This window comes from Archangium minus, assembly GCF_044360475.1.
In the GTDB taxonomy this organism is placed as follows: domain Bacteria; phylum Myxococcota; class Myxococcia; order Myxococcales; family Myxococcaceae; genus Archangium; species Archangium minus.
This window is the reverse complement of record NZ_CP043494.1, coordinates 7,978,992-8,208,606: the sequence shown is the minus strand read 5'-3', so window position 1 is coordinate 8,208,606 and position 229,615 is coordinate 7,978,992. Positions and strand designations below refer to the sequence as shown.

The 229,615-nt window shown below is 66.6% G+C and carries 184 protein-coding genes, 3 tRNA genes and 3 pseudogenes (2 of these 190 only partly in view); 94 read left to right on the top strand and 96 right to left on the bottom strand.

Features of this window, described 5'->3' with window-relative positions; translation table 11 throughout:
* Window positions 1-3,437, top strand: partial view of a hypothetical protein gene (locus tag F0U60_RS33270; protein WP_395805997.1) — the 3' portion only. Its footprint begins 298 nt before the window's first position; the window shows 3,437 of its 3,735 coding nt (coding positions 299-3,735); the start codon falls outside the window, past its left edge; its stop codon occupies window positions 3,435-3,437.
* Window positions 3,419-6,340 (top strand): CHAT domain-containing protein, encoded by a 2,922-nt coding sequence (locus tag F0U60_RS33265; RefSeq protein WP_395805995.1) that lies wholly within the window; start codon window positions 3,419-3,421, stop codon window positions 6,338-6,340. Before F0U60_RS33270 ends, F0U60_RS33265 begins: the two co-directional genes overlap by 19 nt.
* Before the next feature lie 13 nt (window positions 6,341-6,353).
* Here F0U60_RS33265 and F0U60_RS33260 read toward each other — a convergent pair.
* Window positions 6,354-6,758 (bottom strand): annotated as a pseudogene (locus tag F0U60_RS33260) (beta-galactosidase); the annotation flags it as partial.
* Window positions 6,759-6,895: 137 nt separating this feature from the next.
* Between F0U60_RS33260 and F0U60_RS33255 the strand changes: the two are divergent.
* Window positions 6,896-7,123, top strand: coding sequence for a hypothetical protein (locus F0U60_RS33255; protein WP_395805993.1), 228 nt, complete (start codon window positions 6,896-6,898; stop codon window positions 7,121-7,123).
* Between the two features lie 54 nt (window positions 7,124-7,177).
* On the opposite strand, the gene F0U60_RS33250 is transcribed toward F0U60_RS33255, so the two are convergent.
* Complete coding sequence (locus F0U60_RS33250; protein ID WP_395805991.1) at window positions 7,178-8,632, bottom strand: amidase; 1,455 nt, start codon at window positions 8,630-8,632, stop codon at window positions 7,178-7,180.
* Window positions 8,633-8,796: 164 nt separating this feature from the next.
* Here F0U60_RS33250 and F0U60_RS33245 point away from each other — a divergent pair, with 164 nt between their 5' ends.
* Window positions 8,797-9,687: a LysR substrate-binding domain-containing protein gene (locus tag F0U60_RS33245; protein ID WP_395805989.1), complete on the top strand. Its 891-nt coding sequence runs from the start codon at window positions 8,797-8,799 to the stop codon at window positions 9,685-9,687.
* An 89-nt stretch (window positions 9,688-9,776) separates the two neighbouring features.
* Here F0U60_RS33245 and F0U60_RS33240 read toward each other — a convergent pair whose 3' ends face one another.
* Window positions 9,777-10,520, bottom strand: coding sequence for a hypothetical protein (locus tag F0U60_RS33240; protein WP_395805987.1), 744 nt, complete (start codon window positions 10,518-10,520; stop codon window positions 9,777-9,779).
* Window positions 10,521-10,742: 222 nt separating this feature from the next.
* Between F0U60_RS33240 and F0U60_RS33235 the strand changes: the two genes are divergently transcribed.
* Window positions 10,743-12,308, top strand: coding sequence for an RICIN domain-containing protein (locus F0U60_RS33235; RefSeq protein WP_395805985.1), 1,566 nt, complete (start codon window positions 10,743-10,745; stop codon window positions 12,306-12,308).
* 205 nt (window positions 12,309-12,513) lie between these two features.
* Here the strand turns inward: F0U60_RS33235 and F0U60_RS33230 are convergent, their stop codons facing one another.
* From F0U60_RS33230 to F0U60_RS33215, 4 genes are all read right to left on the bottom strand, one after another.
* Window positions 12,514-13,146, bottom strand: coding sequence for a DUF6151 family protein (locus F0U60_RS33230; RefSeq protein WP_395805983.1), 633 nt, complete (start codon window positions 13,144-13,146; stop codon window positions 12,514-12,516).
* 162 nt (window positions 13,147-13,308) lie between these two features.
* Window positions 13,309-13,566, bottom strand: coding sequence for a hypothetical protein (locus F0U60_RS33225; RefSeq protein ID WP_395805981.1), 258 nt, complete (start codon window positions 13,564-13,566; stop codon window positions 13,309-13,311).
* Window positions 13,567-13,665: 99 nt separating this feature from the next.
* Window positions 13,666-14,235 carry a PadR family transcriptional regulator gene (locus tag F0U60_RS33220; protein WP_395805979.1) on the bottom strand — a complete coding sequence of 190 codons (570 nt, stop codon included), beginning with the start codon at window positions 14,233-14,235 and terminating at the stop codon, window positions 13,666-13,668.
* Between the two features lie 96 nt (window positions 14,236-14,331).
* Complete coding sequence (locus F0U60_RS33215) at window positions 14,332-15,402, bottom strand: alpha/beta hydrolase family protein (protein WP_395805977.1); 1,071 nt, start codon at window positions 15,400-15,402, stop codon at window positions 14,332-14,334.
* A 29-nt stretch (window positions 15,403-15,431) separates the two neighbouring features.
* On the opposite strand from F0U60_RS33215, the gene F0U60_RS33210 reads away from it, so the two are divergent.
* Together F0U60_RS33210 and F0U60_RS33205 are read left to right on the top strand one after the other, a co-directional pair.
* Window positions 15,432-16,085 (top strand): GNAT family N-acetyltransferase, encoded by a 654-nt coding sequence (locus F0U60_RS33210; RefSeq protein WP_395805975.1) that lies wholly within the window; start codon window positions 15,432-15,434, stop codon window positions 16,083-16,085.
* Window positions 16,082-16,903, top strand: a complete 822-nt coding sequence (locus F0U60_RS33205) for a hypothetical protein (RefSeq protein WP_395805973.1) — start codon at window positions 16,082-16,084, stop codon at window positions 16,901-16,903. Before F0U60_RS33210 ends, F0U60_RS33205 begins: the two co-directional genes overlap by 4 nt.
* Before the next feature lie 91 nt (window positions 16,904-16,994).
* Here F0U60_RS33205 and F0U60_RS33200 read toward each other — a convergent pair whose 3' ends face one another.
* Window positions 16,995-17,720, bottom strand: coding sequence for a class I SAM-dependent methyltransferase (locus F0U60_RS33200; protein WP_395805971.1), 726 nt, complete (start codon window positions 17,718-17,720; stop codon window positions 16,995-16,997).
* Between the two features lie 135 nt (window positions 17,721-17,855).
* Between F0U60_RS33200 and F0U60_RS33195 the strand changes: the two genes are divergently transcribed.
* Window positions 17,856-23,129, top strand: a complete 5,274-nt coding sequence (locus F0U60_RS33195; RefSeq protein ID WP_395805969.1) for an AAA family ATPase — start codon at window positions 17,856-17,858, stop codon at window positions 23,127-23,129.
* 49 nt (window positions 23,130-23,178) lie between these two features.
* Here the strand turns inward: F0U60_RS33195 and F0U60_RS33190 are convergent, their stop codons facing one another.
* Window positions 23,179-26,646 (bottom strand): VIT domain-containing protein, encoded by a 3,468-nt coding sequence (locus tag F0U60_RS33190; RefSeq protein WP_395805967.1) that lies wholly within the window; start codon window positions 26,644-26,646, stop codon window positions 23,179-23,181.
* Window positions 26,647-27,044: 398 nt separating this feature from the next.
* Between F0U60_RS33190 and F0U60_RS33185 the strand changes: the two genes are divergently transcribed.
* Window positions 27,045-28,127 (top strand): MBL fold metallo-hydrolase, encoded by a 1,083-nt coding sequence (locus F0U60_RS33185; RefSeq protein WP_395805965.1) that lies wholly within the window; start codon window positions 27,045-27,047, stop codon window positions 28,125-28,127.
* A gap of 407 nt (window positions 28,128-28,534) precedes the next feature.
* Here F0U60_RS33185 and F0U60_RS33180 read toward each other — a convergent pair whose 3' ends face one another.
* The 3 genes from F0U60_RS33180 to F0U60_RS33170 form a co-directional block, all read right to left on the bottom strand.
* Complete coding sequence (locus F0U60_RS33180; RefSeq protein ID WP_395805963.1) at window positions 28,535-29,341, bottom strand: hypothetical protein; 807 nt, start codon at window positions 29,339-29,341, stop codon at window positions 28,535-28,537.
* A gap of 87 nt (window positions 29,342-29,428) precedes the next feature.
* A complete protein-coding gene (locus tag F0U60_RS33175; protein WP_395805961.1) occupies window positions 29,429-30,172 on the bottom strand; it encodes a hypothetical protein in 744 nt (247 codons plus the stop codon).
* Between the two features lie 293 nt (window positions 30,173-30,465).
* The gene (locus tag F0U60_RS33170; RefSeq protein WP_395805959.1) at window positions 30,466-31,188 is read right to left on the bottom strand and encodes a TetR/AcrR family transcriptional regulator; all 723 of its coding nucleotides are present in this window, start codon (window positions 31,186-31,188) and stop codon (window positions 30,466-30,468) included.
* A 124-nt stretch (window positions 31,189-31,312) separates the two neighbouring features.
* Here F0U60_RS33170 and F0U60_RS33165 point away from each other — a divergent pair, with 124 nt between their 5' ends.
* The 5 genes from F0U60_RS33165 to F0U60_RS33145 all read left to right on the top strand — a co-directional run bounded on the left by F0U60_RS33165 (window position 31,313) and on the right by F0U60_RS33145 (window position 35,552).
* Window positions 31,313-32,185, top strand: coding sequence for an SDR family oxidoreductase (locus F0U60_RS33165; RefSeq protein ID WP_395805957.1), 873 nt, complete (start codon window positions 31,313-31,315; stop codon window positions 32,183-32,185).
* 154 nt (window positions 32,186-32,339) lie between these two features.
* Complete coding sequence (locus tag F0U60_RS33160) at window positions 32,340-32,618, top strand: hypothetical protein (protein ID WP_395805955.1); 279 nt, start codon at window positions 32,340-32,342, stop codon at window positions 32,616-32,618.
* A gap of 256 nt (window positions 32,619-32,874) precedes the next feature.
* Window positions 32,875-33,894 carry an ornithine cyclodeaminase family protein gene (locus F0U60_RS33155; protein WP_395805953.1) on the top strand — a complete coding sequence of 340 codons (1,020 nt, stop codon included), beginning with the start codon at window positions 32,875-32,877 and terminating at the stop codon, window positions 33,892-33,894.
* Window positions 33,885-35,252: a hypothetical protein gene (locus F0U60_RS33150; protein WP_395805951.1), complete on the top strand. Its 1,368-nt coding sequence runs from the start codon at window positions 33,885-33,887 to the stop codon at window positions 35,250-35,252. Before F0U60_RS33155 ends, F0U60_RS33150 begins: the two co-directional genes overlap by 10 nt.
* Window positions 35,253-35,285: 33 nt before the next feature.
* On the top strand, window positions 35,286-35,552 hold the full coding sequence (locus F0U60_RS33145) for a hypothetical protein (RefSeq protein WP_395805949.1): 267 nt from the start codon (window positions 35,286-35,288) through the stop codon (window positions 35,550-35,552).
* A gap of 42 nt (window positions 35,553-35,594) precedes the next feature.
* On the opposite strand, the gene F0U60_RS33140 is transcribed toward F0U60_RS33145, so the two are convergent.
* Window positions 35,595-36,449 carry an NmrA/HSCARG family protein gene (locus F0U60_RS33140; RefSeq protein WP_395805947.1) on the bottom strand — a complete coding sequence of 285 codons (855 nt, stop codon included), beginning with the start codon at window positions 36,447-36,449 and terminating at the stop codon, window positions 35,595-35,597.
* A gap of 121 nt (window positions 36,450-36,570) precedes the next feature.
* On the opposite strand from F0U60_RS33140, the gene F0U60_RS33135 reads away from it, so the two are divergent.
* Entirely contained in the window at window positions 36,571-37,128 is a 558-nt protein-coding gene (locus F0U60_RS33135; RefSeq protein WP_395805945.1) for a helix-turn-helix domain-containing protein, read from the top strand.
* 117 nt (window positions 37,129-37,245) lie between these two features.
* Here F0U60_RS33135 and F0U60_RS33130 read toward each other — a convergent pair whose 3' ends face one another.
* The 7 genes from F0U60_RS33130 to F0U60_RS33100 form a co-directional block, all read right to left on the bottom strand.
* Window positions 37,246-38,403, bottom strand: coding sequence for a PQQ-dependent sugar dehydrogenase (locus tag F0U60_RS33130; RefSeq protein WP_395805943.1), 1,158 nt, complete (start codon window positions 38,401-38,403; stop codon window positions 37,246-37,248).
* A gap of 290 nt (window positions 38,404-38,693) precedes the next feature.
* On the bottom strand, window positions 38,694-40,136 hold the full coding sequence (locus F0U60_RS33125) for a glycoside hydrolase family 43 protein (protein ID WP_395805941.1): 1,443 nt from the start codon (window positions 40,134-40,136) through the stop codon (window positions 38,694-38,696).
* A 220-nt stretch (window positions 40,137-40,356) separates the two neighbouring features.
* A complete protein-coding gene (locus tag F0U60_RS33120) occupies window positions 40,357-41,073 on the bottom strand; it encodes an ABC transporter ATP-binding protein (RefSeq protein WP_395805939.1) in 717 nt (238 codons plus the stop codon).
* 25 nt (window positions 41,074-41,098) lie between these two features.
* Window positions 41,099-42,640: a hypothetical protein gene (locus tag F0U60_RS33115; protein WP_395805937.1), complete on the bottom strand. Its 1,542-nt coding sequence runs from the start codon at window positions 42,638-42,640 to the stop codon at window positions 41,099-41,101.
* Between the two features lie 32 nt (window positions 42,641-42,672).
* On the bottom strand, window positions 42,673-43,401 hold the full coding sequence (locus tag F0U60_RS33110) for an outer membrane lipoprotein-sorting protein (protein WP_395805935.1): 729 nt from the start codon (window positions 43,399-43,401) through the stop codon (window positions 42,673-42,675).
* Between the two features lie 35 nt (window positions 43,402-43,436).
* Window positions 43,437-44,654 carry an ABC transporter permease gene (locus tag F0U60_RS33105; RefSeq protein WP_395805933.1) on the bottom strand — a complete coding sequence of 406 codons (1,218 nt, stop codon included), beginning with the start codon at window positions 44,652-44,654 and terminating at the stop codon, window positions 43,437-43,439.
* 25 nt (window positions 44,655-44,679) lie between these two features.
* Window positions 44,680-45,891, bottom strand: a complete 1,212-nt coding sequence (locus tag F0U60_RS33100; RefSeq protein ID WP_395805931.1) for an ABC transporter permease — start codon at window positions 45,889-45,891, stop codon at window positions 44,680-44,682.
* A gap of 275 nt (window positions 45,892-46,166) precedes the next feature.
* Here F0U60_RS33100 and F0U60_RS33095 point away from each other — a divergent pair, with 275 nt between their 5' ends.
* A complete protein-coding gene (locus F0U60_RS33095) occupies window positions 46,167-46,313 on the top strand; it encodes a hypothetical protein (protein ID WP_395805929.1) in 147 nt (48 codons plus the stop codon).
* Window positions 46,314-46,451: 138 nt separating this feature from the next.
* Here the strand turns inward: F0U60_RS33095 and F0U60_RS33090 are convergent, their stop codons facing one another.
* Together F0U60_RS33090 and F0U60_RS33085 are read right to left on the bottom strand one after the other, a co-directional pair.
* Complete coding sequence (locus F0U60_RS33090; protein WP_395805927.1) at window positions 46,452-47,678, bottom strand: serine hydrolase domain-containing protein; 1,227 nt, start codon at window positions 47,676-47,678, stop codon at window positions 46,452-46,454.
* 97 nt (window positions 47,679-47,775) lie between these two features.
* Window positions 47,776-48,018, bottom strand: a complete 243-nt coding sequence (locus F0U60_RS33085) for a hypothetical protein (RefSeq protein WP_395805925.1) — start codon at window positions 48,016-48,018, stop codon at window positions 47,776-47,778.
* A 276-nt stretch (window positions 48,019-48,294) separates the two neighbouring features.
* Between F0U60_RS33085 and F0U60_RS33080 the strand changes: the two genes are divergently transcribed.
* Together F0U60_RS33080 and F0U60_RS33075 are read left to right on the top strand one after the other, a co-directional pair.
* Complete coding sequence (locus tag F0U60_RS33080; protein WP_395805923.1) at window positions 48,295-49,647, top strand: sensor histidine kinase; 1,353 nt, start codon at window positions 48,295-48,297, stop codon at window positions 49,645-49,647.
* Window positions 49,644-51,002: a sigma-54-dependent transcriptional regulator gene (locus F0U60_RS33075; protein WP_395805921.1), complete on the top strand. Its 1,359-nt coding sequence runs from the start codon at window positions 49,644-49,646 to the stop codon at window positions 51,000-51,002. The genes F0U60_RS33080 and F0U60_RS33075 overlap by 4 nt, the downstream gene beginning before the upstream one ends.
* A gap of 72 nt (window positions 51,003-51,074) precedes the next feature.
* Here F0U60_RS33075 and F0U60_RS33070 read toward each other — a convergent pair whose 3' ends face one another.
* Entirely contained in the window at window positions 51,075-51,566 is a 492-nt protein-coding gene (locus F0U60_RS33070) for a hypothetical protein (protein ID WP_395805919.1), read from the bottom strand.
* Between the two features lie 299 nt (window positions 51,567-51,865).
* Here F0U60_RS33070 and F0U60_RS33065 point away from each other — a divergent pair, with 299 nt between their 5' ends.
* Window positions 51,866-52,063, top strand: coding sequence for a hypothetical protein (locus F0U60_RS33065; RefSeq protein WP_395805917.1), 198 nt, complete (start codon window positions 51,866-51,868; stop codon window positions 52,061-52,063).
* A 239-nt stretch (window positions 52,064-52,302) separates the two neighbouring features.
* Here F0U60_RS33065 and F0U60_RS33060 read toward each other — a convergent pair whose 3' ends face one another.
* From F0U60_RS33060 to F0U60_RS33050, 3 genes are all read right to left on the bottom strand, one after another.
* A complete protein-coding gene (locus tag F0U60_RS33060) occupies window positions 52,303-53,406 on the bottom strand; it encodes a hypothetical protein (protein ID WP_395805915.1) in 1,104 nt (367 codons plus the stop codon).
* A 215-nt stretch (window positions 53,407-53,621) separates the two neighbouring features.
* The gene (locus tag F0U60_RS33055) at window positions 53,622-55,343 is read right to left on the bottom strand and encodes a hypothetical protein (protein WP_395805913.1); all 1,722 of its coding nucleotides are present in this window, start codon (window positions 55,341-55,343) and stop codon (window positions 53,622-53,624) included.
* Between the two features lie 202 nt (window positions 55,344-55,545).
* Window positions 55,546-57,399 carry a S9 family peptidase gene (locus tag F0U60_RS33050; protein ID WP_395805911.1) on the bottom strand — a complete coding sequence of 618 codons (1,854 nt, stop codon included), beginning with the start codon at window positions 57,397-57,399 and terminating at the stop codon, window positions 55,546-55,548.
* 545 nt (window positions 57,400-57,944) lie between these two features.
* Between F0U60_RS33050 and F0U60_RS33045 the strand changes: the two genes are divergently transcribed.
* A complete protein-coding gene (locus tag F0U60_RS33045; protein ID WP_395805909.1) occupies window positions 57,945-58,745 on the top strand; it encodes an alpha/beta fold hydrolase in 801 nt (266 codons plus the stop codon).
* A 364-nt stretch (window positions 58,746-59,109) separates the two neighbouring features.
* Here F0U60_RS33045 and pqqE read toward each other — a convergent pair whose 3' ends face one another.
* The 7 genes from pqqE to F0U60_RS33010 form a co-directional block, all read right to left on the bottom strand.
* Window positions 59,110-60,273: a pyrroloquinoline quinone biosynthesis protein PqqE gene (gene pqqE / locus F0U60_RS33040; RefSeq protein WP_395805907.1), complete on the bottom strand. Its 1,164-nt coding sequence runs from the start codon at window positions 60,271-60,273 to the stop codon at window positions 59,110-59,112.
* A complete protein-coding gene (gene pqqD, locus F0U60_RS33035) occupies window positions 60,245-60,520 on the bottom strand; it encodes a pyrroloquinoline quinone biosynthesis peptide chaperone PqqD (protein WP_395805905.1) in 276 nt (91 codons plus the stop codon). The genes pqqE and pqqD overlap by 29 nt, the downstream gene beginning before the upstream one ends.
* Window positions 60,517-61,272 (bottom strand): pyrroloquinoline-quinone synthase PqqC, encoded by a 756-nt coding sequence (gene pqqC, locus F0U60_RS33030; RefSeq protein ID WP_395805903.1) that lies wholly within the window; start codon window positions 61,270-61,272, stop codon window positions 60,517-60,519. The genes pqqD and pqqC overlap by 4 nt, the downstream gene beginning before the upstream one ends.
* 8 nt (window positions 61,273-61,280) lie before the next feature.
* Window positions 61,281-62,192, bottom strand: a complete 912-nt coding sequence (gene pqqB / locus F0U60_RS33025; protein ID WP_395805901.1) for a pyrroloquinoline quinone biosynthesis protein PqqB — start codon at window positions 62,190-62,192, stop codon at window positions 61,281-61,283.
* A 70-nt stretch (window positions 62,193-62,262) separates the two neighbouring features.
* The gene (gene pqqA, locus F0U60_RS33020) at window positions 62,263-62,334 is read right to left on the bottom strand and encodes a pyrroloquinoline quinone precursor peptide PqqA (protein ID WP_071901850.1); all 72 of its coding nucleotides are present in this window, start codon (window positions 62,332-62,334) and stop codon (window positions 62,263-62,265) included.
* Between the two features lie 155 nt (window positions 62,335-62,489).
* Window positions 62,490-64,934: a pyrroloquinoline quinone biosynthesis protein PqqF gene (pqqF, locus tag F0U60_RS33015; RefSeq protein WP_395805899.1), complete on the bottom strand. Its 2,445-nt coding sequence runs from the start codon at window positions 64,932-64,934 to the stop codon at window positions 62,490-62,492.
* Between the two features lie 200 nt (window positions 64,935-65,134).
* A complete protein-coding gene (locus F0U60_RS33010) occupies window positions 65,135-66,676 on the bottom strand; it encodes a gliding motility protein (protein WP_395805897.1) in 1,542 nt (513 codons plus the stop codon).
* Window positions 66,677-67,128: 452 nt separating this feature from the next.
* Between F0U60_RS33010 and F0U60_RS33005 the strand changes: the two genes are divergently transcribed.
* Window positions 67,129-67,962 (top strand): hypothetical protein, encoded by an 834-nt coding sequence (locus F0U60_RS33005; RefSeq protein WP_395805895.1) that lies wholly within the window; start codon window positions 67,129-67,131, stop codon window positions 67,960-67,962.
* 83 nt (window positions 67,963-68,045) lie between these two features.
* Here the strand turns inward: F0U60_RS33005 and F0U60_RS33000 are convergent, their stop codons facing one another.
* From F0U60_RS33000 to F0U60_RS32990, 3 genes are all read right to left on the bottom strand, one after another.
* On the bottom strand, window positions 68,046-68,930 hold the full coding sequence (locus F0U60_RS33000; protein ID WP_395805893.1) for a class I SAM-dependent methyltransferase: 885 nt from the start codon (window positions 68,928-68,930) through the stop codon (window positions 68,046-68,048).
* A gap of 10 nt (window positions 68,931-68,940) precedes the next feature.
* On the bottom strand, window positions 68,941-69,459 hold the full coding sequence (locus F0U60_RS32995) for a putative immunity protein (protein ID WP_395805891.1): 519 nt from the start codon (window positions 69,457-69,459) through the stop codon (window positions 68,941-68,943).
* Between the two features lie 195 nt (window positions 69,460-69,654).
* Complete coding sequence (locus F0U60_RS32990; RefSeq protein WP_395805889.1) at window positions 69,655-70,791, bottom strand: M12 family metallopeptidase; 1,137 nt, start codon at window positions 70,789-70,791, stop codon at window positions 69,655-69,657.
* A 413-nt stretch (window positions 70,792-71,204) separates the two neighbouring features.
* Between F0U60_RS32990 and F0U60_RS32985 the strand changes: the two genes are divergently transcribed.
* From F0U60_RS32985 to F0U60_RS32975, 3 genes are all read left to right on the top strand, one after another.
* The gene (locus F0U60_RS32985) at window positions 71,205-72,632 is read left to right on the top strand and encodes a DUF4832 domain-containing protein (protein ID WP_395805887.1); all 1,428 of its coding nucleotides are present in this window, start codon (window positions 71,205-71,207) and stop codon (window positions 72,630-72,632) included.
* A gap of 119 nt (window positions 72,633-72,751) precedes the next feature.
* Window positions 72,752-74,191, top strand: a complete 1,440-nt coding sequence (hflX, locus tag F0U60_RS32980) for a GTPase HflX (RefSeq protein WP_395805885.1) — start codon at window positions 72,752-72,754, stop codon at window positions 74,189-74,191.
* A gap of 380 nt (window positions 74,192-74,571) precedes the next feature.
* Complete coding sequence (locus F0U60_RS32975; protein WP_395805883.1) at window positions 74,572-75,099, top strand: glycoside hydrolase family 19 protein; 528 nt, start codon at window positions 74,572-74,574, stop codon at window positions 75,097-75,099.
* 15 nt (window positions 75,100-75,114) lie between these two features.
* On the opposite strand, the gene F0U60_RS32970 is transcribed toward F0U60_RS32975, so the two are convergent.
* Window positions 75,115-75,768, bottom strand: coding sequence for a glutathione S-transferase family protein (locus F0U60_RS32970; RefSeq protein ID WP_395805881.1), 654 nt, complete (start codon window positions 75,766-75,768; stop codon window positions 75,115-75,117).
* A gap of 101 nt (window positions 75,769-75,869) precedes the next feature.
* Here F0U60_RS32970 and F0U60_RS32965 point away from each other — a divergent pair, with 101 nt between their 5' ends.
* Complete coding sequence (locus F0U60_RS32965) at window positions 75,870-76,673, top strand: helix-turn-helix transcriptional regulator (protein WP_395805879.1); 804 nt, start codon at window positions 75,870-75,872, stop codon at window positions 76,671-76,673.
* A gap of 91 nt (window positions 76,674-76,764) precedes the next feature.
* Here the strand turns inward: F0U60_RS32965 and soxR are convergent, their stop codons facing one another.
* Window positions 76,765-77,253, bottom strand: coding sequence for a redox-sensitive transcriptional activator SoxR (soxR, locus tag F0U60_RS32960; protein ID WP_395805877.1), 489 nt, complete (start codon window positions 77,251-77,253; stop codon window positions 76,765-76,767).
* A gap of 174 nt (window positions 77,254-77,427) precedes the next feature.
* On the opposite strand from soxR, the gene F0U60_RS32955 reads away from it, so the two are divergent.
* On the top strand, window positions 77,428-78,069 hold the full coding sequence (locus tag F0U60_RS32955; protein WP_395805875.1) for an antibiotic biosynthesis monooxygenase: 642 nt from the start codon (window positions 77,428-77,430) through the stop codon (window positions 78,067-78,069).
* Between the two features lie 28 nt (window positions 78,070-78,097).
* Here F0U60_RS32955 and F0U60_RS32950 read toward each other — a convergent pair whose 3' ends face one another.
* Complete coding sequence (locus tag F0U60_RS32950) at window positions 78,098-79,147, bottom strand: SDR family oxidoreductase (protein ID WP_395805873.1); 1,050 nt, start codon at window positions 79,145-79,147, stop codon at window positions 78,098-78,100.
* A gap of 123 nt (window positions 79,148-79,270) precedes the next feature.
* Here F0U60_RS32950 and F0U60_RS32945 point away from each other — a divergent pair, with 123 nt between their 5' ends.
* Complete coding sequence (locus F0U60_RS32945; RefSeq protein ID WP_395805871.1) at window positions 79,271-80,158, top strand: LysR family transcriptional regulator; 888 nt, start codon at window positions 79,271-79,273, stop codon at window positions 80,156-80,158.
* A 36-nt stretch (window positions 80,159-80,194) separates the two neighbouring features.
* Here F0U60_RS32945 and F0U60_RS32940 read toward each other — a convergent pair whose 3' ends face one another.
* Both F0U60_RS32940 and F0U60_RS32935 read right to left on the bottom strand, forming a co-directional pair.
* On the bottom strand, window positions 80,195-80,677 hold the full coding sequence (locus tag F0U60_RS32940; RefSeq protein ID WP_395805869.1) for a hypothetical protein: 483 nt from the start codon (window positions 80,675-80,677) through the stop codon (window positions 80,195-80,197).
* A gap of 123 nt (window positions 80,678-80,800) precedes the next feature.
* Window positions 80,801-83,659: a TIM-barrel domain-containing protein gene (locus tag F0U60_RS32935; RefSeq protein WP_395805867.1), complete on the bottom strand. Its 2,859-nt coding sequence runs from the start codon at window positions 83,657-83,659 to the stop codon at window positions 80,801-80,803.
* A 551-nt stretch (window positions 83,660-84,210) separates the two neighbouring features.
* Here F0U60_RS32935 and F0U60_RS32930 point away from each other — a divergent pair.
* On the top strand, window positions 84,211-84,474 hold the full coding sequence (locus tag F0U60_RS32930) for a hypothetical protein (protein ID WP_395805865.1): 264 nt from the start codon (window positions 84,211-84,213) through the stop codon (window positions 84,472-84,474).
* Window positions 84,475-84,702: 228 nt separating this feature from the next.
* Here the strand turns inward: F0U60_RS32930 and F0U60_RS32925 are convergent, their stop codons facing one another.
* Window positions 84,703-84,876: a hypothetical protein gene (locus tag F0U60_RS32925; RefSeq protein ID WP_395805863.1), complete on the bottom strand. Its 174-nt coding sequence runs from the start codon at window positions 84,874-84,876 to the stop codon at window positions 84,703-84,705.
* A gap of 698 nt (window positions 84,877-85,574) precedes the next feature.
* Here F0U60_RS32925 and F0U60_RS32920 point away from each other — a divergent pair.
* The 5 genes from F0U60_RS32920 (at window position 85,575) to F0U60_RS32900 (ending at window position 90,387) form a co-directional block, all read left to right on the top strand.
* On the top strand, window positions 85,575-87,623 hold the full coding sequence (locus F0U60_RS32920) for a hypothetical protein (protein ID WP_395805861.1): 2,049 nt from the start codon (window positions 85,575-85,577) through the stop codon (window positions 87,621-87,623).
* Between the two features lie 147 nt (window positions 87,624-87,770).
* The gene (locus F0U60_RS32915) at window positions 87,771-88,229 is read left to right on the top strand and encodes an SRPBCC family protein (RefSeq protein ID WP_395805859.1); all 459 of its coding nucleotides are present in this window, start codon (window positions 87,771-87,773) and stop codon (window positions 88,227-88,229) included.
* A 76-nt stretch (window positions 88,230-88,305) separates the two neighbouring features.
* Window positions 88,306-89,442 (top strand): hypothetical protein, encoded by a 1,137-nt coding sequence (locus tag F0U60_RS32910; protein ID WP_395805857.1) that lies wholly within the window; start codon window positions 88,306-88,308, stop codon window positions 89,440-89,442.
* Window positions 89,443-89,668: 226 nt separating this feature from the next.
* Complete coding sequence (locus F0U60_RS32905) at window positions 89,669-90,199, top strand: Kelch repeat-containing protein (protein ID WP_395805855.1); 531 nt, start codon at window positions 89,669-89,671, stop codon at window positions 90,197-90,199.
* Window positions 90,200-90,291: 92 nt separating this feature from the next.
* Window positions 90,292-90,387 (top strand) — tRNA-OTHER (locus F0U60_RS32900).
* Here F0U60_RS32900 and F0U60_RS32895 read toward each other — a convergent pair.
* On the bottom strand, window positions 90,386-92,584 hold the full coding sequence (locus tag F0U60_RS32895; RefSeq protein WP_395805853.1) for a M3 family metallopeptidase: 2,199 nt from the start codon (window positions 92,582-92,584) through the stop codon (window positions 90,386-90,388). The two genes, F0U60_RS32900 and F0U60_RS32895, sit on opposite strands and share 2 nt — an antisense overlap.
* Window positions 92,585-92,827: 243 nt before the next feature.
* Between F0U60_RS32895 and F0U60_RS32890 the strand changes: the two genes are divergently transcribed.
* Complete coding sequence (locus tag F0U60_RS32890) at window positions 92,828-93,526, top strand: hypothetical protein (RefSeq protein ID WP_395805851.1); 699 nt, start codon at window positions 92,828-92,830, stop codon at window positions 93,524-93,526.
* Between the two features lie 22 nt (window positions 93,527-93,548).
* On the opposite strand, the gene F0U60_RS32885 is transcribed toward F0U60_RS32890, so the two are convergent.
* Complete coding sequence (locus F0U60_RS32885) at window positions 93,549-94,415, bottom strand: YihY/virulence factor BrkB family protein (RefSeq protein WP_395805849.1); 867 nt, start codon at window positions 94,413-94,415, stop codon at window positions 93,549-93,551.
* Between the two features lie 133 nt (window positions 94,416-94,548).
* Window positions 94,549-95,355 (bottom strand): MOSC domain-containing protein, encoded by an 807-nt coding sequence (locus tag F0U60_RS32880; RefSeq protein WP_395805847.1) that lies wholly within the window; start codon window positions 95,353-95,355, stop codon window positions 94,549-94,551.
* A 331-nt stretch (window positions 95,356-95,686) separates the two neighbouring features.
* Between F0U60_RS32880 and F0U60_RS32875 the strand changes: the two genes are divergently transcribed.
* From F0U60_RS32875 to F0U60_RS32825, 11 genes are all read left to right on the top strand, one after another.
* A complete protein-coding gene (locus F0U60_RS32875; RefSeq protein WP_395805845.1) occupies window positions 95,687-96,424 on the top strand; it encodes a phosphoadenylyl-sulfate reductase in 738 nt (245 codons plus the stop codon).
* Window positions 96,425-96,442: 18 nt separating this feature from the next.
* Window positions 96,443-97,306, top strand: a complete 864-nt coding sequence (locus F0U60_RS32870) for a sulfite exporter TauE/SafE family protein (RefSeq protein WP_395805843.1) — start codon at window positions 96,443-96,445, stop codon at window positions 97,304-97,306.
* A complete protein-coding gene (locus F0U60_RS32865; protein ID WP_395805841.1) occupies window positions 97,303-97,944 on the top strand; it encodes a bifunctional precorrin-2 dehydrogenase/sirohydrochlorin ferrochelatase in 642 nt (213 codons plus the stop codon). The genes F0U60_RS32870 and F0U60_RS32865 overlap by 4 nt, the downstream gene beginning before the upstream one ends.
* Window positions 97,941-98,744 carry a uroporphyrinogen-III C-methyltransferase gene (gene cobA, locus F0U60_RS32860; RefSeq protein WP_395805839.1) on the top strand — a complete coding sequence of 268 codons (804 nt, stop codon included), beginning with the start codon at window positions 97,941-97,943 and terminating at the stop codon, window positions 98,742-98,744. The genes F0U60_RS32865 and cobA overlap by 4 nt, the downstream gene beginning before the upstream one ends.
* Window positions 98,737-99,654: a sulfate adenylyltransferase subunit CysD gene (gene cysD, locus F0U60_RS32855; RefSeq protein WP_395805837.1), complete on the top strand. Its 918-nt coding sequence runs from the start codon at window positions 98,737-98,739 to the stop codon at window positions 99,652-99,654. The genes cobA and cysD overlap by 8 nt, the downstream gene beginning before the upstream one ends.
* Window positions 99,655-101,313 (top strand): GTP-binding protein, encoded by a 1,659-nt coding sequence (locus F0U60_RS32850; RefSeq protein ID WP_395805835.1) that lies wholly within the window; start codon window positions 99,655-99,657, stop codon window positions 101,311-101,313.
* A complete protein-coding gene (locus F0U60_RS32845; RefSeq protein WP_395805833.1) occupies window positions 101,310-103,139 on the top strand; it encodes an assimilatory sulfite reductase (NADPH) flavoprotein subunit in 1,830 nt (609 codons plus the stop codon). The genes F0U60_RS32850 and F0U60_RS32845 overlap by 4 nt, the downstream gene beginning before the upstream one ends.
* A gap of 12 nt (window positions 103,140-103,151) precedes the next feature.
* Entirely contained in the window at window positions 103,152-104,864 is a 1,713-nt protein-coding gene (cysI, locus tag F0U60_RS32840) for an assimilatory sulfite reductase (NADPH) hemoprotein subunit (protein ID WP_395805831.1), read from the top strand.
* A gap of 24 nt (window positions 104,865-104,888) precedes the next feature.
* Window positions 104,889-105,581 carry an aspartate/glutamate racemase family protein gene (locus tag F0U60_RS32835; RefSeq protein ID WP_395805829.1) on the top strand — a complete coding sequence of 231 codons (693 nt, stop codon included), beginning with the start codon at window positions 104,889-104,891 and terminating at the stop codon, window positions 105,579-105,581.
* 775 nt (window positions 105,582-106,356) lie between these two features.
* Window positions 106,357-107,139 carry an MbnP family copper-binding protein gene (locus F0U60_RS32830; RefSeq protein WP_395805827.1) on the top strand — a complete coding sequence of 261 codons (783 nt, stop codon included), beginning with the start codon at window positions 106,357-106,359 and terminating at the stop codon, window positions 107,137-107,139.
* A 10-nt stretch (window positions 107,140-107,149) separates the two neighbouring features.
* Complete coding sequence (locus tag F0U60_RS32825; protein ID WP_395805825.1) at window positions 107,150-108,304, top strand: MbnH family di-heme enzyme; 1,155 nt, start codon at window positions 107,150-107,152, stop codon at window positions 108,302-108,304.
* On the opposite strand, the gene F0U60_RS32820 is transcribed toward F0U60_RS32825, so the two are convergent.
* The 5 genes from F0U60_RS32820 to F0U60_RS32800 form a co-directional block, all read right to left on the bottom strand.
* Complete coding sequence (locus F0U60_RS32820) at window positions 108,298-109,377, bottom strand: cytochrome-c peroxidase (protein ID WP_395805823.1); 1,080 nt, start codon at window positions 109,375-109,377, stop codon at window positions 108,298-108,300. The genes F0U60_RS32825 and F0U60_RS32820 overlap by 7 nt on opposite strands.
* Window positions 109,377-110,507, bottom strand: coding sequence for an MbnP family protein (locus F0U60_RS32815; protein ID WP_395805821.1), 1,131 nt, complete (start codon window positions 110,505-110,507; stop codon window positions 109,377-109,379). Before F0U60_RS32815 ends, F0U60_RS32820 begins: the two co-directional genes overlap by 1 nt.
* Before the next feature lie 232 nt (window positions 110,508-110,739).
* Window positions 110,740-111,900 carry a DUF1986 domain-containing protein gene (locus F0U60_RS32810; RefSeq protein WP_395805819.1) on the bottom strand — a complete coding sequence of 387 codons (1,161 nt, stop codon included), beginning with the start codon at window positions 111,898-111,900 and terminating at the stop codon, window positions 110,740-110,742.
* Window positions 111,901-112,251: 351 nt separating this feature from the next.
* Window positions 112,252-112,557 carry a hypothetical protein gene (locus F0U60_RS32805; RefSeq protein WP_395805817.1) on the bottom strand — a complete coding sequence of 102 codons (306 nt, stop codon included), beginning with the start codon at window positions 112,555-112,557 and terminating at the stop codon, window positions 112,252-112,254.
* Window positions 112,558-112,634: 77 nt separating this feature from the next.
* A complete protein-coding gene (locus tag F0U60_RS32800) occupies window positions 112,635-113,585 on the bottom strand; it encodes a zinc-binding dehydrogenase (protein WP_395805815.1) in 951 nt (316 codons plus the stop codon).
* 142 nt (window positions 113,586-113,727) lie between these two features.
* Between F0U60_RS32800 and F0U60_RS32795 the strand changes: the two genes are divergently transcribed.
* Both F0U60_RS32795 and F0U60_RS32790 read left to right on the top strand, forming a co-directional pair.
* Window positions 113,728-114,135, top strand: a complete 408-nt coding sequence (locus F0U60_RS32795; RefSeq protein WP_395805813.1) for a winged helix-turn-helix transcriptional regulator — start codon at window positions 113,728-113,730, stop codon at window positions 114,133-114,135.
* Window positions 114,136-114,139: 4 nt separating this feature from the next.
* On the top strand, window positions 114,140-115,012 hold the full coding sequence (locus F0U60_RS32790) for an alpha/beta fold hydrolase (RefSeq protein WP_395805811.1): 873 nt from the start codon (window positions 114,140-114,142) through the stop codon (window positions 115,010-115,012).
* Window positions 115,013-115,217: 205 nt separating this feature from the next.
* Here F0U60_RS32790 and F0U60_RS32785 read toward each other — a convergent pair whose 3' ends face one another.
* From F0U60_RS32785 to F0U60_RS32750, 8 genes are all read right to left on the bottom strand, one after another.
* Window positions 115,218-116,456: a carbohydrate porin gene (locus F0U60_RS32785; RefSeq protein WP_395805809.1), complete on the bottom strand. Its 1,239-nt coding sequence runs from the start codon at window positions 116,454-116,456 to the stop codon at window positions 115,218-115,220.
* 111 nt (window positions 116,457-116,567) lie between these two features.
* Window positions 116,568-117,863 (bottom strand): lytic polysaccharide monooxygenase, encoded by a 1,296-nt coding sequence (locus F0U60_RS32780; protein WP_395805807.1) that lies wholly within the window; start codon window positions 117,861-117,863, stop codon window positions 116,568-116,570.
* Window positions 117,864-117,901: 38 nt separating this feature from the next.
* Window positions 117,902-120,904 carry a glycoside hydrolase family 9 protein gene (locus tag F0U60_RS32775; protein ID WP_395805805.1) on the bottom strand — a complete coding sequence of 1,001 codons (3,003 nt, stop codon included), beginning with the start codon at window positions 120,902-120,904 and terminating at the stop codon, window positions 117,902-117,904.
* Between the two features lie 156 nt (window positions 120,905-121,060).
* Window positions 121,061-123,763, bottom strand: a complete 2,703-nt coding sequence (locus F0U60_RS32770; RefSeq protein ID WP_395805803.1) for a glycoside hydrolase family 48 protein — start codon at window positions 123,761-123,763, stop codon at window positions 121,061-121,063.
* A 434-nt stretch (window positions 123,764-124,197) separates the two neighbouring features.
* Complete coding sequence (locus F0U60_RS32765) at window positions 124,198-125,283, bottom strand: ABC transporter ATP-binding protein (RefSeq protein ID WP_395805801.1); 1,086 nt, start codon at window positions 125,281-125,283, stop codon at window positions 124,198-124,200.
* 10 nt (window positions 125,284-125,293) lie between these two features.
* The gene (locus F0U60_RS32760) at window positions 125,294-126,139 is read right to left on the bottom strand and encodes a carbohydrate ABC transporter permease (protein ID WP_395805799.1); all 846 of its coding nucleotides are present in this window, start codon (window positions 126,137-126,139) and stop codon (window positions 125,294-125,296) included.
* The gene (locus tag F0U60_RS32755; RefSeq protein ID WP_395805797.1) at window positions 126,139-127,086 is read right to left on the bottom strand and encodes a carbohydrate ABC transporter permease; all 948 of its coding nucleotides are present in this window, start codon (window positions 127,084-127,086) and stop codon (window positions 126,139-126,141) included. The genes F0U60_RS32760 and F0U60_RS32755 overlap by 1 nt, the downstream gene beginning before the upstream one ends.
* 84 nt (window positions 127,087-127,170) lie before the next feature.
* The gene (locus tag F0U60_RS32750) at window positions 127,171-128,412 is read right to left on the bottom strand and encodes an ABC transporter substrate-binding protein (RefSeq protein WP_395805795.1); all 1,242 of its coding nucleotides are present in this window, start codon (window positions 128,410-128,412) and stop codon (window positions 127,171-127,173) included.
* Between the two features lie 287 nt (window positions 128,413-128,699).
* On the opposite strand from F0U60_RS32750, the gene F0U60_RS32745 reads away from it, so the two are divergent.
* Together F0U60_RS32745 and F0U60_RS32740 are read left to right on the top strand one after the other, a co-directional pair.
* Window positions 128,700-130,031, top strand: coding sequence for a GH1 family beta-glucosidase (locus F0U60_RS32745; protein WP_395805793.1), 1,332 nt, complete (start codon window positions 128,700-128,702; stop codon window positions 130,029-130,031).
* 16 nt (window positions 130,032-130,047) lie between these two features.
* Complete coding sequence (locus tag F0U60_RS32740; protein ID WP_395805791.1) at window positions 130,048-131,163, top strand: LacI family DNA-binding transcriptional regulator; 1,116 nt, start codon at window positions 130,048-130,050, stop codon at window positions 131,161-131,163.
* 18 nt (window positions 131,164-131,181) lie between these two features.
* Here the strand turns inward: F0U60_RS32740 and F0U60_RS32735 are convergent, their stop codons facing one another.
* A complete protein-coding gene (locus tag F0U60_RS32735) occupies window positions 131,182-132,060 on the bottom strand; it encodes a pectate lyase (RefSeq protein ID WP_395805789.1) in 879 nt (292 codons plus the stop codon).
* Between the two features lie 790 nt (window positions 132,061-132,850).
* On the opposite strand from F0U60_RS32735, the gene F0U60_RS32730 reads away from it, so the two are divergent.
* Window positions 132,851-135,850, top strand: a complete 3,000-nt coding sequence (locus F0U60_RS32730) for a X2-like carbohydrate binding domain-containing protein (RefSeq protein WP_395805787.1) — start codon at window positions 132,851-132,853, stop codon at window positions 135,848-135,850.
* Between the two features lie 43 nt (window positions 135,851-135,893).
* Here the strand turns inward: F0U60_RS32730 and F0U60_RS32725 are convergent, their stop codons facing one another.
* Entirely contained in the window at window positions 135,894-136,514 is a 621-nt protein-coding gene (locus tag F0U60_RS32725) for an SPFH domain-containing protein (protein ID WP_395805785.1), read from the bottom strand.
* A gap of 201 nt (window positions 136,515-136,715) precedes the next feature.
* Here F0U60_RS32725 and F0U60_RS32720 point away from each other — a divergent pair, with 201 nt between their 5' ends.
* The 7 genes from F0U60_RS32720 (at window position 136,716) to F0U60_RS32690 (ending at window position 146,222) form a co-directional block, all read left to right on the top strand.
* Window positions 136,716-138,389 (top strand): ATP-binding protein, encoded by a 1,674-nt coding sequence (locus F0U60_RS32720; RefSeq protein WP_395805783.1) that lies wholly within the window; start codon window positions 136,716-136,718, stop codon window positions 138,387-138,389.
* The gene (locus F0U60_RS32715; protein ID WP_395805781.1) at window positions 138,386-139,729 is read left to right on the top strand and encodes a sigma-54-dependent transcriptional regulator; all 1,344 of its coding nucleotides are present in this window, start codon (window positions 138,386-138,388) and stop codon (window positions 139,727-139,729) included. The genes F0U60_RS32720 and F0U60_RS32715 overlap by 4 nt, the downstream gene beginning before the upstream one ends.
* 203 nt (window positions 139,730-139,932) lie before the next feature.
* Window positions 139,933-141,480, top strand: a complete 1,548-nt coding sequence (locus F0U60_RS32710; RefSeq protein WP_395825564.1) for a SulP family inorganic anion transporter — start codon at window positions 139,933-139,935, stop codon at window positions 141,478-141,480.
* Window positions 141,480-142,184 carry a carbonic anhydrase gene (locus F0U60_RS32705; RefSeq protein WP_395805779.1) on the top strand — a complete coding sequence of 235 codons (705 nt, stop codon included), beginning with the start codon at window positions 141,480-141,482 and terminating at the stop codon, window positions 142,182-142,184. Before F0U60_RS32710 ends, F0U60_RS32705 begins: the two co-directional genes overlap by 1 nt.
* 256 nt (window positions 142,185-142,440) lie before the next feature.
* Window positions 142,441-144,636: a DNA/RNA non-specific endonuclease gene (locus F0U60_RS32700; protein ID WP_395805777.1), complete on the top strand. Its 2,196-nt coding sequence runs from the start codon at window positions 142,441-142,443 to the stop codon at window positions 144,634-144,636.
* A gap of 10 nt (window positions 144,637-144,646) precedes the next feature.
* Window positions 144,647-145,564, top strand: a complete 918-nt coding sequence (locus tag F0U60_RS32695) for an aldo/keto reductase family oxidoreductase (RefSeq protein ID WP_395805775.1) — start codon at window positions 144,647-144,649, stop codon at window positions 145,562-145,564.
* A gap of 154 nt (window positions 145,565-145,718) precedes the next feature.
* Entirely contained in the window at window positions 145,719-146,222 is a 504-nt protein-coding gene (locus tag F0U60_RS32690) for a hypothetical protein (protein WP_395805773.1), read from the top strand.
* Window positions 146,223-146,229: 7 nt separating this feature from the next.
* Here F0U60_RS32690 and F0U60_RS32685 read toward each other — a convergent pair whose 3' ends face one another.
* The 5 genes from F0U60_RS32685 to F0U60_RS32665 all read right to left on the bottom strand — a co-directional run bounded on the left by F0U60_RS32685 (window position 146,230) and on the right by F0U60_RS32665 (window position 151,136).
* A complete protein-coding gene (locus F0U60_RS32685) occupies window positions 146,230-147,117 on the bottom strand; it encodes a hypothetical protein (RefSeq protein ID WP_395805771.1) in 888 nt (295 codons plus the stop codon).
* A gap of 340 nt (window positions 147,118-147,457) precedes the next feature.
* Window positions 147,458-148,645, bottom strand: coding sequence for a hypothetical protein (locus tag F0U60_RS32680; protein ID WP_395805769.1), 1,188 nt, complete (start codon window positions 148,643-148,645; stop codon window positions 147,458-147,460).
* Between the two features lie 76 nt (window positions 148,646-148,721).
* Window positions 148,722-148,892 carry a hypothetical protein gene (locus F0U60_RS32675; protein ID WP_395805767.1) on the bottom strand — a complete coding sequence of 57 codons (171 nt, stop codon included), beginning with the start codon at window positions 148,890-148,892 and terminating at the stop codon, window positions 148,722-148,724.
* A gap of 220 nt (window positions 148,893-149,112) precedes the next feature.
* Window positions 149,113-150,657 (bottom strand): tannase/feruloyl esterase family alpha/beta hydrolase, encoded by a 1,545-nt coding sequence (locus F0U60_RS32670; RefSeq protein WP_395805765.1) that lies wholly within the window; start codon window positions 150,655-150,657, stop codon window positions 149,113-149,115.
* On the bottom strand, window positions 150,654-151,136 hold the full coding sequence (locus tag F0U60_RS32665; RefSeq protein ID WP_395805763.1) for a heme-degrading domain-containing protein: 483 nt from the start codon (window positions 151,134-151,136) through the stop codon (window positions 150,654-150,656). Before F0U60_RS32665 ends, F0U60_RS32670 begins: the two co-directional genes overlap by 4 nt.
* Before the next feature lie 172 nt (window positions 151,137-151,308).
* On the opposite strand from F0U60_RS32665, the gene F0U60_RS32660 reads away from it, so the two are divergent.
* Both F0U60_RS32660 and F0U60_RS32655 read left to right on the top strand, forming a co-directional pair.
* Window positions 151,309-151,947 carry a LysE family translocator gene (locus F0U60_RS32660; protein WP_395805761.1) on the top strand — a complete coding sequence of 213 codons (639 nt, stop codon included), beginning with the start codon at window positions 151,309-151,311 and terminating at the stop codon, window positions 151,945-151,947.
* Between the two features lie 111 nt (window positions 151,948-152,058).
* The gene (locus F0U60_RS32655; RefSeq protein WP_395805759.1) at window positions 152,059-153,516 is read left to right on the top strand and encodes a lectin-like protein; all 1,458 of its coding nucleotides are present in this window, start codon (window positions 152,059-152,061) and stop codon (window positions 153,514-153,516) included.
* A 54-nt stretch (window positions 153,517-153,570) separates the two neighbouring features.
* On the opposite strand, the gene F0U60_RS32650 is transcribed toward F0U60_RS32655, so the two are convergent.
* A complete protein-coding gene (locus F0U60_RS32650; protein ID WP_395805757.1) occupies window positions 153,571-155,571 on the bottom strand; it encodes a lysyl oxidase family protein in 2,001 nt (666 codons plus the stop codon).
* 237 nt (window positions 155,572-155,808) lie between these two features.
* Here F0U60_RS32650 and F0U60_RS32645 point away from each other — a divergent pair, with 237 nt between their 5' ends.
* From F0U60_RS32645 to F0U60_RS32630, 4 genes are all read left to right on the top strand, one after another.
* A complete protein-coding gene (locus F0U60_RS32645; protein ID WP_395805755.1) occupies window positions 155,809-157,119 on the top strand; it encodes an Ig-like domain-containing protein in 1,311 nt (436 codons plus the stop codon).
* 213 nt (window positions 157,120-157,332) lie between these two features.
* Window positions 157,333-157,869: a YceI family protein gene (locus tag F0U60_RS32640; protein WP_395805753.1), complete on the top strand. Its 537-nt coding sequence runs from the start codon at window positions 157,333-157,335 to the stop codon at window positions 157,867-157,869.
* Window positions 157,870-157,887: 18 nt separating this feature from the next.
* Window positions 157,888-159,057: a porin gene (locus tag F0U60_RS32635; RefSeq protein WP_395805751.1), complete on the top strand. Its 1,170-nt coding sequence runs from the start codon at window positions 157,888-157,890 to the stop codon at window positions 159,055-159,057.
* Window positions 159,058-159,074: 17 nt separating this feature from the next.
* Entirely contained in the window at window positions 159,075-159,548 is a 474-nt protein-coding gene (locus F0U60_RS32630; RefSeq protein ID WP_395805749.1) for a hypothetical protein, read from the top strand.
* A gap of 47 nt (window positions 159,549-159,595) precedes the next feature.
* On the opposite strand, the gene F0U60_RS32625 is transcribed toward F0U60_RS32630, so the two are convergent.
* The gene (locus F0U60_RS32625; RefSeq protein ID WP_395805747.1) at window positions 159,596-161,026 is read right to left on the bottom strand and encodes a hypothetical protein; all 1,431 of its coding nucleotides are present in this window, start codon (window positions 161,024-161,026) and stop codon (window positions 159,596-159,598) included.
* A 101-nt stretch (window positions 161,027-161,127) separates the two neighbouring features.
* The gene (locus F0U60_RS32620; RefSeq protein WP_395805745.1) at window positions 161,128-162,120 is read right to left on the bottom strand and encodes a hypothetical protein; all 993 of its coding nucleotides are present in this window, start codon (window positions 162,118-162,120) and stop codon (window positions 161,128-161,130) included.
* Between the two features lie 472 nt (window positions 162,121-162,592).
* On the opposite strand from F0U60_RS32620, the gene F0U60_RS32615 reads away from it, so the two are divergent.
* On the top strand, window positions 162,593-166,471 hold the full coding sequence (locus tag F0U60_RS32615) for a serine/threonine-protein kinase PknK (RefSeq protein WP_395805743.1): 3,879 nt from the start codon (window positions 162,593-162,595) through the stop codon (window positions 166,469-166,471).
* Here F0U60_RS32615 and F0U60_RS32610 read toward each other — a convergent pair.
* From F0U60_RS32610 to F0U60_RS32590, 5 genes are all read right to left on the bottom strand, one after another.
* Window positions 166,452-168,245, bottom strand: coding sequence for an OPT/YSL family transporter (locus tag F0U60_RS32610; RefSeq protein WP_395805741.1), 1,794 nt, complete (start codon window positions 168,243-168,245; stop codon window positions 166,452-166,454). The two genes, F0U60_RS32615 and F0U60_RS32610, sit on opposite strands and share 20 nt — an antisense overlap.
* 174 nt (window positions 168,246-168,419) lie before the next feature.
* Complete coding sequence (mdoH, locus tag F0U60_RS32605; protein ID WP_395805739.1) at window positions 168,420-170,393, bottom strand: glucans biosynthesis glucosyltransferase MdoH; 1,974 nt, start codon at window positions 170,391-170,393, stop codon at window positions 168,420-168,422.
* A 15-nt stretch (window positions 170,394-170,408) separates the two neighbouring features.
* On the bottom strand, window positions 170,409-170,915 hold the full coding sequence (locus F0U60_RS32600) for a hypothetical protein (protein ID WP_395805737.1): 507 nt from the start codon (window positions 170,913-170,915) through the stop codon (window positions 170,409-170,411).
* On the bottom strand, window positions 170,903-172,441 hold the full coding sequence (locus F0U60_RS32595) for a glucan biosynthesis protein (RefSeq protein ID WP_395805735.1): 1,539 nt from the start codon (window positions 172,439-172,441) through the stop codon (window positions 170,903-170,905). The genes F0U60_RS32600 and F0U60_RS32595 overlap by 13 nt, the downstream gene beginning before the upstream one ends.
* Before the next feature lie 365 nt (window positions 172,442-172,806).
* A complete protein-coding gene (locus tag F0U60_RS32590; protein WP_395805733.1) occupies window positions 172,807-173,793 on the bottom strand; it encodes an aldo/keto reductase in 987 nt (328 codons plus the stop codon).
* A 381-nt stretch (window positions 173,794-174,174) separates the two neighbouring features.
* Here F0U60_RS32590 and F0U60_RS32585 point away from each other — a divergent pair, with 381 nt between their 5' ends.
* From F0U60_RS32585 to F0U60_RS32575, 3 genes are all read left to right on the top strand, one after another.
* Window positions 174,175-176,385, top strand: a complete 2,211-nt coding sequence (locus tag F0U60_RS32585; protein WP_395805731.1) for a PAS domain-containing protein — start codon at window positions 174,175-174,177, stop codon at window positions 176,383-176,385.
* 98 nt (window positions 176,386-176,483) lie between these two features.
* Window positions 176,484-176,780, top strand: coding sequence for a DMT family transporter (locus F0U60_RS32580; protein WP_395805729.1), 297 nt, complete (start codon window positions 176,484-176,486; stop codon window positions 176,778-176,780).
* Window positions 176,781-176,977: 197 nt separating this feature from the next.
* On the top strand, window positions 176,978-178,156 hold the full coding sequence (locus F0U60_RS32575) for an aminotransferase class I/II-fold pyridoxal phosphate-dependent enzyme (protein ID WP_395805727.1): 1,179 nt from the start codon (window positions 176,978-176,980) through the stop codon (window positions 178,154-178,156).
* Window positions 178,157-178,158: 2 nt separating this feature from the next.
* Here the strand turns inward: F0U60_RS32575 and F0U60_RS32570 are convergent, their stop codons facing one another.
* Window positions 178,159-179,499 (bottom strand): hypothetical protein, encoded by a 1,341-nt coding sequence (locus F0U60_RS32570; protein WP_395805725.1) that lies wholly within the window; start codon window positions 179,497-179,499, stop codon window positions 178,159-178,161.
* A 267-nt stretch (window positions 179,500-179,766) separates the two neighbouring features.
* Here F0U60_RS32570 and F0U60_RS32565 point away from each other — a divergent pair, with 267 nt between their 5' ends.
* The 4 genes from F0U60_RS32565 (at window position 179,767) to F0U60_RS32550 (ending at window position 185,628) form a co-directional block, all read left to right on the top strand.
* Window positions 179,767-181,509, top strand: a complete 1,743-nt coding sequence (locus tag F0U60_RS32565; protein ID WP_395805723.1) for an NADase-type glycan-binding domain-containing protein — start codon at window positions 179,767-179,769, stop codon at window positions 181,507-181,509.
* A 33-nt stretch (window positions 181,510-181,542) separates the two neighbouring features.
* Window positions 181,543-182,661, top strand: coding sequence for a polysaccharide deacetylase family protein (locus F0U60_RS32560; protein WP_395805721.1), 1,119 nt, complete (start codon window positions 181,543-181,545; stop codon window positions 182,659-182,661).
* 320 nt (window positions 182,662-182,981) lie between these two features.
* Entirely contained in the window at window positions 182,982-184,700 is a 1,719-nt protein-coding gene (locus F0U60_RS32555) for a serine/threonine protein kinase (RefSeq protein WP_395805719.1), read from the top strand.
* Between the two features lie 58 nt (window positions 184,701-184,758).
* On the top strand, window positions 184,759-185,628 hold the full coding sequence (locus F0U60_RS32550) for a DUF2381 family protein (RefSeq protein ID WP_395825561.1): 870 nt from the start codon (window positions 184,759-184,761) through the stop codon (window positions 185,626-185,628).
* Between the two features lie 8 nt (window positions 185,629-185,636).
* Here F0U60_RS32550 and F0U60_RS32545 read toward each other — a convergent pair whose 3' ends face one another.
* The 4 genes from F0U60_RS32545 to F0U60_RS32530 form a co-directional block, all read right to left on the bottom strand.
* Window positions 185,637-186,446 carry a hypothetical protein gene (locus F0U60_RS32545; RefSeq protein ID WP_395805717.1) on the bottom strand — a complete coding sequence of 270 codons (810 nt, stop codon included), beginning with the start codon at window positions 186,444-186,446 and terminating at the stop codon, window positions 185,637-185,639.
* 49 nt (window positions 186,447-186,495) lie between these two features.
* Window positions 186,496-186,858 carry an NUDIX hydrolase gene (locus F0U60_RS32540; protein ID WP_395805715.1) on the bottom strand — a complete coding sequence of 121 codons (363 nt, stop codon included), beginning with the start codon at window positions 186,856-186,858 and terminating at the stop codon, window positions 186,496-186,498.
* 465 nt (window positions 186,859-187,323) lie between these two features.
* Entirely contained in the window at window positions 187,324-187,794 is a 471-nt protein-coding gene (locus F0U60_RS32535; RefSeq protein WP_395805713.1) for an NUDIX hydrolase, read from the bottom strand.
* Window positions 187,791-188,165, bottom strand: coding sequence for a DUF2380 domain-containing protein (locus F0U60_RS32530; protein WP_395805711.1), 375 nt, complete (start codon window positions 188,163-188,165; stop codon window positions 187,791-187,793). Before F0U60_RS32530 ends, F0U60_RS32535 begins: the two co-directional genes overlap by 4 nt.
* A gap of 1,466 nt (window positions 188,166-189,631) precedes the next feature.
* Here F0U60_RS32530 and F0U60_RS32525 point away from each other — a divergent pair.
* Complete coding sequence (locus F0U60_RS32525; protein ID WP_395805709.1) at window positions 189,632-189,922, top strand: hypothetical protein; 291 nt, start codon at window positions 189,632-189,634, stop codon at window positions 189,920-189,922.
* A complete protein-coding gene (locus tag F0U60_RS32520; protein ID WP_395805707.1) occupies window positions 189,919-191,259 on the top strand; it encodes a hypothetical protein in 1,341 nt (446 codons plus the stop codon). Before F0U60_RS32525 ends, F0U60_RS32520 begins: the two co-directional genes overlap by 4 nt.
* Window positions 191,260-191,293: 34 nt before the next feature.
* Here the strand turns inward: F0U60_RS32520 and F0U60_RS32515 are convergent, their stop codons facing one another.
* Window positions 191,294-192,442, bottom strand: coding sequence for a 2-deoxy-5-keto-D-gluconate 6-phosphate aldolase domain-containing protein (locus tag F0U60_RS32515; protein ID WP_395805705.1), 1,149 nt, complete (start codon window positions 192,440-192,442; stop codon window positions 191,294-191,296).
* A 115-nt stretch (window positions 192,443-192,557) separates the two neighbouring features.
* On the opposite strand from F0U60_RS32515, the gene F0U60_RS32510 reads away from it, so the two are divergent.
* Entirely contained in the window at window positions 192,558-193,505 is a 948-nt protein-coding gene (locus F0U60_RS32510) for a type 1 glutamine amidotransferase (RefSeq protein WP_395805703.1), read from the top strand.
* 82 nt (window positions 193,506-193,587) lie between these two features.
* Here F0U60_RS32510 and F0U60_RS32505 read toward each other — a convergent pair whose 3' ends face one another.
* Complete coding sequence (locus F0U60_RS32505; protein ID WP_395805701.1) at window positions 193,588-194,055, bottom strand: MaoC family dehydratase; 468 nt, start codon at window positions 194,053-194,055, stop codon at window positions 193,588-193,590.
* A gap of 139 nt (window positions 194,056-194,194) precedes the next feature.
* On the opposite strand from F0U60_RS32505, the gene F0U60_RS32500 reads away from it, so the two are divergent.
* Window positions 194,195-194,785 carry a hypothetical protein gene (locus F0U60_RS32500; protein ID WP_395805699.1) on the top strand — a complete coding sequence of 197 codons (591 nt, stop codon included), beginning with the start codon at window positions 194,195-194,197 and terminating at the stop codon, window positions 194,783-194,785.
* Between the two features lie 9 nt (window positions 194,786-194,794).
* Here F0U60_RS32500 and F0U60_RS32495 read toward each other — a convergent pair whose 3' ends face one another.
* Window positions 194,795-195,172 (bottom strand): YccF domain-containing protein, encoded by a 378-nt coding sequence (locus F0U60_RS32495; protein WP_395805697.1) that lies wholly within the window; start codon window positions 195,170-195,172, stop codon window positions 194,795-194,797.
* A 21-nt stretch (window positions 195,173-195,193) separates the two neighbouring features.
* Window positions 195,194-196,789 carry a PQQ-binding-like beta-propeller repeat protein gene (locus tag F0U60_RS32490; RefSeq protein WP_395805695.1) on the bottom strand — a complete coding sequence of 532 codons (1,596 nt, stop codon included), beginning with the start codon at window positions 196,787-196,789 and terminating at the stop codon, window positions 195,194-195,196.
* A 113-nt stretch (window positions 196,790-196,902) separates the two neighbouring features.
* Here F0U60_RS32490 and F0U60_RS32485 point away from each other — a divergent pair, with 113 nt between their 5' ends.
* Window positions 196,903-197,718, top strand: a complete 816-nt coding sequence (locus F0U60_RS32485; RefSeq protein WP_395805693.1) for an SDR family NAD(P)-dependent oxidoreductase — start codon at window positions 196,903-196,905, stop codon at window positions 197,716-197,718.
* 57 nt (window positions 197,719-197,775) lie between these two features.
* Here the strand turns inward: F0U60_RS32485 and leuS are convergent, their stop codons facing one another.
* Entirely contained in the window at window positions 197,776-200,271 is a 2,496-nt protein-coding gene (leuS, locus tag F0U60_RS32480) for a leucine--tRNA ligase (RefSeq protein WP_395805691.1), read from the bottom strand.
* A gap of 110 nt (window positions 200,272-200,381) precedes the next feature.
* On the opposite strand from leuS, the gene F0U60_RS32475 reads away from it, so the two are divergent.
* From F0U60_RS32475 to F0U60_RS32465, 3 genes are all read left to right on the top strand, one after another.
* Complete coding sequence (locus tag F0U60_RS32475; RefSeq protein ID WP_395805689.1) at window positions 200,382-200,777, top strand: hypothetical protein; 396 nt, start codon at window positions 200,382-200,384, stop codon at window positions 200,775-200,777.
* 78 nt (window positions 200,778-200,855) lie between these two features.
* Entirely contained in the window at window positions 200,856-201,377 is a 522-nt protein-coding gene (locus F0U60_RS32470) for a hypothetical protein (protein ID WP_395805687.1), read from the top strand.
* Between the two features lie 267 nt (window positions 201,378-201,644).
* Entirely contained in the window at window positions 201,645-202,595 is a 951-nt protein-coding gene (locus F0U60_RS32465; protein WP_395805685.1) for a glycoside hydrolase family 19 protein, read from the top strand.
* A 59-nt stretch (window positions 202,596-202,654) separates the two neighbouring features.
* Here F0U60_RS32465 and F0U60_RS32460 read toward each other — a convergent pair whose 3' ends face one another.
* The gene (locus F0U60_RS32460) at window positions 202,655-203,278 is read right to left on the bottom strand and encodes a TetR/AcrR family transcriptional regulator (RefSeq protein WP_395805683.1); all 624 of its coding nucleotides are present in this window, start codon (window positions 203,276-203,278) and stop codon (window positions 202,655-202,657) included.
* A gap of 75 nt (window positions 203,279-203,353) precedes the next feature.
* Between F0U60_RS32460 and F0U60_RS32455 the strand changes: the two genes are divergently transcribed.
* Window positions 203,354-204,547 (top strand): serine hydrolase domain-containing protein, encoded by a 1,194-nt coding sequence (locus F0U60_RS32455; protein ID WP_395805681.1) that lies wholly within the window; start codon window positions 203,354-203,356, stop codon window positions 204,545-204,547.
* Window positions 204,548-204,634: 87 nt separating this feature from the next.
* Here the strand turns inward: F0U60_RS32455 and F0U60_RS32450 are convergent, their stop codons facing one another.
* The 8 genes and pseudogenes from F0U60_RS32450 to F0U60_RS32415 all read right to left on the bottom strand — a co-directional run bounded on the left by F0U60_RS32450 (window position 204,635) and on the right by F0U60_RS32415 (window position 212,373).
* Window positions 204,635-205,174, bottom strand: a complete 540-nt coding sequence (locus F0U60_RS32450; RefSeq protein WP_395805679.1) for a hypothetical protein — start codon at window positions 205,172-205,174, stop codon at window positions 204,635-204,637.
* A 220-nt stretch (window positions 205,175-205,394) separates the two neighbouring features.
* Window positions 205,395-206,588 carry a hypothetical protein gene (locus F0U60_RS32445; RefSeq protein ID WP_395805677.1) on the bottom strand — a complete coding sequence of 398 codons (1,194 nt, stop codon included), beginning with the start codon at window positions 206,586-206,588 and terminating at the stop codon, window positions 205,395-205,397.
* 176 nt (window positions 206,589-206,764) lie between these two features.
* Window positions 206,765-208,432, bottom strand: a complete 1,668-nt coding sequence (locus tag F0U60_RS32440) for a cell wall anchor protein (protein ID WP_395805675.1) — start codon at window positions 208,430-208,432, stop codon at window positions 206,765-206,767.
* Between the two features lie 129 nt (window positions 208,433-208,561).
* Window positions 208,562-208,906, bottom strand: a pseudogene (locus tag F0U60_RS32435) (transposase); the annotation flags it as partial.
* A 5-nt stretch (window positions 208,907-208,911) separates the two neighbouring features.
* Window positions 208,912-209,739 carry a hypothetical protein gene (locus F0U60_RS32430; RefSeq protein ID WP_395805673.1) on the bottom strand — a complete coding sequence of 276 codons (828 nt, stop codon included), beginning with the start codon at window positions 209,737-209,739 and terminating at the stop codon, window positions 208,912-208,914.
* Between the two features lie 20 nt (window positions 209,740-209,759).
* Window positions 209,760-210,347 (bottom strand): imm11 family protein, encoded by a 588-nt coding sequence (locus F0U60_RS32425; RefSeq protein WP_395805671.1) that lies wholly within the window; start codon window positions 210,345-210,347, stop codon window positions 209,760-209,762.
* Window positions 210,348-210,373: 26 nt separating this feature from the next.
* The gene (locus F0U60_RS32420) at window positions 210,374-211,153 is read right to left on the bottom strand and encodes an AHH domain-containing protein (RefSeq protein WP_395805669.1); all 780 of its coding nucleotides are present in this window, start codon (window positions 211,151-211,153) and stop codon (window positions 210,374-210,376) included.
* Window positions 211,150-212,373, bottom strand: coding sequence for a hypothetical protein (locus F0U60_RS32415; RefSeq protein ID WP_395805667.1), 1,224 nt, complete (start codon window positions 212,371-212,373; stop codon window positions 211,150-211,152). The genes F0U60_RS32420 and F0U60_RS32415 overlap by 4 nt, the downstream gene beginning before the upstream one ends.
* A gap of 540 nt (window positions 212,374-212,913) precedes the next feature.
* Here F0U60_RS32415 and F0U60_RS32410 point away from each other — a divergent pair.
* From F0U60_RS32410 to F0U60_RS32400, 3 genes and pseudogenes are all read left to right on the top strand, one after another.
* The gene (locus F0U60_RS32410; RefSeq protein WP_395805665.1) at window positions 212,914-213,372 is read left to right on the top strand and encodes an N-terminal phage integrase SAM-like domain-containing protein; all 459 of its coding nucleotides are present in this window, start codon (window positions 212,914-212,916) and stop codon (window positions 213,370-213,372) included.
* A pseudogene (locus F0U60_RS32405) lies at window positions 213,293-213,595 on the top strand (tyrosine-type recombinase/integrase); the annotation flags it as partial. The gene F0U60_RS32410 and the pseudogene F0U60_RS32405, both read left to right, overlap by 80 nt.
* Window positions 213,596-213,618: 23 nt before the next feature.
* Complete coding sequence (locus F0U60_RS32400) at window positions 213,619-213,975, top strand: tyrosine-type recombinase/integrase (protein WP_395825558.1); 357 nt, start codon at window positions 213,619-213,621, stop codon at window positions 213,973-213,975.
* On the opposite strand, the gene F0U60_RS32395 is transcribed toward F0U60_RS32400, so the two are convergent.
* Window positions 213,938-214,010: transfer RNA gene (locus F0U60_RS32395), tRNA-Glu, on the bottom strand. The two genes, F0U60_RS32400 and F0U60_RS32395, sit on opposite strands and share 38 nt — an antisense overlap.
* An 11-nt stretch (window positions 214,011-214,021) precedes the next feature.
* Window positions 214,022-214,094 (bottom strand) — tRNA-Lys (locus F0U60_RS32390).
* Window positions 214,095-214,282: 188 nt separating this feature from the next.
* Between F0U60_RS32390 and greB the strand changes: the two genes are divergently transcribed.
* The 4 genes from greB to F0U60_RS32370 all read left to right on the top strand — a co-directional run bounded on the left by greB (window position 214,283) and on the right by F0U60_RS32370 (window position 217,664).
* Window positions 214,283-214,852 (top strand): transcription elongation factor GreB, encoded by a 570-nt coding sequence (greB, locus tag F0U60_RS32385; RefSeq protein ID WP_395805663.1) that lies wholly within the window; start codon window positions 214,283-214,285, stop codon window positions 214,850-214,852.
* 320 nt (window positions 214,853-215,172) lie between these two features.
* On the top strand, window positions 215,173-216,495 hold the full coding sequence (locus tag F0U60_RS32380) for a PhoH family protein (protein WP_395805661.1): 1,323 nt from the start codon (window positions 215,173-215,175) through the stop codon (window positions 216,493-216,495).
* 27 nt (window positions 216,496-216,522) lie between these two features.
* Complete coding sequence (locus tag F0U60_RS32375) at window positions 216,523-216,825, top strand: YbeD family protein (RefSeq protein ID WP_395805659.1); 303 nt, start codon at window positions 216,523-216,525, stop codon at window positions 216,823-216,825.
* An 80-nt stretch (window positions 216,826-216,905) separates the two neighbouring features.
* Window positions 216,906-217,664 carry an SAM-dependent methyltransferase gene (locus F0U60_RS32370; protein ID WP_395805657.1) on the top strand — a complete coding sequence of 253 codons (759 nt, stop codon included), beginning with the start codon at window positions 216,906-216,908 and terminating at the stop codon, window positions 217,662-217,664.
* 52 nt (window positions 217,665-217,716) lie between these two features.
* Here the strand turns inward: F0U60_RS32370 and F0U60_RS32365 are convergent, their stop codons facing one another.
* Window positions 217,717-218,808 (bottom strand): diacylglycerol/lipid kinase family protein, encoded by a 1,092-nt coding sequence (locus tag F0U60_RS32365; protein ID WP_395805655.1) that lies wholly within the window; start codon window positions 218,806-218,808, stop codon window positions 217,717-217,719.
* Between the two features lie 344 nt (window positions 218,809-219,152).
* Between F0U60_RS32365 and dnaK the strand changes: the two genes are divergently transcribed.
* The 6 genes from dnaK (at window position 219,153) to F0U60_RS32335 (ending at window position 228,445) form a co-directional block, all read left to right on the top strand.
* A complete protein-coding gene (dnaK, locus tag F0U60_RS32360) occupies window positions 219,153-221,063 on the top strand; it encodes a molecular chaperone DnaK (RefSeq protein WP_395805653.1) in 1,911 nt (636 codons plus the stop codon).
* A gap of 169 nt (window positions 221,064-221,232) precedes the next feature.
* Complete coding sequence (locus tag F0U60_RS32355; RefSeq protein ID WP_395825555.1) at window positions 221,233-223,758, top strand: AAA family ATPase; 2,526 nt, start codon at window positions 221,233-221,235, stop codon at window positions 223,756-223,758.
* Window positions 223,759-223,772: 14 nt separating this feature from the next.
* On the top strand, window positions 223,773-226,085 hold the full coding sequence (locus tag F0U60_RS32350) for a VWA domain-containing protein (protein WP_395805651.1): 2,313 nt from the start codon (window positions 223,773-223,775) through the stop codon (window positions 226,083-226,085).
* 13 nt (window positions 226,086-226,098) lie between these two features.
* A complete protein-coding gene (locus tag F0U60_RS32345) occupies window positions 226,099-226,656 on the top strand; it encodes a PspA/IM30 family protein (RefSeq protein WP_395805649.1) in 558 nt (185 codons plus the stop codon).
* A gap of 24 nt (window positions 226,657-226,680) precedes the next feature.
* The gene (locus F0U60_RS32340; protein ID WP_395805647.1) at window positions 226,681-227,991 is read left to right on the top strand and encodes a hydroxyacid-oxoacid transhydrogenase; all 1,311 of its coding nucleotides are present in this window, start codon (window positions 226,681-226,683) and stop codon (window positions 227,989-227,991) included.
* A 22-nt stretch (window positions 227,992-228,013) separates the two neighbouring features.
* Window positions 228,014-228,445 carry an acyl-CoA thioesterase gene (locus F0U60_RS32335; protein ID WP_395805645.1) on the top strand — a complete coding sequence of 144 codons (432 nt, stop codon included), beginning with the start codon at window positions 228,014-228,016 and terminating at the stop codon, window positions 228,443-228,445.
* A gap of 12 nt (window positions 228,446-228,457) precedes the next feature.
* On the opposite strand, the gene F0U60_RS32330 is transcribed toward F0U60_RS32335, so the two are convergent.
* Complete coding sequence (locus F0U60_RS32330) at window positions 228,458-229,339, bottom strand: DNA integrity scanning protein DisA nucleotide-binding domain protein (protein WP_395805643.1); 882 nt, start codon at window positions 229,337-229,339, stop codon at window positions 228,458-228,460.
* A 137-nt stretch (window positions 229,340-229,476) separates the two neighbouring features.
* Here F0U60_RS32330 and F0U60_RS32325 point away from each other — a divergent pair, with 137 nt between their 5' ends.
* Window positions 229,477-229,615 carry the start of a TraR/DksA family transcriptional regulator gene (locus F0U60_RS32325; protein ID WP_395805641.1) on the top strand. It continues 224 nt past the right edge of the window, so 139 of the gene's 363 nt are visible here — the first part of the coding sequence; the start codon lies at window positions 229,477-229,479; its stop codon lies beyond the right edge, outside the window.

Sequence of the window (229,615 nt, the reverse complement as noted above, 5' to 3'; positions counted from 1 at the left end):
CGCTCCGGCTGCCCTATCTCGAGGAGATGTTCACCTTCGCCCATGGGCCGGGGCGCCGCGCCATCCTCGATGAGAAGACCGTGGTGCTTGTCTACGAGAAGAGCGAGCGCGATCCGACCGCCGTGCTGGGCCGGTTGGCGGACCAGGTCCGCATGGAGCTGGGGGAGAAGCCCGCGCTCTTCCAGGTCTTCGCCTTCGAGGCCGACGTGCCCCGGGGGGTGCTGCACGTCGAGCGGATGCCGGACCTGAAGGCCCAGGACGCCTACGGCCCCGCCTACGGCTATCACGAGGCGGTCATCGGCGGGCCGGAGGACTTCATGGCCTGGCTGAGCTCCATCGATGACGTTACCTTCGCCCGGTATGAGGACCCGGGGGGCCTGACGCTCGGTGGGCGGCGCTTCCCAAACAGCCGCACCCGAAACGTAACCGTGGAGGACGTGGCCGCTCTCTACCAGGCCCACGACGCGCTCGAGGAGGAGCGCGCGGCCCTGGAGCAGCAGCTGCGCGACCTGGACCCGTCCGGACCGGTGCACCTCCCACCCAGGGAGCCCGGCTTCTCGCTGGACCCCCAGTACAGACAGGCGCGGCTCGTTTCGTCACTGGTGCAACTGGCGCGCGACCCGTGTGCGCTGATCCGCGAAGCCGCTGCACTCGGCCAACGGGCTGCATCCCAGCCCGAGGATGCACGGACCGAGACGATGTGGGATGCGCTGAGGCTGTGGAAGCTCACGCGCGGCGCTCCTCCCGGGGCGCTCCCTCGGGTGTGCTCCGTCCTCGCGCAACGCCATGGCAAGCAGTTCGCCGCGATCGCCCGGGACGTCCGCCGGGCAAGGGAGCAGCAGGCGATCGAGGAGGCCGTGGTCCCGCTCTGGAAGCTCGTGGATGAGACGAAACGATCCGATGCGCTCCAGGATGTCGTGATGCGCAGAGTCCTGGAGTACGTGCTCTCCAAGGAGCGGATCCAGTGTGCCCGCTATGATGGACCGCTGCAGGGCACGCGGGTGGGGATGAATCTCTTCTACACCGACCTGCTCGCCAAGCTCTGGGGCTTCGACATCCACCACGCCGCACCGACCACGAGCGTCCCCGGCTTCCAGTCCTTCCCCCGGCTGGGGCTGTCCTCGCTGGATAGGGAGCAGATCGAGGCCAATCCCTGGACCCGGATCTGGTTCGGCCCCAAGCAGGGCGGCTATTCGTCAGCCGAGGAGGGCAAGGCGCTGCTCTTCCGTCACGTGGCCACGCGTGTCTACGCCGCGGGGTCGAGCCCGCTCGCGCCAGGTGAAGAGGTCACACCCACGGATGTCGATCGGCGTGAGATCGGCTGGTGGGATCGCCACTACGTGGACATCGCGGACTTCGAGCAGGAGTACCACCTCCAGAACGAGATCATGAAGTGGTCCATCCTGACCGGATGGGTGCATTCGCGATTCGCCTCCATGTGGTTCCTGGCCGCCGTCCCCGTGAAGCACGAGCTGACCTTCGATCGCTGGCTCGCCGAGCACCGGGAGGGGTTGAGGTACCAGCACCCCGTCCAACTCCTGCCCAGGAAACAGTGGCGCGAAGGACGGGAGTGCATGGAAAGCCTCAGCTCGTATGTCTCCCCGGTCTCGGGGTACCAGGTCAGCGGGGGCGTCAGCCTCGGCGGGCGCAGGGCAGTGGAGTCCGCTCCCCGTGTCCCCGCTCACGGAGATGCGAGCTTGCGGTACGGGCGAGGTCTGGAAGCCGCGGAGCGTGCGGCGCCGGGGGGCGGTGTTCCCCGGGCCCTCCCACGCTTCGAGCAGGGCGGGCGTGTCCTCGTGGACGCCACTCGGGGGACTCGGACCCGCGCGGGAGTGGCGGAGGTCCAACTGCAGCATCTCGAGCTGCGCCCCGTCGCGAGCAGGCCGCTGGAAACCCGGCTCCACCTCGCGGCTCCTGGGAACGACCTGGGCGTGTTCGCCCTTCGAAACGAGGGTTCGGGTGTGCGCCTGCACTTCGATCCTGGCGCCGTGGAACACGTCCGGCACGTGGCTACGAGCGGAAGTCTGGAGAAGGCCAGCGTGGGCAGGGGCATCGTGTTGCTCAAGGACGAGGAGGTGGTGCTCCTGCCTCAAGGGAACCCGGGAGCGCTCACCCGGATGACGATCGGCTCCTCCGTGGAGGATGCCCTCATGACGGTCCGGTTGGGCAGGGCCGGGGAGGCCTTGCGAGTCAAGGCCATCAAGGACGTCAGTGCCCGGGAGGCCATGGCGCGTTACGACTGGCAGTACCTCAGACCGAGCCCTTCGGCGGATGGGACGAACGTCTTCGATGCGGTGGACCGCATCTTCAAGAACGAAGTACCGCCGCCGGACTCGGTGCGCGTCATCCTCGACGGCATCCCGGGCCTGGACGAGGGTCTCCCGGTGCTCGTGACGCCGAAGGGCCAGCTGGCCATTGCCCGACCTTCGCACTTCAAGGGGCAGGAGGCCTGGACGGACCTCGTCCAGCGCACCGGGTTGACTCCCCGAGAGCTCGAAGGCATCGCCGCGAAGGCCCAACTGCGGCCCACGGAAGTGCTCCACTGGGACATCTCCAAATCCCTGCCCACCCAGAAGGCCTTCACGGCCCTACGGGACGGCAAGCCCGGACAGCTCGTCGAGCTGGAGTCGCTCGCCCGGGAACACCCAGAGGGTTGGACGGGAGCCATCCAGGAGCTCGAGAAGACCGCGATCGACAATGGGGAGTACGCGCTGCGCAACGGGCGGCCGGCGGAGGCGCTGCGCATCTTCGAGGCGGTCGACTCTCACCTGGGAGCCTCGTCACCCGAGGTGCTCATGGACCGGGCCCTGGCCGAGATGGATGCCGGACTCAGCCGACGGGGATTGGACCACTTCACGCAGGCCCTGGATGACCTGCATGGGTGGGCGGACGGCAAGAAACGCGCCCGGCACCTGGCGGACATCGCCGACGATGCGGGCCTGGATGACGTGGGGGACGTGCTGCGGGCGGAGTTCGGGCTCGATGATGCCCTGCCCCAGGGCATACGGCTCGAGGTGCATGGCACGAAGGTCGTCAGCACGGCCAGGGTGGCGGCTCCACCGCGGGGTCGGGTGCTGACTGCCTCCGAGCGCAACGCCCTGCTGAAGGACCGCACCGCGGACATCTACATCGACGACAGGTTTTCGCTGAACCGGGTCGACATCGAGTCGTCACCCGCGGACAACCTGGCCGTGCTGGCGGACGACCCGTACGTCTCGTGGCAGCGCGTCGAGTCGATGCCGGCCAACTCCTACTCGCCTACCCGCTTGATCGCGGAGCTCGATTCGCGCACCGAGACCTATACGAAGGTAGCGACGGCGAGCGAACCCCTCAGTGTCAGCATGATTCCGCCGCTGGTGATCGTCCGGAACTGCGACACCAATGGAGACGGAGCGATGTCTTCCGAGGAGCGCGCGCAATGCTCTTCTCCGAACTGACCGGGGACGGGTTCGCTTGGCTCTGGGAGACGGCGCAGGCCCGAGAGCGGGAACATGACGACTCCGGTGCGGCCCAGGCCTACGCCGAGCTGCTCCGGCTGCACCTCCAGTCGAGGCGGAGCCCCAAGCCCTACCTCCTCGTGCGGATCGCCCGGAGCCTCTTCCGCGTGGAGTTGTTCTCGCCCGCGGGCCGGCTCCTGGACGCGGTGCGCACACTGCTTGTGGAGAAGAAGGACGATCCCGGGGTCTTCTGGGTGGATCTCCGGCGCTGCGAGCTCGCGCTCCTGTCCTCCAACCGCTTCCGGGCCGCCCGCGTACTGGCGCGCGCGAGTGATGCGCGTGGGCCGCTGGGCAGGGTGGGGCCGCGGCACCTGCACGAGCTCGAGCAACGGCTGAGCGCGCTCTCCTGGCCCTCGGTCTCCTCGCAGGAGCTGGCCCAGGCCCGGTTGGATGCTCGGGTGATGTTGTCGCGCCTCTGGGCCTCCAGCGGCCGGTTCCTGCCGGCCATTGAGATGCTTCGACGCGCGTTGTCCGATGCCCATTGGCGGGAACTCGTGTACCGGAGGGAGGGGCTCTTCCTGCTGATGGCGGAGCACTACCTCGATCGGGGAGACCTCGCCTCCGCCGAGTGGCTCATCACCCGGCACCTGGAGCCCCGGGAGGGAGCGCCGCTCCCGTCCACTTCGGACGCCTTCCGCTGGAAGGTGCTCCAGGTCCGTCTCTCCTGCCTGCGCGGCCGTTTCGGCAAGGCACGGCACCTGATGGTGCGATTGCTGCGGGACTCGGAGCAGGAGGGGGCACCCGAGGACGTGCTGCAGGCGAGCTGGTGGTTGGCGCAGTGTCTGCTGTTCCTCAATCGCACGCGGGAGGTGGAGTCGCTGATTCAACGGAGCCAGGAGCGACTCGCCCAGACGGAGGCGGGTCGGGTGTGGGCCGCGCGCTTCGAATCTCTCCGCGAGTCGATGGAGCGTCGGCGGCGCGCCGCGAACGAGGAGCTGATTCGCCCCTTCGCTCCCGAGGAGACGGCCTCGCTGCGGTTCATGGACGCGGATCCGCTGGGCAACGGCGCCGCCGGTGTCGGCTCGCGGGGGGTGCACGGGGCGCCCGCCGTCCAGCGCACGCGGGAGCGATTCGCGGAGGACTGGGCGCGTCTGGCGAATCAGGTGATGGAGAACCTGGAGGACGGAACCTCTTCTGGTGCGATCCATGCCCTCGCTGCGCTGGAGCGGCTCGCGGCACGGACGGACTCCTCCCGGCTCGTGGGGCGCACGTACTTCCACGAGGGGCTGGTGGCCTACTACCGGGGAGAGCTCGAGGAGGCGAAGACGTTCTTCTCCCATGCCGTGGAGACCGCGCACACCCAGGGATGTGTCTTCGACGAGTGGCAAGCATTGGGATTCCTGGCATGGACCTGCGCAAGGCTCGGTGAGGACGCGAGCTACGCGGACTGCGCGCAACGGGCCCGGGTGCTGCTCGATGGGCTCGTGGCGGACATGGATGCCGAGGACCGGATCTTCTTCCGCCTCAACAAGTGGAGCGCCCAGGACGAATATCTGGCGGCGCTCGCGCGAGCTGTCCCTCGGGAGGTGCCCTCCCACGCGAGTCGGTTCAGCCGCTGGCGAGGCCGGCGCGAAATCGAGCGCGCCACGCTGGAGGTATACCGGGCGCTGAGCTGTCTCACGGGTTGGGACGTCGAGCGGCGGCTGGAGGAGCCAGGCGAAGAGGGCGAAGAGGCGCCCTCTCGAGCCAGCACGCCCTCGCAGGTCGAGGCGTGGGTCCGAACCCAGCTCCAGCTGCCGGTCCACGGCAGGGCCGGGCGTGCGAGCCTGCGGGGTCTGGATGATTCGCGGTGGCTGCTGTGGCACATCCCGCGTTCCGTCGCGGTCCTGCATTTCTATGTGATGGCGGATCGTACCCTGACCTTCGTCCTCGGCCAGCGACGCATCGAGCTCCACACACTGCCGCTCTCGCGCGAGCGGCTATGGCGGTGCGCCCTGGAGGTGCTGGATGAGATTCCCCGGCAGGTTCGTCCGTTTCTCCGGGGCGCCGAGGCCGTGGAGCGGAGCCTGAAGGCGCTCTCCTCGGCGCTGGAATTGGAGCAGCTGCTCGGAGGATTACCCTCGTACGTGGAGCGTCTGGTCATCATTCCGCACGACGTGCTCGCCAATCTTCCATTCCCCGCGCTCTTCCTGGGAGGGTCGCATCTGTGCGAGCGGTTCGCGTGCAGTCTCATGCCCCATTTGGGCTGGCTCTCGTCGTGGAGGCATCGCCGGGCGCGCCCGCTCAAGGTCCGCAAGTTCCTCGGCGTTGGCGTTTCCACCTACGCGGGAGTGGATCTGGGGCCGCTTCCCGGAGCGGTGGACGAGCCCGGAGAGCTCGCGCCGATCACCTCGGCTCCGCATGCCGTAGTGCTAAAGGATGATGGGGCGGGTCTGGAGAACGTGACGCAGCTGCTGGAATCCACGGAGTGGGCACACCTGGCATGTCACGGCCGTTTCGAGCCAGAAGCACCCCACCGCTCGTGTCTCTACCTGGGCCGCGAGGAGGGACGGTCCTCCGTCCTCTCCCTGGCCAGGGTGCAGCAACTGCGCCTCGACAGGTTGCGGCTCGCGGTGCTTGCTTCGTGCTGGTCTTCCAGCGCCTCCACCCTCCCGGGCAATGAGCTGGTCTGCATCCCGGCCGCGTTCCTCCGCGCGGGCTCCAGCGCGGTGGTGGCGTCCCTGTGGGAGGTGGACAACGTCCTGGCCCTCCCCTTCATGAAGCAGGTCTATGCGGAGATTGCCCAGCATGGCGTTGCCGCCGGACTGGCGCGAGCACAGCGCCGCTGGGCGAGGGAGGCACCTTCCGAGGAAGCGCGGGCCACGTTCTTCTGGGGGGGATACCTCGCCTACGGCAATGGCTGAACTCCAGGGGGAAACGATGTTCCAACTCGTAGCTGGATTCAGCCAGGTCGGGCACGAGCTTGAAGGTCGCCGTCTGCCAGATGCCCGAGGCGGACGTGTACCAGATGCTGCTCGGGCTCTTGCGCTGCTTGCCCACGGGTTGCCCGCCCGACTCGGTGGGGTCATACACACCGACGATGATCTCGTTGGTGCCCCCATTGCTGGACGCGCCGGCCACTCCAGGCCGCGGGGACGGTGAAGGTGCGGCGGTTCCACATGCGCTCCTGGTAGCGCTTGATGCCGGAGAGGCCAGACTCGATGGGGAAGGGGAGGAGAACGCTTTCAGCGAGGTTCTGGCCGAAGGGAGGTGTCTGGCCCGCAGTGGCGTTACCGAACTGCCACTCGCCATTGGGTTGAGCCAGTCGGAGCGGACCATTTGCGTCTGGGACACCGTGCCCTTTGTAAGGCACCGGCTGCAGCCCGTGGGGTAGCCCTGCGGCGCGCTCCTCGTTGCGCAGCAGCGTCGTGATGCGCTCGAGCAGCGCGTTCGTGCGGTCGGCTCCCATGTGAATAAAGGTGTCGATCCGAAACATCCTTGACAAGACGGAGCGCTGCGCGCATTTGGTATCGGGTCAAAATAAAATGGAGGAGCAGGCCGCCGCCTTCCCCGCGCAGTTCAACTACGACGGTGTCACCGCGGCCCTCAAGGTGAACGCCAACCTGCACGATCCGCTGCTGTGCGTCACGGGCACCTTCGACGTCGCCTCCGGTGACCTGAGCCTTCCCGGCCGCGTGCTGCGCTGACGCAGCAGGCCCCCTCTCTTCCCCCTTCAGTCCCGGGCACCCGTCCGTGCGCCGCTACCTGCCGTCTCCTGCCCACACCCTGGGCCTGCGGCCGCTCCATGGCATGGATTGCTCCAGTTGCCCGGCCAGTCGCAACAGCGTGTCCTCGCGGGCGAAGCCGGCGCCGAACTGTATGCCTATCGGCAGGCCGCTGGACGCGTCCGAGACCAGCGGCATGGACATCGCGGGCAGGCCCGCCACATTGAACGCTGGCGAAAAAGGCGCATGGCGAAAGACCCGTTCGGTCCATGCCAGTCCATCCATGGTTTCGGCGCCCTGGCTGTATACCCCCAGGGGCAAGGGAAACTCCGGCAGGGTAGGAGTGAGCAGGATGTCGTATTGCTGAAACCATGCGCCCAGAGCTCGGGTGACGCGATTGCGCACGTCCAGCGCGCGGACGTAGTCCACGCCGCTGACGCGCCGCCCATAGGTACAGCAGGCCAGGGTCGACGGCTCCAGGGTCGAGGCATCAAGATGCCTGCCCGTGATCCGTGCAATCGCATCCATCGAGTGGACCAACGTGGCGGTCCATATCTGCGCGTTGGCGTGTACGAAGGACTCCCAGGACACACCCAGCGGAGCCTGGGCCGGTTCCACGGTGTGCCCTAGACCTTGAAGATGGCGACCCACCTTCTCCACCGCTTCGACCATGGGAGCCTGGCTCCGCGCGCCGTTCCAGGGATGCGCCATGAGGGCGATCTTCAAACGTCCGGGATCGCGCCCCACTTCGCGCAGGAAGCCCTGTTCGGGAGCGGCGGTGTGGTAGGGCTCGCCCGTCGGCGTGCCTTGTATGGCGTCGAGCAGTGCCGCGCTGTCGCGCACCGTGCGGCTTACACCCAACTGCACGCCGAAGCCGGCGAATACCTCGTCCAGCCTGGGACCATTGGAGTTGCGTCCGCGCGTGGGCTTGAGGCCGAACAAGCCGGTATGCGCCGCCGGAATGCGGATGGAGCCGGCTGCGTCGGTTGCGTGCGCCACCGGCACGATGCCGGCCGCCACGGCCGCCGCCGCGCCCCCGCTGGAGCCGCCAGCGGTCAGCGTTGGTTGCCAGGGATTGCCCGTGGCGCCATGCTGTATCGACTCGGTGGTCGTGCTGAATGCCATTTCGGGCGTGGTGCTGCGCCCGATGGTCACCAGCCCGGCCTGGCGAAAGCGCGTCATGAGTATTGAGTCCGCATTCGCTACCATACCGGCGGCCAGCCGGCTGCCCAGTTCGCTGCGCCTGCCCGCCATGGCGATGCCCAGATCCTTGATGAGAAAAGGCACGCCAGCCAGGGGGCCGCCTGCGCGGGCTCGCGCCAGGTCTCCTTCCTCGGGTTCCCAATGCTCCACCACGGCATTGATATGCGGGTTCACCGCCAGCACGGCGCGCCGCGCCGCATCGGCCAGTTCCGCCGCCGAGACTTCGCCGCGAGCCACCAGCCCCGCCAGCCCGACCGCATCATAAGAGGTGTATTCGTTCAGGTTCATGGGTGCCTCCCTTGTCCACGGCCAGCAAGATAATCAGAGGCTTTCTTCGCGATGAGCCGGCTTGTCTGGCAAGCACTGGGCCACCTATTGCACAATCGTGTGACTCGGCCGATACCCCACCCCTGAACCCATCCTCCCGCGGCGGGATACACATGACGGTAGATTTGAACGACACGCTGGTCTTCCTGCGCGTGGTGCAGGAAGGCAGCTTCACGGCTGCGGCGCATGCGCTGCAAATCCCCAAGACCACTGTCAGCCGCCGTGTGCGCGATCTGGAAGCACGCCTGGGCGCGCAGTTGCTACACCGAACGACGCGGCGCCTGCGGCTCACTGAAGCCGGCGCCCTGTACCATGAGCGCTGTCGTGACATCGTGCGCAGCCTGGAGGACGCGGAGAACGCGGTAGGTCAGCTCCAAAGCGGGCCGCGCGGCTGGCTGCGCATGACCCTGCCTTACTCCTTTGGCATTACGTGGATCTCGCCCGTGCTGGCGGGTTTTCGGGCAAGGTACCCCGAGGTCCGGTTGGAAATATTGGCATCGCATACGCCCCTGGACCTGGTGAAGGAGGAGCTCGATATGGCACTGCGTCTGGGCGCTCTGCCTGATTCCAGCCTGGTGGCGCGCCGTCTGGGAGCCTTTGCCACCGGCATGTACGCCAGCCCCGTCTACCTGAAGAAGCATGGCGCTCCCCGGCATCCCGACGAGTTGCGGCAGCATCGCGTCCTCACGCTGCACCAGGCCCGGCGCGAGGGCGGCTATCTCTGGCCGCTGAGGCAAAACAATGGAGCAGCGCGTGATTACCCGGTGGACCCGGTGGTCGTGGCGAGCGACCCCGAGTTGCTGCGCGACGCGCTGCGCGCGGGCGAAGGCATCAGCCTGGCCATGAACGCAAGCATGCAAGCGGATGTGGACGCGGGCTTGCTGCGCAGAGTGCTTCCGGACTGGACCGGACCCGAACAGACACTGCACGCGCTGTTTCCGCAGGGGCGGATTCCCTCGCCCAAGGTACGTGCCTTCGTGGATTATTTGAAGGAGTCGCTGCCCTTCCTCGGCTGAGAACGAAGGACTGTTGTGCAGGCCTTGGACAGTTTCGGGTGCTGACGACGACGTTCTGAAGTAGGGGAGGGCGGAGGGCCGCCTGCCGCTCAGAAGGCGAGCTGGAGCTGCAGGCCGACGTGGTGGGGCGCCATCGCCATGCCGACGTGCCAGTCGAACGCTGCCTGGCGCTCTCCGGAGAGCGCCTTTCCCTCACGGTAGGCGCGGAGCGCGTCCTGGGCTCCGGTGGGCTGCGTGAGAATCATTGCCTCACCCAGCAGCCACCCGGTGGCGGCGGTGATCGCGGCGGAGGGCCAGCGGTCGAAGAACAGGCCCAGCACCAGCCCGGTGAGGACGTTGTAGATGACGTTGGCCCCCCTCATCACCCAGCTCCGTCCCTCTTCTTCGCTCCGGGCACTCCGGACCAGCAACCGCTCGGCCTCGGCGAGCACCGCGCAGTCCACCGACCCGGGTTGCCGCGCGGCCAGTGCGTCGAGCGTGAGCGAGTCCTCCATCACGGCCAGCGGCACCGCGAGCAGCGCCGCCACGCCCCCTGCCGAGGAGATCGCGCCTACGTAGTAGTCCGCCTGCTCCGCTGGAGGGAAGAGGGGAGCTAGCACGAGCTGGCCCACCGTCAGCACGGAGTAACTGGCGCCCCAGGCGCCCGTCCAGATTCGCGCCCGCCGCGCGTCCTCGTGCAGGTGCGACTGGATGAAGGCGAGCCGCTGTGAGGGCTCCAGCGCGCCCACCGCCGCGCTCGCGCCCTCCGGCACGGGGCAACGGAGCTGTGCGTGGGCAAGACACGGCAACAGCAGGCACAGCAGGGGCAGGAGTCGGAGCGCGGGAACGTTCACGGGGCGGTCCTTCTGGAGGGAGGAGCGTGTCCCCATTATGGGGCATCCGCCGTGGAACAAACACCCGCGGGGCGGCGATGACGAATCCTCGCTAATCTTGATTTGAATGTTTTACTAGTTGTGCTAGGGGGAGCGCGCCACTTCAGCTTCTGTGTCGAAAGGGGTGTCTGGATGCGGAGCGCAGCCTCTCGTTTGTTTTTGTTATCCCTCGTAGGTGCCATCATGCCGAGCTGCGGGGAGGCCACCTCTGAGCTTGGGGTGGACGAGGTCATCGGAGGCTTCGCCGAGGAGCTCTCCGTCGATACCAGCAAGACGTACAGCATCGTCGGAGTGGGAAGCGACAAGTGTGTACAGCCCAGGGGTGGGAGTACGGGCGCTGGTACCGATGCGGTGATCTCGACCTGCAGCGGAGGAGCTGCCCAGCAGTTCCAGTTCATTGCGCAGTCGGGCGGCTACTACAGCATCAAGAATGTCTCCAGTGGCCTCTGCCTCGACGTCACGGATGCATCGACGAGCAGCGGCGCCTTGATTAAACAGTGGTCCTGCTCGGGCGGGGCCTACCAGCAGTTTCTGGTCGAGGACACCGGCGGGGGTACGGTGAAGCTGACAGCTCGTCACAGCGGCCTGGTGATTGACGTCATCGGCGGAGGGACGAGCAACGGAACGGGGCTACAGCAGTGGGGTTGGGGTGGGTCGACGAACCAGAAGTTCAAGCTGGTGGCCAGCGGTACGGGCGGTGGTGGCGATCCCTGCGCCATCTCCCTCTCCGACAAACCCAACGGCTTCGCCGCCCAGTCTGGAGGCACCACGGGTGGAGGAAGTGCCACCCCGATCCAGGTCACGACGGCGAGCCAGCTCAAGCAGTACCTGGAGGATAGCCAGGCACGCGTGCTCCACATCATGAATGATCTGGACTTCAGGACCGCGGCGCGCACCGTGTCGGGATGCGAGAAGAAGGCGTCCTGTGTCTCCCAGGGCAAATCCATCAAGGAGTTCCGGGTTGCGAGCACCTGCAACTCGGACGAGGTGCCGTCCACCCGTACGCGCAACGAGACCACCATCAACGTCAAGTCGAACAAGACGGTGATTGGCATGGGCGACGGCGTCACCCTTTACGGAGCGTCGTTCAACCTCGGAGGCCAGGAGAACTTGATCTTCCGCAATCTCGACATCCGCGACGTGAACCCAGGCCTCATCGAGGCGGGTGACGGGTTCACGCTCACCTCGTCGAAACGCGTGTGGATCGACCACTGCTCGTTCGCGCTCATCAGCGATGGCTACATCGACGTTGGCACCACGGCCGCTGATACCGTCACTCACCCCGACTACATCACGCTCTCATGGAGCTACATCGATGGGCGGACTCCCTACCAGTGTGGCGGTCAGCACAGCTTCGTGAACTTCGCCAATAACGCCAAGATGACCTGGCACCACAACTGGTATGACAACAGCTCGGGGAGAAACCCGAAGCTCGGCGGCGCGCTGATGCAGGCCCACCTCTACAACAATTACTGGCTCAACACGGCCTACTTCTGCATCACCGCCGCGGAGAATGCGCAGGCGCGTGTCGAGAGCAACTACTTCGAGAACGCGAACAGGCCGCATTGGCTCCAAGCTCCGGGCGCGATCGCTATCGACAGCGGGAACGTCTACTCCGGCACCTCGGCGTCCAGCAACCGGGACGTCGGCGGCAGCGTGTTTACGGTCCCCTACTCGTACACCAAGGACAATGCCACGACCGCGAAGGAGCGCGTCAAGGCATGCTCTGGACCGCAGCGGATTCAGTAGCCTCCTCCATGAGCTTCCAACGGAAGCCCCCGAGATCGCGAAGCCAACGCACGACTCCCTCCTCCCCCAAGCAGGTGCGGAGGAGCGGAGAGTGAGGCGCCCGCAAGTAGGAGCAGAGGAGGAGAGCGTGGCGCCAGAGGAAGGGGAGAGGCAGGAGCCGAGGAGGGAAGTTCAGCCTCCGGCTCAACCTGCTTCACTCCCGCGGTTACGCGCGAGCGGGACGAGGGCCACACTGCGAGCGTAGCGCGTCACGCTCGGCCGTGGAGAGCACCGTGACGGGGTACTTCGGATTGCCGCTCGCGCGGTCGAAGAACGGATGTGGCCACGCCTTGCCACGGAGCTTCCAGTCGAGCACTTTGCGGATCGTACGCGCGAGCAGGCGCACGTTCAGCTTCACCGACCCGGGCGGCGGATCGCCGATCGCGAACTTGCCAAGAATCCTACCGCGCGGCGCGCCGAAGACTTCGTCACAGGGGAGGGCATTCGGCGCCTGCTGGAACAGCTCGGTGACGATCCCGACGAACGGTAGCCGCGGCGACACCATGTTGCCGAGCGGCGTCTTGCAGCAGCTCGCGTACCAGCGGTAGAGGCCCTCGGGCGTGAGGCGCACGGCGGTGATGAGCTCGAGGCCTCGATCGAACGAGAGCGTCGATGGCGCGACCTGCACGATATCCGAACCACCGTGCTCGTCGAGCAGCTCGGCGCGGCCGAGGTGGTGCAGGAACGCCTGACAGTCGTCGCAATAGCAGACGACGCGGTTCACCGTGGCTGGCGCCGCATCGCGCAGCCAACCGTGTATTTTTCCACAACGACACTGGAGTTCGACGTCTCGGGACATGGGTCCCCCGCATATCATCTTCTGGCACTATGCGCTGGGACGGAGGACCGGGGAGCCCGTATCCGATCAGGCCCTGCGGTTCCGTGTCATCCTCGCTGGCGGTGTGGATGTCGGAACAGGCTCCCCGTAGTCCTTGGACTCACATCCTGACCTGCTTCACGTCTACTCAGTCGCCGGCGCGCAGCCCCAGCGGTTGATGGGCTCCTGGCAGAAACACTCTCCCGGGGTGCCGTTGCTATAGACGCAGAACTTCTCGGTGATGCCGGTGTAGGACGAGCATTTGTGTCCGTCCACGGAGTCACACGTCGGGAGCGCTTCCTGATGGTGGGTGGGAGCTGGCTCGGGATCGGCCTCGACTCCGCCGCAGCCCGTGACAACAGCGGAGAGCGTGACAACACATGCAAGGAAACGTTTGATCATCGTGCAACTCCTGTCTGGCTGGTACTCCGGGTAAAGTAGGTGAAGTCAGACAATGTTGTCAATGTTTTAGATGTCGCGCGGTGTCTGGGAATGAGAGGCTCATTTCGAACCCTTCGTGTGCGCGAGCCGTTGGAGCGCCTCTTGGGCCTCGTCACACCAGCGCAGGTGCGCCTCCAGTCCAAGCAACCCCGCGCGAATGGACAGGTGCCAATAGGGCAGCTCCGGGTGGCCTTCGCGCGAGCGGCGGACGTCTTCGTCGATGAGCCGCAGCGCGGCCAGCAGCCCCTCGGCCTCGGCCCGGCTGCGCTCCACGTGCTCCAGCGAGGCCTCCGGTCCCACCCGGGCACCAAAAAAGAGCTTGAGCAGCAACTCGTTGCGCTCCACGTGGGGCACCACCGGCCGCCGCAGCCACTCCGCGAGCACCCGCCGCCCTTCCGCCGTCACCCGGTACACCTTGCGCACCCGCCCGCCTGGTGAGTGTTCCTCCCGGTCGAGCGCGGCCAGCCCCTCCGCCTCCATCCGCTCCAGCGTCGGGTACAGGTTGCCGTAGCTCTCCTGCCAGAAGTGCCCCACCGTCTGCTCGATGGCCTGGCGCAGGCCGTAACCGCTCATGGGCTCCCGGCACAGCATCCCCAGGATGGCGAATTGGCAGGTGTTTTCTCTCGCCACTGTAACCTCCTGCTTCTCTATATATCAGTCTGATACAAATGCGCCACAGGGAATAACGCCCCGGCCGTGCTGGCCCCAGCAACCGAGGCACGCGAGTCAGGGCAGAGCCGCCAGGAAGGCCCGCTGCGCGTCGAGGAACCCAGGCACGAACACCTGCCGCGGCGCCAGCACCGCCGTCACGATGCCGCGCAGGGCGTCGTCCTCTACCCAGCTGCGGGCCAGCGAATGCGCGGCGCCGGCGAAGCAGGCGACGGTCACCCGATCTCCAAGCAGCGCGCGATAGGTCGCCTCCGTCTCGTCGACATCGACGTGCCGGTCCTCATCGCCGAGCACCAGCAGCACCGGGATGTCCCGCACGCCCAGGGCGACCAGGTCTGCGGTCGCGTCGGCCGTGTAGTTCCGCGACACGAACCCCCACCGGGCCGCGCTCATCGGCTCGGGCCCCCGGTGGGCGGCGAGGTACTCGGCGTGGGTCGCGCCCGCCCGGAGCAGCCGGCGCGTGGTGTCACTCGCGGCGACCGCGCGGGCGCGCTCGTCGGCGGAGGCTCCGTCGTGGTCGAGCTCCGCCAGCAGGTTGAACCGGCCCTGCCGCAGCCAGTTGATGGCGGGGGCGACCGCGATGACGAACCGGACGTCGTCCCGGGTCGCCGCGACCTCCGGCAGCACCCACCCCGCCTGGCTGGCCCCCCACAGCCCGATCCTTTTCGGATCGATGACGTCCTGCCTCCGTGCCCAATCGAGGGCCGCGCCGACCTCGAGCGCGCGGTCGTGCATCGACTGGTCCAGCCAGTTGCCATCGGACGCTCCGACGCCGGGCTTGCTCCACGACAGCGATGCGTAGCCGGCGCGGGCGAACGCCTCCCAGAGGGGCCGATAGAACCCGTCGCTCGTCGCGTCCACCGGGCCGTCGCCGTGCACGAACACGACGAGCCCGACCGGTCGCGTGGTGCCCGGCGGCAGCGCGAGCACTCCGTCGAGGTCACCGGCCGGACCAGGGATCGCGACCCTCCGCTCGTCCAGGTCGTACGTGTGGCCCACGACCACGGTCACCGCGACGGCCGCGAGCAACGCGCCGACGACAGCCAGCGCCGTGAGCACCCGCCGGGCGGCGCGGCGGCGTGGGGAGTGAGCCGGCTTCACGGTGTCGCTATCTATCGTTTCAATCACGACCGTACTGTATATGATAGATTCGAATCATGACGACACTGAACCGACCCGACTTCCGCGGCAGTGCCGTTCCTCCGCCGGACGTCCGCGTGCTCGACGGCGTGCCCCCCGGGGCGGAGGAAGCGGTCGCCCGGCTGTACTGGACCGCGTTCGCCCGCAAGTTCCGCCCCGGCCTCGGTGATGCCGAGCACGGCGTCCCCGTCCTTCGCGAGGCCCTCGCCGCGGACCGACTCAGCTGCGCCATCGGGCCCGACGGCACCGTCCTCGGGGTCCTCGGGCACTACCGGGCCGGTCGCGGGGCCATCGACCTGCGCTACCAGACATTGCTGCGGCACTTCTCGCCGTGGAGTGCGCCCTGGCGGGCTCTGCTCCTGCTGCCGCTGCACCGCGAGGCCCGGCCGGGCGAGCTGCTGCTGGATGGGATCGCGGTCGACCCGGCGGCACGAGGCCGGGGCCTCGGCACCCGGCTGCTGGCGCACGCCGTCGAGCTGGCGCGCCAGGACGGGCTGCGATGGGTGCGGCTCGGCGTCGTGGACACCAACCCCCGCGCCCGGGCCTTGTACGAGCGCTGCGGGTTCGTCGCGGAGCGGACGCAGGAGGTGTCGCCGCTTGGAGCGCTCTATGGTTTCCGGAGCGTCACCGAGATGACGCTCGAGCTTTCCGAGCAGGGAGAGGGCACGTGAGCGCGGAGGTCACCCCGCGTTTCGTTGTCGAGGCGCTCGTCGACGCCAACGGCGTGGCCGACCTCGGCAGGGTCTACGACGTGGCCGTCGCCCTCGGGATTGGCGAGCAGCCGGTGCGGCTGGCGATCCGTCGCATGATCACGACCGGGGACGCCGAGCAACAGGGACGTGGGAGACGCGGCACGCTGCACCTGAATCCGGCGGCCCGGGTGCGCGACCGGCACGACGTCGCCTTCGTGCACCACGCCTACCGGCAGGACGCCGGCGAGGCGCCGTGGGACGGGGCCTGGCGGCTGTGCGCGTTCTCCGTTCCCGAGGCCCGCCGGGCCACCCGAGATACGCTGCGCGCGACCCTCGTCCGGCTCGGCGGTGCGGCGCTCGGGCCGGGGCTGTACGTGAGCGCACACGACTGGGACGCACTGATCGACGCGGAGACCGCGGACACCGACGGCGCCGGTCTGCTCACCCGCGCGACGACGTCCGACCTGCGCGTCGGCGACCTGCGCGACCCACACGCGATCGCCGCGCGCCTGTGGCCAGCCAGGCCTGTTCTGGCTGCCTACCGTCCCCTCGCCGCGCTTCTCGATAACGTGGCGGCCGGGGGCGCGGATGCCTGGGGCTCAGACGAACCCGGGCGGATCGCGTTGGCCCTGCGCCTGGCCGTGGCGTTCGACCACGCCCTGGTCACGGACCCGCTGTTGCCCCCCGAGCTGCGGCCCGCCCCGTGGCCGCCGACCGAGCTCCGTGCCAGGTTCCGCGCCGTCTGGGCAACCGTGGCGGACGAAGAGGGATCTGCGCGCTTGTACACCCGGTATTGAACCCCAGCCGCCTGTACCCTCTCTCCACCAACCCTGCTCAACCCGGCTCAACCGAAGTCAACCGGGGCCGATGGGGCGAGTCGATACCTGGTCATGGGGGTTTGATGAGGGGTGGTGAGGGGAGGGCTTGGTGCAGGGTGCTCCGGTACACGGCCAAATCCGCGGATGTGGACGGGACCGGAGCGAGCCAAGGGCGGTCCAGGGGAGGGAGGCCGACGCAACAGACCCGGATCGGCCGAGTACGCGCGATGTGTTCCAGATCGTCGAGGACGCGATGGAGCCGGTCTTGGCCGAAAGGACAATACAGGAAGAAGACAGTGCCGATGGTGATGAAGCGGATGAGGTCCACGGCGTCGCCTTCGACAAAGCGCACGCGACTCAGGTTCAGCCACGCCGCGCGTCCGCGTGCGGCCTGCACCAGTCCAGGCTGGATCTCGAGGCCGATGCACCCGGCTCCCGTGAGCAGGTGCGTCAGCACGACGGCCCTTCCCAGTCCAGCTCCGACGTCCACGAAAACGTCGTCGCTCGTCACCGCGGCTTGCTGCACGGCTTCGAGCACCGTTGCCACGGGACAAGGCAAGTACGGCACGCACCCGTGCGGGAGGAGGGGATCGTCCTCGGGCAGCTCGTCGATGTCCCACAGGATGTCCAGCCAGGCATCGCGGTCCTCCGCGCGAATCCCGGTCAGCGCCGCCCTGAAGGTCGCAGGCGCGGGCCCGTTGCGCATGAGTGAGCTGCGCAGCACCTTCGCAGCATCCTGGGCGGTCTGTCGCATCGAGCGGACCATAGCAAACCTCGAGGCCTTCGCCGCGGCCATCCGGGACAGCTTGGAGGCGCTCGACTTCACCGGGCGTCAACGTCTGTCCGCCTGCTCGTCTGGCTCCTGCTGAGCGTCCTCACCTCGCCTCAGGTGACGAAATGGTGGCAGACCGCCTAGCCTTCTCGTTCACAAATGTTGCCGACAATCCCGAACTACTCGGTCCTGGAGGTGCTCCACCAAGGGGCGAAGCACACGCTGTTTCGGGCGTTGCGACAGGCGGACGGACGTTCGGTCGTCATCAAGATGCCAGACATGGCACACGTGGACTCGCGAGGGATCGCGCGGCTGGAGCGCGAGCTCGGGCTGCTCCGAAAGTGCCAGGGTTCGCCTCATGTCGTGGAGGCCCTGGAGCTGCTTCAGTTGCCGGGTACCGCGGCCCTGGTCCTGGAGGACTTCCAGGGTCACTCGCTCAATCGGCTGCTCTCTGGCCCGATCGAGATCCGCTCCTTCCTGCGGCTCGCGATCTCGATGGCCTCCGCCCTCGCCGAAGTCCACCGCCGCGAGATCGTTCACCTCGATATCAAGCCAGCCAACATCATCGTGAACGATGCGACAGGCGTGGTGAAGATCGCGGACTTCGGAATCGCGTCGGCCCTCCCCCTCGAGCATCCGTCCTTCCGCCCCGCGAGCACGATAGAGGGGACTTTCGCGTACCTGTCGCCCGAGCAGACAGGCCGGATGAATCGCGTGGTGGATCACCGCTCGGACCTGTACTCGCTGGGCATCACGTTCTACGAGATGCTGGCGGGAGTGCCTCCGTTCTCGGCGGAGGACGTGCTCGGGTGGTTCCACTGTCACCTGGCGGTGGTTCCCCGGCCGGTGAGCGAGTTGAACCCGAGCGTGCCGGTGGCCCTCTCGCGGCTCGTGGCCCGGCTGATAGCGAAGGCCCCCGAGGATCGGTATCAGAGCGCGGAGGGACTGAAGGCGGATCTGGAGCAGTGCGCCGCGCGCTGGGACTCGGGTGCGGCTCTCGCGCCATTCCCGCTCGGCTCCGCGGATGCGTTGGATGGGTTTCGCATCCCCGAGAAGCTCTACGGCCGTGAGGACGACGTGGCGGCGCTCCTCGGCGCGTTCGAGCAGGGCGTCAAAGCGGGACGCTGCGCGCTGGTGCTCATCTCGGGGTACTCGGGCGTCGGCAAGTCGTCGCTGGTGAGAGAGGTCTTCGGGCCGCTGGTGCGCGAGCGCGGCTTGTTCGCGTCCGGCAAGTTCGATCAGCTCAACACCGGGGGTCCCTATTCCACCCTGGTGTCCGCCCTCCGGCAGTGCCTTCAGCAGATCCTGGCCGAAGGGGAAGCGGAGATCGCCGCATGGAAGGAGCGCATCCAGCGAGCGCTCGGCGTGAACGGCCAGCTCGTGGTCGACATGCTCCCCCAGCTCGAGCTCATCATCGGAAAGCAGGCTCCGGTGGAGGAGCTGGGCCCGGCCGAGTCGCTGAACCGGCTCCACGAGGTCTTCACCCGCTTCTTCGGCGCGCTCAGCCTGGACAAGCGCCCGCTCGTCCTGTTCCTCGATGATCTCCAGTGGGTGGATCCGGCAACCCTCGCCCTCCTCCAGCACGTCATCCCCGACCCGGAGGCAGGCTGCCTGTTCGTGATTGGCGCCTACCGCGACAATGAGGTGCCCCCCTCCCATCCGCTGATGGTGACGCTCGACTCGCTGCGCCGGGTGATGGTCCCTATCGCCTCGATCGTGCTCTCGCCGCTGGGGCGCGAACACACCCAGCGCCTGCTTGCGGACACGCTGCACACGGACGAGGCGCGGGTGCTGCCGCTCGCTGACCTGCTCCTTGAGAAGACCGGAGGCAACCCGTTCTTCCTCACCCAGTTCCTCAGCACCCTCCACCGGGAGAAGCTCCTTCAGTTCGACACGGCGGCGCGCGGGTGGTGCTGGGATCTCGCGCAGATCCAGGCCCAGGGCTTCACCGACAACGTGGTCGATCTGATGGTCGCGAAGCTGAGGGAACTCCCATCCTCCACCCAGGACGCACTCGAGGTTGCCGCATGTATCGGCAACACCTTCGATGCCGAGGACGTCTCCGAGCTGGTGCAGAGCTCCCTCGAGGAGCTCGAAGCGAGGCTCCTCGGAGCCATCAAGGAGCGACTGATCCTCCGCTCTGAGCACGGGTACAGGTTCCTGCATGATCGCATCCAGCAGGCCGCCTATCTCCTCACCCCAGAGGCTCAGCGCATCGCGCTGCACCTGCGGATCGGACGGATGCTGCGCGCACGCCGGCTGTCGGCGGTGTTCGAGCTCGTCAACCACCTCAACCTCGCGGCGGCGCTGATCGACGACAGAGACGAGACGATCGAGCTGGCGCGGCTCAACCTGGCGGCAGGCAAGAGCGCGATTCGGTCGGCGGCCCATGCGGCTGCGTTGCGCTACCTTGCTACCGGTTGTGACCTCGTGGGCCAAGACGGGTGGGAGTCCCACTATGAGCTGACCTACGAGCTCACCTTCCAGCGGGCCCAGTGCGAGCTGATCAGCGGGCAGCTTGGGGCGGCGGAGGCGAGGATCACCGCCCTCATCACGCGCGCCCGCACCCGGGCCGAGCAGGCGGATGTGCACCGCTTGAAGGTGGACCTCCACGGGACCCGAGGCGAGTTCCCCCAGGCCGTCGAGGCGGCGCTCTCCTGTGCGCGGCGGTTCGGGCTCGAGCTGCCCCTGCGGCCCAACCCCGAAGAGCTCAGAGCCACGGTGCAGGCCCTCTGGGAGGAGCTGGAGCAACGCAAGCTCGAGTCGCTCCTGGAGCTGGCGCCGATGACGGACCCGGACCAGAGGTCGCTCCTGGCGCTCTTCGCGGCCGTCCTGCCACCTGCGTACTTCATCAACCCGGATCTGCACGATCTGCTCGCCTGCCAGATGGTCAGTGCCAGCCTCCGTTACGGAAACGCGGACGTCTCCGTCATGGGCTACGTCGTCTTCGGGCAGGCCATGGGCCATGTCCTCAAGAAGTGGCGCGAGGCGGTCCGCCTCGGTGCGCTCGCGGTCGACCTGATGGACAGGCGAGGCATCGTCGGGAGCAGGGCGAAGGTGTGCCTCGTCATCGGAGGCTTCATCAACCACCGGATCCAGCACCTCCGGGCGGTGCTTCCGCTGTTCCGGGAGAGCTGGTCCGCCGCACGCCAGACCGGTGAGCTCACCTTCGCCTCCTATTCCATCATGAACCTCGTGGTGTTCCGGTTCATGATGGGAGACCACCTCGAAGACGTCTCCTCCGAGGCCGAGACCTTCCTGGACTTCCTCCACCGCACGAGAAACGACGCGGTGTGGTTGGCCATCGCGGATCTCCGCGAGGTGGTGGAGTGTCTGCAGCAGAGGACAGAGGCCCCACCGGTTGCACCGGACAGCGTGACCGGGCTGCGCGCCATCCCCTTCATTGCGTTCATGTTCTACAGGTACCGGCTGCTCTGCGCGCTCATCTACGGAGACGCTCGGGGGGCCGTGGAGATGGCCCTGAAGGGCAGAGCGTTCCTCTTCTCCTACGCCGGCCAGGCGGGCGTTGCGGAGTACCACTATCACGCGGCGCTCGCGCAGGCCCGGCACTACGACGCGGTCACGCCCGCGGAGCAGCAGGAGTACCTCCGTCAGATCGAGGCCGACCATGCGGTGCTCCAGGAGTGGGCGGAGACAGGCCCCGCGAACTTTGGCCATGCGTATGCGCTCATCTCCGCGGAGCTCGCCCGGCTCCGGGGGAACACCGAAGAGGCGATGCGGCGGTATGAAGAGGCCATCTCCCGGGCTCGCCAGAATGGCTTCACCCAGTGCGAGGCGCTCGCGTACGAGGTTGCGTCGGCGTTCTATCGAGCCCGCGGAGTCGAGACCGTCGCCGACACGTACCTGCGCGAGGCCCGGCGCGCCTACCTGCAATGGGGTGCGCACGGCAAGGTGAAGCTGCTCGACATGAGGTACCCGCGCCTGATCAGGTCCGGAACCACCACCAGCACCAGCGTGACCACGGACGAGGCGTTCGACGTGATGACGGTGGTGAAGGCGCAGCAGGCGATCTCCAAGGAGATCGTCCTCGCGGGCCTGTTGAAGACGTTGATGCGCATCCTCATCGAGAGTGCGGGGGCGGAGCGGGGGTATCTCCTCCTGACCCGTGACGACACCCTGTTTATCGAAGCGGGGGCGGAGGTCAACCGCGAGGGGATCAAGGTCGACGCCGAGCCGGTGCCGCTCGAGGCGTCGGCGCGCCTACCGCATTCCATCGTGCACTACGTCAAACGCTCGCTCGAGAGTCTCATCCTCGAGGACGCGGGGACCGACGGCAGGTTCGCCTCGGACGAGTACGTGGTCCGGGCGAAGCCTCGGTCGATCCTGTGCATGCCGGTGATGGGCCAGGCGAAGCTGGTGGGCGTCCTCTACGTCGAGAACAGGCTGGCCGCAGGCGTGTTCACCCCGAGCCGGCTCGCGGTCCTCGAGGTTCTGGCGTCGCAGGCCTCGATCTCGCTGGCAAACGCGCGGCTCTATGCAAGCGTGCAGCAGGCCCAGGAGGCGCTGCGGCGATCGCACGACGAGCTCGAGCAGCGTGTCGAAGAGCGGGCGCGCGAGCTCCGGCGTGCCCAGGCGGAGCTCCTGGATACCGCGCGGCGCGCTGGAAAGGCCGAGATCGCCGCGGAGGTGCTGCACAACGCGGGGAACATCCTCAACAACATCAACACCTCGGCGGGAATCGTGGCCTCCAAGCTGCGGCAGTTCCGCGTGCCGAAGCTGGCGCAGACCGCGGCGCTCCTGCAGGCGCACCAGCAGGATCTCGGGGAGTTCCTGGTGAAGGACGCGGCTGGCAGCGGGCTGCCCGTCTACCTCTCCAGGCTGGCGGCGGCGATGCATCAGGATCTGGAGTTCACGCTAGGCGAGGTGGGCTCGATGATGGCGAGCGTGGAGTACCTCAACGAGGTGGTGCGGACACAGCAGGCCTACGTCGGGGTCTCGGAGGCGCCGGAATGGATCCACCTGGAGGATCTGCTGGAAGACTCCCTGCGGATGAACACCCCCGTCCTGGAGCCGCTGCGGGTGCGGATCATCAAGGAGTACCAAGCCCTGCCGGCCCTGTTCCTCCAGCGGAGCAAGGTGGTGCAGATCCTGACCCACCTCATCAGCAACGCCGCGAGTGCGCTGAGTGAGAGCGGGCAGGAGGAGAAGTGGCTCCGGCTCAAGCTCGAGAAAAGTGGCGAGCAACTGCTGCGGATCGTCGTGGAAGACAACGGGGTGGGGATTGCGCCGGAGAACCTGGAGATGATCTTCCGCCCCGGCTTCACCACCAAGGAGGAAGGGCACGGCTTCGGCCTGCACTGCAGCATCCTCACGGCGAAGGCCCTGGGCGGTTCCATCCTGGCGAAGAGTGAGGGACCGGGCCGGGGCGCTGTGTTCACCCTGGATCTACCACTGGTGAGCTCCAATGCCTGACGCGGGCCGCCCTACCTCGGACCGGCGGCGTGCTTCTGCTCCTCTTCCCTCATTTTCCGGCCTTCGCCGCCCGCGTCCCCGTCATCACCTCCTCGCCGCGCAGGAACAGTGCGGCTTCGGCCCTCGGCAGGATGCGCAGCTGGAACTGCCGCTGGTACCCGTCATCGCGCGAGAAGACTCCCCGGTCCGTCACCAGCAGGAGCGCCGTGGGGACCACGTAGCGTGCCGAGTTGTTGCCGAAGTAATGCACCGCCACCTGGTACGAGCCGCGTGCGGCCTTGCGCGCGTGGTACAGCTCGGGTCCCAGTCCATCCGTGGTGTCCCAGTGGAGCTCGCCCCCCAGCCGCGTTCGCATCCGCCGGTAGGAGCACCGCTCGCCGTTCGGCTCCACCACCCACAGGTCGATGTCCGTCGAGTCCGAGTTCCAATGCAGGGTGAGCTGGTAGTCGATGGGCCCCTGTCCCGCGAGCTTCGCCAGCTCGCGCCGCCGGGCCTCCAGCGTCTCTACCTCCGCCCCCGAGAGCCGGGCCTGCTTCGCCAGCGCCATCAGCATCCGGGCATAGTGGTACGCCGCCACCGTCCGGGTCTGGCTCTCATGCCGGGCCCAGTCCCGAGCCAGGATGAGCTCCCAGTCACGCGCCGCCTCCGCGGGCCGTCCCGCCGCGTCCAGGGCCAGGGCCTCTTCCAGGTACGCCTGCGGCTCGAAGGGGCGGTTGAGCCGCACGAGCTCGAAGAGCTCCGTGGCGGCTGTGTACTGGCCGAGCGCCAGCAGCCCATAACCCACCATCCGCAGGGCCTCGGGGTCCTTCGGCCGCAGCTCCACGGGTGACGAGAGGGCCCGCACCGCGCCCCACGTGTCTCCCGCGAAGGCCCGCTTGCGAGCCACCGCCTCGTACACCATCACATCGTCCTTGTTGGCTCGCCGCGCCCTCCGGTACTCCAGCTCCGCCTGGAGCCGCTCCTCTCCACCCGCGTAGGGCTCGTCCCGCAGGGGTTGGGCCTTCAGCCGCGAACCGAGCTCCGCCTGCTTCGCGCCCAGCACCCGCAGCACCGCGCGACCCGAGTCCGGCACGCCGTCCAGCGCCAGCCCCATCAACCGTTCACGCGACTGGTCCTGCTCGCGCCGCCGCAGCGCCTCCAGCTCGGAGAGGTCCACCTGCTCGTCGCGTACCGCGTAGCGCACGTAGTCCCCCTCCGACTCCAGCACCAGCATGGAGGCGCGCGCGTTGGCCAACCGGTAGTGCTGACTGAGCGCCACCACCATCCGGTCCACCCGCGGGTCCTCCAGGGCCACCAGCCGGGCCACCCATCCCTCCGCCCAGGCCCGCGGTGCGAAGGCACTGTCCCGGTCGCGTGGCAGCGGCACCCGCAGGGTCCGCTCCTGGCCCTCCGAGCGCACCATGACCGCCAACTCCGCGTTGCCCTCGTCCACCAGCCGCCCGGCCACCAGCAATTCCTGTCCCGGGAAGACGAGGTGGGGCCGGCCCGCCACCACCTGGTCCTTCACCTTCGCGCCCCGCACCTCCACCCGGGCCAACATCGCCGAGGGCGCCCGGTGCGCACGTGCCGCCGCCGGCACCTGCGAGCCGGAGAGCACGCTCACCACCCGGCCGCCGCTCGCCCGGGCCAGCGCGTCGAAGAACTCCGTGTTCACCGCCGATTCGCCGAAGCGGTAGCTCACCCACCGAAGTGTGTCCGCAACGGGGTGGTGCGAGATGAGCGCTTCCACCTGCCCGCGTCCCCAGGTGACGTTGCCGTCCGAGAGCAGGAAGGCCGTCACCCGGCCGCCGCCCGCCGCCGGCTTCAGCCAGTCGCGGCTCGCGCGGTCCAGCTCGCCCAGCATCCCATCCACATGCGAAGCGCCTTCGAGGAAGACCCGCTCCAGCTCGCCCAGGGTCTCCCGGCGCGCCTCGGGCGTATTGCGCCGGAATCCAGGGCCATGCAGCCAGCGCGGCCGTACATCGAAGAGGAGCACCGCGTACTCGGTGAGACTGTCGTCCCTCTCCAACAGTGCCCGCAGCAGTGCGCCCTGCAGGGCCCACGCGTTGCCGTCCTCCGCCGAGAGCGAGGTGTCCACCACCAGAACCGCCCGCCCGGTGGGCGCGGCGCCTTCCCCCGCGATGAAGCTCGAGGGCATCCGCACCCGCGCGAAGAAGGCCTGCCCGGGCAACCCCGCGGGGTCCGAGCCCACCAGCACGTCCGCGTCCGAGCGCAACGGCGCGAGGGCCACCTGCAGTGCCCCATCCCCCGTCAACCGCGGCCAGTCCCACACCCGCCAAGGGCCCAGGTCTCGCGGTCTCCCCGCCGCGGGCAGGACCGTCATCTCGCGTGCGTGCCTCGGGTCCACGTGGATGCGCGCCGACACCTGGAGCGAGCGGCCCGCGCCGGGCGGCAGGGGCCACGTGTAGCGCAGGTTCTGACCATCGAAGAGGAGCGTCTGCTCGTAGGCGAGCACCACGCGCTTGAGGGACTTCGGCGGCAGGGGGAAGACGCGAGCGCTGAAGGTGGAGGCGCCCGCCCACTCCAGCAGCGCCGGGTCCACGTTCTGACGCACCACGTCCTCGTACACCTCACGGGCGCGCTTGTGCTCGACGACCCGGGCTTCCTGCGGCTGGCCCCACGAGTGCTTCGCGTTCCCAGGGCTCGGAGGGGCCGCCGCCACCAACGCCTCCGCCGTGCCCGAGTCCCCTAACGGGGGCAGCAGCTCCGCGGACTGGAAGAGCGAGGGCGAGTCCACCGCCACCGCGCCCGAGTACAGCGCGAAGCCCGCCACCGTCGCCCCGCCCGGCAGTGGGTAATAGAAAGTGCCCTCCAGGGCGCGGGAGGTGTCGTTCTCGAAAAGGTAGTCCACGACCGTGCGTGCACGAGCGCCCTGGATGTACGTCACCACGCGTACCGCGCGGGCCGTCAGCGGCTGGTATCGGCCCTGCTCGTCCTGCACCAGCACCTTGGCCATGCGGGGTGCGGACTCCACCTTGGGCAGCAACGGCCGGGGCGCCTGGGGCTCGCCAGGCTTCGTCTGTTCGGAGGGTGCCCTCGCCTCCGGCTCTTCTTCGGCCGCCTCCCACTCGGAAGCAGGAGCGGGCATCAACGGTGCTCCCGCTGACTCAGAGGCTCCTCCCACCACGCCTCCCAGCACACCCCCTACCACTCCTCCGATGACGCCCCCCGCCACGCCGCCTTCGACGTCATCTTCGCGCACCCGGTCTCGCGCCTCCCACCGCCGGACCAACGCCTCGGGAATGGGCTTCGGGTCGGCGACGGCATCACGCAGCGCCGCGATGTCCACCGTCCCCGTGTCGGGCAGACCCGGCGCGGTGGTGGGCGCGATGAGGCCCGCATCGGCGAAGGAGGCGGGGACATTCGCGGGCACCGGGAGCGGAGGCATGTCGGCCGGGACGGGCTCGGGTTCTGGAACGGGCTCAGGCGACTGCGCCAGGGGAGCGGGCGGGGCCGTGTCCTCGGGAATGGGCGGAGTCGTGGCGCCACGCATGCAGCCCACGAACGCGAGTGCCACCAACAGGAGTCCGGAAAGGAAAGCGCGCGGAAGGGACATGTGAGCGGAAGCAAATCATTTCCATCCCCGCCCGGGTGTCATGGTTGAGTCATGCGGGTTCCCTGCTCGCGTCACGGTGCCAACCGCACCGGGTTCTTCCGCGAACGTGGGCAAAACGTCCTGACCGCGAGGCAAGGACGGGGGCGCACTGCTCGAGCGGGCCCGTCAGCGGCCCTCCTCGGCCCCTGCGCTCCAGCCCGCCCCTTCAACCGGTCTCCTTTTTCCTAGGCTCGCGCGGGGCAACCGGGACAAAGTTGTTCATGTCTTCGGACCCGCGCTCCACGTGGACGACCTCTCCGACCGCTCGCGAGAGCAGCGCATCGCCTCCACCTATGCGCCGAGGCTCCAGGCAATCCCCGATGAAATGGCTCCTTACGTGCGTCGCGCCGGTCCTGCTCGCAGTATGGATTTTGTTCTTGAGCGCTCACGGGCCGACCTCATGGCTGGTCGTTCCTGGCGCTCTGATTGGCAGTGCCTGCGTCGCTGGCTTTTCTTTTCTGCGCTCGTTCTCTCGTCCCCTGCGAGCGCTCTCTCTCTCGCTCTATCTGCTGCCGCTGGGGCTCTTGTCTACCTATCGTGCGTCGCCGTTCTCCGTATCGAAGACCTTCGAGATCGGCGCGCTCCCGCCGGCTTCCGCGCCTTCCGAGATGTCGATTGCCCAGCTTCCGACCGGCGCCACCTACCGCAGCGCGTCCTTTGGGTATCGCGGTGGCTCTCTCTTCGAGCCGCGAGAGTTCTCCATGACCGCGACCCTGATCAAGCACCCCAAGGGTGATCTCTTGATCGACACCGGGTTCGGTCGGGATATCGCTCAGCACCTCGCGACGATGCCTCTCTTCTTTCGGCTCCTGACACGATACTCGATGAACAAGACCGCGCGCGAGCAACTCCAATCGAGCGGGTATGACCTGACCCGGCTGCGCGCGATCCTTTTGACCCACTCCCACTGGGACCACATCAGCGGCGCCGTGGATTTTCCCGAAGTGCCTGTCTGGATACCTCCCGCGGAACGAAGCTTCGCACAAGGTGAAGACTTCACCACGGCCCCGGCAAGAAGCATCAAGTCGCTGCATTTCGAAGAGTATCGATTCGATGCGCACCCCTATCTCGGCTTCGCGGAGAGCCATGATGTCTACGGAGATGGCACGGTGGTGATCGTCCCGGCGCCCGGCCATACGCCGGGCTCAGTGATTGTCTTCGTGACGCTTCCGGACAACAAGCGCTACGCCTTTATCGGAGACCTCGCCTGGCAATTGGAGGGCGTCACCGAGCAGGAGGAGCGCCCGCTCACGCAGCGCCTCGCAGATGTCGAGCCTCGGCTCGTTCGTGAGAACCTCGCGCAGATGGCCGCGATATCAGCGCGATACCCGGAGATGACCATCGTCGTCGCGCATGATCCGCGGAGCTTCGCATCGATTCCGACGTTGGTGTCAAAGCCATGAGATGGGCCGGTGTGTGCCCAAAGCAAGGGCGGGGGAAGGAGAGGGTCTCGGGAGGGGGCGGAGGTGCGACCGGAAGAGGCAAACCCACCGCCATTGGCAGCAATGGTGGCGGAGTCGAAGAAGGACAGGGCACCGCTCCTCGCGGCCTCGGCCGAAAAAGAGAACCCCAGCTCGCCAGCTGGCGACCGGGGCTTTGCTACATCCCTTGCTACAGTCTTCCGGAACGCTGAATCCTGTCCGGGAGATACAGAGTGGAGGCGGCGGGAATCGAACCCGTCGCTCCCGAGCCGTGACCAGGCGCGGTTGAGGATGGACTCGCGATGGGGTGGGGCTGGTGGGGAGTCCTTGCCCACGTAGTCCAGCGTGGTGCCCAGCAGGCCGATGACGACCGTGGGCCTTGTCCGATGCTAATGCCGCCCCAATTCCCTGTCCCAGGCAGCCAACTGTACGGCCACTGTGTATTTGTAGGCGCTGGAAAAATCCTCGAAATCCTTCAGGGGAAGCGCACAGAGGCGCTCGCGCAGGAAGCTCGGGTCGCAGAGCACCTCGTGGTGCTTCAAGTCGTTGTCCCCCTCCACCAGGAAGGGAATCACCCGGAGCACGGCCTCCTCGCAATCCTCTCGGGTAGCACGAGACATGCGCTCCACCGTCAGGGCCATGTGCTCGCGGACTGAGGCCGGGCCTCCGGGGCACCAGGCCTCCAGGCTCTTGCGGTAGATGTACTCCATGAGGCCGTCGAGGGTGTGGTGGGTGCCGGGCAACCTGTACACATAGCGAGGGCCCTGGAGCACATCCCAGAAGCGGAGCAGCGAGGCGAGGCGCTTCGCCATGCGCTCCGCACTCCGTAAGGGGGGAGGGGACACGGCATGGTAGAGGGCCCCCCACGGGGTGCTCAGGCAGAAGGACTCGAAGGCCTCCCTCACGCGCTGGTGCTCCCCCTCCGGGACGCCTTCATCCAAGTTCATGAAGACCTCGGCGAGCAGGTGCACCCGCCAGCGCGGGCGGTTCCAATCGAATCCTTCGGCTCCCGAGTGCATCACCAGCACCTCGCCGGGCTGTACCTGGCGCATCTGCCGGGGCTGGGGAAAGGCACCGGTCTTGAGGTACCTCCGGGCCCACCAGCGGCCCTCGGCTCTCACCTTGCGGAGGATGGCGGCGGTGGTGTCGTAGAGCCACGCTGGAAACTCGAGCACCGGGGAGGGTTCCGGGGTCATGGCCTTTCGCCCTACTACAGCGGGCAGACGCGCCTCAAGCGCCAGGCACTTCGCTCTCTCCGAGGGCGGCGGGTGCCTCCCGCCCGCTCAGCGGCAGTCCCCAGGCAGATAGACCTGGCCCTGGAAGCCCTTGGGCCGTTCGCTCCCTTCATACGCAGCCCGGATCGCCTGCTCGGCCAACTCACCGCGCTGTTCTATTTCTTCCCTGGGCAACTCGTCTGCCTTCTGGGCCGCCCGTTCCTTCCAGGTGGCATTGGGTTGCTTGCGCCGGTAGCTCCAGCGGTACAGCGTCACTCCGGGCTCTGGCGTGCGCCAGGACAACTGCCAGAGTGCTCCCCCGTTCTCGAATTCGAGGAAGAGCGACCCCTCGAAGCCGGTGCCTCCCGTGAGCTTCTTGTCCGGCTCGACAACCTCATTGAGCGCCGCCAGGTAACGCCCCGCCTGTTCTCTCCCCTCCCCGCGTGACTCCTCGTTGTCCGGCTTGAGCTCGAACAGCACGAGGAGGCGGGTATCGGTGATGTCCGGGCGCAAGCGCCTCACGAGCTCCGAGAGACGCTTTGGATCTCCCAACTTCCCCTCCTCGACAATTCTGAAGAGGCTGGCGGTGTTGAGGAAGACAACGCTGGATGGATGCTGCACACTGTACTCCCTGCCAATGGCGTAATGTGCGGCCTTGCCAAGAAAAGCGCCCCAGGGCTCCCTGGAGTCCCGCTGACGGCCAGGGAGCGTGGAGGAGGGCGGCTCTGCCTGAGCACCGAGGGCCGCCACGAGCACCAGGAGAAAACCCGCGAGCCCCAAGGTGCTCCTCGTCCTGCTTCCACTTCTTTTCATGTCCAACATGCTCCCTCCGGTGCGGTGCACGGTTGAGGAGCGGACCATGAGGAGCTGACATGCCGATGACGACTGTGGGCCTCGTCCGGCAGGGACTTCCGTCCGAGCACGTTTTCGGATCCTCGTTGCTCTGCATGGAGGCGGCGGGAATCGAACCCGCAGCAAGGCGAGAGCAAAACAACAAGCAGGTCGCGCCGTTACTGGCTAACGCCTTGAGCTCACACCGGATCATTCCCCGTCTCGTCCCGTTCAGTTCCCCGCCCTGACCCCTGCTGCTGTTGGCCGGGAACCCGTCACCTGGCGTTTGCGATGCGCTCGAGCAGCTCGCTCAGCAGCAAGCGCTCGCCCTGGGTGAGCACCGTGATCCGGTCCAGGGAGGCGCGCAGCGCCGCGGCCACCGCGTGGACATCCGCGTTCGCGGGTGTCGCCGCCTCGCTCGTGATCGCGGCCACGACCGCCTCGCGCGCGGCATCGGCGAGTCCGAGGTCGCGTTGCCCTTCGGGCTGGCGCAGGAGTGTGAGCACGGCGCCGGTGCCCATCGCCGTGACGAGGCCGAGCGCCCGCTCCTCACTGACCCGCAGTCGGCCCGCGAGCGCGATGTTCAGGATGCGCCGCCGCAGCACATCTTCCCCGTCGCCGACGGCAGCAGGCTGCCGAGCCGGATGCGGATCGCTGCTCATGATCGCGAACAGCCCGGGATGGCTCAGGCCGAACGCGACGTGCATGTCCCAGCCATCGCGAAAGTCCTGAAGCGGGTCGGGGTGCGGCGTGAGCGCGGCCTTCTTCGACACGTAGCTCTTCAGCACGTGCTCGATGACGGCCGAGAGGAGGCCGCGCTTGTCGCCGAAGAGCCGGTAGATGGTCGGCGCCTGCACACCGGCGGCGGCGGCCACGGCCCGCGTGGTCGCGGCATCGGGACCTCCGGAGGAGATGAGCTCCGCGGCGGCCTCGATGATGCGCGCTCGCACATCAGGGCTCTCGGCATCTTCGGCGGCGAACTTCTCGCGGTCCTCCATGGGGATGGAGATAGCACGCCCTGGCTGTAACGGCGATAACGAAGGCTTGATAACGGTGTTAATGCTGGTTACGTTATCGATGGTAACGAGGTGGCGTTACCAGTGTTAACACAAGGGGCGTTCAATGATCGTCGTGACCGGAGCGACAGGGCAGCTCGGCCGTCTCATCGTGGAGAAACTTGTCACCCGCGTCCCGGTGGACCGGGTCGCCGTCAGTGTCCGGGAAGTGCAGAAGGCCGAGGAGCTGGCGGCACGCGGCGTCCGAGTGCGCAGAGGCGACTTCACGGAGCCGAAGAGCCTCGCGCACGCCTTCGAAGGCGCGTCCCAGGTCCTGCTCGTCTCGTCGAATGCGGCTGCGCATGGTGGCGAGCCCCTCGCCCAACATCGCTCCGCCATTGACGCCGCACGTTCTGCCGGCGCGCGGCGCATCGTCTACACGAGCCACATGGCCGCGAGCCGTTCGTCGGCGTTTCCGCCGATGCTCGACCATGCGGCGACGGAGCAGATGCTGGGCGAGTCCGGCCTGGCGTGGACCGCGCTTCGCAACGGTTTCTACGCCGCGAGTGGAATGTTCCTGCTGGAGCGGGGCTTGAAGGCGGGAGTCCTCGAGGCGCCCGCGGACGGAAAGGTCTCCTGGACCACGCACTCAGACCTGGCGGAGGCGGCCGCGGTCATTCTGGCGAACGAGGGGCAGTACGACGGGCCGACGCCGCCGCTCACGGCCGGGCAGGCGCTCGACTTCGGAGAGCTGTGCGACATCGCGTCGAGCGTCCTCGGACATCCGATTCGTCGAAGCCTTGTGTCGGAAGAGGAGATGCGCGCGAAGCTCACGGCGTCCGGAATGCCCGCGCCCGTGGTCGCCATCTCGCTTGGCCTCTACCTCGCGAGCCGCAACGGCGAGTTCGCGGCCGTCGATTCCACGCTGCAGAAGTTGCTCGGGCGTGCACCGACGAGCATGCGCGAGGTGATTGCCGAGAAGCTGAGCCGAGCGGCTTAGCAGGTGATGCGCGCCGGACACCGCGCCTCGACTCTGGCCCCTCATGGATGTGGCGCCACGCCCACGGTCTGTCACAGTGAGGGCATGCACGCCCGGACGCAGCATGGCCGAGCGTGTCGAAGTCCCACCCGTGGAACCCAGGAGCGTGTCCCCCATGCGAATTCCTCTCCCCCTCGTTGCTGCTTTCGTGGGTCTCGTCGTCTCGGTGTCGGGTTGCGGCGGTACGTACGAGCCCGAGCAGGCGCCGGTGACCGAGTCCGCCCCCGCCGATGAGCAGCTCCCCGAGGGCAGCGTCACGCAGCAGGCCATCTGCTCGTTGCTGTGGACGTGCAACTTCAGCCAGTGGTACGGCAGCGAGGCGACTTGCACGGCGGCCTGCGGCAGGTCCTGCACTCGCGACTACCGCTGTAATGGCACCTGCGTCTGTCCGTGAGCCAGCGCTGAAGGCGAGGCCGGGGGGGGACCGGTAGTCTCCCTCGGCCCCCGCGATGGGAAATGGCTCCCGCCCACGAGGTGCGGCGCATGCGCTCGCGGAAGGAGGCCCGCAAGCGCGCGGGAGCCCGCGGAGGGCAGGCGATGGGCGAGAGGGTCAGCGAGGGCATGGCACCGTCGGGCAGCCGGAAGGAGGGTATTGCCGGCCGCCCCACGCGATGGGGAGCTCGAGTCATATGGAAGGATGCGGCAGGGAGATGCTGTGTTTGTCGTTGGAGGATGTCGTCGCCTGCGGCGGCGCCGACGTGGTGCGAGCGAGCGAGGACGTGCGGCGCGGCTTCGAGCTGCTGCTGCGCGGACGGGTGGTTCAACCCACCAAGACATCCATGAGAAGCCCGCGGCCCGTGCCGGAGCCGGAGGTGGGGTGCATCAACTTCATGCCCTCGCTGCTGCTGGCGGACGGGGAGGAGATTCTCGGCTGCAAGTCGATGGGCGCCATGCCGGCGAACGTGGCACTGGGGCTGCCCCGCGCCACGGGCCTCATCACCCTGTTCGATGCGCACACCAAGCTGCCTCGCTGCATCATGGACGCGCAGGTGATCAGCGCGACGCGCACGGGGGCCGTGTCGCTGCTGGCGGCCCAGAAGCTCGTGCCCCCGGACACCCAGGAGGTGGGCCTCATCGGGGCGGGCGTGAACATGCGCACCCAGCTGCTGGGCCTGCAGCAGGCCGTGCCGGGCCTGCGTCGCGCACGCGTCTACTCCGAGGGGGCGTCCAAGGACTGCTTCGCCGAGGAGATGTCGCGGCGCACCCATCTCGACATCCGGCCGGTGGCGAGCGCCGAGGAGGCGGTCCGCGACTGCTCCTTCGTGGTCACCTGCGTGTCGCGCGATGACCAGCCCGTTGTGCGCGAGCGGTGGATTGGCCAGAGCGGGGTGACGGTGTTCTCTATCGGGGGCTTCGAGGTGGAGGCGTCGCTGCTCACGCGGATGGACCGGGTCATCGCCGATCGCTGGGTGGACGTGAAGAGCCGCAACGTGCAGACCCACGCCTTCGCGGTGGCCGGGGGACTGATCCCGGAGAGCCGGGTGGAGGACCTGGGACCCATCCTCGCGGGTGAGCGCTCCGGCCGGACGTCGCGGCACGAGAGCATCTTCTTCTCCCCCGTGGGGCTTGCCTTCGAGGACATCCTCGTCGCCGACCGGGTCTTCCGCGAAGCCCTCCAGCGCGGGGTGGGGCAGCGGGTGCAGCTGTGGAGCTCCTCGAAATGGATTTGAGGGAACGGCTCGAGCGGCTCTCTCCCGCACGGCGGGCCCAGGTCGTGCGCGAGTGTCTGGAGCTGGCCCGCGCCGCGGAGTACCCCCTCGAGGGCCGGCCCTTCCTCGTGCCCCTGGAGCTCGACGCCGCGCGGGTGAAGCGCGCCTTCGCCCAGGTGGAGTGCCTGGTTCGAGCGCTCGTCCGGCTGGAGACGCACGCCCTCGGTCCGGCGGGTGCGCCCCTCCTGCGCCGCCTGCTGCGCTCCCTGGAGCCGGGCAGCGAGCGGCTCGTGCGTCAATGCACCTTCGAGTCTCCCGCCTCCCTCGAGCGCCGGCTGCGCCGCGTGGACGCCTTCCTGGAGCCGGCCACGGGCCGTTGCACGGCCATCGAGGTGAACCAGGCGGCGCCCCTGGGGCTGCACTATCACGACGTGGATCAGCGGATGGCCGCGCACCTGCTGGGCGCGCTGGGACGCACGTATGAGCCCCAGCTGCTGGCGGCCTGCGTCGTGGACTGGTTGTTCGGGGAGTTTCGTGCCCGCTACCCGGGCCGCGTGCCCCGGCGGATCGCCCTGGTCTCCGAGCACGGCTACTCTGGCAAGCGGGAGCTGCCGCACGTGGCGAGGGAGTACCAGCGGGTCGCGCGAGCGCGGTATGGAGAGGACGTCCACCTCGTGCACTGCTTTCCTCCGGAGGTCCGGCTCGTCCGGGGGCGGCCCACCGTGGGGGGCGAGCAGGTGGACATGATCTGGCGCTACTCCGTCTACCTGGACGCCTACCGCGAGGGCGACGTGGACGTGAGCGACTACGAGGCAGTGTGCTCACACCCGGAGGAGCACCTGATCGTCAACTCCACCGGCGCCTTCCTCACGGCGACGAAGGAGGCGTTCGCGCTGCTCAGCGACGCGGCGGTGGTCGCCACGCTCGGCCTGTCGCGCGAGGACGCGGAGCTGCTGCGTCAGACGATCCCGGACACGGTGAGCCTGGCGCATGCGCCCGAGCGGCGCCAGGAGGTGCTGGAGGAGCGGGAAGGGTGGGTGTCCAAGCCCACGGACTCCTCCTTTGGAGAGGGCGTGGTGTTCGGCGCCCGGCTGTCGCGACGGGAGTGGGAGCGCCTGGTGGAGGCGCGGAGCAAGGACGGGTTCCTCTTCCAGCGGCGCGTGAGCTACCCCGTCGTCGCACTCCTGGAGATCTCGGAGGCCGGAGCACTGCTGGAGCGGCAGGTGGAGGTGGACTTCTGTCCCTACCACGTGGACGGGCGGGTCCCCGGCCCGACCATCGTGCGCGCCCACGCCGTGGACCCTCATCAGCGTGGGACGCGGGTGATGAACACGAGCGCCGGGGCCTTCCTCCTGCCCTTCCTCGCCCCGGGGTGCTAGCGCGGGGGTCGCTACATGGAAAGGAAGCTTCGAATGAAGAATCAACCTGGATTCACGCGCCTCTCCTCGCTTCTCAAGACAACACTGGCCTACGACAGCGACATCGTGGGTCTCTTCGAGTTGCTCAAGGACAACACCGTGGTGTCCTCCCGACTGGAAGGACTGGCTCCCTATGACTGGTACCTCGACACGGCGGCCCTCGCCAACGGCGTCTACACCCTGAGGGCAACGGCGACGAGCACGGCCGCCGCTGGCGGTGATGTGAACACCGTGTCGCTCCCCATCACGCTCCAGAACTGAGCGCACCACGGCGGGCCCGAGGGGGCGTGACGGCAGTTGACGTCACGCCGTCTGCCGCAGCCAGGCCTCGAAGGTGAGCAGGTCGGGCACGAGCTGGCGGAGCGCCGCCACGTCGGCCCCGCCGGTCATGCCTCCGCGGTCGGCGAAGTCGGTCAGGCGGCGCATCATGTCGTTGGCGGCCAGCACCTCGGCCGGGAAGCGCGCGTAGCTGGCCTCGATGCCGCGGGCGCGGCCGAAGAGGGAGGCGATGGCGGGGCCCGTCAGTTCATCACCGGCCAGCTCGAGGGTCTGGCCGAGGTGGCGCGCGGGGTCGGCGAACACGCGTGCGACCAGTCGGCCAATGTCGGCGACGGCGATGAGCTGGAGCGGCTGCTCGGGACGCATGATGAAATGGAAATGCCCCTGCGTCAGCCCGAGGTGGGGCTCGAGCAGCATCTCCATGAACGCCGCGGGCCGCACGATGGTCGCCGGCAGGCGGCTGCGCCGGATGTGCTCCTCGATGCGCCACTTGCTCTCGAAGTGCCCGACCCCCGTGTCCGGCCCCAGCCACGCCACCGAGGTGTAGACGAGGTGCGCGACTCCCGCTCGGCCGGCGGCGTCGGCGACGGCGATGCCCAGGCGCTCCTCTTCCTGATCGGTAACGCCGTACTTCTGCTGGCCCGAGCTGGGCTGGACGCTGAAGACGCCGTAAGCCCCCGCCATCGCCGCGGCGAGCGCGCCGGCATCGCCCATGTCACCCGCCACCAGCTCCACCCCCTCGAGCGCCCGCGCCCGTGGGCTCGCCGGATCGCGCACCAGCGCTCGCACCCGCCAGCCGTCGCGCACCAGCGCCCGCGCCGTCGCGCCCCCCTGCTGCCCCGTCGCTCCCAGAACCAGAATCGTCCTCGTCTCTGCCATGGTCGCTCCCTCGTGTATTGCTAGGAACGGAAGGTGACTCCGGTTAAATACGGAGGAACCCTCCGGAAATGCTCCGATTGAATACGGAGGGACCCTCCGGCTCGCAAGGGAGATGAACGAGATGGAGAAACGACCCGAAGAGCGCCCCCTGCGCGCCGACGCCGCGCGCAACCGGGCGCGGCTGCTGACCGCCGCCCACGAGGTCTTCTCCGAGCGTGGCGCCGACGCCTCGTTCGAGGACATCGCCCGGCACGCGAAGGTCGGCATCGGCACGCTCTACCGGCACTTCCCCTCGCGGGAGGCGCTGCTGGCGGCCTCGTGCGACGAGCGTCTGCTGGAGATCGCGCGGGCGAGCCAGTCACGAGAAGGGGAGGAGGGCGACGCGGCCGAAGCGCTGGCGAGCTACATCGAGCAGCTCGTCACCACGGCGGGCCTCTACCGCGGGCTGGCCACCTCGATTGGAGTGGTGCTGCAGAGCGGCACGCCGGGCTGCCACGCGACAACGCAGGAGGGTGAGCGGCTGCTGGCCCGGGCGAAGCGAGAGCGCGTCATCAAGCGCGACGTCCTGCTCGACGATGTCGTCTGCATCGTCACCGCGGTCGCCCTGGCCGCCACGGGCGACCCGGCCCGCATCCGGCGCCTGATCGCGATGTTCTTCGACGGCATGAGGTGCGCCTGACCTCCGCTCTCGACAGCTCCACGAGACAGGAGGGTGCAGTCCCGAGCTCCGCACCCAGGTGAGACCCTCACCCAGGTGCGAGTCGAGCCACACCCTCCATCTCGGAGCGCGGGTGGGTCAGGAGGCGGGACGCAGCCGCAGGAGCTTGCCCTGGGAGCCGCTCTGGCCGTCCTGGAGCAGCCAGATGCTGCCGTCCGGACCCTCCTCGACCTCGCGGATGCGGCTGTTCATGTTCCACTGGTCGCCCTTGGACGCCGAGGTGCCGTTCACGTCGACGCGCACCAGCGACTGGCTGGACAGGCCGCCGATGAACAGGTCGCCCTTCCACTCCGGCCAGAGCTTGCCCGAGTAGACCATCAAGCCTCCGGGCGAGATGGAGGGGTTCCACCACACCTTGGGAGGCTCGAAGCCGTCGCCCGCGCGGTGGTCGGGGATGTCACGGCCGTCGTAGTGGCTACCGTTGGAGGCCTTGGGCCAGCCGTAGTTGAGGCTGGGCTGGATGAGGTTCACCTCGTCGCCGCCCTGGGGACCCATCTCATGCTCCCACAGGTTGCCGCTCGCGTCGAAGGCGAGGCCGAGCAGGTTGCGGTGGCCATAGGACCAGACGGCGGGGTGGAAGCCCCGGGCGGCCAGCGGGTTGCCCGCGGCGGGGGTGCCATCGTCATTGAGGCGCAGCACCTTGCCGAGCGTGCCGGTGGGGTCCTGGGCGGGATCGAACTTCTGCCGATCTCCGTTGGTGAAGAACAGTTTGCCGTCGGGAGAGAAGGCGATGCGGCCGGAGAAGTGGCCATCTCCGCTCACATACGGCGTGGCCCGGAAGATGACCCGCACGTTGGTCAGCGAGGGCGAGGTGCCGTCGGTGAAGGTGCCCCGCGCGAGCGCCACGCCCTTGCCGCTCGAGCGCGACTCGGAGTAGCTGAAGTAGACGAGCCGGTTCTGCGCGAACTGGGGATGGAGCACCACGTCCAGCAGTCCGCCCTGACCCGCGCTGGACACGGGGAGCGTGCCGGTGACGGTCTTGCGCTGCGTTCCGTCCGCCGAGACGAGGTGGAGCGTTCCCGCCTTCTCGGTCACCAGCATCCGGCCGTCCGGCAGGAAGGTCATCGCCCAGGGCGAATTGAAATCCGCGACCTCGGTGATGGAGAAGCCCGCGGCGAGCGCCTCGGAGAGGCTCTCCGGGCTGTCGGACTCCAGGTCGAGATTGTCGGGGCCCGTCCCGTCGCTGCAGGCGGCGAGGAAGGCGAGGGAGAGCAATGATGAACGAAGCGATGGCATGTTGGAACTCCCGTAAAAGGTGGAGAGCCACGTTATAACGGACCCGCACTCTCCGTACGTGACAACGACGCCAATCGCCCATCGGGGCAACACACGGTTGAACAGACGACACACGGGGCCCTCTGCTACGACAGTCACTCCCTCTACCTGCTCCACCCACCCAAGCGTCGCCTCTGCGTCTTCGAGGTCAGGCCTGAGGTGATGCGCCCGTTCGGCATGATCACCTTCGATGAGCAGGGCGCCTCGACGCCCCGTGCGCTCCCGAAGGTCGAAGAATAGAGGGGCGCTCCCTACGGCATGGGCCGCGAGCCGTTCGACGGCCCTTCGGGAACGGCGGGCCAGCCGTTGGGCCAGGTGATGGCGTCCACGAGCATCACGCGCGCGGTGTGGGCGCTGTTCCACGCGTGGTAGACCATGTACGTGTCGCCGCCCGGCCCGGTGACGACGGAGTTGTGGCCGGGGCCCGTCCAGCCGCCCCCCGTCCTGAGGATGGGCGCGCTCAGCTTCGTGTACGGCCCCAGCGGGCTGGTGGCGCGGGCGACGCCCACGGCGTACGTGCTGTTGTAGTACGCGTTACCGCTGTAGAAGAGGTAGTAGTAGCCGCCGCGCGCGACGACCCACGGCGCCTCGACGACGCCGCCCTCCCAGCCCAGGTTGTTGGTGATGAGCGTCCGGCGCGTGCCGACGAGCGACAACCCGTCCGCCGAGAGCTGCTGCCCGTAGATGGGGGTCGGCTGCCCCACCGCGTTGCCGTCCGCCTTCCACACAAGGTACGGCGTGCCCGCCGTGTCCCGGAAGAAGGTGGCGTCAATCATCCCCATCCCCGTGTCGTGCACCAGCGGCCGGCCGAGGTCCGTGAAGGGCCCGAGCGCGCTCGTCGACGTGGCCGCGCCGATGGACAGCTTCCCGTTCGTGTGCCGCGCCGTGTAGTACGCGATGTAGCGCGTCCCCACCTTGTGAATCTCCGGCGCCCAGTAGTCGCCCGTCGCCCACGTGGGCTTGCGCGCGGACGGGAAGATGACGCCCGCGTACGTCCAGTTCACTAGGTCGCGCGAGGTGCGCAGGGGGAACGCATCCGCCGCGCCGCCCGACGTGCACGCCGCCACGTACTGCGTCCCGTCATGGATGACGCCCGGGTCCGCGCAGTCCACGGGCACCACCGGATTCACGTACAGCCCGCCGCAGCCCGTGTACCGGAACGACAGGGCGCACGCGTTGGAGCCGTTGAAGTACGGCGCCCACTCGTTCGACAGCACCGTGTACGAGTTGGGGGACTGGTTCGTGCAGCCCCGGTCCCAGAACACGCGCCCGCCGGCGTCGTCGTGCTGCGCCGGGTGGTTCGCCGGATGTATCCACGACGCGCCGTAGGTGATGCGCGTGCCGCACGACTGGGCCGCGCAGTCCGTGTCGAGCGCGATGACACAGGCGTTGTTGCCGGTGAAGTACGGCCGCCAGCCGTTGGACAGCACCGCGTACGAGTTGGGGCCCTCGTTGATGCAGGTGCCGTCCCACGTCACCAGGTCCGCCGCGATGTCGTACTGGGCCGGGTGGTTCGAGGGGCGAATCCACCGGTCGCCGTAGGTGATGCGCGTGCTGCACGCCAGCGCGCCGGTGGTGGTGTCGGCCGCGGACTCGTCGGCGGCCAGCTGCGTGTCGGGGCTCTCGCCACCGCAGCCGGACGCGAGCAGCGCGCTCGCGAAGGCCAGAGACAGGAAACGGGGGGATTTCCTCATGTGTCGTTCTCCGATGCAGTCACAGGGACTGAATCGGGAATTAACATGAAAATCAGGACAGACTCTCAAAATCTGACTATCTGATTATTCGAAGACGGATACCTCGGCGAGCTTCTCCATCCAGAGTGAAGTCTTTCCGTCCTGCCGTCCGGCGCAGCAGTCTTGCGAGAGTCCAATCAAGGAAATGAGGTGAGCACCTACCTGCCTGCGCTCCGCACGGTCAGGCCATCTCCAGCGCCCGTGTCTCGTGCCGGGCCTCGGCGGAGCCGTCCACCAGCACCCCATCGGCAATCCGCACCACCCGGCGGGCGCGGCGCATCACCCGTGGGTCATGCGTGGAGAAGAGGAAGGTGACGCGCCGGGTGCGGTTGAGCTCCTCCATCAGGTCCAGGATCTGCTCGCTGGTGGCGGAGTCCAGGTTCGCGGTGGGCTCGTCGGCGAGCACCAGCTGCGGCTGGGTGACGAGCGCTCGTGCGATGGCCACGCGCTGCCGCTGGCCGCCGGACAGCTCGTCCGGGCGGTGGTGCAGGAACTGCGACAACCCTACGTCCGCGGCCATGCGCTCGGCGCGCTCGCGCAGCGTCCGCCTCGACTCGCCACCGATGAGGCAGGGGAACTCGATGTTCTCCAGCACGTTCAGCACGGGGATGAGGTTGAAGGCCTGGAAGATGAAGCCGATCTTCCGGTTGCGCAGCTCGGCCAGGTCGTTGAAGTCGCGGTCCCCCACCTCCTCGCCCTCCAGCCGGTAGGAGCCGGAGGAGGCTCGGTCGAGCAGGCCGATGATGTTGAGCAGCGTCGTCTTGCCGGAGCCGGAGGGGCCCATCACCACGGTGAACTCGCCGCTCTGCACCTCGAGGTCCACGCCGCGCAGCGCGGTGACGGTGGTCTTGCCCAGGTTGTATGCCTTGTGGATGTTCTTCAGTTGAATGAGGGCCATGGTTGGGTCCTTGGGGGAATGCGGGTCAGAAGAAGAGGCGCGCGCTCAGCAGGGCGCGCCAGTCGGAGGCGGAGAGGCTTCCTTCGGTGATGCGCTCGCCGGCCACCTCGGCGGCCAGGGACTTCACGCCGGGCAGGGGGATGAAGACGGAGCCGGAGAGGGTGAGCCACTCGCGCGCGCTCCAGGACACCTGCGGGATGAGCTGGCCGGAGAGGTCTCCGAGGTTCACCACCGCCGAGGCGCCGAGGACGAAGTCGTCCGCCACCTGGGGCTTGCTGTACTGCAGGAAGAGGTAGTGGCGGCGCAGCGGCTCGAAGGAGAATTTCTGCGGCGAGCCGGGGTCCGTGGCGGTGCCGGTGGGGCTGAGGCGGGCGGTGAGCGCCTCGGCCTGCTCGGGCGTGAGCTGCGCCAGCAGCCGCCGTCCCTGGCCCAGCAGCCCCACGTAGTCGGCGAACTCGCGGGCGCTGTAGCCCTCGCCGTTGAAGTAGTACTCGGCCGACAGCGTGGCGTTGTCCTCGAAGAGATAGCGGGCTCCCACCAGCACCTTGGCGCGCACGCCGCGGTCGTCCACGTGCGTGCGGGACAGGGGTGGGGTGCCGGACTGCGTGCACCCGAGGAGGGCCTCGGTGCTCGCCGTACACGCGGGGGCCGCATACAGCTGGGAGGAGCCCGTCTGCGCCAGCGCCTCCAGGTGCACCTCGGTGGCGTCGAAGACGCGCGAGAGGGACAGGCCCACCCGGCTCTTCTCCCGGAAGGGGTCGTTGTAGAGGTGGGTGAAGTGGTAGGTGAGCGTGACGTCCGTGTCCGCCACCAGGGCGTAGAGTCGCGCGGCCGCGGCCCAGTGCGCCTCGTTGTCGCGGTCATCCAGCGCCGGGTTTCGCACCGCCTCGGCGGTGGGGTAGTCCGGGTAGACGAGCAGCGAGGTGGGCAGGCCCGCGTACTGGCGCAGCACCTTCGCCGCTCCCACCAGGGACACGGTGAAGCGCTCGAAGGGTAGCTCCACCCGCGCCAGCCACGCGCCCGCACGCTGCCCGGCCGGGTCGGTGGGATCCTTGGGTGGGTTGAGCAGATCCGTGGGGTTGAAGGCCATGCCGCTGCCCCACACCACGCGCTTCTTGCCCAGGGTGAGGTTCAGGTGGGGCGCGGCCTCCCACGCGGCGAACAGCTCGCCCACCACGGCGGAGGGCCGGTAGAGCGGCACGTCCTGCTCGGCCAGCGCCACCTCCTTGCCCTGTGCGTCCACGCCTCGGAAGAGGCCCGCCCACTGCCAGAAGAGGGACAGGTCCGCGCCAGCCGACAGCCGCGGGCCGTAGCGCAGCTTCACCTGCATGTTGCCCTCGCTGAGGTTGGCCAGCGCGGGCACGCCGGTGGTGGGCACCAGGCCCGTGGGGGACACGTGTGAGCCGGTGAAGCGCGTGTCCAGGTAGCCCGTGGTGGTGGCTTCGAGCTTCGTCTCCGGCTCCTCCACCGGGTCGGCCTCCTCCTGCGCATCGGGCGCCTCGGCCTCGGGGGCCTCCGTCTCCTGGGGGACGGCGGCCAGCAGCAGCATGGTGAGCAGGGTGTTCATGGTGGGACTCCGGGAGAGAGGGCGGGGAGGGGTCAGCGGCCCAGGTCGTCGAGGACGAAGCGGCCGGCAGCGGGCTGTACGCGCACGTCGAGGGCGTCGAGGGTCAGCTCGCTGAAGCGCTTGATGGCGATCATGTTCTTCATCACCACGCGCGAGGGGCGCCTGAAGCCGTCGAAGCTCTTCACCTCGAGGAACTCGGCGGCGCGCAGCAGCTTGCCGCTCGCGGTGTAGAACTCGCCCTTGAGGGGCAGGGTGTCCTTCTTCGCCACCCACAGCTTGATGCGGTCATAGGCGGCGTCCTCCGTCTTCGCCTTGAGCTCGAGCAGGTACGCCTCCGGCATGGACGGGTCCTCCACCACCTGGGCGGAGTAATCGCGGGCGTAGTTGGTGCGCAGGACGTCGGCGTTGTTGAAATCGCCACCCTGGAAGGAGTCGCGGTTGGCCATGCGCACCGAGCGCTTGAGGTTGGGCATGTACAGCCAGGCGTTGTCACCCTGGCGCAGGATCTCCTGCCCTCGCGCGGAGGCTGGCTCCTGGAACCAGATGCGGGCCTTGTCGTCGCCGGACTTCAGCATCCGCATCTTGTAGGCGCGGGTGGAGCCATCATCGCGGTGGGCCACCATCGTCATGGTGGCCTCGAAGTCGGTGGGCCCCATGATGGCGTCGTACTTCTGGAGGAGCTCCTCGGCGCTCGGGGTGGCCGCGCCGGCGGTCAGGGGCAGCAGGATGAGCAGGGACAGCAGCTTCAGGTGGGTCTTCATGGTCTTGTTCCTCGGGAAACCAGGGTGGGGGAGTGTCACGCTCCGCGCAGGGCCTCCACGGGGCGCAGGCGCGCGGCGCGCAGGGCGGGCGAGACGGCGGCGAGGCTGGCGCCCACGGTGGCGGCCACCACCGCGATGGCCACCTGGTAGCCGGCTACCTCGGGGATCAGCGTGAAGGACTGCGTCTTGTCGGTGGGTATGGTGAATCCGCCCCTCGCCACCGCGAGGGCCACCAGTCCGTAGGCCCCTCCCACGCCGAGCGCGGCGCCGAGCAGCGCCTGCACCACGGCCTCCAGGACGAAGAGGAGGGCAATCCTCCCGCGCCGCACGCCCACCGCCATCATGGTTCCAATCTCGCGGGTGCGCTCCAGCACGCTCATCAGCAGCGTGTTGGCCACGCCGAAGATGGCGATAATGAGGAAGAGCGCGCCGATGAACAGCAGGATGGTGCGCTGGATGCGGATGGCCTCGCCCACGGCGGGCTGCAGCTCGCGCCAGGTGCGCACCTCGTAGTCCGCACCGAGCGCCGCGCGCAGGCCAACGGCCACTTGGTCCACGTCCGCGCCCTCCTCCACGGCCACCACGTACTCGGTGGCGCGGCCCCGCATGCGCAGCAGCTCCTGCGCGAAGGGGAGGGGCACGTAGAGGACGCGCTTGCTCAGGGCGAGCACGCTGCCCGACAGCGTGCCGGCCACGTCCACGTCCAGGACGTTCTCCTTTCCCCCCTTCGTGGTGGCCTGCAGGGTGAGGGTGGCGCCCGGCTCGGCGCCGAGGGCCGTGGCCAGCTCGCTGCCCATCAGGGCGCTGCGGGGGGTGTCGGCGGATAGGCGGGTGCCGCGCACCTGCTGGGTGGCCCACGGCAGCACCTGCTTCTCTCGCTCCGGGTCGATGCCCTGGGCCATGAAGAGGGTGGCGGAGCTGCCGTTGCTCACCAGGCCGGAGAAGACGAGCCGCGGGGTGACGGCGGCCACGCCGGAGACGCGGCGCATGGCGTCCTCCAGGGCGCCTCCCTCCTCGAGGTCCAGCTTGAGCGGCTGGCGATCGCGCTGCTCGAAGTAGCCCTTGTGGTGCACCTGCAGGGCGCCCACGGAGGACTTCACTGTTTCATCGATGAGGTAGCGCTGCGTGCCGTGGATGAAGGCGCCGATCAGCAGCGTCATCAGGATGCCGAAGGTCACGGCGCCGGTGGTGAGGGCGCTTCGAGCCTTGCTGCGGGCCACGTTGCGCACGGCGAGCATCAGGAGCGGAGTCATGGGATTCTCCAAGGGGAGGGATGGGTCAGCGGCCGGCGAGCGCCTCGACGGGGCGCAGGCGGCTGGCGCGCCAGGCGGGGTAGAGCGAGAAGACGGCCGCGCCGGCGGTGGCGAGCAGGACGATGCGCACCAGGTAGCCCACGTCCACGTAGGGGCGGATGTCGAAGGGGACGCTGATCGTGGGGGCGGTGAAGATGATGCCGCGGTGGTTCAGCCACGCGCTGAGGCCGGCGCCGAGCAGCGCGCCCAGCGTGGCCCCCGTCGCGCCCAGGACCACCGCCTCCGCGAGGAAGAGGCCCATCACCTTCCCGCGCCGGAGGCCCACCGCCATCATGGTGCCGATCTCGCGCGTGCGCTCGATCGCGCTCATCAACAGGGTGTTGGCCACACCGAGCAGCATCAGGACCAGGAAGACGGCGACGATGAGGCCCATGGAGGCGTCATCGCGCGCTTTGTTCTCCTTCACCTGGACGAGGATGTCGTCCCAGGTGTGGACCTCGTAGTCGGGGCCGAGCGCCTCGCGCAGGCGAGCGGCCACCTGGGGCGCCTCCTCCAGCCGGTGCACCGCCACGGCAAGCTCGGTGGCGCGCCCCTCCATGCGCAGCAGACGCTGGGCGAGCGCCAGCGGAACCACTGCCGTCTTCGGCTCGTCGGGCATGACCGAGCGGGTGGCGCCGGTGATGTGCACCAGCTCGCCGTTGAGGGTGCCGTCGCGATCCGGGGCGAGGAACACCGCCTCGCCGCCCTGTTGTGTGCCGAGCGCGTTGGCGACTGTCTCGGCGAGCAGGATGCCATCGGGGGAGTCGAAGCGAGAGCCCGGCACGAAGGTGCTCGCGCGGTTGGGGCACACCGCGCTCTCGGCGGTGGGGTCCATGGCGGTGGCGGCGAGGAAGAGGCTCTCGTCGTTGGCGCCGAGGGAGCCGGCGAATTGGATGCGCGGGGACACCGCCTTGACGCCCTCGACGGCGCGCACCCGTGCGAGGAAGGCCTCGTCGATGGCGAAGTCCAGGGTCAGCGGGGTGGAGAGGACATTGTCGAGGTAGCCCGCCCGGTGCACCTGCAAGGCTCCGGTGGCGCTGGCGGTGATGTTCGTCACCATGGCCCGCTGCAGCCCGTTCATCATGGCGCGGGTGAGCACGGCGGCCCCGACGCCCACCAGGAGGGCCGCGAGGGTGATGAGGGTACGGCGGCGGTTACGGGCGACGTTGCGAAAGGCAATGCGGAAGAGGGGCCACATCGAGTGCTCCAGGGCTGGCCAGCGAACCGTCGCTGGCGACCTGAGCCACCCCATGAGCACCTCCCATGCCAATGCCCCTCTCCCTCTGTGAATGGGGCAGGGGAGGGGGCAGGCTGTCCGGACCTCCGTCACTCCCAGGGGGGCGGGGTGCCGGGTTTCCGGACAGCGCCTCCGTGCGAGCGGGCGGGCCCACCGGGTGGGGGAGCACGAAGGGCGTGCATCCGGCTTGCTCGGAGGTAGGCTGAAGGGAGCAACTCCCCAAGGAGACGCTCCTCGTGCAAGAGCCAGCGGTCTGGCGCAAGTGGCTGCTCGGGGGGCTGCTGGGACTCTGGTTGGTGGCCGACGGCATCGAGGTTCTTCGCCACTACCTGCGCCGCACGCCGCGCCAGAAATTCCCGTTCACCTACGTCATTCCCCCCTGATGGACCTGCTCATCCACTTCACTTTCCAAACACGCTTGCCCATCCCGCTCGCCTGAAGGCCTCTGCTGCTGAGGACTTGAGCCGCCTGGCTGGGCGGCTACACGCGAAGCCGATGGGCGCCTGGACAGCCTGAAGACCCTAGTCGAGGCACTTTCTTACCGCGGCCGTCAGCTCGATGGCGCGCGGATCGATCAGGGTGGCCACCGAGAGATTTGAAACGTAGCCGAAGCCGACCCGGGATTCGGGGTCGGCGGCCCCCAGCGACCCTCCGCTGCCCGGGTGACCGAATGAAGCGGGGCCCAGTATGGGCATGACGGGCGGGGTTGCCCGCCAAAAGCCGAGCGACATGTTGAACAAGTTCTTCGTGGCAGGCGCCAGCTCCAGCGGGACGCCGTGCATACGCGTGCGGTCGGTCTGAAGCTCCGTCATCGCCGCCACCGTGCCGGGCTGGAGGAGACGGAAGCCGTCAACGTCGCTCACGGTTGCGGCGTACATGCGGGCGATGGAGTGGGCGTCGGCGAACATGTTGCCGCCTGGAAACTCCGCCGCCCGAAAGGCCCGCCGCTTGATGGTCTCCTCGTTGAGGACGCCGTTCATTGTCCCAGCCCTTATGAGGATCGAATTCGGTCCCCAAAGGGTCTGCACCAATGGCCCCGCCACGGTGGGGTCCAATCCCATGAGCGCGGCGAAGTCAGTCACCAGTTCCTCGGGAGAGTCGTAAGGGAAGGGAGCCTGCTCAACCCGGGCGACCCGCGGCTCGATCTCTTCGGGTAGACCGATCCATGCGGACAGCCCGAGAGGGCGGGCGAGCTCCTCGGCGAAGACTGTGCCCAAGGACTTGCCCGTGATGCGCTTGACGACCTCTCCAACGAGATTGCCATACGTCATCGCGTGGTAGAGGTGCTCAGTCCCGGGCGTCCACAGCGGCTTCTGTGCTTCCAACGCACGAATGACCGGATCCCAGGCGCACACCTCCTCGAACGTCAGCTGCGCGTCGACAACCGGCAGACCGGCCTGGTGGGAGAGCAACCACCTGACTGGGATCTCCTCCTTGCCCGCCGCGCCGAACTCCGGCCAGTACCGGACGACGGGCGCATCGAGATCAAGCTCGCCACGCTGGACGAGGAGGTGGGCACACATTGCGGTCGCACCCTTCGTGGTCGACGCGACGGCCACGACTGTGTCCCGTTCCCACGGGCGATTCCCCTCGCGGTCGGCCAGACCCCCCCACAGATCGACGACAGGACGTCCGTCCACGTAGACGCAACATCCAGCGCCCAGGTCCCTTCCTTCTTTGAAGTTGGCGCGGAAGGTGTCAGCCACCCGCTCCCAGCCTTGCTCGACCAAACCTTTGATGTCACTCATTGCCTTGCGCCTCGCTTGTTGTATGACTTCTCCAAGCCCTGCACGTGGATCGCAGGGCCCCTGGACCGGATGGGCTGTCGTCACTCGACGGTGGTGGTCAGCCCGGCAACTTTGCCGCCGCGTGAATGGCGAGAAGATGCTGGGCGACGGTGACGTGCTGCAGCGCCTCTCCAAAGGATTCGCGATCGCTTCTGGCCACAAGCTCCGGGCGGCGCACGCTTAGTTCGGAGGCGAGCTCTTCCGTCGCCACCCGAAGCGCCGAAGCCCTGGGCGAAAGGCCGAACTTCCCCGCATCGTTGGCGCCGGCTTGAATTTGTTCTTCGGGCTTCTGCGTGCTCATGAGAGTGCTCCAGAGCTGGCCAGCGCACCGTCGCCGGCGACCTGGGCCACCCCATGAGCACCTCCCATGCCAATGCCACTCTCCCTCCGAGAACGAGACGGGGTGAGGGGGCAGGCTGTCCGGACCTCCGTCACTCCAGGGGGGCGGGGTGCCGGGTTTCCGGACAGCGCCCCCGTGCGAGCGGGCGGGCCCATCCGGGCGAGGGAGCACGAAGGGCGTGCATCCGGCTTGCAACTCGGACGTAGGATGAAGGAGTCCGCCCACCGAGGAGACGCCGTGAAACCCGCCCCCGCCTCCCCGTCACCGAGCGGCCTTGAGCAGGTGCTGCGCGAGGCCTTCGCCCGCCAATTCATGCGCATGGCGCGCATCCGCATCTACATGGCGCCGCCGACCCTCCTCCTCCTCCTCTATTTCCTCGTGCAGGAGCCGGCGGTGTGGCGCAAGTGGCTGCTTGGGGGGCTGCTGGGGCTCTACGTGGTGGTCGAGGGCATCGAGATTCTCCTCTACCTGCGCCGCACGCCGCGCCAGAAACTCCTGTTCACCTACGTCATCGTCGTCGGCCTCCCGATTCATTGGGGCATGCTCCTGGTGACGGGCGGGCTCGAGGGGCCGCTCACGCCGGTGCTGCTCCTCGTGAGCTTCTTCGTCTCCCTCTTCACCACCACTCGAGGTGCGTGGGTTCTCGCGCTCTTGCATGTGGCGACGCTGTGGGGGCTGGCCGCGGTCTCCTTCACCGGGGTGGTGCCGGACCTGCTGCCGCAGCTCTACGGGGGCGGTGCACGGGCCGGGCACAATAACGCCCTGCTGCTGTCCCACGTGACGGTGCTGAGCGTGCTGGTGGCGTATTCCGCCGGCGGTGGCTCCATCCTGCGGGGCATCTTCCAGGGCATGGTGAAGGACGCGCTGGACGCGCGCGACGAGACGCTGCGCATCCACACCGAGGCCATTGACACGCTCACCCGGCTCAGCGGGGAGATTGCCCACGAGCTGAAGAATCCGCTGGCCAGCGTGAAGGGCCTGGCCACCCTGGTGGCGCGGGACGTGGAGGGCAAGCCGGCCGAGCGCCTGGCGGTGCTGCGGCGCGAGGTGGACCGGATGCAGGAGATTCTGGAGGGCTTCCTCAACTTCTCCCGGCCCCTGCTCCCGCTCGACGAGCAGCGCACCTCGCTGGAGGGGTTGTGCCGGCAGGTGGTGGAGCTGCACGAGGGCATGGCGGGCGAGCGGGGCGTGGGTCTGCGCCTCTTCGCCGAGCGGCCGGTGGCCGTCTGGTGCGATCCGCGCAAGGTGAAGCAGGTGCTCATCAACCTGGTGCAGAACGCACTGGAGGCCGCCCCTCGCGGGAGCACGGTGGAGCTGGTGGTGCTGTCTGTGCCCGAGGGCGGCGGACGGGTGGAGGTGCGCGACCAGGGGCCGGGGATCGCGCCCGAGGTGCGCGGGCGTGTCTTCGAGCCGGGCGTCACCACGAAACCCCAGGGCAACGGGCTGGGGCTGGCCCTGGCGCGAGCGCTGGCGCGGCAGCACGGCGGCGAACTGGAGCTCCACCCGCGCGAGGGCGGCGGCTGCGTGGCCGAACTGGTGCTGCCCGCGGAGCTGCCGCCTCAGCAGACGAGAACGGAGGTCGTGGCATGAAGGCGCGAGTGTTGGTGGCGGACGACGACGCGGGCGTGCGCTACACGCTGCGTGGGCTGCTCGAGGATGACGGGTTCGAGGTGGAGGAGGTAGGGGACGGCGAGGCCGCGCTGCAACGGCTGACCGCCGAGCCCCCGGTGGACCTGGTCATCAGCGACCTGCGGATGCCGAAGGTGGACGGGATGGAGCTGCTGCGCCGGGGGCGCGCGCTCTCGCCCGTCCCGCGCATCATCCTCATCACCGCGCACGGCAGCGAGCGGCACGCGGTGGAGGCCATGAAGCTCGGCGCGCTGGACTATTTCCGCAAGCCCTTCGAGGTGGACGACGTGCTGGCGGTGGTGCGCCGGGCGCTGGGCACCCTTCGGCTGGAGGCGGAGAACGAGCGGCTGGCGGGTGAGGTGAACCTGCTGCGCTCGCTCGTCTTCGTCTCGCCGGCGATGAGTCGGCTGGCGCTGCTGGTGAAGCGGGTGGGGCCGCGCGACGTGACGGTGCTCATCACCGGCGAGAGCGGCACGGGCAAGGAGCGCATCGCCGAGGCGCTGGTGCGCGCCTCCGCCCGGGCGGACCGGCCCTTCGTGCGCTTCAACTGCGCGGCCCTCACCCCCGAGCTCGCCGAGGCGGAGCTGTTCGGCCACACCCGAGGGGCCTTCACCGGCGCGGTGCGTGCGCGGCAGGGCCTGTTCCGCGAGGCGGACGGCGGCACGCTGCTGCTCGACGAGGTGGGCGAGTTGGACCCGGCCACCCAGGCCAAGCTGCTGCGCGTGCTGCAGGAGGGCGAGGTGCGGCCGGTGGGGGAGGACCGGGCCTGGCCGGTGGACGTGCGCATCCTGGCGGCCACCCACCGAGATCTCGCGCAGCGGGTGAAGGAGGGGCGCTTCCGGGAGGACCTCTTCTACCGGCTGAAGGTGGTGAACCTGCATGTGCCGCCGCTGCGGGAGCGGCCGGAGGACCTCGCCGTGCTGACGAAGCACTTCCTCACGCGCTTCGCCGAGCGCTTCCACGTGCCGCCGGTGCAGGTGACGCCGGAGCTGATGGCGCGGCTGACGGCGTGGAAGTGGCCGGGCAACGTGCGCGAGCTGGAGAATGCGCTGGAGAGCGCGGTGGCGATGAGCCCGGACGGGACGCTGGAGCTATCGCTGCTGCCGGGCGGGCCGGAGCAGGAGCGCAGCGAGGGAGCGCCGCGAGCGGGCCTCAAGGAGAAGGTGGAGGCGTACGAGCGGGCCCTCATCGTCGCCGCGCTGGAGGAGGCCCACGGCAACCGCAGCGAGGCGGCGCGGCTGCTGGACATCGGCCGCGCCACCCTGCACGACAAGCTGAAGAAGTACGGCCTGGCGCGCGAGGAGGAGGCGGAGTAGGGCGGCGCCCGAGAAGGGTGTCAGACGAGCCCAGGCGCATCCCCGATCGTGCGGCGATGCACGTCGGCCTGTTCAGCCGATCTGCGAGGTAATGCCGAAGCTGAAGATGTAGAGGGCCGGAGAGGTGTGGTTCCCGATGGGCGCGCCGAAGCCATACAGCACATTGTTCGCACACGTGGGGTTATCAATGTGGGTCGTCACCCCCCACGTGTTCGAGATGAGCCATACGTCGCCATCTGGGGCGACCACGAGGTCCATCGAGTCCGCGTTCCCCATCCAGAAGGGCTGGTCGTTGCTCCCTCGCCGATCCGAGAAGAGCTGCAAAGTCGGGCCAGAATCGAAGGGGACTCGCGAGTCCAGCTGCCCTGCCGGGTTCTTCCGCATCATTCCGAGCCAATTCGTCCAGCCCTCCGAGGACGAGTATCCCACGAGCTGGTTCGATTGCATCGAGACGTACGAATAGGTCACATAGCGGTTGGCGTCCGGACCAGTGACGAACTGGAAGAAGGGGGACAGGAACGCCTGGCAATTGGCCTCGGCGGTGCCGGCGAGCAGAGACGTCATCACGCAGCATGCGGCCACAAGACTCGGACGAAGAGCAAACAAGGTGCAAACCTCCAGGAAGGACCACGTTGGGATGACCCCAGTGGCGGTTGTCGCCACCGAGGCGTGACTTCCTGGCCTTCATACGCCGCACAGGGTGATGGGAGCGTGACAACGCCAGCCCAGGTCTTGCGCTCCTACTCCCCTCCTCGAGAACCGGCTTCTCGCAGGAACTCGAGCGCGTTGAAGCGCGGGTGGAAGCCAGCTCGGCCTCCGCGCGGGAGATGACGTAGACCCGGTCCAGGCGCGAGGGTAGGGCAATGCCCCGCCGGGCGAGCAGCTCGGCCACCTCCGGGGCCCGGCGGCGGGACACCTTCCAGGGCAGCGACCTGGAGCCGGATGGAAGCCCTCGGCCCAACGGCTCCTTCGAGCTGCGCCGCGTGTCGCGCGTCACGCAACACGCTCACGACTTCCACCGAAAGGTGGAGACCCAGATTAGCGGGAAGCTCAGTTCCTGAAGCTCCAGGAATGGGAAGGAGGGGTTACGCGGATCGCGAAGCGAGTAGACCTTGCCCTCGATCACCCATCTGCCGGCGTCGCAGCGCCACTCCGCATCCACAGCAATGGATGCAACGGAGAGGAGCTGCTCGCGCACTGATGTCTCTGGGGAGCAAGGGCGCGCGTTACAGAGGGGAGACGCCTGGAACCTCCGAGGCCTCTCCCGCCTGCTCGCTGGGCCTGGGGCCGCACCCCGCATTTAATTCATGGCATGGATCTCAGTGAACCGTTCTGAGTCCTGCAATACCTTGTTCTCCTGGGTCACCAGATCATAAACACCGGTGATGGGATGACCCGTGCTGTCTTCCGCGAGATAGTAAACACGATTTTCACTCGTCGAAATAGAAGTGACGTTATAGCCTGACAAGATGAAGACAGGATTGGGCTCACCTCGTTTGACGACAGTCACCTTGCTGAGCTCGCGCACGATGAAATAGTCACCGGTCTTATGCAGCACGGAATTCGAGCTGCAACTCATGCACGGGGAGCCGGGTTGGAATCCGTATTCATTGACAAGTGTGAGGCCACCGTGAACGTCAATTTCACCGAGATAAAAAAGGTTGAAGTCGCTTCCCAGCCCCTGAGCAAGCACCACGGCTCCGTTCTCACTGCGTACGCCCTCATGGTTCAACGCGCGGACGTCACCTTCCGTGCGCTCGCCGGTGGCCATGTCGATCACTGTCTTGGGTTGGCAATCATCAATCACCGCGTGGGTGGCATCCAAAGCCATGACATGCGGACCGTTACAGCTCATGACGTTGTAGCGCACACCGTTAACAGTGTTGAGGATCTGGTGAATGGACCTGTCACTGATAATGGCAAAGTTGCCAGACATGGTGTCCACGAGCGGACGGGTGAGCGTGGTTTGTATTGGCTCCAACGTCAAGGTCGACTTTCTAAGCACTGTGCTGGTGACAAATACAACATCGCCGTTATCGTTTTCCCCAATGAATCTCCCGATGTTCGCTGGGAGTTCGCCGGAGGTGTTGTCAGACTTTACATAGAAAGTCCGGAGGTCATCCGTTCCTGTGGCACGAGTCGTGACTATCATGCCCCAGGAGATTGCATTGACACTCACCACTTCCGTTCCTTCAAGTACGGGAGTGACATCGCCATTCGCTTCAATCTTGAAAAGGTTTGATTCCGCAGCCTTTGAACGCTCGGAACTGATGCCCTGCTGGCTATAGAGAAGAGCCTTTGCACCCTTGAGGTTGAAGGTCAGGTCCTTGGATCCAGCGCCTTCATCACTGCAGGAGATGACAACGGCAGAAAGAACAAGAAGTGAGGCAAGAGTCTTTTTCATGAGTGTAAGCAAAGGTAGGTCACAAAGGTGAGGGAGTGACTCTAGCCAGAGCGCCGGATGCGAGACTTGAACGAAACGCAGATTCCAGATTCGGCCTGGGCTCCAGGCCTGATCCAACCCTTCGGGACTTCTTCAATTCGGTACGTGCTCTTGGAGCAGGCTCAGGTGGCGCCTCGCGCAGGACGCCGCTGAGCCGCCTCGGGACACACGTCCGGCTATCGGGCGGAAAGGGAGACTGTGTCGACGTCCAGGTAGGCCGGAACACTGTGGGACGTGTGGATGTCGGCGGCCACGGCGAAGATGACGTGGTCGGTTCCGGGTTGCAGGTTGAGGCTCCAGCTTTCAGCGCGGTGCAGATAGTTGTTCCAGCTCCACCCGGTCGGTGTGTAGGCAGGTCCCCGGGTGATGAGCAGGAGCTGACCCGCGCTGTTGTACTCGTGGATCTCGGGCCGGACCGAGGAGAGGGTCGAGCGGAAGAAGAAGTTCACGTACAGGCGTGTCTTGCCCGCGACGCTGCCGCCCCGGGTCGCCATCCACACGGTGCCCTCCGTTGGAGCGAGGACCGTGATGCGCCCATACGCATCCCCCGTCGCCGTGTCCCAGTACGTATGGCCGCAAGAAAAGGTGTGGGTCACGTCAGGAGTGCTCCACCAGTTGGCCGGAGTGGTGCAGGACGCATTCCCCATGTCGAAATTGACGTTCCCCAACGCCATCTCCTGCGCGATGGCGCCCAACACCGCCTTGGGGGAGTGCATGTCGGGCGTGACCGGGGTGCCCGCCGCGGGAGGGGTGGGATTGGCGTAGATCAGGCCATAGGTCTGATGGTTGGCGATCCGGTGGGGGGTGAAGTCGGTGAACATCCAGTGCACGTAGGCGAAGAACTGGGGCTGATTCTTGGCCGCCTGGATCGTCCAGATGACGCACTCTTTCTGCGCATCCTCATGGCCCTGCGTGGACTTGTGCACCTGATTGTTCGTGGTGGCATCATAGGGTGTTGGGAGCCCAAACGACCCCAGCAGGATCTGCGGCCGCGTGAGAGACGAAGCGCTCTTGCCCAACGCCGCCAGCAGTTCGTCGAACCTCGCCTGGAGCGAGGTTCCGATGTCCTCCGGACAAGGGTTGCTCAGCCCGTTGTTCACGTTTGCGCCACCGATTGTGTTGAACGTCACGAAGTCGAAGTGGCGCTGGGGAACCCTCGTGTCAATCACCTGGGCCTTAAGCGCCGCCGCATCCACGGGGATGTGCAGGAGCGAGACCCCCCGCTTGCCCGCGGGTACCGTCGAGTGGTCATACAGATAGGCGATGTACTGCCAGACAATCCCTCCACGGAGAGAGCCGCTGGCTTCGTCGATGAAGTCATAGAACCGCACCTTGTGGGCGAAGGGGCTCAGTTCCGCCGCATCTGCCAGCGCCGACACCCAGTTTCTGGAATCCTCGGCGAATGCTTCAAAGTTACCCGAGTAGGCCGAGTCCCAGTAATACGGGCCCGTGCACCCCTCCACGCCCGGCGTCCTGGGACACTCCTTGAGGTAGGTGTTATCCAGGCCGATGTAGATATCGAACCCCCTGCTGCCCATCAGCGCGATCAGGTCTCGCAGGTTGTTCTTGTAGGCCTCGCTGACGGAGACGGTCCCTCCCGTCCCCGCGGTTGGATTGAGCGAGTAGCCACACTCCGCCCCGGGCCAGAACATCAACCGGATCGCACCCACGCCCAGGGAGGCGAGATGGTCCAGATCCTTCTCCACGATCGGCTTGAGACGAGGCCAGTGGGTCTCCGTCAACGCATTACACGAGTACTCTTGCGGCCAGTAGTGCATCCCGAAGGTGCCCGCCATGGACGAGGACCCGGAGAGCAACAGCAGGAGCATGAGGAATGGCCGGAAATACCGGGCGAAAGCACCGCAGCGGAGGGACGTAGGGATTGATGCTTTTGTCATGGAGTCGGTTCACCACTGAAGAACAGATGCGGGTACGGCCCGGGAATGGCCCCGGGTTCGCGGCCAAGACATACCGGATGTAGAGGTGTTTTGGATCCTGTTGGCGCCCGTCTCGCGCCTGGCTCAGGGTTTCGGGCTCGCCAGCAGTCCCTGTCAGAGGACTCAATACGCGGGATTGGAGCCGGAAGGAGACTCGTCTACGTCATCGCGAAGCGTTGAGGATGTGTCGGTAGAAGCGCCATTCGGCATCCAGGGCGTGGGCCAGGTTCGCCGCCTGGCGGAAGCCATGGCGCTCCTGTGGGTAGAAATGTCCCTCGGCCTGCACGCCCCGGCTTTTCAGTGCCTGCAACATGTCGCGGGTCTGCTGCGGTACCACCACGGCATCCAGCTCGCCCTGGAAGAAGATCACCGGCACCTCGATGCGCTCGGCATGCAATAGCGGCGTACGTGCGCGGTAGCGCTCGGCGTCACGCTCGGGGTTGCCGATCAGCCAGTCGAGGTAATCGCCTTCGAACTTGTGCGTCACCCGGCCCAGGGCCAGGGGATCGCTGACGCCGTACAGACTGGCGCCACCGCGAAATACCTTGTGGAACGCCAGCGCGCAGAGCGTGGTGTAGCCGCCAGAGCTGCCGCCGCGGATGAAGGCCTTGCCGCCGTCGACCAGGCCTTGCTCGGCCAGGTAGCCGACCACGGCGCAGGCATCTTCGACGTCCACCACGCCCCATTGCTCATGGAGCTTTTCACGGTAGGCGCGGCCATGGTTGCTGCTGCCGCGGTAGTTCAGGTCGGCGACGGCGAAGCCGCGCTGGGTCCAGTACTGGATGCGCGCATCGAATACCGGATAGCAGGCCGAGGTCGGCCCGCCATGGATGAACACCACCAGCGGCGGACGGCTGTCCTCGCCGCAGGCGGGATAGAAGAAGCCATGGGCGGTTTCGCCGCCGCTGGGGTAGTGAATCGGCTGCGGACGGCTGATGCACTCGGCGGGCAGGGGCAATTCGCCGCCTGCGATGACCTGAGCGCTGCAGGTCTGGCGGTCGATCGCCAGCACCGCCGGGGTGCTGATCGACGAGGCGACGATGGCGTAGAAATAGCGGGTGTCCAGGTCCAGGCTTCGGAAACGGGTGTAGCCGCAGCTGAAATCCCGCGGGCGATCTTCTTCTCCACACAGGCTCAGGCGGCCGAAGCCGTCCTCGAACCAGGTGGCCAGGTAGCGCTCGCCGTCCAGCGGTGCCCAGGTGCTACCACTGCCCTGCCAGGGCGCCGGGGCGTGATCGGCCGGCATCGCTGGCAGCGCGGCCCAGCCTTCAGCGGTTTCCATCCAGGGTTGCCAGTAGCCGTTGCGGTCGGACAGGCAGCCGAGCCGGCCATCGGTGGTGAAACGCGGTTGCTGCAGGGATTCGGCCTGCGCGCCGTCGCCGGCCACGCACCGCAGGTCGCTGTAGCCGCCATCGGCCTGGCGTCGAAGCGTGCACAGCCGCGTGCGCGTCCAGGGCTGCTGGGGGCGCTGCCATTCGATCCAGGCCAGGCGCTCGCCGTCCGCACTCTGCACGGGCGCGGCATAGAAGTCGGCGCCTTCAGCCAGGACAAGGCGTTCGCCGCCTTCCAGGCCGATGGCCACCAAGCGGTGTTCCACCGCGCCTTCGGCATGGGTCTCCTCGACGGCCAGCACCACGCCGCGCCCCTGGCGCAGGTCGCCATAGCGCCGCTCGCCCCGGGTCAGCGCAACCGGCTCGCCGCCGTCGAGCGGCTGGCGATAGAGCTGCTGGTCCGCCTCGTTGACGAACACCAGCCAGTCCGGCCCCAGGCAGAAGGCGCCGCCGCCGTACTCGTAGACCCGGCTGCGCACGCTGAAGCCCTCCGGCGTCAGGCAGCGTGGCTTGTCACCGTCGCGCCAGCGCCAGATTCGGCAGCGGGCGTCCTGGGGACGGAACTCGTTGTAGTACAGCCCTCCGGGGCCGACCCGCAGTTCGGCGAAGTCGGTGGCGGCGGCAACGGCCTGGGCGGCGCTGAAGGATTCAGCCCTTCTTGGTGAGGAGGCGCGAGTTTCGTTCATTACGAAATGTCAGTTGTCCTATGCCCACGGTAGCCGAGATGGTGTCAAAGAACTCGAAAGAGTTCGAAACGGAGGGCTCGGGGAAACGCGGTCTGGACGGGTAAAGCTACCGAGCCCAAGTCTTTCTGAGGACTTGTAGCTGGCCCGGCAGGGTGCATTGGGCCTCGCGGGCCGCACGCAAGGGGAGGGGATGGGCTGGCCGCTGAGGATGTTCCAGGAGGAGGGCTTCTATTTCGGCTCCTCCACCTTCGCGGCAAAGGACGGGCTCTCCTCCTCCGGCTCCGGTTTCGCCCCTGCTTGGGGGAGCCCCCATTCCGCCTATGCTCAGTGCTCTACATCGCAGAAGTGAGTCGTCGCCGCTCCGTGTCTGCTGGGGCATAAGCGGTGCTCTCTCTTTCGAGGAGGCCAGCCGGATGTTTCGACGAATGGTGGTGATCGGACTTGTTGCCATGGGGGTGACGGCGTGGGCTGCGGAGTCGTCGCCTCCACCGTCCAAGCCGCAAGGACCGAGCCCTTCACGCAGTGGCCATCTGCCCATCAACGGCTTGAAGCTCTACTACGAAGTGTACGGAGAGCTGGGCAAGTCCAAGACAGCTCCGTTGCTGTTGATTCCTGGGGCTTTCCTATCCACCGACTCAATGAAGCCTTGGGTGGCGGCCTTCGCTGAGAAGCGTCCGGTGATTGTTTTTGATCAACAGGGCCACGGTCGAACCGCGGACACGTCGCGGAAGATGTCTTACGAGCAGTTCGGCGATGACGCTGCGGCATTGCTGAGGGCCCTGAAGGTGGAGCGCGCGGATGTGATGGGCTACTCCCAAGGTGGAGGGGTGGCGCTGCAGCTGGCGTTGCGTCACCCCACGCTCGTCAACAAGCTCGTCTCGCTGTCCGCCACCTATCGTAAGGACGGTTGGTACCCTGCGGTGTTCAAGGCGATTGGGGGCCTGAGCGCCGAGGTGTTCGCAGGCTCTCCAATCGAAGCTGCGTTCAAGAAGCACACGGCTGATCCCAAGGCATTCGAGGCCTACATCGAGAAGATGAAGGTGTTGAACATCAATGACCAGAACATCACCGACGCTCAGATGCGCGCCATTCCAGCCAAGACGATGGTCATCGTGGGTGATGCGGATGGCGTGAAGCTGGAACACGCGGTGGCGATGTTCAAGCTGCGGGGCGGAGGCGATGAGGAAGCGGCCGCGACTGGGATGCTCACGAAGGTTCCTGCGGCGCGGTTGGTGATCCTCCCCGCGACCTCTCATATTGGGATCTCAGGGGAGGTGAAGGTACTCGAATCGATGGTGACGCCTTTCTTGGAGGACGCGCCTCCCGCCAACCCCTCTCTTTGGTAGTTAAGGCGAAGGCTGAGCTTGTCGCTGAACGGGCATCCTGGGCGCTGCAGCTCAGCTCGCCCCGGGTCAGCGCAACCGGCTCGCCGCCGTCGAGCGGCTGGCGGTAGAGCTGCTGGTCCGCCTCGTTGACGAACACCAGCCAGTCCGGCCCCAGGCAGAAGGCGCCGCCGCCGTACTCGTAGACCCAGCTGCGCACGCTGAAGCCCTCCGGCGTCAGGCAGCGCGGCTTTCACCGTCGCGCCAGCGCCAGATCCGGCAGCGGGCGTCCTGGGGACGCAACTCGTTGTAGTACAGCCCTCCGGGGCCGACCCGCAGTTCGGCGAAGTCGGTGGCGGCGGCAACGGCCTGGGCGGCGCTGAAGGATTCAGCCCTTCTTGGTGAAGAGGCGCGAGTTTCGTTCATTACGAAATGTCAGTTGTCCTATGCCCGCGGTGGCGGTTCCGGCTTCTTCGCGGGCCTTGAGAATGATGTCGTGGCGTGGAGACTTGCCGCACACCGGATCGGTGTTGCTGGCATCGCCCGTCAGCATGAAGGCCTGGCAACGGCAGCCGCCGAAGTCTTTTTCCTTTTCGTCACAGGAACGGCACGGCTCGGGCATCCACTCGTAGCCGCGGAAGCGGTTGAAGCCGAAGGAGTCGTACCAGATGTGGTGCAGGCTGTGATCGCGCACATTGGGGAACGCCACCGGCAGCTGGCGCGCGCCATGGCACGGCAGCGCGGTGCCGTCCGGGGTAATGGTCAGGAACATGCTGCCCCAGCCTTTCATGCAGGCCTTGGGCCGCTCTTCGTAATAGTCGGGAGTGACGAAGATCAGCTTGACCGGTTTGCCCTCGGCGGCGAGCCTGGCGCGATATTCGTTGGTGATGCGTTCGGCGCGCTCGAGCTGTTCGCGGGTCGGTAGCAGGCCGACGCGGTTGAGCTGGGCCCAGCCGTAGAACTGACAGGTGGCCAGCTCGACGAAATCCGCCTCCAGTGCCACGCACAACTCGATGATGCGATCGATGCTATCGATGTTGTGCCGGTGGGTGACGAAGTTCAGCACCATGGGGTAGCCATGGGCCTTGACCATGCGCGCCATCTCGAGCTTCTGGTCGAAGGCTTTCTTCGACCCTGCGAGCATGTTGTTGACCTGCGCGTCGCTGGCCTGGAAGGAAATCTGGATGTGGTCCAGCCCCGCGTCCTTGAAGGCGCGGATCTTCTGCTCGGTCAGGCCGATGCCGGAGGTGATCAGGTTGGTGTAGTAACCCAGGCGCCGGGCCTCGCCGATCAGTTCGGCCAGGTCCTGGCGTACCAGGGGTTCGCCACCGGAGAAGCCCAGCTGCGCCGCGCCCATCTCGCGGCCCTGGCGCAGCACGGAAAACCACTCTTCGGTGGTCAGCTCCTTGCCCTGGGCGGCGAAGTCCAGGGGGTTGGAGCAGTAGGGGCACTGCAGCGGGCAGCGGTAGGTGAGCTCGGCGAGCAGCCAGAGCGGCAGGCCGACGGCGGGCTTCGGCGGGATTTCAGCCAAGTTCGATCCAGTGCTGTGCACGGGCGACCTCCATGAATTGCTCGACGTCTTCACCGAGCTCGGGGACGCCGGGGTACCGCTGGTCCAATTCGTCGATGATCGCCTGCACGGAGCGGGCGCCGTTGATCAGACCGCCGATGGCGGCGGCGCTCTCGTTGAGCTTGATCATCCCTTCAGGATAGAGCAGGACGTGAGCTTTCTGGGCTGGCTCGTACTGGTAACGATAGCCGTGACGCCAGCGGGGCGTCTGGTTGCGATCGAAACTCATAGGGTGATCCCCTTGTGCCAGACGCGCTGGTGGGTAACGGAGTGGTAGGGCGGGCGGTTCAGCTCGTAGGCCATGCTCATGGCGTCGAGCATGGTCCAGAGGATATCCAGCTTGAACTGCAGGATCTCCAGCATGCGCTGCTGGCCCTCGTAGGTGGTGTAGTGAGCGAGGGTGATCGCCAGGCCGTGCTCGACGTCGCGCCGGGCCTGGCCCAGGCGGGTGCGGAAGTACTCGTAGCCGGCCGGATCGATCCATGGGTAGTGCCGAGGCCAGGTGTCCAGGCGCGACTGGTGGATCTGCGGGGCGAACAGCTCGGTCAGCGAGCTGCTGGCCGCTTCCTGCCAGCTGGCGCGGCGGGCGAAGTTGACGTAGGCGTCGACCGCGAAGCGCACGCCGGGCAGCACCAGTTCCTGGGAGCGCAGCTGGTCGGGATCCAGGCCCACGGCCTGACCGAGGCGGAGCCAGGCCTCGATGCCGCCGTCCTGGCCAGGGGCGCCGTCGTGATCGAGCAGGCGCTGGATCCACTCGCGGCGGATCTCCCGGTCCGGACAGTTGGCCAGGATCGCGGCATCCTTCATCGGGATGTTGACCTGGTAGTAGAAGCGGTTGGCGACCCAGCCCTGGATCTGCTCGCGGGTCGCGCGGCCTTCGTACATCGCCACGTGATAGGGGTGGTGGATGTGGTAGTAGGCGCCCTTGGCGCGCAGGGCCTGCTCGAATTCGGCGCGGGTCAGCGGTGTCTTGTCGCTCATGGTCACTCCTACAGCTCGATGCTCATGCCGTCGAAGGCGACTTCCACGCCCCGGCGCTCGAGCTCGGCACGCTCGGGCGAGTCTTCGTCGAGGATGGGGTTGGTGTTGTTGATGTGGATCAGCACCTTGCGCGGCTTCTCGAAGCCGTCGAGCAGTTCCAGCATGCCGCCGGGACCGTCCTGGCACAGGTGGCCCATCTCGCGGCCGGTACGGGTGCCGACGCCGCGGCGCCGCATCTCGTCGTCCGACCACAGCGTGCCGTCGACCAGCAGGCAGTCGGCGTCGGCCATGCGCTGCTTGAGCGCGTTGTCGACCTGGTACAGGCCAGGCGCATAGAACAGCTTGCCGCCCGTGCGCAGGTCCTCGACCACCAGGCCCAGGTTGTCGCCCGGGTGCGGGTCGAAACGGTGCGGCGAATAGGGCGGCGCGGCGCTGCGCAGCGGGAAGGGGGTGAACTTCAGGTTCGGGCAGGCTTCGATGGTGAAGCTGCCTTCGAGCTCGATGCGGTTCCACTGAAGGCCACCGTTCCAGTGGCTGAGCATCTTGAACAGCGGGAAGCCCGTGGTCAGATCCTGGTGGACCATGTCGGTGCACCAGACCTGATGCGGGCAGCCTTCGCGCAGGCTCAAGAGGCCGGTGGTGTGGTCGATCTGGCTGTCGAGCAGGATGATCGCACTGATCCCGGTGTCGCGTAGGGCCCTGGCCGGTTGCATCGGTGCGAAGGACTGCAATTGAGCGCGAATGTCGGGCGAGGCGTTGCACAGGATCCAGTGCACGCCGTCATCGGACAGGGCAATGGAGGACTGGGTGCGGGCCTGGGCGCGCAGGGTACCGTCGCGGTAGCCCTTACAGTTGGCGCAGTTGCAGTTCCACTGCGGAAAACCGCCGCCGGCGGCGGATCCTAGAATCTGAATGTACATGACCACTCAATCGTGCGGCGGCTGAAACAAAAACGCCCCGGCTGACCGAGGCGTTGGACTGCAGGGCTGCTCAGCGGTTGGAGACGTACATGGTGACTTCGAAGCCGATGCGCAGGTCGGTGTAAGCAGGCTTGGTCCACATAGGAGATGCTCCTTCTAAGGGTGGTTGCAACTTCGGCCTTCACATTCAGGCCAGCTCCAGGTGGAGATGTCCCGATGCTTGGGCCGTATGTTACTAAATTGCCCACACAGCGGACTCAAATCTTATTGATGATCCTTGTATATTCCTGGCAACAGTCATACTGCCTCATACCAGGACCCACCCGGGCAAGGCCCGGTCGCCAGCGCGGTCCAGCTCACCTGACTGTCCAGAAGCCGATGAGCCGCCTCGACCAGCGTCGGCCCATCCAGTTGACCGACCCATTCTCTCAACATGTTGGAATAATCCGACGAATGGCCGGCCAATCTTCCTTGCCACTGCATCTCAAGTCGCTGCGTTAGCCCGAGGTTGCCGCCGTCGAGGCTGTCGGCCAGTGCCACGCATTGCTCGCGCAGGCTTGTCCCTGGCCATTGCGCGAGGCGCTCGGGCAGGGCCTCGAGGAATTCGGCGATGTGCCCCCACAAGGCCGCGCAGTCGCTGCCGGGCGACTGCACCCCGAACAACAGTCCGGGGCGGCCGGCCAGCTGGCGGAATGCGCTGAACACCGCATAGCCCAACTGGAGCTCGGTTCGCAGGCGCTGGTAGAACGGCGCCTGGAGCAACTGGGCGAGTGCGCGCCAGGCCACGTCGTCCTGGATCGACAGGCTCGGCGCCGGACACCACAACAGCAGTGCATGCTCGTCCGAACCGCAGGCTACCTGACTCCAGGTGGCTCGGTCGGGCAGTATGGACGGCTGGAGGAGCTCGTTCGAGGCGCTGCCCGGCAAGCGCGCGGCCACGGCGTCGAGGGCGAGCCGGTCGGCATCGTCGAAGCCCAGCACCAGACCATCCCAGCGCGCCTGCTGCCACAGCCGTTGCAGCGCTTCGGGGTGCAGCTCGCTGCTGTCGTTGCGAGCCGGGCGGTGGTGGCCCAGGCCATGCTCGGGCCACAGGGCGAGCAGCTCGCGGATCGGCACCTGCTGGCGCGGGGGGGGGCTGGCCTGGCGCCAGCTCTCCGGTGTCGGGCGTTGCAGTAATTCCACGGCCTGTTCGAGGATCGCCGGGAGGGGCTCGCGTACGCCGCACAGGCGCAATTGCCAGTCCGGACCCAGGCGTGAGAATTCCAGTTGCACGCCAGCCTGGCGGGCTTCTTCGCCGAGCCGGCGCAGGCTGGCGTCAAGCATGTGCCACAGCGCGGCGTGATGCCGGTTGGCCAGGCGCCAGCGCAGGTGCACGGCGCCCTCCAGGCCGCGATTCGGTTCGTGCTCGCCCTGCTCCAGGGCCGCGATTCGCGGGCTGGCCTGGGTCGGCCGACACTGGCCGCGCAGGAAACGGTTGCGCGGCGGCATGCGCCAGGGACCGAATGGCGGCAGCCGGGGCGGTTCGTCCAGCGCCTTGGCGCCGGGCGCGAGCAGTGACTGGGGTGTGAAACGTTCGAGCAATGCCCGCAGGGCCAGGACGGCTTCGTCCGGCAGTTCCGAAAGTTGTCCATGGGCCAGGCGCCGGGCCAGCTCCAGCGCACCCTCGGTCTGCGACTGGCGGCTGCGCAGCAGGCGATACTCCTCGCGCAGGGGCTCCCAATCGGCATGGGACTGGAAGTACTCCAGCCAGTCGAAGCACAGTGCCTGGGCCGCCGCCCGGGATTGCTGTCCGGCTTCGGTCAGCTGCACTTCGAAGTTGACCAGGGCCTGGTCGGCGTACTGGTACAGCGGACTCAGCGACAGGCTCTGGGCCCAGCCCAGGCGTCGCAGTTCAGCCAGCAGGCCGCCGGGATGGGCGGATCCGGCCCACAGCTCCAGGAAACGCAGCGCCTCGTCCGTGCCGGGCGGCAGGCTGTCGCAGGCGAAAAGCAGGTTGAGCCGCTGCGGGTCACTGGCCGGCGGCGCCTCGCCCGGATCGCCCAGCAGCGTCTCCACAGGAGCATTGGCCCTGCGCGGACCCGCGGCCAGTGCGGCATCGGCGTCCCTGGCCAGCCCCGCGAGAATCCGCAGCGGCTGCGGCCCGACCAATTGCAAGGTCATCTGCCCGGTGCGGTAGTAGCGCTGATGGAAATCGTGTAGCGCCTGCTGGAACTCGGGGCTGGCCACCGGCAGGGTGTCGCGGTTGCCGGCATGGAAGGCGCGCAGCGGATGGCGGGCCGAGACCCCGCCGGCCAGGCGGAACAGGTGCTGGGCCTGGGCATCGCGCGACCAGGCGATGAACTCTGCATGCAGCACTTCGCGCTCGCGTTGCTGGTCTTCGATGGCCAGGCGCGGCCGGGCGAGCATGTCGCACAGCCGCTCCAGGCCCTCGCCGAACACCGCCTGGGGCAACTCGAAGAAATAGTCGGTGGTGCGTTCGCTGGTGCGCGCGTTGACCTGTCCACCATGGCGCTGGACGAAGGCCATCAACCCTTGTTCGCGCGGGAAGCGCTCCGTGCCGAGGAACACCAGGTGCTCGAGGAAGTGCGCCAGCCCCGGCCACTGTGCGTCGACGTCGTGGCTGCCGGCCTCGACCCGCAGCCAGGCGGCGGCACGACGCAGGCGGGGCTCATGGCGCAGGCGCACGCGCAAGCCATAGGCGAGGACAAGGCTTTCGCGGCTCTGGTCGCTGGATTCGGTCATGGTGGTTCCCGGCAGAAATGGATCGACCTCGACGAAGCGTCAGGCAAGCCCGCTCCTACACGGCCACAATCTGCAGATCCACCTCTCCTTGTGTGGGTGGCGGGAGCACCTGCTTGGGGGCGCTCGAGTCCCGTATTCCTCGGGCGCTCGTGGTGCCGACTCGCGGGGCACCGCAAAAAAGTTGATGAGCGAGTTCGGGTTCAGAAATCCCGAATCGCATCCATCACGGAGAGGAGGAGCTCCCGGTTCAGGGGCTCGGCGGAGGTGCCTCTGGATTCACGGAGCTTGTCGTCCACCGCGTCGAAGATGCCGACCAGCGCGGTATAGATGTGCTCTCGCTCCTCCGTGTAGATGAACGTGTTTCGCGCATCCAGCTTGTTGAAGCCCTCGGTGTATGCCGAGACGATGGGGGTGAGCGCGGCCACGAGGGACGAAGGGGACACGCTCTCCTCGGACGCGGCCTTGAGCGCCGCGGACCGTGCCTGCTTGTAGAGCGCCGCAGCCTTCTTGGCCTGCGCCGGGGTGATGTTGTCGGCCCCGTCCCAGATGCGAAAGGGATTGTCCAGGTTCTCCGCCAGCCATTCCGCCTTTCGCGGCTGGCGCACGGACAGGTCCAGGCCCTGGTGTGCCGCGGCCTTGTAGGCCTTCTTCACGTGGGCCGCGACGTCGGCGGGGATGCTGGTCAACCAGAGCATTCCCAGCTGGGGGAGTCGGTCTGGGCCGGGAAACTCCTCGGGCGACATTCCAAACATGTCACTCAAGGTCAGCGTGTGCAGGGCAGGCAAGGCAGTCAGCTCCGCGAGATTCCGCACATAGCCAGGGGCCCCCCAGAGTCGCAGCTCGGACAGGTTCGGGAATCGTCGCGCGATGCTCGCGGCATCCACTTCCCGCGCGGGATTCACATGCAGGCTGCCCAGGGCCTTCAGCCCGGACCCGGCTATCACCGGGTCGTTGACGAGAAGGGTCAGCTGGCTTCCATCGGCCTCGGCGTGAATCTTCAGCTCGGGGGCGGCCGTGCCGAGCAGGGTCAAGGAATTCAATCCCTCGTTGAGAAAGAGCTCCTGGACGCCTGTCACATCCAACGAGAGCCGGGACAGTCGAGCGCCTCGCAGGTCCACGACGCGCTCACCGTGGTTTTGCACCACCGACTCATAGACAAAGGGGCGTCGTCGGATGAAGTCGAACAGGCCGGGGATGGGGGCGTCGGCGTTGACGGACGTCAGGATGGGCAGGACCTCGAACACCGAGAGCTGAGGGGCCGCGGTAAGGACCTCCGTATCGAGTCGCTGGGTCGAACGGCTCAGCTCGATGTCGCCCACCTTGAGCACCACCGTCTTGTCGCGGGAGGCCGCCACCTGCTTGAAGAGGTCTCGCTCGGCTCGGGGAATGGCCTCCCATTGCCGCTGGCTCCAGATGGAATCGCCAGAAGGCCAGCCGCTGTAGCTGTTGACGTCCTCGACCACGAGGGGCGGCCGGTGTCCCACGAGGGTGTATTCGCGCGGAACCTCGGCGCGCGCCCAGACGTGCACACGGTGGTCATTCCAGAAGAAGAAGTTGAAGTTCGCGGGCGCCATCGCCGCCACCGCCGCGGCGTCAGGAAGCGCGGTTCCGACCCAGTCCAGGGCCAGCAGCGAGACCCACTCGCTCTTTCCTTCGACCTTCAGGCCTGTCACTTGGACCGCAGTGTAGCCGGCGAGGCGAGCGTTGTAGACAGCGAGGATGTCTCCGGGCAAGGGCTTCATGTTCGGGCGAATCCGTGAGCGAGGTGAGCTGCGCGAGTCTACGCCACGACACGTGTATCACCCGCTCGGCTTGCGCTGTTGACAGCCCGTGACGGCCAGCACCTGCGCCACCGAGCTACCGAGCTTCACCCCGAAGATGTTCGAGCACCTACGTAGGAGGGCAGGAGCTCGGCCAACTCTTCGATGAGGGTGGACTTCCCCGCGCGATGCGTGCCGGAGATCGCGATTCGCATGCACAAGTGCTCTAGCAGTGGACTCCCGACCGCGTCAGCCTGGAATGCGGAGAGGCATCTCCTCCCGTCGGTGAAGTGAGCGCGTTCGAGCGCTCCCACGTGACGTCCATCACTGTGTCAGGGTCGTTGACGCCTCCCGCCAGGGCCATGGCCGTCACATTTCTTTCGGGCCTTGTCTATCTGAGTGAAGGGAAACGAAGTTCCGAAAGGTAGTACGCAATGTCGTCCTTCTCCACCTTTGCCGTCGTCACCCTCGGAGCAGTCCTGGTGGCCGCACCTGTCACGAGCGCCATCGCCGGCTCCGCGAATCTGGTCGGACGCGACGTCGAGTTTGCGTTCAGCGAGGGCCAGCCGGTGGGCTATGTGTTCCCCGCCGGCACGATGTTCACCCATACCGGAACGGCAGGCAGCGGCGTGGTGGCAACCGCGCTGTACGCCAACGGTGGCGTGTTGAAGGTCGCCGCCGGTCGGGGCACTGGCAACCTCGCGGTCGCGGCACCCGCGCACATCTCGACCGCGACCGAGACGCCGAAGAGCGCCGTGATCCGGGTGTCCAACGCTGGCACGACGGATCATCTCGATCCCGGGACGGGAAATTTCTCATTCGGTGCGGACTTCGCCCTCAACACCGCGTCGGCCACCGCGGGCAGCAAGGACGACGGCGACAACCTCATCCAGCGTGGCCTGGCCTCATCGGCCACCCAGTACAAGATCCAGATCGATGGCGGGAAGCCTACCTGCGTCCTGCGCCAGCAAGCCACGACGGTCACCGCCAAGGCCACCCAGGTGCTCGAACGCAGCCTATGGTACCGCGCCGTGTGCAACCGGACGACGACCGGCGGGGTGACAACGGTGACGTTGACGGTCACCCGCCTCAGCGACGGCACCGTGGTCCCAGCCGAGGCGGGGACGGGACCGGCTCTTGATCTCAGCATCGCCACGACCGTGCCGCTCTCGCTCGGCGGTAAGATCAACAATTCCGGGACTCTCGTGCTGTCCTCCACTGACCAGTTCAACGGCAGGATCGACAACGCATTCCTGGACCTGCCCTGAGTCGAACCCGCGGAGCAGGGATGACGCACTTGAGCACCGCATCCGTGAAGCGCTCGAACAGCACCTCGCGCCCCTTGGGGATCTCAGCCCTTCGCTCGCGCCACGGCGATGGCGCAGAAGCTGGTGAGGCGGTGCGGCTCCGAGTCCTTCGGAGCCTGCGCGAAGTAGCGTGCTGCCATCGCGTCCGCATTTATCACCTCCTCGAGCCCGAAGCCGTGCTGCTCCAGGAAGCCCGGCAGTTCCTCCGGGTCCAGGCCAAAGACGAAGGGCTCGCCCTTGCTCTGCACGTAGCGGCGCTGCTGCTGGGCGCCAAAGGAGGTGTCGCGGCCCTCCACGATGCCGCGGTGGATATGGTCGAAGATGATGGCGCTGGCCGGCCCCGACCGCTCGCGGACGAAGCGCAGCACCAGCTCCACGGCCGACTGCTGCAGGTAGTACGTCACTCCCTCCCAGAGGAAGGCCGTCCTGGCCGAGGTCGAATAGCCTGCCTGGGTGAGGCGCTCCTCGAGGGAGTCCCGCTCGAAGTCCACCTGGACGTAGGCGACCTCCGGCGGCAGCGAGCCGAAGAGGTGCTTCACCTTGGCCTGCTTCAGCTGCGAGGTGGCCGGCGCGTCCACCTCGAAGACGCGGGCCGCCGCTGCACGCAGCGTCTCGGCGAAGCGGTAGGCGCGCGTGTCGTAGCCGGCGCCGAGCACCACCACCTGCTGTGCGCCGCCTTGCAGCTCCCGCTGGACGAAATCATCGATGGCCCAGGTGCGCGCACCCACCAGGGCGTACGCCCCCGGCATCAGCTTCGCGTAGAGCTTCAGCGCTTTTCGCCGCAGAGGCTCCAATGAAACGAGCAGCTTCAGCGGCGCGGAAAGAAAGTGGATGGCCACGTGATCGGGCCCCCGCAGCGCTGGCTCGCGGTGCATCGATGCCCGGGCCAGCGCTGCCAGCTCCGCGGTTCGACTTGCTTTCTTCGTCATCCTATGTCGCTCAGCAATCGAATACAAACCAGCACACATGATTGCGCAGCCGCTGGTCGTCAAGCACAAGCTCCCGGATTTCGTCTGGAAGCTGCTTACGCTGCCATTGGCATTCCCGGCGGCCGGCTTGTTCACGCTTAGCTTCAGGAGCTGCAGCTTGCACGGCCCTGATCGCATAGGCCGCCGCGCCCAACTCATGCGCTGCCACGTGAGCCACTGCTACAGCCTGCCCAGCCGCGTAGGCCGCAAGCTTTGCCGCGCCGGACACCTCTCTGGCGGCGGCATTGGCAACAAAAGCAGCCTTGTGGGCTTGGCGCATTGTAATCTCGCCTCGTGTCCAGGCGCGAGCCAGCTCGATTGCCTGGCGCGGCCGCCCATCTTCAGGTTGTGCTTCTTCAAAGAAATGCAGTACATGCTCCGCGCATGTGGCAGCCCATAGTGCAAGAAGGTGGTGATTTGCATCGCTCAAGGTGCCGCCACGACGAACGGTAATAAATCTAGGATCGCGAGGTTTAGTGAAAATAGGCATCTACAATGACTCTACTGCAAAGACAAGTTGGCCGAAAGCCACAAACGAGTCGAACTCATGCTCCCCAAGCCGGGGCCGAGGCCGAGGCCGGAGGAGGAGAGCCCAGGCGCTGGCACTATGGACCGGAGACCTCGGCCTCGCCTGCTGTGAATCCCCCGGGCCGTCTGGCGGCCCGGGCCCGGGCGAGGAGTCTCGTTACTTCCGCTTGATCCGGAACGAAGAGGTGCGATCGTTGAAGTTGTGCGTCACCAGGTTGGGGACATCACAACCACACCCCAGACCATTTCCGCCGAAATTGATGTCGTTGAACAAGGTGAACTCGAAGCCGGGGCTCACCTTGACCGAGGAGATGCGGTCGTTCCATTGCGTCCCGACCCAGGAGCTGTCGCTGGTCGCGCAGAAGCTCTCGCCCTTGTAGTCGATGTCAGAGTAGAAGCAGACTCCGGTGGTCGCGCCGCCGTAGATGGCGCGAATGGCCTCGAGGTCGCCAGGGGTGAAGGTGTTGACGCGGTCGTTGCCAACCCACTCCGGCGGAAAGCCATTCTTGGGAACGTAATCCCAACGGCCATTCACGAAGTAATTGCGGTAGTGCATCATCGACTCGAAGTCATACGCTCCAATGGGCGTGCCCGCCGACCCCCAGTCGATGGCGTTCTGGCTGCCGCCCGCGTTGACGATGACCCAGTTATCGCGGTCTTGACGCACCTGCTCGTGCGCCAACCCGACAGCGTGGCCGAGCTCGTGCCGGGCGGGGTTCACACCGCAGCCGTTGCCCAGCGACAAGTCCTGCCGTCCCCCGATCTTGCCGACGTAGCTCCAACACCCGTCGCCGGTGATGATTCGAACGTAATCGGCCTGGTTGGTCCGAGGCACCCAGCGGATGGAGGTCTTCGCGTGGTAGTCGGCCTTGGCGCCCTCGAAGGCCGTACGCGTCGCCGCCGACGCGGCGGGATCGATCTCGTACGGAATCACCCCCCCTGGCCACTTCTGACCGTTGGCGTTGACGATGCCAGAGCCCATGGCCCTGACTCGCGCTTCACCATCCAGCTCCAACAGCACCTGCTTGTCCGCGCTGAGCACCTGCGTGCCGGAGACCTGGCCGATCACCTGGTCGCCGACAAAGGCGTAGTCGCCCTTGAGCACCGCCGTGACGGGGTCTTTCAGGCCGGCCAACCGCACCTGGAACGACTGGCCTTTGGGGTACTGTGAGTTGTACACGGCGTCGTTTTCCAACTCGCGCTCGTGCTCCGTTGCCGCCTCTTGATCTCCACACGCGGAGCTCAACAACCCCAAGGCAAGAAAAGCCGCATGACGCATTCCACGGTTGAACATTTTGCCTCCTTCAAGTTGCGCGATACGGCGCGTCGCCTCGAGTGCAGGCCACGCACCTTCTCGAACCCTTTGCCGCTACAGAGGCAAGAACTGGCTCAGCCGGGTTAAACGAACAATAAACGCTTATTCCGCAAAAACGTCATAATTGGTTTGTTTGATCTCTTGGAAATTTTTATTTGGGGCTGAGCGTGGGCCTGACGGTCTGGAAGGCCTGTGAGGAAGTCCTGACGCGTGGCGGCATACCCCCTCCATGGCCTCGGGCTCCTCTTGAAGTGCTCGGGCCGGGTATGCGGTTGCCGCACCCGAGCATCCGTCCGAGAAGGTTTTTCGCTGGAATTCAGGCAAGACCTGGAAGAATACTCTTCCTCAACCCCCCCCCCCCCCCCGACGCCATCTGCTTCGAGGAGAACGACATGTCGCTGCCCCCGCTGCGCGCCCTCGCGCTCACGCTTTCGGTGGCTCTCGCCACCGCCACCTCCGCCCCCGCGGCCTCGGGCGCATGGGAAGGCCAGACCTACAACGGAAATGCACCGGGGCTCGAGTCCAATCCCCTCAAGGGCTTCGTTCCGTTCGGAGCGGCCACCCATGGCTTTCCGCACAGCATGGAGTGGTATTATCTGCCATTGAATTCACTGATGACGGGAGGCAACTCTTCGTCGGGGACCTACGCGTATAACTGGGCTGAGCTCGACAGTGCGATGGCCGCGGCGGCCAGCCGGGGAAATCAGATCGTCTTTCGCATCTATCTCGACTACCCGGGCCGGGCCGTGGCCACGCCCCAGTTCCTTATCAACGAGGGCCTGCCCATGCGGTCCTACTCAGACTATGGGAACTCGAGCAGCAAGGCGCCGGATTGGAATAACGGCAATCTGATCAAGGCGCTGGAAGCTTTCATCGGCGCGCTCGGCCAACACCTCGACGGGGATGCGCGGGTCGCCTACGTGACGGCGGGCCTGTATGGGTACTGGGGCGAGTGGCACACCTACCCGCAGGACGCGGACACGTCTGATGGCAAGCCGAACTGGGAGATGTCCCAGGCGAACAAGGATCGGCTGCTGGCACGGTACAAGTCCGCCTTCACCCGGACTCACGTGCTGGTGCGCGACCCGTTGGCCAGCTCGACCTACAAGAATGACTTCGGCTACCACGATGACTCGTTCGCCTATGAGACGCTGCCAGGCGTGAGCTGGCACTTCTGGAGCAAGATGCAGAGCGCCGGCCTCACGGAGAACTGGCGCCGCCGACCCATGGGGGGAGAGCAGCGGCCGGAGATGCAGCCCACGATGTGGAACAGCTGGCCCAATCCGGTGGAGTACTACTATGGCACGCCCACCGAGAACGAAGAGACCGCGATCAAGACCACGCATGCCACGTGGCTGATCAACAACTGGCTGTTCAACAATGCGGTGAACTCCACGCAGTGGAACAATGCCCTCCGGGCGCAGAAGCTCCTGGGCTACGAGCTGTTCGTCTCCTCGGTCCGGCTGCCCAATCCCACGACATCCACCCCGCTGTCCGTGGACATCAACCTCGAGAACCGGGGGGTCGCCCCCTTCTATTATGACTGGAAGTTGGAGTTCATCGTCTTGAACGCGTCCAACACCTGGCTGAAGACCCTGGGGACGACCCAGGTGAACCTGCCCGGGCTCCAGCCTGGAAGCGCGGCCTCCACGAAGAGTTTCAGTGCATCCCACGGGCTGAGCGCGGGCACCGGCTACAAGCTGCTCATGCGGGTCGTGAATCCGATGACCAATGGCAAGCCCGTCAGCTTCGCCAATGCGAAGCAGGGCCAGGACTGGGGGGGCTGGTTGACTTTGGGCTCCTTCGACGTGACGAAGTGACCGTGGGCCAGAGACGGTGTCAAACGACTCGAAACGAGTGACTCGCTTGGCACTGGGCGTCACCCGGCGCTTCCAGCGCGACTCCAGGTAGCGGCCCCAGCCGTGGTACGAGAGGTGTCATGTCGAACTCCTCTTCCCCGCGCCCGCTCGCCGTGCTGGTGGGCGTGCAGCTCCCTGGTGTCTCGGACACCGAACACGCGGCTGACCTCGCCGAGCTCGGGCGGTTGGTGCACACGCTCGGCTACGAAGTCGCCGCGACCGTGAGCCAGCGCCGCGACAGGCTCGCGGCGGGAACGGTCCTCGGGAGCGGAAAGCTCGCGGAGCTGGCCCGGCTCACCGGGGGCCGCGGCATCGTCCCCTCGGGGGCGAAGGGGCGGAAGTCGAAGGCGCGAGAGCGCTGGGAGGCTGAAGCGGAAGAGGCCGAGGAGCAGGAAGCCGAGGCGCAGGAGACCGGGGCCGAAGCGGACGAGGAAATCGCGGACGACGACGAGCTCCCCGAGGAGGCGCTGGAGGCCGAGGCCAGCGAGGAGCCACCCGCGGAGAGGCCCACGGTGGTGGTGGTCGACCACGAGCTCTCGCCCAGCCAGCTGAGCAATCTCGAGAGGGCTACCGGCGCACAGGTGTACGACCGCACGGGCGTCATCGTGGACATCTTCCACCGGCATGCGCGGAGCCGTGAGGCGAAGATGCAGGTGGAGATCGCGCGGCTCAACTACCTCGCCCCGCGCCTGCGCGAGTCGACGGGGAGCCGCGAACGGCAACAGGGCCGGGGCTCGGGTGATTCGGCGGTGGAGCTGGATCGCCGCAAGATTCGCGACCGGCTCGCCGAGCTGCGCGAGGGGCTCGCGGCCATCCAGCACGATCAGGAGAACCGGCGCTACGCCCGGAGGGACCAGCTGCGGGTGGCGCTGGTCGGGTACACCAACGCGGGTAAGTCCTCGCTCATGCGCGCCCTGACGGGAAGCGAGGTGCTGGTGGCGGATCAGCTCTTCGCCACGCTCGACACCACGGTGCGGGCGCTGCAACCGGAGACCCGGCCACGGGTGTTGATCTCGGACACGGTGGGCTTCATCCAGAAGCTGCCGCACGACCTCGTGGCCTCGTTCCGCTCCACGCTGGACGAGGCGCTGGAGGCGTCGCTGCTGCTCTACGTGGTGGATGGCTCGGACCCCACCTGGGAGTCCCAGCTCGAGGTCACCCGCTCGGTGCTCCGGGAAATTGGGGCGCAGAGCGTTCCGAGCCGGCTGTTGTTCAACAAGGCGGACCGGCTTGCGCCCGAGGCCCGGGAGGCCCTGCTCCAGCGGCATCCCGAGGCCCTCGTCCTCTCGGCTCACGCACCGGAGGACGTGGCGGCGCTCCGCCAGACGATCATCGAGTTCTTCGAGCGCTCGATGGTCGAGGCGGAGCTGGTGATTCCCTACGCCCGCCAGGCGCGCATCGGAGAGGTGTACGAGCATGCCCGGGTCCTCTCCGAGGCCTACGACGAGACCGGCCGGCGGCTGAAGGTCCGGGCGCTCCCCGCGGCGATGGCCAGACTCACCCGCGCCTTCCAGACGTGAAGCGAGGAGCTACGACTTGATCATCCGGCTCGAAGCGGGCTTCGAGCCACCGTACGAAGCACCCGTCCTCGAGCCGGAACGTGGCCTTCCATGTCCAGCAGGGAAGGGGGCTTTCACAAAACCGCCCTCGCCACACCCTCTAGAAGGAACCTATCGCGTCCATACCGGGCGCGAACTCGTCAGGAAAGGAGGAATGCCAGATGATGACCTTGTCCGAGAGACAAACCACCGTGCCGACTCCCCGGTACCTGCAGCTCCTCCCTCCCCTGTACAGGGATGCCATCAGGCGGAGGGACGTCAGCTCGAGCGGTCGTGGAATGGAGCCCCTCCAACCAGGCGTGGAGAGGGAGGGCCTCACGGTCCACGAGCTTCGGGCTCTCATGCCGAGGCTCTCCGCCGCACACGCCGCAGAGCTCCTGCCCCACCTCGAGGCAGCGATGGCCGAGGCGAACATCACCACCCCGGCGCGCCGGGCGGCCTTCCTCGCACAGGTGGCCCACGAGAGCGGCGAGCTGCGCTTCTTCGAGGGCGTGGTCTCCCACCTGATGGACGAGGAACCCGAGGGCCTGGGCAACGTCCACCCCGAGGACCCGGTGCGCTACAAGGCCCGCGGCCCCCTGCCAATCACCGGCCGCACCAACTACCGGGCGGCGAGCCGGGCCCTGGGCATCGACCTGGAGCGGGAGCCGGCACGCGTCGCGGAGGCGGAGGTGGGCTTCCGGGTCGCGGCCTGGTACTGGTACAGCCGCGACCTCAACCGTCTGGCGGACGTCGGGGACTTCCGTGAAATCACCCGCCGTATCAACGGGGGCTACAACGGGATGGCCCGGCGCGCGGAGTACTACCGGCGCGCGTTCGAGGTCCTCCAGGAGAGCTGTGGCGAATGCTCAGAACGGGGAGAGGGCTAGGGTGAGGGCATAGGCTTATTCCGGGACGGCCCCCAATACCGGCGTCAAATCCGGATCGGCCTTCTGCATCGCCCGACGATAAGCCTGCCGCGCGCCGATGCGTTGGAGATAGGCCAGAATGTTTGGCCAGGGTGAGAGATCATACGGCTTGAACAGCCGCATCGTGGTCAACGAGAACACGGTCATGATATCCGCCGCCGTCAACTCTTTGCCGGCCAGATAGGGCGCCTCCCCCAGCCGCTTCTCCAAGGTCGAGAAGACCAGCTTGAACCGGTCCTTGGCCGCCTGCAGCGGCGCGTTCTTGTCCGAAGGATCGACGCGCTCCAGACTCCTCACCTGCAAGACGACGGGTTGCAGCGTCCCGTTGGCGAAGTGGAACCAGTAGAGATAGTCGGTGAAACCGGGTTCACCGCGCTTCACAGCGAGCCGGCCATTGCCATAGGTCTGGATCAAATACTCGCAGATCGCCCCGGATTCCCCGAGGACGAGGCCGCCGTCGGTGAGGATCGGCGCCGTGCCCATCGGATGAAGCGCCTTGTATTCCGGCGGGGCCAGTCGGTTGTCGGCCCGGCGCTGATAGCGCTTCAGCTCATAGTCGAGCCCGAGCTCCTCACAGAGCCAGACGATCCGCTCCGATTGCGAACGTCCGAGATGATGCAGCGTCAGCATATGGACTCCGTCCTGAACTCCCTTGCCCGAAGCATTGTCCTGATCATGTGCGAACTGTAAGCTGGGCGAGTCAGCTAGAAAATGCGTGTCCGCATACCGGTATGGCGACTACCACCCTCCCCGAATTTCTCCGCGCTCGCCGCGAGCGGCTTCACCCCGAATCGACCGAGCGGCGTCGCACTCCCGGACTTCGTCGCGAGGAGGTCGCGGCGCGCGCTGGCGTGAGCGTCACCTGGTACACGTGGCTCGAACAAGGTCGCGGCGGCGTGCCGTCCGACGACGTGCTCGAACGCCTCGCTCGCGCACTCGAGCTCGACGACACGAATCGCGAGATGCTGTTCCTGCTCGCTCACGCTCGTCCGCCACCGCGCCGCTACACGCCGCCCGCCGAGGTCACGCCGGCGCTGCAGCGCGTGCTCGACAACCTGCACGTGCCCGCGTTCGTGAAGACGCCGACGTTTCAGATCGTCGCGTGGAATCGCGCCGCCGTGGCGGTGATCGGCGATTACGCCGCGGTTCCCGAGCGCGACCGCAACATGCTGCGCCGGGTCTTTCATCCCGAAGCCGCCGCGTTCCTGCCGCATGCCGATGACATGCATCGCACGTGCCTCGCCGCGTTTCGCGTCGACATCGAGCGTGCGGGAGCCTCAGAAGAAGTTGCCGCGCTCGTCGACGAGTTGATGGAGACGAGCGCGGACTTTCGCCGGCTGTGGGCCGAGAATGAGCTGAGCACGCACGGTGTGAGGTACAGGCGACTCGTCCGACCGAATGTCGGCGAGCTCGTGTTCGAGGCGTCGGTGTTTTCCGTCGACGACAGCAACGGCCTCAGCATGTTTGTCTTGTCACCGGTGGACGACGCTTCCGCGCGTGGGGTCGAACAGCTGATCCGCGAGCTTGCCGAGTAGCGCCGAGAGTTGCTCGCGGGGCGGGCGCTCGGTGGCACCCGCGCCCGATGACGGGTGAGGAGGCTGCTCCTCAGAGCGCCACTCAAACGACTCAGGTCGATACCTCCGGCTCATCGCCCAGGCCCGGGTCGAGCAGCCTCGGGCCCGGCCCCTGCTCGGAGAGCTCGTCCCAGGGGTTGCGCAGTGGGCAGGACTTCAGCGACAGGCAGCCGCAGCCGATGCAGCTGTCCATCTGATCGCGCAGCCGCGTCAGCCTCTGGATGCGGCCGTTCAGCTCATCCCTCCACGCGGCCGACAACGTGGCCCAATCCGCGGCCGAGGGCGTGCGTCCCTCCGGCAGCGATTGCAGGGCGTCTCGGATGGTCGCCAGGGGAATGCCCGCGCGCTGCGCCACCTTGATGATGGCCACCCGGCGCAGCACGTCCCTCGCGTAACGGCGGTGATTGCCAGCGTTGCGCCAGCCGGTGATGAGGCCCTGCGCCTCGTAGAAGTGGAGGGTGGAGACAGCCACCCCGCTGCGCGCCGCCACCTCGCCGACGCTGAGCTCCTTCGTGAAATGCTTCGGGTCGATTCGTGCCATGCACTTCCACCCCTTGACCTCAAGTATAGTTGAGGTTTTATGGATAGGGGCATGAACTTTCAAGCTCCACGAATCCCGAAGCATCCAGCCCTCCGGTCCCCGGAGCCTCTGTCCGCCCGCCTCCCCCCCATCCAGCGTCCCGACGTCGGCCTCGTCCTCTCGAGCCGATGGACGGTGCCCACGCGTGAGGCCCAGCAGGCCGCCGCCAATGCGGCCATGGACGCGTGGGAGCACGTACCGTGGCCGGAGGGGCTGCTCTCATACAGTTGCTTGCTGGGCGAAGACGGGACGACGGTGACCCATTACTCCCAGTGGACCGGCGACGAAGCCCTCCAGCTCTTCCGGAGAAACGACCCACCGGAGCGTGTCCAGGGCATCCTCGCCGCTGTCCCCGGCATCGAACGCCACGGAGTCGTCACCTACCGTCCCTTTCGCGCCTTCGTCGGGGAGGGTCCGTCGGAACCGCCCGGCTGCATCGTCACCGTCGACATCACCTTCGAGGGCCCGGACCCGGAGCGACAGCAGCGCTGGGTGGAAGCAGTGCTCGAGGCCGCCGCCACGGGGAGTCGCTCACAGTCCGGGCTGCTCGCCGCCCACTTCCACCTGAGCACCGACGGCACGCGGGTACTCAACCTGGCCGAGTGGACGGATGCCTCGGCACACCGTGCATTCCTGGAGAGCGCCTCTCCCCAGTGGCACCGCGTGCTGCACTTCCCCGGGCTGAAGGACAATGGGGCCACAGGCACTCCAAGCTGGGCTCAGGCGAGGCAACACCGTCCCTACCGGGGCTTGTTTCTTCCGCCGAGCACGACCTGACGCACAGACCCAGGCCCCCCGACACAGTCTAGACAGACCCTACGAGTCGAGGCAGGCGTGCCCGGTCCACGTACCCGTTCGTGGTGAACCACTGCACGGCATCCGTGAAGGTTTCTTCGAGCGGCCGGAAGCGGAGGCCCAGCGTCCGCTCGGCCTTGGACGAGTCGAAGGCCATGTTCGTCCGCTCGCGGCGCAGCGTGCGGAAGCCCTGCCAGCTCACCAGCACCGGACGCCCGGTGAGCCGTGCCCAGGCCTCGTTCATCAGCGCCAGCGTTCCCAGTAGCGCGTCCGGTACCTGGCGTTCAGGTGCCGGGAGTCCTGTCACTGACGAGAGCACCTCGAGCGCCTCGCCCACGTGCAGGTCCCTGCCCGCCGCCAGGTATCGCTCGCCTCGCTGTCCCTTCTCGGCGGCGGCCACCAGCGCCGCGGCCACGTCCCGCGCGTCCACGTAGGAGAAGCGCGTGTTGATGACGCCGGGCAGCCGGCCGTGCAGGAAGTCCAGGACGAGTTGTCCCGCTGTCGTGGGGCCCGCGTCGCCCGGCCCGTTCATGAAGCCCGGCAGCACCAGCGAGGCGTGCAGGTCCGGGTGGCGCTCCAGGGCGGCGTCCACCTCACGGTCCGCGAGGATTTTCGAGCGATAGTAGGCGTCCGGTTCGTGCTCCGCGTCACGTCTCATCGTCTCGTTGGTGAGGCGGTGGCCCTGCAGAGGCGCCAGCACGGCGATGGAGCTCGTGTGCACCACTCGCCGCACGCCTTGTCCGTACGCCGCCTCCAGCAGTGCGCGCGTGCCCTCCACGTTGATGCGCATCAGCCCCGCCTCGTGACTGCCTCCCTTGTAGCTGTCCCGGAAGTAGGCTGCGGTGTGGAAGAGCACGTCCGCGCCCCGCATCGCGGGCGCGAAGGACCCCACGTTCTCCAGGTCGCCTTCGACGAGCTCCACCGGCACGCCGGCCAGCAGCTTTCGGGCCCTTTCGGGTGAGCGTACCAGCGCCTTCACCGTCACTCCGCGTGACGTGAGCAGGCGGACCAGGTTGTTTCCAAGCAGTCCGGTGCTGCCGGTAACGAATGCCGTCTTCATGGATGGGGCCTCCGAGCATGCGGGCGCCCGACGCGGGCTCCCTCGTTGACACCAGGGGTATCCCCCTGTTGCGCTACACGCCACACGGGCAAACGGGTGTTGCATTCATGCAAGGGCCACTGAATGAACTGGGATGACCTCCGCTACCTCCTCACCGTGGAGCGAGCCGGCTCGCTGTCCGCGGCGGCTCGCGTGCTGGGGGTCGTCACCTCGACCGTGGGCCGCCGGATGACGGCGCTGGAGCGGCGCCTGGGCACCCGGCTGCTCGCCCGCGTCCCCGAGGGCGTCCGGCTGACGCCCGAGGGCCGCGCGCTGGTTCGCACCGCCGCGTCCATCGAGTCGCAGCTCCACAGCGCCGAGCGCGGGCTGAAGCACGAAGAGGGGCAGCTCGAGGGGCCGGTGCGTCTGACCACGGGCGATGGCTTCGTGGCGTTCCTCAATCCCTGGCTGGCGCGCTTCCGGGAGCGCCACCCGGGGGTGCGCGTGGAACTGTCCATCGACACGAGGCTGGTGGACCTGGCGCGCCAGGAGGCGGACCTGGGCGTGCGCACCGTACGTCCCAAGGGAGACTCGTTGGTGGCGCGCAAGGTGGGGCAGCTGGCCTGGAGGCTCTATGCCAGCGCTCGCTACCTGGAGCGCGCCGCGCCTCTGCGCTCACCGGAAGATCTGGCGGGGCATGCGGTCGTGGGCTTCGACGCGGCGCTCGCGCGCATGCAGCAGCTCCGCTGGTTGGAAGAGTGGGGCGCCGGGCGCTTCGTCTTTCGCAGCAACGCGGCCGTGGCGGTGGCGGGCGCGGTGGCCGCCCACCAGGGCATAGCGGTGTTGCCTTGCGCGCTGGCCAGTCTCTACCCGGAGCTGCGGCCCGTCCTCCCGGAGGTGGAGTTGCCCCCGGAGGACGTGTGGCTCGTGGCCTCGCGCGAGGCCCGGAAGGTGCCACGGGTGCGCGCGTTGATGGGCTTTCTCGCCGGGCAGTTCGAGGAATCACGCTCCGTAATGCTGGGCGTGCGCTGAGGTCCACCCCTTTCCAAACACGCCTGCCTCGCCCGCTCAGGGCTCGCAGAATCCGCCGCGCACCCACTCGTTGGCGATGTCCCGGGTGAACTTGAAGGTCACGGGCACGCGATGCTTCGCGACGGTCGCACCAGCGTCGTCGATGGCCGAGAGCAGCGCGTGGGGCTCATACTCATCGGCCACGATCTCGAGCCGAACCTCGTACCAGCGGCCCTCCCAGGCGATGGAGAGCTTTCGGGTCAGGGCCTGGTCGCGCTGTCGCGCGGAGCGATCAAGGACCTCCGAGGCCGTCTTCACGAAGGTGGCGAACGCCGCCGCATCGAAGGGCTTGGGGTTCTTCTTGTCGCGGCCCATCACCCACGGGCTGATGAGGACGGGCTCGGAGAGCCCCTGCTTGCGGATCTCCACGGCCCAGCCGTCATCCTCTTCGTTCTTGATGACCCTGGCCGCCCAGCCGTTCTTCCGCCAGAACGTGGGCTCCATGACTTCAGGCTCGGCAGGCGTGCGCTCGGCGCTCATGGGCGTTCCTCATCCCCGCGGGTTGCCATTCGCCAAGGAAGTATCCATTGCCTGAACAAAAGTCCAGCACGCAGAGCCCCCGCCATGCGGTGACGGGGGCGAGGACGAGCATCCCGTGGTCCGCTACGGTGCGATCGTCAGGGAGTCGAGGTTGACGTGGGCCGAGTCTCCCGAGCCGTAGACGTAGGCGAGGGTATTGGTGCCCGCGTTCAGTGGGATTCGCGCGGTGTAGGTCGACCAGGTGTTCCAGTCCGCCGTCGCGGGCAGGGTGAGCTGGGTGCGCACGCCATTCACCACCATGGTGAGCGTCCTGGCCGAGCCGTTGCCGTTGCTGTACTTCAGGGTCGCGGAGTAGGTGCCCGCCGTGCTGGCTTGCAGGGTGAACGTGGTGGTCGCGCCGGAGTTCCAGTACCCGGCGACGAACCCGCGTCCGGAGTAGCCCGGGTGGTCGTTCTGGACGATCGCGCCCGATGACAGCGCCGCGTCCTCCGCCTCGAGCACGCTCGTCACGGGGGGAGGGGGGGGAGTGCTCGGGGTGCCATCGACCACGACCGTTCGCGCCACCCCAGCCGCGACGCGCACCGCGGTGTACGGACCGTAGACATCGACCCCCGTCGTCCACCCCTCGCCCGTGGCGGCCTTGAGCGCCGCGAGGTCGCCGTAGCGGGTGGGGGCGGTCCCGTTGATCCGCGCCGCCGTGCCCATCGTGGCGTTGACCTTCACGATGTAGTGGGTGAGCGCCGGGCTGAAGCTGCCGGTCTTCGCCTGGGTCTCCACGGTGACGGAGGTGCTCGTGCGCTGCGCGGTGATGCGCTGCTTGAAGAAGACCCCGTTCTCATAGGCCCGCGTCAGGCCGTCGTCGTCGTAGAGGGTGAACTCGCTCCGGGCCGTGGTGGGGAAGACATCGAGGTCGATCTGCTTGACGGGCTTCTCGCTCACGTACTGCAGCACCTCCTGGGTCGGGAGGATGGCGCCCGCCTTGACGAACAGCGGGATGTCCTGCCAGGTGGACGCGTTGACCGGGTAGTTGAAGGTGAGGGGGCCCGTGTAGACGGAGCCACGGGTGTAGTCGATCCAGGTGCCCGCGGGCAGGTACACCTGCTTGCTGGCCGCCCCCTGCTCGACGACGGGAGCCACGAGCAGCGACTCGCCGAACATCCACTCGCTGGTGAGGTTCGCGGCGTTCGGATCGGTGGGGTAGTCGTAGAACAGGGGCCGCACCAGACCGATGCCTGTCTCGTGATTGATCCGTTCATGGGCATACAGGTAGGGCATCAACCGGCTGCGCAGCTCGATCGCGCCCTTGGCCGCGCTCTCCGCGGTGGCCCCGTAGACCCACGGTTGGCGCTGCTTGCCATCTACGCCGTGGACCCGGTAGATGGGCACGAACGCGCCGAACTGCATCCAGCGCGCGTAGTTCTCCGAGGACGGATCCCCGAAGAAGCCGCCGATGTCCATGCCCCATTTGCTCTCGCCGATGTTGATGCTGGTGAGCATGCGGGTGCGCTGATCGGCCATATTGCCGAACCCGGATTCGATGTCGCCGGACCACATGCCGTAGCCGTAGCGCTGGGCGCCGAGGTAGAAGTTGCGGTTGAGCGAGAACACCCGCCGGTCCGAGACCGCTCGCTGCCCCTCATACAGCGACCGCTGCATGTTGAAGTGCTGGAGGCTGTTGAACAGCGTTCCGTTCGCCTCGTCGGCCTCGTCGTTCCACCAGCCCGCGATGCCCGCGTCGAACAGCGTCCGGGAGTGCTGCCAATACCAGTCACGGCACGTCTGCTTGGAGAAGTCGACGTCGTTGGCGGGCCGGCCGGAGAAGTACTCGTTGTAATCGGCCAGGCCCGGGTAGAAGCAGTTGTTGGTGCGCGCCCACTGTCCCTGCGCTGTGATGCCTCCGCCCGCCTTCCCGACGATCACCCGAGGCTTCATGATCCCCATCAACATGACGCCCCTGGCCGCCATGTCCCGGGCGAACGTCCCGGCCGCCCCGCTGGGGAACTTGTTCGGGTGCACGTTGCCGCTGGCGGAGGTCGAGTTCCACCGGAACTCGCCGTAGTCGTCCTCGCCCCAGGCCTTGAAGTCGAAGTCCAGGGTGAAGGCATCCAGGGGGATCTTTCGATCCCGGTAGCCCTGGACGATCGAGGTGACCTCCGTCTGCGTGGTGCCCCACTCGCTGTTGTTGAACCCCAGGGCCCACTTGGGTGACAGGGCGGGCTTGCCGGAGATCTCCGCGACGCCCGCCATCACCTGCCGGGGCGGACCGACCAGGACGTAGTACGCGACGTTGCGAGTCGACACGCCACTGAACTCCAGGGTGGTGTCGGTGATGGCGAAGTCCCCATCGATGGAGTCCACCAGCAACCCATAACGGTGGGTGAAGGCGAGCGGAGCCCCACCGTCCCCCTGCATGTTGGCGTTGACCCGGCCGCCGTCGTTGCGCTGCATGCCCTCGGCGAGGTTCTGCTTGGGATCCTTCTCGGCCCAGGGCACCGGGTTGCCGGTGATGCCGTAGAACGCCTGTCCGGACCCATGGTTGAACTTCACCCCGTCCGCATACACGCCCTCGGCGGCCTGCTCGCTTAGCACCAGCGCTCCCGTGGCGTCGAAGACGGAGAGGCGGGCGGGATTCCGGCTGATCTTCACGGTCAGCTGCGCCGTGGTGACCACGATGGGATTGGACGCCATGTCGGCGGAGATGATGTTGCCCGTGGCCCACGTCTTGGCGGGATCGATGACGGCGGTAGGGGGATCGGCGACGCCACCGGGGCGGTAGTCCACCTTGACGATGTCCGGGCGCAGGGCCTGGACAAGGAGCCTGTCACCGCCGACGGTGAGGGTGAGGGTGTCACCCGAGAGGGACGCACTGGTGACGGACCCGAGGGCGGCGTGAGCGGGCAGGGCCGACAGGCTGACCCCGGCCACAGAGGAGAGCAACGTGGTCGCGAGCAACCTCGCTCGGCGGCGGTGAGACGCGAACATGAGACAACCTCCCGGAACGGGAATGCGCGTGACGCGGCGCGCGAAGGCCGATCAGCTGAGCCCGGCATCAGAGCGGAAGGAAGCCGCGGACGCGCTGCCAGAGTCAGGACCCCCTGAACCGGGAGTCTCTGGGATCATGACACCGGGAAATCAGGCTCGTAAATCAAAACCGTTAAAACAGTAAAGAATTGATTTTGCGGGAAATGTCGCACCGCGTGATTCCCCGCGCCGCCGTGGCCTGGGGGTACTCGAGGGCGCGCTCAATGACACCAAGCCAACTGCGCAGGCCCTTGCGCCGGGGCGAGCTGAGCAGGCCGCGTGGGTCGTTCCAGGTGCTCCAAAATGGCGCCAAACCCGTCGGGTGCCGTCAGGTACGACGGCAGCCGGTAACAAGAAGGGCGCGAAACCGTTCAACAACCCGTTCCGGAATCTCAAACGCTGAGACTGCTCCACACGGAGATTTTCAGTGGAATCGTGAGTCTCAGGGAAACCTTGAACGACGCTCCGGTACGCTGTTGCATCAGCACCTCAACAGCGAAGGGGAGGGTTTCATGTTTCTTCGTGGGCTCGCGATGGCCGCCGTCGTTTCTGTCTTCGGGATGGGCTGTGGTGGAGTGGAAGTGACGGAAGGTGCCGAGAGCGGTGAGCAGCTCGGGCAAGACACCTCCGAGCTCAGCGACAGCTGTGAGGTGCTCCAGACCAGGAACTGTGTTTATGACACGTCGAGGGGCTGTCAGTGGAACAGTGGCGCTCTGGGCGAGTGCTACTGCCAGGATGTCCCCTTCAACAAGTGGTTCTGCTGGGTCAACGACTGACGTCCCTGCCGCAACCGTCTCTTGCCGGGGGTGCTTCGGCGTCTCCCCGCTGTGTCAGATGACTTGCAAGGGAAGGTGTCGATACGAGTCCTTTGACACCTTCCCGGAGACACTTCGTCAGGGGACCCCTCCGGGCGCGGTCTTCAGCAACTTGTCCGACTGTCGGACAAGTTGGAGAAAAGCGCGGCCGGAGGGAAGCAGGGATGAGCAGGACTTTCTTCTCCTGACTCAGGCCTCCGCGTAGGTCTCGATGAAATCGTTGATGACGCCCACGATGTGCGTCCTCTCCTTCAGCGGCTCCTTGCTGGCCGCTGCCTGGGGCGCCTCGTTCGCCTCCTCCGCACCTGCTTGGGGGAGCGCAAAAGCCTCACGAGTTCCGAAAGACGCTCGGGGTCCCCTCACTTCCCCTCCTTCACAATTCTGAAGAGACCGGCGGTGTTGAGGAAGACGACTCTGGCGGGATGCCGCACGTTGTACTCGATGCCAACGGCTGTATGTGCGGCCCTGCCAAGAAAAGCGCCCCAGGGCTCCCAGGAGCCTGGCTTGCGGCCAGGGAGCGTGCAGGAGGGCGGCTCCGCGTGAGCGCCGAGGGCCGCCACGAGCACCACTAGAAAACCCGCCAGCCCCAAGCTGCTCCTCGTCCTGGTTCCACGCTCTTTACATGGCCAACATGCTCCTCTCCCGTCAAGACACGCTTCAAGGGCTGACAGCGCACTCGGATGGCCGCCTGTTTCGTCTGAGCGGCCCGCAACCTGGGCGCGGCCACGGGTTGGGGTTGATGGTCCCAGTCAAAGCGTCAGCCAATCCACATCCTGCGGTTTGTCCTCCCACCGGGCCCATCCGCCGTCATCGAGGCAGTCTCGAAAAGAGGGGAATCCGCTATTGACATGGTGCCAATAGCGACTCAGCATTCCTTTCACAATGAGCCACTCCCAGCAGGTCACAACCCTCGAGCTTCACCAGCCCGAGGCGCGCGACGGCCGCGCGGTGACCATGGCATGGCGGGCGAGCTCAGCGAGGCGCTCGACGACGATCCTCTCCGCGAACCTCTGCCTTGGGAACACGCAGCGAAGGAGGAGTGACCTATGAGCGGAGTGAGGATGTCGTTTGCATCGAGCGGAACCGCTGTTCCGTTCATTCGAACGTTGCTTGCGGCGGGGACGCTGGCGATACCCAGCATCTCCGCCGCCAGTGATCTGCTCGGCAGTAGCCGAGGCGGCTCGGTCCAGTGGGACTTCTGCTACGGCAAGCCGGACAGTGCCGTCTTGCCGGTGGACCCACGAACCCTGGTGCAGCCAGGCATCAGCAACGGCCGGGCGGTGCACTTCAATGCCTTCTGGAAGAACTGTCATGTCGATCCGGTGGCGGTGCAGGAGGAAGGCCCTGCGCAGACCTGCGGCGAGCTGCGTGAGCGCTTCAATCGTGGCGAGGCGCTGCTGACGAACGGCCATCCAGGAGTGGGCGCGCTGTTCACCGGCACCGACCCCACGCTCCCTGAGTCGGCGCTCGGCATCTCCACCTTCACCGCGGCGCAGTACAACGAGCTGTGGCGCATCTGGGGCTTTATATTCCGTCCCGACAACTTCGACGCCTTGGTGGCCCAGCGCTACGGATCGGGGCTGAGCACCGAGCGCAATCCCTATCCGCTGCCTGGGCAGGACCCGAATCGCACCAACGGCGGCAGTGGTCAGCTGCCGCAGATGCTCACGCAGCTGCGCAACCGGGATGGAAGCTGGAGCGGACGTATCGGCGTCACCTGCCATGCCTGCCACAGCGGCGTGGTGGGCGCGCCCGCGGACGGCCCGGGCCTCGGGGTGCTGATGGGTGGCGGCAGCAGCCTGGCGGACCTGGACCTGTTCCTGAGCGACCTGCTGCCCCTGGGCTATCCAGCGTCGCTGGCCACATTCCTGAACCTCAACCGCACCCGCGGCACCAACAACGCCAGCGACATCAACCTCGCCTTCCTGTTCCCGGACGAGGAGCCGCTGACGCCCGCCGAGGTGATTGGCATCATCAACTCCGGCTCGACCGCCGGAATGGATACGCCCGCATGGTGGAACATGGGGCACCGGCCGGTGAAGTTTGTCGACGGGGTGTTCCCCATGGATGCGCCACGCGTGGACATGGTGTTCTACACGCCCTTCTTCGGCCTGTTCGGCGGAATCGGCGGGCCCGTGAGCGAAGCGGGGCAGGACTGGATGCGCGCCAACGGTCCGGCGCTCAACACCTGGGTCGATTCGCTCAAGTCGCCGCCCTATCCATTGCCAATCAACCAGACGCTGGCCGAGCAGGGGGCGGTTCTGTTCCACACGCTCGACATGTGGGCGCCGGAGCGCAAAAACCCCGTGCCACGACCTCAGGGCAACGGGTCCTGTGCGAGCTGTCACGGTGCCTACTCGCCCCGCTACGTCAATGATCCGGCGTTCCTCGCGACACCGACGCTGGAGGGCATGGCGAGCTACATCGTGCCGCTGCGAATCATCGGCACGGACCCAGTCCGCGTGAACACCAACAACAAAGCGGTGCAGTCCGCCGGCGCCAAGAACTTCTTCGGCTATCCGCCGACGGCCGGCACCGCTCAGGACTGCGGTCCGCAGAATCAGCCGCATCTTCGTGGAGATCGCGAGCTCGGCTATCTCGCGCCGCCACTGTTCGGTGTCTGGGCCACCGCGCCGTACTTCCACAACGGCTCGGTTCCCAACGTCTGGGAAGTGCTCAAGCCGTCCGACCGCAAGCCCATCTGGCGCCGCGTCTCCGCTCCACCGCGCTGGGACCAGCCTGGCGTGATCATGGGCTTCGACACCAACCTGCAACGCGCCTACGACTCCACCAAGCTCGGCTGGAAGTACGACACCATCGCCTGCCAGTGGCGCACGCCTTTGAATCCGGCGGTGTCGCCGTACATCAATTGCGCTCCGGGCGACGAGTTCCGCACGCCCCTGGCGCAAGAGATGATGAACGTGCTCTTCAGCAACCTGATCGTCTCGTGGAACATCTTCTTTCCGCCGACGCGCACGCGGCAGCAACTTGAGGACCGGAAGATCTACAACACCCATGCGTTCGGCCAGGACAACGGCGGACATGAGTTCAATGCTGTGCTCACCGATCCGGAGCGCGTGGCGCTGATCGAGTACCTCAAGACGCTGTGATCAAGGAGAGTCCTGTCGGTCCGCCAGGAGGCGTGCGCTTCCTGGCGGGCGCACCTGCTGGATGAACTTGGCCCCCTCCGCTTCATCCCTCACGGACCTGCTTCCAATAGGCCTCTTGGTACGCGTCATCCTTGGTAATCTCCGGGCATGAGCTCAACCCATATCCGCCGCCACGTGAGAGCCCCCCGCGAGCGTGTCTATCGCGCGCTTCTGGATGTTCGCGCGGTGGCGCTGTGGAAGGTGCCGGATGGCATGACCAGCCATATCCACACGTTCGAGCCCCACGAAGGTGGCTCGATCCGCATCTCGCTCACGTACGAGGCGCCAACCGGCACCGGCAAGACGACCGCGCACACCGACACGTACCATGGCCGCTTCGTGAAGCTCGTGCCGAACGAGCAGGTGGTCGAAGTGGACGAGTTCGAGACGGCAGACCCCGCGCTGCGCGGCGAGATGACCATCTCCATCACGCTCACCGATGCAGACGGCGGCACCGACATCCTCGCCGTACACGAGGGACTTCCTAGCGGCGTGTCTCCCGCCGACAACGAGCTCGGCTGGCAGTTGTCACTCGCAAAGCTCGCGGCGCTTGTCGAGGCGGGTTGAAACGGAAGCGCTCGCCGCGTCAGCGGAGGGTCACACCTTGCGCACTCTGGTTCATCTCTTTCCTTGGGGCCCCCTCATGTCTCTTCGCTCACGCACCCGCCCTCACGTCTGGGGGATGGTGCTCGCCACGTCGCTCTCGATTCCTCCGGCCCATGCACGCGAAAACGTGCTCGTTATCCGCTCGCCAGAGCCGGACGCGGTCCAGACGGTTGTGACCGGTCAGGGCCCCGCCGCGAGCGTCGCCATGCCAGACGGCCCCGCCTCCATGACGCCGCGCTGGCTCGTCGCGCGGGCGGACCTCCACTGGACCTGCCCGGACAGCAAGGCGGTGGCGCTGGAGGTCAAGACCGACAAGGGTCCGAACGCCCGGCCTCGCACCTTCGAACTGTTGCGCACGCACGGCCTGCATGGTGCCTCGACGCAGATGGAGCTGTACCTGTGGGAGGTCTCCGCAGTGAAGGCCGCGTGCGCCAGCGAGGGCGAGGTCCGCGTGGACTCCGTCCCGGTGAAGCTGACCCTGCGGTGTGAGGGCGGTCAGGTCTTCCAACATCAGCAGGTCATCCCCCTCCAAGCACGGTGCCGGCCCTTGGCACCTTCCGAGGAAGCCGTGACGGGCCTGACCGGCTCCGAGAACGAGCGGGATCGGGGGAGCTACCAGCAGATGCTGGGCAAGTTCGCCCTCATGACGCCCGACCTTTCTCCCAGTGAGCTGAGCCTGGGCAAGAAGGGAACCTTGGAGTTCTCCGATGTGTTGCGCAGGGCCTGGACCCCCGAGTTCCAGGCCCTCCGCGTGGTCAAGCTTGGCGCGAAGGGCGAGATCCTCGAGCGCCAGCCTCCGGTTCCCCTGTCTGGAGACCCGGAGGATCCGGTCTTCGCGCCTCGGCTCACGCTTACGCCCAGTAAGGCGGAGACGCTCCGCTTCGCGCTGGAGGCTGAGTACCCGGATGGCTCGAGGCTACTCTCCCAGCCCGCCGAGGTCCGGGTCCTGACCCCCAAGCAGCAAGCCGCCCAGGCCGCCCGGGTGATTCCCCCGGCCAGGCGCATGCAATTCCTCGAGGAGCTGCAAAAACAGATGGGGGCATTGGATTGTGGCCCGGTGCTGATCCAGTGGATCCAGAAGCAACCCGTCATCGAGGACGCGGGCCAGTCGAAGGACAGTGGCCTCTGGTATCGCTTCTCCGACGGGCAGATGGGCATCGTGCACTGCCACTGATCGTCCCGGATGCGTGAGGTATGCCGTCAGAAGCCCGCTTTGCCGATCGAGGCGCCGCCGTCGACGTGCAGGGTCTGGCCGGTGATGAACCCGGCGTCTTCGGAGAGCAGGAAGGAGCGGCTCATGGGCAGCGGACGGGGGCCGCTGTCTCGGCCCGAGGCTCGACAGTCAGACGCTCCGGGTGCTTGGCTCGTGATGTTGCCTTCTCAATCGCGAGCGAGCGTGCGTGTCATGTTTCACTTCGACGCTGCTCCCCAACGGCAAGGTGCTGGTGGTGGGAGGCTACAGCACGGCACCGCTCGCGACGGCGCAGCTCTATGACCCGGCCACGGGCACCTGGTCCACCACTGGCGCGCTCTCGCAGGCGCGCTACCTGCACACGGCGACGTTGTTGCTGGATGGCCGCGTGCTCGTGGCGGGCGGGACTGGAACGAGTGGTGTCCTCGCCACTACCCAGGTCTATGACCCGGTCACAGGCACCTGGTCCACTACTGGCGCGCTCTCGCAGGTTCGTCACCAGCACACGGCGGCGTTGCTGCCAGATGGACGGGTCCTCATCGTGGGAGGGAGGAACGCGAGCGCGTTTCTCGCCACCACCGAGATGTACGACCCTCCCTCTGGAATGTGGGCCATCACGAATTCGCTCGCGGAGGCCCGCCGGAGTCACACGATGACGCAGTTGCTGGATGGCCGGGTGCTCGTGGTGGGAGGCGAGAACTCAACCACGCCCTATCTCGCGGCGTATGAGTATAGGTAGGAAGGAGGGAATGCTCGTGGCGGGCTGGAGCGCAGGGGCCGAGGAGGGCCGTCCTGCGCTCGGGACAGACGCTCCAGCGCCAGCGCGCCACGCGCCCCATAGCGGCACACTCGCGATTCCTCGAAAGGCGGGTGCCGTCGCGGGTTGAGGGCACCCCTCCTCCACGGGTTCGAATCCCGTCGGGGCTCAGTTCGCCTTCTTGTTCTTCACCGGAACCGGGAAGCCGCGCTTGCGCATCAGCGCGTCGGTGCCGGCCTCCTTGCCTCGGAAGGAGCGATAGGCCTCGGCGGGATCCACCGTGTTGCCCACCGAGAAGACGTGCTTGCGCAGCCGCTCGGCCACGTCCCGGTCATAGGCGCCCTTGCCCTCGGTGAAGGCCTCGTAGGCGTCGGCCGTGAGCGTGTCCGACCAGAGGTAGCTGTAGTAGCCCGCCGAGTACCCGTCGCCCGCGAAGACGTGACCGAACTGTGGCGTGCGGTGCCGCATGACGATCTCCTTCGGCATCCCAAGCGCTCCCAGCGTGTCGCGCTCGAAGGCGTCCGGATCGATCGTCTTGTCGCCCGCCAAGTGCAGCTTCATGTCCACCAAGGCGCTCGACAGGTACTCGACCGTGCCGAAGCCCTGGTTGAAGGTGGCGGCCTTCTCAATCTTCGCCACCAGCGCCGCCGGGATGGGCTTGCCCGTCTGGTAATGCACGGCGTACGTGTTCAGCACCTCGGGCGTGGAGAGCCAGTGCTCCAGGAGCTGCGAGGGGAACTCCACGTAGTCACGCGCCACGGACGTACCCGAGAGCGTCGGGTACGTCACGTTGGAGGCCAGGCCGTGCAGCGCGTGGCCGAACTCGTGGAACAGCGTCTGGGCGTCGGTCCAGCTGATCAGCACCGGCTCGCCCGGCTTGCCCTTCATGAAGTTGGAGTTGTTGGAGACGATGGTGGAGATCTCGCCCTTGAACCGCTCCTGGTTCCGGTAGGCGTTCATCCACGCGCCGGAGCGCTTGCCGGGCCGCGCATACGGATCGAAGTACCACAGGCCCACGTGCTTGCCGCTCGCCTTGTCCTTCACCTCCCAGACGCGCACGTCGGGGTGGAAGACCGGCACGTTGCTCACCGGCGTGAACGAGAAGCCGAACAGCTCGCCCGCGACCCAGAACATGCCCTCGCGCAGCTTCTCGAGCTGCAGGTACGGCTTCACCTCGTTCTCGTCGAGGTCGTACTTCGCCTTGCGGACCTTCTCCGCGTAGTAGCGGTAGTCCCAGGGCTCGATCTTCAGCTTCGCGCCCTCCTTGTTGGCGATCGCCTGCATGTCGGCGACCTCCTCGCGGACGCGGGCCACGGCGGGCGTCCACACCGCCTCCATCAGCACCATGGCGCGCTCGGGCGTCTTGGCCATGGTGTTCTCGAGCCGCCAGTGGGCATGCGTCGCGTAGCCCAGCAGCTTCGCCCGCTCAGCGCGCAGCTTCAGGATCTCCGTGATGAGCTTGTTGTTGTCGCGCGTGTCACCGTTGTCGCCCCGGTTGACGTAGTGGCGCCAGACCTTCTCCCGGAGGTCGCGGCGGGACGAGTAGGTCAGGAACGGCTCCATGGAGGAGCGCGTGTTGGTGATGACCCACTTGCCCGGCATGCCGCGCGACTCGGCGGCGGCTGCGGCACCCGTGCGGACGGACTCGGGCAGGCCGGCCAGGTCGACTTCCGACTCGAGGACGACGACGTAGTTCTCCTCGTCGGCCAGCACGTTCTGGCTGAAGTCGGTGTAGAGCGAGGCGAGGCGCTGGTTGATGTCCGCCAGGCGCTTCTTCGCCGCCGCATCGAGCTTCGCGCCCGAGCGGACCAGGCCCGTGTAGTGGACCCAGACCAGCCGCTGCTGCTCGGGGGTCAGCTTCGCCTTGTCGGGCGAGTTGTAGACCGCCTCGACGCGCTGGAAGAGCTTCTCGTTCTGGGCGATCTCATCGGCGAAGGCCGCGAGCTTGGGAGCCATCTCGCGCTCGATAGACTGGAACTCGGGCCCGTTCATGGACGAGCTCCAGATGCCGAAGATCGTCCCCACGTCATTGTAGGTCCGGCCGGCATCCTCCAGCGCGGCGATGGTGTTCTCGAAGGTCGGCGCGTCCGGGTTGTTGGCGATCGCGGCAATCTCCCGCCGGTTCTCCTCGATGGAGGTCTCGAGCGCGGGCTTGAAGTGCTCGACCTTGACCTGGTCGAACGCGGGCACGCCGCCGTAGGGGCCGGACCACTTGGCCAGCAGCGGGTTCGTGGCCTTGGGGGCGGGCGCGCTGGACGACGCGGTGGGCTGGCTGTCGCCCGTCGTGCGGACCTCCTGGGTGGTCGTCGCGCACGAGGCGGACACGAGCGCGGCCACACCCGCGCCGGTGAAGAGGAGCTTACGCATGTGGTGATGTCTCCAGAGGGGAGGGAAAGACGGAGGGGTCGGAGCCTGGAGGGGAACGATCCCGGAGTCGAATGACGGAATCTCCCTGCTCCCACGAGCATTTCTTCCGGGATGACTCGCGCTGGCCCGCCTGTTTACCCGTCAACTTTGTGCCGAAACGATATTGCGTTGCGTCACGGTCTGTTGACGGGGTTGACGCGATGCGTTACCTCTTCGATGCATCCAGCAGAGGAGAGAGCGATCATGGCGAAGAACAAGACTGCGAAGAGCGAGGCGTCCAACCAGGAGAACGCGGCCCAGGCGAAGACCGAGACGGTGACGGTCGAGGTCGTGGCGAAGGCCGAGGCGCCGGTGGTCGAGAAGGCGGCCGAGCCCGTGAATGCCGAGCCCGTGAAGGCCGAGACGGTCACCGTGACGGTGGAGGCGCCGGTGACCGAGAAGGCGGCCGAGCCCGCCAAGGCCGAGCCCGTGAAGGCCGAGGCGCCGGTGGTGGAGAAGGTAGCCGAGGCGGTGAAGGCCGAGGCGGCGAAGGCGGAGACGGTGGTGTCCGAGGCAGCCGGCCAGGTGGCGTCATTTGTGAAGGTTCAACTGGAGCACGCACAAAAGCAGATCGAGCAGCTCGAGGCGGAGGCGCAGAAGGCACTGCAGACGCTGGTGTCGCGGGGCCGTGAGTCCGGCCGCGAGGTGCTGCAGCGGCTGAACGTGAACGAGCTGCGCGAGAAGCCGGCGGTGAAGGAGCTGGAGAAGAAGGCGACGTGGGTGGGCGGCGAGGTACGCCAGCGCCTCACGGTGCTGCAGAGCCGGATGGTGAAGGTGGGCGTGGCGAGCCAGTCGCAGGTGGAGGCCATCAACCGCGAGCTGGATCGCCTGACGCAGAAGATCGACTCCATCATCTCCACGAAGAAGCCGGAGCAGCAGCAGCAGGAAACGCCGAAGGCGTAGTGGGACTCCGCGTGACCCGGCGTCACGCCTCGCGCGAGCGGCTGCCGTGACGCCGGGCGTAGACCTGGGTGAACTCCGCACCCAGGAAGAGGATCTGCGCCGAGTAGTAGACCCAGATGAGCACCACCGCCAGCGAGCCCGCCGCCCCATAGCTTGAGGCGACGGTGCTCCGGCCCAGGTACAGGCCGATGGCGAACTTGCCCAGGCTGAAGAGCAGGGACGTCACGGCCGCCCCGAGCCACACATCCCGCCAGGCCACGCGCGTGTCGGGGAGAATCTTGTACATCATCGCGAACAACACGGTGATGACGGCGAACGAGATGAGCAGGTTGAGCCCCTGCCACAGCAGTGTCCAGCCGGGGAACATGCCATCAAAGTAGGCTCCGACGCCCGCCAGCGCGGCGCTCACCACCAGCGACACGAGCAGCAGGAAGCCAATCACCAGCACCATCGCGAACGACAGGAAGCGGGTGCGCAGGAAGTTCAGCACGCCGTTGCGAGGCCGGGGTTGGACGTTCCAGATGTGGTTGAGCGCCTCCTGGAGCTGCACGAAGACGCCCGTCGCGCCGAAGATGAGGGCAATCACCCCCAGCGCTGTCGCGAGGATTCCGGAGCTCGGCTTGCGGGCGCTGATCATCATCTGCTCGATGACCTCGGCGCCGCTCGTGCCCACCAGCTCCTGCAACTGCGTGTGGATCTGCCCCCGTGCCGCCTCTTCGCCGAAGGCCATTCCGGCCACGCTCACGGCGATGATGAGCACCGGCGCGAGCGAGAACATCGTGTAGTAGGAGAGCGAGGCGGCGAACGTCGGAGCCTTGTCCTCGTTCCATTCCGAGACGGCCTGCTTCACGAGCTGGAAGGTGCTTCGGGCACGAATCGCAGCGGTCATGCCCTCGACGTACAGCACGCGCCATGCCAGCGCTCGAGGCCTCCGGCATGGCCTCGAGGCCGAGGGAAACAGGCGCTCGGAGACAGCGCCGTTCCCGGAAGGGCTGTAATTCTTTCGGCCCTCGCCGCTCTGCCTACTCGAGGATTTCCACCGCGTCGCCCACGCGAATCTCCCCGGGGCGCCGCACGATGACGTTCTGGCCGAACATCACCCCTGACTTGGGACCCATGCGCCGGTAGGTGGCGAGGGTGCGCAGCGGCTCCTGCTGGGAGTCGGCCCGAGCCGTCTCGGGGTCGATGGTGGTGAAGACGCAGCGGTCACACGGCTTGACCACGGACAGCTCGACGGTGCCGATGCGCAGCCGCTTCCAGCCGTCCTCGGCGAAGGCCTCACAGCCCTCCACCACGAGGTTGGGACGGAACCGGCTCATCGGTACGGGCTGGGAGAGGCGCTGGTTCAGGTCAGCCAGCGAGGCCGCGGAGATGAGCAGCAGCGGGAAGGCATCGGCGAAGCCGACCCGGTCCTCCGGAGCGGCGTACTTCGGATCCACCGGGCGCTCCATCCGTGCGTCCACATACACGAGCCGTGCGGGCTGACCGAGGTACTCGGACAGCCACCGGTCCGCATCGGCGTGAGCGTGAGCGGCCGAGCAGGTGTCACCCCAGACGGTGACGTCGAGCCGGGGCGCGCTGGCGCTCGGGACGGGCACCTCGAGCTCCGGCATGCCCGGGGCCGACAGGTGCAGCCCCGAGGGATTGGGCACCGCCTTCAGCTTCACGAGGGCGGGCAGCTCGCGTCCGGTCATGCAGGAGCCATCCGAGCGCACCGCCATCCACCGGCGGTCATGCTGGATTCCGAGCGGCTCCACCGTGGCCTGGGTCAGCGGGAGACCCGCGCACGACTTGAGGGGATAAATGGTGAGGGAGGAGAGGGTAGGCACACTGTGTGTTCTGCCCCATCTCGGCCTGGAGTGCACCTGCGACCCTCTCCACGGGCTCAAAACCTCCGGGGCAGCAGGTGGGCAAGCGTTCCCGGTGGGCATCCGCCATATTGGCATCCCGTCCACCTTGACGGATGGACCGCACCAGCGTTAGTAGTAGCCCCGTGATGGCGCTCCACTCGATGCGAGCGTGTGACAAGACCTTCTTGAGCTGTCCCTGACTTGTGCGGCCCGCTTCTCGAAGAGAGGCGCGGGGTCGTTTTGCTTCCCCCCAGCAGGTGCGGCCCGCCCTCGCGAGAGGAGCTGGGCCGTTTTTTTTCACGGAATCGCCATGTCTCACTCTTCATCGCTGTCGCTCGCTGTCTCGCCGGAAGAGTTGGGTGCCGCATCGAAGGAGCTGCTGGAGGCTCCCGCGGAGGAGGTGCTCGCCTGGGTCGAGCGGCGGTTCGGCTCGCGCGCGGCCATTGCCTCCAGCTTCGGCGCCGAGGACATGGTCCTTATGGATCTCGCCCGGACGCACGCTCCGAGCGTGCGCCTGTTCACCCTCGATACCGGTCGGCTCCCACCGGAGACGTACGAGGTGATGGATGTGGTGCGTCGTCGCTACGGCGTCGAGATCGAGACATTCTTCCCGGAGCGCGCCCGCGTCGAGGCGCTCGAGTCCAGCAAGGGCTACTTCTCGTTCAAGCAGAGCATTGAGGCGCGCAAGGAGTGCTGCGCCATCCGGAAGGTGGAGCCGCTCGGACGCGCGCTGGCGGGACGGGAGGCCTGGGTGACGGGGCTGCGGCGAGAGCAGTCCGTCACCCGCACGGAGGTCCAGGCGGTCGCGTTTGATGCCGATCACGGGCTCATCAAGGTGAACCCGCTCGTGAGGTGGAGCACCCGGGAGGTGTGGGCGTACATCAAGGCCCACAGCGTCCCCTACAACGTGCTGCACGACCGGGGCTACCCGTCCATCGGATGCGCGCCCTGCACGCGTGCGGTGAAGCCCTACGAGGACGAGCGCGCCGGCCGCTGGTGGTGGGAGTCCCCCGAGAACCGCGAGTGTGGACTGCACGTCCGCCGTTAGCCCCTCCGAGGAGAGCCCATGCCTTCCTTCACGCCCGCGGAGCTCACCCTGTTCCTGACCGCCTTGCTGGCGGCGCTTGTCAATGGGGCACTGGGCTACGGTTTCTCCTCCATCACCGTGCCGGTGGCGCTCGGGTTCGTGGCCAACCGGGTGCTCAACCCCGCCCTCGTCCTGCTGGAGCTGGTGCTCAACCTCGCCTCCCTGTTCCTGAATCGGCGGTCGCTTCCCGCGGTCTGGCGGCGCATGCTGCCGTTGATCGCCGGCCTCCTGCCGGGAGTCATCGTGGGCGGGCTGTTTCTCACGATGGTTGCGGCCGTGGCGCTCAAGGCGGCCACCTACGTCGTCCTGCTGCCGCTCATCCTTCTCCAGGCCGCGGGCGTGCGCTGGCCCATCCGCAACGAGCGGGCCATCGGGGTCCCCTTTGGCCTGGGGCTCGGCTTGCTGTACTCGACCACCACCATCTCAGGCCCCCCGCTCGCCCTGCTGCTCAACAACCAAGGCCTGGCCCAGGATGAGTTCCGTGCGGCCATCGCCCTCATCCGTGTGGCAGAATCGAGCCTCACCCTGGTGACGTACCTCTTCCTCGGACTGTATGGCTCGTCGAGTCTCGGCCTCTTCTGGCTGTTGCTGCCCGCCGTCGCGATTGGACTGCCCCTGGGGCGCGTGCTGTTGCGGCGCGTCAGCAAGGAGGCTTTTCGCCGGCTGTGCATGGGCGTGGACGCGGCGCTCGTCAGCGTGGGACTCGGGTTCGCGCTCCAGCAGCTCGGTTGGGTTGACCGCGCGGTGAGCTACGCGGTGACGGCGGCGATCGGCGGCTTCATCGTCGGCTCCGCCTGGCAGCGCTTCCTCCTGCTGCGAAAGAATCAGGTGACGTCGCCGTGAGCACGCATGTGGATTTCCCCGTCTGCCTGCGCCTGCAGGGCAAGCGGGTCCTCCTGGTTGGGGCAGGCACCATCGCCGACGAACGGAGCCAGCAGCTGGTGGACGCGGGCGCGCGGGTGCGCGTCGTGGCTCCCAGCATCGGCGCGACCATTCGCCGCCTCGCGGAGGAGGGCCGGCTGGAGCTGCTCGAGCGTGCCTATGTCCCGGGCGACGTCCGGGGGCACGATGTGGTGTTCGTGGCCACAGACGACCGGCGGGTGAGCCAGACGGTAGCGGACGAGGCGCGTGCGCTCGGCATCTGGGTGAATGCGGCGGACATCCCCGAGCTGTGTGACTTCACGCTGCCGTCCGTGGGGCGGCGTGGCCCCATTGTCGTGGCGGTCTCCACCTCCGGCCTGTCGCCCGCGCTGGCGCGGCAGCTGCGGCGGCGGTTCCTGGAGCAGGTGGGGCCGGGGCACGTCCAGCTGGCTCGGCTCAGTGGCTGGCTCCGCAAGCGGCTGCCCTGTGGCTCCGAGCGGATGCGGCTGCTGAAGCAGCTGGTGGAGGGCGAGGCGGGGGAGCTGTTGGCGCGAGGTCAGCGCAGGGCCGCCTGGGCCCAGGTGCGCGCCGCGCTCGAGACTTTTGGAGAGACGCGATGAGCAAGCAGCACGTCAACGGTAAGGTGTACCTGGTGGGGGCCGGGCCTGGAGATCCCGGTCTGCTCACGCTGCGAGCGGCCCAGCTGCTCGCGAGCGCGGATGCGGTGGTCTACGACCGGCTCATCCACCCCGAGGTGTTGAAGCATGCCCGGTCCCGGGCCCGGCTCTTGTTCGTCGGCAAGGAGGGTGGGGGCGAGTCGGTGCGGCAGGAGGAGATCAACGCGCTACTCATCACCCAGGCGCGGCTTGGGCGCTCGGTGGTGCGGCTCAAGGGTGGGGATCCGTTCGTCTTCGGCCGGGGCGGCGAGGAGGCACTGGCGCTGGAAGAGGCGGGCATCGCCTACGAGGTGGTGCCGGGTGTCTCCAGCGGCGTGGCTGCTCCCGCGGCGGCGGGGATTCCTGTCACCCACCGAGGCGTGTCGGGCTCGGTGACGTTCGCCACCGGGCACCGGGCTGGGAAGGCGCCGGACTGGGCGCACCTGGCCGGAGCGGAGACGCTCGTGTTGTTCATGGCGGGTGGCAAGCTGGAGGAGGCGACGCTGGCGCTCATCGCCGCGGGACGCGCTCCGAGCACTCCGGCCGCCATCGTGGAGGCGGGAACCTGGGAGCACCAGCGGGTGCTCGAGGCCTCGCTCGTAGACATCGCCGCGCGCGCCCGTGAGGCCTCCGTTGGCTCTCCGGCCCTATTGGTAGTGGGCGAAGTTGTTTCCCTGCGCTCCCAGCTCCGCTCGCTGGTCGAGTCGCGACCCGTGGTATCCGAGCGCGAGCAATTCTTGAAGGCGGAGGCTGGCCATGAGTGAGACCCTGTCCGCACGACTCTCCCACCTCGCGGTGCTCGAGGCGGAGAGCATCCACATCATCCGCGAGACGGCGGCCGAGTTCGCCAACCCGGTGATGCTCTACAGCATCGGCAAGGACTCGCAGGTGCTGCTGCACCTGGCCCGGAAGGCCTTTTACCCGGCGCCCCTGCCGTTCCCGCTCCTCCACGTGGACACCACCTGGAAGTTCCGGGAGATGTACGCGTTCCGCGATGCGTTCACGGCGAAGCACGGGCTGAAGCTGCTCGTGCACCAGAACAAGAAGGCGCTCGCCGAGGGCATCAACCCCTTCGACCACGGCAGCCAGAAGTACACGCACGCGATGAAGACGCAGTCGCTGCTCGAGGCGCTCTCGTTGCACGGCTTCGACGCGGCCTTCGGTGGCGCCCGGCGTGACGAGGAGAAGTCCCGCGCGAAGGAGCGCGTCTACTCCTTCCGGGATCGCCACGGGCAGTGGGAGCCGCGCAAGCAGCGGCCCGAGCTGTGGAACCTCTACAACGGCCGGATCGACGCGGGCGAGAGCATGCGCGTCTTCCCGCTCTCCAACTGGACCGAGCTCGACGTCTGGCACTACGTCCTCAAGGAGCGCATCCCGGTCGTCCCGCTGTACTTCGCCGCCGAGCGCCCGGTGGTGAACCGCAACGGCCAGTGGATCATGGTGGACGACGAGCGCATGCGCCTGCGTCCAGGCGAGCGGCCCACGCCGAAGCGGGTGCGCTTCCGCACGCTGGGTTGTTACCCGTTGAGTGGTGCGATCGAGTCCTCCGCTGAGACGGTCGAGGACGTCATCACCGAGATGCTGGAGGCCCGCGTGTCCGAGCGCCAGGGCCGCCTGATTGATCACGACGAAGAAGGCTCGATGGAGCTCAAGAAGCGCGAGGGGTACTTCTAAATGACCGCCGCATTGCAGCTTCAGGACAAGAAAGACCTCCAGCGGTTCCTCTCCGAGCACTACGAGAAGGAGCTGCTCCGGCTGGTGGTGGTGGGCTCGGTGGACGATGGAAAGTCCACGCTGATCGGCCGGCTCCTCTATGAGTGCAATGGCCTCTTCGAGGACCAGGTGGCCGCGGTGAAGCGCGCGAGCGCGGGCGAGGAGATCGACTTCTCGCTCTTCACCGACGGACTGCGCGCCGAGCGCGAGCAGGGCATCACCATCGACGTGGCCTACCGGTACTTCTCCACGCGCCGACGCAAGGTGATCGTCGCCGACACACCGGGACACCTGCAGTACACGCGCAACATGGCCACCGGCGCCTCCACGGCCGACGCGGCGGTCATCCTGGTGGACGCGCGACTGGGCATCCTCCCGCAGACGCGGCGGCACGCGTACATCGCCTCGCTGCTGGGGATTCCCTACCTCGCGGTGTCCATCAACAAGATGGACCTGCTGAACTTCGACCTCGCCGTCTACGAGCGCCTCACCACGGAGTTCGATGCGTTCGCTCGCACGCTCGGCTTCGAGCAGGTCCGCTACTTCCCCATCAGCGCGCGCGGGGGCGACAACATCACCCAGCCGAGCGCTCGCACGCCGTGGCACGACGGCGAGACGTTGCTCGGGTGGCTGGAGTCGTTGCCGCACCAGCGCCGGCTGGATGGCGCGGCCCTGCGCTTCCCCGTCCAGTACGTGCTGCGGCCGAACCTGGACTACCGCGGGTTCGCCGGGCAGCTCGCCTCGGGCACGGTGCGCGTGGGCGACGAGGTGGTCATCTTCCCCTCGAAGCGGCGCACGCACATCGCCTCCATCGACACCTTCGAGGGCAGCCTCCCGGAGGCCAGCGCGCCGTCCTCGGTGACCCTGCGCCTGGCCGACGAGGTGGATGTCAGCCGGGGTGACATGATCGCCCACGCCGAGCAGCCTCCCGTGGCCCTCCAGGACCTGGAGGCCATGTTGGTGTGGTTCGGTGAGGAGCGCCTGGACACCTCGCGCCGCTACCTGGTGAAGCACACCTCGAAGTACGTCCCGGCCCACATCGAGCAGGTGCTCTGGCGCAAGGACCTGGAGGCCCTCTCAGAGGTCTCCGCCGAGTCCCTGTCGCTCAATGACATCGGCAAGGTGCGGATCGTCTGCAAGCGCCCGCTGATCTGCGACCCCTACCAGGACAACCGGAAGACGGGGGCCTTCATCGTCGTGGACCCGCTCACCAACGACACGGTCGCGGCGGGAATGATCCTCGGGGCGGCGGGCGGGCAGGGCGAAGGGGAGACGAAGTCCCTCATCTCCGCTGAGGAGCGGCGTGCGCGGCTGGGGCAGTCGGGCGCGGTCATCCTCCTGGCGGGCACGCCGGAGGTGCCGGAGTCGGCGCGGCGCCTGGAGCGGGCCCTGTTCGACCAGGGCCGGCACGTGGTCACCGTTCGTGGTGACGCGGAGGCCGCTCTCGCGCTGGCCGAGGCGGGGTTGCTCGCCATCCTCTACACCCCCGTTCCGCAAGCGCGCCTGGCGCTGCGTGATCAGCTGCGTGGCACGGGTATCCCCTCGGTCGAGCTGGATCCCACCCACGACCTGGAGCGACAGGTGAAGCAGATCCTGGACGCGCAGGAGACGACGTCGTGACACCTTCCGTGAATCCCACCGCCATCCCCTCGCTGGCCGTGTCGCTGGGTGAGGAGAAGGGCGCGCTGGTTCAGCGCCTCACCGAGGGGCTCGATGCCCCATCGCTCACCTGGTTGAGCGGGTACTTCGCGGGGCTCGCGGCCCGGCAGCTCCCCGGCTCCGTTCAGGCCACCGCGCCCTCTGTAGCGGCGCAGGCCGCGCCCCAGGGCTCGCTGACCATCGTCTATGGCACCCAGACCGGGAACAGCCGGCTGCTCGCCGAGCGCCTCAAGCAGCGGGCCGAGGCCGCCGGGCTCGCGGTGCGCTGCGTGCGCGCCGGTGAGTACCCCACGCGTGAGCTGAAGAACGAGCGGCTCCTCTACGTGGTGATCAGCACCCAGGGAGATGGCGACCCGCCCGATGACGCGCGCGGCTTCGTCGAGTTCGTGTTGGGCAAGCGCGCTCCGGCGCTCGGGCAGCTCCGGTTCGCGGTGCTGGGCCTGGGCGATTCGAGCTACCCCAAGTTCTGCGAGATCGGCCGCGTCCTCGACGAGCGCTTCGCCGAGCTCGGGGCCTCACGGCTGTTCGCGCGCGCCGAGTGCGACGTGGACTTCGAGCCGGTGGCCGAGCCGTGGTTGGGTCAGGCCCTGGAGCACGCGAAGAAGGAGCTCGAACCGCAGACCTCGCTGGCGACCGTTACGCCGCTGCGGACGGTGCCGGTCACGCCCACCTTCAGCCGTGAGAATCCCTATCCGTCCCAGGTGCTGGCCAACCAGCGCATCACCGGGCGCGGGGCCAACAAGGACGTTCGCCACCTGGAGCTGTCGCTGGAGGGCTCGGGTCTGACGTACGAGCCGGGCGATGCCCTCGGGGTGGTGCCGCGGAATCCGCCGGACCTGGTCGAGGCGGTGCTCTCCGCGCTGCGGCTCGATGGCGCCACCGATGTCACGCGCGAAGGGCGCACCCTGTCGTTGAAGCGCTGGCTGTCGGAGGGGCTGGAGATCACCCGCCTGAGCCGTCCCTTCCTGGCGAGCCACGCCACGCGCTCTGGCAATACGGAGCTCCAGCGCCTGCTCACGCCGGAGGGCGCCGAGGGCCTGCGGGCGCTGCTCGCCAGCCATCAGGTTATCGATCTGCTCCGCCAGTATCCCGCGACGTGGGGAGCGGAGGAGCTGGTGGGCGCGCTGCGCCGCCTGACGCCGCGGCTCTACTCCATCGCCTCCAGCCAGAAGCGGGTAGGGGAGGAGGTCCACCTCACGGTGAGCCTGGTGGAGTACGAGGCGTTCGGCTTCCGTCACGTGGGGACCGCCTCGAACTACCTGGCCACGCGCGAGGCCGGCCAGGACCTGGTGGACGTCTTCATCGAGGCCAATGAGCGGTTCCGCCTCCCGAAGGATCCGAGCCGTGACGTCATCATGATCGGCCCTGGCACGGGCGTGGCGCCGTTCCGCGCCTTCGTCCAGGAGCGAGCCGAGCTTGGAGCGAGTGGCCGCAACTGGCTCTTCTTCGGCGAGCAGCACTTCCGCACCCAGTTCCTGTACCAGCTGGAGTGGCAGGAGGCCGTGAAGAAGGGTGAGCTGCACCGGCTCGACGTCGCCTTCTCGCGGGACCAGGGCCAGAAGGTCTACGTCCAGCACCGCCTGCGCGAGAAGGGACGTGAGGTCTACGACTGGCTGCAGGGTGGCGCCCACCTCTACGTCTGCGGCGATGCCACGCGCATGGCACCGGACGTCCACGAAGCCCTGATCGACATCATCGCGACTCACGGTGGCAAGAGCCGCGAGGACGCGAAGGCCCACCTCGAATCCCTGCGCGAGCAGCAGCGTTACCTGCGCGACGTCTACTGAGTGAGGAGCTCCATGAGCACCAAGAATCCGACGACTTCGCCCCTGAGCGAGGTGGAGCACATCAAGGCGCGCAGCCGCCTCCTGCGGGGCACCCTGGCCGAGAGCCTCGCCGATCCACTCACGGGCGCCATCGCTCCGGCGGACACGCAGCTGATCAAGTTCCACGGCAGCTATCAGCAGGACGACCGGGACATCCGCGAGGAGCGCCGGCAGCAGAAGCTCGAGCCGGCTTACAGCTTCATGATCCGCACCCGCCTACCGGGCGGCGTGTGCACCCCGAAGCAGTGGCTCGCGTTGGACGAGCTTGCCCGCACCCATGCCAACGGGACGCTGCGGCTGACCACGCGGCAGGCCTTCCAGCTGCACGGCGTGCTGAAGACGGACCTGAAGCGCACCATCGCGGGCATCAACGCCACGTTGCTCGACACCATCGCCGCCTGCGGCGACGTGAACCGCAACGTGATGTGCAACCCGAACCCGGTGGAGTCGCGCGCGCACGAGGTGGTGCACCAGTGGACCGTGCGTCTCTCCGAGCACCTGCGTCCCAAGACGCGTGCCTATTACGAGATCTGGCTGGACCAGGAGAAGGTCGCGGGCGTCGAGGAGGAGGAGCCCATCTACGGCCCCACCTACCTGCCCCGGAAGTTCAAGGCGGCCATTGTGGTCCCGCCCCTCAATGACGTGGATGTGTACTCGCAGGACCTGGGCTTCATCGCCATCCTCGAGGCGGGGGAGGTGGTGGGCTTCAACGTCGTGGTGGGCGGAGGCATGGGCGCCACGCACGGTGACAACGCGACCTTCCCCCGGCTCGCGGACGAGATTGGCTTCATCCGCCCCGAGCAACTGCTCGAGGTCGCGGAGAACGTGGTGAAGGTCCAGCGCGACTTCGGCGACCGCACCAACCGCAAGCACGCGCGCCTGAAGTACACCATCGAGGACCGGGGCATTGCCTGGTTCGTGTCCGAGCTGGAGAAGCGGCTCGGCTACACGTTGCAGCCTGCTCGTCCGGTCGTCTTCGAGCACAACGGTGACCGCTTCGGGTGGATCCAGGGGCACGATGGGCGCTGGAGCCTGACGCTCTTCATCGAGAGCGGGCGAGTGGCGGATCGCGAGGAGCATCGGCTGCTGACGGGACTGCGAGAGGTCGCCCGGGTGCACAAGGGAGACTTCCGGCTCACGCCCAACCAGAACCTGATCATCGCGGGCATCGCGCCGGAGGATCGCCCGGCCATCGAGGCGCTGCTCGAGACGCACGGCATTACCCGGACCCAGCGCGCGAGCCCGCTGCGCAAGAACGCGCTGGCCTGCGTGGCCCTGCCGACGTGTGCCCTGGCCATGGCCGAGGCCGAGCGCTACCTGCCGGACCTGGTGGGGCTGCTGGAGACGCGCCTGGCGGCCCACGGGCTGGAGAAGGAGAACATCCTGCTGCGCATCACCGGCTGCCCGAACGGGTGCGCCCGGCCCTACCTCGCGGAGATCGCCCTCGTGGGGAAGGCACCTGGCCGCTACAACCTGTTCCTCGGAGGAGACAAGCGGGGTCAGCGCCTCAACCGGCTGTACCGCGAGAACATCGACGAGGCGGGCATCCTGGCGGCGCTCGAGCCGCTGTTCGCCGCGTACGCACGCGACCGGCAGCCCGGGGAAGGGTTTGGTGACTTCACCGTGCGCACCGGCCATGTCGCCCCGCCGGGTGCCGAGCGCGGTGCTCCTACCGCCCGGGCGTGAGGGGAGGAAAGGGAACGCGACCCCATGCCCCACCACATCGGCATTGTGGCCTGCTCCGCCGAAGGGGCGGCTCTTTGCTATCGGACGATCTGCGTGGAAGGCGCGCGGCTTCTCGGCGCACACGCCCATCCCGAGATTTCGATGCACACGCACTCGCTCGCCGAGTACGTGAAATGCATCGACCGAGGTGATTGGCGGGGCGTGGGGGAGTTGATGCTCTCCTCCGCGAACAAGCTCGCGAAAGCCGGGGCCGATTTCCTGATCTGCCCCGACAACACCATTCACCAGGCGTTGGTTTACGTCGAGCCGCGCTCACCGCTGCCCTGGCTGCACATCGCCGAGGTCGTCGCCGAACAAGCCGGCGAGGGCGGGTTCCGGCGTCTGGGACTGACTGGAACGCGTTGGCTCGTCGAGAGCGAGGTCTATCCAGACAAGCTCACGGCACGCGGGCTGGAGTTTGTTCGCCCGGATAGCGCCGAACGCGAGGAAATCAACCGTATCATCATGGACGAGTTGGTTTACGGCGTCTTCAAGCCCGAGGCGGTCGCCTACTTTCAACGGGTCATCAGCCGGATGAGGGGCGAGGGCTGCGACGCCGTCGTGCTCGGCTGCACCGAGATTCCGTTGATCATGAACGACTCGAATTCTCCGCTGCCGACGCTCGATTCCACACGCCTGCTCGCGCGGGCGGCGCTGTGCCGGGCAGTGGGGAACTAAGTACCGCGGGTGTAGCTGCTGCTCAATCCTCCCGGCTGGAACACGGGCGGCACGGCGGAGTCCAGTCCCCGAGCGCCTTGCCGACCGTTGTCCAGGTGAGGTTCCTCTCATCCGAGCTCGAACCGAAGGCGTGGTGCACGAGTGCCTCGAGCTCTTCCCGTCGCAACGTCACTTTCGTCCGACTACGCATCGTGCATCTCTCCAGGGGGTGTAACGGGTCGGAGACCGGGCGCCCCACGGGCGCGCGAGCCTCGGAACGTGCGGCGGCAGCACCATCGACGCAAGCTCCTTCTGGTGACGATGCCGAGCCTCGAAAGGCAGGCATTCATCTCCATGGGGCTCAACGGGTCATCCATCTTGAATGGATGGCTACAAACCTGGGCGGATCCTCATCTCAATGCGCCGATCGCGAGGGGATATGTATTTCTCGTCCTCTTGCAATACATTGGCAGGGTACATGTGCGATGCGGTTGAGTCTGAATCAGATTGTATTTCATTGACTCCTTGTTTGACAGGGATTGGACGGATCGCGAGCTCGCGAGCGGGAGGGGTTTTCACGCTTGTGACGGTGTTTTTGTGTTTCTTTGTCGCGACCTGACGGTTCAATTCGTAGTAATAGATGAGATGTCCCCCTTCACTCCCGAGGTGCCCTGATATGGCGTTGCTCCCTGCCCGCTCAACCGTGGTTCTACCCCTCATTGCCATGTGTTCCGCTGGCTGTGGGGCCAACGAGGAACCCTCGCCCGGGGAACCCTCGCCCCTCGATGTTCCCCAGATGGAGATCATCATTCCTTTCGAGGCGCGTGTAGGCAGTCAGCCATTCGCCTGTGGGCAGACGTACAAGGGGTTGGGGACGACGGGGACGGAGTACCAGCCCCAGGACTTCCGCATGTACCTGCACGACGTGCGGCTCGTGTCGGACACGGGGCAGGAGGTCGCCGTGTCGCTGACGGATGATGGAATGTGGCAGGCCAAGAATGCGGCCCTGCTCGATTTCGCCGACAAGACGGGCCTGTGCTCCAACGGGACGGCGGAGACCAATGCGCGGGTGGTGGGTAAGGTGCCGATGGGGAACTATCGGGGCCTGCGCTTCCGAGTGGGATTGTCCCAGGCGTTGAACCACCAGGACGTCACCCTGGAGCCAGCCCCCTTCGGAGATACGTCTCTCTACTGGGGCTGGAAGAGTGGCTATGTCTTCCTGCGCGTCGACGGCAGGACGACGGGGTTGCCGGGCGGGTACTTCGTTCACCTGGGTAGCATCGACTGCGCGACCCCGCCGGCGGGCCAGCCCTGGGGATCGGCCGGGTGTGACTTCCCCAATCGGGCCGAAATCTCCTTGGAGGGGTTCGAGCTGGAGAAGAGCAGGGTGGTGCTGGATGTGGCCGCGCTCCTGGCGGACTCCAACCTGGACGTCAACTCGGACACGCCCGACACCTCGCTCGGGTGCATGTCGCAGAAGGAGGATCCGGACTGCGCCCCCGTGTTCAAGAACCTGGGGCTCTCGTTGGACAAGCAGAAGCCCTCCTCGGGCGTCCAGACCTTCATCCGGGTGGAATAGGAGGCATGCCATGACTTCACGAGCAAAGCGTTGGATGGGGTTGTGGGTTGCGGCGGCCTGGCTGGGCACGGGCTGCGATCAGGCGGAGCCGGCGCCGGAACCTGAGCCGGAGCCATACGATTGGCGGCTGCCCAAGGGTTTTCCCAAGCCGCGCGTGCCCGCGGACAACCCGATGACGGAGGCGAAGGTGGAGCTCGGCCGGCGTCTCTTCTATGACAAGCGCCTGTCGCTCAACGGTTCGCAGTCGTGTGCCTCCTGCCACGAGCAGGCCCTGGCCTTCACGGATGGCAAGGCACACGCGCAGGGCAGCACGGGGGAGCTCCACCGCCGCAATGCTCAGGGGTTGGCCAACATCGCCTATACGACGAGCTTCACCTGGGCGAACCCCTCCATTCCCAGCCTGGAGCTCCAGGCCCTGACGCCCCTGTTTGGTAGGGAGCCGGTGGAGCTGGGCTTCGCGGATCGGCAGGAGGAGCTGCTGGCGCGTCTGCGCGAGGACGCGGACCTCGTCGCCCGCTTCGCGAAGGCCTTTCCCGAGGAAGCGGAGCCGGTGTCGTTGGCCACGCTCACGCGTGCCCTGGCCTCTTTCGAGCGTGCGCTCATCTCGGGCAACTCCCCGTATGACCGCTACGTCTACGGCGGCGAGGCGGACGCGCTCTCGCCATCCGCCAAGAGGGGCATGGAGCTCTTCATGTCCGAGCGCCTGGAGTGCAACCACTGCCACTCGGGTTTCAACTTCCAGGATGCCACGGCGAGCGAGCTGACCGTCACGCCGATCCAGCCGTTCCACAACACGGGCCTCTACAACGAAGACGGCAATGGGGCCTACCCGGCGACGGATACGGGAGTCCTCGAGCTGACGGGGAACCCTGAGGACATGGGTCGCTTCAAGGCGCCCTCGCTGCGCAACGTGGCCGTCACGGCGCCCTATATGCACGATGGGAGCATCGCGACGCTCTCCGAGGTACTGGACCACTACGCGGCCGGAGGCAAGGCGCGCATGACCCAGCAGGCAAGCCCCATCAGTCCGCTGCGGAGCGGCTTCGTACGAGGCTTCACGTTGACGGCGCAGGAGCGCGAGGACGTCATCGCGTTCATGGAGGCCCTCACGGATACGGAGTTCCTGAGCGATCCGCGCTTCTCGGATCCCTTCGTCTCTCATTGAGCTCTACTCGGGTTCGGGGGGCCCAGCCGGGGGTCGGTGAGGAAGGAATCGTCCGTCAGCGCCTCCAGGAATGCGAGGATGGACGCCTTCTCTTCGTCGTCCAGGCTGAGCCCCGGGGGCGCGGAACCGCGCAGGAAGGTGGCGTCCAGTGTCTCGGAGGCCACCATGCCGTGCCGGTAGTGCTCCAGCACCGCATCCAGCGTGGCGAAGCGGCCGTCGTGCATGTACGGCGCCGAGACGGTGACGTTGCGCAGGGTGGGCGTCTTGTAGCGCCCCTCGTCCTCGGGACGCAGGGTGATGCGGCCCCGGCCTCGCGTCACGTCCTCGCCCTCACCGAATCGGGCATCCAGGCCGTTGTTGTGAAAGGCATTGTCCGTGAACAGCTCCGTGCCGTGGCACGGCGTGCAATGCCGCTGCACGAGCACAAGCCCGGCCAACGCCTGGGGGCCCAAGGCAGCACCGGGCTCTCCGCGCCGCCAGCGGTCGTAAGGGGAGTCCGCGGACACGAGCGTCCGCTGGAACTGGGCGAGTGCCCGCAGGAGGTTGCTCAGGGACGTCCCACCCGGCCCGAAGGTCTCCTCGAAGCGGCGCACGGCCTCGGGGTCCGAGGTCAGCCGCTCCATCAGACCCGAGAGGTTGACCTGCCCCATCTCGTCCGGGTGGGTGAGGGGGGCGAGCGACAGGGACTCCAGGTTCTTCGAGCCCCCGTCCCAGAAGAGGCCGTCCATCCAGGCCAGGTTGATGAGGGCGGGGGTATGGCGCGCAAGCGGCCGGCGGCTCACCCCAAGGCTCGTGAGTGGCGCGGCCTCCGCGAAGGCATGGGCCTGGGGGTGGCAGGTGGCGCAAGAGACCTGGCCGTTGCTCGACAGCAGGGGGGAGAAGAACAGCCAGCGCCCCAGGGAAACGCCCTCGGGGGTGAGGGGGTTGTCCTGGGGCGTGGGGATGGAGGTGAAGCCCGCGGGCAGGGACCGCGGAGCGGCATCTCCACCCGGTGCGGGAGGCGGGAGCCGGGGCGTCCCGCCGCCACACGCCCCGAGCATCACGGGCAGCAGGAGCCAGCGTGCGCGGGACACTACCACTGACTCGAGATCTCCGTGGCGCTCAGGGAGAACATGGTCGCGAAGCCATCGGACACCGTCGCTCCCTCCGCACTGGTCGCACCGATTCTGGGCGTGGTGGACGGGAGGAGCGTGTCGAAGAGCCTGGCCACGTCCGCGTTCAGGCTCACGCTGACGTGCTTCTGGGCGTTCAAGGTGACGGGCGCGGAAAAGGCCAGCTTCGTGGTGCGGAAGTTGGAGTTGCCGCCCGTCTCCCATGCGAAGGCACCGCTGCGGTTGTCGGCGGAGACGTAGGTGCCCTTCGTCTTGGTGAAGATATAGCTGGTGAACCAGTTCCACGTGATGTCCACCATGTTCTTGCCCAGGTGCAGCTCACCGGCCTGCCGGCTCAGGTTGTCGTTGTAATAGGGATCGACCCCCACGCTGAGCTCGATGCCGGTGTAGACGCCGGCGGGGACGAACTCCAGGCGCACCTGCTCACGGCGGTTGGCGGGGAGCACCACCGGTGGGCGCCCGTCCGTCGGCTGGAACTCCGGGGGCAACGGCTGTTCCTTGATGAGCTCCATGAGGTGGTAGCTGCCCGGCAGCGCCACCGAGGTTCCGTCCTGCTTCAACAGCTTGATATTGGAAAGCCAGTAGCGCAGCTCGGTGAAGGAGATCTGCTCACCGCTGGGTAGGGTGAACGGCTGATCCAGCACGAAGGGCTGGTTGCCGAAGCGCAGCGTGGCGGTGAGCTGCAGATGGCCGGGGAGGGTGGCGACTCGCGCCTGGAGGGAAGCGAGCTCCGCCCTGGCCGCCTCCAGCTTGACGAGCACCCCGTCCCAGTCCTGGCTCTCCAGCAGAGCGCGGGCCTCGGCGAGCTCCTCGGTCAGCTGGCTCACCTGCGCTTCCATCTCCTTTAGCGCCTGCTCTGACGCGGCGGCATCCTGATGGTGTTTCTCGAGCTCCGCCTTCATCTCGGCCACTTCGGCTTCCAGCTCCGCGATGTGTTGCTCGAGGCGCTGACGCTCCTCGCTGGACATGCTGGTTGGAGGGGGGGCCTCGACGGTGTTCTCACCGCATGCGGGAACGACAGCGAGGGTCATCAAAGCCAGGGCGATCGCCCGGCCAGCAGACGGAAAAAAAGCCACGATGGAAGTGTTCATGTCTCGAGATCATAAGCCATTTGAGAGCGATTGCTCCTCTAAATGGCTACGGGATGTATTATCCAGGGGTGCTTGTTTTTTTGTTACGCCAATCACATTCAGTTGCCTGGGATGAGAGGAATCCCGGTTTTGTGTGAGGCTTTGGGTGACGAGCGTGTGACGGGCGTGTTCCGGGCCACCCCACGAGGGCCGGACCGAGCCGGCGCACCCGTGGGGTGGCTGCCTGCGCTCCTCAGTAGGAGGTCGCGTGCACCCTCACGCCCTCAAAGGCGGAGTAGCCCTGGAGCGAGATGAACCAGGTCCCCGCCGCCGGGTTGGAGATGCTGCACGTCTCGTTGTTGCCGCCCGAGTACGGCCGGCAGGTGAAGCTGCTCTCCGTCGGCTGGGAGCCGTGCTGGATGTAGAGGTCGGCGTCACCCGTGCCGCCGGAGATGTGCACGTTGAACACCTTGAGGCCGGACGGGATGCTCACCCGGTAGTGCTTCCAAGCGCCCTCGCTGCCCGACTGGTTGGTCGTGTTGAGGCGAATGGTGGGCGTCTTGTTCAGGAACGAGGAGATCCACGGCTGGAAGGACGACACGCGCGCGTACAGGCCAGGGAACTCGGGCTCCGCGCACCCCTCACCCCAGCTCACCACGCCCGCGAGAATCTTGTCGTTGCCCTTGCTCACGATGAGCGGGCCACCGCTGTCACCCTGGCACGAGTCCTTGCCACCCACGCCCATGACGCCCGCCGCGAGCTGATCCTCGGAGATGGTGATGCCGTAGGCGGCGCTGGCCTCCTCGTTGGAGACGAGGGGCACGTCCACGGCCTGAAGCGTGTCCGGCGGCGAGCCACCAGCGACGAGGTCGCCCCAGCCCGTCACGGTGGAGATGATGCCAGCGGCCGTCAGACCCGCCGCCTCGTCCTCCGCGGTTGCCAGCGCGATGGGCGCCACGCTGCCATTGAACTTGAGCGGCTTGGACAGGTGCAGCAGGGCCACGTCCTTGCCCTGGCTCACAGTCACGTAGCCCGGGAAGGGGACGATGTCATCAATAGCGAGGACCTGCCCCTCGCTGCTAATGGTGCTGAGATTAGTGCCGCCCGCGGCAAGGCGAACGCTGCTCGGGCTTCTCACGGAGAAGGCACCGCTCTGGTCCACGCAGTGCTGCGCGGTGAGGATCCATCTCTCGTTCAGGATGGAGCCGCCGCAGAGGTGGGAGCCCGACGTGAACTGGAGGGAGATCTGCCAGGGATGGGTGGAGATACTCGTGTCGCTACCGCCGACGATCTCCTGGCCCTGCGCACCGAGGGACTGCTCGGGGGCAGCCTCCTCGGGACCGCAGCCGACGAGCAGGGCCGTGCTGGCAGTGCCGAGCAGGAAGAACTTCCGAACAAAGTGACGCTGCGACATGGGGGACTCTCCTCTTACGGGGGTGAGCATCCGGGTGGGTTCGCCCGGTCGAAACGTGCCCTTCGCGGAGCACGAACGGATTCGCGAGAGAAATGCTGACCCCTCCGGCGCCTTCGCCGGTTGATGACTGCTCAAGCCAGTCAGGGGTCCCGCCTCGAGTCGCAACCCACCATGCAACTCTTTCTCTCGGACAGGAACGCAGAACAGATAAACGTTCCCCTCTCAAGTTGTCAAGTCGGTCTCAGCCAACCACTCTCTCATTCTGTGGTATCACAGATTCTCATGCAGTGAGGTTGCAGGTGACCTGGCTAGGGGCGAGGCCCAGGAGGCCCGTCGCCTTCGGCTGGCTTCCTAGCGCTTGTCGATCGTGGCCCGCAGGCACATGGCTGGACACTCAGCGCCGTTGGGCTGGAGGACTTCGTACGAGAGTGTCTCGTGCAGGTCGACGAGCTTCGTCCCGTGCTCATCCGTGAGGGTCATGCCGTACACGTCTCCAAGTTGGGCACCCGACGGAGCCCACATGCCATAGGAGAGCTCGAGCAGGAATCCGCGGAGGCTGCTCGTGTAGCAGAGGGAGTTGAGGCATACGGCCACGTTGCCCTTTCTCAACACCTCGAAGCTCACGTCGAGGAGGACCCTCAGCGTGAATCCAGACATACATCCCTTCAAAGTACACCTGACGCCCGACTCATGAGGCGGGCGCAGTTGCTCTTCTTCGGTGATGCCACACGCGCTCATGAAGAGCAGGGGCAACGGTGCATGGCTTCGAAACCAGACACTCTTAGAACCGCCTTGCCACGCAGGCGGCGGTTCTTCAGGTCGTTGAGCACCGACGCCGTCTCAGACCAGTCGGCGACATGGCCGATTTCCGGGTGGAGCCGCCCGTCCGTCACGAGGCGCACGAGCTCGGAAAGATCGCGCCCATCGTCGGCGCCCTCCAGCTGGTTGTAGACAAAGTGACGCAGCGTCATTCCTTCGCGACCAGGGAAGAAGCGGAAGAAGTCGAGTGAGAGGGGTTTGCCACTCGCCTCACCGAACCAAAGCACGAGGCTCCTGGGTGCTAGGAGTGGAATGGCGTCGGCCATGACGTCGCCACCGACGGACTCCAGGACGACGTGAAAAGGCCCATCGGCATCCGACAGGGAGTGGACGACCCTGGCACCGAGCTCTTGAAGTCGTTGATACGGCTCTTCCTGCGACGTGAGTGCGGTGACGTGGGCACCCGCGCGTACGACCAACTCGACGGCGAAGTGCCCGACGCCTCCAGTCGCCCCTGTGACGAGCACCCGTCGCCCATTGAGCGTTCCGGCCTCACGGACGAGCCGGAGCGCCACGAGCCCCGCGAGGGGCAGGGCTGCGGCTTCAAGGGGGCCCTGCGAGTCAGGTCGAGGTACCACGAGACGGGAGGGGACCGACACCCACTCCGCCGCACCGCCGCCGGAGGGGGAATGGGCGAGCACGCGCGTTCCCTCGGGTGGTCCCATGCCATCGGAGGCTCGGCGCACCACGGTACCGGCGAGGTCGATTCCGGGGCGCCAGGTCGTCTTCGGCGCCGTCAGGTAGAGGAAGTCCGGGCGGTTCAGGGAGAACGCTTCGACTCGGATGAGTACTTCATCGGGGGCGGGGACCGGTTGGGGGATTTCTCCGAATGCAACGAGTACGTCAGGGTTGCCGATGGCAAGCATGCACGCATGGGTTGTCTCCTGAAGGTGACGTCGTGCTGGCCAACCTAGGGGAGTGGTGAACCCATGGGAAGAAGGCACCTGAAAGTGATAAGGTTTCTCCACGGTAACCAAGCGCGCCGTTTCCGAGGTTTCTGACGACGTCATGCGAGCGAACGGGCTGGCCCGGGAATTGATAGAGCGCATCGCCGACAAATGGACGCTGCTGATCGTCGCCGCGCTTGGCGAGGAGCCCAAGCTCCGGTTCTCGGGTCTACGGGAGAGAATCGAGAGGGTCAGTCACAAGATGCTGGCCCAGACCCTGCGGCAACTCGAGCGCGATGGACTCGTGATGCGGACGGTCCATCCCGTCGTACCGCCTCATGTCGAGTACCAATTGACGCCGCTCGGGCGCAGCCTGCTCGTCACCGTCACGGAGTTCTGCGCCTGGACGCGAAGGCACATGGCGGAGGTCGAACAGGCTCGAAGCGCTTATGACGCTCGAGCGAGCGTCGAAGACGCGCCTGAGCGTGCAGAAAGTTCGCCCCTCGCCCCCGAGAATTTGCGAGGCTGAGGTCATGGAACGCTTTGTCGAGGTTGCCGAAGGTGTCTCGCTCTGGGTCGAGTCACGAGGTCCGGAGAATGCGCCCACCGTTCTGCTCATCATGGGGGCCAATGCCTCGGGGCTGGCCTGGCCCGATGCGTTCGTCGAGCTCCTGGCCCGGAAATACCGGGTCATCCGCTATGACCACCGGGATACCGGAGCGTCCACCTGGGCTTTCGACACGAAGCCCTATCCCTTGCACCGGCTGGCCGAGGACGCGCTGGCCATCCTCGATGCGTTCGGCATCAGCCGCGCGCACGTCGTGGGCCTGTCGGTGGGGGGCTTTCTCACTCAATGGCTCATGGTCGAGCATCCCACGCGGCTGCTCAGCGCGACGGTCATCGGGGCATCCGCTCTCGAGGGGACTCCCTCCCTTGCCGATGGGACAGAACGGGCGCCCATCGACCCGGAGTTGCTCGAGTTCTGGAGCCACATGTTCGAGCCGCGCGACCGTGAGGCGGAGATCGAATGGCGAGTGGAGAACTGGCGCCGGCTCAACGGGCGGGTGATTCCCTTCGATGCCGAGGAGTTCCGTTCGCTCGAGCGTCGCATCATCGCCCATGCCGGTCGTCACGACAATCCGGGAGCCCATGCGCGGGCCGACTACTCCGCACTGGCTCGCGGGGCGGAGCTCGTCCGCTCCTCCGTGCCCACGCTCGTCATTGCCACCCCAGAAGATCCCACCAACCCCGCCTCCAATTCACGGCACCTGGCGGAGAACCTGCCGCGATCGACGCTCGTCACCATAGAGGGGATGGGGCACGCGATTCCGAACGCGGTCGTGCCTCGGCTCGCGGCGGCGATCCTGAACCACCTCGAGACTGTGGACGGTGAGGCTGGGAGGTAGCCCAGTGGCCTCAAGAGGTGTGTGAAGCCTTGTCTCCTCCTCGCCTTCGCCCAGCCCGGTGGATACCCGGTGAACGGGCAAGGAGACTCCGTCCATCTCGCGCAGGTTCTTCATGACTGCTTCCCCCCGGCGAATCCAGGCGCAAGAGTTGCGCCTCGTGATCAACCAAGGGGGAATAGAGCAAGCCGCGCGCCACCGGGGTGGATCACCACCAGGCTTCAGCCTGGAGGCCCACCGACGTGCCCGCCTTCTGGTCGCCAAAGACCTGACGCAGACGCGACGTCGGGTCAAAGCTCTGACGAGCCGCCTCGTCCCAGATGGCGTGCGTAACGAAGAGGCGGAACGTTGGGCGGGAGCTGGCCTGATCGCCCGCGGACACCGCTGTCGCCAGGGTGAGCTTGGTCATGTTGCGGGTGTGCCCACCGTTATCCGGCTTGACCACGTCATGGCCGGCCTCGGCCAGCACGCGGAAGGGACCGGCGATATGCGTGTCGGAGCGGACGCCGATGCCAAACCACTTGTTGCCGGCATTCCCAGCGGCCTTGTTGATGCGGTACTCGGCAATCCCCTCAATGCTCGTTCCCGCCACGAAGGCGGACTGCTGAAGCACGACGCGGCTGTTCCGCGTGGGGCCGTTCCAATCCATCTTCACGCCAAGCAGCGTGTTGCCTCCCAACAGGAGGCCATTCAGGGTCTGATAGACACCGACGGCCAGTCCATTAGCCTCCGCGGCCGGCCTATTAGAAGACACCTGGTCATCACTCCTGAGCTGCACGGACGGAGTGACGTACATGGCAAGTTCGCCACTGGGCAGGTCCTTGATGCCAGTCAGTCGTACGGGCACGCTGATGCGGTTGTTGTTGGCACTCCCGCGCGGGTTCAGCATGGCAGCCACGCTGAGCTTGCCGATGACCACGTTGATGTCTTCGATGCCCGCCCCGTCGCCGTCGTTGATTTCCAGGAACTGGTCGTTGATGCCAGTCTGAAGACGGTTGTAGAAGCGCCGGCCCACCCAGATCTTGCCATTGCCGAGCGCCGCGATGTTGGTCCCATAGGCATAGACCTGGCCAAAGCGGGCCACGAGCTCGTCCGTACCGCTGTCAGGAATGGCCGCGCCACCCGGCGAGCTGTAGGTCTGAAACTCCCTGCCGCCCCACGCGCGATAGATTCCGGGCATGAAGTGCACATGCCAGGCTGTTTCCCCGGACGAGACGAGCTTGGCATTGAGGCTCGGTTCAATCACGTAGTCACATTCGTTGCCCAGACGCCATTTGGTGTCGGCCCCGGGCAGACCGGCGCACACTTGCGTGCCGCCTCGAACGTTGATGCCAGTCCCGGCGCGCATGTACCCCGAGAAGATGATGGGGATGGGGAGCGGGTCGGCGTGGGCTGTCACAGCGGTACAGGTGGCGGTGAGGGCCGCGAGCAGAGCTTTGTTCTTCATCAGGATTCACTTCTCGGGTTGTGGGGAGTTCACTTCTGTTTTCAGAGAGCTGAGGTCCCGGGGTGGGGGCGGTGCGGCAGGGCGCACCCACCCCGGGATGTTGCCCTTAACTCAGGGCGTGGAGCAGAGGGTTCCGTTGAGGGTGAAGGCGGACGGTGCCGGCAGGTTGGACCCCGACGCGCTTGCGTTGAACCCGAAGGTGACCGAGCCGTTCGGCGGGATGGTGCCGGTCCAGGCCTCGTTCTCGGCGGTCACCGTGGTGCCTTGCTGGGAGAGCTTCGCGCTCCAACCGTTGGTGACCGTCTGTCCACCCGTGTAATCCCACTGCAGCTTCCAGCCGGAGATCGTGCTGGTTCCGGTGTTGGTGATCTGGATGTTGCCGGTGAACCCACCGAACCACTTGTTGGGCTCGCTGTAGGCCACCTTGCAGTTCCCCGTCGACGGGGTCTCCGTCGTGGTGAAGGTGACTGCGGGAGAGGCGGCGGAGCGGTTGCCCGCGGCGTCACGAGCGACCACGTAGAAGGTGTACGAGGTCGAGGGCTTGAGGCCCGTGAGGCTGGTGGAGGTGCCGTCAGGCGAGGCCACCAGCTCACTGGAAGCGCCGTTCACCCGGTACACCTCGTAGCCAACCACGCCCATGTTGTCGCGCGCGGCGGACCAGCTCAGCTGGGCAGTCGTGCCCGTCACGCCGCTCGCGGTCGGCGTACCGGGCGCGGTGGGCGCCTCGTCGTCCGGCGCCCCGCTGTCGAAGACCACGTCGGAGCAGTTGTAGAAGGCCTCCGGGCTGTCCGAGCGCTCCCAGATGGAATAGATGATGTGCCGGCCGCTCTTGCCCACCGGCAGCTGCGCGCTCCACGTGTATTCGGGACCCTCGGGCCCGCTGCCGTTGATGGGCGGGTTGGTGACCGTGTTGAACAGCTCGAGGTCGGACCACTTCAGGGGCTGGCTCGGGTCCCACCCGTCCTTGGTGACGTACTGGTACCAGGTGCCGGGGTGCGGTGCCCACGCGTTGTACCGGATGGTGATGGTGGTGCCGGCCTGCAGTGAGGTCGTTGGCCAGTCCGGGTGGACCAGGTTGTAGGCATCGAAGGTTGTACTGGGGCCGCACAGCTTGCCATCCGGGATGATCTCCCGGTGCCTGCCGGCCGCGTTGCCAATGAGGTTCCCGAACCAGTTCCAGAGCGGATTCTTGCCGCCCTCGGCCACGGCGGCGACGCAGGCCGGGTTGGTCGGCTGGAGGTCACCACCATTTCCGCCGGCCTTGCCATCCAGGTAGCAGGCATAGGTCCGGGTGGCGGGGTAGGTCATCCCGCCGTGGGCAAGTGCCTCCTGGAGCGGCAGCACCGCGCCCAGGGTGGTCAATCCGATGACGGCGGCACACGAAACACCCTTGCTTCGCTTATGCATGAATATCCCTCCTTGGTGCTCAATGAGTGAGTGCTGCTCTACGGCTCGGTGCCCCAGACGAGGACGCCACTGCGGAACACGGTCATCTTGCTCGACGGGGAGTACGAGGTCTTGGTCGGATCGAACGAGTAGTCATTCGTCTCGTCGAAGTTGGACCAGTTGCTCTTGTTGAAACGGATCTGGGCTTCACCCGTGTCGCGGCCCCCGGCAACCGAGCCGGCTCCCGCGGTGAAGCCGAACTCGATGTAGTGCGTGGCGCCCGCCTTGGGAGCGGACAGCTGCACCACGGTGGAGGTGATGTTCGCGCAGCCCACGGTGGCGTAGTCACACGCGATCTGGATCTGCTCTCCGGAATCCGGGGTGAAGTAATAGCGGACCTTCAGCTCGCTGAGGGGGACGCTGGCCGTTCCATCATTGGCAATCCTGAAGTGAGGCCGGGCCTGGTTGTTGGTCGGCGAGTTGCTATCACCATCGCGGTAGTGGACCGAGAGGCTGGACGCCGGCGCCTGCTGCGTGGTCGCGGAGGCCTGCGTGGACGCGGAGGACTCATTGCCAGACGTGTCGACGGCCGTGAGCTTGTAGTAGTAGGTCGTCGAGGCGGTCAGCCCCGTGTCGGAGTAGGAAACCGCCGTGATGCCGCTGGCGATCCGGTTGGCCGCGGAGGGCGTGAAGCCGCTGGTCGTGGAGCGATAGAGGTTGTAGCCCTTCAGATCGGCCTCGGTGCTGGCGGCCCAGGTCAGCTGGATCTGGCTGGAGCTGGCCGAGGTTGCGCTCAGGCTCGTCGGAGCCGCGGGCGGTACGCTGTCCGGCGCGGACGTGGTCGCGGAGGACTGCGTGGATGCGGAGGACTCATTGCCAGACGTGTCGACGGCCGTGAGCTTGTAATAGTAGGTCGTCGAGGCGGTCAGCCCGCTGTCCGCGTAGGAGGTTCCGGTGAGGCCGGTGGCGATCCGGTTGGACGCGGAGGGCGTGAAGCCGCTGGTCGTGGAGCGGTAGAGGTTGTAGCTCGCCAGGTCCGACTCCGTGTTCGCGCTCCACTGGAGGTTGATCCGCGACGGGTTGGCCGCGGCGGCCAGGAGACCGACCGGGGACGCGGGAGGAATCGTATCGGTCGAGATGGGACCGGGCTCGTTGCCGAAGATCCGGACGCCGTTGTCATAGACGGGGATGAGGGGCGTCTTCGCCGCGGACGAGGTCAGGTTCTTGTAGGACGGGTCGTTGGTCGGATCCCAAGGAGCTCCCACCGCGTTGGCGATGCGGAACTGGGCCTCCTTGCGGTGCGCGGACTGCCCACCGGGGTAGATCAGCGTGCCGGTGAAGTCGACCGTGACGTAGTAGATGTTTCCAGACCACTGCTTGAGTTGCGAGACCTTGGCCCCCTGGTTGTAGTTCGTGGTGACCGTCAGGCTCGCGGGTGAACCGCCGGCGGCGATGACCTCGGAGAGATCGACGAAGTACCGGAAGGAGAGCTTGTCTCCCATCCGGGCCGGCCAGGCGGAGATGTTGTTGAGGTACGCCCGGATCTCCGTGAAGTTGGAGCCAGACACGTTGATACCGGCCTCCACGAAGAACTGATCCGTGTTCGGCGTCTCCTTCTTCGGGAAGGTCGGGTCCGGCGTACCGCCGTAGAGGAGGTACATCTTGGCCAGCGCACCGGTGAAGGCCGCGTTGTAGTCCGTGGCGACCTCGTTCGAGACGTAGTTGGTCCGGTCGTCCACGTAGGCATCCGACGCGTCCGGGCCACCCACGAGCGCGCCGTAGAGGATGTGCCGGCTCTCGGTCGGGCTGGAGAGGGAGTCAGCCCAGGAGCCGTGCGCCGTGCGGTGGTGCGGGTTCTTGGGTGGGTTCACGCCGAAGCCCACCACGTAGCTCGAGTTCCGCGGGTTCTCCCCGAGCATGTAGCGGATCTGCCGGGAGGCGAAGTCGCGGTAACGCGTGGACCTGGTCGGATCGCTGGCGGCGATGTCGTCGGAGTAGACAAACGCGAGGAACGAGGCGTTCGCGGCGTAGCGGAGGCTGCCCCACTGATCCAACCAGGCCAGCCCACCAGGGGTATAGCGGACCCGCTCGTTGTTGAAGCCGGTGGTCCAATAGTCCAGGTTCCGCTCCGTGGAGGACTTGTAGATGTCCTTCCCCGTCAGGCGGGCGAGCAGGAGCTGGGCACCGAAATGCTTGTCATCCCAGTTCTGCGTCCACTTGTAGCTCCAGTAGGTGGACTGACCTTCGGAGCCCCAGTTCGCGGTGTAGCCCTCCGCCTTCGTCAGGTAGCTGCTCTCGTTGGTGGCCAGGTACAGCCAGGCACCCGCCCAACTCAGCTCGTCCCAGTAGCCGCTCCAGGAGTTGTAGAAGGACTGCACATCCTTGATGCAGTCTGAGTACTTGCCCCGATAGGTATCCGCGAAGGAAAAGAGCTGCTTGGCGTGTGTCAGCAGGGTGGCCGAGTAGGCCGGATCGGAAGCCCTGAACACGATGGACGAGGCAGCCATGGCCGCGGCCGTCTCACCGGCCAGATCGGAGCCGGGACAGGACGCATCGATCTTGAAGGCAGGCCGAGCCATTTGCATGACCTCGGCCGGTCCCCACCAGGCGTGATCCGGGTTACCCGCCCCGACCTGGCCGTACAGCTCGTTGGGCGCGGTGTGCGCCTTGATGAAGTAGTCGTTGACCCAGCGGAGGTTGTCCAGAATGGCATTCAGCTGGCCGCTTTGTTGGTAAGCCTCCTCATACTCATAAACGGACCAGGCCAGCAGGGTCGCGCTGGCGGCCATGGGAAGGCCGAACTTCACGTGATCGCCTGCGTCGTACCAACCGCCGGTCAGATCCTTGCCCACGTCGGCGCCGTCCTTCAGGCCAGAGTCTCCTCGCCAGCTCACCCGGTTGTTGGCGGGCAGGGGACCCGACCGCTGGGCCTCGTAGAACCAGATGGACTTCTGCAAAGCCTCTGCGTAGTTGAACGTCTCTGCCTGCGCGACCAGAGGGCTCACGACCGACGACATGCCCATCAGGAGTGCGGCAGGTGTTGCCAGTAAATGCTTGCGCATCTTGGGTCAGCTCCTTCGATGTGTCTGTTGAGTGAGGCCCTGGGGGCCTGTTCATCCACAGCGGAGGGGAGCGAGCTGCTCCCCCCGCTGTGCACGACGAGAGAATGCAGCTCGACGGTCCCCACGCCGTCGAGCTGCATTCAGCTCACCTCCCGCTCACTTCACAGTGATGGTGCAGTTCTGGCCCTCCACGCGAACACCGCTCGGCACCGGCTTCGCGCCGCTGTAGTTCGCCACGAAGCCGGCCTCGACGCTGCCGCTCGGCGGGACCGTGGCATTGCCCTGGGGCGCCACCTCGAGCGAGCGGCCCGTCTTCGTGAAGACTCCGTTCCAGTAGTTGTTGATGGTGAAGTCGTTGGTGGCCGTCCAGCTGACCTTCCAGTTCGTCAGGGGCTGAGTCCCGAAGTTCTGCAGGATGACCCGTCCCACATGGCCGGAGCCCCAGTCGTTGCTGGTATCGACGGTCACCGAGCAGGTCGGGGCAGGCGCCTTGTCGTTGTCGATCTCCGTGGCGTTGACGGACACCGCCGAGTAGCCGCTCGCCGTCAGACGGAACTGCGCGGTCCCGTCCAGCTCATCCGAGTCCTCCACGGCTCCAATGGTGACGGTCTGACCCACGTTCCAGTTCGCAGGCGTGAAGGTCAGCGTGGCCCCGGAGGATACGAAGAGATCCGCATCACCGGAGGCCTTGGCCACGGTGACCGTGACGTTGCTCGTCGGAGCCGCGGACAGGCTCACCGTGAAGCTCGCGGACTTGCCTTCCGCCACGCTGACGTCGCTCGACGAGGCCACAATGCCCGCGGGAGGGGGAGTGGTGCCTCCATCCAGCAGTCGCGCGTAGTCCGCCATGGCCATGGCGATGTCCGCCTGGGCCCAGAAGCGGTGGTAGGTGAACTCGGGCACCGGGCCGCCGTTGAGGAAGCTCTGAACCTTCGGCCAATCCGGATCCTGCCGGTACTTCGGACGCAGGCTGATGAACGTCGCGTTCGAGTCGATCGTCGCACCCTGCGCGGTCGTCCCCGTCCAGCCCGACGGGATGAAGACGCCGTCGCCCGTCGTCGCGTTGTAGGTGTCGTCGAAGCGCTTGTAGTCCTCACGCTTCTCGGACACGGCCACGCCCTTCGGGGTCTGGTAGTTCGCCCACATCCGGTCGAGCAGCTCCTTGGCCAGGGTCTTGGCGCTCGTGTTGCCGGACTTGGCCGCGTAGAAGATCAGCGTACGCGCGTAGGCCGCGGTCACACCGACATCGTTGGTGTAGTCCAGGACCGTCACGTGCAGGTTGCTGTTGCTGCCCGGGTTGGCCGGGTTCCAGGTGTCCGGCTCACCCGTCCACTGCAGGGTGCTCGGAACCTGGAACTTGCCGTCCGCGGTGAGCTTGGTGTGCTGGGACGCCCAGGCCACCCACTTGTCGAGCATCTTCTTGGCCTTGGCGTCACCCGTCACGTAGTAGTACTCCGCCACGCGCTGCACGGACCACGCCTGGAAGCCGAACCACTGGTTGCTGGCGGGGTCGTGGTAGACCGGGCGCCAGTCGTAGTACATGCCGTAGAAGGACGACGCGCTCTCCGGCTTGGCGTAACGGCCCTTCCAGCTGTTCGTGGCGCCGCCCGCGAAGCCACCCTCGGCCGACTGCAACCACGTGTAGAACTCAATCTGCCGCTGCAAGCTCGTCGCCCAGTCGGTGGCGCCGGTCGCGGACTGGGGCCGCAGGACCGACACATTGCTCAGGATGTAGGCCGCCATCGGGTTCTGGTACCCGAAGTGGCTGTGGCTCGAGCCGATGCGCCAGGCCCAGCCACCGCTCGTGTCGACGGCACCGCCCCACGAGTAGTACCAAGACAGCAGGTAGTGCATGCTGTTCTTGCCGCTGCCAGCGGGGCAGGCGGTCTCGCCAATGCAGTCTCCGATGCGCTTGAAGTACTTGTCGAACATCGCGTAGCGGAGGTAGTCGCCCATCTTGGCCGCCTTCTTGAGCACGTCAGCGACCTGGCTCTCCTTGCCCTGCTCCTTCGCCCAGGTGTAGGCCCAGTACGCGGCCTGCACCGCGCGGGCATCCGCGTCCGGCGCGTTGGTGTAACGCCACTGGCGGGAGTAGTTGGCGTCTCCCGTGAAGAGGCTCATGAAGCCCTGTCCCGGCTTGCCCCAGGCGAAGGTGTCACACGAGGGATGCGGAACCGTCTCCCACACGGACTCCTGCGAGCCGCGCTGGAAGGTGTTGATGTACGACGGAGAGGTCGTGCCATCGCCGCAGCGGCCGTAGCCATACCAGTTGTCGACATCCAGCAGCCAGTGCATGCCGTAGATGTCGCTGGTGCCATACGTGGACCGCAGCTCACCCGCGATCGGGTCGCTTCCAACTGACACATCCGAGCGCAGCGGGGAGGGGTACTGGCTCGGCAGATCCCACTCCGCGGCATACGTGGCCGGCTTGTTCGCCTGGTAGAACGAGTTGGTCGGCTGATCCGCCTGGGACGGGATGATGTACTTCTCCATGTTGGCCCAGGCGGCGTTGAAGGGCGCCCAATCGCCCGTCACATGGCCATACTCCGCCTCCAGCCACAGCCAGTAGCTGTAGGCCTCCGAGGTGGTCTCGTGCCCATGGTCCGGAGCCTCGACCATCAGGGTCTCGACAGAGTGATAGGGCACGCCCTTGGAGCTGAAGTACCCGTTCGCCGGGTCCTTGATCTTGTTGTACTGCTCGAGGAACCGCTGCGTATAGGTGGACTCCCCGGCGAGGGCTACGGCCAAGGTGCGCACCGGCTTGTTGTTCGTTGCGGCAACGGCTTGCGCGGGGGCGGCAACCGCTACCGTCAGACAAAGAGCCCGTGTCACCGCTGCTTTGAGAGAACTCAAGAACATCACTTCCTCCTCGGGGGGTTGACTGCGCAAACGACGAACAACTGTCCCGCTTCTCACTCGTCTCCAGTGCTTCCAGGCATCACAACGAGACGCCTATCGAGAGGTGCCAGCCTTTTGAACGGTGTCCGAAGACACCGCTTTTGCTGGAAGCGTTCCGTCCCAGGTGCGGGTCGTGTTGGAGCTTCAGGCGGGGAGCAGAAGGGTGGAGATGCGTACGGCTTGTCGGGTAGGTCTCCGAACTTCGCTGATCCTGGTGGTACACCAATCAATTCGGAGATGCAAGCGAATACGGCTTTTCCGTGTTGATGCACATGTATGGGATAGGCGAAGGCTGTCTCCGCGCGCGGTGAGCCCGCAAAACAGAAACACCACCAAGACCGCTGAGGTCTGGTGGTGTTTGCGGATGATGCAGGTTGTGGAAGACAGCTCGGGCGCTAGACCAGCCGCCTACCGTTGTCCGGCGAGAAAAGCGAAACCCTCCGGCCATCAATTCGGATGGGCAGGGGCGCATGGCGCTCGACCTTCTCGTCGGTCGAGAGGCGGGCGGTGATCTCGTTACCGCCGAGCGCCATCCGCACGAACATGTCAGGGCCTGTCGGCTCCGACATCAGCGGCAGGGCCTGAATGGTGCCGACGCCGCCCTGTTCGGCGCGTTGAACATGCTCGGGCCGGAGACCCAACACAATGGGGCGTCCCTCCTTCAGCTCCGAAGCGCTGTCCAGCCCAGGCAGCGGGATGACTGCGTCCTGACAAGCAATCGCCGGACAATCGCCGCTCCGGGTCAGGCGACCGTCGAGGAAGTTCATGGTCGGCGCGCCGACGAAGGAGGCCACAAAGCGGTTGGCGGGTTGGTCGTAGATGACCTCTGGCCTGTCGCATTGCTGGATGCGGCCCTGATCGAGCACGACAATGCGCGTGGCCATCGTCATCGCCTCAATCTGGTCATGCGTGACGTAGACCATGGTACGGCCGACCCGCTCATGGAGCTTCTTGAGCTCCACACGCATGTCGGCGCGCAGCTTGGCGTCCAGGTTGCTGAGCGGCTCGTCGAACAGGAAGACCGACGGTTCGCGCACCAACGCGCGACCAATGGCAACGCGCTGCTGCTGGCCTCCGGACAGGTTGGCCGGCCGACGATCCAGGAGGTGCTCGATGCGCAGCAGGCGTGCCACGTCATCGACTTTTCGTTCGATCTCCTCCTTGGGCGTCCCACGCATCTTCAAGCCGAAGCTGATGTTCTTGCGCACCGACATGGTCGGATAGAGCGCATAGGACTGGAACACCATCGCGATGTCGCGCTCGTCTGGCTCGAGCCCGGTCACCTCGCGGCCGCCAATGAGGATACGGCCGCTCGTCACCGGCTCGAGGCCCGCGATCATGTTGAGCAGCGTGGACTTGCCGCAGCCTGACGGCCCGAGCAACACCAGGAATTCGCCGTCCTCAATCTGTAGATCGAGATCATCAATGATGACCTGCGAACCATATGCCTTGCGGACGGATTCGAGTCTGACTCCATGCATTGCCAGGTCCTCAGCCCTTGACGGCGCCGGCTGCGATGCCGCGAACGAAGAGACGACCAGAGAAGAGATAGACGAGCACGGTGGGGAGTGCCGTCAGCATGGTCGCGGCCATGTTGAGGTTGTATTCCTGCTCGCCAAACTGCGAGCCAACCAGGTTGTTCAGCGCCACCGTCACCGGCTGGCTCTCCGGGCTGCTGAAGGTCAGACCCAGCAGGAAGTCGTTCCAGATGTAGGTGAACTGCAGAATCATCGCGACAGCGAAGACCGGCAGGGACAGCGGCAACATCACGTACCAGAAGATCGCGAGGAAGCCGGCCCCGTCGATCCGAGCGGCCTTGAGCAAATCCTGTGGCACGGACTGGAAGAAGTTGCGGAACAACAGCGTGACGAAGGCCAGACCCCAGATGACGTGCACCAACACCAGCCCGGGCACCGAGCCGAACAGGCCGAGCTCGCGGATCATCACGATCATCGGGTAGAGCGTCACCTGGGGCGGGATGAAGAGGCCGATGAGGATCGCTCCGAACAGGATGTTGGCGTAGGAGACACGCCACAGGCTGAGCGCGTAGCCCGTCAGCGCGCCCAGTCCGACCGACAGGAAGAGGGCGGGCAGGACGATCACGAAGGAGTTGGCGAACTGTCCTGAGATTCCCTCACAGGAGGCACCAATGCAGGCGCCGCTCCAGGCCTTGCCCCAGGCGGCCAGCGTCGGGGCCTGAGGCAACGCGAACAAGCTGCCGTTGCGGATCTCGTCCATCGACTTCAGCGAGGTCGAGATCATGATCAGAATCGGCGCCGCCATGGCCAGGGTGGCGGAGATGAGCAGAAGGTAGAGAACGAGCCGCTGGTAGCGCATCACGCCTCCTTCCGCGACGTGCGGAGCTCGTAATAGATGTACGGGGAAACAACCGCCGCGATGGTGCAGAGCATCATGAAGGCACCGGCGGCGCCCAGCCCCAGCTCCTGGCGATTGAGGATGTGATCGACCACGAACCGCGCCGGCAGGTCCGAGGCGAAGCCGGGACCTCCACCGGTCAGCGCCACGACAAGGTCGAAGGACTTGAGGACCAGCGCGGACAGCAGCACGAACACGGAGAAGAACACCGGCCTCAACATCGGCGTGATGATGTTGGCATAGACACGCCAGGTGGGGATGCCGTCGACCCGTGTCGCCTTCCAGATATTGGGATCAATGCCGCGCAGGCCCGCGAGGAAGAGCGCCATGCACAGCCCGACCTGTTGCCAAACGCCAGCGAAGGCCAGCGTGTAGATCGCTCGGTCGGGTCGGACGATCCAGTTGAAGACGAAGTCCGTCCAACCGAGATCGCGCACCGCGTCCTGGATGCCGAGCGTCGGGTTGAGCAGCCACTGCCAGATGGCGCCGGTGACGATGAACGACATCGACAGCGGGAGCATGAACACGGTGCGGAAGAGGCTCTCGCACCGGGTGCCGCGGTCGAGCAGGATGGCGAGCACGTAGCCAATCACGGTGCAGCCCACGATGAACAGGGTGCCGTGGATCGCCAGGTTCTCCATCGCCGTCCACCAGCGATCGTTGGCGAACAGGCGCCGGTATTGATCGAACCCGACGAAGTTATAGACGGGCAGCAGCCGCGACTTCGTCATGGAGATGACGATCGTCCAGCCGACGAAAACGTAGAAGCATACAACCGTGATGATCGTGGCTGGAATAAGCGCGAGCTTGGCCGCCGTGCTGGACGACAGGCGAGAGCGCTTACCACCCGGAGAGCTCTCCGCGCGCGGCAGGGTCACCGCGGACGGCGTTTGTTGTGCGTTCATCATGGGATGGTCCGTCCGCCATGAAATGCCAAGGGTAGGGGAGGGTTGTCGGCCGGGGTGGGGCTTATCCACCCCGGCGACGCAGCCTCACCTCGCGCTGGCAATCGTCTTGATGAAGAGCGCACGCCCCTGCTCGGGCGTCATCGTCCGGTTGTTCCAGAACTGGGAGATCGCATCATCAATGGCGCCGGAGATCGAGCTCGGCAGGCCGAACAAGCCGGAGCTCGCGAGCTGCGCCTTCGTGTCCTTGAGCGTCTCCATCGCCAGCTTGGCGCAGACGTCGAAGGAGGCGTCGGACACGTCGGTCCGGACAGGAATCGAGCCCTTGCTCTTGTTGAAGGCGACCTGGACCGCCGGGTCCATGATGATGTTCGCCATCAGCTTCTGGGCCTCGCGGCTCGCCTTGTCCTTCGCGTTCGAGAAAGCGAACGCGTCGACGGTCATGATGTAGCCCTTGTCCTTGGCCGGGGCGAGCGCGCAGCCCACGGTCGTTCCGGGCTCGATTCCCGCCGCCACCAGCTCACCCTTGGCCCAATCCCCCATGAACTGGAAGGCCGCCGTGCCCTTCATCATCATGTTGGCCGCGATGTTCCACTTGCGGCCCGGGCTGCCCTCGTCGACGAACTCGCGCAGCGCCGCGACGGTCTTGAAGACCTCGAGCATGGTGTCGGACCTCAATGCCGCTTCGTCGAGCTGGCTGTAGACCTTGACGTAGTGGTCTCGGCCGCCCACACCGAGCAGGACGGAGTTGAAGAGGATCCGCTCCTGCCACGGCTCACCGCCAAGCGCGATGGGGGTGATTCCAGCCGCCTTGAGCGCCTTCGCGGCCGTGATGAACTCCGGCCACGTCTTCGGCACCTCGACCTTGGCTTTCTTGAGGGCGGCGACGTTGTAGAACATCCAGTTTTCGCCGTGGATGTTGAGCGGCGCAGCAACGTACTTGCCGTCGTGCTTGGCAACCTTGGCGATCAGGGGCGGCAGCACGGCGTCCCACTTGCCAGCGGTGGCCGCGTCCTGGACGTCACCGACAAGTCCTTGCTCCGCCAGCTCGTCGAGCTGCTTGCCAATTGAGAACATGAAGACGGTGGGGGGCTTGCCTCCAATCATGCGATTGACGACCGCGGCCCGAGCATTGTCTCCACCCGCTACGGGGGTGTCCTTCCAGGTGCCACCCTTTGCCTTGAAGGCAGCGCGCACCTTATCGAGCGCCGCCGACTCACCACCCGACGTCCACCAATGCAACACCTCGGCGGTCTGGGCCTGTGCCGTGACCGAGAAACCGAGCAGTACGGCAGAAAACAGCCCGACGGAACCTTTGAGCGCTCGCATTACGACCCTCCCCGTTGGTATAAGACTCAAAAATCGTAACGTTTCGATTCCAAGATTCGTCCCACAGATAGACTCGGCAGTCAACGCCGTTCTCGCGGGGTTCTCGCCGAAATAATGAGTCGGAAGAATAAAATGACAACGTTACGATTCTTGGGGCGGTAGCGACGCGATGCGGCAAGAGAAGGCCGCAACGCGGTGCAGCAAAGGCAAACATTGACGCAATGCGGCAGGATTGAAAGACAACGCAGTGCGGCGAGCCATGTCGTGGAAGAGTTCTGGAGATGACAATGCGTTTTCCTGAAGGCTTTGTGTGGGGGGTTTCGACCTCCAGCTACCAGATTGAAGGTGGGGCCCCGGATGACGGACGGGGTCGCAGCATCTGGGACACCTATTGCGCAACGCCCGGCAAGGTCGCCAATGGCGACACGGGCGAGGTCGCGTGCGACCACTACCACCGCTATGCCGAGGACCTCGACCTGATGCGAGACCTGGGCGCGAAGGTCTACCGCTTCTCCGTCATGTGGCCGCGGGTGTTTCCTGAGGGGGGTGGGGCGATCAACACCAAGGGGCTCGACTTCTACGATCGCATTGTCGACGGCCTGCTCGAACGCGGCCTGCGCGCGTGGCCGTGCCTCTACCACTGGGATCTGCCGCAGGCGCTGCAGGACCGCGGCGGCTGGGCCAATCGCGACATCGCGAGTTGGTTCGCGGAGTACACGGCCGTCGTGGCCCGGCGTCTCGGAGACCGCGTCGAGAACTGGGTGACCTTCAACGAGCCGAGCGTCTCGGCCTGGGTCGGTTACGAAGAAGGGCGTCATGCACCAGGGCTGACGGATCCACGCGCCGCCGTTCGTGCCGCGCACCATCTCAACCTGGCCCATGGCCGGGCCGTCGCGGTGCTGCGCGACCTGACGCCTAAAGCAGGCGTGGGAACCGTGGTGCCGATCCACAAGGCTCGGCCGCTCCCTCAGTTCAAGGAGCGCGATGGCCACCTGGCAGCGCTCTTCGAGGACAAGTGGAACGGCGTCTTCCTCGATCCCATCTACCGCGGTCGTTACCCGGACTCGGTCGCGGAGCGCTTTGCCGAGCACGTGCGCGACGGCGACCTCGAGGAGATTCACCGGCCGATCGACTTCCTGGGCGTCAACCACTACTTCCCGAGCTACGTCAAGGCGTGCCCGAACGGCGCCTGGCCCTTCATGCATGCGGACCCGCCGCTCTACTTCCGCCGCACCGAGATGAACTGGGCGATCGACGGTCATGCGTTCTATGAAGTCCTCAAAATTGTCCAGGAGCGCTGCGGCAATCCGCCGGTCTATGTGACCGAGAACGGAGGCGCGTTCCTCGACCTGGTCGGGGCGGATGGCCGGGTTGACGATCAGGACCGTATCGCCTATTACCGGGAGTATCTGGCCGGACTGCAGCGTGCGATTTCGGAGGGAGCGGACGTCCGTGGCTTCATGCCCTGGTCGCTGCTCGACAACTTCGAGTGGGCGCATGGGTATGGCAAGCGTTTCGGCCTTGTGCATGTGGATTACCGCACCCAGAAACGGACACCGAAGGCTTCCTTCGACTTCATGAAGGAAGTGATCGCCGCGAACGCCTTGCCAGGCCTCTAGACCGGATTCGGACGACGTGAGCGCCAAACGCAGCAAGCGCCAGGAGAACGACGGGGTAGCGCAGATGACTGGGGCTCGAGCGAACCTCAGGACGTTGGCGACACATCTGGGTCTGTCGATCAGCACCGTTTCCCGTGCGCTGAAGGATGGTCCGGAGGTCCGGCCTGAGACGATCAAACGGGTGAAGGAGGCTGCCTCCAGGTTCGGCTACGTGCCGAACATTGGTGGCATCCACCTTCGGACGGGTCGGACGTTCAAGGTCTGCTCCATCCTCTACGCGCCCGAGGTCGGCGACTACGGAGAGCCGGGCTTCCTGGCGCAGGTGGAGACCCTGTCGAACGGCATCGAGCCTTCGGGTTACAACCTGCTCGTTCTGGCGCAGACCGGCCAGCAGACGCCGCTGGAGCCGGTCCGCAAGGTGTACGATCAACGGCTCGCCGATGCCGTCGTCTTCTCGCGCACCACGCCCATGGACGAGCGGGCCAGGTTTTGCCTGGAGAAGGACTTCCCGTTCGTGAGCTTCGGGCGGACGGAGCTGCAGACACCGCACGCCTTCGTCGACCACGACGACGAGAGTGCGGTCTTCGATGCGGTCATGACCCTGGCGCGCAGTGGGCACCGGAGGATCCTGCTGCTCAACCCGTCCGGAGGGTTCAACTACGTCGGCCTGCGCCTGCGCGGTTATCGGCGGGCGCTGGCCGAGGCTGGACTGCCCTGGGACGAGTCCCTGGTCTACCAGGGCGATCTTTCGGTGCGGGGGACTCGCGAAGCAGTCAAACTGCTGCTGCTTCGCGATTCCTCGATCACGGCGATCATCTGTGGAAACCAGATGTCGATCGTGGGCACCCTGGAGGGGCTGCTCGAGAGCGGAAGGGACACCAAGAAGGACGGCCTGAGTGTCGTCGGTTTCGGAGGCATGCCTTTCCTCACGCTCTCCGAGCAACATGTCACCTACTACTACCAGCCGCAGTCGCGTGTCGGTACGGTGCTGGCCAGCCATTTGACCTCGCTTTTGAATGGTAAGCCAGCCGAGGACCTACAGACGGTTCTGCCCTATGCGCGGATCGACGACCTGCGCCTGTTCCGCACGCAGGACGAAGTCGATCTCACACGGACGACTCCGCGGTCTTGAGAGGGGCCCCTCACGTCGTTACCAGCTCTGTACGTTGCTCTGGCTCACGCGGCAGGTCGCGGTATTCCACTGGCTCTTGCCATTGTTGACCTTCTGCGACTCGCCGTTGTGATCGGTGACGCCGATCCACTCCGTGCAGATCTTCGGCTTGTCCTTCGAGGCGTTGTAGCCGCCCTTGACGAAGAGGTTGGTGATCGTGACGGTGTCCCCGTAGTTCTGGTTCGCGCCAGCGAGGGCCGACTTGATGCTCTCGACCTTGACGTTGTCGACGATGAGGTGGCGCGGGCCGCCGTTGTTCGTGCAGTCACCGCAGGAGCGCCAGAGCTTCCCGAAGTCGCTGATGTAGGAGTTCTTGATGATCGTCTTGGAATTGCCCTTGGCGTTGTGCTGGAACACCTTGTCGGAGGCGTGCAGGGCGATCACGTGGTTGAGCGTCATCGTCGCCCCGTCCTTGGAGAGCGTCGCGGCGTCCTCGCAGATGTCCTCCCAGTAGACGTGATCGAGCGTGCAGCTGCCCAGGCAGACGATGCCGTTGCCGCCGGCCTTACCGCCCGCGATGATGAGGTTCTTGACGGTGACGCCGTCCTCGACCTCGAACACCGTCTTCTGGCCCTCACCGTCGCACGAGGCGGTGCTGTTGACGCCGATCTTCTTGTTGGCGAAATCGTAGACGTCCGAACCGCCGTTTTTGGCGTTCTTCAACCGGGTCGTGCTGTTCCGGATCTCTCCAGCAGAGCCGTTGCTGGGCGTGGGGATCGTGGTCGCAATGGTCTCCAGCGCGGCGGCCTCCTCGGCCAGGATCTCCTCCTCCGTCATTCCAGCATTCAGGCATCCGCTTCCAAAGACACCCACGGCGAGCATCAGAGTGGGCATACGCAGAGTCTTGTAGGTAAGCATGCTTCACTTCTCCTTGCCTGTTCGGCGGTTGGACGTGCCGCATCCGGCTGACTTTTTCTTACTCAATGAGGATTGAGCTGCCTTGGCCGGGCGGGGTGATTCATTTGCGGTACTGTTTATAATGGGTCAAAGCCGGAATTCAATAAGGATCCGGTATAACCACAAAGTTAGTATATTCGTACATCCATAGAATCACTGAGTGGGGTTCAGTTCTTTGAATGGGATTCTGAATCTCTGTCGATGAGGGCTTCAGTAGCGGGGGTGCTTCCTCCAATAAAGCTTTCACCCATTTACATCCAGGATGACAGTCCCCAGGGCTCTTTGTCTCCGAAGCGAGGCGCTGGCGGCATCGGCATCAATTCTTCACCAAAAGGTCTCACGGCTTCAGGCGCATCCCTTGGTTCTGGCTGTGAACCTACAATCGCAGTGCAATCAATGAGGTAGGCCGAAGTGATTCGGCACGTCGTGCCACAAAGAGAGTGTCTCCGTCGATTTTCTCTGGATTTTACAGATTATCGAGTCCAGGCTGTCGGGGCTGGATACCCTGCGGGCGGGGCTTTTCGCTGTGCGTGGTATCGAGCGCGCCTGCTCATCCAGGGAAGCAACTCACCGCCAATCCAGCGTGCTCATGGCGGCGCATTGCTGATGAAAGACATAGCAAGGAAGCGGTGAAGCGAAGCAGTGGTGGGCTTGTGTTCGCATTCAACCTGTCTGTGGGGGTCACGCTGTGGGTAAGAGATATCCCAATGGGAGCGGTGTTGCTTTTCTGCTGGCTGTCCTTGGCTGTTCCATGCTGACGGCCGTCGTGCCGGAGGCGCAGGCGGCGTCAGGTGCCGCCTACACCTGGCGCAATGTCGTTACGGGCGGGGGGGGTGGTTTCGTACCGGGAATCATCTTCAATCAAAAAGAGAAGGATCTGATCTACGCCCGAACCGATATTGGCGGCGCGTACCGGTGGAATGCCGCGACCTCCAGTTGGATTCCGCTCTCCGATACGACGGGCTGGGTGGATTGGAACAAGAACGGCGTGGATGCTCTGGCGACGGACCCGGTGGAGCCGAACCGTCTCTACATGGCGACCGGTACCTATACGAACGACTGGGATACGAACGGCCAGATCATGCGTTCGACCGATAAGGGGGACACGTGGCAGGTGACCCCGCTCCCCTTCAAGGTCGGCGGCAACATGCCCGGACGCTCCATGGGTGAGCGTCTGGTGATTGATCCGAACAAGAACAACATCCTCTTCTTCGGCGCTCGGAGTGGCAACGGCCTCTGGAAGAGCACGGACTACGGGGCGACCTGGAGCAAGGTCACCAGCTTCCCCAACCCTGGGACTTATGTTCAAGACCCGACCAACTCCTACGGGAATGACATCGTCGGGCTGGCGTGGATCACGTTCGACCCGCGTACAGGGACGGCCGGCAGCGCGACGCAGACCCTCTATGTTGGCGTGGCGGATAAGGAGAACAACGTGTTCCGCAGCACGGACGGCGGAGCCACTTGGACGGCGGTTCCTGGACAGCCCGTTGGCTATCTGCCGCACCACGGAGAGCTCTCCTCCAATGGAAACCTCTACATCTCCTATAGCGATGGTGTCGGTCCGTACGACGGTGCCAAGGGAGACGTGTGGAAGTTCAATACGGCGACGGGCGTGTGGACGAACATCAGCCCCGTTCCAAGCAGCAGCTCCGACAACTATTACGGCTACGGCGGCCTCGCCGTCGATGCGCAGAACCCGAACACCGTGATGGTCGCCACGCTGAACTCCTGGTGGCCGGATGCCATCATCTTCCGGAGCTTGGACGGCGGTGCAACCTGGTCTCGGATCTGGGACTGGGACGGCTACCCGAGCCGGAAGCTTCGGTATACGCAGGATATTTCGGGGGCTCCCTGGTTGACGATGGGCATTGAGCCCATCCCGCCCACTCCGTCCCCCAAGCTGGGTTGGATGATTGGAGATCTCGAGGTTGATCCATTCAACTCCAACCGGATGATGTACGGAACAGGCGCGACTGTGTACGGAACGAACAACCTGACCGACTGGGATGTGGGCGGTACGGTGAAGATCTCCGTCATGGCCAAGGGAATTGAAGAGACGGCCGTCATGGAGTTGATCAGTCCGCCGGCTGGCGCACCGCTCATCAGCGCGCTGGGAGATATCTCCGGCTTCCGCCATGACGACCTGACGACGCCGCCTTCCAAGACGATGTCCGTCCCAGCGTGGAGCACGACGTACGGCATCGACTATGCGGAGCTCAACCCGGGCTTCATGGTCCGTGTCGGTATGGCGGATTACGCGTCGGATACCAATGCCAGATCGGTAGGCCTCTCCCATGATGGAGGCGCGAACTGGTACAAGGCCAGCGCCGAGCCGACAGGAACGAAGGGCGGAGGGACGGTCGCGGTTGGGGCCGATGGCACCTCGATTGTGTGGAGCACGTCGGACGTCGGGGTGTACTACTCGAAGTCAGGCGGCAATGGGTGGACGGCCAGTGCCGGTATTCCGGCGGGTGCGAAGATCGCCTCCGACCGCGTGAATCCGAACAAGTTCTACGCCTACTCGGCCGGCAAGTTCTATGTCAGCACCAACGGTGGCGCCACGTTCACCCAGACGGCCGCGGCGGGTCTCCCAAGCAGCGGGGCCGCCTCGCTCAAGGCCGTGCCAGGCCGCGAAGGAGACGTCTGGTTCGCCGGCGGCAATGAGAACCCCGGCCCTTATGGGCTGTGGCACTCGACCGATTCCGGCACGAACTTCACGAAGCTGGCGAACGTGCAGGAGGCCGATGGGATTGGTTTCGGCAAAGCGGCGCCGGAACAGAGCTACATGGCGTTGTACGTCATCGCGAAGATCGACGGGGTGCGCGGCTTCTTCCGTTCGGACGACGCGGGCGCTTCCTGGGTGAGGGTCAACGACAACCAGCATCAATACGCGAGGGTCACGACGATTACCGGTGATCCGCGAGTGTACGGCCGCGTGTATGTGGGCACGAACGGCCGCGGTATTGTCTATGGCGAGCTGGTCGGCGGTGAGCCCCCTCCGCCCAATCAGTCGACCATCAGTCCGACGAGCGCTTCTTTCGACAAGAAGACGGACAAGCAGGCGGACATTGCGGTGACGATGACGCTGAATGGGAACACGCTGAGCAGCATCAAGAATGGCGCAGCGACACTTGTCGCGGGTACGGATTACACCGTCTCTGGCTCGACGGTGACCCTCTTGAAGCGCTATCTGGCAAGCCAGCCTCTCGGGACAACGAGCCTCACCTTCAACTTCAGCGCGGGTTCATCCCCCGTGCTGGCCATCACGGTGACCGACTCGACCTCCGCTGGCACAGGGAGTCTCAAGGTGCAGATGTACAATGGGTCAACCGCGGCGTCCCTCAATGGCATCAGCCCGAGATTCAAGCTCTTCAATACCGGGACGAGCCCTGTCGCGCTCTCCACCGTCAAGATTCGGTATTACTATACCGTTGACGGGGAGAAGGCTCAGAACTTCTTCTGCGATTGGTCCCAGGTCGGCAGCTCGAATGTGACCGGGACCTTCGTCAAGCTGGCGACGCCGAAGCCTGACGCCGATTATTATCTCGAGATCGGCTTTACAAGCGGAGCAGGCACGCTGGGGGCCGGGCAGAGCATTGACGTCCAGGTGAGGTTCGCCAAGTCCGATTGGAGCAATTATACCCAGACAGGCGATTACTCTTTTGCTCCAACCGGTGCGACGTATTCGGACTGGAGGAAAGCACCTGGATACATCTCCGGCAGCCTCCAGTGGGGCCTTGAGCCTTAACGGAGCGTAAGAGCCACAACCGCTCCCGGGCTGGGGCCGTGCTTCAGGCCTCGGCCTTTCCGCGCTCGTCCAGGCTGTTGCGTGGCGCGGGTGCCTCCTGGCCGACGGGCACCAGCATTGCCGCGTCCATGGCGCGCAGTTCATTGCGCTCGAAGCCGTGGAAGGCCACGGTGCGGTGCGGGCGTACCTGGGAGAGCGCGTACAGCTCGTTGTAAGCCGACAGCACGCGCGGGTTGTTCCCCAGCGCCGCGAACGCCCGGCCCACTGCGGCCGGGTACTGGCCCTTCGCCTCAGCCACCAGGCTCGCCACCTGCGCGCTCGTCTGGGCCTCCAGGAGCGCCACCCGTTGCCGGCCCTCCTCCTCCTCCGCCTTCGCTCGCTCCAGCTGGGCGGCGAGCGTGTCGAACACCTGCTGGGCCACCTCGGACAGCAGGCTCACGTTGCGGATGAGCACTCGCTCCACCTCCAGGCCCCACCGCTCCGTTTCTGCCTTGATGTCCTGGCGCACCAGCTCGCCCAGCTCGCTGCGATCGCAGAGAATTTGTTCGAAGTCGCGGTTGCCCAGGATGGACAGTGCCGCGTGGGTGGCGAGCGCCTGCAATGACTTGTCCCAATCGCTGGCGCGCGCCCGGGCGATCTCCACGCCGCGTTCGGAGGCGAGCACGCGCTGCTGGCTATTTCTCGTGACGGATGCCTTGAACCCAACGCATCTCACGAGCCAGTGGCGTTCGCTCGGTTTGCTCAGGGATTGGAGCTGCCTGGTCCCGGTGACGGCCCCCGGGCATCGCAGGACCTCCGGATGCCCCCCGACCGAGATACGCGGAAAGAAGCCATCTGCCCGCCTGTTTGGCGCATGATGCGCCCCATGTCACGGCCGCCCCCACCGCCCGTTCCATCCCAGTCCGTTGCCCTCGGGGAGCTTGCTCGCGCGCAGCGGCGCGCCGGACGCTCTGCCATGCTGGGGCTGGCGCTGCTCGGGATGGCGGCGTTCGCCAGCCCCCTGCTCGCCTACCGCGAGGACCTGCAGAACGCCCGCGAGGAGGTGCTCGGGAGCCTCTCCAGCCAGGCCCGCGTGCAGGCCGAGGCGCTGGGTGTGCACCTGGGCCTGCTGGAGGCGGAGCTGCGCCGCCTGGCCGAGAACCCGCAGCTCACTCCCGAGGATGGCTCCTCCGGCCCGGAGATGGCTGTGCTGGACAGCGCCTTCCACCACACGCAGCTCTTCTCGGAGGGGGTGGCGCTGCTCTCCCCCTCGGGACGCCGCGTGTGGAGCGACCCGCCTCAGATGTCATTGGGGGATTCTCCCCTCAACACCCGACCTTGGTTTCGCCGGGTGCTGGAGGAGGGCGTTTCGGACATCAGCCTGCTGGAGGGAAAGGACGGGCCGCTGGTGGTGGCGGTGCCCATCCTTCGCACCGGGCAGGTGGTGGGCTTGTTGGTGGGTGAGCTGCGAGCGGGAGCACGTCCGCTGCCAGGTGTCCAGCCGGGGGGCGCGGACATGACGCTGCTGGTGGATGAGAGCGGACAGCTGCTGCTGCCCGGTCCCTCGCCGCGCTTCCAGTGGACTCCGGAGCGCGCCGCACGCATGCACCTGCTGGCCGAGGCTCCCGGTCCCCTCATCCTGGATGGCAAGCGCATGCTGGGGGCGGCGGCCCCGGTTCCGGCACCGGTGGGGGTCAGCGGCATGTTGTTGGCCGTGTTGGAGGACGAGGAGCGCGACATTGAGCGTCTGCGCCACCGCTTCCTCGGGCAATTCCTCTTCCACGTCGCCCTGCTGGGCAGCACCCTGCTGATCTTCACCTTCCTGCTGCGGCGCTCCTACCACTCGTTGCTCGCCGCGGAGGAGCGGCTGCGGCACCAGGAGACGATGGCCGCGCTGGGCTCGGCCAGCCAGCTCATTGCCCACGAGGTGAAGAACGCCCTCAACGGTATCCAAGCGGCCCTCTCCTTGTTGCGGCCCGCCGCCTCCGCGGGGGAGGTGGCCCTGCCGGCCCTGCGTGCCCAGGTGCAGCGGCTGGGGCACCTGGCGCGCTCACTGCTGTCCTTCGGCGCCCCACCGCGGGCCGCCGCCGTGCGCCGCGCCTGTGAGCTGCGCCTGCTCGTGGAGGAGGCCCTGCAGCCGGTGCGCCTGCTGCCAGAGGCCGAGGATGTGCACGTGGAAGCGTCGCTGGCGGAGGGCATCACCGTGCAGGCGGATCCGGCACTGCTGGTATCCGCCATCGACAACCTGCTGCGCAACGCGGTGGAGGCGGGCGCGGTGGCGCGTGACACGGGCCTGCGTTCCTCTCCGTGGGTGCGGGTCACCCTCACGCGCGAGGCCCATGAGGCCGTGGTTCGGGTGGAGGACAACGCGGGCGGGGTGGATCCGAACCTGGAGCCCCGCTTGTGGGAGCCCTTTGCCACCGCGCGCGCCAAGGGCGTGGGTTTGGGGTTGCCTATGGCCCGTGCGGCCGTCGAGGCTCACGGGGGGAGTCTCACCTATACCCGCCTGCCCGATGGCAGTTGCTTCACCCTTCGGCTACCCCTGGAGACCACCGCATGAGTACCTCCCTGCTCCTGGTGGATGACGACCGTACCTTCTCCTCGCTCGCCGCTTCCGTGCTGACGCAGGAGGGCTTTCGGGTTCGGACGGCTCGCTCGCTCCACGAGACGCGCATGGCTCTCGCCCGCGAGTCGCCCGATCTCATCATCCTCGACCGCCGGCTGCCGGATGGCGATGGGCTCTCCTTCCTGCCCGAGCTGCGCGCCCAGGTTCCCGGCACCGTGGTGCTGATGGTGACGGCCCACGGGGATATCGCCAGCGCGGTCGAGGCCATCAAGGCCGGCGCACGCGACTACCTGTCCAAGCCGGTGGAGCTGGATGACCTGGTGTTGCGCGCGCGCCGGGCTGCCGAGGACGCGCAACTGCAGGAGCGGTTGCGCCGGGCCGAGAGTGCGCTGGAGGGCCGGCGGCGGCTGTTGGTGCCGCGCTCGCCCGCCATGCAGAAGACCTTGCGCATGCTCGAGCGCATTGCGACCTCGCCTCGCAGCCCCGTCCTTCTGCTGGGGGAGACGGGCGTGGGCAAGGAGGTCATCGCTCGCCACCTGCACCTGCTGCGCGAGGAGCAGGGGCCCTTCGTTCACGTCAACTGCGCGGCCCTGCCGGACACCATGGTGGAGAGCGAGCTGTTTGGCCACGAGCGGGGCGCCTTCACCGACGCGCGCACCGCCCGGCGTGGCCTGGTGGAGGTGGCCAACGGTGGCTTGCTCTTCCTCGATGAGGTGGGCGAGCTGCCGCTGCCGCTGCAGGCCAAGCTGCTCACCTACCTGGACAAGGGCGCCTTCCGGCGGCTGGGCGGCAGCACCGAGCTGACCAGCAGCGCGCGCGTGGTGGCCGCCACCAACCGCAACCTCAACGAAGAGGTGGCCGCCGGTCGCTTCCGCGAGGACCTCTACTTCCGTCTGAGCGTCTTCAAGGTGGAGGTGCCTTCGCTCCGAGAGCGGCGCGAGGATGTGCTGCCGCTGGCCGAGTCGCTGGTGGTCGAGCTGTGCGCGGAGTTGGGCCGACGCCCGGTGGGCTTCTCCGCCGCCGCGCGCGAGCGGCTCGAGCGCTACCCCTTCCCCGGCAACGTGCGCGAGCTGCGCAATGTCCTCGAGCGCGCCCTGGTGCTGGAGACCGGCCCCACCTTGGAGCTGGAAGCGCTCGCTTCGGGTCCCCGGGGATCTGCTTCTCCGACCGACCCCGACGCCTTCGTGGTGGCCGGCCCTCCGCTCCCCTTGGAAGAGGTGGAGCGGCGATACGTCCGGCATGTTCTCGAGCGCCTGGAGGGTCGTCGGATGGATGCCGCCCGCGCTCTTGGCATCTCCTATCCCACCTTCCTGCGCCGGCTAGGTGAGGAGTAATGAAAAAAAGGTAATTCAAGGTTCTTTAAGTCCCTCCTCGCCACTTCAAAATTCTTTAAGTCTCCAGCGGACGTCCTCGGCCCCCGACAGAGGGAAGCCTGGCTCCGGACCCCCGGCACGCTCCTTGCCAAGTGAAGGGCGGAACCGCGCTGCGCCCCCGGAAGGAGGCGCGACGCTTTCGGTATGTGGAGGCTGAGAGAGTGATGAAGTCCAATGAGCAGAAGGCCGGCTCCGCCGGCTCGCTCCAGGACGTGCTGACCAGGGATGTACCTGCCTCCCTGGTGGTCTTCCTGGTGGCCCTGCCCTTGTGCATGGGCATCTCCCTGGCCTCGGGCGCTCCCATCATGGCTGGCCTCATCGCCGGCATTGTGGGCGGTCTGGTGGTCGGGTTGTTTGGTGGTGCGCCGCTGCTGGTGAGTGGCCCGGCGGCGGGGTTGGCGGTGATGGTGTTCGGCTTCATCCAGGAGCTGGGCTTCGCCACGACCTGTGCCGCGGTGGCCGCCGCGGGGCTGGTGCAGGTGGCGCTCGGTGTCCTGAAGGTGGCGCGCACCTCGCTGGCCATCTCCCCGGCCGTCATTCACGGCATGCTCGCCGGCATCGGTATCCTCATCGTCCTGGGCCAGCTGCACATCGTGCTGGGCGGCGCTCCGCAGTCCAACGCCTGGGCGAACCTGCGCGAGCTGCCGGAGCAGATCGCTGACATGCACGGTCCCGCGACGATCCTCGGATTGCTCACCATCGGCGTGCTGGTGCTGTGGCATGTGATGCCCAACAGCCGCCTCAAGAAGGTGCCCGGGCCGCTGGTCGCGGTGGTGCTCGCCTCGGCGGCCGCCGCGGTGTGGGGCGCGGACGTGAAGCGGGTGGAGCTGAATGGTGATCTGTTCAGCAGCATCCAGCTTCCCTCCCTGCCGCAGGGCAACTGGGGCGCTTTCGTGACGGCGGTGTTGTCTCTGGCCCTGGTGGCCAGCGCCGAGTCCCTGCTGAGCGCGGTGGCCACTGACAAGCTGCACACTGGCGCGCGCGCCAATCTGGACAAGGAGCTGGTCGCGCAGGGTCTGGCCAACACCGTCTCGGGTCTGGCGGGTGGTCTGCCCATCACGGGCGTCATCGTGCGCAGCGCCGCCAACATCGCCGCGGGCGCCAAGACGCGCGCGTCCGCCGTGATGCACGGCGTGTGGATGCTGCTCTTCGTGTCGCTGCTGGGCTCGTGGCTGGGGCTGGTGCCGCTCACCGTGCTGGCCGGTCTGCTCGTCTTCGTGGGCGCGAAGCTGGTGGACGCGCACCACATCCGCGAGCTGCGCCGTCGCGGGGAGCTGCCCGTGTATCTGGTGACGGTGGCGGGCGTGGTGGGTGTCAATTTGCTGGCTGGCATTGGAATGGGCCTGGCGCTGGCCGTGTTGCGGCTGCTGTGGCAGCTGGGCAAGGTGCAGGTGCAGGTTCGCCAGGAGGGCGAGGTGCACCAGGTTCGCGTGAGCGGTGCCCTCACTTTCGTGGGCGTTCCCAAGCTGTCCACCGCGCTCTCCCAGGTGCCCGCGGGCTCCCAGGTGGAGCTGGATATTGCGGTGGAGACGATGGACCACTCCGGCTACGAGGCGCTGGAGAGCTGGTGCCAGACGCACCGCAAGACGGGCGGCAAGGTGTGGATGGAGCCGCTCGAGGATGTGTGGTCGCGTAAGGGTGCCGTTGCCTCGTCGAAGTCTGCTGTTGCTGTTTCGTCTGCTCCTGCTGCTCTCTCTTCGGAAGGTGCGTAATGAAGAAGCTCATTCAAGGTCTGCTCGATTTCCAGCGTCACGGGCTTCCTGCCTACCGCTCCACCTTCGCGCGTCTGGCTCAAGGGCAGTCGCCGGATTGTCTCTTCATCGGTTGCTCCGACAGCCGCGTGGTGCCCAACCTCGTGGTGTCCACGCACCCGGGTGACCTCTTCGTCACGCGTAACGTGGGCAACATGGTGGCGCCCTCGGACGCGGCGGGCCAGTCGCTGGGTGACCGGTCCGAGGCGGCGGCGGTGGAGTACGCCCTGCTGCACCTGCCAGTGGTGGACGTGGTGGTGTGCGGGCACTCCGGTTGCGGTGCCATGAAGGCGGTGCTGGCGGGCTACAACGACCAGCGGACCCCCAACCTCGGCAGCTGGCTGGAGCTCGGCCGGCCCGCCCTGGCTGCGCTTGAGCGCGGCGGCGGAAAGCTGGGCGAGGGGCTGCCCCCGGCGGATCGGCTCAGCCAGCTCAACGTGTTGCAGCAGCTCGAGCACCTGCGCACCTATCCTCTGGTGCGCGAGCGCCTGGAGGCCCGCACGTTGCGGCTGCACGGCTGGTGGTTCGACATCGCCCGCGCGCAGGTGCATGTCTACCGTCCGGATCTTGAGCGCTTCACCCCCATCGATGAGCTGGAGGGGGAGCGGATGCTTGCGGAGTTGAGGGACAGCGATGGGGAGTCGATGTCCACTTCGGCTGCTTAATGGCCGACGCCGCGGCGGCTCCGGTTCATGGGGGCCGCCGCGGTGCTTTTTGCTTGGGGCCAATGGAATTCCACTGGCAAGACCCGACCTCCTGAGGCGGGACAACACGCCCGGCCGGTCTCAGTAGAGGCGTGCTCGCCTCCTGCCGAGGGCTGTCACACGCACGAGCTGCGCCCCTCTGTCTCAGCAGTGTCGACGCATCGCGGTTTCGATGCGTCGGCTGGCTGGGACGGTGTGTACCGGAGGGGCCGTGGCCATGAAGGTTCCAGAGCGGATTGAGCAGGCCGCACGTCGACGCGTTGAGCAGGCGACCTCGCAGCGAGAGCGCGTGCTGGCCGCTGTCCAGGCGGGCCATCCGCTGGACGCGGAGACCGACGAGGTCCGCAAGCTCAGACGCATCCAGGCCGTCACGGGCATGGACCCGGACGCCTCCAAGAGCATCCTCGAGGGCAAGAGCCCTCGGATGTTCGGGCTCACGGGAGAGGCCCGCGCGGGAGCCGAACGCATTCAAGGAAAGACCACGGACTTCGTGGGCGTCTCGTGGATTGATCTGGCGCGCGGGGGCGCGAACGCCGTGGGCCGCATCGTCCAGAGCAACCTGAAACCCCTGGGCTCGGGCGTCCTCATCACCGACCGGCTCTTCCTCACCAACAACCATGTCATCGAGAACCCTCAGGCCGCTCGAGCGCTGCTTGTGGAGCTCGATTATGAGTTGGATGTCGACGGCAACGCCCGTCCCTCGACGCGCTTCGCCTTCGACCCGGACACCTTCTTCCTGACGAGCCCCCAGGACGATCTCGACTTCACCATCGTGGCCCTGGGCAATCGGGTGCTCGGGGCGCGCGACGCCTCCGAGTTCGGCTACTGCCCGCTGTTCGCCACGGATGACAGGCACCTGCTCGGGGAGTTCGTCAACATCGTGCAGCACCCCGATGGTGACTACAAACAGGTCGTCATCCGCGAGAACCGCCTCGTCACGCGGTTCGACACGGTCCTTCACTACATGGCCGATACGTTGCCGGGCTCGTCGGGCTCGCCGGTCTTCAACGATCAGTGGGAGTTGGTGGCGCTCCACCACTGGGGCGAGCCCTTCCGAGAAGCCTCTCTTCCCTCGGGCGAGAGGATCAGCAAGGACCTGAACGAGGGCATCCGCATCAGCGCCATCGTTCGCACATTGGAGATCATGATGAAGGACAGGAGCCCTGAAGAACGCGCTCTCCTCGAGCCCGCTCTGCGCAGCCCGACCCGGCGTGCAGTCCTCGAGCCAGTGAAAACACCGGCCCTGGTCTCAGATGGAGGCGCTAAAGCCATCTCCACCGAGCCGCCAGCCGTGGTCCGACAGGCTGGCCAGGGCCTGCCGGCTCCGGTCCTTCATCCGGACGGTGCTGTCACCTGGTCGATTCCGCTGGAGCTCACTGTGCGGCTGGGAGGAGGGGCCCTGGTGGAGCGCGCCTCGCGGCCTTCCGAGTCGGAAGAGCGCCCCGCGGGGCGGGACGTGGGCACGTCGGCAGGCGAGGCCATCCGGATCGACCCGAACTACGCGAACCGCAACGGCTACGACCCGGACTTCCTGCGAGGCTTCCACATCGAACTGCCGCGCCTGGGCCCTGGGCTGCGCGAGCAGGCGGCTCGCAAGCTGCGGATTGCCGACGGCGAGGACCCGTTCGAGCTCAAGTACCAGCACTTCTCCATTGTGATGAACGCGGCCCGGCGCATGGCGTTCTTCACGGCGTGCAACATCGATGGTCCCACCTGGATCTCCATCAATCGCGACACCGGGCTGCCGAGGGAGTCCGCGGAGGCGAAAGAGGTCTGGTTCGAGGACGAGCGCATCTCGCCGGATGCGCAGTGCCACCAGGATCTGTACGACCGCCAACGGCCGCGCGCCTTCGACCGGGGGCACCTCGTGCGGAGGCAGGACCCTTCGTGGGGGACGACCGCCCGCGCCCAGCGAGCCAATGCCGACACCTTCCACTTCACCAACTGCACGCCGCAGCAGTTTCACTTCAACCAACAAGCGCGCTACTGGCAGGGCATCGAGCGGTGGATCCTGGAGGACAATGTTGTCGCGGACCGGGAGCGGGTGAGCGTCTTCACCGGGCCCATATTCGGAGAGGATGATCCCGAGTACCGGTACGTGCGGGTGCCGCTGGCGTTTTGGAAGATCGTGGTCTTTGTCCAGGACGGGAAGCTGCGGGCCACCGCCGTCCGGGCCAGTCAGGAGGAGTTGCTCCCGCGTCAGCTCCCCGAGAAGTGGGGGGGCTCGGCGGAGGACCTGAGCGACACCTCGAACATTCGCGAGTACCTGAGCACCGTGGCGGAGATCGAACGCCTGACGGGTCTGGACTTCGGCCCTCTGCGCCATCACGACATGAACGGAGCGGACGGCGGCGAGTCCCGCGCCAGGGAGCGGATCATCCAGGGCTACGAGGACTTCGCCGCGGTGATCTAGGGTAGGGCGCATGAGCATTCCCATGCGCGTGAAGATGGCGCCCTCGGGCCCCGAGGTCTCTCGGATGGCCTACGGCTTGTGGCGGTTGATGGCTGTGCCCGGTGGCGCTGGTGTCCAGCAGGTGTTGGAGAGGATCCAGACCTGCCTCGATCATGGCATCACCACCTTTGACCATGCCGACATCTACGGCGGTTACCAGTGCGAGGCCGCGTTTGGCGCCGCGCTGCGGGCCCACCCTGGATTGCGGCAGAAGATGGAGCTGGTGACCAAGTGCGGCATCATGCTGGTGAACCCGGCGCGACCGCACAACCGGCTCAAGCACTACGACTACTCACGGCAGCACATTGTCGAGTCCGTGGAGAACTCGCTGCGCAACCTGGCCACGGACCATATCGACGTCCTGCTCCTGCACCGGCCGAGCCCGATGTTGGACCCGGATGAAGTCGCCGAGGCGCTGCAACAGTTGGTGGGGCAGGGGAAGGTGCGCCACCTGGGCGTGTCCAACTTCACTCCGTCCCAGTTCGACATGTTGGCCTCTCGGTTGACGGTGCCCCTGGTGACGAATCAGGTGGAGCTCCACCCGCTGCGGCTGGAGGCCTTTCAGGATGGGACGCTCGATCAATGCATGCGGGCGAGGATCTCCCCCATGGCCTGGTCGCCGCTGGCCGGGGGGCGGCTGGCGACAGGGCAGGGCGAGGCCGAGACGCGGGTGCGTGCGGTGCTGGCAGAGCTGGCGCGTCAGTACGGAGCAGATCAGGAGCAGCTCCTCCTCGCCTGGCTGTTGCGGCACCCGTCACAGATCATCCCGGTCGTGGGCACCAACCGGCTCGAGCGCATCACCTCGGCCGCGGGTGCGCTCTCACTGGAGATGGAGCTGCAGGACTGGTTCGCTGTTTGGAGCGCGGCCTTGGGCTCGGAGGTTCCGTGACGAGCACGGTGGCGCGGAATCCGATGGGGAGCACATGACGATGGAAAGAGATTACCTGCTGCGCGACCGGCGAGCCCACACCGGTCTCCGAGCTGCGTGACGAGTGACGGAGGCGTGAGTTTCGGTGCAGACTCGTGCGTCCGAGGAGACTTCCATGGATGCACTGACCGCCGTGAAGAAGGGGCTCTGGACGCTGCCGTTGGAGCAGCGCCAGGAGATCTACCGTGACCTGCGTCAGGTGCTCGGCCTCTCCGAGCAGGAGCCGCTCCTGCCCCTGCCCGAGCCCGCCCTCCGCGCCTGGTGCCAGCGCTTCGCCGCGCTCCTGGCCCCAAAGCTGGCCCAGCACCCGACCACGCGGAACATGGCCGACACCACGCGCATCGAATCGATGCTCCTGGTCTACGGCCAGCGGCCCGACGACGCCTTCTTCGAGTCCCACGTAGTCGCGGGCACCCGCCTTCTGAACGGCGGGTTGCCTGGGCTCTACCTGCATGTCCTGCTCAATGGCGTCGCCGTCCCCATCGCCCGGCAGGCGGCGCGCGAGGTGCTCACTCCCGAGCAGGCTGCGCTCATCGAGGAGCGCTACTCGGGTTTGATGCTGCTCCGCCACGCGCTGCTGCAGGAGGTGGGGTTGGGCACAGGAGGGGTCGTCTCCTGACCCTCCCTCAGGTCAGGTCCTTCATGTGGACTTCCAGGTGGGTGTTGTTGGTCCCGAGCGTGCTCGCGTCATCGGTGGGGATGACGTAGCCCTCGTCGGCGCCGACATGCTTCCGGTAGAAGTCCACCACGCCCTGATCCTGAACGTTGGACGTGGTGGTCTTCTTGATGCCGTAGACCGAGCCATCCGCCGTCTTGGCCTTGACCGAGTCGGGGGCGGACTCCAGCAGGCTCTTCTCCGTGCCTGACTTCTTGCCGCCGCCCTCGGGCGCGATGGTCATGGAGGCATTGGCGCCTTCGATGTAGCTCACGTCGTAGTACGTCTGGTTGAAGCCTCCGTTGAACTTGACCTCGCCGAGCGTGGCCGCCGCCCCATCACCAGACGTGCTGCGGAAATTGCCGGACCAGCCCTCGGGGAACTCCACGGTCTTCTTCTCACCGGGCTTCAGTGTCACGGAGTTGATCTCCTTGTCACCGGCGTTGGGCGTGAACTTGATGGTCATCGGCGAGGTGCCATCGTTGGTGAAGGTCATCGTGTTGCCGTTCTTCGATGACCCGCCCGCCGGAGTGACTCCCTCCGCCTTCGCGGCCGGAGCATTCTGGGCGACAGGTGCCTGGGGCGCCGCTGCTACCGGTGTCTGAACGCCCGGGGCCGCGCCGCCAATGTCTGGCACCCCGCCGCCAATGTCTGGCACTCCGCCCTCCAGGCCTCCCATCAGCGAGTCCAAGCCAGACAGGCCCTGCCCCCCCACGCCGCCCTCGCCGCCCAGCAGGCTCGTGGCCATGCTCAGCACTTGCTCCATCTGCGCGAGCACCTGCGCAATCCCCTCGAGGCCCCCCGCCTTCTTCAGGTCCATGGGCGCGTTAAAGCCGTCGGTCGCGAGCGCCTGCTGCATGGGGGTGCACCTCTGCGTGTCCTGGAGGTCCGGCAGGCGGCTTTTGGCCGGGGTGGAAACCGGCTCGGTGCAGGAGGTGCGCAGGCAGGAAACGGACGGGCTGGAAACAGGCGAAAGAGCCATGACGGGAGTTCCTCAAAAGGGGTGGGGGAGTCAGGGACCACGTGTCTGGTGCACGCACAGCCACGGAGCAGGAGGTGTGCCAGGGTCGCACTCCTCAATCCCCCTCTCGAAAGGGGGTAGAACCTGGTGACCGCAGTCACCTTTTGGGGCCTCGAACCTGGTGACTGCGGTCACCCCCTGGTGACTGCTGTCACCACCTCCGGGGCCCCCGGGACGCTCAGACGAAGAGATGCTCGACGGCCTGGAGCCGCAGGAGCTGGCGCGCCAGTTCCTGCACCTGCTCCACCTCGGCCTGCCCCAGGATCTTGCGGCACGCCTTCTTCAGGTCCGAGGAGGCGAGCAGGAGGATCTGGCACAGCTGCCGGTTGGTGAGCCGGGGATTGAGGCGGCGCAGGTGGGCGACGAGCGTGCCGAGCTGGGGCACGGTCAGGCCGGCGACCATGACCTGTTCGGCCGAGCCCTCGTCGGCGCTGAGCCCCACCGCCAGGAGCCGCGAATCCACCAGCAGCGACTGGGTGAAGTCCTTCTCGAGGGAAATCCCGAGCCGGGGGAGCTCGGCCAGCAGGGGGCCCGTGTCATGGCCCGGCACGATGGGCAGCACGTTCACCGCCTCGTACTGCTGGAGTACCGCCTCGTACTGCTGCCGGATCTCCTTGGCCGGGCGGCTGGCCTGGAAGTCTACGAAGGCCTGGTGCACCTCGGCCATCACCTCCCGCATCAGCGAGGCCTCATCCAGGTCCGGAGCCAGGCCCAACATCTGCGCCATGCTGGCCCGGCCCTCGGGCGTCGCTCCCGGCTCCTTCCACAGCTCGTAGGTGATGGAGCTCTCGCTGAGCACCAGGCTCAGGTTGACGACACCTAAACGGCCAGGATTCTTGAGGAATTGGCTCAGCCGGGCGTGGACGTCCCTCATTCCGTGGAGGAGTCGATCCATCACCGCGGCGCGCAGCTTCGCGCGGCTCTCCAGCGCATGGCGCTCGGCGCCGGCGTTCTCGCGGCCTTCCACCCTCCGCTCCCGAGAGAGCTCGGGTGCCGCCTGCGGAGCCATGCGCTGCGGGGGAGCCTGGCCCTGCTGAGGGGTGGAACGGGGTACCTCGGCCTGGATGAGCTCGAGCCGTTTCCGGGCCTGGGGCTCGTTCGAGTCCGGCATGTCGTCGAAGCCACCCGCCCCCCGCGCCCCGACCGAACCTGCTGACTCCAGGCCCGCCTGTTGCTGCGCGCCCTTGGCACCGCCGCTCTTGCCCGCGCCGCCGGACTTCCCCGTGGAGGAGCTCCCCGTCGAGGATGACTTGCCGCCGGATTCGGACTTCGAGGACTCCCGCCGTGGCTGCTCCTGGGGTCCGCGAACCGTTGATGCGCCCGGCCGTGGAATCATCGCCTGTGCTTGTGGCAACCGGACGCTCATGATGGATTTCCTCTGCGTGGTGAGTACGGCATTCGGCTACTGCATGGGGTGTGCCAGCCGGTGGGGGATGGGACGCCTACTTGTCCGCCTGACGGGGCTCGGTCTTCCCCACCTCGGGCCGCTTGGCCTCCGGCTTCTTCTCCTTCAGCGTGCCCAGGCTCGTGCTCCACCACTCCGGGCAGAAGATCAGGAAGAGGCCGCCAAACGCCAGCATGCCCAGCACCGACACCACGATGACTTCTTCCATTTGCTCCTCCGTACCGCGGTCCTCGATATCAAATCCAAAGATGGGGCGTCCAAAGATGGAGTGGACAGCCTGCTCGGGACGAACAGGCTGTCTGAAGCCCCTTCAGGTAGCGGAGGCTGCTTCCCGATGACGCGGGTGGAAGGCGTCACCCACCACCCGGGGGTCCTCCGGTCCGGCAGGGGCTGCCGGAACCGCCATCGGAACGCCGAGTGGCGCAGTGTCAAGGGTCAACGCAGGTGAAGCTGTCGGCCGAGTTGACGTCTCCCGAGCCCTTGTACTTGGGGTACCGAGGGTACTTGCACAGGGGCCTGGAGAGGACGCTCTGGCCTGTCTGGGGATCGAGCTTCGTTGCCACCAGCCCCGCCTGGGAAGGCGCAACGCCCTTTTCCACCCAGTTCTCCAGGGCGGTGAGCAGATCCACCGTGTCGGCTCCGGCGCCACCCGCGCAGTGGTTGACGCCCGGGGCGGGGAAGTACTCGACGAACGTGTCCGCCGCGGCTTGCCCGCCCGCAGCCTGGACCACGCCCTCGTAATACGCCGCCGTCCCCTTCAGGCTGATGGCCGCATCGGTGCCGCCGTGCCAGAGAATCAACTTCCCGCCGCGCGTCCGGAACGCTCCCAGGTCCGTGTTGTTGGCCGACACCAGCGCCGACATTTCGTTGATCCGTGGCTGCCAGTTGTTGGGATCGAAGGTCAGCGGGTCGTAGTTCGGGTCCCGGGTAATGAAGTACTTGATCAGACCGCTCCCGAAGAGGCCGCCAGCGGAGGCCGTGGCGTTCCCATTGCCCGTGATCCATGCATCCCAACCTAGAGGATCAGCCTCTCCTCCGGCGGGCCATCCTGGATAGAGGGTCGTGCCATTGAGGAGCGTGGGGGAGTAGATCGTCTTCGCGGAGGCCACCTGCTCGGCCGTCAGACAGTCATTCTGCTCGGCCCCGGCGCATTGGAGGACCGCGGGATCAAACTGGCAGGCCGTGGGATGAGAGAGGATGCCGTCCGCGACGCCATCCGTCGCATCACATGCATCGAGGACTGCCTTGCCCAGGACCTGGAGCTTTTCCGAGGGGAGACTGGCTCCGGGCTTCATGAGCTGCCGGGTGTTCCGGTTGAAGGCAATCAGCAATTCCACGAAGTTGTAGGCGGGAGCCCGGGCAATGATTCCATCGAAGTCCTCCGGCCATCGCTGCGCTTCGATCAGCGCCTCACGGCCACCATTGGAGCACCCCTCGAAGTAGGTTTTCGCGGAGCCCTTGCCGTAGCGCTCCTGGATGATTGCCTTCGCGATGGGCAGCACGCGGTGGGTGGAAAGGTACGCGAAATCGTCGAGCTTCTGAGGATCCAGGGCGAATGAGGCGTCCAGGACATCGCCTGTGTGTCCGCCATTCGAGGCGATGGCGGCATAGCCTTTCTGCGTATAGACGTCCGTGCTGGGAATGGAGCCGTCGAAGCCGCCGCCTCCGGCGAAGACCGTCTTTTCGTTCCACACAGTGGGCAGACGCACTTCGAAGTCGAGGGAAGGCGGAAGCGTGCCCGTGACCTTGCAGTATTCGGGGAGCTGGCCGGATGCGGCGACGAGCTCGGCGCCGGTGATTCGGGCCTCCTCCAGGGTTTTTCCACGGAAGCCCTCGCATCGGGTCTGGGGCGTCGGTTGGGGCGTTGGTTCGGGATTGTCTTCGCAGCCCCCGAGCGTGAGCAGCAATGCAGCCGCTGAAAGACTCCGGGGAAGCTTGTAGCGCACAGGGGAAGCGGATGCCTTGAACGTCATGACCTGGTCTCCTTCGCACGAGCTGTCAGCCATTCGCGCAGCACTCCGACCACCAATGCATGGTCCTCCTCCTGCACGAGTCCTGACACCGTAATGCTACCAACACAGCCGGTCCCCCGTAGCAGCAGCGGGAAGCTCCCGCCATGATCTGCATACTCGGCTGGGTCGATATGTGGCTTGTCGGACAAGCTTGTTCCCTTGGAGGCGTAGTAGCGGCCCATGTAGTACGAGCTGTGCCAGAAACGGCTCACGGTGTTCTTCTTGCGCCGTACCCAGTCCAGGTTGTCGGGGCGACTCCCGGGGAGGGCGCACTGCAGGACGGTGAGCCCCGCGAGCGTCACGTCAATCACCACGGGCAACCGGTCGCGCCGCACCCGCTCGAGCAACTTCAAACCCAGCGCGAGCGCCTCCTCGTGGCTCAGCTGATCGAACTGCAATTCGGATTCTTCCGCCAGCAACTGCTCGAGAGCTCCGGACACGATTCCTCCTGAGGCGTCCAGGATACGGGTAAAGGCGCCGCGGCATGGACCGTTATTTTCGCGGGGGGCGTGCCCGGCTTGGGTCACGGCACTTCCAGCAGCTCCGAGACATCCTTGCGCGAGTAACGCAACTCGGAAATGTTCTTGCTCGAGTCACGCATCAGTGACCTTCATGCGTCGGATGAACACGCTCATCACCTCTCTCGTGGCGTTCTCGTTCGGGTTCATTGGCTCCATGCCGCTGGCGGGCCCGATCGCGGTGATGGTGTTCTCCACGAGCGTGCGGAGGCACTACGGCGCGGCACTCCGTATTGGCTTCGGGGCTGCGTTGGCGGTGTCGCTCTACGCCGCCGTGGCCTTCTGGGGGTTCTCGACCTTCCTCGCGAAGTATCCCGTCATCCTGCCCGTGTCGCATGGGTTGAGCGCCGGGGTGTTGACGGTGCTCGGGGTGCACTTCGCCCGGTGGAAGCTCAAGGACGAGGCGAAGCCCGAGCAGGAGCCGAACCGCAAGGGGCTGTTGCTCGGCTTCACCATCGCCGCGCTGAATCCCACCCTCCTGGCGACCTGGAGCACGGCGGTGGCGTTCCTCTACTCGCTGCAGCTCGTGTCCTTCTCCGGGCTGCTCGCGCTTCCCTTTGGTGCCGCCGCGGGCGTGGGGGTGGCCAGCTGGCAGGTGGTGTTCGTTGGGCTGATCCGGCGCTACGAGAGCCACTTTCCACGTCACGTATTGACCTGGGGCGTGCGAGTCATGGGTCTGCTGCTCATCGCCGGAGGAGTCCTCGCCGGGATCAAATTCGTCCAGGAGGTGTAGGCCGGACGGAAATTCCTGTCAGGCCTTAAAGAGGGAAAATCGAGGTATAGCGGTTGATCGGGGATGGGTCTGGGAATATCAACTCCTGCTTTCATCTCGAAGGAGGTTCCCGTGTCGCTTCGGAGCATTCCCGGTCTCCTGTCCCTGCTGTTCCTCGCATGCGCGGAGGAGCCTGCTGTTCCCGAGCCAGAAGCGCTCGGTGCCCAGCGCCAGGAGATTGAACTGCGGGAGACGTGGGCCGCGAAGGCCGCCGTCATCCAGCAGCGCGACCTCCAGCGGGATGTTCCGCTCGATCGCTGGCAGCGGCTGGGGACTCACAACTCCCACGTCAGCACGGTCTACACGAAGTGTGGCGCGGGCCTGTGTTACTACCTCCGCTCCAACCAGCATCGGAGCCTCGCCGCGCAGCTGGACATGGGCATCCGGACCCTGATGCTGGATGTCTATGATGATGCCAATAGCAACTCCACCGGCGACTGCCAGTTTGGCTGGAACGTCTGCTTCAGCCACGAGGGCGAGCCCTTCGGTCAGTGGAGCGTCGCCCTCGAGGATGAGATCGCCGGGTGGATCAACGCGCCGGAGCATCAGGAGGACGTGCTCCTCATCCTGCTCGAGGACTATTTCAACGAGGGAGAGGCCTACAAGCGACAGTTCTTCAACGAGCTCCGCTACCGCTTCGACAAGGACTATCGGCCGGGGGTGAGCTCCTCGCTCACCTCGGGAGATCTCATCTTCCGGCCGAGTGACAAGCAGCTCCTCTTCCCGAACCGGTGGCCTACGCCGCGCGAGCTCGTCCAGTTGGGTCGGCGCATCGTCATCGCGGTCAAGGACCGGTCGGCCTACAACATCGACCTCGGTGCCGACGGCAACCTCCGAGATTGGTTCTTCGGCTCGGGCAGCCTGGACACCCTGTCCGTGCAGTACCCCGCGTGGGCCGCCAACTTCGCGCCCCAGTTCGACGCCGCGCGCTGTGGCTCGAAGGATATCCGGGACGCGTCGCAGCTCCCACAGCCGCTGCCCCATCGGTTCACCCAATTCGAGGAGCGGCAGATCTGCGACCACTTCGAGAATTGTTACGGGGGCTCGGGCCTGAGTGATCGCATCGACGTCGCGGCCGTCATGGCGTGTGGCTTCAGCGTCGCCATGGATCAGGCCGAGGCTGACCCCAGCTATTCCCCGGGAGGTGAGTCCTACTTCGCCCGCAGCCTGAAGGGCGCCATCTGGAGCTTCGATGAGGGCGAGCCCAACAACGCGGGCGACGAGGACTGCGCCGCGATGTGGAGCAACGGGCGCTGGAACGATGACCTCTGCTCGAAGTCAAAGCGCTATGCCTGCGTGAAGGCGGGCGCCACGTGCGATCCCTCCTCCTGCCCGGGCGACTTCTGGGTGCTGTCAGCCAACACAGGGCCGTGGTCCGGCGGTGCCGCGTCCTGCCCGGCGGGCTACAGGTTCGGTGTTCCGCTCAATGGCTTCCACAACCGCAAGCTGCGGGAACTCGTTGGCGGACGGGAGGATGTGTGGCTCCACTTCACGGATGGCCGCGTGGAGGGGCGCTGGGAGAGCCCATGAAGCGAAGCCGGCGTGCAAGCGCCCAAGCTGCGTGCACGCCGGCCTCAGGGGCCACTACGGGAGGACCTCCACGGCGTTGCCGGAGAGCTTCACCTTCACGTCCACCGAGTTCGGCAGGACGTCCTGCTCGTCGATGAGGTTGTTCTTGTCCACGCCGACGCGCAGTGTGTAGGTGCCGTCCGGCACGTCCGTGATGTCCAGCCACTGGCACGGGTAGTCCGCCGCATACACGTCCGCCCAGCCCGGCGAGATGCCCTGCGAGTTGTCCTCATTGAGATGCGGGGGCCCCGAGTCCCCGCAGTAGGGCGCGTAGTCCAACAGGAAGAAACCCTGCTTGCGGCCCACCGCCATCACCGTGCTCCTGGCATCGAGCAGCTCATAGCTGGCGAACCCGATGAGGTGATCATGCAGGTGGCACGCATCGAACTCGTAGAGGTCCGGCCGATCCTCGGGAGACGGAATGTTCACCGCGGCCGAGCCCATGTTCTGGATGGAGACGCCGAAGCGCAGCAGGCGCCGGTCCCCCGGCGCGCCCACGCATCGCTCCGTCACCTCGCAGGCTGTCTCCGAGAAGTGACGCCGGTCGACGTACATCGTGCGCGAGATGACGTCCGAGTCCACCGTCACGTCCGGCTTGCCGCCCTCACGCGCCAGCCCACATGACGAGGCCTCCTTCAGGATGGGCGTGGGCGCCCCGGAGGGGATCTTCCCTCCACCGAACGCCACCACCCGTCCTGGACGCTGCGCCGTTCCCGGGGTCAGCTGATCATACGGCGGGGCCAGACCGGCGATGATGTCGGCGTAGCCGTCCCCGTTGAGATCCCCAGCGCCCACGGGCGCGTAGCGCACGTACCCGTCGAAGCCCGGCTCCACCTTGTTGCTCTTCGGCCAGGCCCAGTCCGGGCGAAGCTCGGCGGAGATCCCCTGCTTGGGGAAGAACGCGTACAGGCGTCCCTGTGCCCCCATCAGGAACTCCGTCTGCTGTCCGTCCTTGTTCAGATCTCCCACGAAGAACGCCGGGGCACCGAAGCCGGTGAATGCCGGATCTCCCATGAGGCTCCAGATCGGCTCCTGGGAAATGCCGCCGTCTGCTTCGGAGAGATAGACCCGCGTCCGGCCCCACTCTCCGAGGAGCATTTCCGGATGCCCATCCCCATTCTGATCCGGGAAGAACCCCAGCACTTCTGGGTCGACCTGCCAGGCGGGCGAAACGGACAGGCCTCCCTCGCAGACTCCGGGCTCCTCCTGCTTGCACCCGAGGTAGATGCGTGAGTCGAGTCCGGCCACGACCAACAGGTCCTCCGCTCCGTCTCCGTTGCGGTCTCCCACTGGGGATACCCGCAGCGTGTAATCCTCGAAGCGCCGTACCCGGGTGAAGGGCTCCGCTCCCTCCGGGGTGGCGCGATAGATCTCCAGACTCAGCTCCGCCCCCTGGATGACGACGAGCTCATCGCGCCCGTTTCCATCCAGGTCGCTGAACAAGGCCGCGTAGTGGGCGCCCTGGAAGGGCACGCGGAACAGAGGCGCCTGGAGTACCGCCCCGAGGTCCTCTCGGCCCGTGAAGACGAGCGTTCCCGCGGACTGGGCCCGGACGAGGATGTCGGCGAAGCGGTCCCCATTCACGTCGCCAATGGACACCTCGCTCTTGCGTCCGCTCGCGGAGGGGTTGGGGTTCTGCCAGTCCAGCTCGGCGATGACGGGCTGGGTGGAGAAGGACGAACCATCGCCGGCGTAGAGGGCCAGGTGACCCTTGCCCCTCATTCCCGTGCACGGAGGCGCCGCGACCACCAGATCCTGCTTCCCATCTCCGTTCACATCTCCGAGCGCGATGGAGCTGCCAAAGCACGACTGCCGGAGTGACTCGGGTGCTTCCAATGTCCAGAGCGGGGTGTCGGACAGGAAGGGTCCCTGCTCCTCGGGAGGAGGCGCCTCCGGGGGAGGCGCTTCAGGGGGCGGAGCCTCGGGAGGTAGCGCCTCAGGGGGTGGAGTGGGCGTGTGGCAGCCCGCCACCTGCAGTGAAAACACGGCGGAGACGAACAACCGACTCAACTTCATGAGGAGAAGCCTTTCGTTCATTTTCGCGCACACGAATGGATGCGCGCCCATCGTAAACGGAGGTGGGCGCGCCCCGTATCGGAGGGTGGGCGCTACTTTCTCATCGTCAGCCCTCGGCTTCCGAGGAATCGAGATAGGGGACTGCCCCCCTCATTGCGGGGAGCTTCGCGCCGAGTCGGCGTACGATGGCCGAATGCTCTGGGTGCCCAGGAGGGGTTCCTGGCGGTGAGGAGGATCATGCACGCGTATCCGTGGACCCGACGGGCTCCGAGAACATTGCTTCATGCGGTCATGCTCATGAGCGTGGGCTGCGGTCTTGGAGGTGATGCCAAGGACACCACTGCTCCGGAGAACGTCCGGGTAACGGGCGGTGTGGCGGTTGGAGAGACCGTCTCCGGCCGGCGCACGCTGCAGGCCACTGCCGGAGACGACTCTGGAACGGTGGCCAGGATGGAGTTCCATGTCTCCGGCTCGCTCGTTTGCTCAGATGGCGCGGCGAAGAGCTCCGGTGCGACGTTCTCCTGCTCCTGGGATTCCTCCACGGCCTCCGAGGGAGAGCACCAGCTCATCGCCAAGGCCTACGATGCCGCGGGCAACACGACCTCTTCGGAGCCGATCTCCTTCACCGTCGCGCCACCCAATCGCATCCCCATCCTCAAGGAGGTGACTGCCACGGTGTCTTCGCTCGACGAGGGCGCGAGCACCACCCTCACGGTGAGCGCCTCCGACCCGGATGGAGATCCGCTCACCTACGTCTGGACCCAGACCCCGTTTTCACCGGCGGGTACTTTTGGTGTCGAGACTGGGGCGACGCGCTCGTGGACGGCGCCTTTCCTCTCGCGCAACGCGACCTTCACCTTGAAGGTGACCGTCTCCGATGGAAAGGGCGGCTCGGCCCAGGGCACGGTGACGGTGTCGGTGGCGAACGTCCCGGAGCTCAACCAGGCGCCCATCGTGGATGACACCCTCGTTCTCCCCACCACGCCGGTGCTCGCGGGCGACACCGTCAGCCTCTCCATCGGGGCCAGCGATCCGGACGGAGATCCGCTCACCTACTCCTGGACCACGATTCCGGCGGGGCAGGGGATCTTCCTGGACTCGCCAGCCGCTGATGCGCAGTGGCGCTCTTCCGATATCGCCGTGGCCACGACCTACTCGTTCCAGGTCACGGTGTCCGATGGGACGACTTCCGTGACGCGTTCGGGGGTTGTGCAGGTGGACGTCCCGTCGTATGCCCGTGACATCCAGCCCATCTGGAACACGACGTGTCGGGACTGCCACAATGATGCGGGTGGAACGCCCGAGGGCTTCTCCCTGCAAGAGGGCAGCTCCTACGCCTCTCTCGTCAACACGAGTGGAGTCGGCTCCTGTAGCCCTCTCCTGCGTGTGCGACCGGGCCAGCCCGACAACTCCCTGCTGGTGCTGCGGCTCAGCGGCCAGGATTGTGGCCGCAGGATGCCGCAGTTCAATCCGGACTACTTCGACACGCATCCGGGTGAGCTCACCCGCATCCGCTCCTGGATCCTCGCCGGCGCTCTCAACAACTGAGTCCGACACTTCAAGGATGTCCAGTGGGGCGATGTAGCCCACCTCGACAGACGGGTGCTCGACGAGGTGGTGCGCTAGCGCGTGACCTGCGCCGCTGTTTCCTTCGCTCCGTGTTTCTCCAAATTACGGGCGTGGTGTCTCTGTCGCAGAGGGGCTTCGGAGGTGATATGTAACCTTCCGAACGTTGTTCAACTGCTCTCCAGGAGTTCATCAATGAATCTCAAGCACACCTTGCTGGCGGCGATGCTGCTCGCGGCTCCCGCGCTCGCCGGTGTGGAGCGTAGCGGTGAGGCGACCGCGGCGTTCTCCGGGAAGGGTCCCGCCGGGTTCAAGCTCGAGGGGAAGACCAACGAGATCGTCGTGAAGGACCAGGGCGATAAGGTGGTCTTCTCCGTGCCACTCTCGACGCTCAAGACGGGCATCGATCTGCGTGATCGTCATATGCAGGAAAAGTATCTCGAGGTGTCCAAGTACCCGGAGGCGGTGCTGGAGGTGCTCTGGACCGCCATCAAGCTGCCGGAGAACGGGCAGACGGTGACTCAGACGACGAACGGCAAGATGACGATTCACGGCAAGACCAAGGAGGTGCCCGTCACCTACACGGTCAAGCGCAACGGGGAGGTCTACGAGGCGAGTGGAAAGGTGCCCCTCAACCTCAAGGACTACGACATCAACATCCCCAACTACATGGGCGTGACGGTCAAGCCGGACATCGAGACGACCGTCTCCTTCTCCTTCAAGAAAACCTAAGCAATCCAGGCTGCTCGAATGCGCTCGGCTCTTCTCCTCTTCGTCCTGCTCGGGCTCTTCGCACCACTCGGTGCGCAGGCCTACCCGTGGATGATCCGCCACGGTTACTCCAGTTGCGCCTCGTGCCACACCGATCCCTCCGGAGGCGGTCTACTCACCGCCTACGGACGTGCCCAGTCCGAGCTGCTTCTCGCGGCCTCGTACGGCAAGACGAAGGAGGAGGTCAGTCCCAGCACCGGCTTCCTCTTCGGTGCGGTGACGCTGCCCGAGTGGCTGAACCTGGGACTCTCTTTCCGTGGCGGAGCGCTCGTCAACCGGGCCTCCGAAACGACCAACGTGCGGCCCGTGCAGATGACGAGCGACGTGCGCGCCCAGGCGACCCTTGGCCAGTTCCGCGCCAATGGCAGCCTGGGATTCGCCATCCGCCGCGCCCGTGCCGCCGCCCTGACCTCCACCGAGACGAACAACCTGGTGTCCCGCGAGCACTGGCTCGGCTGGGACAACGAGGCGCAGACGTTGACGGTGCGTGCCGGCCGGATGAACCTCCCCTTCGGTCTGCGCAACGTGGAGCACACCTCGTGGGTTCGTGAGCGTACGCGCACCGACTCCAACGACCAGCAGCAGTACGGCGTGGCCGTTGCCTACAATGGCGAGGGAATGCGTGGCGAGCTGATGGGCATCGCCGGCAACTTCGTGATCCATCCCGACATCTACCGGGAGCTGGGCTACTCGGGCTTCTTCGAGGTGGCCCCGAGGTCGGACCTCGCCGTGGGCGTGAGCAGCCTGGTGACCCGCGCCAGCTATGACGTGGAGAGCCGCCAGCCGCTGTTCTGGCGCCAGGCCCACGGTGTCTTCGCCCGTTGGGCCGTGACGAAGCCGCTGGTGCTGATGGCCGAGGCAGACATGCTCGTGAATTCCTCGCGGGACCAGCAGATGGGAGTCGGCTACACCGGCCTGCTCCAGGCAGACGTGGAGCCGATTCAGGGTCTGCATCTGTTGGTGACGGGAGAAGCGTTGAGGCCGGTGGGCGGGACGGGGGTGAACGTGGGCGCTGGCTTGGGCGCGGCCTTCATCTTCCTGCCGCAAGTGGAGCTGCGGGTGGATGGCACGGCGCGGCGGTTGGACTCCGGGAGCGGGAGTACCACTGACGTCCTCTCGGTCATCGCTCAGCTGCACCTCTTGATTTGATCGCCTCCGGAATCCCCATGTCCGTCCATTCCTTGATTCGTACCGTCTCCGTCGGCCTCACGCTCCTCGGCTCCGCCGCTGCGTGGGCCTCTCCCGCCTATCCAGGCGTCATCCGCACCGAGCTGAACCTGGCCACCGAGCCGGGCTGCAACGCCTGTCACCAGGGGGGCAACGTTGGTTTCGGAACGGTGACCACGCCCTTTGGTCAATCGCTGCGCACCCGGGGCCTCGTGGCCGCGAACGAGGGGTCCTTGCGCACGGCCCTGAGTGCACTGCTCAGCGAGCGTGTGGACAGCGATGGGGACGGCACGCCGGACACCGATGAGCTGGTGGCTGGCCGAGACCCCAACGTTGGCGACAGTGGTGAACCCGTGGACGTGCTGCCCGATGTCACGTACGGCTGCGGCGCCGCGCCAGGGGCACCCGTTGGGCTGTTGCTTGGCGGGCTCCTGCTCTTGAATGCACGGCGTCGCGCCTCGCGCCGTCGTTAGCAGGTTCGAGGGAAGGCGCCAGGCCAGGAGAGGCCTGGCGCCGGGGGTCAGCGCACGCGCGTCGCGAGCCCCAGTTGTACCGTGAAGTACTCGTCCACCGCTCCGCCGGCCACGCGCAAGTCCTCAGGCTGGGTGTTGAGTGTGTGGAGGTAGCGTCGGTACTCGCCTCCCAGCCGCAGCTCCAGGGTCGAGTTGAGTCCAAACCCCAAGGTGAGCGAGCCCTCGAGGCCGTTGGAGGAAGAGCGGGGGAAGTAGTCGGGGCCACCCATCTCGCCCGTACGCAGCACCCCGAGCCAGGCCGCGTCGAGCAGCACCGCGATGCGCTCGGTGGCCTGCAGGCGCCCCCCGAGCCCGCCACGCACGTATTGGTAGTCCAGGTTGGGCAGCCCCTCGAGGTTCGCGGTGCCGTAGGTGTGGAAGGCGAAGGTCTGCTGGCCGTAGTCGACCTTGAGCAGCAGCTCGCTGGCGCCCAGGGGCATGCGTCCCACGAGTCCGGCGGCGAGGCCATGGGCCGAGGCGGAGAAGAGCGCTCCCCTGGGCGTGGTGGACAGGGCCCGCGTCCCCGTTCCCTCCACGTGCAGGCCCAGGTGGGCGAGCACGCCACGGCTCAAGAGCGCGCCGGGGAAGAAGGAGGCCGAGACCCGGCCGCTCGGGGCGGCCAGCAGCTCATAGCCGAGGAGGGTGCCGGCCTGCTCGCCGGTGTAGCCCAACCGTCGCCCCTGCGTGCCGCCGCTGAGCACCACTTCGAGCGCCACCGGCTTCGCGCTCGTGCTCTTCGTGGGAGCCGTGGCCTCCGTGCTGGTGGGGGGAGCCTGGGTGGGAGGGCTGGCCTTGGGCTCCGCCTTCTTGGGCGGCGGAGACGGCTCGGGGGGACGGCTCGCCACGGCGGGAGGAGGTGGTGGAGTCGAGGAGGGCTCGTCGGGGGGATCGCTGGCCGGGCTCTTGGTGGGAGGCGGACTCTCGGGCAAAGCCGAGGGGGGACGGGCGCTGAGGAGGGCCTTGGACAACTGGGGCCAGACAGCGCGCTGCGTCATGCTGGCCGAGCGCAGCCGGAGGGTACTTGTGGTGAGCACCTTCCCGGTGTCAGCGCTCGCAACCTCCAGCACCAGTTGCTTGCGGTCTGCGCTCACCTGGCCCGAGACCAGCGCGGTGGCATTCAGCCGTCGCGCGAGCTCCTGGCGCTGCTTCTCCGACTGGGGTGCCCCGGCGCTCGCCACCGCGGCATCCACCACGGCGGCCGGCAAGATGAGCACTTCCTTCTTGCGCTTCTGCAACGCGGCACGCACCTGCTTGCGCTGGGCCTCCGCACCAGGCCCGCTGAAGGGCAGCAGCGCCACCGCGACCGGCGCGGTGCTACGGGTGGTGGTTCGCCGGCTGGACTGGCGTGTGTTGCGCGCAGCCCAGGCGGGGCTGTTCGCGAGCAGGGCCACGAGCAACAGTGCGAGCAGTGCCCCGATGGGGGGTGTTCGCGCGGCCAATCTGAGCTTTCGAGATGAGTGGGGGGTCGCGGTCACGATCCCTGGAGCCTAACACGGACTCCGGACCCGCTTGTCCTTCTCGCTCGGAGCACGCCACCCCGTCACAAGCCGCAGACGCCGCAGTCGGCATTGCAGTTGTTATAGGCGGTGCCCGTCTGGGTCTTGGTGCTGTCGCAGGACTCGGAGAGCTGGCAGGTGCCATCCCCGCACTTGTAGATGTCCGAGGGCTTGAGGCGGGTGGTGAGGGCCAGGAAGGACTTCCTGTTCAACGTACAGCTCGTGTAGTAGCCCTTGAGCTTGTCGAAGGTGCAGAGGGTGGAGCACTGTCCGGTGTGTTGAATGGGGGGGCATTCGATGCTCGTCCCGGTGTACTGCGAGGAAAGACCGCAGGCCCGGAGGCTGCTCTCCGAAGGGGTCAGGGAGCCACGGTCGTTGCACGCGTAGATGCCCTCGCCCGTGAAGAGGTTGCCGAAGAAGGCGGCCTCTCGCTCCGAGAAGGTGCTGGACTCCGTGGTGGTGACGGGGATGGAGTTGCTAAGTGCGTTCTGCCCGCGGACGGAGATGTCGACGTGGGCTCCGAACTTGTTCACGTGCACAGCGAGGCAGGCGCTGATGAGTTGTTGCTCGCTCTCCGTGGCGGGATTGCCGCTGGCCCAGCCGGGCGCGAGCCCCAGCCTTCCGTACCAAATGAAGGTCGTGACGCCGTTTGAGTAGGAGAGAGACTGACCCTCGCCGTAGGCGCACGCCACCACATATTTCATCACCATGTCCGAGTACCCCGCCGGGTTCGAGTTGAACCAGGTGCTAAAGCTGGCGGAGGTCAGCCCGTTGGTGGCCAGCCCGTTGGTGGCCAGCCCGTTGGTGGCCAGCCCGTTGGTGGCCAGCCCATTGGTGGCCAGCCCGTTGGCAGTCATTCCGTTCGCGGCGGCGAGCGGGCCTGCCGTGGTGCCTGTTAGCACCTTCTCGCTTTCGGGGAGCCCCGTGGCACAACCCAGGGAGAAGGTCGCAAGTCCCGCCAGCAGGAACGAGCTCGGGAGGCCTCTTGCCCTTCCTTGGTGGGACGCAACAGACACCTCAACCAGATGAGTTCTCATCTCTTTACCCCCTGCGAGCACGTGCGGAGCCGGCTTATACAGACGAAGATGAGCTTTCTTATATAAACGGGAAAGAAATATTCTCTGCGGATTCACGTGAAAGTCCTCGCTTCGACAGGTCAAAGGTCATGGGCCAGAACTTGGGGGGGACTGCGTCCACTACCGGACGCTCTCCTCGCCTGAAAGTCTTATCGGGTCTTGTCTGGAGAACGCCTCTGAGCGGCAGGCCGTTGGTGTTCGCACAGTGGCCCGTCGCGCGCGGGACTCGATAAGGATTGCGAAGACCGGCTGGACAGACCACGAACATCCGGTTCAGATGACGTAGACTCATGGCGTGCCACGTTGCGAGACTTGCGGACGGCGTTGGGAGGGGGCCCACGCCAACTGTCCCTTAGGAGCTTCCCCTGATGGCGCTCCGCGTGCTGCGCTTCCGCCTGCGCTCACTCTCTCTGGCTATCTCCTGAAGGAAGAGGTGGCGCACGGTGGGTTTGGCACCCTCCTGGCCGCCTTGCGTGAGTCCGATGGTCTGAAGGTTGCTATCAAGGTGGCCCACCCGGACTCGCCTCTGGCCTGGCGCCATCTCCTCACGGAGGCTGAGGCCTTGCAGGCCATCGGCGCGCCCCTCGTCCCCGAGGTGTACGAGATAGGCTCACTCGCCCGAGGCGAGCCGTACCTCGTCATGCAATTCATCTCGCATCCCACCCTGGCCCGAGTGCTGGCGCACCAGGGCGGCCCCATGCCGATGGAGGCGTTCGCGCCTCGGTCGCTCGCGCTGGTGGACGCGCTGGGGGCGGTACATGCCCGTGGCTTCCTCCATGGCGACCTCAAGCCGGAGAACATCTTCCTGGATGAGGCGGCGCCCGCCGCCATCTTCTTTGACTTCGGCCTTGCGCGTCGGCTCGGAACGCCCGCCTCGCGGCCCATCCCCTACGCTGTGACGCCTCCGACTCACCGCGTCGTCGCGGGTACAGCCGAGTACATGGCTCCGGAGCAGTGCGAGGGTACTCCGGAGTTGGATGTGCGCACGGACCTCTATGCGCTGGGCGTCATCTTTTACGAGATGCTCACCGGGAGGCCGCCCTTTTTCGGCACCCTCTCGGATGTCACCCAGGCCCACGTCTCCCGTCGGCCGCCACGTCCCTCGGAGTTGGCTCCCGTGCCGGTGGCGCTTGAGCAGGTGGTGCTCCGCTGCCTCGCCAAGGAACGAGACCGTCGCTTCCAGACCACGACGGAGCTGCGGCAGGCGCTTCAGCAATCCTTGCTCAGTGACGCCCCCCCACCGCCTGAACCTCCCACACCTCGCTCGCCTCCCGAGCGCGTCACGCCTTCCGCGCCCACCCATCGCTCCGTGGCGGGGCTCTTCTTCCGCTCGGGCTCCAACCCTGTCACCCTCCAGAAAGCACTCGCCGGCTTCGGTGGGCAGCTCGTCTTCCAGGAGGGCACCCGCTTCGTGGGAGTCTTTGATCCGGACGTAGGAGAAAATCCTGTGCGGCGAGCCCACCAGGCCATACAGGGGTTATCCGCTCAGGGTTTGGCCTCCACTGCCCTGGTGGACGTGGTCTCGGTGTCGGTGCATCGCCGCGCCGGCGGAGCCACTCGTTACCTGAGCCCCGCCTTCTCCCGGAAGGATTGCTTTCCCTCTGAGGGTGAGCTCCGCATGTTGCTGCTCACCGCAGCGGCGGCCGAGGCCCTCCCGGAACAGCCGTGCGTACCCATACCAGGCCGCGACGGACTCTTCCAATGCTTGCCTTCATCGGCTGTCAGCGATGCGGCCTCCCACGTCCAACAGCACGAGGTGTTGGTCGGCCGAGACCGCGAGCTGGTGGAGCTGGTGCAGAGCGCGAACCGCGCGGTGGGGGAGCGGGTGCCCTCGCTCGTCACCGTCTTGGGAGACCGGGGGCAGGGAAAGACACACCTGTGCGCCGCACTCGCCGAGCAGCTCCAGGTAGGCCTACCCCAGGCACAGGTGTATGTGTGGCGTGCCCGTGAGCCGGTGCAGGGCGATCCGGAGGGCACCTTGCGGCTGTTGCTCCAGCAGGCGCTGTATGGCGTCCATGCCTCCGGTGCCTCCTTCTCCGGCTCCGAAGGGGAGGGGCGCGGCATCTGTGTCGAGCTGCTGGGGCCGCGATTGGCCATGGAGCTGTGGCCTGGTGTGGCCGCCACCCTGGGGTGGCGCTCTCCGAGCGACGCCCGATTGCAGCACTGGGCCACGGCTCCTGGCGCACTGCGCTCGCTGGCCATGCGTGCCACCGGGGAGTTGCTGGTTGCGCGCGCTCGCCAACGGCCCTTGTGCATCCTTGTTGATGACGTGCATTACGCAGAAGAGACGGCGTTGAATGTGTTGGAGTATGCCACGCTCGCTGAGTCGCGCCTCCCGCTGTGGGTGTGCGTGCTGGCCCGCCCGGGCTTCGAGCGTCACCGTCCCTCCTGGGGTACTCGTGCCGCCCATCATCGGGTGTTGTCTCTGGGCCCCCTGCCTCCCGCCAGTGCCACCGAGCTGTGCCGCATCCTGCTGCGCCCGGCCGAGAACGTCCCCACCGAGGCGCTCGAGCGCCTTGCCGAGCGCGCCCAGTACATCCCCCTCTTCCTGGTGGAGCTGGTGCGGGGCCTCAAGCGCCAGGGGCTGGTGCGCCAGCGCGCCAGCGGGGAGAGCTGGTACCTGGTCACGGACGAGCTGGAGCGCATGCCGGAGCTGCACCTGGTGGAGTGGCTGGTGGACCGCGAGCTCAGTGCCCTGCCACCCGAGCTTGCAGCGCACGCGCGGCTGTGCGCGCTGCTCGGCTCGGACTTCACCGCCGCCGAGGCCGAGGGGGTGGTGCATGTGCTGGAGGCGGATGGAGGCGCGGTGGACTTCCCGCTGGATCCGCACCACGCCACGCGCCGGTTGCTGGAGCTGGGCCTGCTGGTGGAGCATGAAGAGGGGCTCAGCTTCCGCAACGATCTGCTGCGCGCCACGGTGGAGCGCTCGCTGCCCGAGGCGGACCGGGTGCGCATCCATCACGCGGCCTTCCGCTATTACCTGAGCGAGGCAGGCGCCACCCGGCGTCAGCGTCTGCCTCGCTTGGCCCTGCACGCCTCCGCTGCAGGCCTGCGCAACGAGGCTGTCGCGCTCTACATTGACCTGGCCGAGTCTGCCCGTGGGCACCATGCCTACCTGGAGGCCGAGTCCACCTACTCCCGCGCGTTGGAGTTGCTGGACATGGAGGACACGCGGCGCCGCTTCACCGTGCTTCGAGGGCGGGGCCTCATGCGCTACCGGGTGGGCCGCTCCGAGGACTCGCTGGCTGACTTTGCCGCGGCGCGCGAGCTGGCACGGCGGTTGGGAGATCTCTTCGGACAGGTGGAGCTGTTGCTGGACGAGGCCATGGCCTACGACTGGCGCAACGAATACATGCGTGCCGAGATGTGGGTGTCCCTGGCGCAGGAGCTGGCCTCCTCCGCGAAGCTGCAGTCGCCGCTGCTCCAGGTGCGATTGCTGCTGGGGCTGGGGCGCGCGCTGTTCCGCAACGGTCAGTGGAAGGAGGCTTGTGCCCTGCTGGAGGACACCGTCCAGCGCGCTCGAAATCTGGGCGACGCGGGCTATGAGTCTTTGGTGGTGGCCCAGCTGCTGCTGGGCTTCATCCTCCCCAACCTCGGCCGCATCGACGAGGCGGAGCGCATCCTCGAGGAGGCCATTGCCTCCTGCACCGAGCGCGGAGATCGGCTCCACCTGGGCAGCATCCTCAACAATCGCCGCAACCTCTGGGTGGCGCGCAACAACCTGAAGGGCGCGCTGCAGGATCAAGAGCGCTTCATGCAACTGGGCCGGGAGCTGGGCCTGGCGAGTTGGGAGTACTTCGCCGAGCACAACATGGGCGAGCTGCTCTACCAGTCGGGGGCGCCGGAGGCGGCGGCAGCGCACATCGCCCGTGCCATCGAGTTGGAGCGACGCCATCCGGAGGTGGCTCCGCGGCCATGGGCCCTGCTGCTGCAGGCCCGTCTGCATGCGTACACCGGGCGCGATTTCGAGGCGCGCTCGCTGCTCACCGACATCCATATCAAGCTCGAGGCGCGCGGCGCGGAGTTCAGCCCTTCCGAGGAGGTGCTCGTCTCGCTGGTGGAGCTGGCCACCCGTGAGGCCAGCGCGGAGGAGTGGCACGAGCTGAGGCGCCGCTCCGACGCGTGCTCCGTCGAGCAGGAGCCCCTGGAGGTGCTGGAGGTGCAGGCCCTGGCCCGGTGGCGGCGGGGCGAGCGCGAGGAAGCCCTGCGCCTCATCGATGAGGCCCTGGCGCGGGCCGCTCGAGTTCCCAACGTCATGGGCAAGCGGCTGCGGCGCAGTCGGGAGAAGGTGCTCAACCCGGGGAGGAGATGAGGCCGAGCGCGAGCAGTGCCGCGACCAGGAGGCCGACGAGGGACTCCCCCATGATGGCGCCCGTCCCCACCGCCTGCACGTGCGAGCTCGTGGTGGGCCAGCGGCGGCGGACTCCCGCGGCCAGGAAAGCTCCCAGGGCAATGGTCACCGCGTAGTGCGCGGGCAGGATGAAGCCCACGCCCATGGCCGTCGCCGAGGGCAGCAGGCGCGCCAGCCGGCCTCGCGTGGCCATGGACAGCAACACCCCGGTTCCGAAGCCCAGCCCCAGGGCCAGCAGGGCGCGCGGTGGCAGCCCGTCCAGCCCCTTCGAGGCGAACTCCGCCACGGTCTTGAACTGGTGCGCCGTGGGCACGGGCAGCTCCGGAGTCCCCAACCCGTGGGCCGTCACGAGGAGGGAGTAGGCGGGGAGGGAGACGGCGGCCCCCAGCACGAGACCGAGGAGTTGGACGAGGAGCTGGCGGGAGGGGGTGGCTCCCAGGAGACGTCCGGCCTGGAGTGAGCACAGGCTCAACCCCGTGGGAGCCGCCGCTCCCGACACCACTGAGCCGGCCGCGACGTTGAGCGCGGCCTGCCCTGGTGACACGAGTCCGAAAGCCACCTGGGTGAGTTGTCCCATCGGGCTGATGGGATGGATGTCTGTCTGCCCCGCGCTGTGGGCGCACACCAGGCACAGGGGAAGGACGAGCAGCAGCGACAGGAGGAGCTGGAGCGGGTGCATGCCCAGGGCGAGGCCGCCCGCGACGAGCGCGAGCAGGGCGGTCGGCAGCACCGCGCGCCCCACCCGCTGGGCCGCCGTTGCCTCCCAGCCCACCGCCCCTCGCCCGAGCCACCACACGTCTCCCAGCACCTTTGGGAGGGTGCTCACCAGTGGCACCAGCGAGCTGATGGCCGCGCCCACCATCAGCCCCACGCCGGGCCAGGTGAGCCACGCCACGAGGGCTCTGAATTCGACCTGGTTCACACGCCCCTCATGCACCAGCCAGGGGGCCAGCCCGCCCCACGCCACCAGCGTGCCCAACAGCAGGCCCAGTCCACCCTGGACCCCCAACATCATCCCGATGCCCAGCATCATCGGATTCCATCCCACCCCGAGCAGCAGCTTCTCCAGGGGAATGCCCCTCCACTGTCCGGGCAGCAGCCAGACCGAGGGGAACACTCCCCCCGCATCTCGCAGCCAGGTGAAGAGCATGGTTCCCAGACCCGTGCCCCAGAGCGCGCGTGCACGCCCTCGGTGCGTGGGCGTGGGAGTGTTCAACGTGGAGATGAGCTCTGCCGTGGCGATGCCGGTGGGGAAGGGAAGGCGCTCGTGCTCCAACAGACGCCGCCGCAGCAAATAGGCGATCAGCACCCCCAGGGTTCCCAACCCCACCCCCCACAGCGCCACCCACCCGCCGGAGGGTCGCACCCCCAGGAGCGCGAGCGCGGGTATCGCCCCCAGTAGCCCCGCGGCGGAGGGCAGGGCCCCCACCGAGACAGCCAGGGTCTGGGCGAGGTGGGTCTCCAAGGCTGTGGGAGCGTTGCTTCGCCGGCTCACGAGCGTCGACATGCAACTGAAGGTCAGCAGCGTGGCGACGATGCTGCCCGTCTCCCACATGCCTGTCTTCAACCCCATGTGGACATTGGTGATGGCCAGCAGCGCGCCGATGGTTCCACCCGACAGCAGCGCGCGGGTGGTGAGCTCAGCTTGGTTGACTCGGAGTGCGGAGGTGAAGGGAGACGGTGCGGCGGTGAGGACTTCCGAGACAGGTGCTGAGGCCTCCTCGGAATGAGACACCCATCCCTTGCTCATAATGAACCCCCGTTCTTTCGGGAATTTCATCACAAGCAAGGAATGTTTTTCCATCCGCTCCGGCCTTCAAATCCTCTCGATGTCTGATGTTGAACCAGGTGGAAGGAGGCTCAGTTCGCGGCACACTTCCGCACCCTTGCTCACTGGCCCCCCTTCGTCTCAAGACGCCTGGAGGGCGTAGCGGCTCTGCGCTGCTTCCGCGAGCGTCTCCGCGTCCATCAGCACCGCCGCCTTCTCCTGTGCGGAGAGCGGCTCCCGCTGTCCCTCCAGCAGCTTGCGGCGAGCAGAGGCGAGCGCGAGGGGTGCTGCGCCGGTGACCGGCAGGGACTCCAGCAGCGCCAGGTGCAGTGCGTGCGCGCGCGGATCCGTCAACACCCGCTCCAGTCCATCCTCCACCGGCTCCAGCTCGCGCTGCGCGAGCTCAAGGGCCCGGGCCACCACCGTGGGCGGTGTCGACTCCTCGGGGATGAGGAACAAGCCGTGACGCGCCGCCCAGGTGCCCAGCGACGCGCGCGCCGTCCACACGGACATCGGGATGGATAGCAGCAGCCCCGCCACCACCGGCGACAACCACAGGAGCAGTCCCGGCGACAGGGCGAGCGCCACGGCCGCCAGCACCACTCCCACCAGCGTGTGCACCGCATGGCGCCGCACCGCCTCCGCCCACGGCAAATCCTCGTCATCACGTTGCTGGCTCGTCCAGGACACCCGGTACCCGAGCAGCGTTCCGAAGACGAAGTGCGACTGGAAGAGCATCATCACCGGAGCGAGCAGCATGGACACCACACTCTCGACGAGCACGCTCAGCACCAGCCGTCCCCGGCCACCCATGAGCGCCGCCTCCTCCTTCCGTGCCAGCGCGAGCGCGAGCCCGAAAGCCTTGGGCAGCAGCAGCATGGCCAGGGACACCCCCATCAACCCCAGCGCGCCCTCGGCGTCGAACGTGGGGTTCAGCGCCGCCACCAACCCCGCCAGCAGGAAGAGCAGCCACAGCGGCGAGGCCACATAGGACATCACCCCCATGAGGAAGTGACCCCGGCTCACCGGGTGCAGCCCGCCCGCGACCACCAGCCGCAGGTGCTGGAGGTTGCCCTGGCACCAGCGCCGGTCTCGCTGCGCGTAGGCCAGCAGGTGGGGGGGAGGCTGCTCGTAGCTGCCGTCCAGCTCCGGCACCAGCCACACCGTGTAGCCCGCGCGCCGCATCAGCGCCGCCTCCACGAAGTCATGGCTGAGGATGTGGCCCCCGAAGGGCTGTTGCCCTGGCAGCACCGGCAGCCCGCAGTGCTCGGTGAAGGCCGCCACCCGCAGGATGGCGTTGTGGCCCCAGTAGTTGGACTCGCCGAACTGCCAGGCCGCTGCGCCCGCGGCCACCACCGGCCCGTACAGCCGGCCGGCGAACTGCTGCAGCCGGGCGAAGAGCGTGGCACGTCCCACGCACCGCGGCGGAGCCTGGAGGATGCCCGCGCGCGGGTTGAGCTCCATCAGCTGCGCCATCTTCACCAGCGTCTCGCCGGACATGATGCTGTCGGCGTCCAGCACCACCATGAAGTCGTAGCGCTTGCCCCAGCGCTCGCAGAAGTCAGCAAGGTTGCCCGCCTTCTTGCCCCGGTTGTCCGAGCGCCGCCGGTAGAAGATGCGCCCCTGTCCGCCCACCCGGCGGCACAGGTCCGCCCACGCCAGCTCCTCGGCCACCCAAGCCTCCACTCGTGTGGAGTCGCTCAGCACGTAGAAGTCGAAGGCGTCCAGGCGCCCCGTGGCCGCCAGGGACTCGTAGGTGGCCTGCACGTTGGCGAAGACCGAGGCGGGGTCCTCGTTGTGGATGGGCATCACCACCGCGGTGCGGCTCTTCAGCGGGGCCGCGGCCTCCGCCTCGTCCGGCCACCGCAGGCCGGCCAACCGCTTGCCCACTGCGAGCTGGAGGAAGCCCGCCACCGCCGTCCAGAAGGACAGGGCAATCCAGGCGAAGCACAGGGTGAAGAAGCCCCCCATCACCCATTCGGGCACGGTGACACCCTGGGCACTCAACAGCCGGAACATCTCCCACGTCGCGAGGACCGTGGAGAGCGCGGCCAGGCCGAGGACACACCCCCGCCGAAGCCCGGCGGTTTCGGGCGAGAACGAATGCGCGTGCATGAGGGCTCCTACGGCCTAGCGAGAGATAGAGATGTCCGGCTCGCCCGCCCGCCACCAGCGGCGGAGGAGCTCACCCAGTGGCCACAGCACCAGCTGCTGCTCCGGCATCGTCGTGGGGTTCTCCTCCGGGGCGGGGACGGGCACCGCGGCACGCAGGGCCCGCGCGAGGTCCACCGGCAACGCGCCCGGACCCGCCGTGAGGACACCCGCACCCCAGCGAGCTGCCTCGCACAGCACGAAGGCCGCACGGCCCCGCGCCAGCAGCGCGCGACCGCCCGCGTGGGCGACGTCAAACACCCCGGCCAGCCAGTCCTCCATTCGCGCTCGGGCGAGGGCCACGGCGTCCTGCGGTCCCGCACCGTGCGTACCCGCGAGCACCCACTCCGCCAACCGGGAGAGGTCACCGTCCGTGGTGAAGCCGAAGGACCGGAAGAAGGTGTCGAGCGCCTTGCGCGTCTCCGGAGAGATCCCCACCACGGACTGGAGGGTGGAGTGGATGGTCGGCGTCTTCACGGTGTCCATAGGTAACTCCATGTCTCGGTGAGGGTTTCGGATCCACGTCGCAGGAAGCAGCGAAGCTCTGTGGAGGCACCCGCCTCGGGTACCAGTTCGAAGGTGGCTCGCCAGCCACCGGTGACGTCGTTGCGTTGCGCGATGGGGCGGAGCACCTGGCCCTTCGAGGTGGTGACGACCGCCTCCACGGGGCCTTCGCCCTCCGGACCACCGCGCGAGAACTCGAGGACGAAGCGCCGGGCCGCCGGCGTGCTGCCCGCTGCAACGCGCGTGGCAAGGGTCTGGGCCACCGTGGGACGCTCGGGCGGCACGCTGCCCCAAGACAGCCGCCAGCTCATGCGCAGCTCCGCTCCGGGACCGAAGGGGGCCTCAGGCACCCAGTAGGCCACGATGTTGTCGTTGATCTCCTCGGCGGTGGGGATCTCCACCAGCTGCACCACGCCGCGGCCCCAGTCGCCCAGGGGCTCGACCCAGACGCCAGGACGCTTGTCGTAGCGCGCCTCCAGGTCCTCGTAGTTGGTGAAGCTCTGGTCGCGCTGCAGCAGGCCAAAGGCGCGCAGCCCCTCCGTCTGGAAGCTGGAGACGTTCAGGTGGGCGGGGTTCTGCAGCGGGCGCCACAGCTGCTCCCCATTCTTCATCCACAGAAAGAGACCGTCCGAGTCATGCACCTCGGGCCGGAAGTCGTCGTAGGTGCCGCGATCGTTCTCTCCGAAGAGGTACATGCTGGTGAGCGGTGCCACGCCGAGCCGCTTCACCGCCTTGCGCGCGTAGAGCGTCGCCTCGACCTCCATCACCGTGCGCTCGCCCGGGATGATGACGAAGCGGTACGCGCCCGTGACGCTCGGGCTGTCCATCAGCGCATGGACCACGACGCGGTCCGCACCGGGCGCTGGCTTCTCCAGCCAGAACTCGCGGAACGAGGGGAACTCCTCTCCCTCGGGGAGCGCCGTGTCGATGGCCAACCCGCGCGCGGACAGCCCGTACACGTTGCCGCGGCCCAGGGCGCGGAAGTAGCTGGCGCCCAGGAAGACCACCAGCTCGTCGAAGTGGTCCGGCCGGTTGAGCGGGTGGGAGAGCCGGAAGCCCGCGAAGCCGTCCACCTTCGAGGGCGGCAGCTGCTTCACGAGCGGGCCATAGCTGAAGAGGTCCGTCGAGAACCGCACCTTCTCCGTCCGCCCGCCGTCCACCTCGTGAATGATGATGGGCGAGGTGTAGAAGAACCCCGGGTGGAAGAACTGTGCCTGGAAGGGCAGGCCGGCGTCGCGCCACCGCGCCTTCTCCGGGCGGAAGCGGATGTCCCGGTACTGGTCGTACGTGAGCTTCGCGTACTCCTTTGGGACTGTTGGCACCGGGGCCTGGTAGCGGCGGCCAGCCAGCTCCCGGGCCCGCTCCCGCACCAGCTCCACGGTGGAGTTCTTCTTGGCGGGCGCCTGGGCGGCCTTCGGCGCGGCTCCCGCCACCACTGCCCACACCATCCCGAGCACGCACACCACACGCGCTCCTCGCTCAGCCCACGTCCTCGACTCCACTTCCATGTCCCTCCAGGCAGTGACGCGTTGCGTTCCGGCTGCTAGCAACGCGTGTGCCAATGCCCGAGGTGACGCTGGAATCAGAGGAGCGTCAGAGCGGCACCCCCCTGGTGAGAGTGAGTTTCATTGTAACTCAAAGGAATTCGTGGGGTTGAAGTGCCAACGGTCCAGCCATCTCGAGGGCAGGTCCTGGCCAAGGTGTGGAGCAGAGGAACAGGGGGGGTGAAGGCATTGTCCGTCTGGTCCCCAACGAAGGGAGCGTCTTGGGGAGCAGTGGCGGACGTGGGTTTAGGTGGGGAAGAAGATCATCCCGGGCAGGAAGTCCGCGTTCCCAGCGGGCCGGTGGATGACACCCTCACATGGCGAGCGCTTCATCCCAGCCACTCCGGATGTTTGACCGTGCCATCGAAGCGTTGGCTGACCTTGTACTTTTCGAACGCTCCGTCCTTGGCCGCCTTCTCAGTCTTTGCGAGCAGGACGCCTACTTCCTTCTCCGAGAGCGGCTTGAAGTCCCGAGCGACGGACAGCGCCTGCTCCAGCCGGTCCATCGAATCCATTCCGGTGATCATCACGCTCACTGGCAGGGACAGGGCGTAACGCAGACACTCCGGAGCGCTGACCGTCTTGCTCTCCAGGATGATGGCGCCCCCCAGGGGCTTCATTCCCAGCACGCCGATCTCCTCGCGCACGAGGACCGGCAGGACGCGCTTCTCGAAGCTGTCGAAGTGCGCGTCCATCACGTTGAGCGGCAACTGCACGGCGTCGAAGCGGAAGTCGTGCTTCTTCGCCGTCTCGAGCATCTTCAGGTGGATGGCCGGTGACTTGTGCCCGGTGAATCCGAGGAAGCGCGCCTTGCCCGCCTTGCGCGCCTCGGTCATCGCCTCGATGGCGCCCCCTTCGGCGAAGGAGCGGTCGGGGTCGTTGTCGCGGATGATCTCGTGCAACTGCAGCAGATCCAGGTGGTCGGTCTGCAGGCGCTTGAGCGATTCGTCGATCTGCTTTGCGGCCGTCTTCTTGTCGCGGCCGTCGATCTTCGTCATCAGGAACGCCTTGGACCGGTAGCCGTCCCGGAGGGCCTTGCCCATCCGGAGCTCGCTCTGCCCGTCGTTGTAGTCCCAGCAGTTGTCGAGGAAGTTGATGCCACTGTCGAGCGCACGCCGGATGAGCCGGATGCTCTCGGCTTCGTCCTTCTGAATGCCGATGTGGAAGCCACCGAGGCCGAGGCAGGAAATCTGCTCACCCGTGCGCCCCAGCTTCCGGCGGGGAACCGCTCCAGGCGCGGAGGGCTTCCCCGCGGCGAAGGCGCTCGGGGCGATCATCAACGCGAGTGTGGCTTCGAGAAATTCTCTCCGGTTCATGTCGTCCTCCGACCCGCGCGCGAGCGGACGTGCGCGCGACGCGCGGGGGAGATTGCTCGCCACGGCAACCGCTCACAATCCGTGCATTCGCGGAGGCCGAGGGTGTGGGGCCTTCACGTTGAGCGGAGCACGTGCCTCGCGCTGGGGCTATTGCCTAGGCAACATCAACGTCTTCCGAGTCCCCGCGGGAGCGTCCGCCTGGGTTCTGAGCCGGACGCGCTCCGGTGAAGTGAAGGATAGTGGGCAGTGTCCGTGCAATGCGAGTGCAGGTTCCCAGATCCGTTGCGTGCTTCGGGTGCTGGGACCTACATGCTCGCCTGAAATCGGACGGACCGGATGTGAAGTGAAGCAGCCCGGTGCTGCAACATTCACCTTCACGCCATGTTCACACCGCCTCCATCCCTGAAGCGAGATGAAGCGCAGCGCCTGCGAGCGCTCGATCTCTCTGGCCTCCGCGATGCGCCACCCGAGCCCGATTACGACGACATCGTCCGGCTCGCAGCGGAGACGTGTGACACTCCCATCGCGCTCATCAGCGTGGTGGATCGTGACCGGCAATGGTTCAAGGCACACGTGGGGCTGCAGGGAGTAGGGGTTCAGGAGCGCTGCATCTCCTTCTGCGCCCAAGCCATTGAGCGGGAGGGCATCCTGCTCGTCGAGGACACCATCGCGGATGAGCGCTTCGCCACCCATCCTCTCGTCCAGGGCGAGCCGTTCATCCGCTTCTACGCGGGCACCCCCATCCAGACGGAGGATGGCTTTCCGATCGGCTCCCTCTGCGTCATCGACCATCGGCCGCGTGGGTTGGGAGAGTCGCAGCGGCGGAGCCTGATCGCACTCAAGCGTCAGGTAGAGCTGTTGCTGCGCATGCGCTCCCAGGTGCGGCTGCTGAAGGCCCGCAACACCGAGCTGGAGCAGTCCCAGGAGCGCACGAGCTCCCTCAATACCTACCTCCAGGCGGAGGTGCGCGAGCGCCAACGCATCGAGCGTCAACTCCTGGAGCAGCAGACCCTGCTCTCCAGCATCCTGGCCCACATTCCCCACTCGGTGTTCTGGAAGGACCAGAACAGCGTCTTCCTGGGCTGCAACCCGCAGTTTGCTCGGGACATGGGCCTCTCCTCGCCGCTGGATATCATCGGCAGGACGGACTTCGAGATGCCCGTCTTGAGCGAGCACGCCGAGGCGTACCGCCGGGATGACCGCGAGGTGATGGAGTCTGGCATCCCCAAGCTCTCCTTCGAGGAGCCCCTCCGGCAATACGCCGGAGCAAAATCTTGGGTGCTCACGAGCAAGGTGCCGCTGCGGGACGCGAACGGGAAGGTGACGGGGGTGATTGGCATCTACGCCGACATCAGCGAGCGCCGGCGCCAGGAGGAAGTGCTGCAAGAAGCCAAGAACCTCATCGAGCGGGACGCAGCTCGCCTGGAGGAGCAGGTGCGCGAAGCCCACGAGCGCACCCGTCAGCTCATGGAGCACTCCGGTGAGGCCGTCTTCGTGCTCGACGCGGCTGGAAGCGTGCTGGAAGTCAACCCGGTGGCGGAGCGGCTGCTGGGCTTCCTCCATGGGCAGTTGCTTGGCACCCCCTTCGTGGCGCTGGTCCCAGAGGATGAGCGCGAGCCGCTGCGGCAGTCGTTGAAGGACCTGCTCGCCCGCGGCACGGTGTGTCTGGAGGAGCTGGGGCTGCGCTCGGCCAGCGGGGCACGCGTGGCCCTCGGGATCGCCGCCTCGCTGCAGGTGACCGGAGAGACTCGGCAGTTGCTCATTGTCGGCACGGATCTCACCGAGAAGCGGCGGATCGAGCAGCAAAGCATCCAGAACGATCGGCTTGCGGCGATGGGGGCGTTGGCGGCGGGCATTGCCCATGAGATCAACAACCCGACTTCCTTCGTGCTCTCCAACCTCACCTGGCTTCAGGAGTGGCGGGACGAGCTGGAGCGGGAGTTGATAGCTCTGCCGGGGCTGCATCCACGTCTGGCGGAGTCTCTCTCTGAGGCGGAGGAAGTCATCGCCGAGAGCCTGGTCGGTGGCGGACGCATCCGGGACATCGTGCGCGATATGCGCTTCTTCTCGCATACCGCGAGTGAGGCGCTGGCTCCTGTGGACATCCACGCGTGCCTCGATGTCGTGCTGCGCATGGCCCACAACGAGCTGAAGCACACGGCGCGGGTGGAGAAGCAGTACGCCGACGCGCTGCCTCTCGTGCCTGGGAGTGAGGGCCGGCTCAGCCAGGTCTTCCTCAACCTGATCATCAATGCCGCCCAGGCCATGCGGACCGGAGGAGGGCTGGAGCACCACGTCCTCCGGGTCGTCACCGCGTTGGAGGGAGAGCGCGTGCGCGTCGACATCTCGGACACCGGGCACGGGATTCCTCCCGAGGTGCTGCCGCGCATCTTCGAGCCGTTCTTCACCACCAAGCCGACGGGGGCGGGCACTGGGCTCGGCCTGTCTATCAGCCACGCCATCATTCAGAAGATGGGTGGTGAGATGGGAGTACGGAGCGAGCCCGGCCAAGGCACCACCTTCACCCTGTTCCTTCCCGTGAGCGGACGAGGTCCGAGCGATGATGAGAAGCAGCTCTCTCCAGTCCCTTGAGCCACACGGAGTGGAGGGCCCCGCAACTTCACGCGGGCGCAGGGCTCCGGCTTCAGCGCATACTGAGCGGCATGGTGTCAGGCAAGGAGATGGTCCTGATGTTTCTCGCGGCCGCGTGCTTCGCGGTCGGCGGGATTTTCATGAAGCTCTCGGCGGGAGTCTCGCGCCCGCTCCCCATCTTGGCCTTCTTGGCCTTGTTTCTGCTCGGGGCCTTGCTCCAGGCCTTCGCGATGCGTCGCGCCGATCTGGGGGTCGTGTACATCGCGGTGCTCGGATTGGAAGCGGCGCTGGCGCTCGTCTTCAGCATCGCGCTCTTCCACGAGGGGCTCTCATTTGCCCGCATCCTCGCGGTCCTGCTCATCCTTGTGGGGGTCGCGCTGCTGCGCGTGGCCTGAGCCATCCGAAGGAGCGCTCTGGCAGAGGCCTCCGGTCGCACTTCTTGTCGCTGTTGTCGTCTGCCGGGTTGAACGCTCCCCGACGGGGTAGGCGATATCTCCGCTGGCAGATGGGCCATATCGGCTCACCGCGAGGTGTTGAGCACGGTACCCCTCACACCTCCCGGGCATGATAAATGGGCACCCGTTCCATGCACATGAGCAAGCCCCAACGTCTCCAGAAGCTCGTTGCCTCTGTCTTCACCACCATGGACGAGGCGCGCAAGCGCAAGGTCGCTACCGGAGCCGATGTCATCAACCTGTCCATCGGCAGCCCAGACCTACCCCCCGCCTCGCACATCACTGAGGCCATGGTTCAGGCCATCCGGGCTCCTGACAACTACGGCTACCCGATGAGGGACCTGCCTGTCTTCCGCGAGGCGGTGGCCGGCTGGTACCAGCGACGCTTCGGTGTTGTGCTGAACCCGGACTCGGAGGTGCTGGGGCTGACGGGCTCGCAAGAAGGTCTGGCGCACATTGCCCAGGCGCTCACGGATCCGGGCGACCTCGTGCTGGTGCCCGATCCGGGTTACCCCATCTACACCGCAGGCCCCGTCCTGGCCGGCGCGGAGCTCTATCCCGTCCCGCTGAGGGCCGAGCTCGGTTACCTCCCGGATCTGGAGTCGCTGCCAGAAGAGGTCAAGCAGCGGGCCAGGCTCTTGATCCTCAACTACCCAAGCAACCCGCTCGCCGCCGTTGTCCGGCCTGGGTTCTTCGAGCAGGTGGTCGCCTTCGCGCGTCGCTACGGCACAGTCATCCTGCATGACGCCGCCTACAGCGAGCTGACCTTCGATGGGTACCGGCCGCCGAGCTTCCTGGAGACGCCGGGCGCGCGGGAGGTGGGCCTGGAGTTCAACTCCCTGTCCAAGACGTACAACCTGGCGGGGGCGCGCGTCGCCTACGCCGTGGGCAACGCGAGGCTCATTGGCCAGCTGGCGGAGGTGAAGGCTCACCTCGACTACGGGCTCTTCCGTCCCATCCAGCTCGCCGCGGTCGCTGCCCTCAGTGGGCCGCAACAGTGCGTGGCTGACATGGCCGCCACGTACCAGCGCCGCCGGGACGTGTTGGTGGATGGGCTCAATCGCCTGGGCTGGGCCGTTCCCAAGCCGAAGGCCACCATGTTCTGCTGGGCGCCCGTACCGCGCGGCTTCGAGTCCAGCCTCGCCTTCTCCATGGCGCTGCTGGAGCAGGCCGGTGTCACCATGGTGCCCGGAAGTGGCTTCGGTGCCATGGGCGAGGGCTATGTGCGCATCGCGCTCGTGCAGCGCGAGGAGCGGCTGGCCGAGGCCGTCGAGTGGATCGCTCGCTCGGGCATCCTGGAGAAGCGCGCGGCGTAGCGCTACGCGGGCGTCAGCTTGGATTGGGCAAACCGGGCCGCGTCCGTGCCCGGGTAGCGGCTCACCACATGCCGGTAGAGCTTCTGTGCGCTCTCCGTGTCCCCGAGCCGCTCGCCGTACAACCGCGCGAGGATCACGCACGCCCTGGGCGCGAGCGGATCCTCCGGGCTGTGCTGGCCCACCTGCTTCAGGGCCCGCACGGCCACGTGATAGTCGCCCACCGTTGCGGCCCTCTGACCCACGGCGAGGTGGCTGGCCGCGTTCAGCGGAGGCAGGCGCTCGGGGAGTCTCCTGTAGAGCTCGAGCGCCTGGTCCAGTGCGTTCGCCTCCACCGCTCGCATGACCTCGCTCTCCAGGGGGCTCGGTGGTGCATGCGGCTCCCGGGAGGCTCCCCGTGCGGCGCGCTTCTTCCCCCGGGGTTTCACGCCGGGCAACGCCGCCTCGTAGAACTCCGAATCCACGCCGTAGCCCACCCGGTCCCCGTGCACATACAGCAGCAGCCCGAGCATGCGTGCCATCACGAACGGGGCGTACAGGGAGAGGGCCTCGCCCACCACGGGAGCCACGAGGGGGACGGGCCACGAGGCGACCCACTTGCCCACCACTGTCAGCAGCACATAGAGGCCGGCGAGCGGTACCAGGAAGGCCGCCACCATCAGGTAGGGCTGACCCAGGCTCATGCCGACGCCGATGACCTTGAAGGGGTTGAGCAGGGACAGCTTGCTCTCACCCGTGGCCGCGAACAGCAGGGCCAGTGGGGCGTAGAGGAGGGTGGCGATCAACAACAGCAGGAACAACGGGCCCAGTCCTTCCGCCCCGCCGAGGCTGAACACGATGAAGAGGATCGCGGGGACCCAGAGCAGCGCCGTGGCCAACAGACCCCGGATGGCAGGGTCCACCAGGTCATGCATGACGCTCGTGAAGTCGGGAGCGGTGAAGTGCTCAGCGCCCATCGCGGTACTGCGGACAATCCAGAAGAGCGAGCCCCAGAAACAACCCAGCCACACGACGAGCACCGCGAGCTTGGGCAGAGAGGGGGTGATGTGGAACACCCCTCGAGCCAACGCCACCACCGCCCCCACCCCGAGCAGGGCGAGCAATCCCGAGGGCTTCAGGGGATACATCCACGTCTCCAGGAGCCGCCTGAGGAAGGGAGTCCGCGAGCGGTGGACCTTCAGCTCCTCCACCGCCGCGCCACATTGGCCGCAGGAGCTCAGGTCGGTGGAGGCCACCGACTCGAGGACGGCACAGCTTGGGCACAGGTTCGCGTTGCACGCCGGGCAGAACCAGCCAGCCGCGGCCTGGGGATGGAACTGACAGCTGAGGAGTTCAGAGTCGGACATAGCGGGGTTCGACGACAGGTCGTCACTCTACCGGTGGCGAACGCACCTGTGGATGAGATGTCCCGTGGTCGCCGTTCCACGGCGTGTGGTCGCCCGGCCACGATTCCCAAGCTCCAAGGCGCTCGACCGTGGCCGGGTGGACCCTCTTGCGAGGGGTGCTTGCCTGCCTGGTGCTCGGCACGCGGTGTGCTCTGGGACTGCCCGAGTGCTTCGTCGCCCGAGCTTCCTTCCGCCTCTCACTCTTCCTGGGTCCCCGCAGGTGCCATCATGCGTTGGTTCAAGTCCCTCGCCGCTTCCTTCTGTCTGACCGCCTCCACCGCTGGAGCCGCGGCGCCCGAGGTCATCATCACCCCGCAGAGCAGCCAGTTCCCGTTCGTCACCCTGACTGTCAACGTGCGCGACCGGGCCACGGGCAAGCGGGTGGGGGGGTTCACCCGTGACGCCTTCTCCCTGCGCGAGGACATGGTCCCAGGGGAGATCGTCTCCTTCGAGGAGCAGCGCCTGGACGGTCCTTCCTCCACGGCCCCGGTGGACGTGGTCTTCGTCTTCGACCAGACCGGCAGCATGAGCGAGGAGCTCGCCGGCCTGGTGGAGCGCTCCCGCCAGTTCGCGGACATCCTCGGCAACAGCGGGTTCGACTTCCGGCTCGCGCTCGTCTCCTACTCGGACCGCGTGGAGCGAGTGTCCGCGTACACGTCGAACGTGGACGAGTTCAAGCGGCAGCTCTCGAAGCTGACCGCGGATGGCGGTGGCGACGAGCCGGAGAACCAGCTCGATGCGCTCATCGAGGCCTCGAAGCTGCCCCACCGGCCGGATGCCAAGAAGGTCTTCGTGCTCGTCACGGATGCCTCCTTCCACTCCAGCGACAGCGTCACCTCCCGCACCGCGCGGGGTGTGGTGGAGGTGCTCCAGTCCAAGGGCGTGCAGCTCCACGTGGTGGGCCCGGACCTGGAGCCCTATCACTGGATGCCGGGCCGGCTGGGCGGCTCCTTCTTCGACAAGGACTCGGGCGACTTCCAGGAGATCGTCCGCTCGCTCGCGGGCGGCGTCGCGGTGAACTACGTCGTCAGCTACCGCAGCCCTCGGCCGCAGGATGACGCCACCCGCCGTGCGGTGGAGGTTCGGGTGAAGGTGGGCAAGGACTCGGGGCTGGACGTGACGCAGTACCAGGCGCCGAGCTGGGTGACCGCCAGCTCCCGCATGGACTTCTTCCGGGGCGAGGAGAGTCGTTACGCGCCGCTCCACGTGGTGGATGGTTCACCCGACACCGTGTGGGCCGAGGGCGTTCCAGGCCAGGGCGTGGGCGAGTGGCTGAACCTGCGCTTCGAGAAGGAGGAGACCGTGAGCCGCGTGGTCCTTACGCCTCCGCCGGCCGGCTACGCGTGCCCCCGGGAGGTGCGCCTCACGCTCGGCGCCTTCAGCAAGGTGGTCACCCTGCAGAAGGGCAAGGGCCGGCAGGAGTTCACGCTCTCTCCTTCCGTCACCGCCGGCTCGCTGGAGCTCGAGGTCGTCAGCGTGCACGAGGGCTCCGACTTGACGGGGCTCGCCGAGGTGGAGGTGTACACCGGGAACCCGCCGGCGCTGCTGGAGCGGATCGCCCGCTCGCGCCGCACGGTGGCCGCGGCCGAGAGCGCCGAGTCGCTCAACAAGAAGGGCGAGCAGCTCTACCACCAGGGCAAGCTCCGCGAGTCCATCACGCTCTACCAGCAGGCGATCGACAAGGACCCGGCGCACGCGCAGGCCTACAGCAACCTGGGGCTGTCCTACCAGAAGGTGGGCGACTTCCCGAACGCCATCTGGGCCAACCGCAAGGCCATCGCGCTCGCGCGCGGGGCGGGGAAGAATGGGGTGATGGCCAGCTCGTACTACAACATCGCGCGCATCTTCGAGGCCCAGGGAGACTGGAAGCAGGCCGAGCAGAACTTCTGGTGGGCTCGGCAGAACCGCTCCATGAAGGTCTACGACGACGCCATCCTGCGCATGCAGCGCAAGCAGGCCGAGGCGGAGTAGGACCCCTGGCCCCGCCTGTTCCCGAGAGATTCCATGCACCGCTCCTTCCGCATCCTGGCCGCACTTCTCTGTACTTCCCTGCTCGCCCCCTCCGCCCAGGCCGCGGGCCTGAAGGTGTCACTGACCGAGCGCTCCCAGTGGCCCTCGCCGCTGTCGTCTCCCCAGGCCTTCGACGTGGCCTCCCGCGCGGAGATTGCCGCGTTCACCGAGGTGATGGCGGCCGCTGATGCCGGCACGGACGTTCCAGGAGACGCGGCGTCAGTGGCGAAATGGAAGGAGCGGATGCGCCAGGTGCTGGTGGAGAACTTCGCTCGGGCCCGGGAGACGTGCGCCACTGGAGCCCCCTTCTGTGAGGGCGCTGTCCCGAAGGACTGGGACGCGTTGGTCACCGCCTCGCGCGCGGGGCTCGCGAAGCTGCCGGCAGAGCTGGCGCCCTGGTACGCGGAGCAGAAGCCCTTCTACCAGGGCTACCTGTACGAGCTGGTCCGGCTGGCGGGGCTCTTCCCCAAGGTGACGAGTGAGATCCTCCCCCTGTCGCCCTCCGAGCGCTTCGGCCTGGAGCTGCCGGACCGTCACTTCCTGCTCACCTTTGATGACGGTCCCACACCCAGGGGAGGGGAGACGGATACGCTCCTCACGCTGCTCCGCTCCGAGGGCATCCACGCGGCCTTCTTCCTGCTCGGGAACAATTATGAGGCCCGGCGCAAGGCGACCTCGGTGGAGCAGCTCCGGGCGCTCTACGCGGGCATGTGCGTGGGCTCGCATGGGCAGGAGCACCGCTCTCATGCCTCGTGGGAGGGTGCTGTGGCCGGGATGCAGTCCTTTCATTCCAGGCTCGCGGAGAGCCTGCCGGAGGGCCAGGCGAAGCTGACGCTGTTCCGCCCGCCGTACGGACAGCGCAACCCGGAGCTCCTCCAGGCGCTGGAGCGGAGCGGGATGAAGAACGTCCTGTGGAATATCGACTCGCAGGACTGGCACTCGAGCAACACGGGCGCGAAGGCCGCCGGGCGCGTGCTGTCGCTGATGCTGCTGTGGCGGCACGGCACCGTGTTGTTCCACGACATCCACCCGAGGGCCCGCGAGGCGCTCCCGCGCATCTGGCGCGAGACGCGCGGCTCGGGCGTGCGCTGGGTGGACTGCCGCGCGGAGTAGGGGAGTCCCGGCCCTGGAAACGACGAAGGGGGGCGTCTCCGCCCCCCTCGTGGAAGTTCCGTGCCTGCGAAGGTGCGTGCACCTTCATGGTTGCTTCGAATCGACGGCCCTTGGGCCTCGCGGCCCCTGGTGCCACGTCGCGTGCTTTGCACCTACGTGTTCACCGTGCAGCATCCCTCGGATCACGGCCACTTCGCCCTCTTCAACACCGCGTCCGCGATTTTCTCTTCCCTGCGTTTCGTGTCACCCACCCAACTACTCAGGTTCGGGACGGAGCACGACTTCTCTGGTAACCTCCGAAATTTTCGGAGGTGGACCCGATGTTCGACGAAGACGGTGGACAGGCAGGACGCGAGCTGCCCTGGCGGTTGGAGCCCGGAACGGAAGTGGCTGGCTTCGCCATCGAGGGGCTGCTCGCCGCTGGGAGCTTCGGCACGGTGTACCGAGCGAGGCGAGGGAGGCGACCCTTCGCCATCAAGCTGGTGGGCATCGAGCCTCGGAGCAACCGGGAGGTGGACGCACTGCGCTTGATGCGGCACCCGAACGTGGTGAGCTTCCACGGGTATGGCTTCTGGCCAGACGATGAGCCGCGCTACCTGGTGCTGGCCCTGGAGCTCGTGGAGGGCCGTCCGCTGGATGTGTGGGCGAAGGAGGAGAACCCCTCCGCGCTCGAGCTCGTGATGCAGGTGCTGCTGCCGTTCGCACTCACCCTGGCGGACGTCCATGCTGCTGGCGTGGTGCACCGGGACCTCAAGGAAGCCAACATCGTCGTGCGCAAGGAGGACGGGCAGCCGGTGCTGGTGGACTTCGGCGCGGCGGTCCTGGAAGGAGCACAGCGGCTGACGATGCGGATGCCGCCCGGCACCCCGGAGTACCGCAGCCCCGAGGTGTGGCGCTTCGCGCGGGAGTGGGAGGGCGAGCACTACCCGTTCACGCCAGGAGACGACCTGTGGGCGTTGGGCGTCATCACCTACCTCCTGCTGACGCGCCGGCTTCCCTTCGGGGATAGGAACGACCCGGACATGGTGGGGGCCATCCTCGGGAAGACCCCTCCGGCGCCGCACGAGCTCAACCCGCGCGTGCCTCCGGCCCTGGGTGAGCTGTGCCTGCGGATGCTGGAGAAGGCGCCCGGAGCCCGGTACGCGGATGCGAAGGCGCTCGCGGAGGCCCTGTCCGGGGCGTGGGCCCAGGCAGACAAGTCCTGGCGTGTGCCGCTGTTCCCTGGACCCGGCCGCGAGGAGCGTCCGGCGCCCGTGCCCACTCCGGCGCCAGCGGAGCCCGAGCACCAGGGTCGCAGGTGGGGGCGGCGCGCGATGCTCGTTCTCCCCGTGGTGCTGGGGGCGGCCTTCCTGCTGACACCGTCCACCCAACGTTTAGAGTCGGCTCCCTCACTCCCACCCCAGCAGGCCACTCTTCGCCAAGAATTGGCGCCAACGAAGGTGACGGGAGAAGTTGGGCAAGACGCGGGACCTCAGAAGTCACCCACCCCCGCGCCCGTCGCCACCGCGACGAACAAGAGCGAGGATCCCAAGATGACGAAATCCCAGAAGACCCGTGCCCTGCTTTCCGCCTGCCTCGTTGCCACCTCCGCCTGCGGGGGGGGGCCGTTGCTGCGTCCGCCGCCGAAACCCGAGGCGTGCCCGCCGGGTTACGAGTCGGGCCACGCGAGACTCCGTATCAGAGAAGGGCAGACAAATCCCATCGTCATCCGTCCTTACAATGGCAATCCTGATAAGGGCATTCCTCCTCCCAAAGAAGCCATTCTGACCGAGCGTGAGGCCGAAGCCGAGATCCTCGGCTATTGGGGGGAACTCCAGAGCCGGAGCGTTGTCCGTGGCAGGCTGTTTCTCGGGAACGGGCGAGTCTATGGTCGTTTCACCGAAGCCTACCCGAGCAGCAGTGAGAGTGTGCCAGTCTGCATGGAAATCGTGTCTGATGTTGACGTGAAGCCCGGTTGGGAGATGGAGCCAGGCAGTACCTCCAAACAGGCTATCGTTAGCAGCGTAGTCGTTTTGAAAGCGGTCCGGGAGTTCCACTAACCGGAGCCGGAGGTCCTTGCCCGTGCTACCCCCTTCTCCCACTTCCATCCTCTTGCTCATGCTTCTCCAGGGCGCACCTGTCGAGCAGTCGCCCAACATCGGGGCTTGCGAGAATTTGAAGCGTATCGAACTGGCGTTGGCTCCTGCGGGGCCGGCCCGAGAGATTTGCGTCAGCCCAGGGCTCATGACGAACATCGTCTTCGATGAGCCCACCGATGTGGAGCTGCAGGACGAGGTGCGTTTCCTGGAGGTGACACGGGGGCGCAACATCATCAGCATGCTGCCTCCTCAGGACATGGTGCCAGGGGAGCGCCTCCGGCTCACGGCACGCCTCGGGGATGGGCCCGCTCAGCAGCGGGCCACCTTCACGCTCGTGGCTCAGTCGGGGCGGGCGACACATCAAGTGGAGGTGTATCGAGACTATCGCTCCCGGGAATCCTTCCTGCATGAGGTCGCTCAGGAGCAGGCGAAGAACCGGGAGCTGCGTGCGGAGATTAGACTGATGTGGGCCCGACTCGCGCAATCAGGTGGGATGCGGAGCCTGATTGCCGAGAAGAAAATGGACAAGCAAGGCGTCGAGGTCCGACCATTGAGCAGAGAGAATTCGCTCATTCCATCGAAATCCGAAGCCCTCTCGCTTCTGGTGGCGTACAGCTATCGCGCGGAAGGGGGCATCGCGGCGCAGGTGTTGCTGTTGAACTTGAGTTCTGAGCCCTGGGCAGTGGTCGACGCTTCGCTAGTGGACGCCGATGGCAGGGTGGTACAGGGGCTGAAGTTTCGGCAGGACACGCCCATTGCTCCCATGCGTGACGGTCCGGTCATTGTAGAGGCTGATAGTTCCAGAACGGATGCTCGTGGTGAATTGTCTCTCACGCTTTGGGGCGACAGCGCGCGCAGCATTACCTTCCACAGGCTGACCTTTCCGTAAGTCACCGTTTATTGCTTCCCAATCTGCCGATCCCAGGCATGCAGCAGCGCGAGGATATCCGATGTGCATGCTCCGGATACCCGCTCGAAAGCTCGCACATCGAGTTGGGCAAGGCGCTCGCGCTGAAACCCGGGATCGGCGAGCACGTCGCGGTGCTTCAGACCACGCGATGAGGTGAGGACTCTAGGAAGCTGCCGGAGGATGGCCTCGATGCTTTCCTCCCGCGTTGCTCTCGCCATTCGTTCCGCAGCCCTCTCCAATCGCTCACGAACCGAGGCCGAGGCGTCTCCTTCAGGGCACCACGCATCCATGGCCCAATCGCGAGCGGCCATCATCAATTCATCCAAGGTGAGCGTGTCGTTCGGGCTGTTGAACAGATAGCGCGCGGACTGGAGTGGCTCCCAGAAACGCAGCAACGCTTGGAGGCGCAATGCCATGCGCTCCGCGCTTTTTGGTGCTGTTTGCGCAATCGCGAAATACAGGGCGCCCCAGGCGGTTTCACGGCAAAATGCCTCGTAGTGGTCGTCTACTTCGTACGTGTCTGGCCAATCCAGGGCTTCGCACAAGCTGCTCTTGACATTCGATACCATATAGAGCCGCCATGCTGAGCGCTCGCGATAGAAGTCGATCAGATCTTGTGTCACCACCGCTTCGCCAGGGCGCACCTCCAGCAACTTGGCAGGAGAGGGAAGGGAGCCGTCCTTCCGGTAGTGTTCGCCACATCGCAGCCCCTCCCTTTGCGTCTTTTGTTGGACTTCGGGATAGGTGCCATGCAGGAAGGATGGCAGTTGCAGAGAAGATGTCTGTCCGGGCTTCATAGCGCGTGTTCTATCAATCGGGCGGATTGTTCCTAATTGGTGTAGGGGTTCAAACCGCCTCGTCGGGCAGGAGCGTGCGCAGCAACTCGTCGTCGGGGCCGCACGGGCGCCAGCCGGGCGGCGGTGGGGTGGCGAAGAGCGCATCACTGACTTTCCTGGCGCGCTCCTTATGAGTTTCAGGGGTGTAGGCAATCCACGAACCGAGTGCCTCGGCAACCTTGAAACGGCTGTCGTCGTCCATCTCGGCCGCCGGCCAACCCTCTGGGACGCTTTGGGTCCACAGACGCGTAAATACATCTCGTACAAAACGCGTGACCCGCTTGCGTCGCTCCGCCTCGGCAGTTTGGTCGCTGGCTTCGTCGCATCCAGCAGCTCGGCTTCCGCGACTTGGGGATGCGCGTCCACGTCGCATGTCTCTACGTGCAGTCACTTCACCTCTTCCCACGGCAGGCCAATGCGGCATGGGGAATGTTGCAGGACACGGAGCGAAGAGTTCGCCGACTTCGTCGAGAGAACCCCCTCCGTGAGGAACACCTAGAGGCTATTGCGCACGCGAAGAAGGTTGCCCGAGTTCCGTCCCCCCTTCTTCGATAACGTGAGCGGTATTAGGAGGGCGCGACCTCCTGCTGAAAAGTGCGGAGCGCTGGCAATCGGAGCGGAACTGTGCCTCGTTCCAGAGGGGGAGGGCGCGCTGGTAGTTGTCGCAGATGCGCTGGGCGGCCTCGGCTGCGGTGAGCTGGCGTTGGTGCAGGGCCTGGAGGCGCTCCCACCACAGCGTGCGGCCGAGTGCGAAGCCGATAAAGCCCTGAAAGGGCGCGGCCACCCTCAGACACCGCTCCAGTCCCTCCCAGTCTTCGTGCCGATTTTGCGTAGGGGTTCAAACCTCCTCGTCGGGCAGGAGCGTGCGTAGCAACTCGTCGTCGGGCCCGAGCGGGCGCCAGCCGGGCGGCGGTGGCGTGGTGCGGAGCGCTGCTCGGGCCTGCTTGACACGCTCCTTATGTGTTTCCGGCGTGTAGGTCGTCCAACGGGCGAGTGCGTGGGCGACATCGAAGCGGGTCGCGTCGTCCAGCACGGCCGGCCAACCGTTCGGGAGATGCTGAGCTAGTTCGCGCACGAGTTGCCCGCGCACCAGACGCGTGACCCTGCGGCTTTGCTCAGCCTCGGCAACCAACCCGCTGAACACCTGCACTGCCGCAATGTCATCAGGACCAAGCTCATCCGCCAGTTCCACTAGCGAAGCGGTGGGGCGCGCTTCGGCGAAGGCGGTGAGCGAATCATAACCGCGCTCACGTACCCTCTCATACAGGCGCGCTTTCACGTTGCCCTGCCATGCACGTCCGTCGCTCATGGTCTTCTCCACCGGACAAATTTCATTGGGATTCTGTACTCCTTCATATAGCCCGCGACGGCTTTCAGAATCTCATTCCGCGTCAACATCCGGCCAGCTTCGGCCTCTGCCTCGTACAGCGCCTCCATGATCATCCGGTTCCATTCACCGGGCCATGTACGCCCCAACTTCCAGTTTCCACCGCCATGGATGGCCTCGTGGTGCGCCTGCTCCAGCTTGACGCAGAACTCGTCGATGTCCATCTCCCCCGTGAGGCCGCGCCTCTCGAACCACGGGCGGAACTCCTTGGGCAGGATATGGTGCCTCGGCGGCTCGGCCATGCCAGCCCCCCGTCTTTCCCGTCTCGTGCATAGCCCCCACCTCGGGCCCATCACCCAGCGCCTCACGCACGCCCCTCGGCAGCTCGCCATGCGCCTGCGCGAGCATCACCTGGCTGGTCTGAGTCCGCACGGCGGCGCTGACGACGGGCAGGGAGAGGACGCCCGCGCGCACCAACTGCCGCACCAGCTCCACCCACTCAGCGGACACGACAATCCGCGTGCCCATCATCACCCCGTCGCCGCCTACCGCCAGGCCAATACCCACCAGGGCGGGAGCGGACGGAGGCGCCGAGGGCAGCGAGAACCTCATCGTCGAGAGCATCGTGGCAGTCTCGATGGCTTCCTTGAGCACCAGCACCTTCTGAAGGTTCTCCGCCGCCACGCGCATTCTCTCCACAGTGGCAGCGAATTCGTTCGTGAGGTGACCTACCAGCGGGGGCACGTCTCGCGCCGCGGCCTCTACCTGCTCGTGCTCCCGGGAGGAGAGCGCCCTCATGGCGGGCTCGAGCATCTCCTGCCTGCGCCACATGTCCGCGAAGAGCGTCTCCACGGGGTAGAGGTGCTGTTTGAGCGCGATGTCGGCGAGGTTGAGGAAGTCGAGCCAGACGGCGATCAGGAGCGAGCCCATCATGGCGGCTTCCAGCCGAGGGCCGGCCACGCGTAGCAGGGCGAGCTGCATGTCCGGGTCCTCCACCTCCGAAGCCGCGTTGGCCAGTTGGGTGGCGGCGGCGAGCTGGGCGTCCATCCACCGCACTTGCGTGGCGCCATAGTCGGCGTAACGGAGGAAGACAGCGTTTCCGCTGGCGAGGCCCCGGCCACTGGCCTTGAGCCGGGCGAGTTCGCCGGAGATGCGACGGGTGGAACCTGATACTTCGCGAAGGGCACCGCGAAACGCCAACTGAGCCGCGAGGGCTCTCTGCCGCGCTTCTCTTTCCGCGCCATCCGAGCCCGCCGCTGTCACCTCACGCGCGGACCGGCGCCGGTGCACTCGCTCCGGTATCTCGGATTCAGGCGTTGAGACGAGGAGGCGGGGAGACTCGACACCCGGCCCCTGGGCCGATGCAGGCCCCGTGGCCTCGCCCGGCGTGTAGTGCAGGTGCGTCCCACTGCCGGACGGTGGCGTCAGTGACGCACAGCCGGCGGACAGCAGGGCCAGGGCGAGCAGAAGGCCCACCCATCGGGCCGGGGTCGCTTGGGAGAGCAGCAGCACCAGCAGCGTGGACGTCATCAGCGCCTCCGATGGGGAACTCCCACTCTAGCGGGTATCTCCGACAGATCCGGATAGCCAAGAGAAGGCGGGTGAGTGCGACCTGATTCCCAGGTCCAAAGATTCCGACCACTTAATTCACCTGGATGCGTGAGGTGCCGCGAAGGCAGCACCCGCGTCAACCGGCGCGCAGGGGTGTAGCCCAGGTGTGAATCGGAGCGCGGACTTCAGGCGGGCGCGACCTCCTGCCCTGCGTTTCGCGGATGTGCTCGTCATCGAAGAAGGAGAACTCGGAGGAGGGCCACGGCGCGTGGAGACGTTGAGCTTCAAGAGCCGCAACTTCTCGGAGCTAGGCGTCAAGGAGCTGGGAGCGCAGATGCTTGAGGACGCGAGGGACGCTCTGCGAAACTACGGCGAGACCCTGGACATCCGACGGGACTCCCTCCAGCCCCTTCTCCGCGAGGGAAGCAAGGTGCCCGTCCAGCGGGTCCGCCTCATCTACGAAAGGGGTGAGCTCAAGCCTACGAACGTAGTCGTGTTGGAAACAGCCGTGAGCGCAACCAAGGAAAAGGTTCCGGGAGTGGAGGTTCTGTTCCAATGAAGGTGCTGAAATTTCATGCTTCGAGGGGCGAGGACTACCTCCTGCTCTCTTTCAACGGTACCTTCAGTCCACAAGCAGCGCTGGAGAGCGAATTTGCGCCTTTTTTCCAGGCGCTCGAGGAGTGCGCTGGCGGGTGGATGCCGGACGTCGTCCATGGCAAGCGGCAACGCAGATACTCCCGCGCCGCCATCTGGAAGTCCCTGGAAGAGGAGCGCGACGAAAACATTTCGTCTATCGGGCTCTACCGGACGGAGTGGCCTGCATTGGACACATGGCTCTGGCTCTCGCTCCCACCACGGCATCCCAAGCTGAACATCATCCTCAAGGTGAAGCCGCTCTCTTTCTTCGCAGAGACGGATCGCTGTCGCCAATTCATGGAAATGGTGCGCGCCTGGGCTAACCGCTACCCAGTCACGCATGCTTGGGCCCACAGCAGTGATGATGCGCAGTTGGCGGGCTCTCCCCGCTTTGGTCGCGATCAGCAGACCTCCATTCAAGACGGGTTCGACAAAATCTACGAGGTGTATTGGCTCAACGTCTTCGGACCCAAGCTGGTGGAAACCGTTGGCCGCGAGCGTATGTTGTCCACGCCGGCCCACTGGGTAGAGGAACTGCCCAACGGCTCCGTCCTCATCATGACGTGGCCCACCGTGGCGGATTTCGCCAGCAAGGAGGCACGGCTCGCGCAGGCCCGCGCCCACGCTCACCTCCGGCCTGACCTGGACTACGACACCGTGCTGCGTACCCTGAGCGAGCGCAGCACCCTGCTTGCCCCTGTGGAGCCTCGCTTCCACCCGGACGTGGCGCCGCTCCTCTCGCGCGTGGTGAGTTTCGTTGCCAGCCACGAGCGCCAGCGAAAGATCGCCGAGCTCAACCTCTGGCAGCCGCCCGAGCCCGAGGAGTGGTGCCCCGCCGAATCTGTCCTGCCCCCGGACGTGGACGACCCGGAAGGCACTCTTGAACATTACGACACTCTCGCCGAGCACCTCGTGGCCCTGCTGCACACCGAGGCGCCTTCCGTCTTCGCGGCCAAGCCTGAGTCGCTCGCTGACGTCGACTTCTTCTTCTGGCGCGAGGAGTTCCCGACAAGCCGCCTGCGAGAAGCCATTGACGAGCATGCGGTGCCTGCTATTGGCGCGTATCTGGGCGAGGTGATGGTGCGTAACCTGGGCGGCAGATGGATTCCGCGAAAGAAGCTCGAAGAGACTCAGGTACTCGTGGGCAACCGTGTCTGGCTTCCCTTTGTCCGGGCACGCCATTACATGCGCTCGCGACAGGCGCTGCTGGACTACTCCCTCACCAGGTTCTACCGCGTAGCCGAGCGGCACCGGGGCTGACGCTTGAGGTGCTGCGAAGGCAGGAGTACGTGATTCAGGATGGCGCGACCTCTTGCTGCATTGCGGAACGCTGGCAATCAGAACGCAGCAGCGCCTCGTTCCAGAGGAGGAGGGCGCGTTGGTAGTTGTCGCAGATGCGCTGGGCGGCCTCGGCAGCAGTGAGCTGGCGTTGGTGCAGGGCCTGAAGGGGCTCCCACCACAGCGTGCGGCCGAGTGCGAAGCCGATAAAGCCCGGAATGGGTGCGGCCACCCTCAGGCAACGCTCCAGTCCCTCCCAGTCCGCGTGATGGTCGAGGATGATACAGGACACGTGCTCTCGGCCTCCCTCGCGGGCCTGCAGGGCCACGCGCAGACAGTCCTCCGTCCGGTCCAGGCTCTCGAGCATCCAGATGTCCGGCTCCACTCCGCCCGCCTGCAACTCGCTCATCGCGCGCACCACGAGCGAGGGTCGCAGCTCGTGGTCATAGCGGTCCTCGTCTCCTCCAAGGGCCTCGAGCTGCGCCTGGGTCGCCGGCACTCGCAACTCCAGCAGGAAGCGGCGCCCATGCGCTTGCAGCCATTCCGTCAGCAGGGCGAGTCGCTCCGTCCGACGGGCGTTTATCTCTTGCTCATCCTCGGGGTTGTAGCGCACCCGTGCCTGCGTGAAGGCGGGGTCGAAGGTCTCGATGTGAGGCCCCACGCACGCCCCCTCCCCAAGGTCGAGCTCCTCCTGTCCGTTCTTCTCCGCGGCCATGGCGAGCAGGATGCCCTCCTCAAGGGCCTGTCTCGCCACGTTGTTTCCGTACTGCCCATCCACCAGGATGCCCGTGCCGTCGTGTTTGACGCCCCGCCGGAGGGCTAACCGGAATCCGGTGTAGATGAGGGTCTTCATGTGGCGGATGGCCTCCGCCTCGTCGGGTGTGGGGGGACCGGACAGCCCGAGCAGTGCGTTTTCGAAGGAATGCCGCTCGTCGAAGGCGAGCAGGTACAGGTGGGGGACGGGGGCGGGTTGAAGCGTGGACATGAGGAATGACCGGAGGTGGGCTCTCCTTTTAGAAGGTGAGGCACCTCGGCACGGGCTGGCAGCCCGGAAGTCCCCAGGTGCGAAGCAGTGGGGCGGGTCGATTGGAACAGGAGCAGGCCACCTCCCAGGCTCGCGGACCCGGACCTCGCTTTGTGCGCGGGAAGATGTTCTCCATGACACCCTCTCGCACCAGAGGGTGGGCGGCTCGCCCAGGCGTGCGAATGTTCCCGGAATGAACGCACCTTCCGAACCCCCCCGGACTGCCGTCGTCCTGCTTCACGAGGAAGAACGAGGCTTGGGGCAGCTCGGCCCCGCGTTGCGGCGCTCGGGCTTCACCCTGGATGTCCGTCTACGAGCCCCACCGCGCCCCGAGGATGTGGAGGCGGACCTGGTCGTGGTCCTGGGCGCGTCCCTGGGCGAGCTCGGGGCGGAGGCCGCTCCTCTTCTGGAGGAGGAGCGGCGATTGCTCGCACGCCGCTTGGAGGCAGGGCGGCCAAATCTGGGCCTCGGCCTGGGCGCGGAGCTGCTCGCCGCCGCGGCGGGTGCCCGCGTTCATCCGGGAGACAAGGGGCCGGTGGTGGGCGTGCACCCGGTGTCCCTGACGGTGGCGGGGCTGGCCGACCCGCTGTTCGCTGGCTTCGAGGAGTTCTTCGACGTGCTGCACTGGCACGGGGACACCTTCGAGTCCGTGCCGGGGGCGCAGGTACTCGCCTCGAGCTCCCGCTACCCGCACCAGGCCTTCCGGGTGGGCGCCTCCTATGGCGTGCAGTTCCATCCCGAGGTGGACGTGGGCATGTTCGAGCGCTGGGTCCGGGCCTCGCCCGGGGATGTGAACCGCGTGGGGCTCGGGGCCGAGGAGCTGCTGGAGCGAGAGAGCTCGCGGCTGGCTCGGGTGCAGCAACACGCAATGCTGCTGGTGGAGCGGCTGGCCCTCTTCTTCGCGCGGCAGGTGGGAGCGGGAGGAGGGGAGCGCTACCTCTTCACCGTGGACTCCACCCACCGGCTGGCGGGCCGAGGCGTGCTGCTCTCCCCTGGCATTCCCCGGCGCACCCCCATCGTCCGCGTGGGACAGGCCATCTCGCTCGAGCGTCCGGATGGCTCGCGTGTGGGGGGCACGGTGCGAGGCATGGCCAGCTTCGGGGAGACCGGGGCGGCCATCCCCCTGCTGGTGCTGCTGGATGAGCCGGACGCGGAGGTGCCCCCTGGCTCGGAGGCCCTCACCTCCGCGCCGCTGACGGTGTAGCCCGCGCCGCTCCAGCGCGCCTTGGTGGCTGCTCGCCGCACAGGCCGACGAACGGTGCTCGTCGGCCATGCAGCCCTGCCGCTCAGGCGAGCAGGTACCGGTAGAGCACCTCCGCGGCGCACGCCGGCTTGGACTCGCCCTCGATTTCGATGGTCGCGAGCAGGAGGGCCTCGACGCCCTTGGGGACGTCCTTGAGCTCCGCCAGCTTCAGGCTCAGCCGGTAGCGGGCCCCGAGCTTGAGCGGGGTAGGGAAGCGGACCTTGTTCAAGCCGTAGTTCAGGACGAGGGCGAAGCCTCGGATGTCGACGGTCTCGAAGAACAGCCCGGCGATGCGCGAGACGCTGAAGTACCCATGCGCGATGGGCACTCCGAACGGCGACTCGCGCTTGCACCGCTCGCGGTCCACGTGGATCCACTGGGAATCGCCCGTGGCCTCGGCGAAGCGCACGATGTCCTCGTACGTGAGTTCCTTCCACTCGGAGGCTCCGAGCTGCTGTCCAACTACCGCCCGAAGTCCGTCGAGACCCTCGATGATCGTCTTGTTGGCCATGGCTCGCCCATAGCACGAGGGGGCGAGCCCGTCATGACGCCATCTGACAACTCGAGGACGGGACGTGAGCGCCGACGCGTCTTGAGGTGGGCCACGGGGGTGCCCGATGATGGCGTGCCCCCCTTGCCCCCGGATGACCATGCCTCGAGCCGCGCTGATCCTGCTCCTCTCGCTGTGCGTCCTCACCCCGCAGAGGGCCCATGCCGACGTTGTGACCCGCGTCCGGGACTGGTTCGCGAACCTGGGTAAGCCGAAGCCTCCAGAGCCGGAAGATCTGGGGGCGCGCAACACCTTCACCCTCAACCCGCTGGCGCTCAGGCACTCACAGCTCGGAGTTGAGTATGAGCGGGCCTTCGGGAAGGGCTTCTCGATCTACCTGGGGCCCGAGTTCGCCTATGGCCGCACGCCGGAGCTCTGGCACCTGTCGCTGTCGGGAACGCTCGGCACTCGGCTCTTCGTGCTCGGGAACGCGCCGAGCGGCATCTTCTTCGGACCCGAGTTCAGCGTGAACTATCAGCTCCGCTCCGAGAACCACGTGCGGCGCAGGGCGATTGGATTGGGGCTCGGCGGGACCGTCGGTTGGACCCTGGTGCTGTTCAACCGGTTCACGCTCTCGGCGGGCTTCTCCGCGCAGTACCGCTCGGTTCCCGACCTCGAGGCTCCCGGAGAGGGGGCGCTCCGAGTGGAGCTCGTCCCCACGCCGCGCCTGGCCTTTGGCGTGGCCTTCTGAGCGGTCCGCTCACGGCGCTTCGCGCACGAGCTTCCCGAAGGGCGTGAGGGCGAGCATCGCCAGCTTGACGTGCTGGATGGCGAAAGGGATGCCGATGATCGTCACCGCGAGCCCCAGGGCGAGCGCGATGTGGCTCAGGAAGATCCACACCCCGGCGACGACGAGCCAGAACACGTTCAGCACGCAGCCAATGGTGCTCTCTCCTGGCGCGTCGACAATGTCCTTGCCGAAGGGCAGCAGCCCCAGCCCGGCCATCTTGAAGCACTGCACCCCGAAGGGGATGCCGACGATCGTCAGGCAGAGCAGCAGGCCGCCGAGCAGGTACTCGAGCCAGATGACAAATCCGCCTCCGAAGATGATCCAGAGGATGTTCAGGAGCAGGCGCATGGGGACAGCTTAACGCGAGGCTCAGCGGAGGCGCAGGCCGTAAATCCACTCGCCGCGTGTGGCCAGCACGGCCATGTCATTGAACACGGCGGGGGAGGCCTCGATGCCGCCTTTGAGTTGGAGCGAGTGCAGCGCCTCGCCGGTACGCGCGTCGAGCAGGTGCACCTGGCCGCTGATGTCGCCTTGCAGGATGAAGGAGTGGCCTTGCTCGTCCCGGCAGGCAGTGGGCGAGGACCAGGCGAAGTGAGCCAGAGGCCGACGCCAGAGCTCCGCGCCCGTGGCCTTGTCGAGCGCCACCATGAGACCGCTGGAGAAGTTCGGGCATCGCGAGAGCGTAAAGACGACCTGGCCTGCGACATCCCCTGTGCCGACCAGAGGCGTGGCGAAGACGCCCGCGTCGATCTTCTTCGGCTCGCGTGCACCCTGGCAGGGGTAGGCGCGCTCCCAGAGGACCTTGCCGGTGAGGCCGTCCAACTTCCGCAGCCACGACTGACCCCGGGGCCCTGTCTTGTCCACCTCGGTGCCGGTGTAGAGGACGGGGCGGTCCTCCTCGAGCTCCACCGCGAGGCTGGCATCCGTGTCATCACCCGCGGCGAAGGCCCACACCGGCTTGAAGGTTCGTAGGTCGAGCGCCTGCAGCGTGCCGCCGTTGTCGGCGAAGAGGGCCAGGTTGCCCACCACGGAGAGGGAGTTCTCGATGCCGTAGTGCCTGCCTCCGGGGGGCGCGTAGCGGTAGCGCAGGACTTCGGGACGGACCTTCAGCGTGAGCGCGATGGAGTCGAAGTCGGTGTTGAGCCGCAGGACGTAGAAGAGGCCATTCTCACCCCCCACGATGTAGCTGTCGGTGGAGCGGTTGAGCAGACCGGAGCTGTCGAAGGCGCCCCAGCCCTTGCGCGGTGACTTCGCGTCCCTCCCAGGGAGGAAGAAGATCTGCTGGTGAGTGATGAGGTTGTAGACGCGCAGGCCAATGGGTTTGCTCTCCGGGATGCCCTGGCCAACGAAGAGCAGGGGATAGCCGCGAGGATCCAACGACACGCTGCCCTTGATGGGGTTTCCGGTGGAGATGGGGCGGCGCGTGGGGCGGCCGGTGCGTAGGTCCAGGAAATACACAGAGCCATCGAGCGAGCCCTGGATGACCTCGACGAAGCCATCCTCGAAGCGGCGGGGGCCAAGGCGGCCCATGGAGTGACGGATGACGGCGGGCCACTGGACGATGGCTGGCTGGCCCGTCCAACCGGCGCCTCCGCCCCAGTGGCTGCGGCTGCGGCCGGTGGTGGCAATCCACGCGACCTCGAGCTTCCGCTCACGCAGTGGACAGGTGCCCCAGGAGCCGCCCGTGCGGGTAGGGCCTCCGCGGAACGTGAAGACTCCGGGGATCTCCGAGTAGCGCTCGGGGAAGAGCTGGGTCAGGCGAGCGGGTGGTGCGTCGAGCACCGCGCCCGCGAAGATGACGCTGTGCTCGAGCGCAGTCCCCTCTGACGAGAGCTCGAAGGCGCGGGGAGAGGTGCGTGGGGCGGAGTCCGTGGCCAGAGCAGAGCGCGGTGTGCTGGCGATGCAGGCCACAAGCGTGGCGAGGATCACCGTGTACCGCGTCTGCCATCTCCGAGGTGGGTCCATGTGCTCACGGTTCGTGGAAGATTGATGGTAGTCGTCAGAACCAAGCCAGGGCCAGTCCTTGTCCCTTTCACGGGAAGTGTAGGGCTCCAGGCCCTGAGACTCAGGAGCCAGAGATGAAGCTTGTATCGAGCAGTGCAATCGTGACGGGAGCGGGGCAGGGGATTGGATTGGGAATCGCCTCGCGACTGATGCGGGATGGAGCCAACGTGCTCCTCGTTGGCCGGACCCCGGAGAAGGTGGAGAAGGCCGCCGCGGAGCTCAACCGCGTGATGGAGGGGCGCTCGCGGGCGGTGGCCTTCGCGGGAGATGTGGTCCGGGCGGAGGACGTGGCCCGGGCGCTCGAGGTCGCCACGCGCGAGTTCGGTCTGCCCGGCATTCTGGTGAACAACGCTGGGACGGCGACGATCCGCCCCATCCTCGACCTGCCAGAGGAGGAGTTCGACACGATCGTGGACATCAACCTGAAGGGCCCCTTCCTGTTCACGAAGGCGCTCGCGCGGGCGCTCGTCGCGGCGAAGACGCCCGGGTCGATCGTCAACATCTCCTCGTTGAACCAGACGGCCGTCACGGATGGTCTGGCCCACTACTGCGCCTCCAAGGCGGGGCTGGCGAACTTCTCGAAGGTCGCGGCCTCGGAGTTGGGGCGGTACGGAATCCGGGTGAACGTCGTGGCGCCGGGAGCCATCCTCACGCCGCTCGCCGAGTCGGCGGGACTCATGGAGGGGCCCATGGGGCGGGAGTTCCTCGCTCACACGCCGCTTGGCAAGACGTGCGGCGAGCCCGAGGACGTGGCGAAGGTGGTGTCGTTCCTGTGCAGCGAGCTGGCGTCGTGGGTGACCGGAGAAACCATCGCGGTCGACGGCGGCAATCACATCCGCGGGCTCCACAGCTACGCGGACACGCTGGGCATCACCCCCAAGGTGGGGTGAGCCCGAGCGCTCCAACGGTAAGCGCCGGTGGTTCTCCACCGGCGCCACCGCCGTGGCTCACACGACGACGTTGACCAGCCTGCCCTTGACCACGATGACGCGGCGGACGCTCTTGCCCTCGATGTGACGCTTCACGGCCTCGAGCTCCAGTGCGCGCTGCTGCAGCAGGGCCTCGTCCGAGTCCCGGGGCACCACGAACGTGCCACGCAGCTTGCCGTTCACCTGGACGGCCACCTCCAGCGTCTCGTTCACCGTCAGCGCCGCTTCGTACGTGGGCCACGGCTGCGTCGAGGCGAACGGCTTGTTCCCGAGCCGCTCCCACGCGGCCTCCGCCAGGTGGGGAGCGAACGGGCAGAGCAGCAGGACGAACGTCTCCAGGTCCGCCCGAGTGGCGCCCTGTCCAAGCGCGCTCGAGTATTCCATCAGCGCGGAGATGGCGGTGTTGAACTTGAACGACTCGATGCGCTCGCCCACGGCCTTGATGGTGGCGTGACGGAGCCGGAGGTGCGTGTCCTCGGTGGGCGCCTTCGCCGGCTCCCACTCATCGACGATGCGCCAGGCGCGCGAGAGGAACCGTGCGACGCCCTGAATGGCGCGCACGTCCCACGGCTTCGCCTCCTCGAAGTCGCCCATGAACATCTCGTACAGACGCAGCCCGTCCGCGCCGTACTTCTGGATGACCTCCTCGGGGTTGACGACGTTGCCCCGGGACTTGGACATCTTCTCGATCTGCGCCACGAGCTTGCCGCCACCCTTGAGCGTTGGCGGGTCCGTGCTGAAGTCCACCGAGTCGTACGGGTGGTAGGCGCCGCGCTCGTCCTGGTAGCTGTACGCGAGCACCATGCCCTGGTGACGCAGCTTCAGGAAGGGCTCCTTCACGGAGAGCAGGCCCAGGTCGTAGAGGAACTTGTGCCAGAAGCGCGCGTAGAGCAGGTGGAGCACCGCGTGCTCGGCGCCGCCGATGTACACGTCCACCGGCATCCACGCCTTCACCAGCTCGGGATCAAACGGAGCCCGCTCGTTCTTCGGGTCGATGAAGCGCAGGAAGTACCAGCACGAGCCCGCCCAGTTGGGCATGGTGTCCGTCTCGCGCTCGCCAGGGCCGCCGCACTTCGGGCACTTCGTCTCCACCCAGCTCCGGATTGCCGCCAGCGGGGACTCGCCCGTGCCGGTGGGCTCGTAGCGCTCCACATCCGGGAGCATCACGGGGAGCTGCTCTTCGGGCACCGCCACGGGTCCTCCGCACGCGCCCTTGCAGTGGATGATGGGGATGGGCTCACCCCAGTAGCGCTGGCGGGAGAAGACCCAGTCGCGCAGCCGGTAGCTCACCGCCGCCTTCCCCGCGCCCTTCTGCTCGAGCCAGGGGATGATCTTCTTCTTCGCCTCCGCGGTGGGCAGCCCGTCGATGGGCGGTGAGCCGGTAGCCACGCCCTCCTCGGTGAAGGCCTCTTCCTGGACGTCCCTTCCGCCCTTCACCACCTCGATGATGGGGAGCCCGAACTTCTTCGCGAAGGCATGGTCGCGCGTGTCGTGCGCGGGCACGGCCATGATGGCACCCGTGCCGTAGCCGGTGAGGACGTAGTCGGCGATCCACACCGGCACAGGCTGGCCCGTTGCCGGGTTCGTGGCGTGGGTGCCGGTGAAGACGCCGGTCTTCTCCTTGGCGAGGTCCGTCCGCTCGAGGTCGCTCTTGCGCCGGGCCTGCTGTCGGTAGTCCTCGACGGCTGCCTTCTGCGCGGATGTCGTCAGGGCCTCGACGAGCGGATGCTCGGGGGCGAGCACCAGGTACGTGGTGCCGAAGACGGTGTCTGGCCGAGTGGTGAAGACCTTGATGGGCCCCGCGGGCGAGGCGAAGTCGATCTCCGCGCCGGGGGAGCGGCCGATCCAGTTGCGCTGCATGGACAACGTGGAGTCGGGCCAGTCGACGCCGTCGAGGTCATCCACCAACCGGTCCGCGTAGCGGGTGATGCGCAGCATCCACTGGCGCATGGCGCGGCGCTCGACAGTGGTGCCGCAGCGCTCGCATCCACCGTTGTGAACCTCTTCGTTGGCGATACCGGTGCGACAGCTCGGACACCAGTTGATGGGAACGTCCGCCTGATAGGCGAGACCCCGCTCGAAGAGACGGAGGAAGATCCACTGCGTCCAGCGGTAGTAGGACGGGTCCGCCGTGGAGATCTCCCGGGACCAGTCATAGGAGAGGCCGATGGCGCGGATCTGCCGCTTGAAGGTGGCGATCGCCGCGGCGGTGGTCTTCGCCGGGTGGACGCCCGTCTTGATGGCGTAGTTCTCCGCGGGGAGCCCGAACGCATCCCAGCCCATGGGGTGCAGGACGTTCCAGCCCTGCATGCGGCGGAAGCGCGAGAGGATGTCGGTGGCGGTGTAGCCCTCGGGGTGGCCGACGTGGAGGCCGGCGCCGGAGGGGTAGGGGAACATGTCGAGGATGTACGCCTTGGGACGGGAGGCATCGGGCGTGCCCGCGCGGAAGATGCCGGCGTCCTCCCACTGCTGCTGCCAGCGGGCGTCGTTCTTCTGGGTATCGAGTGACGTCATGGGGGGCCCTTTATAGCCCATCAGTGCACTTTGCGTTGAATGAGCACGAGAGGCGTCCGTCTGCAGGCGCGCGGATTTCCTCCGCGTCCTGAAATCCAAAGGAAGACGACATGACGAAGAAGAATGTGGTGTTGGGGTGTGCCATGGCGGCGGTGCTGGCGGGGACGGCTGCGTGGGCGGGGAGCAGGTATGTCGGACCGGTCACCATCAACCTGTCGGCGAAGGAGGCGTACGGCACCTTGGGATCCGCTCGGAACAGTCAGGATGCGCTCCAATTCATCACCTGCGACGCGCACGCCTTCAACGATGGTAGCAAGCACATGAGCTGTACCGCGAAGAATGCGTCCGGCACCTCTGTCTATTGCACGTCGACGGTGCCGGTCCTGGTGGAAACGGCGAGGAGTCTCTCGGGAGACGCGTTCGTCTTCTTCGAGTGGGATGCGAGTGGCGCGTGCACGTATCTGGGCGTGGGCCACAGCTCTGAGTTCGAGCCGAAGCGTCCGTAATCCAGCAGGAGAGGGAGCGCGGCCCACGAGTCCGCGCTCCCTCCCAGCACCTGAGAGGGATTTCCGATGCAGACGCAGATGAAGCTGCTTCTCCTGGTGACACTGGGGTTGGGTGGTGGCCTGGGCTTCCTCGCGGGCAGAGGTACGGCTCCCGAGACGTCTCATGATGAGCTGCTGAGCCTGCTCACGCAGCAGGGAACGCAGTTGGCGGCCTTGGAGGCCCGGCTCGGCTCGGCTTCGCAGCAGGCACGCTGTGCTGTGGCGTCACCGGCTGGGGCTCCCGGCATCGACGCTACGTGGCTCCAGGCGGAGCTGTCCCGCATCCTTCATGAGGAGCTGGGCTCGCGGCGCGAGGAGGAGAAGCAGGCGCGGACGCCCGCTCCGGAGCCCTCGACGGAGAGCCTGATGGCACTCCAGGAGGGTCACCGCCTGGTCGACGAAGCCAGCAGCGCTCGGCGATGGCGAGAGGAGGATGCGCACGCGATGCGGCGCGTGCTGCGTGGGCTGAACAGTGCCCAGCGGGACGAGCTCATGCGGCGGTTCGCCGTCCTGGTCAACGCGGGCGGCATTGACGTGCAGGTGAGAGGACCTCCCTTCTGAAGCGACATCCCCCTGCTTGAGCGCAGCCTCGAGGGTCACAGGTGCCTTTGTCACTCTCCGGCGAAGTTTGAGCAATAGAAGACAAACGCTGTGGGTGGAAAGGAGTGAGACCTCGCCGAGCAGTTGGGGCGAGAAACGGGCTTAAACCCGAAAAAATGCGTGAGCCACTCATTAAGGGCGTCGTGCTTCTGCTCGACCCAAGCAGGGCCGACGTTCATCCGCTGTCTCGAGGGTCCCCCAACCCTCATCAATCAAGGAGAACTTGATATGTGGCGACAGTCATTGAGTGGCCTTTCGAAGAGCGTCCTGTCCGCGGCCATGGTGTTCTCTTCCATGGCGATGGGACTTGCTTCTCAAGAAGCGGAAGCGGCCTGTCGAGGCGCCTGGGCCGAAGGGTCGTCCTATAACGTGGGCGACGGTGTGACGTACAACGGCGGCAGCTACACGGCGCTCGTCTCGCATACGGCCTGTGTCGGTTGCGGCTGGAACCCCGTGGCGGCAGCGTCGCTGTGGAAGCAGGGCGGCGACTGCGGTGGCGGTGGTGGCGATGGCGGTGGGGGTGACGGCGGTGGTGGCGATGGGGGCAATGGCGGCACCGGGCTGCGCGCCATCCTCAGCGAGGCCACGTTCAACGCGATGTTCCCCGGCCGTAACAGCTTCTACACCTACTCGGCCCTGGCGGCGGCGGCGGATACCTTCCCCGGCTTCGCCACCACGGGTGACCTCGACACGCGCAAGCGTGAGGTGGCGGCCTTCCTCGCCAACATCGCCCACGAGACCGGCCACCTCGTGTACGTCGAGGAGATCAACAAGAGTGTCATGTGCGACACCAGCTGGGGCCCCCCGGGCTGCAGCTGCGCTCCGGGTAAGTGGTACTACGGCCGTGGCCCCATCCAGCTGTCGTGGAACGGCAACTACTGCGCCGCTGGTAACGCGCTCGGCGTGGACCTCATGAACAACCCTGACCTGGTCGCGCAGAACCCCACCATCGCCTGGCGCACCGGCATCTGGTTCTGGATGACGCAGACGGGCGCGGGCTCCATGACGGCGCACAACGCCATCGTCAACAACAGGGGCTTTGGTGAGACCATCCGCACCATCAACGGCGCCCTGGAGTGCAACGGCCGCAACCCCGCCCAGGTGCAGAGCCGCGTGAACAACTACCTGAACTTCACGAGCAAGCTGGGCGTGAGCCCCGGCGGCAACACCGGCTGCTGAGCCACTCGCGCTTCGGTAGCAGCCTGAGCCCCGGGGGAGGACTTCCCGGGGCTCTTCCTTTACACCCTCTTGTCCCAGGCGCGCATCGCGATCTCCGCGAGGGCGAGGAGCTCGGCTTCGCTCGCGCCGTCCTGCGCCTGGACCGACATGCCCTGGATGATGGCGCCGAAATACCGGGCGAGCGCCTCCGCGTTCGTCCCGGCCGGCAGCTCTCCTTGGGCAATGCCCCGAGCGATACAGTCCCTGAGCCGCGCCAGCGTGTCCGCTCTCAGTCCGGCGACATGCTCGGCGATCGGCTGGTTCTCGGCCGCACACGTCAGGACCGCCGTTGAGATCATGCATCCCTGAGGGTGCTTCCGACTGGTGAACTCCCGGGCGGACTCTCGCAAAATCCTGTCGAGGGCCGCGCGGGCGGTCGGCTCCTCGTCGAGCGCGCGGGCGGTGAAGGCGCCCTGCTCGGCCCGGTAGAGCTCCAGGGCCTGGCGGTAGAGCTCGGCCTTGGACCCGAACGCGGCATAGAGACTGGGCGCCGTGATGCCCATCGCCTCCGTGAGGTCGGTGATCGACGCGCCCTCGTAGCCAAGTCGCCAGAACACCTTCAACGCCTGCTCGAGCGCCCTCGTGCTGTCGAAGCCGCGGGGGCGTCCTCGTGGACGCCGTTCTGGGGGGGAGCTGTTTTTCATATCGATCGTTATTGAAATGGGGCGGCAAGCGCCTTATTTACGTAGCGGTCACTAGGAAAACAGGAGTGCCGCACCATGTATTCTGCCATCGCCACCCTCTTGGTGGTTGCCAGTCTTGGACAGGCTCCGGACGCCCTCGCGGTGCGTCTGGATGGGGTCATTGATCGAGCGCTCGCGGAGAAGCGGATTGTTGGAACCGTCGTTCTCGTCGCGAAGGACGGCGAGGTCATCTACCGGCGCGCCGCCGGCTTCGCGGATCGTGAGGCGGGGCGGCCCATGCGGGAGGACGCGCTGTTCCGCCTGGCCTCCATGTCCAAGCCCATTGTGTCCGTTGCCGCCTTGGCCCTGGTGGAGCAGCACAAGCTCTCGCTGGACGCTCCCGTCACGAAGTGGCTTCCGACCTTCCGGCCGAAGCTGGCGGACGGCCGTGAAGCCGTCATCACCGTGCGCCAGCTCCTGACCCATACCGCGGGGTTGACCTATGGCTTCTTCGAGTCCGAGCAGGGGCCGTATCACCGGGCGAGGGTCTCCGATGGTCTGGACCTGGACCAGCCCGGTCTGACCCTGGATGAGAACCTTCGCCGTATCGCGTCGGTTCCGCTGTCGTCCGAGCCTGGGACGCGCTGGGGGTACTCCGTCGCAACGGATGTCCTGGGGGCGGTCGTCGCCCGCGCTGGAGGGGCGCCGCTGCCCACGGTCGTCGAGCGCCTCGTGACGCGCCCCCTGGGCATGTCGGACACGGGCTTCAGCGTCAAGGACGTCGCGCGGCTCGCGACACCCTATGCGGACGGGCACCCGGAGCCGGTGCGCATGGGCGAGTTGCACGTCGTGCCATTCGGGGGTGGAGGGATCCGCTATGCCCCCGGTCGTGCCTTGAACCGGCGTGCCTTCCCCTCTGGAGGGGCAGGCATGGTGGGAACGGCGGGTGACTTCCTGAAGCTCCTGGAGACCCTCCGAACGGGTGGCGCGCCGGTGTTGGCCGCATCCACCGTCAAGCAGATGACCGCTGCGCAGGTGGGGCCGGAGGCCGAGACCCAGGGCCCTGGCTGGGGCTTCGGCCTCGGCGCGGCGGTGCTCGTTGACCCGGTGAAGGCCCGGAGCCCGCAGTCGGCTGGGAGCTACCAGTGGGGCGGGGCCTATGGCCACAGCTGGTTCGTCGATCCAGAGCGCCGCTTGACGGTCGTGGCACTCACCAACACCGCGCTCGAAGGCATGTCGGGAGCCTTCCCCGTGGCCATCCGCGACGCCCTCTACGACACCGGCAAATGAAGGGGGGAGTGCAGCCCCCCTCGTGGTGAGCCGTCTCCGACGAGGAGCTCCGGCTCACCCCTCATTCGACGGTTGTACAATTCGCTGTCACGGCTGGCACACGTAGTAGCGCTTGTTGTCGCAGTTGCCTCCACCGCACTGCACGCCCACGGCGTAATAGCCGCTACCGAATCCGAGGTAGCCACCATTCTCCTCGGACATCCACCCGGTCCAATAGCAATTCTTCTCACTGAAGTTGCTCATGTAGGAGCACTGGAGGGAGATGTTGTCGCAGTAGGAGCCGCTGCAGGCGATCCCCGTGACCCAAGCGCCGTAGTTACAGTACCTGTAATTGGTTCCCTCTTCGGAGAAGTAGGTGGTCCAGTACGAGTTGCCACGAACGCCGCCCGCGGGCTGGCAGTAGATGCGAATGTTGTCGCAGTTGGAGCCACTGCATTGAACGGCGCTGATGAGGCTTCCCCCGTCACAGCTGATCGGCGCGTATTCTTCCGAGGTGTACGGGGTCCACCCGGAGTAGATCGCTTGCTGAGTGGTCGCGAGGCTCGTCGTCTCTTCGCCGTCAGTCTCGTCTTCCGCGGCGCCCACTCCGCAGCCTCCGAGCACGAAGGTGCTTCCAATCATTAACATGGCAACCAGCTGGCTTGACTTGATCGACATGGCAATCGCTCCTTGTGGTTGATGCGATGTCCAAGCTAGCAGTGGTGGCGTGACAGGTTTTGCGTCCGGGCGCCAATGCGTTACATGAAAGCGTCGGCAGCCGGGAAAGGCAGGATGATTGTGTTTGTTGAAGAACTCCGGACTGCCCTGCGGGGCATGTGTGTGAACCCGGTGGGGCTGTCCGGCTCCTTCAGCGCTTGCCCTGGGCCGGCGCGGTGGGTTGCTTGCGCTCGGGGGTGGTGGGCTTGGCCTGCGTCCCTGAGGTCGCGGGCTTCCGGGTGGCCGGGGGCGGAGGCACAGCCTTGGCTGGAGCCACAGTCGACGCCTTGGCCTGAATCGGTGCCGCGGGCGGCGGGGCTTGAACGTGGCCCGCCGCCAGGACCGTCTTCATGGAGTCCTGCAGCTCCCCGCGCACCACCGCGCGGACATCCTCCTGCACCGCGGACCGTACCTCCCGCCGGATGAGGTCCTTGAGCTCCTCGCTCTGGAGCGCTGCCTTGAGCGACTGATCCAACCCCTTCACGTCCTTGTGGAGCGGATCCACCGCCTTGCTGATGCCGTCGAGCGTGGCGCCGGTAACAGCCATGATGAGCTGCTGGGTGCTCTCGTTCTGGCTCTGCAGCTCCGTCTTGAACGTGCCCAGGGCGTCTCGCATTGCGCCCAGCGAGGCGATCTCCCGCTTGAGCTCCTCCAGCTCGCTGGCACGGGCCTCCAGCTCGTCCTTCTTCTGCTCGAGCAGGGCCTGGGTGTCGCGCAGCAGCATCGTCTGTTGGGAGCAGCGCGCGTCAATGGAGAGCAGGTTGGCATAGGTGCTGCCCGTCACCTGGCACATCGTCGCCGTTTCCTGCTCGTTGAGCAGCACGAGCGAGGCGCTCAGCGTGAGCATGACGATGACGAGCATCGCCAATGCGGCGCCGCGGGTGACACTCAGCGGATTGATGCCGTGGCGTCTGAGCCAGCCGCGTTGTTGCAGACCCAGGAGGCCCGCGAGCGAGATGACCACCAGCGGCAGGAGCGACAGCACCTTGGCCGGGGAGACCTCCAGCACCAGCTTGGAGAGCAGCTGAATGGCTTCCCACGTCGAGCCATTCTCGATGTCGAGCTCGGCGCGAGCCGTGCCTTGATCCACGTTGCCCCAGGTGGGGTGGTGTCTCTGGCAGAACCCGCGCATGTCACCCACCCAGCGCGGCAGGTCGTTCACGAGCGGGGTGCTCGGGCAGAGGCTGAAGATGTACTTCGTGGTGCCGGTGGTGAACGCGTGGTGGATGAGGTGGCGCTCGGAGGCCTTCGCGAGGGCCCAGTTCCACGTGTAGCCGAGCGATGCGAGCGCCAGGGCAAACGCGATCCAGGGCAGGGCCTTCTTCGCGAGCGCTCGCAGGGACATCCGGGGTGACTCCTTCTCAGGCGCGCGGGGGGGGATGGCGGGGCGCTTCGGAAGGATTCCCTATCTGCCGACCGGGGACAACGAGGGGGGTTGGCGACTGTCAGGCACCACGAGTTTTCGGGGCGTTGCACGGGCTGGGGCGGCCATGCGGAGACTTCCATGGCCGCCCTGGGGGACTACTGGCGGGCGACGCGCTTGAGCCTGAGGATCAAGGACGTCGAGGAATAGGAGCTCTCACTCATCGTGTAATAGCTCGTGCCAGTGGAGTCGTACTCGATGGCCTCTCCCTGGCCTTCCGCGGTGTCCGTCAGGGAGACGGGAGTGGCGGCGAAGGCGGTATCGAAGGCCGCGCCCGTCGCGGCGCGGAACTCGTAGACCTTGCGGTAGGTGCGCAGGATGAAGCGGTTGGCGCACGGGTGGATGGCGCCCGAGGTGGCGGCACCGTAGTTTTCATCCGTGGCGGAGGTGGGGAGCTGGAGGTCGGCCACGAAGACGAGCGTGGACATCGTGCCCGGGGCCGGCAGCGGCTTCGGGAACTTGTAGACCTTGCTCGCGCCAGCGTACGACTTGGTGATGATGTAGATGTCCCCGGTGGTGGGGTGCACCATGAGGGTCTCCGCGTCCTTGGGCGAGTCCGGGTACTGGAACGGGAAGGCCTGCGCGGTGAGGTCGCCGCTCGTCTGGCCCGCGCCGATGTTGGGCTCGGGGATGCGGTAGACGGTGAAGGTGGACGGCGGAGTGGGGAGGCTGGCGCTCGCGCGGCCGATATCGCCCATGTAGATGCACTGCCCGGTGGGGCAGGGCCCGGTGGCGACGTCCTCCCAGTCCGCGGGCGTCACGTTGGACACGTTGAAGGTGCCCCGCGTGCTCGCGTCGGCGGTGCTGATGGCGACGATGGCGGTGGTGTCCTCGTTGTGTACGTAGAGGACGCCCGGGGTGAGGCGGCTGGCCGCCAGACCGGACGGCTCCACGACGGCGGTGGACGCCACGGTGCCCTGGGTGGTGTACGTGGTGGAGAACGTGTCCCCCACGGTGCAGAAGGGGGCATTCGCCGGCCGGAGCGCGACGACCTGCGCGATGTTCGTCTCCGCGTAGGGCGAGCTGCCGTTGAACGCGGGCTGGAGGCCAGCGGCGCCCAGGTCCTTGTAGGCCGCGTTGAAGATCAGGCCGGTGGACGAGGACACGAGGCAGGTATCGAACGGCTCGGTGAAGCCGGACGGCGGGACGATGGGGCTTGCGGGGCACGCGGAGCCCGTCCAGATCTGCGAGCCGAACCACACCGCGAGGCCGTTAGTGGAGGCGGTGGAGAGGGCAGGCGTGTTGAAGCTGGCGGTGAGGCCATTCTTCTGGCCGCTGTGCGCGTCGATGGGATTGATCCGGTCCGCGCCAGCGAAGGCCGAGATGCTGCCGGCCATATAGCTGGCGAGGTCGATCGTGAACGCGTAGCTGGTGGGCTCGGACGCGGTTGCGACCTTGTAGAAGACCCAGGCCTTGATCTGCGACGCGCTCTGATCCGAGCGCAGGAGCGTCCAGCCTGCGGGCGCCGTCGCCACCGCTGCCACGTTGTTGCGATTGATGATGCGCGCGAGGAGCACGTCGCCCGCCGCCGTTCCCGCGGGCTTCGCGATGCTCAGCGAGGTGATGCTCTTTCCGCTCGCCGTGGTGCTGCTCCGGTACGTCACCGTGGACAGCGCCTGTTGGGTGGCGTCGACCTCGGCGGAGACCCCGTCCTGTTCGGAAAGGGAAGGGGAGTCCGGGTCGAGGGGGCCACACCCCGCGAGCGCGAATAGCGACACACAATACAGTCTGCGTGAAACACTTCCGTTGAAGAACTTCAAGTTCACTCCTGCTTGGGGGTGATGCGAGACAACAGACGTCCACGAGAACCCACCGCATTCCCGCATTCGGGAGAGGTTATCGAGGAAAGCAGGGAAATGTTGCGAACGCAGCGCCAGGCCCGACAACACCTACGGAAAATCCACGGGGAAGTGGGCCCTCTCCGCGTCAATGGACTCGAATTTCACCGCGAGCCCTCCTTCGCGAAGACGGCCACCGCTTTTTCAAGAAGTCGCGCTCCATCAGCAGCTGGCGGTTCTCCTTGCGCAGTCGCACCAGCTCTTCTCTTTCGGCTCCAGTCAGCGCACCTGTCGGCTCCTTGCCCTTGTCACCGTCGGCCTCTCGCACCTGGTTGATCAGGGCTGACCTGGTGGGGTCCAGATCCTTGGCTAACCGGGGATGCTCTTGCTGCCCTCTCGCACCAGCCGGATCGCTTCGGCTCTGAACTCAGGGTTGAAACTGCGCCTCTTCCTCCGCTCTATGAACGTCAGTCGAGGATGTCCGCGGGCGGGTCTCTCCATCCGTCCGCGGGGGGGAGGCGCCCACCCAGTGGAACGCGGGCCATCCCGGGGAGGGTCGGATATTCGCGAGACGTCTCCAGCCCGCACAGTTCAGCGAGCCTCAGGAGCGCCAATCCGTTCATGAAGATGGCCCCCTCGGTGCGGCGCAGCTCGTCGTTGGGCCCCTCGTCGCGGGGCTTTTTCTTGAAGGTGAGGATGCGCTCCGCGATGACGTCTTCCAGCGCTTGGTTGAAGTCCGGGGCGCTTCGCGCCAGAAGCGCCCGGCAGACCATGAGATAGCTGTCCTCATTGCCTTGGAGCATGGACTCCCACCGGTCCAGAATCCCTGACAGCTCGGAAGCCACACCTGCGTGCAACTGCATTGTGAAACGGTGCAGGAAGTGGTGCAGGAGGAAGTCCTCCTCGTACTCAAGTGAAGGGTCACTCCTGTCTGCTTCGAGGCGGGCAATCTCCACAGCCAGGTCCAGCTGCCCCGCCGCCAGAGCATCAATGAAGGAGAAGGCTTTGCTGGCGCAGCGGTAAAGGGGCTCACTTCCATGCCCGGCAGCGACGAGCTTCAGGAACTGGAGGCGGGTCCGCCCAGAGTGGCAGAGATGGGTGGCAAACCTGCTGGCATCGGCCTGGGCGAGCAGGGCGCAGAAGGCCAGCCGGCGGTGGCAGAGCGCCACCGTGGAGTAGACCTCACCGGATTGTTCGCGAGCATCTCCGACCCGTAGGGAGCGGAGGGCCTTTCCGAGCGCGAACAGCGTGTCATCCCGGATGACTTCCAAGGGGGTAGGTCGGAGCGAGGACATGATGAGCGAGGCAGTCGGGGTCAGTAGATGCTGCAGCGCCTACCCATGGCGATGTAGTTGACTCCCGTCATGCCCTTCGCCTCAAGCGCGGCGCGCAGGTCCTCGCGGACGATGAGCACGGTGCCCATGGGCTTGATGCGGAAGAGCTTCGCGTTCGCGGGTATCTGGTCCTCGCGCAGGTTGAGCCGGAACAGGCCAGTGAACTCGTCGGGCTTGCTCGCGAAGGTGTCGAAATCGCTCTTGTCACGGTCGACGCAATCGTAGGTGTCCAGCACGTTCGCGATGAAGTACTCGCCAGTCACGCGCCGCCCCTTGTGATTGGCGAGCGCCGCGGGAAGGAACTCGATGTTGGCGCCTGACTCTTGCTCAAGCATCGCCTTGAGCCTGCCGGAGACGATGCACAGGTGGAGGGTGTTGGCGACCAGGTCGGGAACGTTGAGTCCTCGGTGCTCCTCGTCCATCTGCAGAGTGACATCGGGCGGGTAGCGCTCATCCATCCGCAGCCCTTCCGCAATCCTCCATCGCTTCTCATCCAATGCTTCGGGGCACTTTCCGATGAGACAGTTCTTCGGGTCGGGAGCTTCATGGAAGATGAAGTATGAGGCCATGGTTTCGTGCGTGGGGATGTGGCGTGCTAGCGTGAGTTCATCCACTCGAAGAGCTGATTGATATGCGAGCCGGGGCTGCTGAGCCCGAACTCCCGCAGGTCCGCGCGAGTCCTCTTGGAGAACTGGTGCAAGTGATTGGCGAGGTCCGGGGCGTTCTCCTTGGTGACGGCCTTGTGGTTATTCTTGTCCTCGGGATCCTTCGCCTTGGTGAGCTTCAGCTTGACCCTGTCGACCGCCAGCCGGACATCCCTGCTGTAGGTGCTGTGATACTTGGGATGTCTGGGAAGTTGATAGAGCCTGCTGCGCCTCTCTGACTTGGGCAGGTAGATGATGTTCACGCCCTTGTGGACGTTGTACTTCGCCTGTTGGAGCAGCAGGAGTTCGTCGAACTTCAGGAGGCTCGTCAACACGTCATCAACCGGGACGATATGGTGGGCGTTATTGGCCCAGGGCCACCAGTCGCTGCCCTTGAAGTTGAGATGGGCATAGGGGCCGGCCCCCATGTACCAGACCTTGTCGACCTTCGTGGGGTCACGGTGCGCGGCCTTGATGGGGGTGTCGAAGATTTGGTCGAAACGCTGCCGGGCCTCGCCGGGGTTGTAGAAGTCCAGGTTGTACCAGTCCGCCTCATTGGCGAGCTGATAGTTGAAGCCATTCTCCTTGTGGTCGTGCCCTGGCTTCTTGCAGACGAACTTGTCCCCCTGCTTCTCCCAGATGCAACGAGTGACACAGCCGTTGCCCTCCCCATCCTGATGGGACTCGTCAGTCTTGAGTTGCTCGATGTGGTCTTCACTATCGCCGCTCATGGGGACCTCCCGCCAGGCTGCTCGTGGGGATTTTCCAGGATGAAGGCGCTGCGGGCTTCCTGCTCATCGAGCAGGGCCACGAGGATGCTCGGGCTCCTGGCGTAATTCCGAGCAAATCCTCTGACGCCCAGGCAGATTGAAGCAGCCCCCGTGGTCGCGCCAATCTCTCCAAACTGCTCAACGGGGTACCATTGCCGGAAGTGGGACGGTAAACCCGCGCCAGCCAGCCGGACGAGCGCCGTACCGAAGTCTCTGGCGCGGAATTCATCGCCGTTCAGGTTGACAATTGCGAGGTCGGGCTGCCGGGTGGCGTCCTTGCTCTGCTCGAGACAGCTCGACATGGACTTGAAGAGCGCGGTGCCCACGGGAGCTGCACCTGAGAACCGGTGAAAGGACTCCCGGTGGAGGGCCATGGCACCCAAGGCCGCCTCGATACGTCCACCGCGCGCTCGGGCCTCATCCGTCCGCTCCAGCAATACGAAGGCAGCCGCTTCGCCTGGAAAGAACCCCACGGGCCGTCTCGGGGTCCTCACGAGCCCCAGCTCGTACGCACACGTCAAGACGTCCAGATCCACGTAGGAGTCGATGCCGCCGACGATGCATCGGTCGAGCTGCCGACTCCGCAGAAGCTGGCTGGCGTGGGCGAGCATCTGGACGAAAGTCGCGGGCCCACCGAACACGCATTGCTGGATGGCTTGGGCGGGAAGGGACAGCCCGTTCAGCTTCAGTGTTTCGGGAATCACCCGGCGTGAGAGTAACTCCCGAGCACGTTCCTGCTCGTCGCGGAACTCGGCGAGGACGCTGGCTCGGAGTTTCACATCCGTCAGGGCCGCGAGACTTCGGGTGACGTGTGTCTCCAGGAGACCCCCTCCCGGGAGTTGCACGAGGACCCCCGTCCGTGGGAGTGCTACGGCATCGAGGCCGGAGTACTCCAGGAGATCCGCGAGCGCGGCCTGCCCGAGCCGGATGAACCGGCCAATGCCCTCGAACCCCTCGGTGAGCCAGGGAATGGACTTCCCCTTCAAGGGAACGCTCTCCAGCGCCTCCTCATCCGAAACGAGGACATCCAGCTCCGCCCATCGGGAGAGTCCTGCACGTGCGGCGGCGCAGCTGGTGACCACATCGCCTGCCAGGGCGGACACCAGACCCAGACCTGTAATCGAGACTCCCTGGCCCTGCCACGAACCAGAAACCTCCTGAGCCGAGACGCGCTGGCTCATGGCTGAAGCCTCATGAGGGGAGGGGGCGCTGAGTCCCTGGGGCCGTACGCCCGGTCCTCGTGGCATGGAAGCCTGCGGCCTGGCCGCTCCTCGCCCCCGTCCAGCTCGCTCCGCGCATCGCTGGGCGCCGGGAGGGCTGCCTTCCACTGCCCATGGAGAAACCTGAGGCGCACACGCGCGCTCCATCTTGCTCCCACGTCATGACGGCTTCATCGCACATTGGCTCCGCAGTATACAGGACAAGACGCTGCGGCTTCAGCCGCCGGAGTCATCGGCTCCGGGGCAGGGCGTGCACGCCGCCCCAGTGACCTCATCCGCGCCTTGGTGCGTGAGGAGCTGGCAGGGCTTCACGGGGACGTGGGCCGCTCGCTGCGGTTTCGCGGGAGCGAGCTTCTAAGCCAAGCGAAGTAATTCCGTTCAGGGGGACCTAGCGCCAGGGCCTGATTTCTCGGCCTCAGCGGCTGCACCCCCTGACCGAACTTGGTTCGGTTGGCTTAGTGGCCCGATGGCGAGCTGTACCGCGAGCGCGTGAAGGCGTCGGTGGGCTCCAAGTCGGGCGCAAAGGCGTGGGGTGAGCAGCGGCAGTCCGAGCTGCTCGCTCGCGGCAAGCAGGTCAAGGAGGTGGTGAAGACGAAGCGGGAGGTCTCCACGGCGGAGGAGTTCTTCCCCCGGTTCAGCGAGGGCTACGCGAAGGCCAACCGGCAGAAGCCATCCGGGGTGGACAGCAAGGAGTCCCACTTCCGCAACCACCTGCTGCCCCGGTTCGGGAAGAAGCGGCTGGACGCCCTCACGGACGAGGACGTGCAGAAGCTCAAGGCTGCCCTTCAGGAGCGCAGCGTGAAGGTGGATGGTCATCGACCGGATGCCCGTGGAGGTCGAGCACCTCAAGGGGGCGGAAGGCCCCGTCGATTTCTACGCGGTGGAGGACTGCGAGCGGCTGGTGCAAGCCGCCGAGAAGCTTGGTCCGGCGCCGCAACTCGTGGTGCTGCTCGGCGGTGACGCGGGCCTGCGCATGGGGGAGATGATCGCGCTGGAGTGGAGCGACGTGGACCTCAAGCGCGGGCTCCTCAAGGTGCAGCGCTCGGACTGGAAGGGGCACGTCAATCTTCCCAAGGGCGGGCGGCCCCGCGAGCTGCCGCTGACACGCGCCCTGGCATCGGCGCTCGTGCGTGCCCGTCACCTTCGAGGTGAGCGGGTGCTCTACCGCGAAGATGGGACTCCGGTGTCCCATCAGACGGTGCGGAGCTGGATGTCCGCAGCACAGAAGCGGGCCGGGCTGAAGGTGACGGGGCGCTCCACATCCTCCGTCACACCTTCTGTAGCCACCTCGCCATGCGGGGCGTGCCACCTCTCTCGCCCAAGGAGCTGGCAGGCCACCGCAGCCTCCGCACCACGATGCAGTACATGCACCTGGGGAAGGGGAGAAGCACCGCGCCATCCAGATGCTGGAGCAGGGTCAGGATGCGTCTCCAGCTTGGAGACATTTTGGAGACGCGAAGGAGCCTTGAAAAGCACCGGGGCCGGAAGCCGCTAAGATTCCAGCGGCTTCCGGCCCCGATTGAAGTGTCCCCGACGGGATTCGAACCCGTGTTACCGGCTTGAAAGGCCAGCGTCCTGGGCCTCTAGACGACGGGGACTTCTACTTCTGTGAGTCGCGGGGGGCTCGAACCCCCGACCCTCGGCTTAAAAGGCCGGTGCTCTACCAGCTGAGCTAGCGACTCGCACTATTCTTTTTTGGGCGGCCCGCCGGAATCCGCAACCCCCCGGCGTTCGAGCGCTCTCTACCAGCACTTGTTCCGGACTTCTACTGGCGATCGTGCCCCCTGTCACCTGACACCTACCGTTCAAACGTCCCATCCCCCCGTGGCTCCTTCCTGTCCTGGCTCCCAAGAGGCGCTATACAGAATCCATGCGTCGAGACACCCGGAATTCCCAGGAAGCCCCTGAGGAGAACGACGAGCTGGAGTTGGAGGGAGGGGAGGAAGAGGAGGAGGAGAAGTCCTCCGGCCACCGGCGCTACCTCACCCGAACAGGGGCCGAGCGCATGCACAAGGAGTTGCTGCGCCTGCTCAACGAGGAGCGGCCCAAGGTCACCGCCGAGGTCTCCGCCGCCGCCGCCCAGGGCGACCGCTCCGAGAACGCCGAGTACATCTACGGCAAGAAGCGTCTCCGGGAGATCGACCGGCGCATCCGTTTCCTCCAGAAGCGCCTGGACACGGCCACCATCGTCGAGCCCTCGGAGCAGACCGATACCGAGCGCGTCTACTTCGGCGCCACCGTGATGCTCGAGGACGAGGACGGCGCCCGGGTCACCTACCAGATCGTCGGCTCGGACGAGATCGACACCGCGGGGGGCCGCATCAGCGTGGAGTCACCCATCGCGCGCGCCCTGCTGCGCAAGAAGGTCGGGGACACCGTCGAGGTCATCCGCCCCCGGGGGGAGATCGAGTACACCCTCGTCCAGATCCGCTACGTGTAGCGACAAGTACACCCTGGGTCCCGCTCCCCCCTCGCTGTCCTGGAGTTGTTGGCGGGGTGACACTCGGGGGCCTCGAGGGGTCATAAAGGGCCGGATCCAGTGATCCCGCGTCCAGGCGCCTCTCGGGACTCTGGTGGTTAGCGTGTGCGTTGATCCGAGGTAGGCCTCCTCAAGTGGCCCCGGAGGGCTGCTTGCGTGGGAGGTCGGACCTATATTGGTGGTGCAGTCAGGCAGTCAGACGCAGAAGCGGTCCGTCAGTCGGAGTCCCGTCGCACGGTCGGTTCCAGCGGTCGCACCCACACGAGGTCGCGCTCCACACGATGCGAAAGAACTTCATCCTCGACACCAACGTCCTCCTTCACGACCCCCGCTCCATCTACAGCTTCAAGGAACATAACGTCATCATCCCCATCTACGTCATCGAGGAGATCGATCAGTTCAAGCGCGATCTCTCCGAGCTGGGACGTAATGCGCGCCTGGTTGCGCGCTACCTGGACTCCTTCCGCGAGGAGGGGTCGTTGAAGGACGGAGTGCGCCTGCCGCATGGCGGGGTGCTCCGGGTGTGCTTCTCCGAGAGGAACCTGCCGCTCTCCGTGGCGGACAGCAACCTGATGGACAACCGCATCCTCTCGGTGGCCATCGATCTGATGGAGCGCGAGCCCCAGTCCCCGGCGGTCTTCATCACCAAGGACACCAACCTGCGCATCCGCGCGGACGCGCTGGGCCTCATCGCCGAGGACTACGACGCCGAGCGGGTGGAGATCACCGAGCTTTACACGGGCTTCACCGAGCGCCTGGTTCCCCGCGAGATGGTCGACCAGATGTACAAGCCCGGGGCCGAGGTGGAGATCTCCGGGCAGGACTCGCTCTCGCCGCACCAGTTCGTGCTGCTCAAGGACGAGACGAACCCGTCACACACCGCCATGGGCCGCTTCAACGCCGCCCGGGGCCGGGTGGTGCCGCTGCTGCGCGGCATGAAGAGTGAGGGCGTCTGGGGCATCCGTCCGCGCAACATGGAGCAGAGCTTCGCGCTGGATCTGCTCATGAACGACGAGATCAAGCTCGTCACCATCGTGGGCAAGGCGGGCACGGGCAAGACGCTGCTGGCGATCGCCGCGGGGCTCCACAAGGTGACCGAGGAGAGCGTGTACCAGAAGCTGCTCGTCAGCCGACCGGTCTTCCCGCTCGGCCGGGACATTGGCTACCTGCCGGGCACCTTGGAAGAGAAGATGAACCCCTGGATGCAGCCCATCTTCGACAACGTGGAGTTCCTGATGAACCTCAGCCGGGCCGACAAGAAGGCCGGCCGGGGCTACCACGAGCTCATCGACCTGGGGCTGATGGAGATCGAGGCGCTCACCTACATCCGCGGGCGCAGCATCCCCAACCAGTACATCATCATCGACGAGGCGCAGAACCTCACCCCCCATGAGGTGAAGACGATCATCACCCGTGTGGGCGACAACACGAAAATCATTCTCACCGGGGACCCGTTCCAGATAGACAACCCCTATGTGGACGCGACCAGCAACGGACTCGTTCACGTGGTCAACCGGTTCAAGAACGAGAAGATCGCGGGTCACATCACCATGGCCAAGGGCGAGCGCAGCGCCCTGGCCGAGCTCGCGGCCAACCTCCTCTAGCCCCCTGCGCTGAACGAGGAAGCAGTCATGAAGGGCGACGGTCAGATCCAGCAAGCGGGCGACGGGCAGGAGAAGCCGCTCATCGAGTACCCCACCGTCTACACCTTCAAGGTGATGGGGAGGCAGGCGCCGGACTTCGTCGAGTACGTGCGCAGCCTCTTCCGGTTGCTCATGGGCACGGAGATCTCCCCGGATTCCATCCGGGAGCAGCCCAGCAGCAAGGGCACCTACGTCTCGGTGAGCGTGTCCGTGTACCTGCTGTCCGAGGAGCACCGCCGCTCCATCTATACCCGGCTGCGGCAGGAGCAGCGGGTCGTCTACTACCTTTAAAGGCGGCCTGTTTCACTGGTGTGCCGGGCGGGTGGGGGGGAATTGGCGATTCTGTTCCAGCGGTGTACAACGGGCTTCTCATGAGCCCGGCTGAGCCTTTCCCGCTCTACTTCCCTGGTGATGCTCGGCGCCCCTTCTGCTCCGAGTCTGCGACCCGGCGCTTCGCGAAGGTGGCGCAGCTGGAAGAAGGAGGGCGTGTGCTGGAGCTCGGCTGCGGTCTCTCCGGCCCGGCCAGCGTGGTGCTCGCCCAGGAGTTCGGCTGCTCGGTGGTGGCCGCGGACTCGGACGATGCGGTGCTCGTGAGCATGAGAGATCGGGTGCGTTCGCTCGCCCTGGATGGACGCGTCGAGGTGCGGCGTGTGGACTTCGGCCGGCCTGCCTTCCGCGAGGGGGAGTTCGACGCCATCCTCTGCCAGGGTCGGGTGCTGATGTCCCTGCCCGATGCGCTGGGGACCCTCCGGCCGCTGCTGGCCCACCGGGGCCGGCTGGGCATCACCTACCCGGTGCGCGTGGGCCGGGTGACGCCTCGTGCGGTGCTCGAGTTCTGGGAGCGTCGCCTGGGTGCTCCGTTGGTGTTGCCGCGCGAGCTGCTCCAGATGTTGTCGCTGGCCGGCTTCGAGCCGGAGTCCGTCGAGTCCCTGCAGGACGCCGAGCTGGATGCGTTCTACCGGGAGATAGAGCCCTCGCTTGCGAAGGCTCCGCCCGAGCAGGCCCGGTGGTTGCGCGAGGAGATGGCCCTGCATCGCGAGAGCGGCAAGGCGACTGCGAGCTACGCGTTCGCCGTGGGCCGTCGCCGCGAGCCCGGTGAGAAGCCTCCGGCCTCGCGCGATCGCGGGTAGTCGGGCGGATGTTCTTCGGCCCTCTCCCCGAGGAAGAGGGCCGGCAGGCGGCTCAGTTCACCGCGCCGTGGAAGTCCAGCAGCTCCACCGGCTCGGGTGCCACGCTCAGCGTCACCTGGTCGCGGTAGCCGGCCGCGTCCCCACCCACCTGGAAGGGCATGGGCTTGGTGAAGCGGATGTTCACCTCGCTCGCGTAGAAGTCCTGGATGCCCTCGGGGAACCAGCGGCCCGCCCACAGCTTCGGCAGGTTCGCCAGGATGCTGGTGGCCTGAAGCTGGCCCAGGCGCAGCTGCATCATCCCCCGGCGCTCCCCCGCGAACGGGAACATCCGGAAGCCGTACCCGTAGAAGGGCATCGTCGCCGCCGCCGCCATCATCAGCTCACCCTTGAAGATCGTCTGTCCCGGGGCGATGGGCGCGCCCACCGGGTTGCCATCCGGCCCCACCCGGTAGGCCTCTCCGGCCTGGCCGTTGGTGATCTCGCACTCCACCCACGTCGAATTCGTCAGGTAGTGCGGCGCCGTCTTGAAGGCCACCGCCGAGAAGTAGCCGCCCGGGCCCGACAGCATCTTCTTGAAGAAGCCACGGCCCAGGTTGCTCTTCACCCAGATGTAGTCGTTGAGCAGCTTCCCATCCACGCCCAGGCCCGCGAACGGCGTGCGCTGACCGTCCACCAGCAGGAGATCCATCCGCCGGTAGCTCGGGACCTCGCCCGCGCGTGCCCGCACCACGTCCTGGAGGATGCCGTCAGAGCCACTGCCCGCGTTCACGAACGTGGCCAGGCCATTGCCCGTGCCCAGCTTCAACACGCCGAAGCGCGGCGGGCGCCTGCCGGCGAAACGGCCTCGCGGATCCAACTGGCGGAACACCTCGTTCACGAAGCACTGGAACGTGCCGTCTCCGCCACCCGTGAACACCATCGGGTAGTTGCGCTCGAGCACCGTCTGGACGATGCGTCGACAGTCCAGCTCCGAGCGCGACAGAAACAGATCCTGCTCAGGCACCAGGTGCGACAGGGACTTCACCACCCGTGCGTCCACTTTGCGGGCGTTGGCGTTCAGCAGCACCGCGACCTTGTGCTCGGGAGCACCGGTGACGGACGGAATCTGGCGCGGATCCACGGACCGAAGTGGCTGTACCAGCATGGGAGTTGCCTCCAAGGGGGGGTAGGGGCGTCGCCACCTCGCGGCGGCGTGATGCCCTCCAGTGCACTTTCCCAGCCAATGGCTGACGCGTGGCGTTATCTCCTCCTACATTAACAATTCCAAGGGGTTGGCGTGTCGGGAACTGCTCGGATGGCTGGCCGGTTGCTACCGGCGGGTGGCGGAGGTGGAGAGCGCGTTACGCACCGGTTGCATCGGAGTGGCACATCCGTGACGCAGCTTTCGGCGGTTTGACACCCCCGGGTGGGTGGTTACGTTGGTCACACATCGGAAGTACTCGAGGGTTTCGCGGTATTTTCCGCAGTTATTCCGGGAGGTTACACACCGTGGGCAAGATTATCGGCATCGACCTGGGCACCACCAACAGCGTGGTGGCGATCATGGAGGGTCGCGAGCCCAAGGTTCTCACCAATGAGGAGGGGAGCCGCACCACGCCCTCGGTCGTCGCGTTCGCGAAGGATGGGGAGCGGCTTGTGGGGCAGGTGGCCAAGCGTCAGGCCATCACCAACCCCGAGCGGACCATCTACTCCATCAAGCGCTTCATGGGCCGGCGGTACGAGGAGACCACCGAGGAGGCGAAGCTCGTCCCCTATAAGGTGGTGCGCGGCCCCCATGGCGACGCGCGCGTGGAGCTCGATGGCAAGCAGTACAGCGCGCCGGAGATCTCCGCGCAGGTGCTGCTCAAGCTGAAGCGCGCCGCCGAGAACTATCTGGGCGAGAAGGTCACTGAGGCGGTCATCACCGTTCCGGCCTACTTCAACGACGCCCAGCGCCAGGCGACCAAGGACGCGGGTGAGATCGCCGGCCTCACCGTGCGGCGCATCGTGAACGAGCCGACCGCGGCGGCGCTGGCGTACGGCCTGGACAAGAAGAAGGACGAGAAGATCGCCGTCTACGACTTCGGCGGCGGTACGTTCGACATCTCCATCCTGGAGGTGGGCGAGAACGTGGTCGAGGTGCTCGCGACCAACGGTGACACCCACCTGGGCGGCGACAACATCGACCACACGCTCATGGACTGGCTGATCGCCGAGTTCAAGAAGGACAACGGCATCGACGTCTCCAAGGACAAGATGGTGCTCCAGCGCCTGAAGGAGGCGGCGGAGAAGGCCAAGATCGAGCTGTCCAGCACGATGGAGACGGAGATCAACCTGCCGTTCCTCACGGCGGATGCCTCCGGTCCGAAGCACCTCAACGTCCGGCTGACGCGGGCCAAGTTCGAGGCGATGATCGACAGCCTCGTCGAGCGCTCGCTGGAGCCGTGCCGCAAGTGCCTGAAGGACTCGGGCGTGGACCTCAAGGATCTCAACGAGGTCGTGCTCGTGGGTGGCTCCACGCGCATCCCGAAGGTGCAGGAGGCGGTGAAGCGGCTGTTCGGCAAGGAGCCGAACCGCTCGGTGAATCCGGACGAGGTGGTGGCGGTGGGCGCGGCGGTGCAGGCCGGCGTGCTCGCGGGCGAGGTGAAGGACATCCTGCTGCTGGACGTCACCCCGCTGTCGCTGGGCGTGGAGACGCTGGGCGGCGTGATGACGAAGCTCATCGAGCGCAACACCACCATCCCCACCCGCAAGTCGGAGACGTTCTCCACGGCGGCGGATGGCCAGACGCAGGTGGAGATCCACATCCTGCAGGGTGAGCGCGAGATGGCCGGTGACAACCGGAGCCTCGGCCGCTTCCACCTGACGGGGATTCCTCCGGCGCCGCGCGGCGTGCCGCAGATCGAGGTGACGCTGGACATCGACGCCAACGGCATCCTCAACGTCAGCGCCAAGGACAAGGCGACGGGCAAGGAGCAGAAGGTCACCATCACCCACTCGTCCGGTCTGGCCAAGGATGAGGTCGAGAAGATGGTGAACGCGGCCAAGGAGAACGAGGCCGCGGACAAGGCTCGCCGCGAGCTGGTGGAGGTGAAGAACCAGGCCGAGGCCCAGGTGTACGCCGCGGAGAAGATGGTGAAGGAGAACCGCGAGAAGCTCTCGGCGGACGCGGTGTCGACGCTCGAGTCGGCCATCAAGGCCGTCAACGAGGTGCGCGAGGGCCAGGACAAGGACGCCATCAAGGGCGCGTTGGATCGGCTGCAGCAGGCCAGCTACAAGGTGGCCGAGGAGATGTACAAGGCCACGGGCGGCGCTCCTGGTGCGGGTGCTCCGCCTCCGGGCGCCGACGCGGGTGCGGCTCCGGGCAGCTCGGCCAAGCCGAAGGACGATGTGGTGGACGCCGAGTTCCGCCAGTCGTAGTGGGTGCCCCTCCTCCCTCTCCCCTCGGGAGAGGGTCGGGGTGAGGGTCGCTGATACTCCGGGTTGAAACCCAGGAAGAGCAAGGGCCGGCGCTCCTGAGAGGGGGTGTCCGGCCCTTCTGTTTTAGGGCTACGATGTAGGCGCCCTTGTTCCCAGGCCGAACCCCGTGATCCATTCGCCCACGCCCGTCTACCCCCAGGCCGCGCAGGCCTTTCGCCACTTCTTCCAGGAGCTGCGCGAGGCCTACCTCGAGCGTGAGACGCTCCTCACCCAGATAGAGCTGGCGCTGCTCTGCCGGGAGCACGTGCTTGTGGTGGGGCCGCCGGGGACGGCCAAGAGCGCCATCGCCTCCGCGGTGCTGGGACGCATTCTGGACGAGAAGACGGGGCAGCCCTCGCTCTTCGCTAAGCAGATCGCTGAGTCCACCGTGCAGACGGACCTCATCGGCCCAGTGGACTTCAAGGTGCTCACCGAGACGGGACGCACCGAGTACATCACCGAGGACGGCATGCTGGGTGCCACCCACGCCTTCCTCGACGAGGTCTTCGACGGGCGCGACATGCTCCTGCGCTCCATCCTCAACGTCCTGCACGAGCGCGAGCTCAAGCACGGGCGCCGGGTGACGAGCGGACGCATCGAGTGCGCCATCATGACGAGCAACCGCTACCTCTCCGAGGTGCTGGCGCGCTCGCCGGAGCTGCTCCTGGCCTTCGCGGACCGGCTCAGCTTCATCTCCTTCGTGCCCAAGTCCTTCGCCCGGCGTCCCAGCCGCGCGGCCATGCTGCACCGCTTCGCGCATGGCATCCGGCCGGATCTGCGCGCCACCCTCACCCTGCAGCAACTGGACGTGCTCCAGGAGGCGGTGGAGCGAGTGACCGTCTCCAGCCACCTGCTCGAGGCCATCGAGATGCTCGCCGACGAGCTGGAGCGCGCGCTCACGGCCCAGGTGTCCAAGCTGCCTGACTACGTGCCCACCAAGTACTTCTCCCAGCGCTCCGTGGTGAAGGCGCTGTGGGCGCTCAAGGCCGCGGTGGTGAGGGATCAGCTCTACCGCCGCCCGGACCGGTCGCTTGAGGCCACCGTGGAGGACCTGGATGCGCTGCGCTGGTTCTTCCTGCTCGGCGGACCTCCGGCGGAAGAGTCCGAGGCGCTCCTCAAGGTGGCGGTGGATCCCCGCGAGCGCGCGCAGCTGGAGATCGTTCGCATCGAGCAGAAGGCCTTTGACGCCGCGCTGACCAAGGTGCGCGCGGAGCTGGGCACGGGCGTGGAGCGTGAGGCGTCGTCGCTCGGTGCGGCCGAGGATCTCAAAGCTGTGGAGGCGCTGGCTCGCACCTTCCAGCCCGGCATCGTCTCCACCACGGCGCAGCGCCTGCGCATCAAGCTCGTCCCGGGGCCTCGACATCCGGACAACCGGGTGGCTCTGCTGGGGGCCGCGCGCGGGCTGATCGCGACGGTGGAGCAGCGCATGGCACGCGGGCCTGTTGAGGGCACCGAGCCTCGGGCGGGCGTGGCCGTGTTCTCCGCGCTCGTGGAGACGGTGGACCTGTGCCGTCAGGTGCCGGAGCTGCGTCAGAGGCTGCCGGCCCTGTGTGAGTCGGTGGCCCGCTTCGTCCTGCAGGCCCTCGAGCTGATGGCGCTCAACGCCGAGAGCCTCGCCTTCGACGAGGCGGTGGTACTGGAGACGCTCGTCGGGCTGGCGGACAACCTCTCTGAGGAGTTGAGCCGGGTGGGCGAGCTCCTGGTGTTGCTCGCCGAGGGCAGCTCGGGCGCGGTGGTGCGCCTACGAGCCGCGGAGTCCGAGGCGCGGCGACGTGCCCTGGCCGCCCTCCGCCAGCGCGCGACGAACGTCTTCCCTGCGTCGCGTGGTCGGAGAGATCCGCTGGATGCGCTCGCGGCGGACTCGCGCCGGCTCACCCAGCTTGAGACGGCCCTGTGCAAGCTGGACCCTGCGCAGCGCGGCCTCAAGCAGGAGCTGTTGCAGCCGCTCGGGTTCGCCTACGCGCGGGATGTGCTGTCCACCACGCCCTTTGAGCGCATTGACCAGTTCTCGCGCACGGTGCAGTCGGTGGCGGAGAACCTGCGGCGCGAGGGTCTGGCTCCGGAGCCCGTGTTCGTCGAATGCCGGGAGATCCTCGAGACGCGCCTGCGCGAGTACGTGCGGAGCATGGGCCGCGAGGTGGCGAGCCCTCCGCCGGCCCCTCATGCCGCCGTCAATGGCGAGGCCTACACCTTCTATCGGGGTGACTTCTCCGCGCAGGTCCGGGACGGTGAGTACTCGGCGCTGCTCGGGCTGGACGGACAGCTGGCCTTCGCGCGACCGGCCTCCGAAACGTCCTTCCTCTCCGACAACATCCGCGATGCGGTGGCCCGGGTGGAGCTGTCCTTCGTGCAGACGCGCCTCAAGTACCTGCGCAACTGGCTCTCACAGCTCATCAACGCGCTGCCGGCCCCCCAGTCCGTCCAGAACCGTGCCTCTGCGGATCAAGTCTTCGATCGCCTGGTGAAGAGCCGCTTCCCGCTGCTCGCGCTCAAGGAAGGCGAGCTGGTGCGCATCAAGGGCCTGCTCGGCGTGCTGATCGCCATCCCTGGGGAGCTGGGTGACAGCGCGCGCAAGTTGGAAAGCGTGCTGCGCGGCATCGACGACGACTTCACCCGTTTCAGCAAGCAGCTGCTGGAGCTGCGGGCCTCGTTGTGAGGAGGAGCTGACGCGTGCTCGGCTCGCGGCTCTCACGCCTGCGGCTTCGGTTGGACGCGCTCCAGGGGAGTCCGTCCCAGTCCGAGGGTCTGCGGGGTTGGTGGCTTGGGCTCACCGCCCCGGCCGAGGTGGACCTGTCCCTGCCCACCGTGACGGCGCTCGACAAGGCGCTGGAGCGGGTGGGGGTGCACACGCTCGCGGACGCCCGCTTGTTGCTCGAACTCGGTGTGAAGAAGGGCAGGGTGGGCGAGCTGGCCACGGGGTTGAAGACCCGGGCTGGCGAGGCACTGGAGGAGTTCGAGCGGACGCTGGAGGCCGTGGAGAAGATGCTCCGGGTAGGCCGGATGCCTCCAGGGGCGCGCACGGCGCTGGAGCGGGGCTTCGTGCGGCTCGCGCGGGTACTGCGGGTGGCGGACCTCTTCATGTCCCCCACGCCCCCGCCTCGGGAGGCGGAGGGCGAGTTCGAGATCTTCTCACGGCCCGGTCCCCTCTGGAACGAGCGCGGAGCCCCGAGCAAGGCCCGCATGGCCGTGGCCGAGTTCCTCGCCGAGCGGGCGCGCACCAATGTGGAAGACCTGGTCCAGAAGCGGAGGGACCTGGACATCGCCCATGAGCTCCTCCTGCGCATCGGCATGGAGCACGACCGTGACCGCGGAGTGGCCCTGCGCAGCGAGGTGGCCCAGGCGCGTGAGCGTGTCCGGGAGCAGCCGGCGACGCGCTCGCTGGATGCGCTGGTGAAGGAGGTGCGACGCACCGCGAGCAGGGATCCGCACATGGCCTGGCGCTCGCTCCGGGGGCTCTACGAGCGTGCCCTCGAGGCGAATGATCCCCGGTTGGCGGCGGCGGCCCGTGCGGCGCTCGAGCCGATGATGCCTTCCCGCGAGCCGATGCGGGCCATGCTGGAGTCCGCCGAGCGCGATGACCTGACCCGCTGGTTTGGCGAGGCGCCCCCCGCGTTAGAGGGCCCGAATGCGCTCCGGCAAGCGCCCAAGGTCTCCAGCGCGGATGACCTCCTCGCGGATCTGGCCTTCTCGCTGCGGCCCGAGCAGCTCTCCGCGTTCGAGCTGGCGGCTGGCTGCGCCCGCTACTTTGACGTGGAGGACTCGCTCACCGAGGAGATCGTCGAGGTGAACACCCGGAAGGTGCGCCCCGTGCCACGGCGGGTGCCGTACCCCACGCAGAACATGACGTTCGAGCGCACGGGCGGTTTGCACGACGTGCACAACTTCGTCATCTCGGATCCACGGCTGCTCGTCTACGACCTGGCCGCCCACAGCCAGACGGTGCGCGCCTACCTGGAGGATGAGCCCCCTCCCCAGCCCAAGAAGATGAAGCGCACCGCTGTGCGCGTGTACGTCTGTGACGCCTCGGGCTCCATGCACGGCTCTCGGGCGCGCTTCCGCGACGCCATCATCATCGCCGAGCTCAACAACCTCCGCGTCAAGGCGCGCCAGGGCGTGCCCTTCGATCCGCTCTACTTCTCCTTCTTCAACGACGCCCCCACGGAGCTTGCCCGTGTGGACACGGCCCGCGAGGCCACTCGGCAAATCGAGAAGCTCTTCCGCGACTCGCCCGCCGAGGGCCAGACGGACATCTCCCTGGCGCTTATGTCCGCCTTCGACTCCATTCGCGCTGCGCGGGGCAAGGATCCCTACCTCGCTCGGGCCACCGTGGTGCTCATCACCGACGGCGAGGACCGCGTTGACCTGGAGCTCATCCGCCGCACCCGTGCGCCCGTGGACGCGCTGGACATCTCGCTCAGCTTCATCTCGCTCGGCGAGGAGAACCCGGACCTCAAGTCGCTCGTCATGGAGCAGCGAGCCCGCGGTGGCCGTGCCTTCTACCACCATCTCTCCGACCAGGAGATTCAGTGGGCGAAGACCGAGTTCGACAGCCCCTGGCGCACCCTCCTTCCTCATGATGTGCCCGTCACCCCTGAGGTGATCGAGGCGCTTACCCCCCACCTCGAAGCGCTCGAGGCCATGGCCACCGGACGTACGGAGGTCTCTCGCGCGCCCGTGACGTCCGAGGCCTCCTTCGATGCCCTCTTCCCGGACCCGGAGCAGGTGGGAGCCCAGCCTCTTGCGGGGGAGGCGCCTGGTCCCGAGGTGATTGCCCGCGTGGCCGACATCCTCGATGCCATCGTGGAGTCCGCCGCGCTCGCCTCCGCCGACCGCCGTGCCACCGAGGGCATCAACCTCCTGCAGCACCTGCTTGGGGTGTACCAGCTCACTCCTGCGCGCTACCTCTCCGCGCTGGCCGTCGGAGGTTCACAGGTGCACGAGCGCCTCGCTCGCGTGCGCCTCTTGTGCCGTCCGTTCGAGTAGGCTGACTCCGGCCATGCTCTTCGACTGGTTGCGCAAGAAGAAGACACCCAAGAAGCCCCAGCTGCCGACGGATCCGCTCGCGGCCTTCGATCAGCTGATCGAGGACCTGGAGCGCCAGGCGGCCGAGGTCCGCAAGTCCGCGGCCACGCTGCTGGCGCTCAAGGGAGACCTGACCCGCTCACAGGAGCGGTACCTCAAGCGGCTGGAGGACATCTCCCAGCGGCGGGCCGTCGCGGACGAGCAGGGGGATACGAAGATCGCCCAGACGCTCGAGCGGGATCGCGCCCAGACCGAGGCCCTGCTGAACACCACGCGCGAGTCGCTCAACCGCGCGGAGCAGGACGGCAAGCTGCTGCTGGAGGCTGCCGCGGATCTCGGCAACCGGGTGGCCGAGCTGCGCACCGAGCGGGAGAGTGCCTCGGCTCGGCTTGCCGTGGGGGGGCTCGTCACGGGCGCCCTGCGCGAGCAGGTGGAGCGCTTCGAGAAAGTGCTGGCCGTGGATGCCGCGCGTGATGAGATCGAACGGGCTCATGCGCTCGCGGACATCTACCGGGAAGAGCGCGGAGCTTGAGCACCAACGGTTAGGAGGGAAGCAATGGGCTGCTGCCACTACTACCAGCACGTTGGTGAAGGCTGCGACAACGCCTTCACCGTGGACACCTCACGTATCACCTTCGGCCGCGGCTGCCTGGCGGAGGTGGGTGATCGCGCCAGGGCACTCGGGATGAAGCGCGTGGCCCTGTTCTCGGACGCGCGCATGGCCCGGCTGCCGCACTTCCAGAAGGTGCACCGCTCCTTGAGTGCCGCTGGACTGGACGTAGTCGTCTACACCGATGTGCACGTGGAGCCCACGGACCAGTCGTTCCTGGATGCGGCGCGTTTCGCCTCGGAGGCTCGGCCGGATGGCTACATCTCCCTAGGAGGCGGCTCGGTCATCGATACCTGCAAGGCGGCCAACCTCTACGCCACCCATCCGGCGGACTTCCTGGCCTACGTCAACGCGCCGGTGGGCGAGGGCCGTGCAGTGCCCGGCCCGCTCAAGCCGCACATCGCCTGTCCCACCACCTCGGGCACGGGCAGCGAGGTCACCGGCATCACCATCTTCGACCTGTTGTCGATGGGGGCGAAGACCGGCATCGCCTCGCCAGCGCTGCGGCCTACCGAGGCCCTCATCGACCCGGATTGCACCGCGACCCTGCCCGGTGAAGTGGTCGCCGCCAGCGGGCTGGACGTGTTGTCGCATGCGCTCGAGTCCTATACGGCGCGGCCGTACGTACGCCGTCCCGCACCGCAGCGTCCGAGCTTGCGGCCCATGAGCCAAGGCGCCAACCCGTGGAGCGACCTTGGCTGTCGCGAAGCGCTGCGCTTGATGGGGCTCTACCTGGAGCGCGGGGTGAAGGACGCGGAGGACCATGAGGCCCGCGAGCAGCTGATGTGGGCCTCCACGCTGGCGGGTATCGCCTTCGGAAACGCCGGGGTGCACGCACCGCATGGCATGGCCTACGCCGTAGCGGGTCTGGTGCGCGACTTCCGTCCCTCGGGCTATCCGCAGGACGAACCCCTGGTGCCCCACGGCATGGCCGTCATCGTGAATGCCCCGGCCGTGTTCCGCTACACCGCGCAGGTGAGCCCCGAGCGCCACCTGGAGGCCGCACAGTGGCTGGGCGCGGATGTGCGTGGCGCCACCCCCTCGGACTCTGGCGAGGTGCTCGCGGGCAAGCTCATCCAGATCATGCGCGCGGTGGGTATCCCCAATGGCCTGGGGGGCGTGGGTTACGGCGAAGCGGACGTGGCGGCCCTCACGGAAGGTGCCTTCCCGCAGCAGCGCCTGCTGCAGAACGCTCCGCGTGAGATGACCCGGCCCGTCCTCACCGAGCTGTTCCGCCAGGCGCTGAGCTACTGGTAATCGAAGCGGAGGCAACCCCCCCATGACCGAAGCCGAGACCGCAGACCGCTACCGTTACTTCGTGCCCATCACCACCCGCTGGATGGACAACGACGTCTACGGGCACATCAACAACGTCACCTACTACAGCTACTTCGACACGGTCGCGAACCACTACCTCATCCACGAGGGAGGCCTGGACATCCTCACGAGTCCCGTCATCGGCCTCGTCGTGGAGTCGCGGTGCGCCTACCGCGCTCCGCTCGCGTACCCCGACCGCCTCCGCGCGGGCCTGCGCGTGGACAAGCTCGGCAACCGCTCGGTGACGTACGGAATCGGAATCTTCAAGGAAGGTGAGGAGCAGGCCTCGGCCCACGGGTACTTCGTGCACGTCTTCGTGGACCGCCAGTCGCGCAAGGCGGTGGCGATGCCCGAGCGCCTGCGCGAGGCGCTCACGCGGCTCTCCGTCGCGTGAAGACGCACCGCGCTACGTGCGGCGCGCCGTCTGGTGCAGCTCCAGCACGATGTTGCCGCCCTTGAAGAGCCTCACCGCTCCCGATGTCTGGCTCACCACGAGCGCGATGCACTTCGTCGTCGACGTGATGCTCGCCGCCGCCGCGTGTCGCGCTCCCAGCCCCAGTGGAATCTTCACCGTCTCATCCGAGGCCGACAGGTAGCGTCCCGCCGCCAGCACCACGCCGTCCTCGCGGATGACGAAGGCGCCGTCCAGCACCGAGAAGTTCTTGATGGCCTCGCGGATCTTCGGATCCAACACGTTCCGCTCGGCCTCCGAGAGCCCCTGGAACGGGTTGATCGTCATCTGCCGGCTCTTCTCCATCACGCTCGTGTGATCGCCGATCGTGATGATCGTCCCGATGGGGTGACCCTCGAAGCCTTCCTGGCCGACCTGCAGCGCCAGCTGGATGAGCGCGTCCACCACCTGCGAGTTGAACTCGTCCCCCAGCTTCACGCCCTCAATCGTCAGTCGGTCGTCGAGCGAGCCGCCGATGCGCATCTGCATCAGCGTGTCCGGGGAACGGCCGAGCTTGCCCGTCATGCACAGCACCAGGTCCCCCTCCTTGAACGCTCCCTGGGACAGGGCGGACACGAGCGCCACCTTTACTCGCTCGGTGCGCGAATAGTCGTAGGCGGGAATCACCAGCGCCCGTTGCTTCTTCGACAGCAGCTCCTCCGCCATCCGGGGTGCGGTTACTGCGTAGACGAGCTTGCGCTTCGCCTGCTGCCGGCGCAGGTCCTCGGGCGCGATGGGCACGTCGCTGATGTAGAGGAAGTGGTCTACGTCCCCTTTTCCAGCGAGCGAGAGAGCGGCTCGCAGGAACTCCCGGTCGAATTTCGAGGTATCGCTCATGGGCTACGGACGCGCCGCCTGTTATGGGTTGTTGGTCAGGGTCTCCTTGACATCAGACCGCACGTGAATAAAGCTTTCCGGCCATTTTTTTTGAGGCACCAGGGCCCATTTTCCCCGATGCACGGGAGCCTAAGGCTGTGAACCAGAAAGATCTCAAGCGTTACAAGAAGATGCTCGAGGACAGCAAGACGAGCCTGCTGGAGAGCGCCAAGAAGACCCTGGTGGAAGAAGCGAGCTTCGACACCGACGATCTCCCCGACGAGATCGACCAGGCCT

What these genes read in the sequence shown, in the direction of transcription:
- soxR (WP_395805877.1), bottom strand. Translation starts at nt 77,253, where the DNA reads ATGGCACGAATCGACCCGAAGCATTTCACGAAGGAGCTCAGCGTCGGC.
- F0U60_RS32335 (WP_395805645.1), top strand. Translation starts at nt 228,014, where the DNA reads ATGACCGAAGCCGAGACCGCAGACCGCTACCGTTACTTCGTGCCCATC.
- F0U60_RS32825 (WP_395805825.1), top strand. Translation starts at nt 107,150, where the DNA reads ATGACTTCACGAGCAAAGCGTTGGATGGGGTTGTGGGTTGCGGCGGCC.
- F0U60_RS32675 (WP_395805767.1), bottom strand. Translation starts at nt 148,892, where the DNA reads ATGGAAGAAGTCATCGTGGTGTCGGTGCTGGGCATGCTGGCGTTTGGC.
- F0U60_RS32930 (WP_395805865.1), top strand. Translation starts at nt 84,211, where the DNA reads ATGTTTCTTCGTGGGCTCGCGATGGCCGCCGTCGTTTCTGTCTTCGGG.
- F0U60_RS32680 (WP_395805769.1), bottom strand. Translation starts at nt 148,645, where the DNA reads ATGAGCGTCCGGTTGCCACAAGCACAGGCGATGATTCCACGGCCGGGC.
- F0U60_RS32660 (WP_395805761.1), top strand. Translation starts at nt 151,309, where the DNA reads ATGCGTCGGATGAACACGCTCATCACCTCTCTCGTGGCGTTCTCGTTC.
- F0U60_RS32970 (WP_395805881.1), bottom strand. Translation starts at nt 75,768, where the DNA reads ATGCTGACGCTGCATCATCTCGGACGTTCGCAATCGGAGCGGATCGTC.
- F0U60_RS32380 (WP_395805661.1), top strand. Translation starts at nt 215,173, where the DNA reads ATGCGAAAGAACTTCATCCTCGACACCAACGTCCTCCTTCACGACCCC.
- F0U60_RS33065 (WP_395805917.1), top strand. Translation starts at nt 51,866, where the DNA reads ATGCCCCGCCGGGCGAGCAGCTCGGCCACCTCCGGGGCCCGGCGGCGG.
- F0U60_RS32815 (WP_395805821.1), bottom strand. Translation starts at nt 110,507, where the DNA reads ATGAACACTTCCATCGTGGCTTTTTTTCCGTCTGCTGGCCGGGCGATC.
- F0U60_RS32705 (WP_395805779.1), top strand. Translation starts at nt 141,480, where the DNA reads ATGAAGAAGCTCATTCAAGGTCTGCTCGATTTCCAGCGTCACGGGCTT.
- F0U60_RS32485 (WP_395805693.1), top strand. Translation starts at nt 196,903, where the DNA reads ATGAAGCTTGTATCGAGCAGTGCAATCGTGACGGGAGCGGGGCAGGGG.
- F0U60_RS32950 (WP_395805873.1), bottom strand. Translation starts at nt 79,147, where the DNA reads ATGAAGACGGCATTCGTTACCGGCAGCACCGGACTGCTTGGAAACAAC.
- F0U60_RS33225 (WP_395805981.1), bottom strand. Translation starts at nt 13,566, where the DNA reads ATGATCAAACGTTTCCTTGCATGTGTTGTCACGCTCTCCGCTGTTGTC.
- F0U60_RS32375 (WP_395805659.1), top strand. Translation starts at nt 216,523, where the DNA reads ATGAAGGGCGACGGTCAGATCCAGCAAGCGGGCGACGGGCAGGAGAAG.
- F0U60_RS32545 (WP_395805717.1), bottom strand. Translation starts at nt 186,446, where the DNA reads ATGAAGCCCGGACAGACATCTTCTCTGCAACTGCCATCCTTCCTGCAT.
- F0U60_RS32595 (WP_395805735.1), bottom strand. Translation starts at nt 172,441, where the DNA reads ATGGAAGTGGAGTCGAGGACGTGGGCTGAGCGAGGAGCGCGTGTGGTG.
- F0U60_RS32590 (WP_395805733.1), bottom strand. Translation starts at nt 173,793, where the DNA reads ATGAACCGGAGAGAATTTCTCGAAGCCACACTCGCGTTGATGATCGCC.
- F0U60_RS32500 (WP_395805699.1), top strand. Translation starts at nt 194,195, where the DNA reads ATGCCTCGAGCCGCGCTGATCCTGCTCCTCTCGCTGTGCGTCCTCACC.
- F0U60_RS33050 (WP_395805911.1), bottom strand. Translation starts at nt 57,399, where the DNA reads ATGAACGAAACTCGCGCCTCCTCACCAAGAAGGGCTGAATCCTTCAGC.
- F0U60_RS32890 (WP_395805851.1), top strand. Translation starts at nt 92,828, where the DNA reads ATGGCGAAGAACAAGACTGCGAAGAGCGAGGCGTCCAACCAGGAGAAC.
- F0U60_RS32760 (WP_395805799.1), bottom strand. Translation starts at nt 126,139, where the DNA reads ATGCGCTACCAGCGGCTCGTTCTCTACCTTCTGCTCATCTCCGCCACC.
- cobA (WP_395805839.1), top strand. Translation starts at nt 97,941, where the DNA reads ATGAGCAAGCAGCACGTCAACGGTAAGGTGTACCTGGTGGGGGCCGGG.
- F0U60_RS32875 (WP_395805845.1), top strand. Translation starts at nt 95,687, where the DNA reads ATGTCTCACTCTTCATCGCTGTCGCTCGCTGTCTCGCCGGAAGAGTTG.
- F0U60_RS33195 (WP_395805969.1), top strand. Translation starts at nt 17,856, where the DNA reads ATGTTGCCGACAATCCCGAACTACTCGGTCCTGGAGGTGCTCCACCAA.
- F0U60_RS32720 (WP_395805783.1), top strand. Translation starts at nt 136,716, where the DNA reads ATGTCACGGCCGCCCCCACCGCCCGTTCCATCCCAGTCCGTTGCCCTC.
- F0U60_RS32750 (WP_395805795.1), bottom strand. Translation starts at nt 128,412, where the DNA reads ATGCGAGCGCTCAAAGGTTCCGTCGGGCTGTTTTCTGCCGTACTGCTC.
- F0U60_RS33250 (WP_395805991.1), bottom strand. Translation starts at nt 8,632, where the DNA reads ATGAACCTGAACGAATACACCTCTTATGATGCGGTCGGGCTGGCGGGG.
- F0U60_RS32965 (WP_395805879.1), top strand. Translation starts at nt 75,870, where the DNA reads ATGGCGACTACCACCCTCCCCGAATTTCTCCGCGCTCGCCGCGAGCGG.
- F0U60_RS32520 (WP_395805707.1), top strand. Translation starts at nt 189,919, where the DNA reads ATGAAGGTGCTGAAATTTCATGCTTCGAGGGGCGAGGACTACCTCCTG.
- F0U60_RS32785 (WP_395805809.1), bottom strand. Translation starts at nt 116,456, where the DNA reads ATGAAGAACAAAGCTCTGCTCGCGGCCCTCACCGCCACCTGTACCGCT.
- F0U60_RS32755 (WP_395805797.1), bottom strand. Translation starts at nt 127,086, where the DNA reads ATGATGAACGCACAACAAACGCCGTCCGCGGTGACCCTGCCGCGCGCG.
- F0U60_RS32600 (WP_395805737.1), bottom strand. Translation starts at nt 170,915, where the DNA reads ATGGACACCGTGAAGACGCCGACCATCCACTCCACCCTCCAGTCCGTG.
- greB (WP_395805663.1), top strand. Translation starts at nt 214,283, where the DNA reads ATGCGTCGAGACACCCGGAATTCCCAGGAAGCCCCTGAGGAGAACGAC.
- F0U60_RS32425 (WP_395805671.1), bottom strand. Translation starts at nt 210,347, where the DNA reads ATGGCCTCATACTTCATCTTCCATGAAGCTCCCGACCCGAAGAACTGT.
- F0U60_RS32550 (WP_395825561.1), top strand. Translation starts at nt 184,759, where the DNA reads ATGCTTCTCCAGGGCGCACCTGTCGAGCAGTCGCCCAACATCGGGGCT.
- F0U60_RS32685 (WP_395805771.1), bottom strand. Translation starts at nt 147,117, where the DNA reads ATGCAGCAGGCGCTCGCGACCGACGGCTTTAACGCGCCCATGGACCTG.
- F0U60_RS32620 (WP_395805745.1), bottom strand. Translation starts at nt 162,120, where the DNA reads ATGAGAACTCATCTGGTTGAGGTGTCTGTTGCGTCCCACCAAGGAAGG.
- F0U60_RS33140 (WP_395805947.1), bottom strand. Translation starts at nt 36,449, where the DNA reads ATGGCAGAGACGAGGACGATTCTGGTTCTGGGAGCGACGGGGCAGCAG.
- F0U60_RS32540 (WP_395805715.1), bottom strand. Translation starts at nt 186,858, where the DNA reads ATGCGACGTGGACGCGCATCCCCAAGTCGCGGAAGCCGAGCTGCTGGA.
- F0U60_RS32630 (WP_395805749.1), top strand. Translation starts at nt 159,075, where the DNA reads ATGTCCGTCCATTCCTTGATTCGTACCGTCTCCGTCGGCCTCACGCTC.
- F0U60_RS33185 (WP_395805965.1), top strand. Translation starts at nt 27,045, where the DNA reads ATGAAATGGCTCCTTACGTGCGTCGCGCCGGTCCTGCTCGCAGTATGG.
- F0U60_RS32895 (WP_395805853.1), bottom strand. Translation starts at nt 92,584, where the DNA reads ATGCGTAAGCTCCTCTTCACCGGCGCGGGTGTGGCCGCGCTCGTGTCC.
- F0U60_RS32935 (WP_395805867.1), bottom strand. Translation starts at nt 83,659, where the DNA reads ATGTTCGCGTCTCACCGCCGCCGAGCGAGGTTGCTCGCGACCACGTTG.
- cysD (WP_395805837.1), top strand. Translation starts at nt 98,737, where the DNA reads ATGAGTGAGACCCTGTCCGCACGACTCTCCCACCTCGCGGTGCTCGAG.
- F0U60_RS32415 (WP_395805667.1), bottom strand. Translation starts at nt 212,373, where the DNA reads ATGAGCCAGCGCGTCTCGGCTCAGGAGGTTTCTGGTTCGTGGCAGGGC.
- F0U60_RS33180 (WP_395805963.1), bottom strand. Translation starts at nt 29,341, where the DNA reads ATGACCCCGGAACCCTCCCCGGTGCTCGAGTTTCCAGCGTGGCTCTAC.
- F0U60_RS33125 (WP_395805941.1), bottom strand. Translation starts at nt 40,136, where the DNA reads ATGAGGAAATCCCCCCGTTTCCTGTCTCTGGCCTTCGCGAGCGCGCTG.
- F0U60_RS32690 (WP_395805773.1), top strand. Translation starts at nt 145,719, where the DNA reads ATGGATGCACTGACCGCCGTGAAGAAGGGGCTCTGGACGCTGCCGTTG.
- F0U60_RS33120 (WP_395805939.1), bottom strand. Translation starts at nt 41,073, where the DNA reads ATGGCCCTCATTCAACTGAAGAACATCCACAAGGCATACAACCTGGGC.
- F0U60_RS33105 (WP_395805933.1), bottom strand. Translation starts at nt 44,654, where the DNA reads ATGACTCCGCTCCTGATGCTCGCCGTGCGCAACGTGGCCCGCAGCAAG.
- F0U60_RS33115 (WP_395805937.1), bottom strand. Translation starts at nt 42,640, where the DNA reads ATGAACACCCTGCTCACCATGCTGCTGCTGGCCGCCGTCCCCCAGGAG.
- F0U60_RS33155 (WP_395805953.1), top strand. Translation starts at nt 32,875, where the DNA reads ATGCTGTGTTTGTCGTTGGAGGATGTCGTCGCCTGCGGCGGCGCCGAC.
- F0U60_RS32505 (WP_395805701.1), bottom strand. Translation starts at nt 194,055, where the DNA reads ATGGCCAACAAGACGATCATCGAGGGTCTCGACGGACTTCGGGCGGTA.
- F0U60_RS32765 (WP_395805801.1), bottom strand. Translation starts at nt 125,283, where the DNA reads ATGCATGGAGTCAGACTCGAATCCGTCCGCAAGGCATATGGTTCGCAG.
- F0U60_RS32835 (WP_395805829.1), top strand. Translation starts at nt 104,889, where the DNA reads ATGCCCCACCACATCGGCATTGTGGCCTGCTCCGCCGAAGGGGCGGCT.
- F0U60_RS32340 (WP_395805647.1), top strand. Translation starts at nt 226,681, where the DNA reads ATGGGCTGCTGCCACTACTACCAGCACGTTGGTGAAGGCTGCGACAAC.
- F0U60_RS32465 (WP_395805685.1), top strand. Translation starts at nt 201,645, where the DNA reads ATGTGGCGACAGTCATTGAGTGGCCTTTCGAAGAGCGTCCTGTCCGCG.
- F0U60_RS33000 (WP_395805893.1), bottom strand. Translation starts at nt 68,930, where the DNA reads ATGACGAAGAAAGCAAGTCGAACCGCGGAGCTGGCAGCGCTGGCCCGG.
- F0U60_RS32585 (WP_395805731.1), top strand. Translation starts at nt 174,175, where the DNA reads ATGTTCACACCGCCTCCATCCCTGAAGCGAGATGAAGCGCAGCGCCTG.
- F0U60_RS32915 (WP_395805859.1), top strand. Translation starts at nt 87,771, where the DNA reads ATGAGCTCAACCCATATCCGCCGCCACGTGAGAGCCCCCCGCGAGCGT.
- F0U60_RS32975 (WP_395805883.1), top strand. Translation starts at nt 74,572, where the DNA reads ATGCCGAGGCTCTCCGCCGCACACGCCGCAGAGCTCCTGCCCCACCTC.
- F0U60_RS32700 (WP_395805777.1), top strand. Translation starts at nt 142,441, where the DNA reads ATGAAGGTTCCAGAGCGGATTGAGCAGGCCGCACGTCGACGCGTTGAG.
- F0U60_RS32450 (WP_395805679.1), bottom strand. Translation starts at nt 205,174, where the DNA reads ATGTTAATGATTGGAAGCACCTTCGTGCTCGGAGGCTGCGGAGTGGGC.
- pqqC (WP_395805903.1), bottom strand. Translation starts at nt 61,272, where the DNA reads ATGAGCGACAAGACACCGCTGACCCGCGCCGAATTCGAGCAGGCCCTG.
- F0U60_RS32790 (WP_395805811.1), top strand. Translation starts at nt 114,140, where the DNA reads ATGGAACGCTTTGTCGAGGTTGCCGAAGGTGTCTCGCTCTGGGTCGAG.
- F0U60_RS32850 (WP_395805835.1), top strand. Translation starts at nt 99,655, where the DNA reads ATGACCGCCGCATTGCAGCTTCAGGACAAGAAAGACCTCCAGCGGTTC.
- F0U60_RS33060 (WP_395805915.1), bottom strand. Translation starts at nt 53,406, where the DNA reads ATGAAAAAGACTCTTGCCTCACTTCTTGTTCTTTCTGCCGTTGTCATC.
- F0U60_RS32445 (WP_395805677.1), bottom strand. Translation starts at nt 206,588, where the DNA reads ATGTCCCTGCGAGCGCTCGCGAAGAAGGCCCTGCCCTGGATCGCGTTT.
- F0U60_RS33165 (WP_395805957.1), top strand. Translation starts at nt 31,313, where the DNA reads ATGATCGTCGTGACCGGAGCGACAGGGCAGCTCGGCCGTCTCATCGTG.
- F0U60_RS32370 (WP_395805657.1), top strand. Translation starts at nt 216,906, where the DNA reads ATGAGCCCGGCTGAGCCTTTCCCGCTCTACTTCCCTGGTGATGCTCGG.
- hflX (WP_395805885.1), top strand. Translation starts at nt 72,752, where the DNA reads ATGTCGAACTCCTCTTCCCCGCGCCCGCTCGCCGTGCTGGTGGGCGTG.
- F0U60_RS32995 (WP_395805891.1), bottom strand. Translation starts at nt 69,459, where the DNA reads ATGCCTATTTTCACTAAACCTCGCGATCCTAGATTTATTACCGTTCGT.
- F0U60_RS33150 (WP_395805951.1), top strand. Translation starts at nt 33,885, where the DNA reads ATGGATTTGAGGGAACGGCTCGAGCGGCTCTCTCCCGCACGGCGGGCC.
- F0U60_RS32770 (WP_395805803.1), bottom strand. Translation starts at nt 123,763, where the DNA reads ATGTTCTTGAGTTCTCTCAAAGCAGCGGTGACACGGGCTCTTTGTCTG.
- F0U60_RS32830 (WP_395805827.1), top strand. Translation starts at nt 106,357, where the DNA reads ATGGAGATCATCATTCCTTTCGAGGCGCGTGTAGGCAGTCAGCCATTC.
- F0U60_RS32710 (WP_395825564.1), top strand. Translation starts at nt 139,933, where the DNA reads ATGAAGTCCAATGAGCAGAAGGCCGGCTCCGCCGGCTCGCTCCAGGAC.
- F0U60_RS32490 (WP_395805695.1), bottom strand. Translation starts at nt 196,789, where the DNA reads ATGGACCCACCTCGGAGATGGCAGACGCGGTACACGGTGATCCTCGCC.
- F0U60_RS32330 (WP_395805643.1), bottom strand. Translation starts at nt 229,339, where the DNA reads ATGAGCGATACCTCGAAATTCGACCGGGAGTTCCTGCGAGCCGCTCTC.
- F0U60_RS32460 (WP_395805683.1), bottom strand. Translation starts at nt 203,278, where the DNA reads ATGAAAAACAGCTCCCCCCCAGAACGGCGTCCACGAGGACGCCCCCGC.
- pqqF (WP_395805899.1), bottom strand. Translation starts at nt 64,934, where the DNA reads ATGACCGAATCCAGCGACCAGAGCCGCGAAAGCCTTGTCCTCGCCTAT.
- F0U60_RS32650 (WP_395805757.1), bottom strand. Translation starts at nt 155,571, where the DNA reads ATGAAGTTGAGTCGGTTGTTCGTCTCCGCCGTGTTTTCACTGCAGGTG.
- F0U60_RS33010 (WP_395805897.1), bottom strand. Translation starts at nt 66,676, where the DNA reads ATGAAGCCCTTGCCCGGAGACATCCTCGCTGTCTACAACGCTCGCCTC.
- F0U60_RS32695 (WP_395805775.1), top strand. Translation starts at nt 144,647, where the DNA reads ATGAGCATTCCCATGCGCGTGAAGATGGCGCCCTCGGGCCCCGAGGTC.
- F0U60_RS33210 (WP_395805975.1), top strand. Translation starts at nt 15,432, where the DNA reads ATGACGACACTGAACCGACCCGACTTCCGCGGCAGTGCCGTTCCTCCG.
- F0U60_RS32670 (WP_395805765.1), bottom strand. Translation starts at nt 150,657, where the DNA reads ATGACGTTCAAGGCATCCGCTTCCCCTGTGCGCTACAAGCTTCCCCGG.
- F0U60_RS33170 (WP_395805959.1), bottom strand. Translation starts at nt 31,188, where the DNA reads ATGGAGGACCGCGAGAAGTTCGCCGCCGAAGATGCCGAGAGCCCTGAT.
- F0U60_RS32745 (WP_395805793.1), top strand. Translation starts at nt 128,700, where the DNA reads ATGCGTTTTCCTGAAGGCTTTGTGTGGGGGGTTTCGACCTCCAGCTAC.
- F0U60_RS33090 (WP_395805927.1), bottom strand. Translation starts at nt 47,678, where the DNA reads ATGAGTGACATCAAAGGTTTGGTCGAGCAAGGCTGGGAGCGGGTGGCT.
- F0U60_RS32910 (WP_395805857.1), top strand. Translation starts at nt 88,306, where the DNA reads ATGTCTCTTCGCTCACGCACCCGCCCTCACGTCTGGGGGATGGTGCTC.
- F0U60_RS33145 (WP_395805949.1), top strand. Translation starts at nt 35,286, where the DNA reads ATGAAGAATCAACCTGGATTCACGCGCCTCTCCTCGCTTCTCAAGACA.
- F0U60_RS32715 (WP_395805781.1), top strand. Translation starts at nt 138,386, where the DNA reads ATGAGTACCTCCCTGCTCCTGGTGGATGACGACCGTACCTTCTCCTCG.
- F0U60_RS32635 (WP_395805751.1), top strand. Translation starts at nt 157,888, where the DNA reads ATGCGCTCGGCTCTTCTCCTCTTCGTCCTGCTCGGGCTCTTCGCACCA.
- F0U60_RS33230 (WP_395805983.1), bottom strand. Translation starts at nt 13,146, where the DNA reads ATGTCCCGAGACGTCGAACTCCAGTGTCGTTGTGGAAAAATACACGGT.
- F0U60_RS32535 (WP_395805713.1), bottom strand. Translation starts at nt 187,794, where the DNA reads ATGAGCGACGGACGTGCATGGCAGGGCAACGTGAAAGCGCGCCTGTAT.
- F0U60_RS33265 (WP_395805995.1), top strand. Translation starts at nt 3,419, where the DNA reads ATGCTCTTCTCCGAACTGACCGGGGACGGGTTCGCTTGGCTCTGGGAG.
- F0U60_RS32420 (WP_395805669.1), bottom strand. Translation starts at nt 211,153, where the DNA reads ATGAGCGGCGATAGTGAAGACCACATCGAGCAACTCAAGACTGACGAG.
- mdoH (WP_395805739.1), bottom strand. Translation starts at nt 170,393, where the DNA reads ATGCACGCGCATTCGTTCTCGCCCGAAACCGCCGGGCTTCGGCGGGGG.
- F0U60_RS32775 (WP_395805805.1), bottom strand. Translation starts at nt 120,904, where the DNA reads ATGCGCAAGCATTTACTGGCAACACCTGCCGCACTCCTGATGGGCATG.
- F0U60_RS32885 (WP_395805849.1), bottom strand. Translation starts at nt 94,415, where the DNA reads ATGACCGCTGCGATTCGTGCCCGAAGCACCTTCCAGCTCGTGAAGCAG.
- F0U60_RS33085 (WP_395805925.1), bottom strand. Translation starts at nt 48,018, where the DNA reads ATGAGCACGCAGAAGCCCGAAGAACAAATTCAAGCCGGCGCCAACGAT.
- F0U60_RS32940 (WP_395805869.1), bottom strand. Translation starts at nt 80,677, where the DNA reads ATGAGCGCCGAGCGCACGCCTGCCGAGCCTGAAGTCATGGAGCCCACG.
- F0U60_RS33235 (WP_395805985.1), top strand. Translation starts at nt 10,743, where the DNA reads ATGCCGAGCTGCGGGGAGGCCACCTCTGAGCTTGGGGTGGACGAGGTC.
- F0U60_RS32985 (WP_395805887.1), top strand. Translation starts at nt 71,205, where the DNA reads ATGTCGCTGCCCCCGCTGCGCGCCCTCGCGCTCACGCTTTCGGTGGCT.
- F0U60_RS33130 (WP_395805943.1), bottom strand. Translation starts at nt 38,403, where the DNA reads ATGCCATCGCTTCGTTCATCATTGCTCTCCCTCGCCTTCCTCGCCGCC.
- F0U60_RS33160 (WP_395805955.1), top strand. Translation starts at nt 32,340, where the DNA reads ATGCGAATTCCTCTCCCCCTCGTTGCTGCTTTCGTGGGTCTCGTCGTC.
- F0U60_RS32920 (WP_395805861.1), top strand. Translation starts at nt 85,575, where the DNA reads ATGTCGTTTGCATCGAGCGGAACCGCTGTTCCGTTCATTCGAACGTTG.
- F0U60_RS33200 (WP_395805971.1), bottom strand. Translation starts at nt 17,720, where the DNA reads ATGGCCGCGGCGAAGGCCTCGAGGTTTGCTATGGTCCGCTCGATGCGA.
- F0U60_RS32735 (WP_395805789.1), bottom strand. Translation starts at nt 132,060, where the DNA reads ATGCTTACCTACAAGACTCTGCGTATGCCCACTCTGATGCTCGCCGTG.
- F0U60_RS32345 (WP_395805649.1), top strand. Translation starts at nt 226,099, where the DNA reads ATGCTCTTCGACTGGTTGCGCAAGAAGAAGACACCCAAGAAGCCCCAG.
- F0U60_RS32645 (WP_395805755.1), top strand. Translation starts at nt 155,809, where the DNA reads ATGCACGCGTATCCGTGGACCCGACGGGCTCCGAGAACATTGCTTCAT.
- F0U60_RS33055 (WP_395805913.1), bottom strand. Translation starts at nt 55,343, where the DNA reads ATGACAAAAGCATCAATCCCTACGTCCCTCCGCTGCGGTGCTTTCGCC.
- F0U60_RS32565 (WP_395805723.1), top strand. Translation starts at nt 179,767, where the DNA reads ATGCGTTGGTTCAAGTCCCTCGCCGCTTCCTTCTGTCTGACCGCCTCC.
- F0U60_RS32570 (WP_395805725.1), bottom strand. Translation starts at nt 179,499, where the DNA reads ATGTCCGACTCTGAACTCCTCAGCTGTCAGTTCCATCCCCAGGCCGCG.
- F0U60_RS32945 (WP_395805871.1), top strand. Translation starts at nt 79,271, where the DNA reads ATGAACTGGGATGACCTCCGCTACCTCCTCACCGTGGAGCGAGCCGGC.
- F0U60_RS33175 (WP_395805961.1), bottom strand. Translation starts at nt 30,172, where the DNA reads ATGAAAAGAAGTGGAAGCAGGACGAGGAGCACCTTGGGGCTCGCGGGT.
- F0U60_RS32470 (WP_395805687.1), top strand. Translation starts at nt 200,856, where the DNA reads ATGAAGCTGCTTCTCCTGGTGACACTGGGGTTGGGTGGTGGCCTGGGC.
- F0U60_RS32560 (WP_395805721.1), top strand. Translation starts at nt 181,543, where the DNA reads ATGCACCGCTCCTTCCGCATCCTGGCCGCACTTCTCTGTACTTCCCTG.
- F0U60_RS32795 (WP_395805813.1), top strand. Translation starts at nt 113,728, where the DNA reads ATGCGAGCGAACGGGCTGGCCCGGGAATTGATAGAGCGCATCGCCGAC.
- F0U60_RS33135 (WP_395805945.1), top strand. Translation starts at nt 36,571, where the DNA reads ATGGAGAAACGACCCGAAGAGCGCCCCCTGCGCGCCGACGCCGCGCGC.
- F0U60_RS32800 (WP_395805815.1), bottom strand. Translation starts at nt 113,585, where the DNA reads ATGCTTGCCATCGGCAACCCTGACGTACTCGTTGCATTCGGAGAAATC.
- F0U60_RS32495 (WP_395805697.1), bottom strand. Translation starts at nt 195,172, where the DNA reads ATGCGCCTGCTCCTGAACATCCTCTGGATCATCTTCGGAGGCGGATTT.
- F0U60_RS32575 (WP_395805727.1), top strand. Translation starts at nt 176,978, where the DNA reads ATGAGCAAGCCCCAACGTCTCCAGAAGCTCGTTGCCTCTGTCTTCACC.
- F0U60_RS32580 (WP_395805729.1), top strand. Translation starts at nt 176,484, where the DNA reads ATGTTTCTCGCGGCCGCGTGCTTCGCGGTCGGCGGGATTTTCATGAAG.
- F0U60_RS32455 (WP_395805681.1), top strand. Translation starts at nt 203,354, where the DNA reads ATGTATTCTGCCATCGCCACCCTCTTGGTGGTTGCCAGTCTTGGACAG.
- F0U60_RS32805 (WP_395805817.1), bottom strand. Translation starts at nt 112,557, where the DNA reads ATGTCTGGATTCACGCTGAGGGTCCTCCTCGACGTGAGCTTCGAGGTG.
- pqqB (WP_395805901.1), bottom strand. Translation starts at nt 62,192, where the DNA reads ATGTACATTCAGATTCTAGGATCCGCCGCCGGCGGCGGTTTTCCGCAG.
- F0U60_RS32780 (WP_395805807.1), bottom strand. Translation starts at nt 117,863, where the DNA reads ATGCATAAGCGAAGCAAGGGTGTTTCGTGTGCCGCCGTCATCGGATTG.
- F0U60_RS32810 (WP_395805819.1), bottom strand. Translation starts at nt 111,900, where the DNA reads ATGTCGCAGCGTCACTTTGTTCGGAAGTTCTTCCTGCTCGGCACTGCC.
- F0U60_RS33075 (WP_395805921.1), top strand. Translation starts at nt 49,644, where the DNA reads ATGAAGGCGCGAGTGTTGGTGGCGGACGACGACGCGGGCGTGCGCTAC.
- F0U60_RS32365 (WP_395805655.1), bottom strand. Translation starts at nt 218,808, where the DNA reads ATGCTGGTACAGCCACTTCGGTCCGTGGATCCGCGCCAGATTCCGTCC.
- F0U60_RS32990 (WP_395805889.1), bottom strand. Translation starts at nt 70,791, where the DNA reads ATGTTCAACCGTGGAATGCGTCATGCGGCTTTTCTTGCCTTGGGGTTG.
- F0U60_RS33005 (WP_395805895.1), top strand. Translation starts at nt 67,129, where the DNA reads ATGTCGTCCTTCTCCACCTTTGCCGTCGTCACCCTCGGAGCAGTCCTG.
- F0U60_RS32730 (WP_395805787.1), top strand. Translation starts at nt 132,851, where the DNA reads ATGCTGACGGCCGTCGTGCCGGAGGCGCAGGCGGCGTCAGGTGCCGCC.
- leuS (WP_395805691.1), bottom strand. Translation starts at nt 200,271, where the DNA reads ATGACGTCACTCGATACCCAGAAGAACGACGCCCGCTGGCAGCAGCAG.
- F0U60_RS32430 (WP_395805673.1), bottom strand. Translation starts at nt 209,739, where the DNA reads ATGTCCTCGCTCCGACCTACCCCCTTGGAAGTCATCCGGGATGACACG.
- F0U60_RS32555 (WP_395805719.1), top strand. Translation starts at nt 182,982, where the DNA reads ATGTTCGACGAAGACGGTGGACAGGCAGGACGCGAGCTGCCCTGGCGG.
- pqqD (WP_395805905.1), bottom strand. Translation starts at nt 60,520, where the DNA reads ATGAGTTTCGATCGCAACCAGACGCCCCGCTGGCGTCACGGCTATCGT.
- F0U60_RS32870 (WP_395805843.1), top strand. Translation starts at nt 96,443, where the DNA reads ATGCCTTCCTTCACGCCCGCGGAGCTCACCCTGTTCCTGACCGCCTTG.
- cysI (WP_395805831.1), top strand. Translation starts at nt 103,152, where the DNA reads ATGAGCACCAAGAATCCGACGACTTCGCCCCTGAGCGAGGTGGAGCAC.
- F0U60_RS32475 (WP_395805689.1), top strand. Translation starts at nt 200,382, where the DNA reads ATGACGAAGAAGAATGTGGTGTTGGGGTGTGCCATGGCGGCGGTGCTG.
- F0U60_RS33110 (WP_395805935.1), bottom strand. Translation starts at nt 43,401, where the DNA reads ATGAAGACCCACCTGAAGCTGCTGTCCCTGCTCATCCTGCTGCCCCTG.
- F0U60_RS32640 (WP_395805753.1), top strand. Translation starts at nt 157,333, where the DNA reads ATGAATCTCAAGCACACCTTGCTGGCGGCGATGCTGCTCGCGGCTCCC.
- F0U60_RS33070 (WP_395805919.1), bottom strand. Translation starts at nt 51,566, where the DNA reads ATGACGTCTCTGCTCGCCGGCACCGCCGAGGCCAATTGCCAGGCGTTC.
- F0U60_RS33100 (WP_395805931.1), bottom strand. Translation starts at nt 45,891, where the DNA reads ATGTGGCCCCTCTTCCGCATTGCCTTTCGCAACGTCGCCCGTAACCGC.
- F0U60_RS32530 (WP_395805711.1), bottom strand. Translation starts at nt 188,165, where the DNA reads ATGGGCCCGAGGTGGGGGCTATGCACGAGACGGGAAAGACGGGGGGCT.